Origin of the sequence: Thauera sp. 2A1, assembly GCF_009469595.2 — a bacterium.
Classification (GTDB): domain Bacteria; phylum Pseudomonadota; class Gammaproteobacteria; order Burkholderiales; family Rhodocyclaceae; genus Thauera.
The window spans coordinates 56418-261307 of the sequence record NZ_SSXV01000004.1 but is presented as its reverse complement, the minus strand read 5'-3'; the positions used below and the strand labels follow the sequence as shown (position 1 = coordinate 261307).

Here is a 204890-nt window from a genome sequence, read left to right as displayed (position 1 = left end):
CTTGCCGGCGTGAAGCCGCCCGCGCCTGCTTCGCCGCGATCACCTGTTGTTCCTCGACAGCCGGCAGGTCATCGAACAGGCTGGCCGGCGATCCGTTATGACCTTCGGTCTCGTTCATGTCTCGGAGCATGCCAGTCCCAGCACAACCTGGCGAGATTGGAGAAAAACTCTCACGCTCTCAGCCTGCCCGCGCGGCCGCGGTGTGCAGCAGGGCGAGCAGCGGCCCCACATCGAATTCACGGCTGGCGTCGACCGCCAGCAACCGCAGCCGCGCGCCCGACGGTGCGCGATTTGGGCTGTCGGCGGCGACCGACTGCCACAGCCGGCGCAGCGTCGCCTCGAGGAAGGCGCGATCGGTCGTCGCGTCGATGAGGCACACCACCCGCGCCAGCGGCACCGCGTCCAGCAGTTGCTGCAGCTCGTACTGGCAGCCCTGATTGGCCGGCGAGAAGCTGCGCAGGTCCATCAGCACCGCATCGGCGCCCGCCGCCAGCCGCCGCATCGCCGGCTGCCAGGTGTCGGCGTGGCAGAAGAATTCATTGACGCGGTAGCGGCCGTCCGGGTCCGGCCCCAGCGCGCGCTCCTTCAGCCGCCGCTGCAGGTCCGACTCGTCGCGCACGAACTGGCGCGACAGCCGTCCGCCGACGAAATCGAGGAATTCGTGCGGCTCCACCGTGGTGGTTGCGAGGTCGGGGCCGGCAATCAGGCTGATGTCGCCGGCACGCAACCAGCGGGTGGTGAGCGCATCGAACAGGCGCTCGCTGCGCGCGCCGAGCGCGAACACCCGCAGCAGCAGCAGCGATGGTGCTTCGTCCTGTGCTTGCGCGGGGTCCGGCCCGGGCGTGGCGACAGGCTGGCCGATGCGGGTGACCAGCTTGCAGGCGGCGAAGGCGACGAGGCCGGTGAAAGTCCACAGGATGCCTTCGAAGGCCAGCCCGATCGAATGCACCACGCCGAACAGCAGCCACATCGCGTCCAGCGTCAGGGTCTGGTCGCTGGTGCGGCGCGCGAGGTGCCGGCGGCCCAGCCACTGCAGCCACTGCCAGCCGGCGAACGCGGCCAGCAGCATGCCGCCCAGCATCAGGGCGAAGAAGGTGCCGGTGCCGCCCAGCCCCAGCAGCGACCCCGTCGCCACCGCCGCGCGCATCGCCGCCTCGCTCTGGCCGACGAGGCTCACCGCGACCTGCGAGCCGGTCACCGCCACGACCATGAAGGCGAGCACCAGCGGACCGACTGCGCGCACGCGACGGCGCAGGAAGGCGAGCAGCAGCAGCGTCGGCGGTGCATTGGTGAGCAGCCAGAAGCCGGCTGCCTGTGCGGCCGTCAGCTCGGGGTTGCGTGCCAGCGCGACGATCGCCAGCGCCATCAGCAGCGCGAAATAAAGCCCGGCGATCTGCAGCCGCTGGCGCCGCGTCGCCGCGACGACGAGGGTGATGCCGAGCACCGCGGGCCAGGCGTGGCACACCAGCAGCCACAGGAAGCGCATCAGCGGCAGGCCCGAATCGAGCGTGAACACCATCCACGCCGCAGCCAGCACGGCCGCGTAGGCGATGCCGCCGGCGAGCTGCACCGCGCCCGCGCGCCTCAGCGCGCGCGCTGCCCGCACCTGGGCGGCTGCGGGCACCGACCTTGCCGGCCCGGTGAAAAACTCGAGCTGCAGTTCGACTGCGGGCGGTGGCAGCACGGCGGCGGGCGCTTCGGGACGAGCGTCGGTGGCCGCCTCGCCGCCTTCGGCCATCGAGCGCAGCACTGCGCGTCGGTACAGCGCCAGCAGCGCCATCGACACCGGCGCGGTGAGCGCCGCGCTCACCAGCACCACGAACGGCAGCATCCCGGTGGCGATCAGGGTCGCAGCACTGGACTCGCCCATCGCGATCTCCTTCCGCGGCCGGCGTTCGCGGTTCCGCGCTCAGTTCAGCTCAATCCAGTATCGGCACCCGCCGCGACAAGGTTTCGCCAAGTCCCGCGCCGGCGCTCAGCCGTTGCGACCGAGCCGGTACACCGCCACGCTGGCGAGGAAGTTGGGTTCCTCCAGCACCAGCTTGCCCTCGTCGAAGGCCAGGCGCTCGCGCACCGCGATGCCGTTCATGTCGCACAGCGCGTCGAAATCGGCGATGGTGAAGAAGCGCACGTTGGGCGTGTTGTACCACTGGTGCGGCAGGCTCTCCGACACCGGCATGCGGCCGTTGAGGATGCTCTGCCTGTGGCGCCAGTAGCCGAAGTTGGGGAAGCTCACCACCGCCTCGCGGCCGACGCGCAGCATCTCCGCCAGGATGCCCTGGGTGTTGTGCATCGCCTGCAGCGACAGGCTCATGATGACGTGGTCGAAGAAGCCGTTCTCGATACCGGTGAGGCCCTTCTCCATGTCCATCTGGATCACGTTGATGCCGCTGCGGATCGAGCTCACCAGCTTGTCGGGATCGTTTTCGACGCCATAGCCCTGGACCTGGCGCACCTTCATCAGGTGTCCGAGCAGGCTGCCGTCGCCGCAGCCGAGATCGAGCACCTTCTCGCCGGGCTCGATCCACTGCGTGATCACTTCGTAGTCGTAACGGTAGGCAGACATCATTACACCTCGAGGCGGTCGAACCAGGCGCCGAGCAGCGCGTGGTAGCGCGCATCGTCGAGCAGGAAGGAGTCGTGGCCGGCCACGCTGTCGATCTCCGCGTAGCTCACGTTGCGCCGGTTGTGCAGCAGCGCGTACACGATCTCGCGCGAACGCTCCGGCGCGAAGCGCCAGTCGGTGGAAAACGACACAACCAGGAAGTCGGCAGTCGCGCGTGCCAGCGCCGCGTTGAGGTTGCCGCCATGCTCGAAGGCGGGGTCGAAGTAGTCGAGCGCCTTGGTCGTCAGCAGGTAGGTGTTGGCGTCGAAGAAGCCGGCGAACTTCTCGCCCTGGTAGCGCAGGTAGGATTCGATCTCGAACTCGACGTCGTAGCTGTACACCGCCTTGCCGTGGCGCAGGCTGCGGCCGAATTTCTCCGCCATCGCGTCGTCCGACAGGTAGGTGATGTGGCCGATCATGCGCGCCAGGCGCAGGCCGCGCTCGGGCACGATGCCGTGCTCGTAGTAGTGGCCGCCGTGGAAGTCGGGGTCGGTGAGGATGGCCTGGCGCGCGACCTCGTTGAAGGCGATGTTCTGCGCGGTGAGCTTGGGCGCCGAGGCGATCACCGCGGCGTTGCCCACGCGCTCGGGGTATTGCAGCGTCCATGACAGCGCCTGCATGCCGCCCAGGCTGCCGCCGATCACCGCGGCGAGACGCTCGATGCCGAGCAGGTCGGCGAGCCGCGCCTGGCTGTGCACCCAGTCCTCGACGGTGACGAAGGGGAAATCCGCGCCCCACAGCTTGCCGGTGGCCGGGTTGATCGTGTTGGGGCCGGACGAGCCGTAGCAACTGCCGAGGTTGTTCACACCGATGACGAAGAACTTGCGCGTGTCGAGCGGCTTGCCCGGGCCGACGAGGTTGTCCCACCAGCCGGTGCTGCCCGGCTGGCCGGCGTAGGTGCCGGCCACGTGGTGGGAGCCGGACAGCGCGTGGCACACCAGCACCGCGTTGCTGCGCGCGGCGTTGAGCGTGCCGTAGGTTTCGTACACCAGTTCGTAGTCGTTCAGCGTGCCACCGCTGCGCAAGGGCAGCGGCTCGGTGAAGCGCGCCCGCTGCGGCGCGACGGTGCCGACGGATTGGGGTTGGATCATGGTCGTCGTCTTGAAACAAAAAACCCAGCCGGCTTCAAACGCGGACTGGGTCGCCCTCGCTTTAGCCGAATTTATTGAGCGCCCGCAAGCTGTTGGTTCAAATCAGCGCTATCGGGCGAAAGTAGCGCCCTGCCCGGGAAAAGTCAAACCGCCGGCGTGATAAGATTTTTGTTCGTCACCCCCGCCACGCAAGCCCCGCACACCATGATCCAGGTCACCGTCAATGGCCAGCGCGAAGCGCTGCAAGCCGAACTCACCGTCCTCGCCCTGCTCGAGTCCCGCGGCCTCGTCGGCAAGCGGCTGGCGGTCGAACGCAACGGCGAGATCGTGCCCAAGGCGCGCCACGCCGACGTGAAACTCGCCGACGGCGACCGCCTCGAAATCGTCGTCGCCGTGGGCGGCGGGTGAGCGACCGCTCCCTCCCCTCGAAGGGGGAGGGGTCAAAAGGTTCTCTTCGGGCAGTGCCACTATCCGGCCTCAATTCAAACTCTGCATCCAGGTCCCCACCATGAACGACCCCCTGGTCATCGCCGGCAAGTCCTACCATTCCCGCCTGCTCGTCGGCACCGGCAAGTACAAGGATTTCGCCGAGACGCGCGAAGCGATCGACGCCAGTGGCGCCGAGATCGTCACCGTCGCCATCCGCCGCACCAACATCGGCCAGAACCCGGGCGAGCCCAACCTGCTCGACGTGCTGCCGCCGGAGAAATTCACCATCCTGCCCAACACCGCCGGCTGCTACACCGCCCACGATGCGGTGCGCACGCTGCGCCTGGCGCGCGAGCTGCTGGATGGCCACGCGCTGGTGAAGCTCGAAGTGCTCGGCGACCCCAAGTCGCTGTTCCCCAACATGCCCGAGACGCTGAAGGCCGCCGAGACGCTGGTGAAGGACGGCTTCGACGTCATGGTGTACTGCGCCGACGACCCCATCCAGGCGAAGATGCTCGAAGAGATCGGCTGCGTCGCGGTGATGCCGCTGGCCTCGCTGATCGGTTCCGGCATGGGCATCCTCAACCCGTGGAACCTGCGCCTGATCATCGACAACGCCAAGGTGCCGGTGCTGGTCGATGCCGGCGTGGGCACCGCGTCGGATGCCGCCATTGCGATGGAGCTGGGCTGCGACGGCGTGCTGATGAACACTGCCATTGCTGCCGCCGGCCGCCCGGTGCTGATGGCGAGCGCGATGAAGAAGGCGGTCGAGGCCGGCCGCGAGGCCTTCCTTGCCGGGCGCATGCCGCGCAAGTTCTACTCGGCCGACCCGAGCTCGCCGACCCAGGGGCTGATCGGTTCATGAGTGAAGTGCGCAATGACGACGCGGCCGCCGACCCGCAGCAGGTGGCCGGCGTCGAGATCATCGGCCGCGACAGTCCGGAGCACCGCTTCTCCAGTCGCAGCATCCGCAGCTTCGTGCTGCGCCAGGGACGCATGTCGGAAGCGCAGCAGCGCTATCTGGACGACATGCTGCCGAAAGTCGGCATCGACTACCGCGCCGCGCCGCTGGACCTGGATGCCGCCTTCGGCCGCCAGGCGCCGAAGATCCTCGAGATCGGCTTCGGCATGGGCGAAACCACCGCGAAGATCGCCGCGGCAATGCCCGGCCACGACTTCCTCGGTATCGAAGTGCATACGCCGGGCGTGGGCGCCCTGTGCAAGCTGATCGCCGAGGGCCATCTGACCAACCTGCGCATCATGCAGCACGACGCGGTCGAGGTGATGCGCGACATGATCGCCGACGGCGCGCTCGCCGGTGTGCACATCTTCTTCCCCGACCCCTGGCGCAAGAAGCGCCACTTCAAGCGCCGCATCATCCAGCCGGATTTCGTCGCGCTGGTGGCGCAGAAGCTCGCGCCCGGCGGCTACCTGCATTGCGCCACCGACTGGGAAGATTACGCGCACTGGATGCTTGAGGTGATCTCCGCCGAGCCGGCGCTGCAGAACACCGCCGACGGCTTCGCGCCTCGTCCCGACTACCGGCCGCTGACGAAGTTCGAGAACCGCGGCCTGAAGCTGGGTCACGGCGTGTGGGATCTTCTGTTCCGCCGGCGCGGCGGATGAAGGAGAGCGCGGCGTGATCCGTAAGCTGTACCGCTTCGTGCTGGGGGTGCTGCGCTTCATCGGCCGCAGCATCGGGTTCTTCGCGCGCGGCATGATCTACCTGCTCGTCGCACTGATGTTCGGCGTCTTCGTCGCCATCTTCATGCATCCCGCGCCGCAGGTGCCGCAGGGCGCCGCGCTGGTGCTGCGGCCGACCGGCACCATCGTCGAACAGGCGGTGCTCGACGAGCCTTTCGCCCTGCTGCGCGCCGGCGGCGTGTCGGCGGGGCGGGTGGTGCTTTCGGAACAGCTCGAGGCCATCCGCGCGGCGGCCGGCGACGAGCGCATCGCCGCGCTGGTGATCGAGACCGACCGCCTGCAAGGCGCCGGTCTGTCCAAGCTCTCCGAACTGCGCGAGGCCATCGCCGCCTTCAAGGCGTCGGGCAAGCCCGTGCTGGCGCGCGGTGATCACTACGACCAGGCGCAGTACTACCTGGCCACCGTCGCCGACGAGGTGCACCTGGCGCCGGACGGCTTCGTGCTGATACGCGGCCTGGCGCGCTATGGCATGTACTTCAAGGACGCCCTCGACCGCCTGGGCATCAAGGTGCGCGTGTTCCGCGTCGGCGAGTACAAGTCCTTCGCCGAGCCTTTCACCCGCAACGACATGTCCGAGGAGGACCGCGCCTCTTCGCGCGACCTGCTCGAGGGCTTGTGGACGCAGCTCCGCGACGCCGTGGCCAGCAGCCGCAAGCTCACCCCGGATGCGGTGGATGCCTACGTCAACGGCTATCGCGACGTGCTCGCTGCGGCCAGCGGCGATGCCGCGCAGGCGGCGCTCGACGCGCGCCTGGTGGATCGCCTCAGCACGCGCGACCAGTGGCGCGCCCTGTTGATGGAGCGCGTCGGTCGCGATAGCGCGGGCAAGGATTTCCGCCAGATCGAGGCCGACGCCTACCTCGAGGCGGTGCGCCGGGCGCGTCCGGCGGTGAGCGATCGCATCGCGGTGATCGTCGCCCAGGGCACCATCATCGACGGCGAAGAACCCGCCGGCGTGGTGGCGGGCGATACCTACGCGCGGCTCATCCGCGAGGCGCGCGAGGACGACGCGGTGAAGGCCGTGCTGCTGCGCATCGACAGCCCCGGCGGCAGCGCCTTCGCGTCCGAACTGATCCGCCGCGAGCTGGAGCTGACGCGGCAGGCCGGCAAGCCGGTGGTGGCGTCGATGAGTTCGGTGGCGGCTTCGGGCGGCTACTGGATCGCCGCCGGTGCCGACGAGATCTGGGCGGCGCCGGCCACGCTCACCGGCTCGATCGGCATCTTCGCTCTCTTCCCGGAAATCGACGAGCCGCTCAAGCGCCTGGGCATCAGCGTGGACGGGGTGGCGACATCGCCGCTCGCGGCGTCCTTTGATCCGCGCCGGCCGCTCGATCCGGCGGCCGCCGAGGCGATGCAACTGGGCATCGAGCATGGCTACCGGCGTTTCCTCGACACGGTGGCGAAGTCGCGCCGCATGAGCGTTGCCGATGTCGACAAGGTGGCGCGCGGCCGCGTGTGGACGGGACAGGCTGCCGCGGGTCTCGGCCTCGTCGATCAGGTCGGTGGTCTCGACGCCGCGCTCGCGGCGACGGCGCGCCGCGCCGGGCTCAGCGATTACGAGGTGGTGTGGCCGGAGGCGATCGAGTCCATCGAGCAGCGCCTGATGCGCCGCCTGATCGGCCTCGCGGGCAAGGTCGAGGCGCTGCAGGGCTTCGACCAAGGGGCGGCATCGCCGCTTGGCGCCACCCTGGCGGACATGCAGCGCGGCGCGCGCGAGCTGACGCGCTGGAACGATCCGCAGCACCGCTACGTGCATTGCCTGTGTGAATCCCCCTGAGCCTGCGGCTGGCCGGATGGCTGCCGCAGGCTGCATGCTCGACACCGCAATAAAGGAGACCACTGCATGAAAATCAGCAGCCAGAGCTTCAAGGATGGGCAGCGCATCCCCGGCGAATTCGCCTTCTGCATTCCGGCGGCCGAGGGCCATGTCTGCCTGGGCAAGAATCTGAACCCGCAGCTCGCCTGGACGGACGTTCCCGCGGCAACGAAATCCTTCGCGCTGATCTGCCACGACCCCGACGTCCCCAGCCGCGGCGACGACGTCAACCAGGAAGGCCGCACCGTGCCGGCCAGCCTGCCGCGCATCGATTTCTTCCACTGGGTGGTGGTGGACCTGCCGGCCGAGCTGCGCGAGATCGCCGCCGGCCACTTCTCGTCCGAAGTCACGCCGGGCGGCAAGCCCGGCCCCGAGGCGGCGCTCGGCGCGCGTCACGGTGTGAATGACTACACCGCCTGGTTTGCCGGCGACGAGGCGATGAAGGGCGACTACCACGGCTACGACGGCCCCTGCCCGCCGTGGAACGACGAGATCGTCCATCACTACGTGTTCACGCTGTACGCGCTGGACGTGCCGCGCTGTGCCGTCCAAGGCCGCTTCACCGGCGGTGACGTGCGTGCGGCGATCGCCGGCCATGTGCTGGCCGAGGCGAGGATCACCGGCACCTTCACGCTGAATCCGTCCCTCGACGCCTGAGCCGGGACGATGCTCGGCGCCGGCCGCTCGTGGCGGCGCCGATGGCGACAGTCGTCACTCGCGGAAGACGGGCGCTGGCGCACTGGCAGCCGCCTTCCAGCATATCGAGTGCGAAGACCGGGCTCGCATCGATCTCCCGCAAGTTGCCCATCAGTCCCGCAGAAACACCTGCAGCAATTCGTTGAGGAAGCGCTGGCCCTGCAGCGTCGGGCGCAACTGAGCGTCGCTGGCGTCGAGCAGGCCGCGCTCGCGTGCCTGGCGCAGCTCGTCCGCCACGGCGGCGAGCGGCACGCCGGTGCGTGCCGCGAACAGGTGCGCCGGCACGCCGTCGGTGAGGCGCAGCGCGTTCATCATGAACTCGAAGGGCAACTCGGCGGTGCCGACTTCGCGCGCTTCCTGGATGAAATCGCCGCGCGCGGCACCTTCGAGGTAGCGCGTCGGGTGCTTGTGGCGCATCTCGCGGCGGATGCCTTCGTGGCTGGAGAGCTTGCCGTGCGCGCCGGGACCGATGCCGAGGTAGTCGCCGAAAGTCCAGTAGTTCAGGTTGTGCACGCACTGCTGGCCGGGGCGGGCGAAGGCGGAGGTCTCGTAGTGCACGAAGCCTGCGCCCGCCAGCGTGTCCTCGATCGCCTGCTGCATGTCGGCGGCGACGTCGTCGTCGGGCAGGGGCGGCGGGTGGTGGGCGAAGGGCGTGTTCGGTTCGAGCGTCAGGTGGTAGCAGGACAGATGGCTTGCGCCGAAGCCGAGCGCGGTGCGCAGGTCGGCCAGCGCCATGTCCAGGCTCTGCTCGGGCAGCGCGTACATCAGGTCGAGGTTCACCCGCTCGAAGTGCGTCTGCGCGATGTCGATCGCGCGGCGTGCCTCGTCGCCGCCGTGGATGCGGCCGATGCGCGCGAGCATGCCGTCGTCGAAGCTCTGGATGCCCAGCGACAGCCGGTTGATGCCGGCGCCGCGGTAGTCGCGGAAGCGCGCCGCCTCCACCGTGCCGGGGTTGGCTTCCAGCGTGATCTCGGCCAGCGGATCGAGCGGCAGCAGCATGCGGATGGCGGTCAGCACGCGGTCCAGCCCCGCGGCCGACATCAGGCTGGGCGTGCCGCCGCCGAAGAACACGCTGTGCACCCGCCGTCCCCACACCTGCGGCAGCGCCGCCTGCAGGTCGGCGATCACCGCGTCGATCCACGCCGCCTCGGGAATGCCGGCGTCGCCGCGCGGCGCGTGCGAGTTGAAGTCGCAGTAAGGGCACTTGCGCACACACCACGGGAAATGCACGTACAGCGACAAGGGCGGCGGTACGCTCAGTTGCGGGCGCTCGGGCAGGGGCAGGCTGCGCTGCGGCGAAGCGGCAGGTTGCAGCGGAATGATGCGGCGTTCGGTCATCGGGTGGGTCGCGTCACAGCGGATGCCGCTTCAGGCGGTCGAGCAGATGGCGCATCGCGGCGCCGCGATGGCTCAGGCTGTTCTTGAGCTTGGCGTCCAGCTCGGCAGCAGTCTGTTCGAGGTCGGGCAGCCAGAACAACGGGTCGTAGCCGAAACCGCCTTCGCCGCGCGCCGCCTCGAGAATGGTGCCCCGCCACTCGCCGTCGGCGATCAGCGGGCGCGGATCCTCCGCATGCCGCACCAGCACCACGCTGGAGTAGAAATACGCGCGCCGGTCGCTCACGCCCGCCAGCTTTTGCAGCAGCAGGGCGTTGTTGCGCGCGTCGGACTTCGGCTCGCCGGCGAAGCGCGCCGACTGCACGCCGGGCGCACCACCCAGCGCCTCGACGCACAGGCCGGAGTCGTCCGCCACCGCTGGCAGGCCGGTCGCCGCAGCGGCATGGCGCGCCTTGGCCAGAGCGTTCTCGACGAAGGTGAAATGCGGCTCCTCGGCTTCGCTGACACCCAGCGCGGATTGCGGGATCACCTCGATGCCGAGCGGCGCGAGCAGCGCCTGCATCTCGGCGGCCTTCTTGGCGTTGTTGCTGGCGAGGACAAGTCGTTTGCTCATGGCTCAGGCTCCGCAGACGGCGCTGCGCTGCAGTTCGTTCAGGCGTCGGATGCCGCCCTCGGCGAGATCGAGCAGCGCGTTGAGTTCGGTGCGCGAGAAGGTGGCGCCTTCCGCCGTTCCCTGCACCTCGATGAGACCGCCGGCGGCGGTCATCACCACGTTCATGTCGGTGTCGCAGTCCGAGTCTTCCGCATAGTCGAGGTCGAGCACCGGCACGCCTTGATGGATGCCGACCGACACGGCAGCGACGAAATCGCTCATCGGGCTTTGTTGGAGCTTGCCCGCGGCGACAAGTTTCTGCAGCGCGTCGTGCACCGCCACGCAGGCGCCGGTGATCGCCGCGGTGCGGGTGCCGCCGTCGGCCTGCAGCACGTCGCAGTCGATGACGATCTGGCGCTCGCCGAGCGCGGCGAGGTCCACCACCGCGCGCAGGCTGCGGCCGATCAGGCGCTGGATCTCCTGCGTGCGGCCGCTCTGCTTGCCTTTGGCGGCCTCGCGCGCGCTGCGCGTGTGGGTGGCGCGCGGCAGCATGCCATATTCGGCGGTGAGCCAGCCCTGGCCCTTGCCGCGCAGGAAGCCGGGCACGCTGTCCTCGACGCTGGCGGTGCACAGCACGCGGGTGTCGCCGAATTCCACCAGCACCGAACCTTCGGCGTGGCGAGTGTAGCCGCGGGTGAGGCGGACGGGGCGGAGTTCGTCGGGCTGGCGCTGGCTGGGTCGCATGGTGGTCCTCGGTCAGGGTTTGTCGAATTTGTTGATGGCGGCGTTGATCTCGGCGATGGCGCGCTCGATTTCCTCATCGGAGAGCTCGACGCCTGCGCCGGCCGCGGCCTGGCGCTCGCCCCGGAAGAGGTCGATGCGGGTGGTGTGTTCGTCCAGCGCCATGGTGCGGGTGGAAATGCTGTCGACCGCCGGCGGCGCGGACTCGTCCTGCCAGGACATCGCGATCAGCGACAAGTTGTCGGCGGTGGCGCCGGCGTTGGCTTCCGCACGGTCCAGCAGCAGGGGCACGCCCTGCATGACCGATTTGCCGGCCAGACCGAGCACCAGGCTCGCGTCGCCAACGGGCGACCAGACGCCGTCGCTGCACAGCGCGATGACGTCGCCATTGCACAGCCGGGTGCCGCGCGAGAACTCGATCTGCGGCGGCTGCATGCCGCCCAGGCAGGAGTAGATGCGGTTGCGCCCGGGGTGATTGACCGCCTCGCGCGCCTCGAGCAGGCCCTGGTCGATCATCAACTGCACCCGCGAGTGGTCGCGCGTCTGCGCGTGGATGTGGCCGTGGCGCAGCAGGTACAGGCGCGAATCGCCGGCATGCGCCCACCACGCCACGCCTTCCTGCACCACGCAGGCGACGATGGTGGTGCGTGGGGATTCGGGCAGCTTGCGGTCGAAGCTGTAATCGAGGATGGCATGATGCGCGTTGGTCAGCGCGCGCGACAGGAACAGCGCGGGCTCGCGCAAGGCCGGCTGGGCGTCGCGCTGGAAGGAGCGGGTGATCACCTGCGCCGCCAGTTGCGCGGCGATCTCGCCGTGCTGGTGCCCGCCCATGCCGTCGGCCACCAGCATCAGCAGCGCATCGCGCGAATAGCAGTAGGCGATGCGGTCCTGGTTGCTGCGGCGCTGGCCGATTCGGCTTTCCTGGTAGATCGTGAAACGCATGCTCATGCCCTCACTTGCGGCCGATGAAGGACTTCAGGCGGGTGCCGATGTCGGTGAACCAGGGGGGCGGCGCCGTGGTGCCGGGTTGGGACTGCATCAGGGCCTTCTGCAGGGCGTAGACGCTCTGCGGCCGTTGCAGCGGATCGATGCGCAGGCACCAGTCGACCAGCCCGAGCAAATGGTTCGAATAGCGTCCGGCCTGCGTCTTCGCCAGCGCCTGCAGCGTGTCCTGTCTGACCCGCTCGTCGGCGCGCGGCGGCGCGCTGCCGGTGATGCAGGCGTGCAGGCTGGCACCGACGCTGTAGATGTCGCTCCACGGCCCGAGGCCGTTGCGGCCTTCGTACTGCTCGGGCGAGGCGAAGCCGGGCGTGTACATGGGCTTCAGGATGGGCTGGTCGGTCATCAGTGTCTGCCGCGCGGCGCCGAAGTCCAGCAGCACCGGCGTGCCGTCGTTGCGCAGGTAGATGTTGGAAGGTTTGATGTCCAGGTGCAGCAGCTTGTGCGCGTGCACTTCACGCAGGCCGTTGAGCATGCGCGCGAACACCGCGCGGATGAAGCTCTCGCGCAGGCCCTCGCGATGGCGCTGGATGTATTCGTGCAGGGTGCGGCCGCGCTCGAACTGCATCACCATGTACACGGTGCCGTTGGCGCGGAAGAAGTTCAGCACCCGCACCACGTTGGGGTGCATCAGTTTGGCGAGGGCGCGGCCCTCCTCGAAGAAGCACTTCATGCCGTAGCGGAAGGCAGGCAGGTTCTGTTCCGAAACCTGCGGCTCGATTCCCCCGTCTGCGCGCAGCGCGATCGAGTTGGGGAGGTATTCCTTCAGCGCGACCGGCGTGCCGTCGGTGTCGACCGCGAGATAGACGATGGAAAAGCCGCCGACCGACAACTGGCGCTCGATCCGGTAGCGATCGAGCTGGTAACCCTGAGGCAGCGCGCAGTTGGCTTGAGGCGGCATCTTCGGCGGGGATAAGATTCGGCTTTCCGCCGCATTTTCCTGACTGGACGCTGCAGTTTACTCGATCGCGGCACGACCGCTGCAGCTTCCCGGAGACTTGAATGGTCCACAGCATGACCGGGTTCGCGGTACAGAACCGCGACCTCGGTGCCGTCACGCTTCACCTCGAGCTGCGCAGCGTCAACTCGCGCTATCTCGACCTCACCTTCCGCATCGCCGACGACCTGCGCCAGGCCGAGCCGGCCCTGCGTGAGCGCATCAGTGCGCGCCTGACGCGCGGCAAGGTCGAGTGCCGCCTCAACCTGCAGACCAACGACGCCGCGCCGCGCAGCCTGGCGATCAATGGTGCGCTGATCGCGCAACTGGCCGAGGCGCAGGCCGCGGTGCGCGAGCGCATGCCCGATGCCAGGCCGCTGTCGGTCTCCGACGTGCTGCGCTGGCCCGGCATGCTGGCCGACGACAGCCTCGCCTTCGAGCAACTGCAGCCGGCGATCGCCGCGCTCATCGACGCGGCCCTCGACGAGTTCGTGGCCACCCGCCGCCGCGAGGGCGACAAGCTCGCCGACATGATCCGCGAGCGCGTCGTGCGCATGCGCGAGCTGGTCGCCACTGCGGCGCCGCGCATGCCGCTGATCGTCGCCGAATACCAGGACAGGCTCACCGTCCGGCTGCGCGAGGCGGTGGCCGCGCTCGACGAGGACCGCATCCGCCAGGAAGTCGCGCTCTACGCCCAGCGCATCGATGTCGCCGAGGAGCTGACGCGGCTCACCACCCACCTGGACGAAGTCGAGCGCATCCTCAAGGCAGGCGGCTCTGCCGGCAAACGGCTGGATTTCCTGATGCAGGAGCTCAACCGCGAAGCCAACACCCTCGCCTCCAAGTCGCCGGCGACCGACATCACCGGCATCGCCATGGAGATGAAGGTGCTGATCGAGCAGGTGCGGGAACAAGTGCAGAACATCGAGTGAGGACACCAGAGATGCCGGGAACGCTGTTTGTCGTCACTGCCCCTTCCGGTGCCGGCAAGACCACGCTGGTGCGCGGCCTGCTGCAGCGCGATGCGCGCGTGCAACTGTCGGTTTCCTTCACCACGCGCGCGCCGCGCGCGGGCGAGCAGAACGGCCGCGAGTATCACTTCGTCGATTTGGCGACCTTCCGCGCGCTGCGCGACCGCGGCGAGTTCCTCGAATGGGCCGAAGTGCATGGGAATTATTACGCCACTTCCAAGGTCTGGTTGAAGGAGCAGGTGGCCGCCGGGCGCGACACCCTGCTCGAGATCGACTGGCAGGGTGCCCAGCAGGTGCGCAAGGCCTTCCCCGATGCGGTGGGCGTGTTCATCCTGCCGCCTTCGCTGGATGAGCTGGAAAAGCGCCTGCGCGGACGCAACACCGATAGTGACGACGTCATCAGCCGCCGGCTGCTGGCGGCGCGTGGCGAGATGCGCCATGTGGCGGAGTTCGACTACGTTATAATTAACAATGAGTTGCAGGAGGCACTTGAAGATCTGGTTGCCGTGGTGCGGGCCGCAAGGCTGCGCTACGCTCCCCAGCACCTGCGCCACCCGCAATATTTCGACTTTCTCGAACAGGATTGAACATGGCCCGCATCACCGTCGAAGACTGCCTGAAAAGGATTCCCAACCGCTTCCAGCTGACCCTTGCCGCGACCTACCGGGCGCGCCAGCTCACCATCGGCAGCTCGCCGCAGATCGACATCGACCCGCACGACAAGGACAAGCCCACGGTCATCGCGCTGCGCGAAGTCGCAGCCGGCAAGGTCGGCCTCGAGATGCTCAATCGAGGCCAGGCCTGAGGCTGACCCCGGGGGAATTCCATGTCTGACAGTGACGTGACCATTCCCCCGCCGCTGGCCATCCCGCCGGCGTCTCCGGTGCTCGCGCTTGATTTCGCGCAGCTGAAGGAGAAGATTTCCGGCTACCTCAGGGCCGAGGACGTCGGTCGCGTCGAGGCCGCCTACCACTTTGCCGCCAACGCCCACAACGGCCAGTTCCGCATCAGCGGCGACCCCTACATTTCGCACCCGGTCGCCGTCGCCTCCATCGTCGCCGACTGGCACCTGGACCCCCAGGCCCTGATCGCCGCGCTGCTGCACGATGTGATGGAAGACACCCACATCGCCAAGGCGGAGATCGCCGAGCGCTTCGGCAAGGTGTCGGCGGAGCTGGTCGACGGCCTGTCCAAGCTCGACAAGATCGAATTCCGCTCGCACGAGGAAGCGCAGGCGGAGAACTTCCGCAAGATGCTGCTGGCGATGGCCAGCGACCTGCGCGTGATCCTGATCAAGCTCGCCGACCGCATGCACAACATGCGCACGCTCGACGCGGTACGGCCGGCCAAGCGCCGCCGCATCGCCAACGAGACGCTCGAGATCTACGCGCCGATCGCCAACCGGCTCGGCCTCAACGACCTGTTCCGCGAGCTGCAGGAGCTGTCGTTCGAGCACAAGTACCCGTTGCGCTTCCGCGTGCTGTCGAAGGCGATCCGCGCCGCACGCGGAAACCGCCGCGAAGTGGTGGGCAAGGTGCTCGCCGCGCTCGAGGAGCGCCTGCCGCAATGGGGCATCGAGGCCGAGGTGCAGGGCCGCGAGAAGCACCTGTACGGCATCTACCGCAAGATGCTGGAGAAGCACCTGTCGTTTTCGCAGGTGCTCGACATCTACGGCTTCCGCGTCATCGTCAAGGACGTGCCGAGCTGCTATCTGGCGCTGGGCGCGCTGCACTCGATGTACAAGCCGGTGCCGGGCAAGTTCAAGGACTATCTCGCCATCCCCAAGGCCAACGGCTACCAGAGCCTGCACACGACGCTGATCGGCCCCTTCGGCATGCCGGTCGAGGTGCAGATCCGCACGCGCGAGATGCACCACATCGCCGAGGCCGGCGTCGCCTCGCACTGGCTGTACAAGGAAGACGAGAAGACCCTCACCGAGCTGCAGCAGAAGACGCACAGTTGGCTGCAGTCGCTGCTCGAGCTGCAGTCGGCTTCCGGCGAGGCCACGGAATTCCTCGAGCACGTCAAGATCGACCTCTTCCCGGGTGAGGTCTATGCGTTCTCGCCCAAGGGCAAGATCTTCTCGCTGCCCAAGGGCTCGACGCCGGTGGACTTCGCCTACGCGGTGCATACCGACGTCGGCAACCGCTGCGTCGCGTGCCGCATCAACGGCGACCTGATGCCGCTGCGCAGCGAGCTGCGCAATGGCGACCAGGTCGAGATCATCACCGCGGCGCATGCCAACCCGAACCCGGCCTGGCTGTCCTACGTGCGCACGGGCAAGGCGCGCGCGCAGATCCGCCATTTCATGAAGAGCGCGCAGCAGGACGAATCGGTGGCGCTGGGCGAGCGCCTGCTCAACCAGGCGCTGCGGCCGCACGGCCTCACGCTGGGGCAGATCTCCACCTTCGCCTGGGACCGCTTCCTGCGCGACCGCGGCGTGCGCAACAAGAAGGAAGTCTTTGCTGACCTCGGCCTTGGCAAGCGGCTGCCGGCGATCATCGCGCGGCGCCTGTCCCAGGCCCAGGACATGGAGTCCGGCCGCCCCGACGTGGTCAAGCCCAAGCCGGCGGGTGCGATCACCATCCGCGGCTCGGAAGGGATCGCGGTGCAACTGGCGCGCTGCTGCAATCCGATTCCGGGCGACCCCATCATCGGCACGATACGCAAGGGCCAGGGGCTGGAAGTGCACCTGCACGACTGTCCTGCCGTCGCCAAGTTGCGCGGCGACCGCGGGCGCTGGGTCGATGTGGAATGGGAGCCCGGCAGCGAGCGCCTGTTCGACGTCCGCATCCGCGTGCTGACCCAGAACCAGCGCGGCGTGCTGGCCAAGGTCGCAAGCTCGATCTCCGAGGAAGACTGCAACATCCAGACGGTGAATATGGACAACGAGCAGGGCGAATACACCGCGCTCAACCTCACGCTGCAGGTGCGCGACCGCATGCACCTGGCGCGCGTGATGCGTGCGGTGCGCCGCATCCCCGAAGTGGTGCGCATCGGCCGCGTGCGCGGCGACGGCCGCGTCGGCTGAACGCAGCGGCGGGCCGATCGGCTAGAATCTCGCCCATTCATTGGGAGAGGGCCGACATGGCGACGTACGAATCCGATCACACCAAGTTCATGCGCGAATGGCTGCAGAAGAACCCGCAGGAACTCACCGAGCAGAAGAAGGGGCGTGCGCTATGGTGGGACAAGCCGCAAACGCTGGAGGAGCAGCGTCGCTTCTCGGAAAGCTGCGTGCCGGTGAAGGCGTACTACTACGACGCCAATCATTGATCACGGTGCCGCGCCGGCCGCTTGCGGGCCGGGCGCGGGCATGCAGTGCAGGACGCGTGGGCGGGCTTGTCCTGCCCACGCGCTTTTGTGCGTCCTCCTTGCGCAGGAACGCCTGAAGCGATGAGCCTGTCAGCGGGCCTGCCGGCGCGGCTTGCCTTCATCGACGTCGAGACCACCGGTGCCCATCCGGTGCGCGACCGCGTCACCGAGATCGCCATCCTGCGTGTCGAAGAAGGACAGGTGGTGGCGCGCTGGGAGAGCCTGGTCAATCCCGGCATGCCCATCCCGCGCATGATCCAGGACCTCATCGGCATCACCGACGACATGGTGGCACAGGCGCCGCCTTTTGCCGCGCTGGCCGACAGCGTCGCGATGCTGCTCGAGGACTGCGTGTTCGTCGCGCACAACGCGCGCTTCGACTACGGCTTCATCAAGAACGAGTTCGCGCGTGCAGGCCGTACGTTCGACGCGCCGGTGCTGTGCACCGTCAAGCTGTCGCGCGCCCTGCATCCCGAGCATCACCGCCACGGACTCGACGCGTTGATCGAGCGTCATGGGCTGGTGTGCGACGCGCGCCACCGCGCGATGGGCGATACCGAGGTGCTGTGGCAGTTCGCGCGGCTGATGAGCGAACGTTTCGCGCCGGAAGTCGTTGCACGCGCGGCAGACCGCGCCATGAAGGCGGCACCGCATCCCCCGGGCCTGCCCGAAGGCATGCTGGAAGCGGTGCCGGACTCGCCCGGCGTCTATCTCTTCCACGCCGAGCCCGAGCCGCCGCCTGCCGGGCGCAGCGATCGCCCGCTTTACGTCGGCCGCAGCCTCAACCTGCGCGGCAAGGTACGGGAGCATTTCTCCGCCGGGGCAAAGGGCCGCGACGCCGAGCTCGCACGCCAGGTGAGGCGGGTGGACTGGATCGAGACGGCGGGTGAACTCGGCGCGCTGCTGCTCGAGGCTGAACTGCTGCGGCAGTTGCGTCCGACGGCGAACCGCGTCGCGGAGTCGGGCGAGGCTGCCTTCGCCCTGCGCCTGATCGCCAACCGCAAGCGTGCGCCGATCTACGAACGGGTGCCGATCGCCGGCACCGACCCGCTGGGCTGGGAAGGGCTCCACGGCGCCTTCCGCAACCGCCGCGAGGCCGACAACCTGCTGCGAGAGCTCGCGCTGCTGTACCGCTTGTGCCCGCGCCGCCTTGGCCTCGAGCCCGGCACCAGCGGCGCCTGCGCCGCGCATCTGTCGCGGCGCTGCGCCGGCGTGTGCGCGGGGCGTGAATCTGTTGCGGAGCACGATGCGCGGCTGGCGGGCGCGCTGGCGTCGACGGGGCTCAAGCGCTGGCCCTGGGCAGGGGCGGTGATCGTCGCCGAGCGTCACGCCGACAGCGGGCGCGAGGCCTTCCATGCGTTCGACCACTGGTGCCACCTGGGCAGCGTCGAGCGGCGCGAAGAACTGCCGGCCCTGCTTGCGGCCGCCGAACGCCGCTTCGAGCTCGATACCTGGCGCATGCTCGGCCGCTGGCTGGCTGTGCCGGCTCACCAGGCGGCGATCGAACCCATCGCGGTGTGATGCTGCACGCCGCCACTGCGTGCGCCAGCGGCGCGACACGCGGAATGCTCAATGCGCAGCGCAGTTGCGCAACTGCGACAGCTTGTCGAGAACGACCCGGCGGCGCCCTTCGGTGCGGATCAGGCCGTCGCGCGCAAAGCGCGACAGCACCCGGGAGAACGTCTCGGGCGTGAGGTTGAGTTGCGCAGCGATCGTCTGCTTGTCGCTGGACAGGTGGATCTCCCACTGCTCGGCGTCTTCGGGTGCGAGCTGGGCAAGATACTGGGCGACGCGCTGGGTGCTGTTCAATTGCACGCAAAGCTGCAGGTGGGCCATCAGTTCGTAGGCCGCGGCGGCCAGCCGCGCGGTGATGGCCTGCGAGAAGGCGGCCGTTTCGGCCATCGCCTGGCGGAAAGCGGCCACCGGAACGACCAGCAGCCGGCTGCGGCGCTGCGCCTGGATGGTCGCCATGTAGGGGCGGCCGAGCAGCGCCGCCTCCTCGCCGCAGAGGTCGCCGGAGCCCACCAGACGCAGGAGCTTTTCGTTACCCGTCGGCGACAGCAGGACACAGCGCACCTCGCCATCGAGGATCACATGCACGCCAGTGGCGACGTCCAGGGCCTGTGCGAGAATTTCGCCGCGTTCCGCACGGATCAGCTTCGAAGCCGAGATCATGCGCGCGAGGGCGGCGTCGGTGAGCAGGTCGAAAGGAGGAATGCGCTGGAGCTGGGGAATCGAAGGTGCCGGAATCTCGTAATGCATGTTCGTGGCTCCTGGACAGTGAGGCGCCGTGCGCGGCGATGCTGTCATGAAGTCTAGTTGCCATGCTGGCGGTATCCAATGCAGCGCGCCGAAGCATTCGTGGGATCCCATACCTCGAAGGAGGTATTCGCGCTGAATCCAACGTGGCGGACGATCCGGCGGCCGCAGTTCGACAGGAGAATGGTATGGCGCTGAAGCTGCCGCGCTCGCTCGTCAGGCACTCGATCCTGCTGGTGGTGGCCCTGGCGCTCGTTGCGCTGGCCCTGATCGGCCTTGCCGGCATGAGTGCGTCGGTGATGGTGGCCGAGAGCATGCAGGGCAGCGCCAATGCGATCAACGTGGCCGGCAGCCTGCGCCGCCTGACCTACCGCGTCACCGCGCTCGTCGTCACCGATGCGCTGAGCGACGGCGTGCCGGGCGAGCGGGTGCGCGAGGCGATCGCCGATTTCGAGCGCGACCTTGCGCATCCGGCGCTGCAGCGCTTCCTGCAGCGCGACCCGGGTGGCCTGTTTGCCGCCACTTATCGTGGTGTCGAAGCGGCCTGGCGCAGCAGCCTGCGGCCGCGGCTCGAGGAGACGGCGCGCGAAGGCGGGGCGCCGCTGGCGCGCGCCAACGTCGAGCGGCTGCTGGTGGAAATCGATCCTTTCGTCAACCAGCTCGACACGCTGGTGACGGTGCTCGAACAGGACACCGAGGCGCGCATCGCCGACCTGCGGCAGATCCTCGCCGTCGCCATCGCCGCCGTCCTCGTCGTCATCGCGGTGGCACTGCTGCTCCTTCACCGCTCGGTGCACCGCCCGCTGATGGAGCTTTTGCGTGCGGCGCGGGAGATCGCGCGGGGCGATCTTTCCGCACGCGTGGCGCATGTCGGCCATGACGAGCTGGGCCGCGTCGGCGCCACCTTCAACCTGATGGCCAGCGAGATGTCGCGCCAGTACCAGACCCTGGAACAGCGCGTGGCGGAGAAGACCGCCGAACTGCAACGCACCAACCGCTCGCTGGAACTGCTCTACCACGCCATCGCGCGCCTGTACCAGACGCCGACCGCGCCCGAAGCCTACGAGGCGACGCTGCGCGACATCGACCAGATCGCCGGCCTTGCGGGCAGCTTCGTGTGTATCGAGCCGCGCCACGACGGCCCTGCGGCGGTGATCGCATCGACCCTCGGCGCGTGTCCGGACCGGCTCGCTGCAGGAGACGCGGCCTGCGACGCGTGCCGTAATGCGCGCACGCCGAGCTTCGACTGGTCGGCGCGAGAAACCGAACTGCTGCGCCTGCCCTTGCGCGACCGCGAACACCACTATGGCATGCTGCGCCTCTCCCTGCCCGCCGGTGCGCGTCTCGAGGACTGGCAGTTCCAGCTCGTCGAAGCGCTGACGCGGCACATCGGCATGGCGCTCGGTGCCGCCCGCCGCGGCGAGCAGGAGCGTCTTCTGGCGCTGCAGGAAGAGCGCTCGGTGATCGCCCGCGAGCTGCACGATTCGCTCGCGCAGGCCTTGTCGTACATGAAGATCCAGGCCAGCCTGCTGCAGCCCTTGCTCGGCGAGCCGGCGCGCGCTGCGGAGGCCGCCCGCGTACTGACCGACCTGCGCGAGGGCATCAGCGCTGCCTACCGCCAGTTGCGCGAGCTGCTGGTGTCCTTCCGCCTCGAGCTGTCGGGCGATTTCCCCAGCCTGCTGCGCGAGGCGGTGCAGGAGCATGCCGCGCGTGGCGGCGTGACCGTAAAGCTCAGCACCCGGCTGGCGGACTGTGCCCTGAGTCCCAACCAGGAAGTCCACGTTCTGCAGATCGTGCGCGAAGCCCTGTCGAACATGGTGCGCCACGCCCACGCTCACAGCGCGTCGGTGACGCTGTCATGCGACGCCGGTGACGAGGTCAGCGTGACGATCGAGGATGATGGCGTCGGGCTGGGCGAGCCGCCGGCCGATCCGTGGCAGCATCATGGTCTCGCCATCATGCGCGAGCGTGCGCGGGGCCTCGGCGGCACACTCGAGATCGGCGCCGGACCCGGCCGCGGAACACGCGTCAGCCTGCGCTTTCGCGCCGAGCGCCACCAACCTGTGCCAGTCGCTCCCAGCCTGGAGAAGCCCCTTTGAACAATGAGCTGCAACGCGTCCTGATCGTCGATGACCATCCCCTCTTCCGCAAGGGGCTGGCGCAGATGTTGCAAACGATTCCGGCCTTCCACCTTGTGGGCGAAGCGGCCGGCGGCGCCGAGGGGCTGGCGCTGGCGCAGGAGCTGCAGCCTGACCTGATACTGCTCGATCTCAACATGCGCGACGTGGGCGGCATCGAGGTGCTGCGCGGCCTGCGCGCGGCACAGCTCGACGCGCGGGTGGTCATGATCACCGTGTCCGACCGCGCCGCCGACCTGGTCGCCGCGCTGCAGGCCGGCGCCGACGGCTACCTGCTGAAGGACATGGAGCCGGAGGCGATGATGGCCGCATTGCGCGATGCCGCCGCGGGCCGCATCGTGGTGTCCGAGCAGCTCACCCATCTGCTGGCGGCCGCGCTGCGCGGCGACAACCGGCCGCATACCGCGGCGGCGGCGGGGTTGACCGAGCAGGAAGCGCGCATCCTGGAGAAGATCGCCGCCGGCCTGTCGAACAAGCTCATCGGACGGGAACTCGACATCGCCGAGGGCACGGTGAAGGTGCACGTCAAGCATATCCTGCGCAAGCTCGAGCTGCGCTCGCGGGTCGAGGCGGCGGTGTGGGCAGTGGAGCATCTGCGCGGTTGATCCGCACGCGGCGCGGCGGCGAAGGGCGCGCCGGTGCATGCAACGAATTTCGCGTGAAATAACCCATGTTGCGGGCGCAGTCTTGATGGGAATCAATGGCCGCGTTCGCGTTATGGCTTTCAATCGTCCCTGTCGATTGCCTGGAGCTTGTCGTGGACGCTGCCTCATTGTCGCGTCGTGGTTTCTTGCGCGGACGCGTGAACGCGGCCGCCGCCCAGCGTCCGCCATGGGCGCGGGACGAGGTCGACTTCACTGCGCGCTGCACGCGCTGCAATGCCTGCATCGATCACTGCCCCACGCACATCCTGGTGCGCGCCGACGGGGGTTACCCTGCGGTCGACTTCAGTCGCGGCGAATGCACTTTCTGCGGCGAGTGCCTGAGCCGCTGCGAACCCCGCGCGCTGTTCCGCACTGACGACGACGCAGCGCCGTGGCCGTTGCGCGCGCGCATCGGCGATGCCTGCCTGGCTGCACAGGGGGTCGAGTGCCGCATCTGCGGCGAGGCCTGCCCGACCGGCGCCATCCGCTTCCGGCCACGGCTCGGCGGTGTTGCGCTGCCGGCGCTGGAAATCGATGCCTGCAATGGCTGCGGCGCCTGCTTCGGACCCTGCCCGGTGCGCACGATTGCGATCGCGCCCATGGATCCGCGCGAAACGAACGCCCTCACGGAGGTCAAGCAATGAAGATCGCAAGTCTGGTCGTGCGGGCGATGCCGCGCGATTTCCCCGAGGTGCAGGAGGCCCTGCGCCGCATTCCGGGCGTCGAGCTGCATGGAGCGTCGGCCGAGACCGGCAAGATCATCGTCACCGTGGAAGACGGTGAGGGCTGGTCGGTCGCCGATTCCATCGTGGCCGTAAACATGGCACCGAAAGTCCACGGCGTGACGCTCGCCTACGAATACACCGACGAAGGTCTCGAACATCTGGAGGCATGAAATGACCATGGATCGACGCGAATTCATCAAGACCAACGCGATCGCTGCCGCAGCGGCGACCGCCGGCATCGGCATCCCGGTGGTCGCCGAGGCGCAGACCAAAGGGCCGGACGGGACCAAGGTGCGCTGGGACAAGGCCGCCTGCCGCTTCTGCGGCACCGGCTGCTCGGTGCTCGTCGGCGTGCAGAACGGGCGCGTGGTGGCCACCCAGGGCGATCCCGATTCGCCCGTCAACCGCGGCCTGAACTGCATCAAGGGCTACTTCCTGTCCAAGATCATGTACGGCGACGACCGCCTCACCAAGCCGCTGCTGCGCATGAAGAACGGCAAGTACGACAAGAACGGCGAGTTCACGCCCATCACCTGGAACCAGGCGTTCGACATCATGGCCGAGAAGTGGAAGGCCGCGATCAAGGCCACCGGACCGGATTCGATCGCGATGTTCGGCTCCGGCCAATGGACGATCTGGGAAGGCTACGCCGCCTCCAAGCTGTACAAGGCCGGCTTCCGCACCAACAACCTCGACCCCAATGCGCGCCACTGCATGGCCTCCGCGGTGGCGGGCTTCATGCGCACCTTCGGCATCGACGAGCCGATGGGCTGCTACGACGACATCGAGAACACCGACACCTTCGTGTTGTGGGGCTCGAACATGGCCGAGATGCACCCCATCCTGTGGAGCCGCATTACCGACCGGCGCCTGTCCAAGGAGGGCACCGAAGTTCACGTGCTGTCGACTTTCGAGCACCGCTCCTACGAGCTCGCCGACAACCCGATGATCTTCGTGCCGCAGACCGACCTGGCGATCCTCAACTACATCTGCAACCACATCATCCAGACCAAGCGGGTCAACACCGCTTTCGTCAATCGCAACGTCAAGTTCAAGATGGGCGAGACCGACATCGGCTTCGGCCTGCGTCCCAACCATGTGCTGGAGGCCAAGGCCACCAACAATGGCTATCCGGACGCCGAGGGCAAGCCCAAGGGCGACACCGGCGCCGCCAAGGACATCAGCTTCGACGAGTTCGCCAAGTTCGTCTCCACCTACACTGCCGAATACACCTCCAAGCTGTCCGGCGTTCCGGTGGACAAGCTCAAGCGGCTGGCCGAGGTCTATGCCGACCCCAACCGCAAGGTGGTGTCGTTCTGGACCATGGGCTTCAACCAGCACACCCGCGGCACCTGGGTGAACAACATGATCTACAACGTCCACCTGCTGGTGGGCAAGATCAGCGAACCGGGCAACAGCCCGTTCTCGCTCACCGGCCAGCCTTCGGCCTGCGGCACGGCGCGCGAAGTCGGCACCTTCTCGCACCGCCTGCCGGCCGACATGGTCGTCACCAACCCGGTGCACCGCGCCCATACCGAGGAGATCTGGAAGCTGCCCGAAGGGACCATCCCGGCCAAGGTCGGCCTGCATGCGGTGGCGCAGAGCCGCGCGCTGAAGGACGGCAAGATCAAGTGCTACTGGACCACCACCACCAACAACATGCAGGCGGGTCCCAACGTCAATGGCGAGGTCTACCCGGGCTGGCGCAATCCGGAAGCCTTCGTCGTCGTGTCGGACGTGTACCCGACCGTGTCGGCGCTGTCGGCCGACCTGATCCTGCCGAGCGCGATGTGGACCGAGAAGGAAGGCGCCTTCGGCAACGCCGAGCGCCGTACCCAGTTCTGGCGCCAGCAGGTGTCCGCGCCGGGCGAGGCCAAGTCCGACCTGTGGCAGTACATGGAGTTCTCCAAGCGCTTCAAGGTCGAGGAAGTGTGGCCGGCCGAACTCATCGCGAAGAAGCCGGAGTACAAGGGCAAGACCTTGTTCGACGTGCTGTACGCCAATGGCCAGGTGAACAGGTTCCCGCTCACCGACGTCGAGAAGGCGAACGGGCATGCCATCAAGGGCTACATGAACGACGAGTCGAAGGCACTCGGCTTCTACCTGCAGAAGGGCCTGTTCGAGGAATACGCGATGTTCGGCCGCGGCCACGGCCATGACCTCGCAGACTTCGACATGTACCACAAGGCGCGCGGCCTGCGCTGGCCGGTGGTGGAAGGCAAGGAAACCCTGTGGCGCTTCCGCGAGGGCTACGACCCGTACGTGAAGACCGGCGAGGGCGTGAAGTTCTACGGCCACAAGGACAACAAGGCGGTGGTGTTCGCGCTGCCCTACCAGGATCCTCCCGAGAAGCCCGACGCCGAGTTCGACATGTGGCTGTGCACCGGCCGCGTGCTGGAGCACTGGCACACCGGCTCGATGACGCGCCGCGTGCCCGAGCTGCACAAGGCGGTGCCCGAGGCACAGATCTTCATGCATCCGGACGATGCCACCAAGCGCGGCCTGCAGCGCGGCATGACGGTGAAGGTCGCCTCGCGTCGCGGCGAGATCGTCGCCCGGCTGGAGACGCGCGGCCGCAACAAGCCGCCGGTGGGCTTGATCTTCATACCCTTCTTCGACGAGGGCCGGTTGGTGAACAAGCTCACGCTGGACGCCACCTGCCCCATCTCGAAGGAAACCGACTACAAGAAGTGCGCGGTGAAGGTGACCAAGGTCTGAGGAAGCGACGAGGCATGAGGCGGGCGGCTGCGTGAGCGGTCGCCTGCCGGGCAAGACGCCGCCTCGTCGGCCCGTCCGCCACGGACGGGCGCGAGCGCGACGTTGTGCCGTGCCCGGGAAGGGATCATGAGCGACCACCACACATCCAGCCAGGCCAGCGCGCAGTCGAGCGCGGTGCCGTCTTCGCGCCGCCGCTTCCTCAAGGATGCGGCCGGTGTCGCGGGCGGCGCGGGCCTGCTCGCGCTGGGCGCCGGACTGTATGCGCGCCAGGCGTCGGCCCTGCCGGCAACGGCCATCCGGCCGCCGGGCGCGCTGGCGGAAGCCGATTTCCTTGCCGCCTGCGTGCGCTGCGGGCTGTGCGTGCGCGACTGCCCCTACGACACCCTGAAGCTGGCCCGGCTGGGTGACGGCGTTGCCACCGGCACACCCTATTTCGAGGCGCGCAAGATCGCATGCGAGATGTGCGACGACATCCCGTGCGTCGCCGCCTGCCCCACCGGCGCGCTGGACCATGGCCTGAAGGAGATCGGCAAGGCGAAGATGGGCCTCGCGGTGCTGATCGACCAGGAGAACTGCCTCAATTTTCTCGGCTTGCGCTGCGATGTCTGCTACCGCGTGTGCCCGGTGATCGACAAGGCGATCACCCTGGAGCGCATCCACAATCCGCGCTCCGACCGCCATGCGATGCTGCTGCCGACGGTGCATTCCGAGTACTGCACCGGCTGCGGCAAGTGCGAGAAATCCTGCGTGCTGCCGGGCGAGGCGGCGATCAAGGTGTTGCCGATCAAGCTCGCCCAGGGCTCCAAGGCCGAGCACTACCTGCGCGGCTGGGAAGAGAAGAAGGCTGCCGGTGAGTCGCTCATCGGCAAGCAGGTGGAGCTGCCGGTGCGCGGCCTGGAAGGCAAGGCCTATGGCGACACCCGAGTCGCTCCGGGCGAGGGGCCAGCCGCCGGCGAGGGGGCGGTTCCCGACTACAAGCCTCCGTTCCGGCCGGGCGGCGTCGATTCCGGATGGAAGCCATGAGCGCCCAGGGCACCGTCGGCGAAGGCGGGCGCAAGCTGCCGCCCACCAGCGTGCGCGGTGCGGCGCGGCGCGGCGTGGCGGCGAGGCCCGGGCGCGAGGCGATCGCGGCCAAGGGCTGGCTGCGGGCGCACAAGTGGCTGCTGCTGCGCCGCCTGTCCCAGCTCGGCATCCTCGCGCTGTTCCTGGCCGGCCCCTGGTTCGGCCTGTGGATCGTGAAGGGCAACCTGTCCTCCAGCCTGACGCTGGGTGTGTTGCCCCTCACCGACCCCTTCCTGCTGGCGCAGCAGCTTGCCGCCGGTCACTGGCCCTATCGCGAGGCGCTGCTCGGCGGCGGCATCGTGCTGGCCTTCTACCTGCTGTTCGGCGGCCGGCTGTTCTGCTCCTGGGTGTGCCCGGTGAACATGGTCACCGATGCCGCGGCCTGGCTGCGGCGGCGCGTGGGCTTGAAGGGCGGCAAGGTGCCCGCGGGCAGCACGCGCTACTGGCTGCTGGGCTTCGTGCTGGTGGCGGCAGCGGCGACCGGTTCGCTGGCCTGGGAGTGGGTCAACCCGGTGTCCATGCTGCATCGCGCACTGATCTTCGGCTTCGGCCTGGCGTGGGGCATCGTCGGCGGCATTTTCCTGTACGACCTGCTCATCGCGCCCCGCGGCTGGTGCGGACACCTGTGCCCGCAGGGCGCCTTCTACGGCTTGCTTGGGCGCGTCACGCTGGTGCGCGTGTCGGCCGACCGACGTTCGGCCTGCAACGACTGCATGGACTGCTTCGCGGTGTGTCCCGAACCCCAGGTCATCCGTCCGGCGCTGAAGGGCGTCGGCCAGGACCATCCGCTGATCCTCGATGGCGACTGCACGAGTTGCGGCCGTTGCGTCGATGTCTGCGGCAAGGATGTTTTCCGTATTACGACCCGATTCAACAGGAGCGAGTCATGAAAAAACCCACCCGTAAACTCGTGCTTGCGTTCGTGGCCGCGCTCGGGCTTGCCGCTGCGCTGCCGCCGTCCGCCAGTGCGCAGGCCGTCAAGAGCATCCGCGGCAGCGATGTTTCCGCGCCGGAAGCCGCACCTGGCGGCTTCAAGCCGATTCCCGATCAGGCGCCGATCCAGCGCGACTACGTGCAGCAGCCGCCGCTGATCCCGCACAAGGTCGAAGGCTACGAAGTCACCAAGAACTTCAACAAATGCATGGATTGCCACGCCTGGAGCCGCTACAAGGAGACCGGCGCGACCAAGGTCAGCCTGACGCACTTCAAGGACCGCGACGGTGGCGAACTGTCCAACGTCTCGCCGCGGCGCTACTTCTGCATGCAGTGTCACGTGCCGCAGACCGACGCCAAACCCCTGGTGGGCAACCAGTTCCAGCGCGCGGAAGGGCTGCGCTAGGCCAGCGACGAGATCGGGGATAAACCATGAGCGACAACAACAAGACCCTGATGCAGAAGATCCGCGGTGCGGGCTGGAGCGCGATCGCCATCCTGTTCGCCGCGGGCATCGTCTTCTGGGGCGGCTTCAACTGGGCCCTGGAAATGACGAACAGGGAGAAGTTCTGCATTTCCTGCCACGAGATGGAGGAGAACGTCTTCAAGGAATACCGCAACACCATCCACTACCAGAACCGCACCGGTGTGCGCGCGACCTGCCCGGACTGCCACGTGCCCAAGGAGTGGGTGCCCAAGATGATCCGCAAGATCCAGGCTTCGAAGGAGGTCTACGGCAAGGTCATGGGCACCATCAACACGCCGGAGAAGTTCCAGGCCGAGCGCATCCGCCTGGCGCAGAACGAGTGGCGTCGCATGAAGGCGAACAACTCGCAGGAGTGCCGCAACTGCCACAACTACGAGTACTTCGATTACTCGGTGCAGGGTCGTCGCTCCAACCAGATGCACCAGACGGGCCTCGCCGCGGGCCAGACCTGCATCGACTGCCACAAGGGCATCGCCCACCAGTTGCCGCCGATTGCGCAGGACATCGGTGCCGACCATGGCGGCGTGGTGCCTGAAGTGATGCATCCGCAACCGCCGAAGGCGCAGTAAGCTTCTCCGCATACGGGGAAAGCCTGAGGCCGGCAGTGCGGCCGCGGGCCTTCCCTGGTGTTCGTCGCGTGCGAGCGCGGGGAAACGTCGAGGAGTTGCCCATGCCGGACTTCAGGACCTTGCTCCGACCCGCAGCCGTGGTCGACGCGGAGCGCCCCGAGGACATCGCCGCACGCGGCAACCGCAGGCGGCTGCGCGTGTTCATTCTGGTGCTGCTGCCGGTCCTGCTCCTGGGCCTGGCCTACACTTTCCTGCGCACGCCCGAATACCGCGCCCAGGCACGCATCGCCGTCAAGCCTGCCGGCATCGTTGCCGATCTGCCGGGCACGGCCGGTGAGCGGGCGACGGTGTCGACCACCGTGACCGACGCCGCGTCCGCCAGCCTGCAGGCCGAGGCCGGCGTGCTGTCGAGCCGGCCGGTGATCGAAGCGGCACTTGCCGCGCTGCGCCGGCAGGGCGTCGAGCTGCACGAATTCGGCGTCGAGCCGGCCCAGGCGGTGCAGGCGGCGCTCAGCGTGGAGCCGGTGCCGGACAGCAACATCATCAGCCTGGCGGCGACCGGCCCGTATCCCGAGCATCTCGCCGCGGTGCTCAATGCCTTGATCGAGGCCTACTCGAGTCGTCTGCTCGACAGCTATGCGAGCGCTTCGGGCGGCGAGATCGATGCGCTGCGACAGGAACTGTCCGACCTCAACCGCCGCCTCGAGGACAGGCGCAAGGCGCTGGAGGATTTCCGCCAGGCCAATGACATCGTTTCCGGCGAGCGCGACGAGAACCAGGTGCTGGCGCGGGTGAAGGGGCTTGCCGCCTCGCTGAACCAGGCCAACGAGAAGCTCGCCAAAGCCGAGGGCCGGGTGCGTTCCCTGCGCGAATCCATCGCCGCCGGCAAGCCGGTGGTGCGCGCGCGCGACAACCCGACGCTGGCGGGCCTGGAGTCGCGTGCTTCGCAGTTGCGCGAATCGCTGGGCGAGATCGCGCGCACGCATACGCCGCAGTTCATGGACATGGATCCCGAGGCGCGTCGGCTGCGTTCGCGTCTGGCCGAGGTCGAGGCCCAGATCGGCGAGACCCGGGCGACGGCCGGGCAGGTGTCGCTCACCGAGGCCGAGGAGGAACTCGCCACCGCACGCGAGGAGCAGCAGACCCTGCAGGCGCAGCTCGCGCGCGACCGTGGGGCAGTGCATGCCTTCTCGCGCAGTTTCAGCACTTTCAAGTCGATGCAGGAAGAGCTGGCGCAACTCGAGGCCAGCCGCAGTACGCTGTCCGAACGATTGCTGCGCACCGAGGCCAGCGAGCGCTCGCGCATGCCCTCGGTACAGGTCATCGAGGCGGCTACCGCGCCGCTCCGCGCCTACCGGCCGGACTATGCGCGCGACGCCGGGATCAGCCTTGCCGTGGCGGTCGGACTCGCCCTGCTCGCCATGGGGCTCACCGAGCTGTTCAACCGGCCGCCGCGACCTTCGATGGCACCGGTGATCGTGCCGCAGCCGTGGATCGCCGTCGGGCGCGAGTCCACTCCGCCGGCCGTCGCGGCCGGCCTTGCGCCGCGGATTCCGGCAGCCGGGGCGCCGCGGCTCGCCGCGCCGACCGCGCTGGAGCGCGAGCTGTCCCAGGAGGAGCTGGCTGCATTGCTGGCCAACCTGCATGTGGACGACGTGGCATGGGCGGGCCTGTTGCTGTGCGGCGCCACGCTGGACGAGGCGCGCAGCCTGTCGGCCACCGACGTGGACGCGGCTGGCGGCAGCGTGCACCTCGGCGGCGCTGCCGCACGCGAGCTTCCCGTCCCCGCGGCGCTTTTCAGCAGGCTGCAAGCCGCCATTCAGCGCACGGGCGACGGCGTCGTGCTGGTGCCGGGCGCGGATGAAGAGCTGCAGCGCAGACTGCTGTGCGCCGCGCACGACGCGGGGCTGGATAACCCGGCCGCGGTCACGCCGGGCGCGCTGCGCCACACCTGCATCGCCCACCTGGTCCGCCAGGGTTTGCGCTTCAGCGACCTGGACCGCGTCGCAGGCCCGCTGCCGGCCGACGCGCTCGCCGCTTATGCCGAGCTGTCACCGCCCGGGGTGCGGCGTTCGCTCGCCGAACTCCAGCGCTTCATGCCGGCGCTGGATCACATCGGGCGCGCCGCGGCTTGAGGGACGCGATCCCGCCGCCGCTGCGGCGAAGTCGCGATCGCGGCCGGCTATAATCACGGCCCTATGCTCGAAGCCCACGATCTCGCCTGCCTGAAGGGCGACCGCCTGCTGTTCCGCGGCCTTGCCCTGCGCCTGCAGGCGGGCGGCTTGCTGCGCGTGGCGGGGCCCAACGGCGTGGGCAAGACCAGCCTGCTGCGGCTCGTGACGGGGCTGGCGCTGCCCGAGGCGGGTGAGGTGCGCTGGCGCAGCGTCGGCATCCGTAGCGACCGCGAGGCCCTGCACCGCGAACTGCTCTACCTCGGCCATGCGCCGGCGCTGAACGACCTGCTGACACCGCTGGAGAACCTGCGCTTCGCCTGCGCCGCGGCCGGCGACGACGTGGACGAGCAGAGCTGTGTCACCGCACTCGCCCGCATCGGCCTCGAGAATCAGCTCGATCTGCCGGCGCGCGTGCTGTCGCAGGGCCAGCGGCGGCGCGTCGGTCTGGCGCGGCTGTTCCTGTCGGCGCGGCGGCCGCTGTGGGTGCTCGACGAACCCTTCACCGCGCTCGACGTTGCTGCAGTGGCCGAGCTTGCGGCGACGCTGTCGGACCATTGCGACGCTGGCGGCATGGTCATGCTCACCACCCACCAGGACGCGCCCTTCACGCGCGTACCCGATGTACTGGACGTCGGGGCCTACGCATGCTGAGTGCTTTCTTCGCCGTGCTGCGGCGCGACCTGCTGCTGGCCTGGCGCGGCCGCGCCGACGTGCTGGTGACGCTGGCCTTCTTCGTCATCGTCGTCTGCCTGTTCCCGTTTGGCGTCGGTGCCGAAGCCAACCTGCTGCGCACCATCGCCCCCGGCGTGCTGTGGGTCGCTGCGCTGCTGGCCTGCCTGCTGTCACTGCATCGGCTGTTCGCGCAGGACCACGCCGATGGAACCCTGGAGCAGCTCCTGCTGTCTAGCGAGCCGGCCGTACTGTGGGTGACGGCCAAGGTGCTCGCCTTCTGGCTCACCACCGGTCTGCCTGTGGTGGTGGTGGCGCCGGTGCTGGGGATGCTGCTTGACCTCGAGCAAGGCGCCTACCCGGCGCTGGTAATAAGTTTGGTGCTCGGCACGCCCATCCTCGCGCTGCTCGGCGCGGTGGGTGCGGCGCTGACGCTGGGGCTGCGCGGCGGCGGCATGCTGCTGGCGCTGCTGGTGCTGCCGCTGTTCGTGCCGGTGCTGATCTTCGGCGCCGGCGCGGTCGAGGCGGAATTGTCCGGCACTGGCGCGACCGCGCACCTGCTGCTGCTCGGCGGCGGCCTGGCCGGCGCGCTGGCGCTGGCGCCCTGGGCCTGCGTGGCGGCGCTGCGCGTGTCGACCGAATGATGTTGTGCGACTGAACCGAACCTGATGAGCAGACCCGATCGCGGCCCCAGCATCCTGCGCTTCGCCGCCCCGCAGAACTTCTACCCCCTGGCAGGCCGCCTCGCCCCGTGGTTCGCTGGTGCCGCCGCATTGCTGACCCTCGCAGGCCTGTGGCTGAGCTTCTTCGTCGCGCCCACCGACGCCACCCAGGGCGAGGTGTACAGGGTCATCTTCATCCACGTGCCGGCAGCGTGGATGTCGATGTTCGTCTACCTGGTGATGGCCTTCTGGTCCGCCGTCGGCCTGGTCATGAACACCCGCCTGTCCTTCCTCATGAGCCAGGCGCTGGCGCCCACCGGCGCCATGTTCTGCGTCGTCGCGCTGTGGACCGGCGCGCTGTGGGGCAAACCGACCTGGGGCACCTACTGGGTGTGGGATGCACGCCTCACCTCGCAGGCGCTGCTGCTGTTCCTCTATCTCGGCTTCATCGCGCTCACGCGCGCCATCGAGGATCCGCGCCGTGCCGACCGCGCCGGCGCCATCATCGCGCTGGTGGGTGCGGTCAACGTGCCGGTGATCTATTTCTCGGTCAAATGGTGGAACACGCTGCACCAGGGCGCTTCCGTCAGCCTCACCAAGGCACCGTCGATGGCCACCACCATGCTCGCGGGCATGCTGGTGATGGCCGTCGCCGCCTGGGCCTACACGCTGGCGGTGGTGCTGTGGCGGGTGCGGTCGATGATCCTGGAGCGCGAGCGTCACACCGAATGGGTGGGGGCCGAATTGATGCGTGAAGCGCTGCGTCAGGGAGGGCGCGCCTGATGCAATGGGAAAGCTGGTCCGCGTTCTGGAACATGGGTGGCGCGGGCTTCTTCGTGTGGGGCAGCTATGGCCTCACTTTCGCGCTCGTCGCGCTGGAACTCGTGCTCGTGTTTCAGCGTCGGAAGGACACCGTGAATCGATTGCTGCGCTGGCGCAAGGCCGTGGGCAGGAATGGCAGCGGCGTTGGCGCCGGCAAAGAGTCCCCGGGCGAGTCCCGGGCAATCCCGTAACAGCCCTCGTAGTGGGCCGGCACGTGCCGGCGTGGAGTCGCAAGCGAATGAAACCCCGTAGCAAACGTCTGGTGCTCGTCGGCGTCGGTGTCGCGCTGCTGGTCGGCGCCGTAGCGCTGGTGCTGAACGCGTTCCAGCAGAACCTGGTGTTCTTCCACACGCCGACCGAGGTCGCCGCCGGCAAGGCGCCGACCGGGCGCACCTTCCGCATCGGCGGGCTGGTGGAAGTCGGCTCGGTACAGCGCGAGCCCGACGGCGTGACGGTGCGCTTCGCCGTCACCGACACCGCGAAGACGATACCCGTGTCCTACCAGGGCACGCTGCCCGACCTCTTCAAGGAGGGCAAGGGCGCGGTGGTGCAGGGCCGGCTGGAAGCCGACGGGACCTTCCGCGCCTCCGAGGTGCTCGCCAAGCACGACGAAAACTACATGCCGCCCGAGGCCGCCCACGCGGTGGAGCAGGCGCACAAGGCCGGCGCGACGGTGAAACCATGATCCCCGAACTCGGCCATTTCTCCCTCGTCCTCGCCTTCGTCCTGTCGCTGGTGCAGGCGGTGGTGCCGCTGGTCGGCGCCAGCCGCAACCGCGCCGCATTGATGGCGGTCGGGCGGCCTGCGGCGCAGGGCCAGTTCTTCTTCGTCGCCTTCTCCTTCGCCTGCCTGACCTGGGCCTTCATCACCAGCGACTTCTCGGTGGAATACGTGGCGCTGCATTCCAACACCGCCACGCCGCTGTACTACCGCATCACCGGCGTGTGGGGCAGCCACGAGGGCTCGCTGCTGCTGTGGGCACTGGTGCTGGCCCTGTGGACGGTGGCGGTCACGGTGTTTTCGCGCCACCTGCCGGATGTCTTCCTCGCCCGCGTGCTGGGTGTGCTGGGCTGCATCAGCGTCGGCTTCCTCGCCTTCCTGCTGGTCACCTCCAACCCTTTCGAGCGCCTGCTGCCGGGCGCGCCTGAAGGGCGCGACCTGAATCCGCTGCTGCAGGACCCGGGCATGATCATCCACCCGCCGCTGCTCTACATGGGCTACGTGGGTTTCTCGGTGGCCTTCGCCTTCGCCATCGCCGCGCTGCTGTCGGGCCGCATGGATGCCGCCTGGGCGCGCTGGTCGCGGCCGTGGACGACGGTGGCCTGGGTGTTCCTGACCGCTGGCATCACCGTCGGCTCGGGCTGGGCCTACTACGAGCTGGGCTGGGGCGGCTGGTGGTTCTGGGATCCGGTGGAAAACGCCTCCTTCATGCCCTGGCTGCTCGGCACCGCGCTGATCCATTCGCTCGCCGTCACCGAGAAGCGCGGCGCCTTCCGGAGCTGGACGGTGTTGCTGGCGATCGGCGCCTTCTCGCTGTCGCTGCTCGGCACCTTCCTGGTGCGCTCAGGGGTGATCACCAGCGTACATGCCTTCGCCACCGATCCGAAGCGCGGCCTGTTCATCCTGTTCCTGCTCGTCGTCGTCATCGGCGTGTCGCTGCTGCTGTACGCCTGGCGCGCGCCGAGGCTGTCGGGCGGCGGCAGCTTCGCCTTCGTGTCGCGCGAGACGGCGCTGCTGGGCAACAACGTGCTGCTGTCGGTGGCTTCCGCGTCGGTGCTGCTCGGCACCTTGTACCCGCTCTTCCTCGACGCGCTGGGCATGGGCAAGATCTCGGTCGGTCCGCCGTACTTCGAAGCGGTGTTCGTGCCGCTGATGACGCCGGTGGTGGTGCTGATGATGTTCGGCCCCTTCCTGCGCTGGAAGGGCGACACGCTGGGCCCCGTGCTGCGCCGCGTCGCACCGGCCTTCGTTGCCAGCATCGCCATCGGCGTCGGTGCCGCCTTCGCCATCGGCCATGCCACGCCACGCACCATGCTCGGTCTGGCGCTCGCCGCCTGGGTGGTGCTCGCCAGCGCGCAGCAGCTCGTCGCACGCCTGGGCGAACGCCCCGGTGCCGCGTCCGCGGCGCGCCTGCGCGGCATCCCTTCGGCCTGGTGGGGCATGTGGCTGGCGCACCTGGGCATCGGGATCTTCATCATCGGCGTGACGCTGGTGGGCAGCCTCAACCAGAGCCTGGACGTGAAGATGCGCGAGGGCCAGCGCGCCGAGCTTGCCGGCTACAGCTTCGTCTTTCGCGGTGTGCAGGATGCGGCCGGACCCAACTTCGATGCCTCGCGTGCCACCCTGGACGTGAGCCGCAGTGGCGTCGCGATCGCCACGCTGCACCCGGAAAAGCGGCTCTACCGCGCGCAGGGCATGCCGATGACCGAGGCCGACCTCGACATCGGGCCGTTCCGCGATGTGTACGTGTCACTCGGCGAGCAACTGCCCGACGGAAGCTGGATCGTCAGCCTGTACTACAAACCCTTCATAAGCTGGATCTGGCTGGGCTGCGCGCTGATGGCGCTGGGCGGCATCTTCGCCGCGTCCGACCGCCGCTACCGCAAGCTGGCCGAGCGCAGCGCGCCGGCCGCCGCGGCGCGGCAGGCAGCCTGAGCCGGCGTCGCGCGCGCCAGCCGGAATTTTCATGAAAGCAAAGTTTCTCGTTCCCCTGTTCCTGTTCCTCGGCCTGGCGGGTTTCCTCGCCTTCGGCCTTACCCTCAACCCGCGCGAAGTGCCGTCGCCATTGATCGACAAACCGGCGCCGGCCTTCACGCTGGCGCGAGTGGATGACCCCGCGCAGCAGTTCTCGCTTGCCGACATGCGCGGCAAGGTGTGGCTGCTCAATGTGTGGGCGTCCTGGTGCGTGGCCTGCCGCCAGGAGCATCCGGTGCTGGTCGATCTGGCACACCGCAACCTGGTGCCGGTGGTCGGCCTGAACTACAAGGAAGTGCGCGGCGACGGCCAGCTCGACGCGCGCGGCATGGCGCTGGACGCGGAAACCGGCCTCGCGGTGGAGCGCGCGCGGCGCTGGCTGGGCGAGCACGGCAATCCTTACATGCTGTCGGTGCTCGACATCGACGGCCGCGTCGGCATCGACTTCGGCGTCTATGGCGTGCCGGAGACCTTCCTGATCGATGGCAACGGCAAGATCCGCTACAAGCACATCGGCCCGATCACGCCGGAAAACCTGCAGCAGGTGATCCTGCCCAAGGTCGAGGAGGTACGCCGTGCCGGCTGACCGGATCTTGCTTCACCCGCGTGCCCTGCGCGTGCTGGCACGCGCCGGCGCGCTGGCTGCGATGTTGTGGCTAGCGCCGGCGCAGGCTGTCGATGCGCCACCTGCGGGGGAGATCGCGCCCACGGTCGCGGCGGACCCGCGGCTCGAGGCCGACGTTCAGGAACTGGCGCACAAGCTGCGCTGCCTGGTGTGCCAGAACCAGTCGATTGCCGAGTCGAACGCGCCACTCGCCCTCGATCTGCGCAACCAGGTGCGCGAGCAGCTCGCCGCCGGACGCAGCAAGCAGGATGTGGTCGATTACCTGGTCGCACGCTATGGCGACTTCGTCCTGTACGAGCCGCCGGTGAAAGGCATCACGCTGCTGCTGTGGGGCGGGCCTGCGGCGCTGCTGCTGGCCGGCATCGGCTGGCTGGCCTACCGCGTGCGCCGGCGTGCGGTCGAATCCGCTGCGCTGACTGCGCTCAGTGAAGCCGAGCATGCGCGCGCCCAGGCGCTGCTGGCCGGCGGCGCGCCGGGCGATGCGCCGCCATCCTCCGCAAACCGGGAGTCCCGTTCGTGATCACCTTCATCGTCTTCGCCGGCCTGCTCGTGGCCGGCGCCCTGCTATTGGTCCTGCCGCCGCTGCTGCGTCACCGTGGCCGGGTGGAGGCCGAACCCGAGCAGGCGGCCATCGCCCTGAAGGTGCTGCGCGAGCAGCTCGCCGAACTGGATGCGGACCTCGCTGCAGGCCGCATCGATGCCGCTGCACACGCCAAGGGGCGGGAGGAACTCGAGCGCCGCGCCCTGGATGAGGGCGAGGCCTCCACCGCGTCCGTGGCGGCGACCGAAACGACTCCGGCGCGGCGCTGGGCACTGGCGCTGGCGCTGGGGGTGCCAGTGCTGGCCGCGGCCACCTATGTCGCGCTGGGCAATCCCGATGGGCTGGACCCGCAGAAGGTCGCCGGGCGTCAGCAGGGCTTCACCCAGGCGGAAATTGCCGACATGGTCGGCAAGCTCGCCGCGCGGCTGGAAAAGGAGCCGGACAACGCCGAGGGCTGGATGATGCTGGCGCGCTCCTACACCGTGCTGAAGGATTATCCGAAGGCTGCCGAGACGTACGCGAGGCTGGCGAAGCTGGCACCGGGTGAGCCGGATGTCTATGCCGATTGGGCCGACGTCGTCGCCGCGCAGGAAGGCACGGTCGCGGGTGAGGCCGAGAAACTGGTGCACAAGGCGCTGGAGCTCGCCCCTGATCATCCCAAGGCGCTGGCCCTGGCCGGCACCGCCGCCTACCAGCGCAAGGATTTCGCCGCAGCCGCAGGCCACTGGGAGAAGATCCTGGCGCGCATTCCGCCCGGTGAGGATCTCGCACGCGGTGTGCGCGCGAGCATCAACGATGCGCGCGCGAAGGCCGGTATGCCTCCGCTGGCGGAGATGCTGCCCGCCGAACCTGCGGCGACGGCCACCGTGCCGGCGACGGGGTCCGCGCTCAAGGTGTCGGGGCGTGTGGAGGTCGATCCGGCGCTGCGCGATCGCCTCGCGCCGGACGACACGGTGTTCGTGTTCGTGCGTGGCGAGGGTGGCGGCCCGCCGCTGGCGGCGCTGCGCCTGCGTGGCAGCGAGTTGCCGCGCGATTTCAGCTTCGACGGTGTGCAGTTGATGACGGGCGGTGCGCCTGTTCCCGCACGCGTCGTGGTCGCGGCGAGGGTGTCGAAGAGCGGAAATGCCACCGCGTCGCCTGGCGATCTCGAAGGCCGCGTCGCCGGCGTGGCCGCCGATGCCTCCGGCGTGAAACTGTCGATCGATACGCAGCGCTGACAGCAGCGCACCCAGGGCGCGGATGAAGGCTCCGCGTCGCGCGTTACCCGCGGCGCGCTTTCGGTCGCAGGTCAGCCGACGTACTCGAGGCGCACGCGCTTGACGTTGCACAGCAGCTCGTAGGCGATGGTGCCTGCCGCCTCGGCGATGCGATTCACCGGGATGTTGCTGCCCCACAGCTCGACGCGACTGCCGAGACCGGCGTCGGGCAGGTCGGTCAGGTCGACCGTCAGCATGTCCATCGACACGCGGCCGATCAGTCGCGTGCGCAGGCCATCCACCGCCACCGGGGTGCCGTCCGGCACCACCCGTGGATAGCCGTCGGCGTAACCCATCGCCACCAGGCCGACGCGCGTGGGGCGTTCGGCGATGAAGCGCGCGCCGTATCCCAGCGGCTCGCCGGTCTCGATCTCGCGCACCGCGATGATCCCGCTCTCCAGGCTCATCACCGGCTGGAGGCCGTTGCCTTCCCCGGGCATCGGGTCGGCGCCGTACAGCAGGATGCCGGGGCGCGCCCAGTCGCGATGCGCTGCCGGCCAGCCCAGCACGCCGCCCGAGTTCGCCATGCTGCGTGCGCCCGGCAGGTCGCGCGTGGTCGCGTCGAAGCGTTCGATCTGCGCGGTGGTCGAAATCACGTGCGGCTCGTCGGCACGTGCGAAATGCGTCATCAGGGTGATCGCCGCGACCTTGCCACAGTCGTGCAGGCGCTGCCAGGCAGCGCGCACCGCATCGCCGACGAAGCCGGCGCGGTTCATGCCGCTGTTCACCTTCAGCCACACGTTGATCGGGCCGGGCAGCGCTGCCGCCTCGATCATGCGGAGCTGCTCCTCGTGGTGCACCACGGTCCACAGCGCATGGCGCTGCACGTCAGCCAGATCGCTCGCCTCGAACACGCCCTCCAGCAGCAGGATGGGGTGGGCGACGCCGGCGGCGCGCAGTTCGAGTGCTTCCTCAAGGAAGGCGACGGCGAAACCGTCGGCGAGCCCGGCCAGCGCGCTGGCGCATTGCACGGCGCCATGCCCGTAGGCGTTTGCCTTCACCACCGCGAGCGCGCGGCCACCGTGCCGTGCGCGGGCGAGCTGGTAGTTATGGCGAAGGGCGGCAAGGTCGATCAGGGCACGGGCGGGACGCATGGGGCCGGAGCGCAGGGAAGAGGTGGGGGTGAGATGGTGCAGCCAAAGCCGATGGCCTGCAATGCGCCGGCCCGGATGTTTCGGAACGAAACAGATGCAACCGGCTTGAGTCCGCGCGGTCATCCGTATCCATCATTGCAGAGGATTTCCATGAGCCCCGTTTCGACTGACCCTCGACAGATCGCTACCCAGCTCGTCGTGCTGACCCTGGTCGCCGACGGTCAACTCGCCAGCCGTGAGATCGATGCCATCGATCGCCTGCATATCGCCGAACTTCTTGGCGTGTCGCGCGACACACTGGTACAGGCGGTCGCCGACCATTGCAATGGTTTGCTCGCCGGGCCGGAAACCGACGGCGCGGTACGCGTGCTCGATCTGGAGCGTACCGAACTGCTGCTCGACCGCATCACCGATCGTGCCCTGCGGAAGCTGACCTGCCGCGCGATGCTGGTGCTGGCCAAGGCCGATGGCCGAATCGCCCTGCCCGAACAGACCTTGTTGCGCCATGCCCTGACGCGCTGGGCGCTGACGCCCGAGGCCGTTCTGGAGGATTGATCGACGTTGCCGTGAAGGGCGGCCGCAGCGCGCGACAAAGCACAAGGGCCAGTTCGCGAGAACTGGCCCTTGTGCGTGAATGCATGTGGAGCGGGTGAAGGGAACATCATCGTGTTCCCAACTCGTTGGTTGATAACGAGTTTTCCGCACTCGGCGAACCGAGATGGACATAATTATGGACTGAAAACCACGCTTGGTCAACGCGCGCTCCGAGCAAGTCCAGTGCGAGCCATGGACAGCCAGCAGTAGCCAATGTACCCGAGCGCTCAACGTCACGAGGCCGGTTCATCTCCCTTTGGCAGGAACTCCTCGCGGGCGCGCTGCAGAAACCGCTTCATGGGCTCAGAGGGTTCGGCGCTGCGGCGCAGCAGGTAGGTGGACAGCATGGGCGGCGTGCCGGCCAAGGGGCGAACGGTTATGTCGGGGCGGTTCAGGGTCTGCACCTGCGAGGCAATGGCGAAACCTAGGCCATAACCGGCACCGACCAGAGTCAGCATCACGCCTAGGCTCGTCACCTGATCTACCAGCTTGAGCGGCTTGGACGCACCTTGAAGCACCGCCTGGATCTGGTGGTGGCAGCCCGATCCCGCGTCCGGATGGCACAGTACCAACGGAAACTTCAAGGCTTCATCCAATGGCACTTCCGCGTGCGCCAACAAGGGGTGGCGCACGGGCACGATCACCGACAGAGGATCGGTCCACACGGGCTCGGCGACAAGGCCTTCGCTCACCGCGTCCGACAGCGCAAAGCCGATGTCCAGCAGATCGTTGTGCAGGTCCTTGAGCTGCTGCGCGAAAGGCAGCTCGAAGACGCGAATCTCCAGTTCGGGCTCTTCCTCGCGGCTGCGCGCCAGCAAGGTGGCAATGTGGGGCTGCGCCAAGCTGTCGCAGATGGCGATGCGCAGATAACCCTGATAGCCCTGCGCCGCCGCCTTTGCGGCACTCACCGCCTGCTCCACGGTGGCCAGCACACGCCGGCACTCACCGAGGAACACTTGACCGGCCCAGGTCAGTCGCGTCTGGTGCGCGCTGCGGTCGAACAACTGCACGCCGAGCGTGGCTTCGAGATTGCGCATTGCGCGCGACACAGGCGATTGTTCTACGCCAAGGCGCTCGGCCGCTCGCGCGAAATGCAGTTCTTCCGCGACCGCAACGAAATAGCGCAGTAGTCTGAGTTCCAATGCGGCCTCCTGTTTGCCTCGTTCCTGGCCTGCGTCCACCTCATGCGGATTGCGCCTCGCTTTCTCCTTCGATGATTGGCAAGAGGTTCCGGCGTTGCATGCTTGCCTATTCGGATAGGCAGATCGCATCCGAAAATTACGGAGGTTGAGGCGGAACGCTACCTGGCCGAAGACCTGAGAACCTCAATCACCGCGACGCTGCACTACCGCCTGATCCACAGGTTCAGTTCAATCAATTCCCGGGTTGCAGCTCCACACGCACCTCGCGCGATTTGCCGGCCCGTTCCACTGACAAGACCACCACATCGCCGACCTTCCTGTCGTCTAGCCGCGCGAGCAGCTTGGCCACATCGTCCGTCGCCTTGCCATCAACATCGATGATGCGGTCGCCCGGCACGATGCCTTGCGGCGTGACTTCGACACCCGCGAGGCCGGCCTTGTGCGCTGCCGAACCAGGGGTAACACGCAACACGAACACGCCCTTGCTTCCGGTCAGTGCAAGCAGGCGCTGATTGAGCTGTTCGTCCACCTCAATGCCCAGCGCCGGACGGATGTACTTACCGGTCTTGATGAGTTGCGGGACTACGCGCATGACGGTGTCCACCGGCACGGCGAAGCCGATCCCAGCCGATGCACCGGAAGGGCTGTAGATCGCTGTGTTGATGCCGATCAGACGGCCGGCGGAATCGAGCAACGGCCCACCCGAGTTGCCGGGGTTGATAGCGGCATCGGTTTGAATCAGGTGTTCGATGGTCACTCCGCCAGATTCTCCGGGCAGCGATCGATCTAGCGCGGACACGATGCCGTTGGTGAGTGTCCAATCCAGGCCGAAGGGGTTGCCGATGGCGAACACCTTTTGTCCCACCTTGAGGTCTGCGCTGGTGCCGACCGGAACGGCGGGCGGGCGCTGGAAGCCGACGCCGATTTTGAGCACCGCGATATCGTGTGCCGGACTCACTCCGACCAGCGCGGCTTGGTAATCGCGGCCGTCGGCCAGTTTGACCGTGGCCTCCGACGCCCCCTGAATCACATGAAAGTTGGTAACGACATGACCGGCGTCATCCCAGATGAAACCCGAACCCGTCCCGCGCGGCACGGAAAAGACGTTGCGCGTCCAGACATCTCGTACCAGTTGGGACGTCGTGATGTAGACCACCGATCCCCGGGATTTCTCGAACAGTTCGATGGTGGCCTGTTCGTCAGCGGCCAGATCGCCACGCGGCGTGACGGTGCGCTCAGCGGCTTGGCGCGGGCTGAACCAGGCCTCGATGGCGGGCAGGAACTGCCAGAACAGCATGAGTGCGGCAACGCACGCAGTGATGAAGAGCCACCGCCGGACGAAATGATCCGGAGCTGGGCGTTGTGGGTAAGGATCGTGGTAAGCCATGGCGGGGGTTCCTTTCGAGTGATTTAGCGCCAAAGGCCGCTCAGGCCCCGGCGTGGCGGGCGCATCGGGGCGAACGACCTTGGCGCGAGATATTCCGTTTGGAACGGCAGGGCCTGCGATGGCTGAGGCGCCAACGCCATCAGGCGCGCGATACGATCCTCTGTCGCCGGATGCGTGCGCAACCAGGACGGTTCGGGATTCCCCCAGCCGGGCAACAACCAGGCTCGCCACGAGCGGCTCACCCGCTCGATCTTCGCCAGCGCCGAGGCGAGCCCGTGCGGATCTCCCGTCAGCTCTACTGCCATCCGGTCGGCATCGAACTCTCGCACACGTGACAGACCCAACTGTGCGAGCAGTGCAAGTTGCGGCGAAGCGGCCAACAACAGTAAGCCAATCCAGTTAATTTCTGCTGCACCGACCAGCAAGGCTGGCATGCTGATCAGGAGCGCGACCTGACCCAACAACGCCAGCAGGTTCGTGAGCCGGCTGATCGAATCGGCCAAGCCCATGACACGAAGATCTTCTTGAGCGATGTGCGCGACTTCATGCGCCAGCACGGCTTGCAGTTCGCGCATACTCAGGCTGCGGAGCAGGCCATCGGTGAGGGCAATGGAGGCAAGGCGCCTGGAGCCGGTGGCAAAGGCATTGACGATGTCGCTGGGCACATAGTACGGAACCGGCGTGTTCGGCAATCCTGCGCGAGCTGCGAGCGCTCGCAGCAACGACCAGATTGCGGGGGCTTCATCAGGGCGCAAGGGACGGGCGCCATACAGACGCAAGGTCATCGCGGAGGCGGCGACAGGTTCGATCAGCAGGGTCAATGCGCATGTTGCCAGTGCCAGCCAAAGGCCAATCTCGCCGAACAGCAGACTGCCAGCGGCAGCTGCGATCCCCACCAGGGTCAAAACCAGCAGCGCGGTTTGAAAGCGATTGAGCCAGCGGTGCCTCGACCTGGCATCGTGTCGGCCGACTAGACCATAGGGGGTCATACCTCCATTACTCGCTCTTGCGGTCATCGCGTTCACGCATGAGCCAATAGGTCAGACCCAAGGCCAGTACCGTCCCCGCCAGCGCGGCCACTTTGGCAGGATCAACGTCGGGTTCTAGGATGATGAACTTGCGGGCCAGTGCCAGGATCGCGATCAGAATGACGGTCTTGACCTGGATGATGCTTTCCTTGCGCAGAGCCACTTTGACGATCGAATGCTTGAATTCCATGGCGATCAGCAGCGTCATGGTGGCACCGAACACCAGCTGGAAAACCTTATGATCCAGTGGATTCAGCGCATCCATGACGAGCAGTGTGAACACCAGCCGAATCAACTGAATCAGCGAAATCACAATTACCAACGCGATGACGCCCGAAAGCGTGATGGCAACGAACTGCTCGAAGCGCTCGTAAACCGTCATCAACCGCCACTGGGAGCGTATCTCGTCAAGGGCCGTGTGGCCAGATTCTTTATTCATAAGCGTTGCGCTCTCTCTTTCAATGAAACGTTAATGGAACGGAGAGTCCGAGAAGACGACTCGATCACACCTGAATCACCGGGGCAATTGCGAAGCCACCCAGCGCATAATGTCCTGCGCGCCCATGGCGCCCGCCTGACGTGCAACCTCATGTCCCCCTCGGAACAAAATCAGGGTTGGAATGCTGCGAATACCGAACTGGGCGGCCAGGTGAGGCTCGGCCTCGGTATTTACCTTGGCCAACCTCACCTTGGGTTCAAGCAGGGAGGCTGCCTGCTCGAACTGCGGCGCCATCATCTTGCACGGTCCGCACCACGGCGCCCAAAAGTCAACCAGCAGCGGCAGGTCACTGCGCTCCAGATGACGGGCGAAGGTCGCTGTGGTCAGATCAATGGGCTCTCCGGTGAACAGCGGGTGCTGGCACCGCCCGCAATTGGGCTTCTCTGCCAACTTGTTGGCTGGCACGCGATTGATGGATTGGCAGTGTGGGCAGACGATATGAATGCTGTCACTCATGAGGTGGCTCCTTGGGACACAGAGGAAGTAATGGCTCCGGCAGTTGGGCCGCTGTGACATGGGGATTCGAGCTGTAGCCCTTGCGTCAGTTGCCGGATGCTGTATTCATCCAGCGTTTCCCGTGCGAGCAGTTCGCGCGCGCACCGCTCCAGCACTTCTCGGTTAATTTCGAGAATTCGGTATGCACGATCAAACACACCCATCACGATGTCACGGATGGCTTGGTCGATGCGTGTCTGAGTCGATTCGGCTACCCGGCAGCCACCCTGTACCAGTTCAGGCGCATCAAGAAAACGCGGCCTCTGTGCCTCAAAAGCAACGTACCCCAAGCCCTCATCCATGCCGAAGCGCGTAATCATGTCGCGGGCGATGTCGGTGGCCCGCGCCAGATCGTCTGAAGCCCCTGTGGACAGCTCGCCAAACACGAGCTTCTCAGCCGCGCGCCCTCCCAGGAGCACGGCGATCTTGTGCTCCAGGTCGGCACGTGTCATCAGAAATCGGTCTTCGGTGGGCCGCTGCAGGGTGTAGCCGAGTGCACCGATGCCACGCGGAACGATTGAAATCTTGTGTACCGGATCGGTGCCGGGCAGCGCCAGCGCCACCAGAGCGTGTCCCATCTCGTGATAGGCGACAGTTTCCCGCTCCTTCGGATTGAGCACACGGTTCTTCCTTTCCAGGCCGGCCACGATGCGCTCGATGGCGGCGGTGAAGTCCTGCAGTTCCACAGCCTGCGCCTTGCGCCGGGTCGCGTTCAGCGCTGCTTCGTTCACGAGATTGGCCAGATCGGCGCCGGAAAAGCCGGTGGTCAGTGCCGCCACCTGTTCCAGATCGACATCGTGGGCCAGGGTGATCTTCTTGACATGGACCTTCAGGATATCCAGGCGACCTTTCTTGTCGGGGCGGTCTACCAGCATCTGACGGTCGAAGCGGCCGGCGCGCAGCAAGGCCTGATCGAGGATCTCCGGCCGGTTGGTGGCTGCGAGGATGATCAGTCCGACCGAGCTGTCGAAGCCGTCCATTTCAGTAAGTAACTGGTTCAGCGTCTGCTCACGCTCGTCGTGTCCACCGTTCGGTCCTCCGACACCGCGTGCACGGCCCAGCGCGTCGAGTTCATCGATGAAGATGATGGCCGGCGCCTGCCCGCGCGCCTGCTCGAACAGGTCGCGCACCCGCGCCGCGCCCACGCCGACAAACATCTCGACGAACTCCGAGCCGGAGATAGAGAAGAACGGTACCCCGGCCTCGCCCGCCACGGCCTTGGCCAGCAGGGTCTTGCCCGTGCCGGGCGGGCCAACCAGCAACACACCTTTCGGGATGCGCGCCCCGAGCCGTCCATACTCCTGCGGATTCTTGAGGAAATCGACGATCTCAACCAACTCCGCCTTGGCTTCATCGACGCCAGCGACATCGGCAAAGGTCACGCCAGTGTTCTTCTCCATGAATACCTTGGCACGGCTCTTGCCGATGCTCAGGAAGCCGCCCATGCCCTGCTTCTCGGCGAAGCGGCGGAACAGGAAGAACCAGACGCCGAAGAAGGCCACCGCCGGCAGAATCCAGGAGAGCACATCACGTAGCCAGGTGCTTTCCACCACCCGCGCGTAAGGCACGTCGTACTTGGACAGCCGCTCGGCCAGGTCGGGTTCGACGCGAGTGGCCACGATGGTGGTCTTGCCCCGGCTGTCCGGCGATTTCAGGCGCCCGGTGACCGTGCGGTCCGACACCATCACTTCGGCGACGCGCCCCTCGGCCAGCGCCTTCTCGAATTCGCTGTAGGGCACGGGCTCGACGGTCTTGGTCGCCTGCCAGTAGTTCTGCAGCGTCAGCAGCAACAGGCCGGCGACGATCCAGTAGCCAATGTTCCATTGATCTTTCTTTTCCATGGGCAGGGTACCTCGCAAGTCGTGTCGCTAGAGAATGGGGGTGAACAGACGGGCCACCCCGTCGCGCAAGCGGATGGCCAGCGGGCGGGCGCGCAACGCCTTCGCCGATATCTCGCCCGACGCATCACGAGCGGCATCAAAAAGGGATTCCAGCCGCGTAGACAGCGCGGTGTCGTACACCTCCACATTGAACTCGAAGTTGAGGCGCAGGCTGCGCGCATCCCAATTGGCCGAACCCAGGCAGCACCACTGGCCGTCTATCAGCATCAGCTTGCTGTGGTCGAACGGGCCAGGCCGTTCGAAGATGCGTACACCGTGCTCCAGCACCTGCCAGTAGTGGGCGCGCGCGGCCCATTGCACCGTGGGATGGTCGCCGTTTGCGGGCGTCAGCACGTCGATACGCACGCCGCGCAACGCGGCCGTGCTCAGCGCCGCGATCATCGGCTGATCGGGGACGAAGTAAGGTGTCCAGATGCGCACCGAATGCTTCGCCGCGCTCAAAGCGCCCATGAAGGTCCAGCGCATCCGGTCCAGGGCCTCGTCGGGACCGGCCTCGATGCCGCGCGCCCAACTGGTTCCCGGCTCATCAGCCGTTACGGGCGGTTCGCCCCAGAAACCCTTGCTGAGCCGCTCGCCCGTGGTATCGCACCAATCATCGGTGAAGCTCCGCATCAGATGCTCCACCACCGGCCCGCGCAGACGAAAGTGCAAATCGTGACAGGCCTGGTCCGGCGCATCGGGCCGCCAGTACGGGCTGAAGATGTTCAATCCGCCGGTGAAACCCGTCTCGCCATCGATCACCAGCAGCTTGCGGTGATTCCGCAGATGCGCGGCATGCAGGCGCGCGGGAATCAATGTCGGGTTGAACGTCGCCGCCGGAACGCCGGCGCGCTGCAAGGCGCGGTAGGCGCTGCGGGGCGTCCAGCGGGCATACACGTCGTCGATCAGCACCCGCACTTGCACGCCGCGCTCATGAGCCCGGCGCAGCGCATCGACGAACTGCGCCCCGATGCCTTGGCTGTCGAAGATGTACGAGGTCAAGGCGACGCTGTACCGCGCCGATTCGATGGCGGCGAGCATGGCCGGGTAGGCCTGCTCGCCATCGACAAGCGGCTCGATGCGGTTGCCGCCGGTCAGCGACTGGCCGGTGGCGCGTCCCACCAGGTGGGCCAGACCGGCAAGTGGCGGCGATACAGCCTCGGGGATCGTGGGCGAGAGATCCTGCCGAACAGCAGGATCTGCCCCCGGGAAGAGCCGCCGCGCCCGCCGCTGGTAACGGTTGATGCCGAACAGCCCATACAGCAGCGAACCGCCCAGCGGCAGCAAGGCGATCAGCAGTACCCACAGCGTGGCCGATCGAGGGTCACGCTTGTAGATGACCGCATGCCCCGCTGTGGGGATAGCGACCGCCAGCGACACGAGGGTGGCTGCCCATGTCAGCCCATTGGGGTCGGACACGACAGCCTCCCATCGCTCAAGATTCGCCGTCCGCTGACTTCTTCTTGCGCGCAGGCTTGCGCGCAGGCTTGCTCGCGTCGCCAGGCGGTGCCTCGGCCACGTCCGCGGCATCGGGCTTTTCAGGCTCAGCCGACTTCGCGGGTGGCTCCTGGCGCTCGAAGACCACCCGTTCGGCCTTGTCGTCCCAGCGGGCGTTGGCGTGATCACCCTTGCCGATACCGCCACCCAGCATCTCGCGCGCCAGCGCGGTTTCCAGCTCGCTGCGGATCAGCCGCTTGAGCTCACGCGCGCCGAACTCGGGCTTGTAGCCTTCCTCCGCGAAGTGGTCGATCAAGGTCTGATCGAAGGTCAGCGTCACGCCCTGGCTGGCGGCGTTGCGGGCCACACGATCAAGCTGCAGGCCGACGATATGGCGGATCTCCTCCTTGCCCAGCGCATGGAAGACGATGATCTCGTCGATGCGGTTGATGAACTCGGGGCGGAAGTGTCCGCGCAGCACGTCCATCACCTCGGACTTGGTCTTCTCGTATTCCTCGCCGGCGGCGCCACCGGCCTTCAGCCGACGCTGGATGATGTCCGAGCCCAGGTTCGAGGTGGCGATGATGATGGTATTGGTGAAATCCACCACCCGGCCCTTGCCGTCGGTGAGCCGCCCGTCGTCGAACACCTGCAGCAGGATGTTGTAGACGTCGGGGTGCGCTTTTTCGATCTCATCGAGCAGCAACACGCTGTAGGGCTTGCGACGCACCTTCTCGGTGAGCTGGCCGCCCTCGTCATAGCCCACATAACCCGGAGGCGCGCCCACCAGGCGTGCCAAGGCATGGCGTTCCCCGTACTCGGACATGTCGATGCGCAGCAGCGCACCTTCATCGCCATAGATGGACTCGGCCAGCGCCTTGGCGAGCTCGGTCTTGCCCACGCCGGTCGGCCCAAGGAACAGGAAAGTCGCCACCGGCTTGTCGCCTTCGCGCAGGCCCGCGCGCGACAACCGCACGGCATCGGCCACCGCGCGCACCGCTTCGTCCTGGCCCACCAGGCGCTCGTGCAGCCGCTGCTCCAGATGCAGCAGCTTCTCGCGTTCTTCCACCGTCAGCTCGTTGACCGGAATGCCGGTCAGGCGCGAGACGATCTGCGCGACATGCTCGGCCTTGACTTCGGCGCTGCCCGAGGCGCGCTCGCGTTCCCATTCCTCGACGAGCTGCTTGAGTTCAGTCTCCTTGGCCTCGATGCGCTTGCCCAGCTCGGCGGCCTTGTCGTACTGCTTGCGCGAGGCCATATAGTCCTGCTCACGCCGCAGCTGGTGCAGTTCGGACTCCAGCTCTTGCACCGCCACCGGGCGGGCCGTGGCTGACAGCTTCACGCGTGCGGCCGCCTGGTCGAGCAGGTCGATGGCCTTGTCAGGCAAAAAGCGTGCGGTGATGTAGCGGTCCGACAACTCGGCGGCGGCGATGATCGCATCCTCGGTGATGCTGACCTTGTGGTGCGCCTCTAAGGTGTCGCGCAGGCCGCGCAGGATCATCATGGTCTGCGCTACCGTCGGCTCGGGCACCATCACCGGCTGGAAGCGACGCTCCAGCGCGGCGTCCTTCTCGATGTACTTCTGATACTCGTTGAGCGTGGTGGCGCCGATCAGGTTCAGTTCGCCGCGCGCCATCATCGGCTTGAACACGTTGGCCACGTCCAGCCCGCCTTCGCCGCCACCCTGGCCGGCACCGACGATGGTGTGCACCTCGTCGATGAAGAGAATCATCTCGCCCTGGTGCTCGGTCACTTCCTTGAGCACCTTCTGCACGCGCTCCTCGAACTCGCCGCGGTACTTGGCGCCGGCCACCATGGCGTTGATGTTGAGTTCGACCAGACGCTTGTCGCGCAGCGTCTCGGGCACTTCACCGGCGACCATGCGCTGCGCCAGTCCTTCGACGATGGCGGTCTTGCCGACGCCGGGCTCACCAATCAACACCGGGTTGTTTTTCTTGCGCCGGGCCAGCACCTCGATGGTGGTCTCGATCTCCTGCGCACGGCCGATGACTGGATCGAGTTTGCCCTCGCGCGCCATCTTGGTGAGGTCGCGCGAGTATTTATCCAGCTCGGGCGTGTTGGTCGGCGTCTCGGCGCGGCCATCCTCGGCCCCTTTGCCGACCACCTTGCTTACCTGCTGGCGCAGCGCTTGCGGCGTGAGACCGTAACGGCGTAGCAGGTTGGCCGCCAAACCTTCGCCTTCCTCGGCGAGCCCGATCAGGAAATGCTCCGGCCCGACATAAGAGTGGCCGAGTTCATTGGAGGCCACGAAAGCACGGCTGAGCGCGTCCTTGACCCGGGGCGACACGCCGATCTCGCCCTCGAACGGCTTCTCGCCGCGCTTGGCTTCGGATTCGATCTGTTGCTTGAGGTCATCGACCTTGATCTTGAACTGCCCCAGGATGGTCTTCACCACATCGCTGTCGGATAGCGCCAGCAGCAGGTGTTCGGTATCAACTTCGGCGCGCCCGAACTCTGCAGCGTGTCGGGCGGCCTCCTGCAATAGGGCCTCGGACTGTTCGCTGATACGGCTGGCGAGCCCACTGCCGCGACGGCGCGCAGTGCCCGTACCGGCCGGGGCGGGTTCGCCGAACGAGGCATCGACCACCTCGTCGGTATCGGCCGCCATGGACGGCGAATCGTCACCGATGCGGAAGAAGTCGCTGCCAAGGAAGTCTTCGAACAGGCCGCTGCGCGAGCCGAACAGCGCTTCCAGCGGCGAGACGGTGCGCTTTTGCTGGCGCACCAATTGGCGATAGTGATCGTCACACAACAGCATGGTGCTGTGGCGACCATTGAGATTGGCTTCCACCCGCACCGTGGCGGGCTGGCCGCAGACTTGGCATTGTTTTCTGGCCATGCTGATGCTCCTGTAAAGATTGATTTGACGAGGCGCCACCGATCACGGCGCCTCGACCTTCACCTGATTTTTCGGAGGACGAGCCGATCGGCGTCAGCCGTTGATCGGGATCGAGCGGCCCTGCTTGGGCGCACTGGCCTCGCGCTTGTCCATCGTGATCGTGAGCACGCCGTTCTTGAAAGCGGCCTTGATCGTGTCCTGGTTGGCATCGGCCGGCAGGTTCAGAGCGCGCTGAAAGCTGCCGTAGGAGCGCTCCACCCGGTGGAAACCGCCGTCTTTCGTTTCCTGCTCCTGACGCTTTTCACCGCGCACCAGCAGCACGTCGTTGTCGAGCGTGATCTGGATGTCTTTTTCCTCGACGCCGGGCACTTCCAGGGCGATCTTGTACTGCTTGTCGGTCTCCTGGATGTCCAGCGCCGGCTTCAGCAGGCCCGGCCAGTCCGACGGCCAGCGTGGCATGGCCAGCGCCGGGAAACCGAAGCCTCGAAACGTGTCGTCGAAGAGGCGGTCGATCTCGCGGTGCAATTGCAGGATGGGACTGACGGGCCCACCCGCCACAGGCAGGTCATTGCGCTGCACCGGCAGCGAGGCAGTGCTCTGTTGTTCTTCCTGCTCCTTTTTGAACCAGTTCCAGGGAGCCAATTTCTTGAAATCAATGTCCATGTCATACCTCCAGAAATCAATTGAAGACTCACTCAATCCGCTTGCCTGCGGCTATGGATAGCGCGCCCAGGCAACACGGGATGTTTCGCTGACTTCGGCTGCTCATCTGTGCGTATCACCTCCTTCTTTCTGCCTGCTTGGATCTGATCATTGATCCATTGATCGATTTCACTTTGACGAAACCGCCACGTCCCGCCGACCTTGAAGGCCGGAATTTCCCCGTGCGCGGCGAGCCGGTAAAGCGTCCGCTTGCCGACCTTTAAGTAGGTAGCCAACTCGTCGAGTGTGAAGATCGCCTGCTGGCGCGCTGTCATACCACCCCCACAAGTTCCGTCGTCACGCGGCCTCGCTCGAGGAAATTCTTGCAAGACTTTGCAAGATATTGCGCCTAACATGCCGAAAATCAAGAGTCAATATCCAGCGATCTGCTGGCCGATTGATGTGACTCAATCGTAAGCAGCCAGGAAACAAATGTTGGCTGCCACCGCGATGGTGCTCCCCAAGTCATCAATCTGCAGCCATGTGAAAGGGGAAGTCCATGAACGAGATTGCCCGAGTCGGGGTGGATCTGGCCAAGCGGGTTATCTAGGTGCATGCGGTGGATGCGCGCGTGGTGGTTGCCAAGGCGCTGGCCGCTGACAAGTTTGCGGCCTGGTGCGCGGAGCTGCCTCCCGGCTGCCTGGTGGCCCTGGAGGCCTGCGGCGGTGCGCATCACTGGGCACGCAAGCTGCGCGGCTATGGGCTGGATGCGCGGCTGATTGCAGGCCACTTCGTCACGCCCTACCGCATGGCCGGCAAGGGACGCAAGAACGGTGCGGCCGATGCCGCAGCGATCTGCGAGGCGGCAACCCGCCCGCACATGCGCTTCGTGCCGGTGAAGCCGCCGGCGCAGACGCTGCTGGCCAGCCATCAGCTACGCAAACCTCCCGATTCACTCACGCAGCTTATTCCTGCTTGCCTAGGGACGACCGTGTAAGCGGCAGATGGTCGGAGTCCTTTGCGACCAGCACCTACGCGAGCAGCCCGGAGGTGGGGATGCCCTTGGCGATGATCTCCGCCGGGACCGGCGCCTGGGTCAGCGTTCGGCACCTATGCGCAGGTCCACTTGCCGCGGATGTGGCACTCGACCGTGAACACGCCCGGCGTGTAGTCCAGCTTCTCGCTGATGCGCTTGAGCGCACAGCCGCACGCGCAGCGGGTGTTCTCGGGCTCGTGGTGGCAGTCCACGCGCGGCAGGTCCGCCGGCAAGGCGGTGCGCTTAGGCATCGCGCCAGGCGTAGCCGGCGGCTTCTTCTTGCCCAGCAGTTCCTGGAGCTGCGCCTCAGCCGCGGCAAGGTCGGCGTCCAGAGCCTCGTCGAACAGCGCGCGTTGTTCGGCATCGAGCTGCTCGCTCTTCTTGCCGAACTTCAGGCGTCGCAGCTGGGCGATCTCGAACGAGAGCTTCGCCGTAGGCGCTGACATGGGCGAAAAGCATCCGAGCATCACCCCCCAGGATGGCTCTCATCTCGATACAGAGGTGAATCCTCCGCACTATTCGGCTCCCTACGATGATATGGACTGATCACATCGGTAGGGAGAAAGCATGAACTTACGCCATCTTCGCTGCTTCATCGCCGTAGCCGAGGAACTGCACTTCGGCCGGGCTGCTCGACGGCTGCACATCGAACAGTCTCCACTGTCGCGCACGATCCGCCAGATGGAGGCGGATTTAGGGGTGCCGCTGCTCAACCGCTTGCCACGCAGTGTTCGTCTCACACCGGCGGGACAGGTCTTCCTCGAAGAAGCCCGGCGCGTACTGCTGGCCTTCGAGCAAGCGCAGACCAAGGCACGCGCCGCAGCGAACCAGCGGAACACGCTGCGCATCGCACTATCTGGTGACATGGGGCAGGCCCGCTTGTCGGCGTTGCTTGCGCTTTGCCGCGAGGAGGCACCACAGGTCGGCATTCGGATATTTGAAACGCCACTGGCGCAGTTGGTGACTGGACTGCGCAACGACTTGTATGACGCAGGTTTTGCATTGGCTGGTGAAATGGACGCCGGCATCGTCGCCATGCCGGTGTGGCGAGACCCGCTGGTGGTGGCTTTGCCCGCCAGGCATCCGCTGCTGGCTTTCAAGGAAGTGCCGCTGGAGGAAGTGGCGAGCTATCCGCTGGTGCTGTGCGATCCCCAGGTCTGCGAAGGTTGCAGCCGGCAGCGCGAACGGCTGCTCCGCACGGTGGATGCGCAGCCGACGGTAGCCGAGTACGTCAAGACCCATTCCCTGATGCTGGCCCTCGTGGCCGCCGGCTACGGCGTGGGCTTTTCGAGCGCGGCGCATCTGGCGGGTTGCCATCAGGCCGATGTCGTCGTGCGGCCGCTGGCCGACGAGACCGCTTCGCTGACGACCTATCTACTGCGACCCGAAGGCGAAATCATGGAGCCGCTGCGGCAGTTCATCGACCGCGTGGAGCGTGTCGGACGCCCGCAAGGCACCGATCAACGCCCGATGTGACGCGGGGATTTTGGACGGTACGATTCCCTTTCGGTCTGGACCTTGACCCGCATTGCATCGGCGGCCGACCTTTTGCGTCACGGGCATGGATGGCGAATCGGGCCTATCCACCCGGCATCAAGCAAGGCACCTTCAAGCTGTCGAGGTCACAGCAGTGACGCAGAACGCATGAGCCCTTGCTGGATGCAAACCGGCTCAGCCGGAAGTCGCATTGGCGCTTTACCCCGCCCGTATTCCTACGAAAACTTTGCCCTGGTTTTCCGGTAAAGCGCGGCATCCCTTCCTGATCGAACTTGGATGCGCGGCTTTTCAGACCGTTGCGCCGGTAACAAGATTTTTCGCAGGTGCATTATGGTTGAGGTGTAGCGGGCACCGCAAGGAGGTTTGCCCCCTGCGTAACGCTCGGCGACATCGCCGCACCCAACGTCCACCACGATGCCGACCGGCTCGCGCTTCATCGGGTTCTTTGGGCAATCGCTGCGCCCATGTGGGCCGCGCGCGCTTGCCATGTGTCGATCCGACGATGGGAAGAGCGCGATATGCCGAAATCGAGCAGCCACGCCTTTGGCGCAAAGACGTACTACCGACCGATCGAGGCGGCCGTCCGCTGGTGCGGTCTCCTGCGCTTCGAGCAGCGTATTCTGGAAGCGCTGGAGCAGCGTGCCATGCCGGAGCCCGGCGAATTCCCGCGCTGGCCGCTGCTGCGCCTGTATGCCGAGCGCATCTTCGACGCGCTGACGCATGGCGAATTGCCCGGTGGCAAGGCCGGCATCGTGCTGGACTCGCAGCGGCCGGCGCTCGACGACCCCGAGTTGACCGTGCGCCACGTGGACTTGAAAGCGTGGATGTCGCAGTTCTACCCCGGCGATCGGCCGGGGTTTTTGTTTGACGGCATCGAACGCGCGGTGCATCCGGCGGTGAGCGTGGACACGCTCAACATTCTGCTGGCCGATCGCGAAGCAGCGAAGTCGCAACTTGCCGAACTTGCCCTGGTGCATGAAACGCTGCGCACCGCGCACGAAGCACTGGCGAAGGAACATGCCACGCGCGCGGCCAACGACGAACAGGCGCGCGAGCCTGGCCTGCGCAGCGAGACGACTTACCTCAACATCATCGGCGGACTGCTGACGCTGCTGCTGGGCAATTCGCCGTCAGGCGCGGCCTATTCGTCGTTCCGCAGCATGGATGCCGTGGTCAGCGCGCTGATCGCACACCATGAGGGGCGGCCGGGTCTCAGCGAGCGGACGCTGTGGAGCAAGCTCGCGCAGGCGCGGCGCCACCTGGAGGCGTCGTGCTGACGACGCGGCCAGCATGATGCCGATGCGGCGCACTGCAATTGCAGTCGCTGCTTCTGCAATTGCAGTGATTTCGGCGACCGCGGTGTATTGAATACGAGGCACTTTCCGAACAGCGCCAGTGAGCGTCAAGGAGTGTCTCTCATGTCTTCGCAGACCACCGCGCCGGCAGTGCCGGCCGAGCACCGCATCCTGCGTCGCGCCGAAGTCGAGGCCAAAACCGGCTTCAAGCGCGCGCACATCTACAGCCTGATGAAAGAAGGCAAGTTCCCCAAGGCGCTGCGCTTGGGCGTGCGCGCCGTGGGCTGGGACTCGGCGGAGGTCGAGCAATGGATCGCCGATCGCCTCGATGAGCGCGCCTGACGCTTTTCCTCGGTACATGCCATTCAACCGGGAGAGGCCCATGCAGGTGGTGTCCATCATTTCGACCAAGGGCGGCGTCGGCAAGACCACGACGGCGGCCAACCTGGGCGGCTTCGCAGCCGACACCGGGCTGCGCGTGCTGCTGCTGGACCTGGACGTGCAGCCCACGCTGTCGAGCTACTTCACGCTGGCCGAGCGCGCGCCGGCCGGCATCTACGAGATGCTGGCCTACAACGAGCAGCGCGCCGAGCAACTGGTGTCGCGCACCGCGATCGAGCGGCTTGACCTGGTGCTCTCGAACGACGACCGCGGCGAGCTGAACACGCTGCTGCTGCACGCGCCCGATGGCAGATTGCGGCTGCGCCACCTGCTGCCCACGCTGGCGCCGCACTACGACCTGCTGCTGATCGACACCCAGGGCGCGCGCAGCGTGCTGCTGGAGATGGCGGTGCTGGCCTCGAACTTGGCGCTTTCGCCGGTGACGCCGGAAATCCTCGCGGCGCGCGAGCTGCGGCGCGGCACGCTGCAACTCATCGAGGACATCGCGCCGTACCGCCACCTCGGCATCGAGCCGCCGCCGCTGCACCTGCTCATCAACCGCGTGCATCCGGTGTCGTCGAATGCGCGGCTGATCCAGCAGGCGCTGCGTCAGGTATTCCAGGAGCAGCCTGGCGTGCGCGTGCTGGACACCGACGTGCCGGCGATTGAAGCCTATCCGCGCGCCGCGACGCGCGGACTGCCGGTGCATCGGGTGGAATACCGCCAGCCGGCGGGCCGCACGGCACCTGCCGCATTGGAGACCATGCGCGCGCTGGCCGGCGAGCTGTTCCCGGCGTGGCAGGAGCGCTTTGCGCTCGTCACCGGCCGAGGCGACGCGGGAGGGGCCGGCCATGGCCAGCGCACATGACCTGGCCCGCGGCCACAAGCGGCTGCGAGGGCTGATCGAGTTCGCCCTGGGAGAAGGTTGGAAGGTGGTGCGCACCCGCGGCGGGCACCTGCTGTTCACGAAGCAAGGCTGCGCGCCGATCTACACCAGCTCGACGGCGAGCGACCACCGCGCCGAGCGCAACGCCCGTGCGCAGCTTCGCCGCGCCGACCGACAGGCGCAGGAGAATGGCCGTGGCTGAGCTGACGCCGCAGGACATGGCTGCCAAGCTGCTGGCCACCGGCTTCGAGCGCAGCGGCCCTTCGGCCGCGACCTTGAGCGACCCCATCGCCGACACGCCGATGGTGGTGACGCTGGACCAGTTGCGGCCCTACGACCACGACCCACGCGTGACGCGCAACCCGGCCTATGCGGAGATCAAGGCGTCCATCCGCGAACGTGGGCTGGACGCGCCCCCCGCGATCACGCGCAGGCCGGGCGAGGCGCACTACATTATTCGCAACGGCGGCAACACGCGGCTGGCGATCCTGCGCGAGTTGTGGAGCGAGACCAAGGAGGAACGCTTCTTCCGCATTGCGTGCCTGTTCCGCCCGTGGCCGGCGCGCGGCGAAATCGTGGCGCTGACCGGGCATCTGGCCGAGAACGAGCTGCGCGGCGGCCTGACCTTCATCGAGCGGGCCTTGGGCATCGAGAAGGCGCGCGAGTTCTACGAGCAGGAAAGCGGCCAGGCGCTGTCGCAAAGCGAACTCGCGCGGCGACTGACGGCCGACGGCTATCCGGTGCCGCAGTCACACATCAGCCGCATGAACGATGCGGTGCGCTATCTGCTGCCGGCGATCCCGACGCTGTTGTACGGCGGATTGGGCCGGCATCAGGTGGACCGGCTCGCAGTGCTGCGCAAGGCGTGCGAGCGCACCTGGGAGCGGCGTGCGCTGGGCCGGCCGCTGACCGTGGACTTCGCTTCGCTGTTTCAGGATGTGCTGTCGCAGTTCGACACGCAGCCGGAGGGCTTCTCGCCCCAGCGCGTGCAGGACGAACTGGTGGGTCAGATGGCCGAGCTGCTGGAAGCGGACTACGACACGCTGGCATTGGAGGTCGATGACAGCGAAAGCCGTCAGCGAGTATTGACCAGCGAGCCGGCCGCGCCGAACCCGGCAACGCCTGTCGCACCTGCGGCGCCAGCCATCACGCCGCAACTGTCGCCCGCGGCGCCAACGCCACGGGACACCTCGCCCGTCGCGCCACCGGCAGAGACACCCTCGGCACCACCTGCCGCTGCACCAAACGCCCGGGACGGGCAGCGCGACGAGCGCCTGCAAGGGCACATCGTGACGCCGGCGCCGACCACCGAGCGCCTGCAGTCCATCCAACGGATGGTCGCGGACCAGCTCGGCGACAAGCTGCCCGACTTCGAGGCCGATGCGCTGCGTGCGATCCCCGTGCAGGCGGGCGGACTCTATCCCATCTCGGACGTCTGGTACATCGAGCCGAGCTTGGACGTGCCGGATCGCCTGCGCGTGCACATCGCGCAATTCGCGCGCGAGATCGCCGGGGACGCAGCGGTAGCCGACCACATCGAGGCCAGCGACGGCGGCATCGGCTTCGTCTGCGTGGCGCCGGCCGTGGGCCAGGCGAAGGCGCTGCCGGTGTTCGCGCGGGCGGTGCTGACCCTGCTGCATGCGCTGAGTGCAGCGCCGCCCGCCGCGAACGGATTGGACCGCGCGCGGCTGGCCGATGAGCTGGCGGCGCTGCTCCATGGCCATGGCGGCTCGGCCACACGCCTGAGCGATGCTGCGCTGGTGAAGCTGTTCCGTCTGCTGCGCCTGGCGCGCCGGCTGCTGGATCTGGAAGCCGGCGTAGCGAGCCAGGATTCCTGAGCGCAGGAGGCTCCCGTATGTCGGCACCGCACCCGCTCAACCAGGCCGTGATCGCCCAGGCCCTGCATGACCTGCGCAACGGCCAGTTGCGCCGCTGCAAGGCCATGGGCTTCGGCGAGGAGGAGCTGGATGCGCTGAAACACCCCGAGCTCGTGAGCATGCTGGTGAATGCCACGGTGTCGTGGTGTTCGGTATCGGTGAACCGGGAAGTGTTGAAGCGGCTGCTGAGCCAGGTGCACGACGTGGAGCGGGAGATCGCCACGGTGGACCGCATGCTGCGCTTGGGGGCGAGCACGGAGATGGTCAGCAAGTTCTACGGCCTCACGCATCAGGAAGTGGCGCTGCGCCGCGACATCCTCGGGCTGCCCAAGCGCAAGGGCCGGCATCCGGTACTCGACGAGGCGCAGGACGTGGCCTTGTGGGAGCGCTGGAAGGCCGGCGTCGCCGAGCGCCATGTCGCCCTGACCGACGACATGGCGATGCTGGCGCTGACCATGGACCTGGCCGAGGCCATGACCCTGCCCATGTCGGTGATCTGGTCGGCGATACGCAACTGGATCGACCAGGGGCTGGTGTAGCCATGACCACGGGCGGCGCACCACGGCGCGAAGGCCCCGTTGCGCTGTCGGCGTTGTTCGACGAGGCGCTGCGGCACCTTGAGCCGAAGGAACCGGCGCAGGGCACGGCGCCGGCCGCCGACGGTTTCCTCTACAGCGGCAACCGCCATGAGAGCGTGCCGCGCCGACTGTTCCTCGACCGACGCCTGACGCCGCTGGAGCGCAACGCCTGGCAGGTGTTCCGCCTGCAGCTCAACGACGACGGCGTGACCGCCTTTCCCACCTACGACCAATTGCGCCCCTACCTGGCCTCGATGCCCTGCGCGGCGCAGGCATCGCACGAGACCGTGGCGCGCGCCCTGACGCTGCTGCGGCTGACGCGCTGGCTGAGCCTGGTGCGACGACGGCGCGACCCGAAGACCGGCCGTATCCAAGGCAACCTCTACGTGCTGCACGACGAACCGCTGTCGCCCTTCGAGGCGATGCAGCTCGACCCCGACTATCTGGGCCTGGTGAGCCAAGCGCTCACGCACGCGGCGAAGGCGGTGCAGGTCGTGGGCATGAACACGCTGCGGGAGATCGCTGAAGACCCGCTGCTCAGCGGGCGCACGCTGCCGACCCGCTTGCAGGTGCTCGCGCAGCGCATGGCGCTGCATGGCTGGACGACGCCAGGTTATCCACAGGAGGGTGCGGACCACGAATCCGAAGAAGGCCAGGAAGCCCTTCTTCGGAATGCTGCGCGCCCGTCTTCGGAATCCGAAGCAGGGCCGAAACCCGCGCCGGACGGCTCTCTTCGGATTCCGAAGGAGGACCGTACAGTACGTAATGATCGTATAAATGAAGTACGTACAGTACCGCGCGCGAGGGCCTTGCAGAACCTGCGGCTGCCGGACCGTTTCCTGCGCTTGAAGGACGAGCAGCAGGCCGGCGCGCTGGTGGCGCTGCAGCAGGTGGACGAGGCGCTGAGGCAGGCCGTTCTCGACGAGTGGGCGGCACGCTGCCACAACAGCGCGGTACGCAACCCGGCCGGCTACCTGTTTGGCATCATCCAGAAGGCGATCCGCGGGGAGTTCAAGGCCTGGGCCGGAGAAAGTGCATCGGCACCGCCAGCGCCCCCGTCACCTGCGCCCTCGTCACCGCCGGCATCCCGTGCGGCTGACCCCGAGGTCGCACGTGCCTACCTGGCTCAGCTCCGAGAAGCCTTGCGTGATCGCTGATGTTGACTATCCCCAGGGGATAGCTGGAACAGACATCTTTCCGCCGCGCTCGATTGTCGCCCGCCGAATGACAGGCGAAACTGTCGCCTGTGAATCAGACGAGGACAGCCACGCACGAGCCCGGCCGACGATGGACACGACGACTTCCCCCGCCACAAACGCACTGCAACCACTACAGCAAGACGTTCAGCGCTTGCTGGGCAGATGCCTGTTGCGCCTTCAACAATACGAGCGCCTCATGAAAGCCATCGTGGCCCACCACGAGATTTCAGGCCCGGCGCATTCGCTGGAGGCCATTCGCGCAGCGCGGATTGAAGATGCCGCGACCAAGACCCTGGGCACGTTGGTCGGACAACTGTTTGGTTCGTATGTCGTCACCGATGGAAATGGCGGCGAGGAACGCGACGACGATCTTCCCGGCGACGTGATTTCCTTTCGCACGCGCGTGCAACTGAGCCTGTCTGCGCAGGACTACGCCAACACCCAGGCCGACCTCAAAGACCTGGTATCGCTGCGCAACACCCTGGTGCACCACTTCATCGATCAGCACGATCTATGGACCGTGGACGGGTGCCGCGTTGCACAGGACGAACTCGGTTCCGCCTACACGCGCATCGATCAACACTTCGAGCAGCTGCGCGGCTGGGCCGAGCACATGGATCAGGCGCGGCGCCTGGCAGCGGAGTTCGTCCAGTCGGATGTGTTCCACGACCTGGTGGTCAATGGCATCGCGCCGGACGGCACGGTGGACTGGCCGGCCGCCGGCATCGTCCGCGCGCTGCGCGAGGCCGCCGCGCAGTTGGCCGTCGAGGGCTGGACACCCATCGCCGCCGCTGGCCGCTGGATCGCGGACCGGCATCCCGAGCAACTTCCAGCCAAGTACGGCTGCAGCAGTTGGCGGCAGGTGGTGCACGAGTGCCGCCTGTTCGAGCTTCGCTACCGTGAGGTGGAGGGGCAACGGGCCGCTTGGTACAGACCTCGCGAGGCGTAGCCCCGCAACGCGGTCTCACCTCCGCGCGAGCCGCGAACAAGTCCGCCGAGCTATCCCCAGGGGATAGCCGGCACACACAGCCTTCCGTGCAGAACAAACCGGGCGCGCATGGGCTGCGGTTTGTTGACTGACAGCCTTCCGGCCGATGCCGATGCTGGCGACTCGCCCCTTCACCGCGAGTCGCTCCCATGGCCAACGAACGCACAGAACCCCTGCAACTGAATCTCGGATCGCTGCGCAGCGCGATGTCGCTGACGCTGCACACGCACCACGCTTCGCGCATCTGGCACGGCCGCGCGCCGACCGAGGGGCGCCCCGGCATCATCGGACTCAACGGCTATATCGGCGCCATGAACAAGATGAAGCGCGGCGCCGAGCAGGACGACCCGTACTCGGACTGGTGGATGTTGCGGATCGAGGACAAGCTCGCCGACACCAGGACCCGTCTGCAGACCCTGCGCGAACAGGTGGATCAGGCCTTGGCCGACGTGCCAGCGGCGCTGTCGCTGGGCGAGAACATGAACGTGCAGCCGGTGAAGCTGCCGCTGTTCGTCAATGCTCAGCTCGGTTTCATGGCGGTGTACCTGCTGGCCGACTACGACGACCTGGCACGCAAACTCATCCTGGCGCACCACACGGCGCTGATCGACCGCAGCACCTTGGAGCGCTGGCTCAATGATGGCGCGCACGCGCTGCGCAGCCTGTTCTCGCTGGCCCAGCAGTACCGCTACTCGGGCACGACGCGCGACGACTTCGCGGCGAAGAACGCCGCGGCGCGAGCGGCGCTGGAGAAGTTCGGCGAGCTGCCGCAGGACGTGCTGGAAGGCACGCGCCGCTCGCGCTTCGCGCCACCGATCGCGCGGCGGACGACCAAGCCCGGCACGCCGCCTGCTGCGCCCGCCATCGAGCCCGATGCGCCGGCTCACACGGATGGCGCAGCCGATGGTGCGGCGGGCGATGAGGGTACTGACGCATGACGGCATCGCCCCCCATCAGCCACTCCACGCGCTTCGTGGCGCTGGAACAGGCGGACTTCCAGCGGCTGGAACACGCAGGCTACCTAAAAGGCCTTTTACAGCCTTTTAAGGGTAAGGGGAGTCTGGAGACCTGGGCCAGCCAGTGCGCGGCGCTGCGCGACGACGTGATTGGCCTGGCGCAGCGGCGCGTGCTGCCCCAGGCGCGCGCCTACCCCTTCAGCCTGCTCCACGTGCAACTGGCCCAGCAGGCCACTGGCGCAGGGACGACCTTCCTGCGCTGGCGCAACCTCGACCGTTCCTCCATGGGCGTGGCGTTGTGGGAGGCCCTGCTGGCCAACCCCGCGACGCCGGCCTCGCTGATCGACGAGCTGTACGCGATGGAACTGCAGCGCATCGTGCTGAACATGCAGATCAGCCTGACCCACAGCATCGCTCGCCAAGCCCTGGAATGCGCCAGCAAGGCCGCCCAGGCCGAAGCGGCTTACCTGCGACGTGTCCACGGGCATACCGCGGCCGTTCCACCCACCACCAAGGAGTCACCATGAGCACGCACTTCGTCGGCGAGGGCAACATCGGTTCTGCGCCGGACTACCGCGAATTCCCGAACGGCAACGACGAGCCGCGCCGGCTGCTTCGCCTGAACGTCTATTTCGACAACCCGATCCCGAAGAAGGACGGCGAGTACGAAGATCGCGGCGGCTTCTGGGCGCCGGTGGAGCTGTGGCACCGCGACGCCGATCACTGGAAGACGCTGTATCAGAAGGGTATGCGGGTGCTGGTCGAGGGCCGCACCGTGCGCGACGAATGGGAGGACGCCGACGAGAACGAGCGCGTCACGTTCAAGGTCGAGGCCCGGCGCGTGGGCATCCTGCCGTACCGCATCGAGTCGGTGGCGCTCAGCGCCAAGCCGGCCGGCGGACAGTAGTTCGCCCATCGCCGCTCCCCCGAGGGCGGCTGTAGCAACCGTCATACGCCCGCGATGCACCAGCGAGCTATCCCCAGGGGATAGCTCCAAGGTCGTCCACAGAGTTCCAGCCGCCCTCCCGTAACGACGCTTTTGCTGTGCCAGCTCCTGCGGTCTATGCGCACCGCTGCGGCAACGGACCGCCTGCCGATCACAAAGCGGTGTCTGCGCCAATCGGCTTCCTTGCTGCCGGCATCTCCTGGCCCCGCCAAGCTGACGCCCATCCGATGAACCGCACATTTCCAAGGAGGCTTCATGCGCGTGTTCCTGTGCGAGAAGCCGTCCCAGGGCAAGGACATCGCCCGTGTGCTGGGTGCCGGTCAACGCGGCAACGGCTGCTACAGCGGCGCGGGTGTCGTCGTGACCTGGTGCATCGGTCATCTGGTGGAGGCGGTTCCGCCCGAAGGCTACGGCGAACAATACAAGCGCTGGGCCATCGAGCAACTGCCCATTCTTCCTGAGCGTTGGCGTGTCGAGCCCAAGGCGGCGACCGCGGCGCAATTCAAGGTCGTGCAGCAGCTCGTCGCCAAGGCGGGCGAGCTGGTGATAGCGACCGACGCCGACCGCGAGGGCGAGATGATCGCCCGCGAGATCATCGACCTGTGCGGCTACCACGGGCCGATTCAGCGCCTGTGGCTGTCGGCGCTCAACGATGCGTCGATCCGCAAGGCGCTGGGTGCGCTCAAGCCGTCCGCCGAGACGCTGCCGCTGTACTACTCGGCCCTGGCCCGCTCGCGTGCCGACTGGCTGATCGGCATGAACCTGAGCCGGCTGTTTACGCTTCTAGGTCGGCAGGCCGGCTACACCGGCGTGCTGTCGGTGGGGCGCGTGCAGACGCCGACGCTGAAGTTGGTGGTGGATCGTGATCGCGAGATCGCGCGCTTCGTCTCTGTGCCGTATTGGGCCGTGGACGTGCTGCTATCCCATGCCGGCCGGTCCTTCACCGCGAGCTGGATACCGCCCGAAGGCAGCACCGATGCAGCGGGTCGCTGCCTTCAGCAGCCGGTGGCGCAGCAGGCTGCGGATTGCATTCGCGCCGCACGCGATGCGCAGGTCGTGTCGGTGGACACCGAGCGCGTGCGCGAGGCACCGCCGCTGCCGTTCGACCTGGGCACGCTGCAGGAGGTGTGCTCCAAGCAGTTGGGCCTCGACGTGCAGGAGACGCTGGACATCGCGCAGGCGCTGTACGAGACGCACAAGGCGACGACCTATCCGCGCAGCGACTCGGGATACCTGCCCGAAAGCATGCTCGCGGAAGTGCCGGCGGTGCTCGATGCACTGCTCGCCACCGATCCCAGCCTGCGGCCCTTGATCGGCCAGCTCGACCGCAACCAGCGTTCGCGCGCCTGGAACGACGGCAAGGTGACGGCTCACCACGGCATCATCCCGACGCTGGAGCCCGCCAACCTGTCGGCCATGAACGAGAAGGAACTGGCCGTCTACCGGCTGATCCGCGCTCATTACCTCGCGCAGTTCCTCCCGCACCATGAGTTCGACCGGACGGTAGCGCAGTTCTCGTGCGGCAGTCAGTCGCTGGCGGCCGTGGGCAAGCAGATCGCCGTCACCGGCTGGCGCGAGGTGCTGGCGACGCCGGGGCCGGACGATGCCGACGGCGAGGATGCGCAGCGCAGCCAGGTGCTGCCGGCGCTGCATGCGGGCCTGTCCTGCCCGGTCGGCAAGGTGGATCTCAAGGCGCTGAAGACGCTGCCGCCCAAGCCCTACACGCAGGGCGAGCTGATCAAGGCCATGAAGACTGTCGCCAAGTTCGTGACCGACCCGCGGCTGAAACAGAAGCTGCGAGATACCACAGGCATCGGCACCGAGGCGACACGCGCCAACACCATCAACGGTCTGATCGGTCGCGGCTACCTGGTCAAGAAAGGCCGCGCCGTCCGCGCTTCCGATGCGGCATTCACGCTCATCGACGCGGTGCCCTCGGCCATCGCCGACCCCGGCACCACGGCGGTGTGGGAGCAGGCGCTGGACATGATCGAGGCCGGCCAGATGGCGCTGGACACCTTCATCGAGAAGCAGTCCGTGTGGGTCGGCCAGCTCGTGCAGCAGTACCGCGGCGCAACGCTCTCGCTCAAGCTGCCGCCGGCGCCGGCCTGCCCGCAGTGCTGCGCACCGATGCAGCAGCGCACGGGCAAGAGCGGCGCGTTCTGGTCCTGTTCGCGCTACCCGGACTGCAAGGGCACGTTGCCGATCGAGTCCCCGACGGGCCGGCGCAGCGCACCGCGCAAGCGGCGCGCTGCCTCCAAGGCGTCCTGATCCTCGCTTCCCCCTGCCGCGCCGGCCACTTCACTGGCGGCGAGGCAAACGTCCCGCACCGCGCGGGACTCCAAAGCGCGCGTCTCCTTCTGCAACGGTGTGCGCGCCCCGTCTGCCCGCCGTCGGGCGACGGGGCGAGAAGGTCATTGCTCCACGAATCGCGCCCGCCGCCATTCCCTTGATCGGTGTGCCTTGCCTCGGTCACGAGGGGCTTCCTGACGCCTTGCCGCCGCGCGAGCCGTGAGGAGGCCCCTTGGGCCGAGGGTATTCCGTGCCGGTGCCCGCCGGCGAAACATCGGGCTCCCTTTGTGTGTGGATGCACGCCAGAGGTTTCCGGCCCCAGCCACGAAACGGGCCGGGTGCGATTGCTGACGCAGCGAACGGCTTTGACGACGGCCTGCGCTGACGCAGCCCACAGGTGGTTTTCCTTTCTCTTCAGCCGAAGGCCCGTGTGGCCTTCGGCGCCCTGGTCTTTGCCTTGTCCCGTGACGCGGGCCATTGCCCTAAAGCGGGCCGTCCGCGATTCGGTTTTCCCTGCGACGGCAGCCATGCTTCGCGCCCATCCTCACGCCATGCGTTGCTGACAGTCGTCAGCGGCATGCCCTGGCAGTCTCGGTCTTCAAGACTGCAACGCGGTTCGCCGCGTCGACCGATCCAGTCCGCTTCGCATCGCCCACCGCGGACGCTCGCCGGCCTGGCGACGATGCACTTTTCTCAACCACCCGAGGGGAACCCCATCCCCTGCGGGATGCGTGCTCCCCGACCCACCAAGGAGCACGGCATGTCTGAACCTTCCGCATCTTCCTCTGCAACCGCAGTGCGCAGTGGTGCGCTGGCGCTGACCTGGACCGGCAAGCGTTTGCCGCTACAGGTGCTGCGCAGCGCGGCCGGCCACTACATCGGCACACAAGACGACGAAGGACCGGTATCGCGGGAGTCCGTCGAGTATTTCCCGACCCACCTCGCAGCACAGCGCGCCCTGGATACCCATGCCTGGACACAGCGCGCTCACCCCTGATTCCCACCCTTCAAGGAGTTCTCTCATGAATCTGTCTTTACCCGAAGACGTGCTCGATCAGATGGCGCTGGAACAGGCGCACTTCGACGCTGCACCGCAGGCCTTCTTCGAGGCCTGGAAGCGCGGCGCGCAGATCGCCGGCCACGAGTGGTTCGGCGACGGCACACGCGAAGGTCTGCAGCGTGCCACCACCAAGTGGGACCTGCGGCCCAACATGCTGATGCTCAACGACGCCCTGGGCGTGCTGAGCAGCGGTCAACGCATGTTCCTGTCCGCGATGGTGAGCTTCTACAACTCCCGCGAGGGCGGCGCGATGCTCAAGCGTTGCGGCTTCGAGGGGCTGTCCGACTTCGGCGGCCTCGATCTGGAACGGCGCCAGGTCATCGCTGACCTCACGCTGCACTACAACGGCTGGTGAGCCGCGCCTGGCAACCCACCGTCTTTTCATCCCACCCCACGAGGGACATGCGTCCTCGTTCGGGGCCATGTCCCTCCTTCTTTTCGCAGGAGCGGCCATGTCCCGAATCACCATCTTCCACTGACCTGCACCGCCCGCCACCAGGGCGGCCCGACGCCGCGGCCGGCTGACCGGTTGCCACTTCATCCACTCGCTGGGGTTCAATCCCCGGCAGGGGATTGCCTCGGCCATCCTCTGCTGGAGGAATCCCATGTCCCATTCCAACAATCCCTTCGCCCGCGGCTACGATGGCCTGTCCGTGCAGCGGCTGCTGGCGATTTCCTACGACGACGACTGCCCGCTGAGCTACCTGCCGCTGCACGTCTCGCAGTCGCACCTGCCGGACAGCCAGGTCGAGCGCCATGCCTGCGTCTTCTGCGACGACTTCGCGCTGATCACCGAGGGCCAGAACGTGCCGCCCGAGCTGGACGCGCAGTGCCCCAGCCACGGTATCGCCCGAAACCTCGTCTACGCCGTCATGGCCGAAGAAGCCGGCCAGCCGCTGCACGTCGGCGATACCTACTCCGAGGAAGCCGCGCGCGAGGTGGTACGCCGCCTGCGCTTCGAGACCGGGTTCTACAGCCGTGCCTGGGAAATCAGTTCGGCGCACATCACCGAGGAGGCCGGTCGCTTCCTCGCCGAACTGGCGGACATCGCCACGCCGAGCGGTTTTCTGTTCGTGGCCTTCCGCATTCCCTACAGCCCGGCGGTCGGCGTGAAGCTGGTCGCCACGCCCTGGACGGATGCGAACCTGCAGCATGTCGAGGGCATCACCGCCGAAGAGCTGCGGCAGGAGCACCGGGCCAAGGGCGTGCCGGAGTCCCTCGTGGAAGTGTTGCACCTGGCTGCGCTCGCCGACGTTCGCATGTTGGTGTTCGATGCCGACGCGCCAGTGCTGGACGGGCTGACGCTCTACGACGACGAGTAACCCGCAACCCATTCGAGCCCCCACGTCGGGGCTCTTCTTTTTCGCGGAACGCGGTGCCGGCGCATTGCCGATTCCCAACGGACGGTCGCCGCCATGTGCCGCACGCTGGCCGCATGTTCGCTGGCGTTGCCGGCAGCATGCCCAGGCAGTCGAGACCTTCAAGACTGCGGCGCGGTTCGCCGTGCTGGTTGCTTCGTTCTCCGGGCGCACCCGCGTCCATCCACCTCACCCTCAAGGGACAGACCTCCCTTGCGGGCGGGAGTCCCTTGGTTGCCACAAGGAGTCTCCCCATGGATACCCAAGCCATCCGCGCACAGATGCCGACGCTCGTTGTCGGTCATGTGCCTTCCAACGTCCGTTCGTTCAAATTCAACATCTTCGACGGCCAGCCCAAGGTTTCGACGCTGGGCTTTCACATCGACCCGAAGCCTTTCGAGGGCAAGGTCATCGCCACCACCGACGAGGCCATCGTCGTCAAGACGGGACGAGCCGAGTTCGCGGTGCTCGATCGCACGCTCGTGACCGAAGTGCCCGACGAGGGCGCCAAGGTGCAGGTCGAACCCTATGTCAGACGCCGCTTCGACGGTCAGCGGGCGGACACGCCCGAGGAGCAGACCGAGTTCACCGCCGACGGCCAGCCCTACACGGTGAAGCGGTTCGTGCTCGGGTCCGCACCGGCGAAGCTGCCGATCCCCGAGCCGCGCTGCCCCGAGCTGCAGGAACTGGTCGACCAACTGGAGCAGTTGCCCGCTCCCGACGGTTTCCGGCGCGTCACCCACATGCTGGTGGATGCCGGCGCGCGGGACATCACCTGGGTCGATCCGCTGCCCGCCGACATCATCCGCACGCCGCCGGCCATCGGCTTCACCGTCGCCACGACGAAGTTCCAGGGTCGCGTCACCGTGCTGTATGAGCGTGGCCTCGACCTCTACGCGGTGGAGCTGCACCGCGACGGCGAGCTGGTCGAACGGGTCGATGAGGTGTTCTTCGACACCCTCGGCGAGACGCTGGAACGGCTGATCGACGACGGGAGTTGGCGGCGCATCCGCGTGCAGTGCCTGTCGTGTCGTAAGGCTATCCGGCACTGATCTCACAGCAGCTTCCCGCCCTCGCGGCGGGAAGCCTCTTTTCCTGCCCCCTGGAGATCACACCCATGACTGTTCGATTCAAAGGCACGGAGCTGCGGCCCGTGCTCGCCGAAGCGGTGGCGAATCAATGCCGCGTCATCCTGGTCAAGGATCAGGGCGTGTACTTCCTGGCCGAGTGCGGCGAGCGCCGACCCGATGGTCGCCAGAAGACCATCGCCTATGCCGCTGGCTGCAACCCGGATGTCGATGCCTTCGATGACTGGTGGGAGCTGGCGCGCGCCGAGTTCGGTGGCGACGACTTCGGCGAGTTCTTCGATCCGCAGGAGGGCGTGTTTGCGCGCATCCTGCGCAGCGAGGACGACCTCGACGTGTCCGCCTCCGCGACACACCTATCGCTGCAGGCGGTTCCTCCCACGCCCAGCGGTAACTGACCGCCCATCCCTGGCCCCCGCTCCGGGGGCCTCTTTCTTCCCGGCAATGCGGACAGCCGCGAGTGCCGATTGCCGCTCGCCTGCGCGCCGTCCTGGCGCCACGCTTCCGGCCATGTTCCGCTGACGTCCGTCAGCGACATGCCCAGGCAGCCACGATCTTCAAGGCTGCGACGCGGTTCCGACCGCGTTGATCACTCCAGTTCGCACCGGCATCCATGCGCGAACGGCCATCGGTTCTCGATGGCGATGCCTCCAAGCTGTTCCATCAACCCACGCGGGGGTTCCACACCTTCCCCGCCTTGGGTCGGGTGTGTCTCCGCCTCATTGTTCCCAGGAGATTCACCATGACCACTTCCACCGAAAAGTCCTACTTCGATCTGCACATCACCGGCCTCGGGTATCTCAATCGCATCCGCGAAGTGAAGCCCAAGAAGGGCGATGCGTTCCTGGCCTGCGACATCGCGGCTCTGAACGGTCCCAGCGACGACGTCTCGTATGTGCGTTTCGACACGCGCGTATCGGGTTCGGAAGCGCAGCACCTGGTGCGCCGCTGCATTCAGGCGGTCGACGCCGAGAAGAAGGTGATGATCGGCTTCCGCTTGGGCGACCTGTGGACCGACACCTTCACCTACTCCAAGGGGAAGCGTGCCGGCGAGCAGGGTGTGAGCCTCAAGGCCCGCCTGCTGTTCGTCAGTTGGATCAAGGTCGACGGCAAGCTCGTCTACAAGGCCGAACCCAAGCTGACCGAGACCGACGAGCGGGACCCGGAAGTCCCTGTGACGTCCGACGCGCCCGCCGCGCAGCAAGCCTCGGCACTGGAGCCTTCCAAGCCCGTCGCCGATGCTGCCGACGACGCTGCCGATGCCCCCGCATTGGCCGTTGCCGAGTCGTTCTGATCCGCAAGGCCCCATCCCCGGGGCCTTGTCTTCTCTTCGTCCGCAGGAGACCTTCATGATCACCATTCCCGGCCAACTGGCCATCAAGACCATCCACGGCAGGAACGGCGACTTCAACGTCGGCCGCCTGGCGACCTCGATCGGCGAGTTCGTCGTGAAGAACGCCGAACTCGATCAGTACCGCGAGGGCAAGTATGACGGTGATTTCGTCATCGCCGAGATCCGTCCCTCCACGTACAACGCCAACGGTCGCATGGTCATCGAAATCCGCGCCCATCTGGGCGGGATGACGCTGTCCAACATCGACGCCCTGAGCCGCGACGAAGTCCGCCGGCTGAGTCCGCAGGAAGTCGATCCGATCGACGAGGAAGCGCAGACGCCCGCGCCGGCCGCGCCCAAGGTGCCGGCCAAGCCGAAGTCCCGCAACCCGCGCGATCCCCTGGTCGACACCACGCCGTTCGGCAGCGAGCCGGCCGCCGCATTCTCCGAGGCCTCGGCCGAGGCGGACGACGCGGCGCTGTTCGGTGCGCTCTGGCCGCTGGGCGAGATCGTCAAGCTCGACGCCACCGTCGATCGCCGCGTCCTGCGTCAGCAGCGCGACCGTCTTGGTGCATTGGGCTACGAGTTCGCTCCGCTGTCCCAGGACTGGCATCTCGCCCAAGGCTGATTCCAACCGCCGCGTCAGCGGCGTTCCACCACCCGCCGGGGCTCATCCCCGGTGGGGCGGGGCTCCGGTCTCTTATCCAAGGAGATCATAATGCAACTCGCGTCCCGCTTCGCCCATCGCTCCCCGGTGCTGCGGTCGAATCACCCGTTGTCGGATGACCAGATCCGCACCGTCGCACCCTCCATCTTCGCGGACACCCCGCACGAAAGCCGATCCGAGCGGTACAGCTACATCCCAACGGCGGCTGTGCTGACCGAACTGCGCAAGGAGGGCTTCCAGCCATTCATGGTGTGCCAGACCCGCGTGCGCCAGGAGGACCGCCGCGACTACACCAAGCACATGCTGCGCCTTCGCCACGCAAGTCAGATCAACGGCGCCGAGGTGAACGAGATCATCCTGCTCAACTCGCACGACGGCACCAGCAGCTACCAGATGCTGGCCGGCATGTTCCGCTTCGTCTGCCAGAACGGTCTGGTGTGCGGCGACACTTTCGCCGACGTGCGCGTACCCCACAAGGGCAATGTCACCGACCACGTGATCGAGGGTGCCTACGAGGTGCTGCATGGATTCGAGCAGGTGCAGGATTCTCGCGACGCCATGCGTGCCATCACGCTCGACGATGGCGAGGCCGAGATCTTCGCCAGATCGGCCCTGGTCCTCAAGTACGACGAACCTGGCAAGACCCTGCCGATCACGGAAAGCCAGGTCCTGCACCCCCGTCGCTTCGACGACAACCTTGCGGACCTGTGGTCCACGTTCAACCGGGTCCAGGAGAACATCGTCAAAGGCGGCCTGACTGGCCGCAGTGCCAACGGGCGCCAGCAGCGCACCCGGCATGTCCAGGGCATCGACCAGAACGTCCGGCTCAACCGGGCACTCTGGCTGCTCGCGGAAGGCCTGCGCAAGCTGAAAGCCTGACCCCCAAGCGGATCGTGCCCGTCGCGGCAAGATCCGCTCGTTTTCTTTGCCGATTTGCGGGGTGGGCTCACGGTCTCAAAACGACCCCGACCTGCCGTTCGAGCATTTCCAGACCGGACGTTCGCCGATAGAGCCAACGTCGTGGAAGCGGCCGTTGGATCGTCTCAGGACGATGCAGGCATTTAAGCGGCAGGTTCGAAAGCGGCCCACGGGATAACATCGAACGGCCCGCGCCCCGAAGGGATCAGCATGAACTAATCTTCTCTGGCGAGCGACGGCTGCGCAGGACAGGCTCGCAGGGATCATTGTGCCGCATGCATGACCAAGCGATCGCGCCATGGGTGATTGCCGCCTATGCGCGGTGCCAACGCAGCACCGCCTGTGCGCCGTAGACCAGAAGGCAACGCAGATCGGGATAATGTTTGTTTCATCCAACGGTGCTGCCCGCGAGGCAGCCGAAGCTCAGAAGAAATAATGGACGCACTCGACACACTCTTTGCGCATTTCAAACCCACGGCACGGATGTCGTTCAGCGGTGCTGTGTGCGGCATGCTCGCCGATGGACACGACGATGGGCTGGGTCATCTGCACTTGCTGCGGGCCGGCCGCATTACGGTCCAGCCGCACGCTTCGCGGGCCTTGCATCTGGCCGAGCCTGGCGCCGTCCTGGTGCCGCGCTCCTTACCTCACACGTTGACCGCCGACGAGGGCAACGACGCCACACTGGTATGCGCCACAGTCGAGATCGGCGCGCACGCCGGCGCGCCGCTGGCGCTGGCGTTGCCTGCAGTGATTGCAATGCCCTTTTCGACCCTGCCACAGTTGCGACCTGCGCTCGAGTTACTTTTCAGTGAGTTCGATGGCGCCAACTGTGGTCGGCAGACCGCATTGGATCGGTTGCTTGAATACATCTTCATTTGCCTGATCCGTCATCAGATTGATGCGGGGGTCGTCCGCCAAGGCTTGCTGGCCGGCCTGGCCGATCCGCACCTTTCACGCAGCCTTGCTGGCATGCACGAGAATCCGCAACGCCACTGGACCTTGGAGACACTGGCCGAGGAGGCGAATCTGTCACGTGCACGTTTTGCCGAGCATTTCCATCAGATCATGGGCTTGCCGCCGATAAGTTATCTCGCGGCCTTGCGCATGAGTGTGGCGCAGGAACTCCTGCTCCGCGGCCGGCCCGCTAAGGTGGCTGCCACGCGGGCCGGATACTCCAGCGCTGCGGCCTTTACGCGAGCGTTCGTTCGCAGCGTGGGGCAATCTCCCACTCAGTGGCTGGCCGCGCGTGCTCAATCGTAGCCGCGTGGCGCCACCCGTCGCGCTCGCGGGTCGGTGGCGTATACCCACGACCAGCGCGATACGTTCTCGGTGCGCCGCAATCGCTAGTCCGGGTGGAAACGGCTGCCCGAGTTGCGCACGTTAGGGCGCTGCCGCGCGGTCGTAACCCAGCACTCGAAAAAAGCGGCACTGCCCTCCGATGGCAGGCGCGTTCTCAACTCGCGGCTGGCGTTCAATCCGATCACGAAGGGTCGCGCCAAAAAAACATTCGAGACAGCAGTTTGTCCTTCAATACGAAGGCATGGAACAAGGCTGCTGCAACATGGATACCCAACAGAACCAGAAAACCAGCGATGAGCATCCTGTGCCAGTGGAACAACAGGTAGGACAGGCCGCTCTCCGGGCGGGAGACAAGGTTGTACACGGGCACCAAGGCAAATGCTTCCTCCAGGCGGCCTTCGAGCATCCGCGCCAGCCAGGGTGCGAGCGGAATCAGCAGCGCGATGTTCAACAGCAGCGCATGCCAGAAGCCAACCCAGCCCTGTCGGAAGCAGTCGCGCCGCAACCAGAGCCACACGATCGCCAGCATGCCCACCATCAGCCCGGCCCCGCGATGCAGTGCAAAAAGCCCGTCCCGTGTCAGTATGCGCGGCGGCGAGCTGAAATCGAACGCCTCCAACCCGGTGAGCAGAGCAGTAAGCATCAAGCCGATGATGAGCAGGTGCCCCAAACGTGCGGCAATCGGCTTGATGGTTTTCGACCTCTCCGGCATCGCTCCAAAGTCGTTCATTCCCAATCGCATTTCACTGCGAGAACAGCGGGGTCCTGTCCCCGATGTCCGGTGGGCGTTCATGTTGTCGAACGGTTGTGCTCGACCGGGCGCCGCTGCAGCTTCCAGTTGGGTCGCACAAAGTGGCAGGTGTAGCCGCCGGGGTTGCGCAACAGATAGTCCTGGTGCTCGGGCTCTGCCTGCCAGAATTCACCGGCAGGCCGCACCTCGGTTACCACCTTGCCAGGCCACAAGCCGGACGCCTCGACATCGGCGATGGTGTCGATGGCGATCTCGCGCTGGACCTCGCTGGTGTAGTAGATGCCGGAGCGATACGACGCGCCACGGTCGTTGCCCTGCCGGTTGGTCGTGGTGGGATCGTGGATCTGGAAGAAGAATTCCAGGAGGTCGCGGTAGCTCAGTTTGCGCGGATCGAACACCACTTCGATCGCCTCGGCGTGACTGCCATGATTGCGATAGGTGGCGTTGGGAACGTCACCGCCGCTATAACCCACGCGCGTGCCCGTTACGCCGGGCAGCTTGCGGATCAGATCCTGCATGCCCCAGAAGCACCCTCCCGCAAGGATCGCAGTTTCGGTCGTATTCATGGTGAACTCCAATTACTTCAATGTCGCAAGGTAGGCGACGATCGCATCGCGTTCGTCGGTCGCGGCGACGCCCTTGAAGAAGCGCCCCATCAGGTTGCCGGGGATGAATCCACGTGTATCGGCCAGATGCTTGACGAGATTCCCGGGTGACCAGACCACGCCAGAGTTACGTAATGCATCGGAGTATTGATAACCCGGTGCGCTTCCGGCCGTGCGCCCCATCACCCCGAACAGCGATGGCCCGGTGCCATGCTCGTTGGCAGTGGCCGAGTGGCAGGCGGTACAGGTCTGCATGAACAGTTGCTTGCCCATGGCCACCTTTGGCTGCTCGTCCGTCATTTGCGCGCCGCTGGTCGTGGCCTTGACGCGATGCCCTTCGTCCGGTTTCAGACCTCCGCTGCGCGCGGCCTCGGGGGTGAACTGCAGCGCCTTTTCGCCGAGCGCTGGATAGGCGTAGACGTAGATCCAGTCCATCGCTTTGGCCGGAACGTGACATTGGAGGCAGTCGGTCTTGTAGTTTGTGGCGATTTGCTTTGAGCGATCCTTCGGATCGAACTGTGCCCAGCCCCAGCCATCACCCCACAACGGGTTGGCTGGGAAGCGCCCCTTAACGTCCTTGACCATGACGAACCAGGTTTTTCCATGAGCGCCCCAGAAGGCCTTCCCGGTCGTATGGGCAGATCCGATGGCCTCGAGCACCTCCTTGATGATCACGGCCCCGTCGGGGAACGCGCCGCTACGGCGGTAATGCGCCACGTCTTCGGGGCGCGCATAGACGACGTGCGTGTCGGCCACACCATCGGCTCCGGCCACCGCCCAGGAGCCGATGTGCACGTAGCCGCTGGGGAAATGCGCGGGGAAGGTGATGTTGCCACCGGCGTCGACGAGGGAGCTGAAGGATGCCTCCTCCCCTCGCCGAGCCGATGAATCCGCGGCTGCGGCCGTCGCCGCCACGATGGTGGCCCCGAATAGGACGTAACGAACGCAGCTTTGCATCATCACTTTCTCCTAGGTCGTAGCGCGTTTAACGAGGAAGCGGATTCAGGATCGGCTTGTAGAGCTTGACGTACACCATGTCTTCATCGGCGTTCGCCATGTGGCAACCTGCGCACTCCCCGACCGGGCGCAGCGACGCCGCCTTCAGGTAGGGCGGTGCGCTGTGGTTGAAGTTGAAGTAGCCCCAGTTCTTGGTTTCGGCGAAGCGCTTGCTGTCCTTGACGGACACGTCCAGGCCGTTGACGGGGCCCGGGAAGTAACCCCGGCCCGAGGGCTCAAAGCGCGAACCGTCCGGGAACTCGGCCGGTCCGTCGACCAACTGCAGCTCCTTGACCATCATGGTCCCTTCGGGCCACTTGCCGGTTGCGCGGTAGGCCTTGAACGCCGACGGTTGCACGTACACGTTATGGAACTCAGGGAAGTTGGCCTTGCCGTTGTTCAGCCCGTGCGGCGTCAGCGGCGCGCCGATGAACACCCACTGGCGGAAATCCACTGGCTGCACCAGCTCCCCCTTGGCATTGAATTCCGGCGCGTATTCGATCTGCGGATAGGCGGAGTTTTTCGGCTTCGCAGCGTCTGCGCCCACGGCAGATCCTGCCGTGAGCGCGGAAAGCGCCACGATGCTGCAGGCCAATGCCTTCGCGGGTGTCGATGCCGTGATCCGATGTCCGAATATTGTTGTCATGGGTGTCATGGTCATTCCTTTCCTTCTCTGTGTTGGTCGTCCCGCGGCGCCCGGCGTGCGCAGTTGCGTCTCGGGTGAGGTAATACTAGCACTTGCAACTGGTTCAATTGTCTCGAATGCTTTGCCGTTCGTCTCGAGCCAGCCCGTGGTGACGAACGCCCACACCGTGCATACCCATACGAGGTAATCGCATTTAAGACAACCAGCGGTTCCGATCAGACTATTGATCAAACCAAACAGACCATTGGTTCCTGTCGCGTCCTAGACTGCAACGAACCTCTCTCTTGTCCAAAGCGTAGATCCGAAACGGGAGCTCTGTTGCATATGGATTCGACGATTCTTGACCTCGCGGCCGCCCTCGGTTGGGGGCTGGTATCCGTCGCTGGCCTTGCGGTGGGCGCCTTTATCGGCTTGTACGGGAGTCTGAAGCATCGGTCCGTGGCGGCGACCATGGCGGTGGCAGCCGGCCTGCTGCTGGCGGCGGCCACGGTGGAGTTGGCCGCGAATGCCATCGAGATTGCGCCGTCCGCCGCCGCCGGGCTATTGGCCTTGCTCGTCGGCGCCGTGGCATTCAGCTGCGCCAATGCCGCCTTGGCGGCGCGCGGCGCGGCAGACCGGAAGCGCTGCGGGGAGTGTGTCGCCCAGCCCCAGGAGGCGCTCGCGCCGGGCAGCGGGCTCGCCATCGCACTCGGCACGGCGATGGATGCCATACCCGAAGCGCTGGTGCTTGGCCTGACGCTGAAAAGCGTTGGGCCGCAGATGGTGCTGATCACTGCCATCTCGCTGGGCAATCTACCCGAAGCGTTGTCGGGCTCGGCGGGGATGCTCGCGGCAGGTCGAAAGCCGGGCTGGATCCTGTCGGTGTGGGGTGCCGTGGCCATCGCGACGGTGGCGCTTACGGGCATGGGCTTCGTTCTGGCCGGCAGCATTTCACCCGGCATGTCGGCCGTCCTGGAGTTGTTCGGCGCCGGCGCACTGATCGCGATGGTGACCGAGACGATCATCCCCGAGGCCGTGCATGGCACGCCGCGATTTGCCGGCACCGTTGCCGCCGTTGGTTTCGGCGCCCTGCTGCTGGTCGGTCAGTTGGCCCATTGAGGGTGACGCATTGCATCCGGCGAGTGGTTTTTTTTGGAGAGATCGACATGCACCATTGGACTGACGTTATTTCACGCGCCCAGCTGGGCAATCCCGCGCCCGACCGGCGCATCGAGAAGACACCCGACGAGTGGCGCAAACAACTCACGGCCGAACAGTTCCGCGTCACTCGCCTAGCCGGCACCGAGCGTGCCTTCAGCTCAGCCATGTGCAGCCTGTTCGAGCCCGGACGCTACCGCTGCGTATGCTGCGGCACGGAGTTGTTTGACGCTGCGAACAAGTTCCAATCGGGCAGCGGCTGGCCCTCGTTCACGCAGCCGCTGAGCGATAATGTCGTTGCCTATTTCTCCGACGGCAGTCATGGCATGCAGCGCATCGAGACCCGCTGCAACGTCTGTGCCGCGCATTTGGGTCACGTGTTTCCGGACGGACCACCGCCCAGCCGGTTACGGTACTGCATCAATGCGGTCGCGCTGGAGAAGGAGAAATGAAGCGGCCTGTGCGCAAGTTCGGGATCGCGGGGCAACTCGCCCCGGCCTGGTCGGCGCAGCGCTGGGTGGATGCCCAGGGACGGCCGCGTGCGCCGCTGACCCTGTCCGATCTGAGCGGACGATGGAAAATTCTGTTCTGCTTTCAGAGTTGGTGTCCGGGTTGCCACTCGCACGGCGCGCCGACGATGCGGGCGCTGGTGCAGGGCCTGGCCGGACAAGACAGCGTCGCGTTGCTGGCCGTGCAAACCGTGTTCGAAGGCTTCGAGGTCAACACCTACGACGCGATGCTCGGTTTTCAGGCCGAGCATCGCCTGGCCATTCCCTTCGCGCATGACCCCGGCGATGCCGCTACCGGCCTGAGGTCGGATATTCTGATGCGCTACCGCACTGGCGGCACGCCATGGTTCATCGTGATCGACCCGCAGGATCGGGTAGTGTTCAACGACTTCCACGTTGACGCCGACGGCCTCGTGCGGCAGGTGGCAGCGGCGCCGGGGGTGGATTCAGCCAGTGGGGAGGGGCCGCTCGCTTGAACCGGTGCGGCGCACGTTGATGAGAAGTCTGCGCGAATTGATAGCGGCCGAGCCCCAGCCCGGCCGCATCGAGGCCATCGTGCTGCGTCCGGCACGCGGAGTGGCTGCGGTCGCCGTGGACGAGGCAGAGTTGGTCGAGGGGCGGGGGCTGCTGGGCGACCGGCACGCCGCGCGCGCCGCCCTGGGCGCCAGCGGGCAGGCGCGCACTCTGACGCTGATCCAGGCCGAGCACTTGCCGCTGCTGGCGCGCTGGACGGGGGGCGAGCGGATCGATCCCGTGTTGTTGCGGCGAAATCTTGTCGTCTCGGGCCTCAACCTGCTGGGCCTGCGGTCGCCATTTGCCGATCAACCGCGGTTGTGGCGGATCGGACCAACGGCGGTCATCGAAGTGAGCGGCCCGTGCGAGCCGTGTTCGCGCATGGAAGACGTGCTCGGCCCGGGCGGGTACAACGCGATGCGCGGTCACGGCGGCGTGTACGCGCGTGTCGTGAAGGGAGGGCTATTGCGTCTGGGCGATCTGTTGCAGGCACTGGGTGGATGACATGCCTGTCTCAGCCAATCAAGACCATCACTATCCCTGTGCCAGCGCTGCTCCGGGCCGAGCAGGCGCCTCATTTCGCGGCGGTCGCGGCTTTCCGCGAGCACCGCGACTGCACAGATCCTCAACGCAATTTCGTGTCTCGCAGGGTGACCACGTGGTTGAACACTGCGGTCCTTGCGCGGTGCTCGTGCCGGTCGCTCACGAAGTAGCCGAACCGCTCAAACTGCATACGGACGTCCTTGGCGCCGAAGGAGTCAAACGTTGAGCGGAGATCCGCGGTTTCCTTGCCTTCTGGAAAGGGGGGCGGATCGTCGACTGAGTCGTCTGTCACCCCATTGACAGTGAGGAGGACCGTGTTTTGTTTGCCTTGAGCGCCATCGCCATCGCCGTCGCCTTTGCTGTCGGTTTCGCTTTTAAGCGGGCTGGTCTGTGCACCTATGCGGCGGCGGAAGACATCGTCCAGCACCGCGATCCGGGCCGTCTGCTGGTGTTTGTCGGCGCCATCGCCTGGGCGGCATTGGTGGTGGTGCCCCTGAACTGGCTGTTTCCTAGGCTATTTGCCCTGTCGGACAGCCACGGCCTATGGCTCACCGCGCTGCTGGGCGGCTTAGTGATGGGTCTGGGCGCCCATCTGAACCGGGGCTGTATTTTCGGCACCTTCGTCCAGCTGGTGAGCGGCAACCTGACCTACCTGGGGACCCTGGCCGGCATATCCCTTGGGGTGATCCTGGTGGATCAGCTGCCGGGTCTGGTGGCGCCCGCTCTGGACCGGACTTCCGCCCTGGTCGGCCCCGGTGTCGTGGCCGCCCTGTGGCTAACCCCACTGGGGCTGTTCGCTCTGGCAATACTGGTGCGTCCCGCGCTGATTGAGCGGCTGCGGGCGCGCTCCAAGACGGCGGTCGCGATGGTGTTGGTGGCCGGGATTGGAGGCGGCATGCTGTACGCCGCGGTGGCCGGCTGGGACTACACCAGCGTGGTGACCGGGGCCACCCGAGCTGCGCTGGATGCCAGGGTGTCGGGGCTTACGCTGTTGGCCGCCTCATGCACCCTGGCACAGATCGTCGGCGGGGTTGTCGCGGCGCTCAGCGACGGTAGTTTCCGGTTGCAGTGGCCGCGCTCGCGGCCGTTGATCGGCAGCATCCTGGGGGGCACGCTAATGGGCGGCGCGGCCGCAATGGTCCCTGGCGGCAACGACGGCATGTTGCTGACCGGCATCCCCAGCCTGGCGCCCCACTCGATCATCTCCTTCAGTTTCATGGTCATCGCCATGCTTGCGCTGGTTTACCTGCTGCACAGACGGCCGGTGAAGCAAACACAACCGGAGTAAAAGATGCGCTAACAAGTCACCTTCAGGAACATCCGCTTCAACGCAGACATCTCCTCCTTTCACGAGCCCTTTGTCCTGTGACCGACGTGACCAGACAGATACCGTCATATCACCTGCTCGCGCGGCTGTTGCACTGGATCATCGCCCCCGTTGAAGTTCTGGCGAACGCGAACTGGTGATCGGCCGTCGTTCGCATGGATATTTGATCTTGTATCGCTATGTCCCCAGGATTCATACGGTGTTCGTGCTGGTGATACGCCGCCAGAGCGAGGCCGGCTACTCCGAGCGAGATTCGGCCGGGTAAAGCTCTTACTACCGTATTGCAGAACTGACTTTTGTGGTGGTTAGTCTGAACGCTCCGGACGTCGGGTTCAGGGTCGGCTTTATGTCATTCTCGCTACCGCATTCTTCCATACGGCTACGTCTCTTGATGGCTAGACCGAGAGCTCGGGTAGGCGATGGCCAACGTTTGCAGCGCTCGGAAGGCTGCCCCTTGCCTGCGAAAAATCGAGTAGCCAGGCGAATGGCGGCTTACGGGTGCGCCGTCCACTCAAGGTCGGCTTTGGGGAAAAATCGCCACCGGCAGGACATGGCCGTTATGGATAGCTGTTCATAACGGCCATTATGCGCAGATCCCAGTTATGAACAGTTTCGGTGCGGGCCGCGTCATCGCGCGAGCGCAGCGGTGCTGCGCGATGCCTGCGGCCTGCACATAACTACAGGGTCTTGAGGAACTCGACCAGCGAGTCAGGCGCCTTGTAGCGCCGGATCGCGGCGTCTGGTTCCTGCAGTCTCCCCAGTGCCTGCTCCTTCATCGCCAGGTCAGCCTCGACGTATTGGTGAGTTGTCGTCGGGCTCTCGTGTCCCAGCCACAGCGCGATGACGCTGATGTCCACGCCGGCCTGCAAGAGGTGCATGGCCGTCGTGTGGCGGATGATGTGCGGGGAGATGCGGCGCGTGGCAAGCTGCGGCTGCGCTGCGGTCGCGGCCTTGACGGCGAGGGCGAGGCGCTGAGTGACGTTCCCACGCGTCATCGCCTGGTCATCGCGGTTGGGCAACAGCGCCGATGTCGGTTGCAACTGCGGATTGAGCCGCAGCCACGCCCTGATCTGCCGCACCGTCGAGCGCCACAACGGCACCGTGCGTTGCTTGCGCCCCTTGCCGTGCAGGTGCACACAGGCGGCACCATCGAGCACCACGTCGGCCAGCGTCACACCGATGATCTCGGAGACCCGGGCGCCGGTGTTGTAGAGCATCCTGAGCAGCAGATGGTCGCGCTGGCTCGTCCACGAGTCGTCCGGCTCGCTGATGATCGCCAGCATTTCCTCACGCGACAGGAAGCCCAGCATCGGCCGCTCGAAGCGCTTCATCGGCACGCCCAGCGACTTCTCGACGGCATGCAGCGCGCTCACGTCGCGCCGACCGGCAAATTTCAGGAACGCCCGCAACGCCGCGAGTCGAGCGTTCTGTCGGCGCCGGTCCAATATTGATCAGGTGTACCGGTTGAATTTTGACCAGGGGCGATAGCTGCTCGTCATTGCTGCAGCTGTGGATAAGTGTATCGGATTCGCGGTCCTGTTTGCCCTCCTGTGTGCTTGCTGTCGAGCGAGGGAGAGGCGACGCGGGGGAATCTGCGAAGGGCGTAGCCCGAAGCAGATTCCCCCGCGTCGCGCCGGCTCAGAACGGGTCAGCCTCGTCGCTATCAGACGCTGAAACCCGCTTGCTCTTCTCCCTCGACTGGATGCGGGACTTGGCGGCCGCGCTGCTGTGCTGGAAGCGCCACGACTCGTTACCGGTCTCCACGATGTGGCAGTGATGCGTCAGCCGGTCCAGCAGCGCCGTCGTCATCTTGGCGTCGCCGAACACGCTGGCCCATTCCCCGAAGGTCAGATTGGTCGTGATCATCACGCTGGTGTGTTCGTAGAGCTTGGAGAGCAGGTGGAAGAGCAAGGCGCCGCCGGCTTGGCTGAAGGGGAGATAGCCCAGCTCATCGAGGATGACCAGGTCCATGCTGCGCAGCGACAGCGCAAGCCGCCCGGCTTTGCCAGCGGCCTTCTCCTGTTCGAGCGCATTGACCAGATCGACTGTCGAGTAAAAGCGCACTCGCCGGCCATGACGCGTAATCCCTGAGACGCCCAGCGCCGTTGCCAGATGGGTCTTGCCCGTGCCCGGCCCGCCGATGAAGACGACGTTGTGCGCCTGGTCGGTAAACGACAGATCGGCCAGTGCTGTGATGAGCTTGCGCTCAACGCACGACTGCCCGAAGTCGAAACCCGCCAGATCCCGATGAACGGGGAAGCGGGCGGCCGACATCTGGTAGCGGACCGAGCGCATGGCGCGGTCGGTGGATTCGGCCTCCAACAAGCGCTCGATGAGCCAGCGCGCGCTCTGGAGCCCGACGTCACCGCCATTGGCGCTCAACTCGGCCCAGGTGCTGGCCATGCCATATAGACGCAAGGCTTTCAGTTCGGCGCCGAGCTCACGCATGATCAGCCTCCTGGGTACGCAGGCGGTCGTAGCGACCGGTGTCGGCCACCGGCGCCTCCTTGACCTGCAGCGTGGTCGGCACCGATTCGGGCAACGGCGCCTGGTTGAGCCGGGCGATGACATTGAGCACATGCTCCACACTGACCACGCCCGATTCGAGCACCAACTCGACGGCGACGAGCACCGTGTCGAGCCCGGCCTTGGGCACCACCGCGAGCATCTGGCTCATCACCCGGTCACCGCCTTCGCGCCGCAGCAGCAGGCGTTGCAGCCGCACCAGCGGCTCGGGCATCTCGGCAAACGGCGCCCCGTTCCTCAACACCCCGGGCTTGCGCTCCACCAGCGGCAGGTAGTGGCGCCAGTCGTAGCGGGTTTGCCCCCGCTCGAACAGGCGCGGGTGACTTGCCATCACGACCTCGTCGAACACGATCTCGATGCGCTCCGGATAGAACCGCTTGCTGATCAGCTTGCCCGCCAGCTCGCACGGCACCGAGTAGTGGTTGCGGGCGGCCGTCACCAGACAGGTGCTCGACACGCGGCCCGGCTCTTCGACATACCCATCGAATGCAGACACCATCGGCATCAGGTGCGGTTGCTCGTGTTCGAGCATCTCGGCCACCGACAACGCGTACTCGGGATGACGCACTTCCTGCCACAGGGCCTGGCAACGGGCCAGCAGCCAGGCGTTCAGCTCAGCAAAGCTGCCAAAGCGCAACGTGCCGGCCTCCAGCCAGATCCGCCGCCGGCTGTCCTGCACGTTCTTCTCGACGACACCTTTCTCCCATCCCGAGGCGACGTTGCAGAAGTCCGGATCGAACAGGTAGTGCGAGCACAGCGCCGAGAAGCGTGCATTGACCACCCGGCCCTTACCCTTCTTGACCTTGTCGACCGCCGTCTTCATGTTGTCGTAGATGCCGCGCCGGGGAATCCCGCCCAGCGCCTGGAAACTGCGTGTGTGGGCGTCGAACAGCATCTCGTGACTTTGGCTCGGGTAGGCGATCAGCACGAAGGCTCGGCTCGCACACAACTTCAGGTGCGCCACCAGAAGCTTCCGCCAGACCCCGCCGATCACCAGCCGCTCTTCGCTCCAGTCGAACTGGAACGCTTCGCCCAGCTCGAACCTCAGCGGCACAAAGGCGCGCGTCGGCGCGTTCGCGCCCGCCTGCACACGCCAGTGGCGGATGAAATCGGTCAGGACCGTGTAACCGCCGGCATAGCCCTGCGATTTCAGTTCCGCGTAAAGCGCCTTCGCCGTACGCCGGTCGCGCTTCGGGCGCCGCGCATCGGCTTCCAGCGCCTGCAACAGCGCACCGTGGAAGGGGTCCAACTTGCCCGGTGCTTGCACGCGCCGATAACGCGGCTCAACGGCCTCAGGGGCCGTCAGCCACTTCTTCACCGTGTTGCGCGACAGCCCCGTGCGCCGCGCAATCTCCGAACGGGACAGCCCGTCCCGGTAATGCATCCGTCTGACCTTCCCCAACAGTTCCATGGTGATCACCTCATGTCCTCTGCCTCAAAATGAGGCAGAGAGGTTAAACACCCTGGTCAGTCTTCAGCCGGAATTCACCCCGTCAGATGGTCAGTTTTCGGCCGGCGCCAACAACATAGCGTGCGAACCGGACGAGCGCCTGACCCATGTGCTGAAGTTCGAACCCGAGGCGACGGCGCTCGGCCAGATACGTCTCGATCCGCTCGGGAAGGGATAGGTGGGCGCTCATGCTGGGCTCCCTGGCCAGGGCAAGGCGACTTCGGCCAAGCCAGCGCGATCGGTCTTCGCGTAGATGAGCGAAGTGTTCAGCGAGCGGTGCCGCAGCACGTCGGCGACTTCCTTGATCGAGCCGCCGCTGTTGACCAGGCGACAGGCCAAGGTGTGGCGCAGGGCGTGCGCCCGGCCATGCGGGATACCGGCACGGCTGAAGGCGTCGCGGATCACCCGATGGATGGCATCCACGCTGACCGGTGCATCGTGTGGCGCCAAGCAACGCACGAACACGGATCGGTTGCTGGTGCGCGGACGCTCAAGCCGCAGGTACGCCTCCAGCGCCTTGCCCGTGGGGACTGGCAGTGGCAGCACATCCTGGCGGCGAGACTTCGTCCGCCTCAGCGTGAGCGTGCCGTGCTGCCAATCGATGTCGTCCAGTTGTAGCCGGTTGATCTCGATACAGCGAAGGCCCAGATCGAGGGCCAGACGGACGATCGCATAGCCGCGCTTGGGCGAGCGCAGCGCCGGGGTGAACGAATTCAGGACACGGCCGACCTCGCGAGACTGAAGCGCGCGTGGCAGCGACGCATGCGTCCAGTTGGCAGGTGAAGCGATCACGCCCAGCAAGGCTTGCACCGAATCACCGCACATAGCCCGCCAGCGCAGATAGCCACGCAAGGCGGCGTTGATGGTCACCGCGTTGCTGATCGTGTTGCGCAACTCCAACTGCTCGGCGACGAAGCGGCGGATGTCCTGCGGCTGCAGCTCTTGCAGATACAGAGGATGGCCCGCGAACTTGTGCACCAGCAGCCGCTCGATGATCCGTAGTCGGACCGAGCGGGTGCCGCTGGCCAGCCCACGGGTGTCGAGCATGTATGCGTCGTAGCGGCTCAGCTCTTCGGCGATCGGACCCGACGGTGTCGGCAAGTCCGCGATCACGCCGCGCTGGCGAAGGATGGCCAGCAGGGGCATCAAAGCCGCATGTACCTCGCGCGGATGGCGCATCACTGGCGCTCTGCAACCACAGTACGGCAGGTGATCCTGGAGAAACTGATCGATGCGGCTCTCGTCGAGCCTGTCGACCGGCAACCGGCACAGCGACATCCAGTGTGCGAAGTGCGCGACGGCGTTCAGCCATCGCCGGCTCGTGCTGGATGCGTAGCGACCGCGCTCCAGCCGTTCGACGTAGACCGGCACATACGCAGCCAGCGGACCGTCGAGCAACCAGCCTTGCAGCACCGCATGCAGGGAAGGGATCTTGGGCATGGCAAACTCCTATCCAGAAGAGGAGTTGCCGTGCTGCGCCAGCGCCGGAATTATGTCCAGCCCCGGGTTCGTCGACGCGTCAGATCACAAGCTACGCCGGGCCATCCCCAGCATCGACGTAAGCCGACTGTTCATAACTGGGATCTGAGCATAATGGCCGAAGTCTGCCTTCGTCTCGCCCGGGTTGCCGAACCGTGCTACAGGGAACTGAAGGGAGGGTATTGCTGGCCACCGCCCTCCTCAGGGCATCGGGGCCAAGCGGGCAAACAAGGGCACACTGCAAAGCGGTTTTTCGCTACGGCTCATTGATCACCTGAAGCAATCTGCCCTCATGTCCGTCGGCGTTGCCGACAGCATGCCCAGGTAGCCAAGACCTTCAAGGCTACGGTGTGTTGCGACGCACAGGTCTTTCTCTTCGCCAAGCCGTTCCCGGCGCTTTCTTCCACCCCTGGGGCAGTCACAGCCCCGGCGGGCTGTGCTGCCTCCGATTCATTCGAGGACAACACCATGCCTGCCACCCATCCTTCCAAGACGCTGCATCGCATCGACGAATGCCCCGACCTGATGGCCGACGGCTGCATCGGTGACGAGAACGGCAACCTGATCTTTCTCTCCATCTGGGCACGTGACACTGCGGTCCAGGAATTCCTCGCCCGTCTGACCCTCGGCCGGGATGAACAGGGACTGGATCAGTTCCACGTCATCACCGAGCAGGACGCATCCATCCCGGTCTTCGTCGGCAACGTCGAGAACCTGGAAAAGCGCATCACCCGCGCCTATCGGCGAACGCTGTTCGGTTCGCTGACGAATGTGTGGCTGTTCGATCGTCGCTGCGTGAAGCCAGACAAGGCCAACGCCAGCGCGCTGGCGCTTCTGCCCAGGGATTCCGCTCACCGGCTCGACCGGCTGTGGACGCTGGTGCAGGACACCTGCCCGCTGCCACTGCTCGACCACTGGCGCGACACCGTGCTGGAGCTGTTGCAGACACGGCGGATGCTGACCGGTCTTCCCTTGGCCCTCGGGCCGCTGGAAGGCCATCGGCTGGCCCTCGATGTCCCGGCGCTGACGAAGGCGTTGGGCGAGCTGATCCGCAACGGCACCCTCGGCGCCACGCAGTACGAACTGGCCGCGAACGCACCGCTTCGGCGTGTGGCGTGAGCCATCCCCACGGGCATGCGCGCCGCGCGTGCCCGCCTTCCCTCATCCATCACCAGGAGAAATCCATGACACTCATGTTTCCGCGCCTGGCGCGCAATTTCATTCGTAACGGCTACTTCCCCACGGATGAACCCACGCTCGAAAGAGCGCTCGCCGCACTGGCGCCCGCCGACGGGCCGATGTGCATCCTCGATCCCTGCGCCGGCGAAGGCGTGGCGATTGCCGAAGCCGCCCACGCCCTCGGGCGCGAGCAGGTCCAGGCCTTCGCCGTCGAGTACGACGCCGAGCGTGCCCGCCACGCACGGCAACTGGTCGATCGCTGCATCCACGGTGACCTGATGGACACGCTGATCTCGCGCCAGTCCTTCGGGCTGCTGTGGCTGAACCCGCCGTATGGCGACCTGAGCAAGGACGTGAACGGCAACATCGGCTATCAGGGCCAGGGCCGTGCGCGGCTGGAAAAGCTGTTCTATCAGCGCGCGCTGCCGCTGCTGCAGTACGGCGGCGTGCTGATCTTCATCGTGCCGTCCTACGTGCTCGACGCCGAGCTGGTCGGATGGCTGACGCGCCACTTCGCCGACCTGCGCATCTACCGTGCGGTGGAAACGCAGTTCAAGCAGGTGGTGATCTTCGGTCGCAGGATTCGTCAGCGCGACCAGGCGTCGGAGTCGGTCAAGGCCATACGTGGTCTGCTGCTGCAGATCGGACAGGGCGACGCCGAAGCCGAGGAGCTGCCGCTTGAATGGCCGTTCCTGCCGTACACCGTCCCTGCCAGCCCGGCCGAGCCGGAGCACTTCTATCGCGTGACGATGGAGCCCGAGCAGTTCGCCGATGAAGTCGGCCGGCTGCAAGGACTCTGGCCGGCGCTCGATACCCACCTGGGCGCCGCGCAGCAGTCGCTGCGTCCGCCCGCGCGGGCCTTGTCGCACTGGCATCTCGCCCTGGCCCTGGCCGCAGGCGCGATCTCCGGCGTGGTGACGTCCAAGAGCGGGCGCGTGCTCGTCGTCAAAGGTGATACCCACAAGGAGAAGACCCTCCAGACGGAGTACACCGAACGCGACGACGGCTCCGTGGCCGAGACGCGCATCCTCACCGACAAGTTCGTGCCGGTCATTCGTGCATGGGATTTGACGCTGGGCTCGCCCACGTGGGGCGAAGTGCTGACCATCCGCTGATCGCTGTTCCCTGACGGTTCGCCGTCGCTTTCATCCACCCACCGGGGTCATGTCGCCCCGATGGGGTGCCGTGGCCCCTTCTTCCAGAAGGAGAAACCACCATGGCACTCGCAGTCCTCAACCTCGCGTCACAAGCACGCTTTTCGCCAGGGCAGGTGGTCATGACCGCCGGCGTCGACGAGCTGGTCCGACAGGGCCGGCTCAACCCCTCGCCGTACCTGCGCCGCCATCTTCATGGCGATTGGGGCGACCTGGACGACAGCGATCGACGGCAGAACGACGCCGCGCTGAAGTCCGGTGAGGATCGTCTGTTCTCGTCCTACCAGGTCACGCGCGACCTGAAGCTCTGGATCATCACCGAATGGGATCGCAGCGTCACCACACTGCTGTTGCCCAGCGAATACTGATCCGCATCCAGCGGCCTCGCGCCGCTTCTTTCTTCCGACCCAGGGGCATGTCACCGCCCCGTTGGGGAGGTGCATGCCCCATTGCTTTGGAGCATCACCATGTCCCTCAATCTCGAAACCGTTCCCGAAACCGCTATGCAGGGCGACCTGCTCGAAACGGCCGCTTCACCCCTCACCCTCAGCCTGCAGGACTTCGTATCGGAGTTCGGCGACGAGCTGCTCGATTCGCTCAACCGCGCCAATCCTCCGGTCTACACCGGCCAGGTGCGGGTGCATCGGCAACTGATCCTCGCCGCGCTCAAGCGCAAGCTGTTCCCGGCGCAAGCCGATGTGGTCCACGCCGTCACCGAGCTTTTGGTCGATCGTGGCGAACGCGCCGCGATCGTCAATGGCGAGATGGGCTGCGGCAAGACGACGGTGGGTATTGCCACCGCCGCCGTGCTCAATGCCGAAGGCTACCGCCGCACCCTGGTGCTCTCGCCACCCCACCTGGTCTACAAGTGGCGGCGCGAAATCCAGGAGACGGTGGCCGGCGCCAAGGTCTGGGTGCTCAATGGCCCGGACACGCTGGTCAAGCTGCTGAAACTGCGCGAGCAGTTGGGCGTGCCGGCTCAGGGCCAGGAGTTCTTCGTCCTGGGCCGCGTGCGGATGCGGATGGGGTTCCACTGGAAACCTGCCTTCGTTCGGCGGCGCACGCCTCACGGCGACGTGGGGGCCTGCCCGGATTGCGGGCATGTCATCACCGACCTCGACGGCGAGCCGATCAACCCGGTTGAGCTGGAAGCCGAGGAGTCCCGCCGCAAGTGCAGCCACTGCCGTGCACCGCTGTGGTCGTTGATCCGTCCCAGAGGTCTGTCCGCCAGCGACCAGTCCTCGACCGTGCTCAAGGCACTGAAGCGTATTCCAACCATCGGGGAAGTCACCGCGCAGAAGCTGATGCAGAAGTTCGGCGACGCCTTCCTCGCGTCGATGCTCGGGGACAACATCCACGAGTTCATCAACCTGATGGACGACCGCGGCGAGTTGGTCTTCTCGGATCGGCAAGCTCACCGGATGGAACGCGCGATGGCCAACATGGAGTTCGGCTTCGGCGAGGGCGGCTACCAGCCGTCCGAGTTCATCAAGAGGCAGCTTCCCCAAGGTACGTTCGACCTGCTCATCGCCGACGAGGCGCACGAGTACAAGAACGGCGGCTCCGCTCAGGGCCAGGCCATGGGGGTGTTGGCGGCCAAGGCGCGCAAGACGCTGCTGCTCACCGGCACACTGATGGGCGGCTACGGCGACGACCTGTTCCACCTGCTGTTCCGAGCCCTGCCGGGGCGGATGATCGAAGACGGCTACCGGCCGACGAAGAGCGGCAGCATGACGTCGGCCGCGATGGCGTTTATGCGCGATCACGGGGTGCTCAAGGACATCTATTCCGAGAGCACCGGCACGTCGCACAAGACAGCCAAGGGCACCAAGGTATCGGTGCGCACGGTCAAGGCGCCGGGTTTCGGTCCCAAGGGCGTGCTGCGTTGCGTCCTGCCGTTCACGGTCTTCCTCAAGTTGAAGGACATCGGTGGCAACGTCCTGCCGCCCTACGACGAGGAGTTCCGCGAAGTCGCGATGGACACGGCGCAAGCCGCGGCCTACCGCGATCTGGCGGGTCGGCTGACCCAGGAGCTGAAGCAGGCCCTGGCGAAGCGCGACACGACGCTGCTCGGTGTGGTCCTCAACGTGCTGCTGGCCTGGCCGGACTGCTGCTTCCGGTCGGAAACGGTGGTGCATCCGCGCACGCGCAACACCTTGGCGTTCGTGCCGGCTCAGTTCAACGAGCTGGAGGTGATGCCCAAGGAACGCGAGCTGATCGAGATCTGCAAGCAAGAGAAGGCAGAAGGTCGCAAGACCCTGGTCTATTCGGTCTACACCGGCACGCGCGACACCACGTCGCGTTTGAAGGTGCTGCTGGAGCAGGAAGGCTTCAAGGTGGCGGTACTGCGCGCGAGCGTGGATGCCTCCCGCCGGGAAGACTGGATCGCCGAGCAGCTCGACCGTGGCATCGACGTGCTCATCACCAATCCCGAGCTGGTGAAAACCGGCCTGGACCTGCTGGAGTTCCCGACCATCGTGTTCCTCCAGTCCGGCTACAACGTGTATTCGTTGCAGCAGGCCGCCCGGCGCTCCTGGCGCATCGGCCAGAAGCAGCCGGTGCGCGTGATCTACCTGGGCTACGCCGATTCCTCGCAGATGACCTGCCTGGGGTTGATGGCCAGGAAGATCATGGTGTCGCAGAGCACGTCGGGCGATGTGCCCGAATCCGGACTCGATGTCCTGAACCAGGACGGCGACTCGGTGGAGGTGGCACTGGCACGGCAGTTGGTGCATTGAGCGGTGCTGGACTTGGCGGCCCCTTCGGGGCCGCTTTTCTTGTCTGGGTTCCTTTGGTGTTCGCACGGCGTACCGTCCTTGCCGCAGCGCAATAATAGTAGGTGCACACGGCGCAGATTTCTGAGCAATATGAACCCGCCGCGAGTGACCGTGAGCGCCAACCCATTATTCAGATTGAGATATCATTGAGCCGATTAACCGCATGTTACGCTCAAGCTCTGCCGCCGATTGATACTCGATCAGCTGAGTTCGTTCGGCGTCTTCTTCGACCGTCAGTCCACTCTGCGCTTGCTTGCGGTTCAGTATCGCCAGTCGAAGGCCTCGGTGAACGGGCGTACTTGTGTCGCGAAGCCGACTCCAGAGTCCTTCAGCGGCTTCGACCTCACCAAATCGGATTTCGTATTTGCACCGTAGCCCAACCTGAGCGTCGTGGTTGATGGCACCAAATCGTTTCTGAAGTCGCCCGAGCGTGGTCAAAGCGCCTTCGCACTCTCCTGCCTCGATCTCGCAGTTCGCTAAATTGGCGAGAACCTCAAAGGGAGGGTGGGCTATCTTTTGGTCAGCGATACGGGCGAAGCGTAGTGCATCCTCAGGGCTCCCGTTTGCTTGTTCGAAGGTAGAGCGGCGATGCTCAGCGAATCCACTTGAATCAATGCGGTCAAGGATCTCAAGGGCGCGCTCAGCAGTAGGGAGATCGCCAAGCCTAAGCGCAATCGTGCATTTCAAATCAACTACATATGGGTTATGCGGAGACTGCTGCTCGGCCTGACGAATATACTCTTCGGCGGCTGGAAGATCCCCCGTTTCAAAAAAGCAGCTTGCCAGTTCCCGGTGGATGGCGACGCCTCGGCGGCCATTGGCGAGACTCTTCTTGTAAGCCTCGATCGCTTCAGGATACTCTCGCTTCCGTCGCGCGGCGAAGCCCCGCACGTAGTACGCCTCCTTAAGTTCACCGAGGCGAAGCAGCTCGCTGATATGCTCCTCTGCTTCATCATATCGCTCTTTCCGAATGAGAGCTTGCGCGACATAGCGTCGTACATCAACGCTATCGGGCCGCACGTCCAAGGCAGACGAACCGTACTTGATAGCGAGGTCGTAGTCTTGATCGTGATAGCTCCTAGTTGCTACGTTGATCAGATCTGCGGCAAATCCAATCGCGAATCGAGAGTCAGCCTGGCTTCCTGCAAGGAGGTTGGCTCGGAAGATCGTTTGCCCGAGATCAAGTCGTGCGTCATCGTCAGGCTCATCTGCCAGGTACGCTTCAAGAAGCTCGGCCACTTTCCTGGTATCGACGCGAAGTCCGCCAAATGCTCTGTATGCTGCATCACGGATGGGCTCTGAGATGCGATAGTGCATTCCGGCAGGCATAACAAACGCGAGGTCAAGTAAGAAGTTCAGATCATCGCTTGTATCGTGTGACGTTTGCGCGCAGTACGCCACAATGACCTGAAGTGGGAGAGGGCTGAAGCTTGATAGGATCTGCAGGATCGTCTGCATGCTCGGTGTTAGCGATCTGTTCTCCTTTAAGTGCCGGAGAAACTGTTCGGCATTAAAATTCACCAATGCACGTTGATCAGTTACGACTTGCGGGATTCCGCGAAGCCGAGCCTCATCAAGAATAAATCGTACAGCGGGAGGATAGCCACGAGCGTAGGTTGCGATTGCCGTAAGCGCGGTTCGATCGAATACCAAGCCGACGTCGCGTCCGGCAATACGCAACAGATTCTGCGTTGATGTTTGATCAAGTTCGGGGACGCGCACGGACGGGCACGGGTTTTCGGCAGGTCGATACAGCCTCCTGCTTGAAACGATCATGGCGTCAGTATCCCGATCAGACGAAATCGCGTTGTACAGCGCATCGAACTCGGGTCTCATCACGCCATTCTCGGCGGCTAGGGCGCCTTCGTCGACAAATATCGGCAACGTCCCCGCTTGGCAGGCCTGACGCAACAGAGAGGTTATCTCGTCGACCAAGTTCTCCTTCGCTTTTTGCTCTTGCTGCTTCAGAAAAGCCACCAAGTCGGAGATACCCCCTGGTGAAATCGCTTCGGCGACGCGGATCGATGTCTCAGGCAAGAGATCGCCCGCGTGGAGGTTAATTGGCAATATTGAGGAAAAGGATAGGTTGTCGCGTGCAATCGCTTGGACAAGCGAGCGTCTGCCGATACCCTTTAGGCCGTAAACGATTAGAGGCGGGCGGAAATTGGGATCTGTGAAGCCTGATATGGTTTCGAGCGATTGCTCGATCTCAGCCCTACGTCCGACAAAGTATCTCGGAATGCGCTCTCCAAGACGTTGACTGATGATACGCCGGATGTCGGTGGCGATCAGACCCGGCGATGCCTCTTTCCTGATGAGCGTTGCCCGCATCCATTCAGGAAGGGCGTCGTGGGTTAGCTCCTGATCAACGATATAGGTTGTCACCTTACTGAGTGCATTCTTGATGAGCGCTTCGGAAGCGAGTTCTATTTCTAATTTAACCCAATCTCGTTGGAGCGAGGCCCGGCTTGCAAACAGAATAAATACATCTGATCGATCGATGCCTTTGATGATGGCATCACGGAATTCATCGCCAACCGAAAACTCGAACTCGTCGTAAATGACGGCTGCGCGCCCGAGATTGCGCGCAACTTCTCTCACTATATGTTTGTCAACATGTCCGTGAGATAGAAAGGCTCTTGGGAACTTTGTCATTTTTTAATCTTAGTATATTTGGCTGCATGGCGGACGCTACTCGAAGCGCAAACCAAACAACCCTCCAGTATCGGTCGCATCAGTCAGCTTCGTGTCCATGACATGAGCGCGAATATCGAAGCCCGGCTTGAACCCCTCACGTGGCAGCACGTCCGAGTTCATCGTGACGATGTATTGAAAACCAGCCGCCTCCGCCCGTTCAGCACCAAGTTGCAATGCCTTTGCGACCTGACGCTCATCGACGCCGTCGAACAGATGACTGTCGTGAATCAGGAAGCCGGGGCCGCGCCCATTCTTCAAACTGATCTCAGTCAACATGAGATCGAAGCAGAAAATCTGCATGTTGGTGATGCCCTTGCTTCGCTGTCCATCGATATGGACCTCGAATTGCGGACCACCTCCAGTTTCGGAAATCGTCAGGCTACCGGCCTTTTCGTACAGGGATTCCGATAGCGACTCAAACGCAAGGATCGCTTCGCGGGTGATGTCGCTACGTTCATGGATGTCGTCGCGGAGCGCCTTGGTCAGATTGGCTCGCTTGATATCGAGTTCGGCCTTTGTGCTTTCTATCCGCTCGGCGGTTTCAAGCCGTTGGCGCAATCCTTCGACCTCGGCCTCGGCCCTTCCGGCTTCCTCACGCAAGGACACATAATGCTCAAGTGCCCCGCCGGAACGCAGGACTCCCATGATCTGCCGGCGCCGACGGTCGCGCTCGGAGATCCTCTGATCCCGCTCGACAACCCGTGCCTCTGCCGAGGCGATCTCGGCATTCAAATGCGCGCGCCGGTTTTCGATGATGGCCCGATGGAAGAGTTCGACCTCATCAAAACGCCGCCGTACCATATCGGGCAGGACGACACCGGCTTCGGCATAGAGCTTCGTTACATCACCCAGATCCGGCGCGTCTTCGTCGGCCAACGATGCTCGAAGCTGTTGCAGGAGATTGCCATCGATCACGTTCTCTACGTTCAGGCTGTCGATGTCGCGCGTGATCTCATTGGCTTCCTGCTCAAGTGCCTTGTATTCAGGCACAACCTCAAACGTTTCGAGCTGGCTGCGGAGTCGTTTGGCGTGGGCCTCGGCGATAGTTAGCCGTGTCCGAAGATCGGCGGCCTTACCGAAGAAGCGGCCGAGGTCGCCGCTGCGGGCAGCCTTCCGTAATTCCTGCGCGACCTTTTCCTGCGCCCTCAGTTCCTGGAACCGGCCAGGAATGCTCCAATCGAGACCGAGCAAATAGCAGATCGAGACCTGCTGGTCCCAGCTTTGCTGCATCGTCGAATGCTGCATCGGCTGCTGGAAACCGCCGCCATTTTGCCGCCTGACAAAGTAGGAGAAGAGCGAACGGAACGACGGCTGGAAGCGCTCGACCTCATCGCCGGCCGAGATGGGCAAGCCAAACCAGAGATGCCCGAGATTGGCCTTCCAATTTTCGTTGGATAGTTCGAACAATCCGGCGCGCTGATCAAATTGCGGCGCGATCGGCCACGATTCCACAGCCCCGTTGACGAGGATGCGGCTAGGCTTGGTGCCACTGCGGGCGGCCGATACGGTCTCGCCGGCGATGTCGACGGTGACGTCGAAGGTCCAAGGTGCCAGCGCCTCCGAGCGGAAAATGTTCTCCTTGCGCACATCGGCTCCGAACAGGAAATGCACCAGTTCGATAAAGCTGGTCTTACCTGCACCGTTTCTCGACTGTCGGTCGTTCGCACCTTCGCTCTTGTCGGCGAGCAGGACGTTCAAGCCGGGCTGGAAGTTCAGCGCCTTGAAGGAAGCGAGATCGCTTCCAAAGCGTCGGATCATGGCCGAGTCCTCCGCACCAAGCCGCGATCGAACTCAAGCGCGCCGATCATGTAGAGCAGGTCCAGCGACAGGACGAACCACTGGTAGTCAATTGGGGCATTGGGCGCGTGCAGGGAGCGACGGCCACGCACCTCGTCCCATAGCCGCGACATAGTCAGCGGCCGCTTAAGGATGTCGAGGACTTCTGCACCGACGCCAATGAGTGCGCGGTCGGAACGAACATGCTTCGTCGGCAGAATCATGACGCCTCCACGGAAGCAATCGGGTCTTCGAAGATGTCGCAGCTATCGAAGAAATACGCGAGAACCGCTAGAGCTGCGCCCTGACGCTTGGGCTCGCCATTGAATCCGGCATAGTCCTGAAGATGCCTGAAGATCGTGTCGGCCGGCAGGTCAAGCGCCTTCAACTCCGCATAACGCAGACGGAAGGCTTCGGCGATGCGCTCACCGAGATCGGGGCGCGGGCTCTTGCGGAAGAAGGCATCGGCGAGCGCAGATTTGCGACGACCAATTCGCAGAAAGAGACCGGACTCATCCGAGAGCGCATTCTTCTCCAGCTTCTCTGACGAGGGCGGTGTCAGGGGTGGATCACCCGGATTAGGTTCCTGCCGTTGAAGCGCCTCGATAATTGGCACCAGATCAGACATGACAAGCCGGTCCACAATGGCGATTGAGGCGGCGGGGCCAAAGAGGGCCTGAAGGGCAGACAGATCAAGGCCCATGGCGAGCGTGAGCAGTTCTGGCTCGGACCAAGTCGCGATCTTGAGCGGCGCGTAGGCATTGCGAAGGCCATCGAGATGCTGAACGGCGTTAGGCGGCAGGCCACGGCCATCATTGTGGACGAGCACCCATTCCTGCATGTTGTCGGCCCAATGCACGCGGGCGCCATGGAAATCCCCATTGATCTTCGCGATAAGCTCGGTTTCCTTCATCGCCTCGGGCGCATAGCACTGGAACACCGAGCCCGTGCTAATCCGAAGTCCATCGCATTTCAGATCCCCATAAAGACCATAGGGGCGAACCTCCTCGAAATCGGGGCCGAAGGCGTAGCCCGCCAGACGCACGAACCAGTCCTGAAAAGCGGTACCCTTCTGGGTATGGAACGCCAAACGGAACCGATCGACGTAGATGGATCGCTGCAGTTCATCCATGGCGCCGCCTTGGCGACGATTCGTCATTTTTTCTCCGGGTCGACAGCTTTGCCGCCATGACAGCCGAAACTGTACCGAGATGATGGATGCGCAGCACCGGCCGTTCTGGCAGCTTGACAGTCAATTCCAGCTCCCCCCCGATGGCTTCGACATAGCTGCGTAACGTCGAGAGATACATGTCGGTTTGCTTCTCGATCTTGGATACCGATGGCTGTTTGATGTTCAGAGCAGATGCGATGTCGGCTTGCCCCTTGCCGGCGAGTTGCCGCAACTCTCGCAAACCTTCGACCTCGTGCGAAACCATAGGCTTGGGCGGCTCGTTCGGATCGCCTGATCCGCGGTTACGAGTAAAAGCCATCAAATTTCCCCATATTCAGAATCGAGGTACCAGCGATACAGAACCGCCACGACCCAGCCATGCAATCGACTCCAGCTCGGCCGGAGAAATATAGCCCGAAAGCTATATTGCAGTCAAAGAAAGAGGCTGATTCAAGTAGGCAATCCACTCTGGCTGCCTCAAATCGTCATCTATTGCTAATCATTAAATAGCGCGCATCATCTGGTTGGTTAGAAAGAAGATGGTTGAGCGCCGGTTCCCTTTCTTTGCTGCCTTCGACTTCTCACGCATCGAAGGTGTCGGCTCCGCTACAGGAGCCGAATCATGCATCGATCTTCACCTTTCCACCCCATTGTTCACCGACTGGCTACTGTCGGTCTACTTTCGGCTGGGGCTATGTTGGCGGCCGGCTGCGCCACCACGGAACAGCCGCAAGGACAGGCAGGGATCATCGAAAGCCCTGCGGACGAGCCTGCTCCGGGCCTGATCCTGATCGCCCGCTACGGCCGCTACACGCTGATCGAGCTGGTACCCGACGCCGCGCAGCGTGACCTGCTGCAGCAGGTCATCGACATCTCCATCCCCACCACGGCGGACGCAACTGTGGGCGATGCCATGCGCCACGTGTTGCTGCGCTCCGGCTACCGGCTCTGCGATGCGACCGAAGCCGCCACGCTCTACGCGCTGCCGCTGCCTGCCGCACACCTGCGCCTGGGTCCGCTGATGCTGCGCGATGCCTTGCTGACCCTTGCCGGCCCGGCCTGGGAGCTGTCGGTCGATGACTTGACCCGCCAGGTCTGCTTCAGCCGGCACGGTGCTCCCACCTTCCTTTCCGCCAACCCGCCCGGCACCGCCACGCCCGCGCCGGACGCCGACCGGCCCGAGGAGATGCAGCCATGACCTTTCCCCAGGCGCCATCCGAGCGCAATTCCCGCACGCGCTGGCTCAAGATCGCCGCGGCCTTCTGGCTGCTGCTCATCAGTGCCGTGGCACTCATCAACAGCGTCGGCCTGTCTCGGCTCGCCGAACAGACCCAGAGCAGCGCACAGGATGCGCAGGTCAAGGCGCTGGGCCTGCGCGTGGCCGATCTCGAACACCAGGCCAATGCGGACAAGCGCCGGCCGGTGCCGATCAGCCAGGCCGAATTCGCCAACGCGCGGCAGGCGCTGGACGAACGGATGACGCGCCTCGAAGAGGCCGATGAGGCGAGGGCCTTGGCCGTCGACCTGCAGACGCTGCTGGCGCGCGTGAACGCAATCGAAACCCGCCTGGAGAAAACCCGGCAGGTGGCATCCGCCGCTCGCCCGCGCACTCCGGTTGCGACGAAGCCCAAGGTGCCGGAGCCGCCGTTCCGGGTGCTCGGCGTGGAGCTGCGGGGAGGCGAGCGCTTTCTGTCGATCACCTCCACCGCCGCGGCCTCGCTCGCGGGCGCCCGGCTGCTGCGCGAGGGCGACGCCGCGGGCGGCTGGCAACTGCAGTCCATCGAGGCGCAGGCGGGCGTGTTCCAGGTGAACGGCCAGACGCAGCGCGTTGCGGTGCCGTAGGAGGTCGCCATGAACCTGCGGCCGTTGCTCGCTGCCGTCGTCCTGTTCGCCACTTTCGGCGCATCCGCCCAACCGGCCCCGGTGACGAACTCGCGCATGGTGCCCGTTCAAGTGCAGCCGGGCGCTGATGCCGCGCTCGACGAGAGGCAGGCGCGGGAGTGGGGGCTTCGCTCCGAGGAGTGGGCGCGTTACCGGCAACTGATGCAGGGGCCGCTCGGGGTCTATTCGCCCCAGCTCGATCCGCTCACGACGCTGGGCATCGAGGCCCGCAGCGAGGAGGAGCGCAGGCGCTACGCCGAGCTGCAGGTGCAGGCCGAGGCCCGGCGCGTCGGCAAGACGCTGGCCTACCAGCGGGCCTACGACGCGGCGTGGCAGCGCCTGTTTCCCGGCCAGCCGCGCGTGAGCCTGCCCGGCGCCAAGGCGCAGGGTGCCGGCAACACCGGCTCCGGGCGCCTGGCGGTCTTCGTCAAGGCCGACTGCGCACCGTGCGCGCAGCGCGTGCAGCAATTGCAGGCGGCCGGCACGGACTTCGATCTCTACATGGTCGGCAGCCGTCAGGACGACGCGCGCATCCGGCAGTGGGCCACCCAGGCGGGCATCGACCCGGCCAGGGTGCGCGCCCGCACCATCACGCTCAACCACGATGCGGGGCGCTGGCTGTCGCTCGGCCTGCCCGGCGAGCTGCCGGCCGTGGTGCGCGAGGTGAACGGCCAATGGCAGCGGCAATAGGTACTCCGGGCCGGGAGCGTCGGCCGTCCCGCGTCGTCATCCGCTGCGCCAGCGCTGTGCTGCTGCTCGCCACCGGCGGCTGGGCGATGGCCGCCCTAGCGCGGGAAGTGCCGCCGCCGGCCTATCGACTGGCGGCGCATCGCGCAGACGTGCCGGCGGCGGTGCTGTACGCGGTGGCCTTGCAGGAGAGCGGCGCCATGCTGCGCGGGCGTCTGATCCCCTGGCCGTGGACGCTCAACGTCGCCGGCACGCCGCAGCGCTATGCCACCCGCGCCGAGGCCTGCGCGGGGCTGCACCGTGCGCTCGCCCACACGCCGGCCAATCGCATTGACGCCGGCCTCGGCCAGGTCAATCTCGGCTACCACACGCATCGCTACACGCAGCCCTGCGAGCTGCTGGACCCGTACCGCAACCTCGCCATCGCTGCGGAAATCCTGCGCGAACAGCACACACCGGGCGAGGACTGGCTGCTTGCCATCGGCCGCTACCACCGGCCCGCCGGCGGGGCACCCGCGGCGCGCTACCGGCGCAGTGTGCATCGGCACCTGACCCGCGTGCTCGACCCCGGCGTTCCCGTTCCAACCCTCCAGGCCACCACGCCATGAACCACATCGTCCTCATCGCCGCCATCGGGCTGCTGTCCACGACCGCCGTCTTCGCCCAGACCGTCTCTGCGCCGCTGATCATCGTCGAAGACCGCGGCGGCACCTCCGCGCTGCCGTACTACCAGTCGCTGAATCCTCAGCCGGATCAGGCCGCACCGCCGGCCTCGATGCCGGCCCCTCGCGTGGGCAACGCGGCCGACGCCGAAGCCGCCATGCTGCCGGTGCGCTCGACGCAACTGTCGCCGGGCGAGGTGCAGCGCCGCGTCATCCGGGCGCCGGGCCTGACGGCGCTGTTCCTGATCGGCGACGACGAGCGTTCGCGCGCCTGGCTGCGGCAGCGGCAGGCCGCGCTGCGCGAGCTGCAGGCCGTGGGCCTGGTGGTCAACGTGGAGTCGATGGCCGCGCTGACGGCGCTGCGCAGGCTGGCGCCCGGCCTGACCCTCTCGCCGGCCTCCGGCGACGACCTGGCCCAGCGCCTGGGCCTGCGCCACTACCCGGTGCTCATCACGTCCACCGGCGTCGAGCAGTAGGTGCGCAAATGGCCCAACCGCATGCGGTCGAGGTTCTGCTGCGGCCAGCGGTGGAGCTTTATACCGTGGCGGTCTGCACCGGCGCCGCGATTCTGTGCCTGGTGGCACCGTGGTCGCTCGCGCTGAACCCGCTGCTCGGCCTGGGCGCGGCGCTTGCCTTCCTGACCTTCGGCGCGATTCGCCTGCGCGATGCCTGGGCGATCCTGCGCTATCGCCGCAACATCCGCCGTCTGCCGCGCTACGTGATGACCAGCCGCGACGTGCCGGTGAGTCAGCAACGGCTGTTCGTCGGCCGGGGTTTTCGCTGGGAGCAGCGGCACACACACCGGCTGATGCAGACCTACCGGCCGGAGTTCCGCCGCTATGTCGAGCCGACGGCGATCTACCGGGCCGCCCGGCGGCTGGAGGAGCGGCTAGAGTTCGCGCCGTTTCCCGTCTCGACGCTGGCGCGCGCGCTGGCCTGGGACAGCCCGCTCAACCCGGCGCGGCCGCTGCCGCCGGTCGGCGGGCTGCCGCGCCTGCACGGCATCGAGCCGCATGAGGTCGACGTCACGCTGCCGCTGGGCGAGCGCGTCGGCCACTCCCTGGTGCTGGGCACCACGCGCGTGGGCAAGACGCGGCTGGCCGAGCTGTTCATCACCCAGGACATCCGCCGCAAGGTCCGCGGCGAGCACGAGGTGGTGATCGTCTTCGACCCCAAGGGCGATGCGGACCTGTTGAAGCGCATGTACGTCGAGGCCAAGCGCGCCGGGCGCGAAGGCGAGTTCTACGTGTTTCATCTGGGCTGGCCCGACATCTCAGCACGCTACAACGCTGTGGGCCGGTTCGGGCGGATCTCCGAGGTGGCCACGCGCATCGCCGGACAGCTCTCGGGCGAAGGCAACAGCGCCGCGTTCCGCGAATTCGCCTGGCGCTTCGTCAACATCATCGCCCGCGCCCTGGTCGAGCTGGGGCAGCGGCCGGACTACCTGCTGATCCAGCGCCACGTCATCAACATCGACGCGCTGTTCATCGAGTACGCCCAGCACTACTTCGCCAAAAGCGAGCCTAAGGCCTGGGAGGTCATCGTCCAGCTCGAAGCGAAGCTGAACGACAAGAACATCCCGCGCAACATGATCGGGCGCGAGAAGCGCGTGGTGGCCCTCGAACAGTACCTGTCCCAAGTGCGCGTCTATGACCCCGTGCTCGACGGTCTGCGCAGCGCCGTGCGCTACGACCGGACGTACTTCGACAAGATCGTCGCTTCGCTGCTGCCGCTGCTGGAGAAGCTCACCACCGGCAAGATCGCGCAACTGCTCGCACCGAACTATTCCGACCTGTCCGACCCGCGACCGATCTTCGACTGGATGCAGGTCATCCGCAAACGCGCGGTGGTCTACGTGGGGCTGGATGCGCTGTCCGACGCCGAGGTCGCGGCGGCGGTGGGCAACTCGATGTTCAGCGATCTGGTCTCGGTCGCCGGTCACATCTACAAGTTCGGCATCGACGACGGGCTACCCGGCGCAGCGGCGGGCACCAAGATTCCGATCAACGTCCACGCCGACGAATTCAATGAACTCATGGGCGACGAGTTCATTCCGATGGTCAACAAGGGCGGCGGTGCCGGCGTGCAGGTGACGGCCTACACGCAGACCTTGAGCGACATCGAGGCGCGCATCGGCAACCGTGCCAAGGCCGGCCAGGTGGTCGGCAACTTCAACAACCTGTTCATGCTGCGCGTGCGCGAGACCGCCACTGCCGAGCTGCTGACGCGACAACTGCCCAAGGTCGAGGTGTATGCCACGGCACTTATGAGCGGCGCCACCGACAGCTCCGACCCGCACGGCAATACCGCGTTCACCTCCAACACCCAGGACCGCATCAGCAGCAACAGCGTGCCGTTGATCGAGCCGGCGCATGTGGTGGCCCTACCCAAGGGACAATGCTTCGCGCTGATCGAGGGCGGCAACCTTTGGAAAGTCCGCATGCCGCTGCCGGCACCCGACCCCGACGAAGCCATGCCGAGGGATCTCCAGGAGCTGGCCGGCTACATGCGGCAACACTACGTCGAGGCAGGAGACTGGTGGGAGAACCAGGGCGTCCCCGGCTTGCAGGACAAGGCGCTGCCCGACGACCTGCTGGACGACTTCAAGCAGATGGCCGCGGCTGAAGAGGCCGAAGCATGAGCGATCCGGCCGTCGCGGCACAGCGCCAGCAGCAACGACAGCAAGGCCTGATCGCCAGCCTGGTCACGCTGCCGTTCCGCTTCTTCGGCGTGCTGTGCGGCGCGCTGCTGCTGTGCATCCTGATCGAATGCGTCGGCATGCACTTCTTCTGGCCCGAGCAGGGCTGGCGCCACGCGCAGGGCATGCTGCACTACGAGCTGGATCAGCTTTCCACGCATTTCACCCGCAGCGCGCTGGTGCAGGAGCCGGGGCGCACCGCGCACCGGCTGGTCGAGCAGGGCTACGACTGGCTGTTCGTGAAAAGCGGTCTGCTGGACTGGATACGCGACGCCTCGGCGCAGGCCAGCGCCGGCAGCCATCGTCCGACCAAGGATTTCCGCTACTACATCGGCTTGGTCTATGTGAACGTGGAGAGCTACCTGATCGCGGCGGCCTATACGACGCTGGTCTTCCTCGTGCGGCTGCTGGTGCTGTGCCTGACCCTGCCGCTGTTCCTGATGGCCGCCTTCGTCGGGCTGGTCGACGGCCTGGTGCGCCGGGACATCCGCCGCTTCGGCGCGGGACGCGAGTCGGGGTTCATCTATCACCGCGCCAGGGCCAGCCTGATCCCGCTGGCCGTGCTGCCGTGGGTAGCTTACCTGGCACTGCCGGTCAGCGTGAACCCGCTGCTGATCCTTCTGCCCAGCGCCGCACTGCTCGGCGTGGCGGTATGCATTGCGGCGGCAACGTTCAAGAAGTACCTGTAGCTGCAGCCCTGCGCCAGATAAACGATGCCATAGTTTCGGTTCTCTGCTTCGTCAAGAACGTCAGCATTGGCGCGAACAAACACGTTTCAAGCAATCTTCTTCTGCCTGTCTCGCAGAGACGCGGCCCAGTCCTTCAAAGCCTGGATGTCCTGAAAGAGATCAGTAGGTGGTGGCGGCGCGGCATTCCTGCCGCTGGATGGATCGTGTGCGTCGACAATGTCGCAGCACCTCTTGAATCCGGCGGCGAAAGCATCGCAGTCAGCCTCGGTGAGCGCACTGACCTTCTTCAGGTCCTTGGCGTTGATGTAGTCCCTGTGGCGTTGAACAACGCGGACGAAAGCGATGTCCTCCAGGCCGCGCTCCCATGTGGCGCGCAACGCGTTGTAGAGCTTTGCCACCTCGACCGCGTACTCGTCTTCTTGGTTGTTGTCATGCAGCAGCTTTGCCGCACGTGCCGCCTTCTCCAGCTTGTCGATGCGATCTTCGACGCTCTGGGCCTTCCAGGGCAGGCCGTCGGCCACCATACCGGCTCCCGCGGCGGCACGACTGAGCGTCGTGAGCCGCACTGGCCGTCCGGTCTTCGTCGCGTGGTCGTTCAGATCGTTCACGAACACCAGATCATGCGTGAAGACGATGACCTGACGGTTCTCCGCTTCTTCCACGAGACGCTTGGCCACCTGCCCACGCCAGCGATGGTCCAACGAGGACACCGGGTCATCGAAGACCAGAGCCGAGCGGTGCATCGCGGTGGCAAGCTCGGTCATGAAGGCGGCCAGCGCCACGCAGGTCTTTTCTCCTTCGCTCAGGATTTCGTGGACCTTGGCATCCGGCTTGGCGAAGAGGCGCACCTGATACTGCGGTGAACCGTACTTGCCGCCGGAGCGCACGATTTCGACGCGAACCTTCGAGGCCGCAAGCCTGACGATCTCTTCCTGAAATCTGTCGCGCAGCCGGGGCGTAATCACGGTGTCGGCAATGTCGTTGCCCATCTTGGTGATGGTGTTCGTCGCCGTGTCGCCCGCACACTCGGTCAGAAACCGGATGGTCTTCAGCCGCTGGATTTCGTCAGTGACGACCGGCAGCATGCCGGCGAGCAGCGCCCGGTCGCTCAGCTCGGCGAAATCGGCTTCGAGCTTCTTGCGTTCATCCGCGTCAGCCGACTTGCGCAGCTCGGCGGCGTAGTTGCGGATCGTGGTCTGAAGCTGGCCGAGATCAGGCAGCGGCGACAGTGGAACGGGCGGAAGCTGTACCTCGCCGTTTCCGCCCAGGGCTTTGAGCAGAACGTGGCGCCGCAGCCGGGCTGCGGCGATGAAGCGGCGCGTCTGCTGCTGCAGCACCTCATTCTGGAGGCCCAGCTCGTCAAGACTGGCCTTCACCGCCCGCGTGCCGATTGCCCCGGCAGCTATGGTCTGCCGTGCGGTCTGAGCTGCCTTCTCTGCCTCGCGTGCCAGCTGTTCCGTGTCCTTCTGGATGAAATCCTCGAAGCGTGCCATCCGTGCACGTGCCTCAGCTTCCAATGGCTGCTGGCAAAGCATGCAATGCGCGTCTTCGGCCGACGGCGGGAACGGCTGTCCGGGGTATGCGATCTCCGTCGAGTAGCGTCGGGCGGAATCCCAAAGCGCCCGCCACGTCTCGCCGCCGACGCCGGCAAGGGGTTCGCCCGTGAAGGCCTTCTCCGCGGCAAGACGTGCAGCGTCCCGTTTCGACCGTGCGTCCCTCGCGAGGGCAGCGGCTGCCAGCAGGTCCTCATCGGTGGTTCTGGCTGCAACGCTGTTCACCACGGTAATCAGCCGCATGACGTTGTCGGCTTTGACGGTCTGTTCCGCCGCCGCCTTGGTCGGATTCTTCGACAGGTCTTCCCGCAGACGCTCAAGACGGGCGCTTTCGTCTGCCGAGAGCGCCGCCAGGGCTTCGATCTTCTTTGCGTCTGTGTTGGCGTTCAGCGCGGCAAGCGCCTTCCCCACGGCCGTGGTGGCCTTCCAGGTCGGCGCCGCAAAGATCGGATTGCGGGCCTTCTCAAGCTGCTTCTGCTCAGCTGCGAGGGCATCCTTCACCGCCTGGCAGGCTGCAGCAAGCTCATCCGGTACGTCCAGGCCAAAGGGGCGGAATGCGACTTCGTTCTTCTCGCGGATATGCACTGAGGCGCAGTCGCTATCGAACACGCTCACCGCTGACAGCGTTGCATGCGGATTCACGCCGTTCTGCCACTGTTCGACCGGCTGCGGCACACCGCCGACCCCGTACGTGATGTTCGCGCCGACGCGCTTCGGGGGCTGATCGGCATACACATTGGGTTCGATCTTTCCGGCATGCCTTGCACGACATGCGCGCTTCAGGATTCGTGCGTAGCCGGACTTGCCCGCACCGTTGTCGCCGTAGATGATCGTGATTCCATTCGGCTCGAAGCCGAGGGTTTGGCCGGCGGCAAGGTTGTTCACGCCGGTCACGTCGGCGATCGACAGAAGCGATACCGCGGCGGTCTGACCGGGGTTGGCCGGAAGGTGGGCCTTCTCCAGCGGTACCGCTTTCAGCGCGCCTACGGGGGCACCTTTGCCCTGTTTGCAAAGGTCCACGAGTTCGCCGATATCGGCGTCCGTCAGACGGCCGTTTGCGATGATGCGGCGCAGGGCATCACGCTGCCAGAGTGGACGATCCTTTGACCAGTCCAGAATCGTATCCAGGACGGTCTTCTGCTGTGCGGCGGGCTTCTGCATTTCTTGTTCCTCTTCCCTGCCGGTTCATCATGCCCGTGAAGCGGCGATTTCCCGCCGCCTGGGTGCCTTGCCGGAATCGCTCTTGCTCATCGAAGTCGATCGAGGGCAACTCAATTACGCCTTGACCTCAAAGCGCAGGTAATCCGCGAGCCGTTTCGACTCGCTGACTTCGTCATGGGGCACCAGCAGGTACTTCCAGGGCTTGGTGCCTACGCTCGCCGCGTGATCAGATGCGTGCTTGCACCAGCGCATGGCGGCAGCGGCCTTGGCCTGAACCTCCTGCGTGTTGATGTCGGCGCGCGCCTTGGTCTCCACTATGAAGATGATCGCGTCCGTCTCGGCGACGAAGTCGGGGATGTATTCCGGCTGCTCGGTGCCGAGCTTGTAGTAGATCTGGAACTGCCCCTTCGCGGGCTTGAACCACTTCAAGGCGTCGCGCTCCAGGATGATGGCGAAGCGCCGCTCGGTATCCGAGTCGAACTTCTGCAGCGGATACAGACAACGCGCGAAGCCACCGAAGAGCATCTGCTTGATGCGACTGGTCTCGGTCACGGTCTCCCGGAAGTGGTGGGCCGTCTGGCCTGCCGTAGCGGTGCAGTTGCAAGGCCTGAGTTCGGTGAAACCGCGACTGACCTGCACCTCGTACTCCGTCGCCTCTTCCCAGAAGTGGGCCGTCATCTGCGCGTGGATTTCCCGTGCGATCAAGCGGCGGTCACGATCGAGGACGCTGATGGCTTCGTCCTCGGACAGATAACTGCGCAGGTGCTGCACCATCTGGCCTGCGAGGTCGTAGAGGAGGTCGGCGTGGGTGAAGTAGTCGATGTCATCGAAGTCCACCAGCGCGTGGACGATGTAGTCCTCCGGGCGCTGCTCCTTGAGTCCGACCTCGGCGGCCAGGGTGAACTGCTCGTTGGTGCGCAGCATCTGCCCGACGATCTCGCGTTGGCCTGGCTGGAGATGAAGCTGGCTCACATCCAGCTTGAAGGCGTGGAAGCCCGTCGTGACCTCGCCAGTCGGTACCACCGCGATGCGCGGGATGTCGATGGTCTGCTGCACCACGATCTCGGTGGTCTTCGCCACCACGGCGGACAAGTCAAGTGCGGGGACTGATTCATCCACGCCCGCCAGCAATTCGCCTTGCAGCGGCTTCAACCGTTCTGCCACTTCCGCGAGGATTTCCTTCTGCACTTCTGGTTTCAGCAGCGCGCTGCTGGTGGGCACCAGATCGCGCTTGACCTCGTACTTGCCGATGACGTCCATGACCACGCGCGCGGCCTGCTTCTCCGCCTCCGTGGTGAACACCGGTTTGGGCGCGGGGACTTCCGCTCCACTGTCAGTGGCTGAAACCCCTGTGATCACGACCGGTGCTTCCGTCAAACCGAGACGCGCCGCTGCCCCGGACTCGACCTGCACGCTGACCTTCTTGTCGTCGGCGCTCGGCGCATCGAGGATGACCTGCTTCAGGCGAATCGGCGAGTCGCCGCGGTTGGCCTCGTCGATGATCTCCTGGAACTTGTCGTGCGCGACGATGTTCAAGCGATCCACCGACGCGACGCCCGTGCGTTTGCCGTAGGGCAGTCGCAGGCCACGCCCGATGGACTGTTCGATCAACGTGCGGGCATTGGCGGCGCGCAGCGGCACGATGGTATAGAGGTTGGTTACGTCCCAGCCCTCCTTGAGCATGTTGACGTGAATCACGATCTCGGTCGGCTCGTCCACGCTCTCCACGGCTAGCAGGCGCGTGATCATCTCTTCTTCCTCCGCGCCGGTACGGCTGGAATCGACCTGGATCACCTTGCCCTGGTAACGCCCCTCGTAGAAGGCTTCCGACTCCAGAAGCGCCAAGAGTTGCCCCGCGTGCGTGGTATCGCGGGCGATGACGAGCATGAAGGGCTTGACCGGCTTGACGCCGTTCTCGCGGGCGTAGGTGAGCAGCTCGACTTTGGTCGTCTCGTGCAGGCGCACGCCGTCTTCCAGCTTGGTCTTCTCGATCTCCTCGGGCGTGTGAGCCTTGGCGTCGAAGTTGCGCTGGGTGACCACGGCCGGCTCCTTGACGAAGCCATCCTCCATCGCCCGCGCCAGCGGGTAGTCGATCACCACGTTCTTGAACGGCACCGGCCCACGGCTGGACTCGACGAACGGTGTCGCCGTCACTTCCAGACCGAACAGCGGCTTGAGTTCGTTGATGGCGCGCACGCCGGCGCTGGCCCGGTAGCGGTGCGACTCGTCCATCAGCAGCACCAGGTCAGACAGGTTGGCCAGATGGTTGAAGTAGCTGTCGCCCAGCACTTCCTTCATCCGCTTGATGCGCGGCTCCTTGCCGCCGCGTACCTCGGAGTTGATCTTGGAAATGTTGAAGATGTTGATGCGCACGTCGTGGGCGAAGCCCATCGATTGATCGTCTACCGCTGCACCGGTCTGGTCGTAGTTGTCGCCGGTGATGATCAGCGGCGGTTGCTGCGCGAATTCGGCGATCCCCTTGAACACGTACTTCGGCGTGTTGCGCGTAAAGTCCGTGATGAGCTTGTTGTAGATCGTCAGGTTGGGTGCGAGCACGAAGAAGTTGTTGATGCCGTGCGCTAGATGCAAGTAGGCGATAAAGGCTCCCATTAGGCGCGTCTTGCCCACGCCCGTGGCCAGCGCGAAACACAGCGACGGGAACTCGCGCTCGAAGTCCTCCAGCGTGCTGAACTCGGCCTTCAACGTGGACAGAATGGCCGAGACATCACGCTCGTGACCCAATAGCTCGGGCGCAGCATCAAGCGCGCGAGCGAGCTTGATAAGGGACTCGGCTTGCGGCGGACGAAGAGACAGACGACCGGTAACGGCGTGCAGGACGCGGGTGCTCATTATTCGTTCCCCCCAAACAGGCCGCCCTGTCCCGCGTTGGCGAGGGCCGCATTCTTGTTCTTGATCTTCTTGCTGTTATCGACCGTGGCCGCAGGCTCGGCCTTCGCAAGCTGCGCCATCGGCAGATTGGCCACGTTCAGGCTGTAGTCGTCCTGGCCCCACTCACAGCGGGCCAGCACCATCCTGGGAATCTTCTTCAGTGTCAGGTTCGGCCAACGCTCGGATGCCCTGGCGGCCGTTACGCCGCGGAAGGCCGAACAGCACACCAGCAGGCTCTGCTCGGGGCCAACTTCATCGGACAAAGCCTGCAACTGCTCGGCGGACAGGTTTTGAGTGGTGACACAGATGAAATCGCGCTCGCTGGAGTGGCCGTGCTGCCACCAGCGCGTCTCCGAGGGTGCGTAGGTGAAGCCTTCCAGCTTCGCCAGGGCCTCGGCCAGCATCGCGGCGTTGTACTCCGGGTTAACAACAGGGTTGCCCCAGCGGTCGTTGACGATCAGGCTGGGGGCAAGGCGGTAATAGCGGAACCCGCCGCCACCCTGCCAACCAACGCTCTCGGTGACCCCTCCCTCATCTGTACCGTCAATCACCTTGCGGAGTCGCGGGATGACACATGTGTGGCAGTGCTCGCCTAGTTCGACCATGATCCAGCGGCGCCCCATTTTGTGCGCCACCGCTCCTGTGGTGCCGGAGCCGGCGAAGGAGTCCAATACGATGTCGCCGGGATTGGTGGCAATCGTTATCACCTGCCTGAGCAGACGTTCCGGCTTCGGTGTATCGAAAGGCACATCTTCTGGGAAGAGCGCCTGAATCTCTCGCTTCGCTTCCTGCGAGTGACCGACTTCTGAATGAGACCACCAAGTCCGAGGTACCAAGCCTTCCTGAACTTCACGCAAAAACAGTTTGACGGCTGGATTGTTGTCTCCCTTTTCACCAAACACGATCCTGCCTTCCTTGACCATCTTCCAGAAGTCATCTTCCAGCATGCGCCAGTGACTTCCCTTGGGGGGGCTTACCGACCGCCCAGAAGGCGTTGTTATCGTGTACATGAGCCCCTCGTGCCTCTCGCCGGCTGCAAAGATCGGACCCAGTCGCCACGCACCACGTGGGTCGTTGTCAGGGTTCTTGTACTTGCTCGCAGCTTCTTCGCCTCGCGGGAGGAGGTTTCGAACCTTCTTCCAGTCCTGCCCCATTGGCGAGTACAGCAGGACGTAGTTGTGTGCTGGCGAGACAGCCGCTGCATTGCTGCGCCCGTAAAAGTTCTCCCACACCATCGACGAGACAAACGCCTGACGCCCAAAAACCTCGTCGCAGAGCACCTTCAAGTAGTGCCCTTCATTGTCGTCAATTGCTATCCATAAGGAGCCATCAGCGGAAAGTAGGCGTTTGATGATCTCAAGACGGTCTCGCATCAATCCCAGCCAAATTGAGTGTTCAAGTCCATCGTCGTAGTGCTCAAACGCACTTCCAGTGTTGTACGGAGGATCAATGAACACGCACTTCACCTTGCCCGCAAACTCGGCCTCCAGCGCCTTGAGCGCTAATAGGTTGTCGCCAAAAATCAGCCGATTGTCGAAGATGTCGTTGTCGGAGACGCGATGCTTGGCGTGATAGGACTTCTCGGGGTCTTCGAGCAGGATGCGCGGCTCCAGCTTGGGCCGCTTCTCCTTCCCGATCCAGGTAAGTTCTAGTTTTTGTTTGCTCATGGCATCGCTCTCATAGTTGTGGCGCGCGGCTCGACAAGTAGTCGATCAGGCGCTTGCGCGGATACGCGTCCGCTGCATTCTGAATATTGCGTAGTGGCGCTATGGCCGGATCGGCACCCAGCGCAAAATGTGCTTCCATCAGGTCGGCCAGGAAGGCGGCGACGTTGCCCTGGTTGCGGAAGTAAGCCAGCGGCCCCTCAAGAACGAGTCGTTGCTGGCCGAGGTCGAAAGCCTGCTGCCGGAGCTGATCGAGCGGCTGGCTGATCAGCGCGGGAATCGCTGCCGGGTCGATGACGGCCGCCGTGCCAATGCGGCTGCGCAGGCGCTTCATCATGACGGCTGTGATGACGTGTACGCCGTGACGGTAGATCAGACGTTCCTGGCTGCGCGCTGGAGCCTTCTGCTCGTAATCCACCACCAGGGCGCGGATGGCGCGGTGGCACAGGACCGCATTGATCAGCGTCACGCCCGGTAGCGCGGCAGTGAACAGCGCCTGGTACTCGGTGGAGTCGGGGTTGGCGAGCCGCACCGGTTCGCTCTTGAGCCATACGGCGTAGCGTGGGTCGTTCTGTTGCGAGGCCATTGCCCGCAGAGCCTCATCGAGCGTGATGGCCTTGGGGCCGGTCGCGAGGGCCTCGGGGCGATAGTGGTAATCGAAGCTGAGGTGGGCGATCTCCTGCCGTAGCCGCTCCTGGTTCTCGTCCAGCGAGGCGAAGTTCGCGGTCTGCACCGGGTTCTGGTGGTTGCGAGCCTTGGTCACGCTCTTCCCAAACTGGCCGTCCGCCGATGCCTTAATCAAAGTGAGCATCACCTTGGCGTCATCGATGCTCTTGCCCGGATGCTGGCGCACGAACTCGGCAGCCGACGCCACCGTCTGCGCGCCGTTGATGATGGACAAGCCGCGCACCTTGAACTTCTTGGCGCCATTCTTGTTAGCCTTCGGCTCGATCAGGTCGCAGACGGCCGTGACGCCATTGTTCAGGTAGAAGAAGTCCGCCGGGGCGTCATGCAAGGTCGTCTTGATGGCCTTGTTAACATCAGACTTGCTGCTGCCGAGGAAGTAGCGGATGTTGCGTTCGTACAGGGCCTTGCCGTGCGTCTGATGCAGGGCCACCAAGTCCGCCAGCCGCGCGACACCGTAGTACGTGGCTCGCGGGCTTTCGACTTTCGCGTGCTTCTGCAACGCGATATCCGTGTGCACGGGTTGGTAGGCCTGCTCCGCCAACAGATCGCGGGCGATCTCGGTTGCCGTGTAGTATTCCACCTGTTTGACCAGCCGCTCTTCGTCGAGGTCTTCGTCGTCGAGCAGCGCCTGCAAGGCGTCGCGGGCCGTTTGCGATACACCATCGCCGGTGCAGGGCACGACCAGCTTGATGTGGCTGCACGCATCGAGTGCGCCCTCGATATCAGCCTTCCGATTTAGGACGTTCCCGTTGAACGCGGTGAAGTCCTGTTTGAGCAACAGGCGAATGCCCTCGCAGAACGGCAGCGCATCCTCCTGCTTGAACTGCTCGGACTCCTTCAACTTGGTTTGCAGCAGGTACAGAGTCTCCGACGGCGCGTGGTAGTGGATCGCGTCGATGCCCTTGTCGTTGAAATCATCCACGACCGAGGCGGCCGCCACCTGCGGCGTAATGTCGAGCAGTTTGTGGAGGACGAAGGCGCTGAAGGCCCGCGAAAGCTGTTTCGCCGCGTGATCGGCGGGATTGACGTTGCCGAGCAATGGCGGCAGGAACGGCACGAAGCGGGCGGCGAGCACCTGCTTCAAGATGGCCAAGTACTGAGGTTCGAGCGCCGGCATCAGGCCCTCCCGCCAATCCGAGCGCGCGCACGTGCCTGGGCACGCGCTTGCAGCGCTGCTTGCACCTGGGCGTAGAGCTGAGCGTTGGCCTGCTCCCGATCCGCCAGCACCACGGCGACGGCATAGGGCTCGTCCCCATCGCGCCCATCGGACCAAAGGCTGTCTTGCCGGGTCACCACGACGAACACCTTGTGACCGTTGGCCAGCGCCTGTTTGAAGCGCCATCGAGAGACCTGCAACGTGCCGTTCTTGCGGGTGTCGTTGGGTAGCCAGCGGCCGTTGGCGCGTTCGCCCATGCCTTCTTCCCGATTGCGCCGGTAGGCTTGGGTGACCTCATCCAGGCTGCCAGCCGTCACCAGGTGGAACCACAGTTTGGCTCTTCGGTAGTCCAGCCGCGTGGTGCGCACGGCAGGGCTGTAGGCGAGCGCGACGGTCACCTCACGCGTGCGGCGGCCACCGTCCCAGAAGCTGTCTGGTAGAGGTAATTCGAAGAAGTGGTGCTGGTCGTTTCCGACGCGCTCTTCGGCCAGCAGGGTGACGGTGTGATCAAGCGAGCGGAACAGCGCCGCATCGTCCACGCGCCCATACCCGACGAGGCGCAGGAGTTTGTCGCGGCCTTCAGCATTGTTGCCGGGGTTCAACAGCGCTTCGCAGGCTTGCGGCCAGCGGGCATGGGCGCCGATCAGTGCGCGCAGCAGGCTGGGCGAAGCGTCGGGCACTTCGGCCAGTAGCCGCGCGGCTTGGTGGGCGACTTGGGGGGCGGCGTAGCTAGTGCCGATGTCTTCCTTGAACGCCGGCCCCAAGGCAAAGCCGCCGTTGAGCGACACCACTCCCAGACCGGCATGGTCTGTGCCACCTCCAGTGCGCCGCAAGGCGATGTTGCCGGCATGCGCGACCACGTCGGGCTTGATGGCGCCGCTGGCAGAAGGGCCGCTGCGAGTCAATGGAAACGGCTGCTCCGCCCGTGCCAACACGTGGTCTTCAATCGTGTTGGGATGGCGCTGTGCATTGCGTGTGGCCTCATTCAGGCTCAAGCCGCCAACGGTCAGCGCGTTGAGCGATGTGGCGGGGTCCAGCAGGCGGGCGTGGCCTTCGAACAGGTAGTCCGGGTAACTCGCGCGTGTATCGGCTGGCAACTGGGATGACAACAAATTGCCCGCTGGTACTACGAACAGGACTCCCAGCTCACGCGTCAGCCGATCCAGCGTGTAGGCGAGCCCGCGCACATGACGGCCATCGTAGACCTTGTTCAGGTCGCCATAGCTTAGGTTGAAGACCCGGCAGCCGTATTGCGCATGCAGTTCGCGCACGGCTTCCTCGACCGCCTTTTCGACGAACTCAGTTTGGTCTTGTCCGTCGTCTTCGAACACTTTGCCGGAGAACAGGCGAAGCTGCGGGACGAACTGCCCTTGCTGAATAGCGCTATGGACATCGCCGTACAACGCAAGCCCGCCGACGAAGGTGCCGTGCCAGTGGGGATCGGTGTCATCCGCACTGCGATGCGGTGCGAGGTAGCCCTGCGCGTCGCCGACCGCTGCGCCGAGCAACGAATGTCCGCGCGTCAAGCCTGAATCCAGCACGGCAATGGACGGAGCATCGTCAGAAGGGGGATCGATCGGAGGAAATTGGTTGATGTCGGTATGAAGCAGTTGTACGGCCACACCCAAGCGGGGCGGCAGGTCGGCAGTGCGCACATCGCGATGGTGCAAGATCTGCTCGGCCTGCGCACCGTTGCAGCGCACACGGACCATGACGAGCGAGGGTTGCTGGATGTCGTCCAGCCGCTCAATGCCTTGTGCATGCAACCAGTCGAGAAAGGCACGCACCATTTGCTGGCGCTTGTCCTGTCGCTCCTGGGGCCATAGTTCGACATCGAGCATGAAGGTTGGCGCGGCTGGAAATCCTTGCTCAAGCAAGGCCGCGCCGGTACGGTCCTGGGGTGTCCAGTGGTCGAAGTCTTCGATGACGTAGAACAGTTCCTTGCGTGTAACAACGCCATCACGTGCAAGGGTGGCCAGGCGGCTCTCGAACTCGCTCAAGCCGTCATCAGTGGCGAATGCCAGCACGATGGATTCATCTTCCTGGCTGACAATCTCCACGCCAGGAATGGCATCGAAGGCGGGCACGCTCTTGTCGCCCGCGCGCAGCCGAATCTTGAGCAGCTTACGGTCGTCGAACCCGCCGACGTCCTCTGCCATCGCACGTTGCCGCGCTTGGTCGAGCCGCCCGGCTAACGCGGCACCATGCGCTCTCGGATCGGCAGGAGGGCGAATTCCCGGATGACGCCTCGGATGGCGCTCCGTTGAGGGCGCTTCTCGCTCCAAGCGCAAGTGTTCATAGGCCATGCCTCCCCCTCCATCCCTTAACTCTTATGACGATACTCACGGGCAAGCGCGGTATCGAGGTGGCTTTTCTCCAGGAACTCCCGGCCGGACAGGATCATTTCCTTGACGGAGCGCCGAAGAACCCGCTCGATGTCGGCGTGCGACATGCCCTTGAACACGGATGCCACCTGGCCATCGTCGGGCTCGAAATTGCGGCGGACACCGGAGAGTTTCAGAGCTAACAAGCGTTTGATCTGCTCCAGATTCGGCATCTCGAAGCGCACAACCTCATCGAAGCGTCGCCAAACCGCCTTGTCCAATAAGGTTTCGTAGTTGGTGGTGGCGATCAGGATGCTCTCGCCTCGATAACCGTCCATCATCTGCAAGACGGCATTTACGGAGCGTTTGAGCTCACCATGATCGGCGCTGTCGCCACGATCCTTGGTCAGGGCGTCGAATTCATCGAACAATGCGACCACGGGATGCGTTGCGACGTAATCGAACACTTTGCGCAAATTGGCGGCCGTCTCTCCCAGAAACGACGAGATGACCGAGTCCAGCCGAACGAGGATGAGCGGCATGGACAGGGAATGCGCGATGACTTCGGCGGCCAGCGTCTTGCCGCAGCCGGGAGGCCCGCAAAACAACAGCTTCTGCGCGGGTTGCAGGCCATAGGATCGAAGCACGTCCGTCCGGTTGTGCTCCATCAGGATTTCATCGAGTGCCGACTGCGAAGCATCCGAGAGAATGATGTCTTTCTCCTCTCGAATCACGGCACGCTCTTCTAGTAGCGCAAGGCCGTTGTCTTTATTTGTCGGCACGCTGGGCAAACTTTGCAGCTTCCGCGCACTCTTCCCGACCGTTGCCTGATCGCCGTAAAGTAAACGCTCAAGGTCATTTGCGAGCAGATGATGGTTCTTCTCGCGCTCCTCTTTGATCACTGCCTCGGACGCCGCGCGAAAGCCCGAAGCATCGCCTTGCGTTCCCGATTTGATGAGTTGCCGCAGTAATTTTCCGCTAGCCATATCTCGCTCTCCTCAATTCTTGGCACGCTTCAACCGCGGCCTGGTCATGCGCAGGTCTAACGGTGCTACTTGATTAGTCATTACACCAGCTCCCACTCGACAGTGAACAGCGTGCGCTCCTCGACCTGCTGTTGGAGTTGCACTTCAAGCTGGCTGATCAAGTCATTGCGCTGCGCTTCGACTTCGTCCTGCCGGGCAAACAACTCGCGGCGCAGCTTGCTGCGCTTACTCTCCAGTTCGCGCTGCTTCTTCTGCCATGACAACTTTTCTTCCAGCGTCGGCGAGGTCGCGGCGGTTCGGCGCACCTCCTTGATCTCGCGGTCGATCTCCTTGATCTCCTGCTCCAGACCGAGCTTCAGGTCGTCCGCCCAGGCATCCAGCTTCTGGACTTCCTGCTCGAAGTAGCCGAGGTTGCGCTCGTTGACGTCGCGCAGGAGTGCGGTCTTGCGGGCTTCCACGTCGGCCAGCAGGGTGGCATCAGGGGCGTTGAACAGACTGGCCGCCTGCGTGGTCGCGGGCAGGCGCAGCAGTTTTTCCGGGTCTTCTTCCGCGAGCACGACGCCGTCGGTCGTGCCCGCCGCAACCAGCAGATGTTGCTCCTGGTTGCCGAGTGTCTCGACCGAGATTAGCTTCACGGTGAGCCATCCGGCCTTGCCGCGCCAGGCTTCAAGCGTGCTGATCTTTGCACCGTGGGCGTTGTAGTCGAACACAAGACGAGCCCCGTTGAGTGCGCGAGCCTTGGCCTGCTCGATGCCCCATCGCGCCAGCGGATGATTGATGCGGTATAGATGCGCGTCGCCGGAGCGGCGGGGCAATTCGTAGCGCCCCAGCTCGATGCCCGCGAGGCCGCCGTGCTCGACTCCAGTCGGTATGTGGCGGAGATCGAAGCCGTCGTCATCGAACGCGGCGCAATGGACCAGTTCGGCGCGGGTCAAGTCCATCAGCATGCGCTCGAAGCGGTTGCGCGCGTTGCGGCTGTCGTCGGCCCGCATGCGCAGCTTCTCCTGCACCTCCTCATCGAAGTTCTCAAGCAGTACCTGGCGCGTCTTGACCATCGCCTCGTTGATTTCGCCGGAGAGGTCGAGCTGGAGTTGCTCGAAGCTGGACTTGATTTCCTCGGGCTCTCGGCAGTTCTGGTAGATCTCGGCGATACGCCGCTCGAAATCGACACCGGAGCCGATGGCACCCAGCACTTCGTCGCTAGCCCCAAACACGCCCTCGAAGAGCTGGAACTTCTGCGACAGCAGCTCGTACACCCGTGCATCGGCCTCATTGCTGCGGTCGACGAAGTTGACCACCACCACGTCGTGCTTCTGACCGTAGCGGTGGCAGCGCCCGATGCGCTGCTCGATGCGCTGCGGGTTCCACGGCAGGTCGTAGTTGATGACGAGCGAGCAGAACTGGAGGTTGATGCCTTCGGCTCCGGCCTCGGTGGCAATCATGACCTTGCCACGCTCCTTGAAGTGCTCGACCAGTGCCGCACGGGTGTCGGCGGTCTTGGAGCCGGTGATGCGGTCGGTGCCTTCGTGACGCTTCAGCCAGTCCTTGTAGATCGCCTGCGCACGCTGGTCGCTATTGGTGCCGTTGAAGAGCACGATGCCGTCGCCGTATGGCGTGTCGGCCAGCAAGTTGAGGAGGTATTCCTGCGTGCGCTTGGACTCGGTGAAGATGATGGCCTTCCTGGGCGCGCCTAGCCGATCCAGTTCGGCGAAGGCTCGATCCAGCGCGGTGAACAGTGCCTTGCCCTTCGCGTTGTCCCGGATGTTGGTTGCCAGCGTTTTGAAGTGGCGAAGCTCCTCGATCTCCTCCGCGATGGCATCGCGTTCCAAGCGGCTCGGTGCTGCGACGTCTGAGCCTTGGTCGTTCCACTCATCGGCGGTTTCGTCGAGCGACTCGTAGTCCTCATCGAGTTCCTCGGCCAGATCGGGAACCTCGGTGGTTTTGTCGAGCACACCCTGGAGGCGCTTGGCCATTGTCTCCAGCGCACCCGCAATCGCGTGCGTGCTGGAGGCAAGCAGCTTCCACAGCACGAGTGAAATCAGTTGGCGCTGCCCGTCGGGCAGGGCCTTGAGGTTGGGGCGGCGCAGATAATCGGCGACGAGCCTGGAAAGTTCCTGCTCTTCACTCGATGGCGTGAACTCCTCGACGATGGCCCTGCGTGCTGTGTACGAAACGTAGGGCTGAACCTGTTTGCGCAGGGTGCGCTTGCAGATGGGCGCCAGCCGGTCACGCAGGCTGCTGAAGGATTGCTCTCTGCCGGTGAACTGCGAGCGGAAGCTATCAAGGTCTCCGAACACGCGGTCATCGATGAAGCTGACCAGCCCATAGAGTTCGAGCAGCGAGTTCTGCAACGGCGTCGCGGTCAGGAGCGCCTTGGAGTGAACGCGCGACAACGCCTCCTTGAGGGTCTTGGCGATGACGTTGCTGGTTTTGTAGACGTTGCGCAGGCGATGCGCTTCGTCGAGGACGACCAAGTCCCAGTCGATGCCCTTGACATCGTCAGCCTTGGCCTTCGCGAACTGGTAGGAACAGATGATCGGACCGGAGGCGAACAGGAACGGGTTCCGCTGCTCCTGTTTGCGGATCGCGTTGTAGCTTTTGGCTTCGAGGATCAGCCCTTGCAGGCCGAACTTGTCCTGCAGCTCTTGGTGCCATTGCTTGCGCAGGTTCGCTGGAACGATGATGAGCACCTTCCGCCGCCGTTCCGCCCAGCGTTGGGAGATGACCAAGCCGGCTTCGATGGTCTTGCCTAGACCAACCTCGTCGGCGAGGATCACGCCGCGTGAGAGGGGGTTGCGGCAAGCGAAGAGCGCGGCCTCGACCTGATGGGGATTCAGATCGACCTGCGAATCGACCAAAGTCGAAGCCAGCGACTCCACGGAGTCGCCTGCTGCACGCCTGGTCAGCAGCCAAGCAAAGTACTGGCTCTGGTGCGGCGTCAGAAGCTGCTGTGTCGTCAACGGCGATCCTCCCCTTAGTTCTTCCCCGAGCGTGATTCGGCGGCTGGCATGGTCCGCGCTCACTCGGCCTCCGGCTTCTTCTTGTTGATGCTTTCGGCGATCCACCGATCCAGCTCCGAGCGGCGAAAGCGCCAGGTTCCCCCAAGCTTGAACGCCGGAATCTCTCCTTTCTGGGCAAGGCGATAGACCGTCCGTTTGCCGGCTTTGAGGTAGGCCGCGACTTCCTCCAGCGTGAGGATCTCGCTTTCGACTTCACTCATCTGAAAACCATCTGGTTTGGTCTTTCGTGACTTTGGATTGCCAAGTTTGCCCAATTCTACCAAAGGGTGGTAGGCGCTAGCCAACAAGAAATCCACCAGGCATTGCGCGAATGTTGGCCAGCGCGACCAACAAATCCGGTCATGCCGTAGTTCCCATTTCCTGCGGCGCAAAGCGAGAGCGCGCCACAGCATCTGGCCATCCGCTTCAACGGGGAATGGCACGATGGGACAGACCAACCGCCGCACATCCGCATGGCCTGCGCTTGCCGTGGTGTTGGCTGTGTCGTTCTCGGCGCTGCAGCCTGCCGTCGCCGCCGACAGCCTCGCCATGGAGCGTGAGCAGCTCGCCGCGCTCGCCCGCCAACTCGACCTGATCGACCGCCTCGCCGAGCACGCCGCCCATACCGCTCCGCAGGAACGCGCCCGCTACCACTTCGACTACGCCCGGCTGCGCGCCGACCTGAAGCGCGTTCGCGCCGGCCTGCAGGACTACCTCGTGCCCCAGCGCGCCCAGCCGCGCGATCCCGTCCCGATGGCCGGCGATTACGTCCGCCGCGACCGCGCCCACGACGAGGAGCCGTCGCCATGACGCCCTCTGCCGATCAGGTCGCCGCCTTCCAGGCCAACGGCGGCTTTGCGCCTTCGGCCGTCTCTGCCGTGGTGCTCGCTTTCGTGTTCGCCGTGTTGCTGCTGTGGGGCGTGTGGGCCATGCGCACCGCCTACGTCGGCTGGGCCGAGTACCGCATCACTGAACGTCAGTTCCTCGCCGTCGTCGTGCGCTTCGTGGCGATGTACCTGGTGCTGACCTTCTTTCTCCTCTCCTGACCGTCACGAAGGGCCACACGCCATGAACACTCCAACGACATCCCATCGCATTCCGTTCCGCATCGCCGCACCGCTGCTGCCGCTGGCGCTCGCGGGCCTGCCGCTGTCGGCCTTCGCGCAGGGCCTGCCGACCATGGAAGACCCATCGCGTGGCCAGGGCAGCGGCATCCTGCAGACCTTGCAGAACTACGGCTACGACATCGTGCTGCTGATCGCGCTGCTCGTGGTCGCCTCGATGTTCGTCGGCGTCTGCTATCACGCCTACACGCGCTACTCGGAGATCCACACCGGCCGCGCCACCTGGGGACAGTTCGGCCTGACGGTCGCCGTGGGCGCGATCCTCCTGGTGGTCGGCATCTGGCTGCTCACCAAGGCCACCGGCGTGCTGTGAGGGCGGCAAGCGATGGCCGTCCCTTCGGAGACCCCGCAAGACACGCTGGTGACCTTCCTGCCGCATCGGCTGAACCGCCAGCCGGTGGTCGTGCGCGGGCTGACCGCCGACGAGTTGTGGATCTGCGCCGGCCTGTCGGCCGCAGCCGGGTTCGCGCTCGGCCTGCCGCTGGCCTGGCTCACGCACAGCATCGCCATGGTGCCCACGCTGATCGTCGCCGGTATCGCGCTGGGCGTCTTCGTCGGCGGCGGCTTCCTGCGCGCGCAGAAGCGCGGCCGGCCCGACACCTGGCTCTACCGGCAGCTCCAGTGGCGACTGGCATTGCGGCACCCGGCGCTGGCAGCGCTCCTGGGCGGCCAGCGCCTCATCACCCGCTCGGGCTATTGGACGACCCGGCGCAACGCCGATCGAGGTGCGCCATGAGCGCGCCCGCACGGCCGCCCGAAGGGCGCGCGAACCTCCCTCGGGGAGGATGTCGCGTCAGCGACAGGAGGGTAGTTCAGTGAGCCGTTTCAAGAACGAGGTTGCGCACCTGCAGGCGCACGTGAAGACGTTGCGTCTGGGGGCCGGCGCGTTGTTCGTGGTGGCGCTGCTGCTCGGCTTCGGTTGGTGGAGTGCGCCGAAGAGTCTCACCATCCATGTGCCGCCGGACCTGCGCTCGGGCAGCACGCGCAAGTGGTGGGACGTGCCGCCCGAGAGCGTGTATGCCTTCTCGTTCTACATCTGGCAGCAGATGCAGCGCTGGCCCACGAACGGCGAAGAGGACTATCCGCGCAACCTGCGTGCGCTGTCGGCCTACCTGACGCCGAGCTGCCGGGCCTTCCTGCAACAGGACTACGAGTACCGGCGCGCCAGTGGCGAGCTGCGTCAGCGCGTGCGCGGCATCTACGAGATTCCCGGCCGCGGCTATGGCGACGCTCCGGCCACGCGCGTCAAGGTGGTTTCCGACCGCGATTGGATCGTCACGCTCGACGTGAGCGCGGACGAATACTACGGCTCCGAGCAGGTCAAGCGCGCCCTGGTGCGCTACCCCATCAAGGTCGTCCGGCTCGACACCGACCCCGAGCGCAACCCCTTCGGCCTGGCGCTGGACTGCTACGCCGGCGCACCCCAGCGCATCGAACCGCCGCCGACGCCGACCCAGGCCGGCGCGCCCGCCAACGCCTCCGGCCACCTGCAGGGAGACTCCCCATGAAGCCCGTTAACTGGTCGGCCCTGGCCGGCGTCCTGCTGATCCTCGGTGTCGTGCCGGCCAGCCAGGCCGTGGAAATCCTGCGCTGGGAGCGCCTGCCCCTGCCGGTGCCGCTGGTGGTCGGTCAGGAGCGCGTGGTCTTCATCGACCGCAATGTGCGCGTCGGCGTGCCGGCCAGCGTCGGCGACCACCTGCGCGTGCAGAGTGCCGGCGGCGCGATCTACCTGCGGGCGAGCGAGCCGATTCCGCCCACGCGGCTGCAACTGCAGGACGTGGAATCCGGCGCGCTGATCCTGCTCGACATCGCCGCCGAGCCGGCGAAGGACGGCCAGGCGCCGCTGGAGCCGGTGCGCATCGTGGAAGCGGAAGCCCCCGCGAAGCGCTACGGCGGCGGTGAAGCAGGCGGCGCGGACGAGCAGGCCATTGCGCCGGCAGACAAATCCCTTCCCCGGCGCGAAACGCCGGTACCGGTCGTGCTGACGCGCCATGCCGCGCAGAGCCTGTACGCGCCGCTGCGCACCGTCGAGCCTGTCGCCGGCATCGGGCGCGTGAACCTGCGCCGCGGCCTCGCGCTGGACACCTTGCTGCCGACGCTGCCGGTGCACGCGCGAGCACTGGCCGCGTGGCGCCTGGAAGACCAGTGGGTGACGGCCGTGCGACTCACCAACACCTCGGCGCGCTGGCTCGACCTCGACCCGCGCGCCCTGCAGGGGAACTTCGTGGCGGCGACCTTCCAGCATCCGAACCTGGGGCCGGTCGGTACCCCGTCCGACACCACGGTGCTCTACCTGGTCACGCGCGGCCACGGCCTGGCCGAGTCGCTGCTGCCGGCGCTGAGCCCGATCGACGCCACCGCGAACCTGCCGCCGGCCGCCGCGGCCGGCTCGACCGGAGGAGCGCGCGATGAAGAGTAATCCGCTGCTCAAGTGGCTGCTGATCCCGATGGCGCTGCTGCTGGTGTTCGTCGGCATCAAACTGTTCTCCGGCGCGCCCGGCGGCCAGCCCGCCCCCAAGGGCGCGGCCAGTACGCTCACGCCCGAGGAGATGAAAGCCCTGGGCATCGCAGGCGACACGCCGCGCGATACCGTCGCCACGCTGGTGGCCCAGGTGAAGCAGTTGCGCACCGAGCTGCAGAGCGCGCTCGGCGACAACAAGCAGCACAAGGCCGAGAACGAGCGCCTGCGTGCGCGGGAAAGCGCGATCGACCAACGCATCCAGAGCGCGCTGGAAGGCGAGCGCAACCGCCTGGAGCAGGAGCGCACCCAGGTGGCCAGCGACAGGCAGCAGACCCAGGGGCTGCTGCAGGATCTGCAGCGGCAACTGGACGGCCTTGCCGGCAAGGGTGGCCCGTCCGACCTGCCCGTCGGGCTGGGGCTGGAAGAGGGTGACGGCAAGCGCTTCAACCGCGGCACCAGTGGCACGCAGTGGGTCGAGCCAGACGATGCCAAGGTCGACGCCAAGAACGGCAACAAGGAGCCGAGCTTTCCCCTGAGCTTCGGGCCGGCCCAGAAAAGCCTGTCGGCCGCAGTGGAATCCGTCGCCGACGTCGGCAGCCGCGCCGTGGGCGCATCCACGAAGGCGGTCTACACCGTGCCGTCGAACTCAACGCTCATGGGGTCGATTGCCATGACGGCGCTGATCGGGCGCGTGCCGATCGACGGAACCGTCAACGACCCGTACCCGTTCAAGGTGTTGATCGGCCTGGACAACCTCACGGCCAACGGCATCGACATCCCCGACGTGGCCGGCGCCGTGGTCAGCGGCACGGCCTCGGGCGACTGGACGCTCTCGTGCGTGCGCGGGCAAATCCGCTCGGTCACGTTCGTGTTCCAGGACGGCACCATCCGCACGGTGCCGGAGGACCGCAGCAAGGGCGGCAGCAACAGCGGCAACTCGGGGCACAACGGCGCCAGCATCCAGGGCGGCCTGGGCTGGATCAGCGACCCCTACGGCATTCCGTGCGTCAGCGGCGAGCGACGCAGCAACGCCCAGCAGTACCTGGGCAGCCAGGCGCTCATCACCGCAGCCGGCGCCGGCGTGGCCTCGCTCATCAAGTCCGACAACGGCAGCGTGGCCGTGGTCGCCAACAGCAACGGCTCGCTGGGCACCGTCGGCATCAGCGGCAACGAAGCGATGGGCCGCATCCTCGCGGGCGGCGTGCGCGACATGGCCGATTGGGTCAACAAGCTCTACGGCCAGGCCTTCGCGGCGGTCTACGTGCAGCCCGGCGCCAAGGTGGCCGTGCATCTGGAGCAGCCGCTCGACATCGACTACGACGCCAAGGGGCGTCGGGTTCACCACCGCACCGGAGAAGCCCATGCCTCGGATCTGGATTGACGCGGCCGCCGTGCTGCTGGCGGCCACCCTGCTCGGCGGCTGCGCTACCAGCAAGGAGAAGCTGCTGCCGCACGGCGACAGCACCATGCTCGACATCTGGCATCAGGAGACCGGCGGAAGCGCGGGCGGCGGCCAGGCCGCCCGGCAACTGCTCGATGCGCGCCAGGGCCTGCGCCGGCCGCTGGCCGATGCCGATGTGCAGGCGGCGCCCGGCGTGCAGGCGCGCTACACCCGTACCGCGCAGAACGAGATTCACCGCCAGTTCCACCGCCTGCCGAACCCCGACCTGGTGATGTACGTATTCCCGCACCTGGCGGGCACCGACCCGGTGCCGGTGCCCGGCTACAGCACGGTGTTCCCGCTCTACCAGCGCGTGCAGTACGCGATGCCGGGCGAGCGCGTGGAGGACTACTGATGGCCTGGTCGCTGCCGTGGTCACGCAAGTCCGACGCATCGCCTGTTGACGCCGCGGATGCGACCGATGATGCCTGGGCGCGGCACGTGACGGCGCTGGCGGCACAGGGTGTCGCCGAGCCGGGCAGCGCGCTCGGCCGGGGCCGGCGCAGGCCGGCCACCCAGGACGACCACGATGCGCTCTATGGCGTCGCGCCGTCGTTCGCGGACTTGCTGCCCTGGGTTGAGTACCTGCCCGGCAGCAAGTGCATGTTGCTGGAAGACGGCCAGTCGGTGGCGGCCTTCTTCGAACTGGCGCCGGTCGGCACCGAGGGCCGCGAGATGGCCTGGCTGTGGCAGGCGCGCGATGCGCTGGAGAACGCCCTGCAGGACTCCTTTGACGAGTTGGACGACAACCCCTGGGTGGTGCAGCTCTACGCCCAGGACGAGGCCGACTGGGACAACTATCTGCGCTCCCTGGCGAACTATCTGCAGCCGCGTGCGCAGGGCAGCGCGTTCAGCGACTTCTACCTGCGCTTCTTCGCCCATCACCTGCGGGCCATCGCCAAGCCGGGCGGCCTGTTCGAGGACACCACGGTGACGCGCCTGCCGTGGCGCGGCCAGGTGCGGCGCGTGCGCATGGTGGTCTACCGCCGCACGTCCGCAGCCCCGGCCCCGCGGCGCGGCCAGTCGCCCGAGCAGGCGCTGACCACGATCTGCGACCGCCTCGCCGGCGGGTTGGCCAATGCCGGCGTGAAAGCCCGACGGCTCGGCCCGGCGGACATCCACGCCTGGCTGCTGCGCTGGTTCAACCCGAATCCGACCCTGCTCGGCGCCACTGCCGAAGACCGCGAACGCTTCTACGCGCTGACCCGCTACCCGGAAGAGCGGGAGGAGGGCGAGCTCGAACTCGCCAGCGGCACCGACTTCGCGCAGCGCCTGTTCTTCGGCCAGCCCCGCTCGGACGTGCCCAACGGCCTGTGGTTCTTCGACGGCATGCCGCATCGGGTGATCGTGATGGATCGCCTGCGCACGCCACCCGTGACGGGCCATCTGACGGGCGAGACGCGCAAAGGCGGCGATGCGATGAACGCGCTGTTCGACCAGATGCCCGAGGACACGATGATGTGCCTGACGCTGGTCGCCACGCCCCAGGACGTGCTGGAGGCGCACCTCAACCACCTCGCCAGGAAGGCCGTCGGCGAGACCCTGGCCTCGGAGCAGGCCCGGCAGGACGTGCAGCAGGCGCGCGGCCTGATCGGCAGCGCGCACAAGCTCTACCGTGGCGCGCTGGCGTTCTACCTGCGTGGCCGCGATCTGGCCCAGCTCGATGCGCGCGGCCTGCAGCTCGTCAACGTGATGCTCAACGCCGGCCTGCAACCGGTACGCGAAGAGGACGAGGTGGCGCCGCTGAACAGCTATCTGCGCTGGCTGCCGTGCGTGTTCGACCCGGCTGCCGACAAGCGCCAGTGGTACACCCAGCTCATGTTCGCGCAACACGCGGCGAACCTGGCGCCGGTCTGGGGCCGCAGTCAGGGCACGGGGCATCCGGGCATCACGTTCTTCAACCGCGGCGGCGGTCCGATCACCTTCGATCCGTTGAACCGCCTCGACCGGCAGATGAACGCGCACCTGTTCCTGTTCGGTCCCACGGGTTCGGGCAAGAGCGCGACGCTCAACAACATCCTGAACCAGGTGACGGCGATCTATCGGCCGCGCCTGTTCATCGTCGAGGCTGGCAACAGCTTCGGCCTGTTCGGCGACTTCGCGGCACGGTTGGGCCTCACCGTGCATCGGGTGAAGCTCGCGCCCGGCGCGGGCGTCAGTCTGGCGCCGTTCGCCGACGCCTGGCGCCTGGTCGATACGCCGAGCCAGGTACAGACGCTGGACGCCGATGCGCTCGACGAAGACCAGACCGATGCCGGCATGGTCGTGGAAGGCGATGAGCAGCGCGACGTGCTCGGCGAGCTGGAGATCACTGCACGACTGATGATCACCGGCGGCGAGGACAAGGAAGAAGCGCGCATGACGCGCGCCGACCGCAGCCTGATCCGCCAGTGCATTCTCGATGCGGCACAGCACTGCGTAGCGGAGAAGCGCACGGTACTGACCCGCGATGTGCGCGAGGCGCTGCGCGAGCGCGCCCGCGATGCCACGCTGCCGGAGATGCGGCGCGCACGGCTGCTGGAGATGGCCGACGCCATGGACATGTTCTGCCAGGGCGTGGACGGCGAGATGTTCGACCGGTCCGGCACGCCGTGGCCCGAGGCGGACATCACCATCGTGGACCTGGCCACCTTCGCGCGCGAGGGCTACAACGCCCAACTCTCGATTGCCTACATCTCGCTCATCAACACCGTCAACAACATCGCCGAGCGCGACCAGTTCCTGGGCCGCCCGATCATCAACGTGACGGACGAAGGCCACATCATCACGAAGAACCCCCTGCTCGCGCCCTACGTGGTCAAGATCACCAAGATGTGGCGCAAGCTCGGCGCCTGGTTCTGGCTCGCCACGCAGAACCTGGACGACTTGCCGAAAGCGGCCGAGCCCATGCTCAACATGATCGAGTGGTGGATCTGCCTGTCGATGCCACCCGATGAAGTCGAGAAGATCGCGCGCTTCCGCGAACTCAACGCTTCGCAGCAGGCGCTGATGCTCTCGGCACGCAAGGAGGCCGGCAAGTTCAGCGAGGGCGTCATCCTGTCCAAGTCGATGGAAGTGCTGTTCCGCGCTGTGCCGCCCAGCCTCTACCTGGCGATGGCGATGACCGAGCCCGAGGAGAAGGCCGAACGCTTCCAGTTGATGCAGCAGCACGGCATCAGCGAGCTGGATGCCGCCTTCCGCGTGGCCGAGAAGATCGACCGTGCGCGGGGCATCGAACCGCTGGCGCTGGACACGTTGGCCTGACGGGAGCGACACGATGCGCATGCCTTCATTCGCCCGCTGTCATCCCTGGGTCGGCCTGCTGATCGTGGTGACGATTGCGGTTGCCTCGTGGATGCTGCTGCGCGTGCCGCATCCGGCGACCGACCCCGTGTCCCTGGCCGTCGCCGGGTCCGAAGCGTCGAAACCGGCTGGCCCTCCCTGGCTGTATGGCCGTGCCGATGCGCGCTTCACGGTGGTCGGGTACGCCGACCTGGAGTGTCCGTACTGCCGGGCCTACTTCCCCGCGCTCAAGCGCTGGATCGACGCCCATCCCGAGGTGAACTGGCAGTGGCACCACCTGCCTCTGTCCATGCACGAGCCGGCCGCGACTGCCGGGGCACGCCTAGCCGAGTGCGCGGGCGAGACGGGCGGACATGCCACGTTCTGGCAGGCCGTGGCATGGCTCTACTCGAACACCCGTGGCGACGGCCAGGGCCTGCCGGAGGGCCTGCGCTATCCCGACCTCACGCCAGCCATGCAGGGTTGTCTCGGCAGCGAGCGCCCGGATGCCGTAGTCCATGCCCAGGCGGTGGAAGCCGCACAGCAGGGCATCGCGGCCACGCCGGCCCTGCAACTGCGCGACCGCGAGTCCGGCAAGACCCTCCTGCTGCACGGTCCCGTCGAAGGCGATGCCTTGCTGTCGGCCATCGACCTGCTCGCCGCCGGCAGCACGACCGTAGCCGACCCCGCCCATTCCCCAGACATGCCCGCCGGCGTTGCCGGTGACATGCCCAGGTAGCCATGGATCTTCAAGGCTGCGGCGCGGCTTGTCCGCGTTGATCGAAACCCGTTCGCATCGCATCCCTTGACGCGAACAGCCACTGCATCCGCGGTGGTGGATGCCCGCTCGTCACCTGTTCCATCCCCATCGTCCCCAGGAGGGTTTGCCCTCCAGGGGCAGGCGCCCTCCGATCTCATCCATTGGAGGTTCGCCATGTCTCTTGTCATCGCCGACTCCCGCCCGGAGTCGCTCACCCTGATCGCCGCCCAGCACGAAGACTGGATCATCCAGCAGGCCATCACCCTGCTGGAGAACCGCGTGTTCAAGGCCGGTCCGGCGCTTGGCAGTCCCGCCGCCGTGCGCGACTACCTGCGCCTGAAACTGGTCGCGGAGCCGAACGAAATCTTCGCCGTCGTGTTTCTCGACAACCAGCACCAGGTGCTCGCCTACGAGCCGCTGTTCAAGGGCACGGTCGACCAGACTTCGGTGTATCCGAGGGTGGTGGTCCAGCGTGCGCTGGCGCTCAACGCTTCGGCGCTGATCCTGGCGCATCAGCATCCCTCGGGGAACACCGAGCCCTCGGCCGCTGATCGTGTGATCACCGAGCGGCTGAAGAGCGCCCTGGCCACCGTCGATGTCCGGGTGCTGGATCACTTCATCGTCGGCAAGGGCAGCCCGTACTCGTTCGCCGAAGCCGGCTTGTTGTAGTCCGCAGGCGCCCCTTCCGGGGGCGCCTTGCGTCTTGCCCCTATCCACGCGTTCGCGATGCGCTCTGATGGTCGCGACTTTCGGAAGCTTGGAAGGCTTGTGGGATAGGCGGCTGAACCGGCCTTTACCTGTTGAGAAGCACACCTTTACATGGCAGAATCTGCATATTTTCTAGTTGCCAGCAACGCGAATGTCTGCCGTCACCGCCATCCAGTACACTCAGGACCAGATGCGCACGCTAACCGGCGTGTCCGTCGAAACGGTGCGGCATTGGCGCAAGACCGTGCCCTACTTGGCGTCCAAGACCGGGAAGGCTGCCCGATTCACCTTCGCGGATCTCCTAGGCTTGGCCGTTACCAATGAGTTGGTCAGCTCGTTGGGAGTGCACATCGCCACCGTCAGCGTCGGCGTTGACGCGCTCTTTCGGTTGCTGGGCACGAGTAGCGCATTGGCGCTGAATGGGTCCGTGGCGTTCGTGACGGCCACTTCGGCGACCCTGTGCGATATCGGCCCCGAGGGGATTGGACCGGCGCCGACGCAACCGACTCTCGTCATCCCGCTCGATCCGTTGATCATGCGGCTTCAGCAGCACATGCTGCCGATCGTCCCGACGCCGAGCCAGGCAGCGTTGCCGTTTCCACCCGAAGCTATCCGGAGTAGGGCGTGAACACTGCCACGCTGGAACAGGTGCTCGCCGCAACCGGCTACCTGCCGGACGGGCAACCCGCGCCCGGTCTTCGGTTGGGGGCCGAGGCGCAGTCCTCGCGCCACGGCCGCGTTTTTGTTCCGGACGCATTGTGGCGCAGCGCGTCGTCGTTGACCGTCTACTTCAAGTTTGAGCAAAGCGCGCCTGCAGACGATCTGGTCAGCCAGTGGCGACGAGAGGTCTGGAACGAGGGGTTCGCGCCGTTGCTGTGGGTGATCTCGCCGCAGCGTATCGACCTGTACAACGGTTTCGGCACACCCGCGAAAGAAGGCGATGCCCAGAGACATTTGATTCGGCGTTTCGAGAACATCGAAGCTTCGCTTCATGAACTGGACGAGTTGGCCGGCCGACTGGCGATCGAGACGGGCCAATTCTGGGCCCAGGTGCCGGCCATCGATCGCAAGACCAGCGTCGATCAGAAGCTCCTGTCTGACCTTGGATGTCTGGAACGCGATTTGGTCGCAGGCAATCTCGCGCGCGATGCGGCGCAGGCCTTGATTGGGCGCGTGATCTTCACCCAGTACCTGATTGACCGCGAGATCGTCAGTGCGGCGCGGTTGAAGCGGGTATGCGGCCGCACGGCGTTGCCGGCGATCCTGCGCGACCGGCCAGCGACCAGCAAGCTGTTCGCATGGCTGGCCCAGGCCTTCAACGGCGATATGTTTCCGCCCTCGTCGGTGAAAACGACACCAGCAGCTCACCATTTGACGCGGGTTGCGGAGTTCCTGGAGGCTGTCGATCCTGAAAGCGGGCAACTCAGCTTCTTCCCCTACCAGTTCGACGTGATTCCGGTCGAGCTCATCAGCTCGATCTACGAGCAGTTTGCACATGCTGAGCCGCAGACTGGAGGAAAGCGCACAGAAGCGTTGCGAAACGGCGTGCACTACACGCGACTGTCCGTCGTCTCGCTGGTCCTCGATGAGGTCATGGATGGTCTATCTGGACGGGAGTCGGTGCTGGATTTGACGTGCGGCTCCGGTGTCTTCCTGGTCGAAGCGCTGCGGCGCTTGGTTCATCTTCGCTCGCAAGGTCAGCCGCCCACGAGGGAGCTGATCCGCTCGACGCTCTACGGGCAGGTGTATGGCGTAGACATTAGCGAAGCCGCGATTCGCGTCGCTGCGTTCAGCCTGTACCTGGCTGCGCTTGAGCTGGACCCTGACCCGCAACCACCGCAGTCCCTGAAGTTCCAGCCATTGATCGGCAGGACATTGCTCGTCGGTGACGCTCGTACTGTCGAACGTGATGGAGATGGCAAGGCCGTGCTGGCGACGCCGACAGGGCTGAAGCAGTTCGACCTTATCGTGGGCAATCCCCCTTGGAGCTTTAGGGGGCAGACAGGAACCGAAGCGCGGCGCAAGACCAGGGTTGCGGGCGTACCTGCGCAACCGCGCGGTGAAGGCTTGGATTTCGTGTTGCGAGCGGCGGAGTTCTCACATGAGAAGACCCGTTTCGGCATCATTCTTAGCGCGATGCCGTTCTTCAGCCGCAGCGGCACCGGCATGGCAGCAGCTCAGCATGTGATGCGAGCCGTGGCTCCGATCACCTTGGTAAATCTGTCCAATTTGTGCAGTTGGCTCTTCGCGACAGCGGCCATGCCCGCAGTGGTTCTCTTTGCCCGTCATCGACCGAAGCAGCGAACGGATCAGGTCACGGTCGTTCAGATCCCGTGGACGCCCAGCGGTGCAAGGACTCATTCGTTCGAGGTGGCGCCGAGTGACGTCATCACTTTGACACTCGACGAAATCCAAGAACAGCCGTTGAAGCTCAAGGCAGCAGCCGTTGGCCGGCGCCGTGACCTCCTATTGCTGGATGACTTGACTTCGGCCCACAGAAATCTGGGCGAGCAACTCTCATTACTCGACACTACCTTCCAGGTTGGATTGATTCGCGGGGCCCCAGAGAATCAGACGCGCGATGCTCGCCCGCTAAAAGGATTGGATGTACTGCAAGTCAAAGACATGCAGCACTTCAACATTCCCGATGATTTGCCGACTTTCAGCCAATCGAAGGCACAATGGCCACGATCGCGGGAGATATATCAAGCCCCGCTTCTCATCGTGAAGGAAATGCTTCTGGGGAGTCCACGCGTCTTGGCGGCCGTCTCCGAGCGGGATCTCGTCTTCACGAACTCATACTTCGCAGTGTCTCTTCCGAGAGGGCACACGCGGACGGCACATTTGCTTGCCACCGTGTTGAGTTCTGCTTTTGCGACATGGTTCTTCTATCTGACCGCTGCAGAGTTTGGAATCTACAAGAGGAAGCTGCTGGCTCGCGACCTCAGCTTCCTACCGGTGCCTAATTTCACGAGCGCAGTGAAATCTGAGGCTGGCCAGCGCCTGCTGCAGATTGAGAAGAATCTGCGCGCCAACGGCACCGACGAGAGGGGATGGGCTGAACTGGACGAAGCTGTCTTCGATCTGTACGAACTGAACGATGCCGACCGAACTGTCATTCGAGACGGCCTCCTTCGCGCCGGGTGGCAATGGGAAACCGGCCGCGAATCATCCGTGGAGCCATCGGACAGTCGTACTGAGGTCACGGCGTATGCCAAGACGTTCCTGTCCGTTATCGAGGATTGGCTTTCCGTTCGCAATAAGCGGCACATGCGCGCCGAAGTGCTCGACTTGCCAAGCAGTTCGGCCTTGCGCGTCGTGCGCTTTGTCTTGGAAGAGGGGCCGGGTAATGCGAGCGTGAGCGTCGTGGCACCACAAGGCGAGTTGGGTGAAGTACTGGCACGTATCGGCAGGCGCCTGAAAGTCAAGATTGCGACCGCGCTCAGTGCAGAGCGGGAATTGCGAGTACACGGACGCAACGAAGTCGTGATCATCAAGCCAGCAGCGCGGCGCTACTGGATGGGCATAGCGGCACTGGAAGATGCCGATGCAGTGGTCGCGGAGAGCTTTTCAGGGGGCAAAGTTTGAGGATCCCCTATGAGACACCTCCTGCACTGGGCAGAGAGTTCATTGAACTTGAGCCCGAGGTTGTGGCGGTCATTCTGCTGACACTGGCCGCAGGTTGGCAGCGAGCATGCGCAGCCGAGGACGTGAATGCCAACGCTGGAGAGGTAATCATGACCGAGCGCCTGCGGGACGGGATGCGCATTGCGCTGAAGAACTCCCCGTGGAAGCAGATCATGGTGCTGCCTGGCACGGAATCGCGATCTAAAAGCAACGTGATGCTGCCAGACGGACGTACCGACATCCCGCTGGCGTTCGTCGAAATTTTCTTGCGCACGCAGGAGCATGATCCGCACGCGATCATCGAATGCAAACGAATCGCCGGGTCGGACACTCACTTGTGTCGAGAGTACGTCGTCGAGGGCATGGATCGATTCATCCAGGAGAAGTACGGCGAGAACCATGCTATCGGCTTCATGGTGGGGTACGTTCTTGCCGGCGTTCCTTCGGAATCCGCGGATGGCGTCAATGCTTACTTGAGAAGAGTTTCGCGCTCGGTAGATCGCCTCGCCCCGAGCGACATCAGTGACGGGACTTGGCAGAGCCTACACGCACGCTCCAAGCCGTCGATGCCGATTCGCTTACAGCATGCGTTTCTTGGGTTCGCGGGCACCTCAGCGTCCCGCACCTGATCTCCGCCTCCGACAGGAGGCAATCACAACGCTCACAACGGCATAGGGTATGAAACCGGCAGGGGCCGGATGCGGTTTCTTTGTCGCGCTAGATCGGCACTTGAAGTCGACTGTGACTTTGATCGACTCCAAGGACGCCCGATATGCCGGCCCCCGTCTTCAAGGCTTCGCCCCGGCTGCCGACCATCAGCATTGCGCCCGGACTGTGGGCAGTGCTGTTCATGTTTACCCAGACTGCAGCAGCCGACGTGCTCGTCGTCACCGACAGCCGTCATCCGGTGCAGGCTCCAGCCGGCGTGCGGATCATCGAGCTGGACCAGGCCACGCGCATCGAGGTCGAACTCGCCGCGCACCTACCGGCCGACCCGCAACAGGCTGCAGCCCTGGTGCGGCAGCGGTTGCATGACGGCGGCGAGGCCCTTCAACGCCGCATCGGCCACGCCTACCAAGGTGTCGCGGATGCCTGGGGACTGGGCATCGCCAAGATTCCCGCCGTGGTGGTCGATCGACGCTACGTGGTCTACGGCGAGCCCGACGTGCCCCGCGCCGTCGCGCGCATCAACGCCTACCGGAGCACGCAGCCATGAGCCTCCTGCTGGCATCCCGGCGCCTGCGCGCCACCGTCGCCTCGCTGCTGCTGAGCACGGCCACGTCGACGTTCGCCCTGGACACCGCCACCATCGTCTCGTCGGCGCTGTCCCCCGACTGCCTCGAATACCGCGTGGTCGGTATCTGCTACTGGCTGTACTGCACGCCCTTCGGCTGCTCGGTTCGCACTTCCGTCAAGGTGCGCCACTACGTCCCCGATGCGGTGGTGTCGAGCTACTCGAACACCGGAGAAAACCCGTGGCAGGAAGTCAGGGCGATGAGCATGCCCAACCCGACCGCCAAGGCTGGCGGTGACGGCACGACCAATCACGACAACGAGAACAACCTCGCCAAGTTCAAGAACGCCGATGTCATCGGCCATCCGGCCGGGCTGGTGTTCAGCCAGTTCGCCAGCGCCTCCGGCTACACCTGCGAAGGCGCTGGCACGGCCTTCATGCCGTATCTGCTGAGCACGCTCGACACGATCGCCTGGCGCTACAACATCCCGGAAGCGTTCTACCCCGAAGCGCTCATCCCCGGCCGGCGCGAAATCGGTACGCGCACCGGCCTGAACCTCTGGGGCAACGTGTATCCCCGCGGTGGCTTCCTGCACCAGACCGACGACCACAAGAGCGGCGCCGTGGTCGCGCAGCGCGCGGGCGACATCGTGACGCGCCGCAACCAGATTCACGTGTATCAGCCCCTGCTGGCCAACGCCCGCGACGGCTACTGGCCGGCCGGCGCGCTGATGGAGACCGACGCCTCGACGGGCAAGTGGCAGGAGCTGACGCCCACGCTCTCGAACAGTTGCGTGGTCTTCCCGCACAGCCGCACCCGCGTGCAGGCCCAGCAGGGCGACTACGCCTGGGCCTTGTGGCGGCCGTACTCCTGCTGCCGGCGCCGTGGCCAGGTCTTCCTCGGCAGCGTCGATTTCATGTGAGGAACCCACGATGAACGCCTCCCTCCCTGACTTCCTGCACCGCGCGAAGTCGCCCCTGCGGGCCACGCTGCTCGTGGCGGCCATCACGCTGGTCGTCGGCGTCGCCTGGGCGCAGACCCGCATCGACCCCAATGGCGTGAACGTCAGCGGCAGCGTGATCGGCGACGACGTGCTCTACAGCATCGGCGGCGGCCGGGCCGTGTCGATGGGTGGTGCCGGCAACATGCAGAGCATCGGCGTCGGCGTCGGCTGGAACAGCAACCTGATCTGCGGCGACATGAGCATCACCACGACGCTGCAGAACCAGCTCAACGGCATCACCAACGGCTTCCAGACGATCATGAGCAACGTGATCCAGAACGCCACTGCCGCGGTGGCGTCACTCCCGGCGCTCATCATCCAGCGCGCCGACCCGGGCCTGTACAACCTGCTCACCAACGGCATCCTCCAGGCGCGCCTGGATTTCGACCGCTCGAAGATGACCTGCCGGGCCATCGCCAATCGCATGGCGGACATGGCCGGCGGCCAGGCCGGCTGGGACCAGCTCGCCGAAGGGATGGCGCTGCGGGATGCGGTCAGCAGCACCGATGCCGTCTCCGCCATCGAGCAGGCCGAGTCCAACAAGGGGAACAACGGCGTGCCCTGGGTCGGCGGCGGCAACGCGGGCGGCTCCGGCCAGAGTTCGATCAAGGTGGTCGGCGACGTGACGCGCGCGGGCTACAACCTGCTCAACGGGCGCAGCGCCACCGATACCTCGTCGATCGCGCGCAGCGCCTGCGGCAACCGCCTGACCTGCCAGACCTGGTCGTCGCCTGGCGCGGCCGCGGCCTTTGCGAACCGCGTGCTGGGCGAACGCGAGCAACGCACCTGCGAAAACTGCACGAAGACCCAGACCACGCCTGGCGTCGGGCTCACGCCAGTGATCCAGGAAGAGTACGAGACCAAGCTGCAGGTGTTGCAGGAACTGGTGACGGGCGCCCGGCCGACGACACTGGCCAATCTCGACGCGGCCGGCAGCAGCTCGCTGCCGATCACCCGCGGCGTGATCGAGGCCCTGCGTGACGAGCCCGACCAGGACGTGCTGGGCCGGCGCCTCGCGTCCGAGGCTGCGCTGTCCAGCGTGCTGGAGAAGGCCCTGCTGCTGCAACGCACGTTGCTGACCGGCAAGAAGGAGCCGAACGTCGCCGCCAACGAGCTCGCCGTGCAGGCGGTGGACCAGGAGAACAGCGCGCTGGAGCAGGAGATCAACAACCTCAAGACCGAGCTGGAGCTGCGCCGCACGCTGGCCGGCAACTCGGCGATGGCGATCATCCAGCGCCACAGTACCCGCGCTGCCGGCTCGCGCGGCGTCTTCGAGGGCGACACCACGCGCGACCGTCTGCGGGAAGTCCAGAAGCCGCGGAGCGGTACGCCATGAGCCGGCTCGCCTGGCTGCGGCTGCCATGGCTGTTCAACCGCCGCGTCGGCGTGGCGCTGCTGTGGACCTTGCTGGTGGTCGCCGCCGCGGTGGCGGTGAACATCGCCGGCATCCACGTGGTCGGCGGCGTCGAGGGCTGGCAGCACTGGCTGCAGGCGCACGCCGGCCACTTCTTCGTGTGGCGTCTGTGCCTCTACGGAGCGACGGCTTACGGCTGGTGGTGGATGCGTCGGCGCCTGTTGCGGCGGGAGCCGTCCCGCGAGACGCATCAGCGCCTGCTGCGCACGGAGATCGCGGCCGTCATCGCCGTGGTCGCGCTGGAAGCCAGCCAGCTGCTGCGGCACGGCTGAGACCGGGAGGCAGGCATGACGCTCTACACCACGGACTACTTGGAGTATTACCTGACCCTGGTGGCTTGGGTGGTCAACAACGGCATCTGGAGCATCCTCGTGGCCAGCGGCGTGTTCGCGCTGCCGTTCGTGGCCATCGTGATCCAGGAATGGCTCAAGGCCCGCAGCGAAGGTGCGGACGAGGGCAACAAGGGCGTGCTGTCGTCGATGCGCATCGAGAACCGGGTGTGGGTGGCGATCGTGGTCATCATGTTCGCCGGCATCCCGTTCATCCCGGTGGATCTCGCCACGATCAGGTTCGACACCACGCGCTCCGCGCAATGCCAGGTCAGTGTCCCGCTGCCCAACGACACGGGCTGGTCCAACGTCTACACGGCGCTCAACGACCAGAGCGCGCTGGTGCCGGTGTGGTGGTTCTTCATGCACGCGCTGTCGAAAGCCGTGACGGGCTCCGCGGTGGCGGCGATTCCCTGCGGCACGGACCTGCGTCAGATTCGCATGGATGTGGATGCCACGCGCATCGACGATCCGGTGCTGGCACAGGAGGTCGCCGACTTCACGCACGACTGCTACGGGCCGTCGCGCGCCAAGCTGTTCATGAACCGGCCGACGCTCTCCGACGAGCAAATGAACGACGTCACCTGGATCGGGTCGAGTTACTTCCTCGACACGCCCGGCTTCTATGACACCTATCGCGCCAAGACCCCACGCACGGCCTGGCCCTACGACGCGACCCGCGATGCAGGGTTGGCACAGGTGGACAGCGGCGGCGGCTATCCGTCCTGCCGGCAGTGGTGGGCCGATGGCGGCCAGGGACTGCGCAGCCGGCTGCTGGCACAGGTCGACCCGGACCTGCTGACCCGCATCGGGCGCTGGGTGGGCTTCCTGTCGCAGAGCGAGGTCAATGACTCGGTGATCCGCGCCGTGGTCTCACCGCGACAGCAGAAGATGAACCAGGGCGCCGTCTACACCGACTACGGTGGCCAGATCGACAAGACGCTGCCGAACGTTGTCACGCGCGGCGCAAGCGACCTGGGGTTGACCGTCGGCTCGCTGGCCTTCTTTCCCGCGATGGACGTGGTGCGCCAGGCGCTGCCGATGGTGCTGACGATGCTCAAGATGGCGCTCGTCATCTGCATCCCGCTGGTGCTGCTGATCGGCACCTACGACCTGAAGACGGTGGTGACGGTGAGCTGCGTCCAGTTCGCGCTGTTCTTCGTGGACTTCTGGTTCCAGCTCGCGCGCTGGATCGACAGCACGATCCTGGACGCGCTCTACGGCTGGGGGTTTGGCGCGGACAGGCCGCACACGAACTTCGATCCGTTGATCGGTTTGAACAACGCCTTTGGCGACATGCTCCTTAACTTCGTCATGGCGATGATGTTCATCGTGCTACCGGGTTTCTGGGTAGCTGCGCTCGCGTGGGTTGGTGTCCGCGTAGGCAACATTTCGCAGATGCTCTCAGCAGCCACCGATGGCGCCAAATCTGCGGGAGGCAAAGGCGCTGACCTTGCAATCAAAGCAGCGAAGGCGAAGTAGCGCCGAGAGTGGCGAGCTACTCGTCGTCCGCGCTGCCGCCGTCAATGCGTACCTCGCCCCGGTAGAGACCGTATCCGTCCAGGCCGTTTCGCCATTGAGGCTCGTCATCATCACTGCTTTCGTCGGCATCGACGTTGCGTACCATCCAGGCAGCGATCCCTGCAAAGGCCAGCAGCAGCGCCAGCCAGAACGCGGAGTAGAGCAGCACACCAAGCACGGCCAGCTTCACGATCCAGAGCACCGCCGTCGCCGCGCTCGCGGGCACCCCGCGCGTCACCAGCCAGCCGGCGACACGCTGCTCGCGGCGCAGGTATCCACGCCAGGCACGGCCAGCCCCCCGGCCCAACCGGTGGCTCCAGCGCCCGTTGTGCGTGTTGGTGGTCATGCTCATATGCCTCGGCTTCAGTGGTGCCTCACCTCGCGGAGTGGCCGGTCGTGGCCTGCCCTCCAGCATAGACCGCGATCAGGAGGGCGGGTTGCGGCTAGCAGAGTCGGGTTGGCTCGGGTCGCAGGTCGATTAGATTCTGCACGATAACTCAAACTCTATGCTACTTTCCATGCACGTTCTTGCAATGGCTCTAGTGACTGATTGGATTCCGTGCTATTTTTACAGCATGGATGGACATTCTAGGCATCAGGTAATCAAGCGGCTGCAGGCGGGACTCCCCCGCGGGGCGCCGTTCGACCTTGCCACCCTGAGCCAGTTCGGGGTGTCGCCCCAGCTCGCCGCCCACTATGCCGACGGCGGGTGGCTCGTGCGCTTGGCCCATGGCGTCTATGCCTTCCCGAACGATGAATTCGGGGTCTACGGTGCGCTGAAGTTCCTGCAACAGCGCGTGCCCGGCCTGCACGTCGGCGGCAAGAGCGCCCTGGCCCTGCAGGGTGTGCGGCACAACCTGGGCAGCCGGGAGGCGCTGGTGCTGTGGGGCGACGGTCGCTTTGCGTTGCCGGTCTGGTTCACTTCGCGCTTTCCGGCCCGCTACGTCCACGCCCGCCTGTTCGACTGGCCGGACACGGCGCTGGCCGGCAAGACCCTGACCACGCCGCCTGGCCTGCCCGAGGATCTGCGGGTGGCAGCCCCCGAACGTGCCGTGCTGGAGCTGCTGTACGAAGCCGGCGTCAAGCAGAGCCTCGAAGAGGCCCGCAACCTCTTCGATGGACTGCGTTCCCCCCGCAAGGACTTGCTCGGGCAACTGCTGTCCTGCTGCGCCAGCGTGAAGGCCGTGCGCCTGTTCCTGACCTGGGCGCGCGAGACCAGCCTCGTGGATGTCGATGCCCTGCTGGAGCAGTACCCGGTTCGCACCGGCAGCAACACGCGCTGGATGAGCCGGCTCGATGACGGCACCTTGCTGAGCCTGAGACCTCATGGATAAGACCTACGCGGACACCGTTCGCCTGCTGCTGGCCGTCGCGCCCGACGTGTTCGCCAACGACATCTTCGCCATGAAGGGCGGCACGGCCATCAACCTCTTCGTGCGGGACATGCCGCGCCTTTCGGTGGACATCGACGTGGTGTACCTCCCGTGGCAGACGCCGCGCGACGAAGCGCTGCAAGCCATCAACCAGGAGCTGGCCGCCATCGCCGCGCGCCTTGCACCGCTGGGCGTGCAAACACGCCTGGTTCGCGCCAAGGACCTGGGGGACACCAAGCTGATCGTCGAGAACGACGCCAGCCAGGTGAAGATCGAGGTCAACGTCGTGTTCCGAGGCAGCGTGCTGCCCGTCGAGCGGCGGCCGCTGAGCGCAAAGACCAGCGATCTGTTCGGCGTCGAGTTCGAGCTGCCGGTTCTGGCACCGGACGAGCTGTACGCCAGCAAGCTGGTGGCCGCGCTGGATCGGCAGCACCCCCGCGACCTGTTCGACGTGTGGCAGCTCTACGAATCGGGCGACATCAGCGACGGCATGGTCGAGTGCTTCGTGATCTATCTGGCGGGCCACAACCGGCCGCCCCACGAAGTGCTGTTCGGTAACGACAAGGACATCGCCGGCGAGTACGAGCGGGCCTTTGTCGGCATGACCGACGTGGGCTGCTCCCTGGAAACACTGCTCGACGCTCGCGCCAGGGTGCGGCGCGAGCTGCCACAGCGACTGAGCACCGCGCACAAGCAGTTTCTGAGCGGGCTGGCGCGCGCAGAACCGGACTGGTCGCTGGTGCAATGCCAGCACGCCGCGCAACTGCCGGCACTGCGCTGGAAGCTCGCCAATCTCGAAACCTTCCGCAAGCGCCGTCCCGACGACTTCGCAGCGCAATCCGCCGCCCTCGACACCGGCTTGGGCCAGAGCTGACGAACATCCCGCAGCGCCCCACTTGCCGGGATTGCCCCATGCCGCATTCATCATGGCATCCACGAAGCAGCGGCCCTATACCCAAAGGCTTCCGACAAAGGCCAAAGGGCTGGGAAGGGGCAAAGGAAGGGCGCCAAGGGGAAAGGCCCTATCCTGAAAAGGCCAAAAGGCGCCCGAGCAGCCCGTCATCCGGGGTTCGCCATGCTCTCGCTGTTCCAGCGCAAAAGGGTGCCACCCGCCGCCGGCACACCGCCCACCTCCGCCATCGAAACTCCGAAAGGGTCGATGCGGCCGGAGTCGGCCGCATCGCTGCTGGCCACGCCGCGTCGGCAGAAACTGCTGGAACACATCTGGCAGCGCACATCGCTCTCGCGCCGGCAGTTCGCCACGCTCTACCTCGCCCCACTGGAGCGCTACGCCGAGTTGGTCCAGCAGTTCCCGGCCTCCGAGAACCACCACCACGCCTATCCGGGCGGCATGCTGGACCACGGCCTGGAGATCGTCGCCTATGCGCTGAAACTGCGGCAGTCATACCTGCTGCCTGCGGGCGTCACGCCGGAGGCACAGGCGGCCCAGGCCGAAGCCTGGACTGCAGGCACGGCCTACGCGGCCCTGCTGCACGACATCGGCAAGATTGCGGTCGATCTGCACGTCGAGCATGCCGACGGCAGCGTCTGGCATCCCTGGCACGGCCCACTGCGAAAGCCCTACCGCTTCCGTTACCGAAAGGAGCGCGAGTACCGCCTGCACAGCGCCGCCACCGGGCTGCTCTACGTGCGCCTTCTCGATCGGGACATCTTCGACTGGCTCAGCGGCTATCCCGACCTCTGGGCCGCGCTGCTGTACGTGCTGGCCGGCCAGTACGAGCACGCCGGCACGCTCGGCGAGCTGGTCGTGCAGGCTGACCAGGCATCGGTCGCCCAGGAACTCGGCGGCGATCCCAGCAAGGCGCTGGTGGCGCCCAAGCATGCGCTGCAACGCAAATTGCTCGACGGCTTGCGCTACCTGCTCAAGGAAGCGTTCAAGCTGAACCAGGCCGGCCCGGCGGACGGTTGGCTGACCCAGGACGCCTTGTGGCTGGTGAGCAAGACCGTCTCCGACAAGCTGCGCGCACATCTGCTGTCGCAAGGCATCGACGGCATTCCGGCGAGCAATACGGCGGTGTTCAACGTGCTGCAGGATCACGGCATCGTGCAACCAACGCCGGATGGCAAGGCGATCTGGAAGGCTACTGTCACCAGCGACGCCGGCTGGTCGCACGCCTTCACCTTCCTGAAACTCTCGCCGGCGATGATCTGGGATGCGGCCGACCGGCCGGCGCCGTTCGCAGGCCGTGTGCAGATCGAAGAGGAACAGGCGGAGCCGACGCCGCCGGCGGTGGCCGATGGGCCGCGCGCGGAAGGCATCGAGGCTGCATCCGCGAGCACGGCGCCGATCGCATCCGCAGCCATGGACACCGGCGTGGCCGCGCTGCTCGACCTGCTGGGCGACTCCGCTCCACCCACGGCACCGGAGATCCCGAGTTCCCCTGTTGCCGAGCCCGAGCCGGCCCCTTCGACCGTGCCCCCGCCGCAGATGAGCCTCGCGCCTTCCCAGGATCGCACGGAGCCCTCCGGGGCGCACTTCATGGCCTGGCTGCGTCAGAGCGTCCAGACGCGCAAGCTCATCATCAACGACGCCAAGGCCCTGGTGCATACCGTCGCCGGTACGACCTATCTCGTCAGCCCCGGCGTGTTCCAGCGCTACGCGCAGGAGTACCTTCAAGTCGCCGCGCTAGCCAAGCAGGAGAAGCTGGAGGGGTGGCAGTGGGTGCAGAAACGCTTCGAGAAGCTGGGACAGCACCGCAAGCAGCCGAGCGGGCTGAACATCTGGACCTGCGAAGTCACGGGGCCGCGCAAGTCGCGCCGGCTGCACGGCTACCTGCTCGCCAGCCCGGATGCGCTGTTCCAGGAGACGCCGCCAGACAACCCATACCTGCGGCTCGTCAACGAGGCCGCAAAGCGCGAAGATTCAGCCCTTGGGGGCAAGGACGACGATCAGGCGTAGGCATGCGGCCGCTGTGCGGGCCGGCTTCAATCCGCGGATGGGGCCGACTCTGCCAGCTTGGCTTCGGTCAGAGTCATCAAGTGGGCGGAACTGCATTTCAGCGCACGGGCAATCTTGAGGATGAGAGGGAGCGTGGGGACATGCTCGCCGCGCTCGATCTTGCCCATGTGCGACCGTTCGATGCCGGCCATGTGGGCCAGCGTTTCCTGAGCGATGCCCTGGTTGGTTCTTTCTTCCCGCACGGCAGCCCCAAACGCGATGGCTGGTTCCGCTTCGTAGGTAGTGGTGCCGGTGGGGCGGCCCCTTTGGATCGAACGCTTTGGCATTGCCAAGAGCGTCGAACACGGTCACGATTTAAACCACGTTAAACTTAACTCATCCAACGGCTTCGAGATCAGTTGCCACGAGTTCACCGCCTGGGGGAGCTGGACGTGGAATCGAGTGACATCACCGCCGAAATTCGCATGGCCGTCCTCGGCGAATGGGTGCCTCCCCAGCTCGCCGACGTGCTCGCCCTGCAGCGTGCCGAAGAGCCGGAGACTCATGCCGTCCTGGCCGGCTGGACAGATCCCGGTCGAGGCGCGGAGCTGCCGGACGACGGCTTCGACTTCGCCTTGTCTGCGGTTTCCCGGCAGTGGCCTGGCTGGGTATGCGAACCGCTGTGGCATGACACGCTGGCGGTCGCCGTGGCCAAGCGCTCCCACCTGCTGGCCTACCGTGAAGTGCCGTGCGGTGAAGTGCTCAAGCAGCCCTTGATCTGCTCGCAGTCCACGGCCGATGAACCATGGCGCATGACCGTGCAGCGTGTGTTCGAGAACGCGCTGCAGGAGCGAGAGCAAGCGGTGGAGACATTCGATGTGGCGATGACGTTGGTTGCCGCCGGGTACGGGATCGCCATTGCGCCTGCCGCGAGACTGGCGAGCTACCTACGCCGAGGCGTCGCCGTGCGGCCGCTGGCCGGCGCACCAACGATCGTGATGGCTTACCTGCTCCGCCGCGATGCTTCCTTGTCGGACACCCAGGCAAGATTCGCCCGCCGCGCGCGCTTGGTGTCCTGACAGACGCGCGGGGATCGCGGTTCCGCCACGATCCCGCATTCCTGCTGCTAGGCGACTCCGACTCGCAGCGGGGTCCATTCGCTTTCCTTCACGGCTGTGCTCACTGCCATGACGAGCTTGTCGAGATTGCTGGCCGTCACGCCCTCCAGTGCCGAACGCCCCCGCAGCATCGAGCGCGGTTGCAGCAGTGCATGGTAGAGCTGCCAAGGGTCCGCACCCCTGGTCAGCTTGAGGACGGACTGGATCAGCTCGTGCTTGAGTGGGTCGAGGTGCCAGTCCGGCACGCGCTGGCCGCGGTTGCCCACGTTCAACGCCAGCAAGTTGCCCGCCTTGATCTCGTAGCTGATCCACCTGCGGGACTTGCCCGCCATCTTGGCAAACGCCGCGACGGGAAGGTTGTGCGGCGCTTCGAAGACATCGAACAGTTCCATCCTCTCGCGCTGAATGTCCGAAGGCACCAGCGGCGCGGCCGATCGAGGGGGCGGAACCGCCGGCAGCCGATGTGTGGCGGCAGAAACCAACGGCATGGCGTCACCCGGCTTCGTCACCAGCAGGATTGGCGAAGCGGCAACCGGCGTGGAAGGTGCGCTTGCGGTTTGCTCATTCGGGAACGCGGGTACGCCTTCCAGATGCACGGTGAGCGGCATGCTGGCCGCCTCGACCTGGTTCTGCTCGAAGAGGTCGAGCCGATCGGCCCAGTCCTGCATCATGCGGCGACGCTGCTCCACGTACTCGGCATGGTTGTAGGTCGCGCTGACCTTGTTGGGATCGACATGCGAGAGCTGTGCATCCACCCAGACCTTCGGGTAGCCGATCTCGTTGAGCGCAGTGGACATCGTGCCGCGGATGCCGTGTCCGGTCAGGCGTTCCTGATAGCCCATGCGCTTGAGCGCACCATTGAGCGTGTTCTCGCTGATGCGCTTCTTCAAGTCGCTGTCGTGCCGGAACAGGTGGCGCTGGGCCGGCTTGAACTCATCCAGCAGGTGCCGGACGATCTCCATGGCCTGAATCGACAGCGGCACGATGTAGGGCGGGATGTCCTTCGCCTGCTGCCGCTTCTTGCGCATATCCAACTGGAGTTGCTTCACGACGTCGGGCGGGATGATCCACAACCCACGGTCCAGATCGAATTGATCCGGCGTCGCCTGTCGCAGCTCTCCGGTTCGCACGCCGGTCAGCAGCAATAGCCGCAGCCCGAGCTGGGTCTGCCGCCTGCCGCGATAGCTGCGCAGCCGCTGCAACAGCTTCGGCAGCTCGGCCATGCGCAGGAACGGGTTGTGGTTGACGGGTGGCAGCGGCAGCGCCACCACATCGAGATCGGAGGCAGGGTTCTGCTCCAGGCCCGGCACGATCACCAGCGCGTAGCGGAACAGTTGGTTGAACCACGTCCTGACTTTCTCGGCGACGGAGAGCGCCCTGCGCTTCTCGATCTTGGCGATCACCTCCAAGAGGTCGGGACGCTTGATCTCATAGACCGACCGCTTGCCCAAGGCGGGCAGCACATCCTTGTCGAAGATGCGCGGAAGTATCGAGAGGGTCGTCTGCCGGCCTTCCTTGAGGCTGAGCCCGCGATGCTTGAGCCACTTGCGATACACCGCCTCGAAGGTGTTTTCGTCGGCGAGCCGGACAGCGGTGCGCTTCTGCTTGCGGTGAACGCGAGGATTGGTGCCTTTGGCCAGCAGGGCGCGCGCTTCGTCGCGCAGGCTGCGGGCCTCGCGAAGCGTCACCTCCGGGTAGGTGCCGAGCGACATCCGCTTCTGCTTGCCCGCCCAGTAGTAGCGGAAGTGCCAAGTCCTGCCCCCTGCAGCCGTGACGGCCAGGGAGAGGCCATCCAAGTCAGGGAGGGTGTATGCCTTGCCAGTTGCCTTGGCCTGTCGAACGGCCAGGTCTGAGAGTGCCATGCTCTTGCTCCTGAACATGAGTCAGGAACCAGATGCTGGTCACGTCGACCTCGCCCCTCCATCAACAATCCGGAATCAGCCGCGCCCGCAAAAATGGACTTGTTTGTGGACTTAAAAGTCCCGGCTGTAGATGGATCGCAGTGGACCGCGGCAGAACGTCAAAGAGAGGAAAAGTCCTTGTGTGGCAACGACTTGCAGACTCTCTTGGACTTCTGCGGAAGTCCGCAGAATGATGCAGTGGAGCGGGTGAAGGGAATCGAACCCTCGTATGCAGCTTGGGAAGCTGCCGTTCTACCATTGAACTACACCCGCATTGAGGTACTGCTTAGGGGCATCCTAAGGCGCATCTGACGTAGGCTGCCATAAGAACCCTCGTCATCAGCTTGGGAAGCTGAGGTAATAGCCATTATACGACACCCGCTCGACGGGTCCGTCGGCCAGGGCCGACGCGAAACAGGCCGCCATTCTAATGGCCGGGCTGTGGCGATGCAATGCGGCTGTCAGAGCGCCAGCCGCTCCACCGCCTCGCGCACGCGCGCCTGCTCGTCCATTTTCAGGATGCGCTGCACGCGCGGTGCGAGTTCGCCGAGGTCGGCGCGCAGCACCTGCTGCTTGATCTCGAGGATGTTCGACGGGTGCATCGAGAAGTTGCGCAGGCCCATGCCCAGCAGCAGCAGCGTGTATTCTGGGTCTCCCGCCATCTCGCCGCACACCGATACCGGCATGCCGAAGCGCGCCCCGGCCGAGATGGTGCCGGCGACGAGCTTGAGCACGGCCGGATGCAGCGGGTCGTAAAGGTGTACCACCGCCTCGTCGGTGCGGTCGATGGCCAGCGTGTACTGGATCAGGTCGTTGGTGCCGATCGACAGGAAGGACAGGCGGCGGATGAACATGCCCAGCGCAAGCGCCGCGGCGGGGATCTCGATCATGCCGCCCACCGGCACTGACTCGTTGAACTTCACCTTGTCGGCGCGCAGCTCGGCCTTCGCCTTCTCGATGAGCTTCAGCGTCTGGTCGATCTCCTGCGCGTGCGCCAGCATCGGCACCATGATCTGCAACTGGCCGTGCACCGAGGCGCGCAGCAGGGCGCGCAACTGGGTCAGGAACATCTTCGGCTCGGCCAGCGAGAAGCGCACGGCGCGCAGGCCCAGCGCCGGGTTCGGCTCGACGCGCGAGTGCGCGCGGTCCAGCGCCTTGTCGGCGCCCAGGTCGAAGGTGCGGATGGTGACGGGCTTGTCCGGCATCGCCTTCACCACCGTGCGGTAGGCCTCGTATTGCTCGTCCTCGTCGGGCAGCGCGTCGCGGCCCATGAACAGGAACTCGGTGCGGTACAGGCCGATGCCGTCGGCCTTGACCGTCTTCACCGCCGCCATGTCCTTGGGCGTCTCGATGTTGCACAGCAGGTTGATGACCTCGCCGTCCAGCGTCGTCGCGCGCGTGTCGCGCAGGCGGTTGAGCTTGGAACGCTCGATCTCCAGCTCGCTGCGGCGCAGGCGGTACTCCTCGACGATGTGCTCGTCGGGGGCGACGATGATGATGCCGCGGGTGCCATCGACGATGACGAGCTCGTCGTCCTCGACCAGGTCGCGTACATGGTGCAGGCCCACCACCGCGGGAATCTTCAGGCTGCGGGCGACGATCGCGGTGTGGCTGGTCGGCCCGCCGACGTCGGTGACGAAGCCGGAAATGTTGTGGTCGCGAAAGCCGATGGTGTCCGAAGGCGACAAGTCGTGGGCGACGATGATCGTGCCCAGGCCGTCGCGGCGCTTGGGCGGCAGGTGGCCCGGGTGGCCCAGCAGCACCTTCACCAGGCGTTCCACCACCTGCACCACGTCGGCCTGGCGTTCACGCAGGTAGGGGTCCTCGATCTGGCGGAACTGGTCCACCAGTTGTTCCATCTGCTGCACGAGCGCCCACTCGGCATTGCAGCCGCGCGACTGGATGAGCTCACGCGCCGTATCGGTCAGCATCGGGTCGGCGAGCATCATCATCTGCAGGTCGACGAAGGCGCCAACCTCGGAGTGAGCCTGGCCCGATGTGGTGGCCGCCTTCAGGCCGACGAGCTCCCCCTGTACCGTGGCGATCGCGTCGTTCAGGCGCTCGATCTCGTCCTTCAGGTGCTTGGGGGCAACGTGGTAGTGGTTGACCTCGAGCAGCGCGTGCGACACGAGGTGGACGTGGCCGATCGCGATCCCCTGGGAAACGGGCAGGCCGTGCAGGGTGAAAGGCATGGCGTCACTCTCCCTCGCCGAACTTGTCCGCGATCAGCGCAAGGATGGACTGCAGCGCCTGGTCGGCATCGCTGCCTTCGGTCTCCACGCTGATCGTGGCGCCGCGCGCTGCGGCCAGCATCATCACGCCCATGATGCTTTTGGCATTGACCCTGCGTCCGTTGCGCTCGAGCCAGACGTCGGAGGCGAAGCTGCTCGCCAGTTGCGTCAGCTTGGCCGATGCGCGTGCGTGCAGGCCCAGCTTGTTAACGATTTCGGCTTCCGCCTTGGCCATGTCCCGTTCTCCCCCGGTCCTTATGTCGCCTTCGCAAGCTCTCAGCCTTGCTTGATGTGAAGCACGCCGTCACAGCCGCCCGACACCGCACGCTGCAGCAAGGTGGGCATGTCGCGATCGCGGTAGGTGAGCACGCGCAGCAGCATCGGCAGGTTGACGCCGGCGATGCCCTCGACATGCCCGGGCTGCAGCAGCTTGGCGGCGACATTGCAGGGCGTGGCGCCATAGATGTCGGTGAGCACCAGCACCCCCTGGCCACTGTCGGCCCAGCTCAGCATCTGCCGCGCCGTGGGCAGGATGTCGAGCGGATCATCCTGCGCCGCGAGCCCGAGTTGCGCGATCTGCGGCGGGCGCTTGTTGAGCACGTGGCAGGCGCACTGGATCAGCGATTCGCCGAGCGTGCCGTGAGTGACGAGAAAAATGCCGATCATGAGCTGCGTCCGCGTGTTTCGGCCGATTGTAGCCGATGCGCGGGTGGCGGCGTCCTGCCCTGACCGGAAGATGTGTGGCACGCGGTCGCGCGCCACACCTTGGGCGTCAGGCCAGGCCCTGGCTCGAAAGGTACTCTTCGTACGTGCCGCGGTAATCGACGATCTGGTGATCCAGCTTGATCTCGATGATGCGGGTGGCCAGCGAGGACACGAACTCGCGGTCGTGCGAGATGAAGATCAATGTGCCGTTGAACCTCTCGAGTCCGTTGTTGAGCGACTCGATCGATTCCATGTCGAGGTGGTTGGTCGGCTCGTCCATCAGCAGCACGTTGGGGCGCGACAGCATCAGCTTGCCGAACAGCATGCGGCCCTGCTCGCCGCCGGAGATCACCTTCACCGACTTCTTCACTTCGTCGCCGGAGAACAGCAGGCGGCCCAGGGTGCCGCGCAGCAGCGTCTCGTTGTCCTCGCCGGTGGCCGCCGCGGTGATGCGCGAGTAGTCGGCGATCCATTCGGTGAGGCTGACGTCGCTGGCGAAGTCGGCCGAGTGGTCCTGTGCGTAGTAGCCGGGCTTGGCCTTCTCGGCCCACTTCACCGCGCCCTTCTGCGGCTGCAGCTCGCCCACCAGCAGCTTCATCAGCGTGGTCTTGCCGACGCCGTTCTCGCCGATGATCGCCACCTTCTCGCCCGCTTCGATGGCGATGGAGAACCTGTTGATCAGCGGCTTTTCCATGCCCTCGTAGCCGAAGGAGATGTTGTCCACTTCGCAGGCCAGGCGGTGCAGCTTGTCCTTCTCGTCGTAGTCGAAACGGATCCACGGGTACTGGCGGCTGGAGGGCTTCACGTCCTCGGGCTTGAGCTTGTCGATCAGCTTCAGGCGGCTGGTGGCCTGCTTGGCCTTGGACTTGTTGGCCGAGAAGCGGCGCACGAATTCCTGCAGGTCCTGGATCTTTTCCTTGGCGCGGGCGTTGGCGGCCGACTGGCGCTCGCGCGCCATGGTCGACGCTTCCATGTAGTCGTCGTAGTTGCCCGGGTAGATGGTGATGGTGCCGTAGTCCAGGTCGGCCATGTGGGTGCAGACCTGGTTCAGGAAGTGGCGGTCGTGCGAGATGATGACCATCGTGCAGTCGCGGTTGTTGAGCACGTCCTCGAGCCAGCGGATGGTGTTGATGTCGAGGTTGTTGGTCGGTTCGTCGAGGAGCAAGATGTCCGGGTTCGCGAACAGCGCCTGCGTCAGCAGCACGCGCAGCTTCCAGCCCGGGGCGACGGCGCTCATCGGGCCGTTGTGCAGTTCGGTCGGAATGCCCACGCCCAGCAGCAGCTCGCCGGCACGCGCCTCGGCGGTGTAGCCGTCGTACTCGGCGAACTTGCCCTCGAGTTCGGCCGCGTGCATGTAGTCGTCTTCGGTGGCCTCGGGGTTGGCGTAGATCGCGTCCTTTTCCGCCATGCAGGCCCACATTTCCTCGTGGCCCATCATCACCACGTCGAGCACGCGCTTGTCTTCGTAGGCGAACTGGTCCTGGCGCAGGTAGGCCATGCGCTCGTGCGGGTCTTTCGACACGTTGCCGGCGGAGGATTCGAGCAGGCCGCACAGGATCTTCATGAAGGTCGACTTGCCGGCGCCGTTGGCGCCGATGAGGCCGTAGCGGTTGCCGTCGCCGAACTTGACGGAGACGTTCTCGAACAGGGGCTTGGCCCCGAACTGCATGGTGATGTTTGCTGCGACGAGCACGGAAGATCCTGTTTCTGCAAGAAAATCAAGCCGCGGATTATAGCGCAGAAGGGGGTAGGTTCTTGCCCTCGTTATGCTCGGGGTGCTAATCCGCGCCGGGCGGGACATTCCTTCCGGCGGCTGCGGAACTCGCCTTCGCTGCGCTCGGCTCAGACAGTCCTCGCCGCCTCCAGGAACATCCCACCCGTCGCTTAGCTGTGGGGGTTTTCAGAACGTAGGGAGGCACGGTCGCTGCGGCGTGCGGGGTATTCGTGGAAGGGGCGAGGACTGTCTGAGCCCGAAGGGCGAGTTCCGCAGCCCCTGGAACGAATACCCTGTGCGCCGCAACGGGGGCACGAACCCACTCGATAGCCCGAATCGAACGAATCAGACAAATCGAGCGATGTAACAAGGCTCACCCGGCGACGCCCCTTCCGGCAGCGGCAGCCACACCCGCCGCCCGCTCCCAGGCACCAACGCAACCGCCTCGCCTTCCGCGTTCTCGATCCGCTGCGCCACCGCCTCGCGATTCCCGCCCGGCAGCACGAACTCCAGCCGGTCGCCCTGGGCGAAGCGGTTCTTCACCTCGACCTCGGCCAGGCCGCGTGCCGCATCGAAACCCACCACCTCGCCCACCAGCAGGCTGCGGCCCGACTCCGAATGGCCGCGCAGGTAGTTCTGGTGTTCGGGTGTGGAATGGCGCTGGTAGAAGCCGTCGGTGTAGCCGCGGTTCGCCAGGCCGTCGAGTTCGCCCAGCAGCCGGGTGTCGAAGCCGCGGCCGGCCAGCGCGTCGTCGATCGCGCGGCGATAGCTCTGGCTGGCGCGCGCGGCGTAGTAGGGGCTCTTGGTGCGGCCCTCGATCTTCAGCGAATCCACGCCGATCTCCACCAGCCGCTGCACATGCTCGATCGCGCGCAGGTCGCGCGAGTTCAGGATGTAGGTGCCGTGCTCGTCCTCCTCGATCGGCATCAGCTCGCCCGGGCGCGTGCCTTCCTCCAGCAGCCACACCTTGCTGCCGCCGATGTGGCGCGGGCCGCCGCCCAGGCCGGAGCCCAGTTCCGTACGGGTGGCGGTGCCCACCGTGCCTGCATCCAGCGGGTTGCCGATCGGGCTGGCGCCGCAGGCCTGCACGTCGCCGGCGCCATTCTCGGACGCCTCGTGCAGCTTGTAGTCCCAGCGGCACGAATTCGTGCAACTACCCTGGTTCGGGTCGCGGTGGTTGAAGTAGCCCGACAGCAGGCAGCGGCCGGAATACGCGATGCAGAGCGCGCCATGGACGAAGACTTCCAGCTCCATCTCCGGGCAGGCGTCGCGGATCTCGGCGACTTCGTCGAGCGACAGCTCGCGCGACAGGATGATGCGCTTCACCCCCACCGACTGCCAGAAGCGCACCGACGCGTAGTTGGTCGTGTTGGCCTGCACCGACAGGTGGATGTCCACCTCGGGCCAGCGCTCGCGCACCATCATGATCAGCCCGGGGTCGGCCATGATCAGCGCGTCCGGCTTCATGTCGATCACCGGCGCCATGTCCTCGTCGAAGGTACGGACCTTGGCGTTGTGCGGGTAGATGTTGGCTACCAGGTAGAAGGCCTTGCCGGCCGCGTGCGCTTCATCGATGCCAGCGGCGAGCACGTCGAGCTTGCCGAAGCTGTTGTTGCGCACGCGCAGCGAATAGCGCGGCTGGCCGGCATACACCGCGTCAGCGCCGAAGGCGAAGGCGGTGCGCATCATGTCGAGCGAGCCGGCGGGGGCGAGCAGTTCGGGGCGGCGGGGGACGCGGAGGGCGGACATCGGGCAGGTGAAGCGGAGAGGGGAGCGGGATTGTACCCCTCGGCTCGGCGGGTACCTCGCGGGTGCGTCCGCTGGGCTGGGATAAACCCTGGAAGCGGATTTGGCCGCGATTGCCGCCGTCCGATCGCGGCCAGGTCCGCTCCCACAGGGACAACCCGGGCCGCGTTTACAGTTCGCGCGCCATCGTGGGGCGCGCCGCATCAATGCGGCACCATTGTGGTGCAGTGCAGTGCCCGTTTCTGGACCTGAATTCTTGATCCAGTGGGGGATTTGCGCACTGGAACAGTGCTTGCTAATGGGCAGCATCCCTTCTGGAGGTCTCATGGAAGCATACAAATCGAGCAGCGACGTGCTCTTCATCCTGCTGGGCGCCATCATGGTGCTCGCCATGCATGCCGGCTTCGCCTTTCTCGAAGTCGGCACGGTGCGCAAGAAGAACCAGGTCAATGCGCTGGTGAAGATCCTCACCGATTTCGCGGTGTCGACGCTGGCCTATTTCTTCATCGGCTACGGCGTCGCCTACGGCGTGCATTTCTTCACCGGCGCCGACACGCTGCTGGAAAAGAGCGGCTACGAGCTGACGAAGTTCTTCTTCCTGCTCACTTTTGCCGCGGCGATTCCGGCCATCATCTCCGGCGGCATCGCCGAGCGTGCCCGCTTCCAGCCGCAGCTCGCCGCCACCTTCCTGATCGTCGGCTTCGTCTATCCCTTTTTCGAAGGCATCGCCTGGAACCAGGCCTTCGGCATCCAGGCCTGGCTCAAGGCCACCTTCGGCGCCGAGTTCCACGACTTCGCCGGCTCCATCGTGGTGCATGCGATGGGCGGCTGGATCGCGCTGCCTGCGGTGCTGCTGCTGGGCGCGCGCCACGGGCGCTATTCGCGCACCGGCGCCATCTCCGCGCACCCGCCGTCGTCCATCCCCTTCCTTGCGCTGGGTGCCTGGATCCTGATCGTCGGCTGGTTCGGCTTCAACGTGATGTCGGCGCAGACGCTGGACAAGGTCTCCGGCCTGGTGGCGCTGAACTCGCTGATGGCCATGGTCGGCGGCACGCTGGCGGCGCTCGCCGCGGGCAGGAACGACCCCGGCTTCGTGCATAACGGCCCGCTCGCCGGCCTGGTCTCGGTGTGCGCCGGCTCCGACCTGATGCACCCGCTTGGTGCGCTCGTCGTCGGCGGCGTCGCCGGTGCGCTGTTCGTGGTGATGTTCACGCTGACGCAGAACCGCTGGAAGATCGACGACGTGCTCGGCGTGTGGCCGCTGCACGGGCTGTGCGGCACCTGGGGCGGGCTGGCCGCCGGCATCTTCGGCAGCCACGCGCTGGGCGGGCTGGGCGGCGTCGCCTTCATGTCGCAGCTCGTCATGACGCTGATCGCCATCGCCGTCGCGGTGGTCGGCGGCGGCGTGGTCTATGGCGCGCTGAAGGCCTTCGTCGGACTGCGGCTCGACCAGGAGGAGGAGTACAACGGCGCCGACCTCTCCATCCACCGCATCACTTCCACGCCGGAGCGGGAGCCGAACTGGTGAAGTGTCAGGCACCAGGATGGGTCGGGGACACGCATGCCGTCAATGCAGCGTGAGGGTCGCAACCGGCAACCGAGTCGCCTTCGGGCGACTCACTCCATGCGACCGTCAGCGTGAACTGACGGCAAACCGTCAGGCACTCGGACAACGCCCGAACGCTACGGTTACGCTCCTGGAGCGACCGCCCGGGGGCCCCGCCAGGCGTTGAAGCGGGCCTCCGCTTCGACAAACGCGGTCTTGGCCCGCTCGACGTCCCACGGCGCCTCGGCGAGCGTCTCGTGGTCCCACATGCTGCGTGGCTCGGGCGGAGCGAAGAAATCGCCACCATAGACGTGGATCGCACAGGTCATCTTGCCGATCGGGTTGAGCACGGAGTGGATCGCGTCGCGCTCGAGTGTCGCGATGTCACCCGCACCCAGAGATTTCGCCCCGTGCGCTTCGAGGCCGCCCACGGTACGCCGCCAGAACACGTTGTCCTCCCGACCCGTGTAGATGCCCACCACTGAGAACATGTGGTGGTCGTGAGGCATGAGGCTCATGCACGGGGCCCACACGAAGTTGATGATGGTCAGGTTCGGTGCGCGATACAGCGCGTTGATGCCGGCATGGGTCGGTTCGCCGAGCTCGGCGATCACGCGCGCGCCATCCGATACCGCCGCGGCGACAAGCTCGCTGACCGCGCCTTCACCCTCGCTGACGCTCTTGATGCAGTCCTCGATGAATTGGTCCTTGCGGAACATGGCAGCGCTCCTCGATTCCCGCTCCCTGGCCGTCGGGCGCGAAGGCGAGCGGATCCCGTCCGCCATTCCACTTTCAGCCCGTTGTTTGACCCTTTTGTAGACAATGCGTCGGATGTCCGCAACCCGGTTGTCGGCTGGCCACATGCATGGCCTGGCGAACCAGGACGCTCGCCGGCCGCCAGCCGCTTCGGCAATGGGGGCTTTCGATCGCCACGAGGCTGCGTCACGTCCTTCCGGCCAACCGGACCGTCAGGAACCAGGCCCGGCACATCTTCCTTTGCCGCGCCGACCTTGCGCGGGGACTCGGCCTTCCGCGATCGGTCGCGGCCCTTCGTTGCGCGTGTAGCCGATGGCCTTCGACACGCGATGCGCCTGCCGCGTGGCGACCGGAGCGGGTTTCATGCCGTTGCGCTGGCGTAACCCGGCTCCTCCACCGTCCGCCCGTCGCGGATGTGGTACAGGCGGCGGAAGGTGGGGATGATCTTCTCGTCGTGGGTGACGACGATGATGGCGGTGGCGAACTGCTGCGCCATCTGGTTGAGGATGGTGATGACGGCCAGCGCGCGTTCGCTGTCGAGCGGCGCGGTGGGCTCGTCGGCGAGGATGACCGGCGGCTGGTTGGCGAGCGCGCGGGCGATCGCCACCCGCTGCTGCTCGCCGCCCGACAGTTGCGACGGCTGCGCCCTGGCGCGGTGGCCGATGTCCAGCGCCTCGAGCAGTTCGCGCGCGCGCCGGCGCGCTTCGCCGTTCGGCCGCCCGGCGAGCATCGGCAGCAGGGCGACGTTGTCGGTGACGTCGAGGAAGGGGATCAGGTAGGGCGCCTGGAACACGAAGCCGATGCGGTCGCGGCGCAGCGCGCGCAGGTCGGGGAGCTTCCAGCCGTCGTCGTAGATCACCTCGCTGCCCAGGGTCATGCGCCCGGCGCTGGGCTCGATGACGGCGCCCAGGCATTTGAGCAGCGTGCTCTTGCCCGAACCGGAGGGGCCGATGAGGCCCACCACCTCGCCCGGCGCCACGGTCATGTTCACGTCCTTCAGCGCATCGACCGCGGTGTCGCCCTCGCCGTAGCGCTTGCGCAGGTTTTCGATGCGGATGCCGTAGCCGTCCATGTCAGCCTCCGATCGCCGTCGCCGGGTCGACGCGCAGCGCGGCGCGGATGGCCAGCGTGCTGGCGATGGCGCAGATCAGCATCACGGCGACGAAGCCGCGCAGCGCGTCGCCCGGCTCCAGCAGCACGTATTTCGGGAAGGCCGGCGCCCACCAGGTCGCCACCGTCTTGCCCACCAGGAAGCCGATCAGCCCCAGTCCCAGCGCCTGCTGCAGGATCATGCCGGCGATGGTGCGGTTGCGCGTGCCGATCAGCTTCAGCACCGCGATCTCGCGGATCTTGCCCAGCGTCATCGTGTAGATGATGAAGGCGACGATGGCCGCGCTGACGATGGCGAGGATGACCAGGAACATGCCGATCTGCTTCGCCGAGGTGGCGATCAGCTTGGCCACCAGGATCTCTTCCATCTGCTCGCGGGTGTAGGCCTGCAGGTGCTTCCAGCGCTGCACCGTGTCGGCCACCACGGCGGGCGCGGTGCCCGGCGTGACCTGCACCAGTACCGCATTGACGTTGCGGCTGCTCGCCTGGCTGGCCTGCAGCGCATCGAGCAGGCCGGGCACGCCGGGGCGGTTGAGCGCCGGGTTGGCGGCGGTGCGCGCGCGTTCGTTGAGGATGGCGTCGTTGTCCTTCAGGAACTGCGCCTCCTGGGCGTCCTTCAGCGGGATGAACACCATCGGGTCGCCGCCCGATGACACCATGCGCCGGGTGAGCCCCACCACGCGGTAGTCGTGGCGGCGGATGCGGATCTGCTCGCCGAGCCGGAAGCCGGTCTTCACGTCGGCCACCGCCTCGTAGTGGTTGCGCGTGACCTGGCGGCCGGCCACCAGGTATTCCGGCTCGCCCGGCTGGCCCGGCTCGAAGCCGACCACCATCGCGCGCACGTCGCTGTCGCCCTTGCGCACCTGCATCGTCAGGTAGGTCACGTTGGCCGCCCGTGCCACGCCGGGCAGGCCGAGCACGCTGCGGTACGCGTCGTCACGCAGGCTGGACGATTCGGCATAGGGCCCCAGGGTGTCCTTCTGCACCACCCACAGGTCGGCGCCGCTGTTGTTGAGCAGCACCCTGGCGTCGTCGACCATGCCGCGATAGACGCCCGCCATCGTCAGCGTGACGCCGATCAGCAGTCCCAGGCCGATGCCGGTGAGCACGAACTTCGACCAGGCATGCAGGATGTCGCGGCCGGCGAGGCTGATCACGAGCGGCCTCCGGCGAGTTGCTCGACCACGCGGATGCGGGTGTCGGGAGTCAGCTCGCGTTCGCTGTGGGCGATCACCACGTCGCCTTCGCGCAGCGTGTCGCGGACCTGCACCCGGCCGTCGAGGCTGCTGTCGCCCACCGTCAACGCGGCGAAGGCCGGCCTGCCCTCGCGCAGCAGCCACACGCCGGTGCCGGCCACGGTGTGCTTGATGGCGGCGTTGGGCAGCACCAGCGACGGCGCCGCGGCCGCGGCGTGCAGCGTGACTTCGGCGAGCTCGCCCACCGTCAGGCCGGCCGGTGCCGCTTCCAGCGCGACGAAGGCGATGCGCTCCTCGGTCACGCTGTCGCTCACCGGCTCGACGCGTACCACCTTGCCGGCCAGGCGCTGCGACGGGTTCGAGCGCAGTGCCACTTCGGCCGCCATGCCGTGCGCCAGTCCGCGCGAGCGCCCCTGGTCGAGCCTCACCTTGACCCACAGGCTGTCCGGTTCGATGAGGCGCAGCACCGACTGGCCGGCGACCACGGTGGAACCCGGCTCGGCGTCGCGGCTGGTGACGATGCCGTCGCGCGGCGCGATCAGCCGCAGGTTGCGCCGCTGCTCGCCCAGCGCCTGCTGGTCGGCCTGCAGGCGGACCAGCTCGTGGCGCGCGCCCAGCAGGTTGGCCTCGGCGGCATCGGTGGCCGCCTGCGCCGACACCAGCTCCTGCTGCTTGCCTTCCACCGCGCTGGCGCTGACGAAATGCTTACCGCCCAGCTCGACGTAGCGCCGGCTGTTGATCGCTGCCACTTCGCGCCGCGCGCGGGCATCCTGGCGCTGCGCCTCGGCGGCGGCGACCGCGCTCTGCGCCCGCGCATGCGAGGCCTGCAGCGAGCGCAGGCGTTCGTCGAGATCCACCGGATCCATCTCCGCCAGCACCTGGCCGGCGCGCACCGCATCGCCCACGTCGACGGCGACCGACAGCACGCGCCCCGCCGCCGTCGGGCCGACGAAGTAGCTGCGCCGCGCCTCGACCGTGCCGATGCCGAACAGCGATGCGACGATGCTGTCCGTCTCCACGGTCGCCACCGTCACCTTCACCGGCGCCAGCGGCCCCGAGCGCGCCACGACCATGCCGAAGCCCGACAGCAGCACGACGCCGGCGAGCGCCAGGCCGATGTGCCGGACAGGGAATTTCCGCTTCATGACCGCACCTCCAGTCCTGTCAGATAGAGCCCGAACACCGCCTCCGCCTGCTCGCGCATGCCGTCCATGCTGCCGCTCACCATGGACTGGATCACCAGGCCCTGGATGGCGCCGAGGAACAGCGCGGCGGCGGCGGCGTGGTCGGTTCCGGGGCGGATCAAGCCGGCAGCGGATGCCGCATCGAGCAAGGCCGCCAGCCGTTCGCGGTAGCGCGCCATCAGCTCGCGCACCCGCTCCTTCAGCGGCGTGCGGTCGGCCTGCTGCAGCTCGCCGAAGATGAAGCGGGGCACGCCGGGATGGGCGATGAAGAAGTCGACGTGGGCGAGGAACATGGCGCGCAGCGCGTCCACCGGCGAGCTGGCGGACGCGCGCGCGGCGTCGAGCCGCTGCAGCAGCTCGGCCTCGATCCAGGCGACGACCGCCAGCCGCATCGCCTCCTTGGTCGGAAAGTGGCGGAACAGCGCGCCCTGCGACAGGTTCATCGCCTGTGCGATGTCGCTCGTGGAGATGTCCAGCGCGCTGCGCCCGGCAGCCAGGCGCAGCAAGGTCAGCACGATCTCGGCCTGGCGGTCCTCGGTGGGCTGGCGTGAAGGCTTCATGGGCATCTCTTGCAAGTGAGTGATTACTTACTTGCAAGTCTAGGCCCGTATTTCAGTTTTGTCTAATGCATCGGGCGGTGCTTGCGGTGACGCAAATCGTGCGAACATTCTGCGCTCGCCTTACATGGAACCCCCGAATGCTGAAGAACATCGCCCTGGCCCTGCTCGCCGGCCTTCCCCTGACCACTGCCGCCATCGCGGCGGAAGCGGACGTCGAAACCCTGCCTTCCGGCGTGCGCATCGAACACCTGCAGCGCGGCGATGGCGCGCGGCCCGGCGCGTCGAGTACCGTTCTCGTCCATTACCAGGGCACGCTGGACAACGGCAAGGTGTTCGACAGCTCGATCGCACGCAACCAGCCCATCGCCTTCCCGCTCAACGGCGTGATCCCGTGCTGGACGCAGGGCCTGCAGCGCATGCGCGTCGGCGGCAAGGCGAAGCTCACCTGCCCGTCGCGCACCGCCTACGGCGAAGCGGGCGCCGGCAGCGCGGTGCCGCCGAATGCCACGCTCAACTTCGAGGTGCAGTTGCTCAAGGTGGATTGAGTCCGGGTGGATTCAGGCTGGGTGGATTGAGGCCGGCGGGCAGCGTCCGCAGGCCCGGCGGGGGAACCTGTCAGCGCTCGCGGCACTGCCCCTGCGCCTCCAGCCAATAGACGGAGTCGCCGACCACCGCCACGCTGCCCGAGATCACCGCCGACGCTGCCGTCACCGCCCCTGCCAGCACCAGAAGCGCGGCGCAGCCCTCGTTCTGGCAGCCGAGGAAGGCGTCGACCTGATACGGCCTCAGCACCATGTGCTGCCGCGTGATGTCGCAGCGGGCGTCGTATTCCGAGGTGGTGTACGGCAGGAAGACGCAGCCGCCGAGCGCGATGGCCGCGAGCGCGATCGCGCCTGCCAGGGGGCGACGTTGCATGTCCCACCGCCTCTTCGCCATACGCGGCCGCCCGGCTACGAGGACTGCGGGCCGGGAGGCCGCGGCGTTTGCCGCATCAGGGCTGACCGAGGAAGTCCAGCGCCATCGCCGTCATCGCCTTCGCGCCCACCGCCAGCGACGCTTCGTCGATCTCGAACTTCGGCGAATGGTTGGGCGCCGCCGTCTTTTCCTTGCCCGGCGTGCTCGAGCCGAGGAAGAAGAACACGCCCGGCACTTTCTTCGAGAACTCGGAGAAATCCTCCGATGCGGTCAGCTTGGGCGTGATCACCGCCTTGCCACCAGTCACCTGTTGCATGGTCGGCAGCATGCGGGCGCTCAGATCGGCGTTATTGACGGTCGTCGAGTAACCCGGCTTCAGGAAGTTCACTTCCGCCTTCGCGCCGCTTGCCTGGGCGATGGACTCGGCCGTGGTACGCATGCGCGCCAGCGTGTCGTCGCGCATGCCGTCGTCGAAGGTGCGCACCGTGCCCAGCAACTCCACGCTCTCGGGGATGATGTTCTCGCGGTTGCCGCCGTGGATCGAGCCGATCGAGATTACCGCCGGTTCCTTGGTCAGGTTGAGCTGGCGGCTGACGATGGTCTGCAGACCCAGCACGATCTGCGAGGTGCTCACGATCGGGTCCACGCCGTTCCACGGGAAGCCGCCGTGCGTCTGCTTGCCGTTCACCTTGATGGTGAAGGTGTCGCCGGAGGCCAGGATCGGGCCGGAACGGTAACCGATCGTGCCGACCGGGAAGGCGGGGATCATGTGCAGGCCGAACACCGCGTCGACCTTGGGGTTGTCGAGCGCGCCGGCATCCACCATCGCCAGCGCGCCGATGTGGTCGTGCTCGCCCTTCAGCGCCTCGGACGGACCTTCCTCCGCCGGCTGGAAGAGGAACTTCACCGTGCCCGGAATCTGGTCGCGCATGCCGGCCAGCACTTCCGCGGTGGCCATCAGGATCGCGGTGTGCGCGTCGTGGCCGCAGGCATGCGCCACGTCAACTTCCTTGCCCATGTGCTTGCCCTTGGCCTTGGAGGCGAACGGCAGATCCACCAGCTCCTTGACCGGCAGCGCGTCCATGTCGGCACGCAGCGCCACCACCTTGCCCGGCTTGCCGCCCTTCAGGATGCCCACCACGCCGGTGCCGCCCACCCCCGTCTTCACTTCCAGGCCGAGGCTGCGCAGGTGATCGGCCACCAGCTTGGCGGTGCGCACTTCCTGGTTCGACAGCTCCGGATTCTGATGGATGTCGCGCCGCCAGCCGATCAGCTTGCTTTCGATGGCGCCGACACGGGTCTCGATGTTCTTCAGCACGGCGTCTTCGACGGCCTGCGCGGACGACACTGCGCCCAGCAGCAGGGTGCCCAGGGCCAGGCTCAGGCTCTTGATTTTCATGGTTTGTCTCCTCGTTGGTGTGTGCTCTGCGATGCGCGGGCAGCGACATCAGGTGGGGTGCAGATTAAGGAGCGGAGTACGATGCGTCCAATGCAAAATATTCCTCAAATCAATTACAGTTGGTAATAAATGAACCTCGCCCAACTGCGGCACCTGATCGCGATCGCCGAACACCAATCCTTCCGCAAGGCGGCCGACGCATTGTGCCTGACGCAGCCTGCGCTGAGCCGCAGCCTGCAGGCGCTGGAGGACGAGCTGCAGGTCATGCTCGTCGACCGCGTCGGCCGGCGCAACACTCTCACCGCCTACGGCCGCCAGGTGGTCGACAGCGCGCGCCGCATCCTCGCCGAGACGGCCGAGCTGAAGCGCGGCGTCGCCCTGCTGCGCGAAGGGCGCATCGGCGACATCGCCATCGGCCTCGGCCCCACGCCGGCGTCCATCCTGATGGTGTCCTTCCTCGCTGAAATGGCGACGCACCACCCCGGTGTGAAGGTCAGGATCGCGCGCGGCGCGGTCGCCATGCTGGTGCAGTCCCTGCGCAGTGAAACGGTCGAAGTCATCGCCGTCGATCGCCGCGCGCTGTTGCCCGCCGACGACCTGCGCATCGAGCCGCTCGCGCCGCTGCGTGGTGGCTTCCTGTGCCGCAGCGGCCACCCGCTGCTCGGCCTGCCACACATCGACTTAGCCGAACTGCGCCGCTACCCGGTGGCCTCGATGCCCCTCAGCGACGAGCTCGCCCGCATCCTCGTCGCCGAGCTCGGCCCCGATGCCCACCCCGAGCGCATGGTCACGATCAACAGCGAGGATGTCAGCGCCATGCTCGACGTCGTCGAAGCCACCGACGCCGTGTTCTTCGGCATCTTCGCCAGCGCCCGCGCCCGCATCGCCGCTGGCCGGGTGCAGGAGATCCGCGTCGAGCCGCACGCGGAGCGGGTCGGGCACTATGCGCTGGTGAGCCTGGCGAGGCGCAGCGAATCGCCGGCGGTGGAACTGTTCAGGCAGTTCGCGCGCGAGCAGTTCCGCGAGTGAGCGGGATGACGGCGGCGGCGCGCCGCGATCAGCCTTGCGCCGACTCCGCCCCTGCGTCCGGGGCGGGAGGGTTCAGCCGCTCCATCATGCGCACGAGGTCGGGCAGCGTCTTCGCGCTCATCTTGTTCATGATGTTGTGGCGATGGACCTTGATCGTCATCTCCGAGATGCCGAGGTCTGCCGCGGCCTGCTTGTTCAACGCCCCCTTCACGATGTAGGGGATGACTTCCCTTTCGCGGGCGGTCAGCAACTCGTAGCGGCGCCGGATCTCGCCGACTTCGCGCGCTTCGCGCTGGCTGCCGTGCGACCGCGCCAGGGCTGTGCGGATGGCGGCGAGCAGTTCCTCGTCGCGGAAGGGCTTGGGGAGAAATTCGATGGCCCCCTTCTTCATCGCCCGCACCGCCATCGGCACGTCGCCGTGGGCGGTGATGAAGATGATCGGCAGGGGCGGGTCGAGGTCGGCGAGCTGCGCCTGCAGTTCGAGCCCGCTGAGGCCCGGCATGCGCACGTCCAGGATCAGGCAGGCTGGGCCGGCATGGCGTGGCGCCGCGAGGAAGGCCGCAGCCGACGGATGGGTGTCGACGGACAGGCCGACGGAACGGATCAGGCTGCTGAGGGCCTCCCGCACCGAGAGGTCGTCATCGACCACATACACCCATTCGGACACCGCCTCGGCGCCCTTGCCCGTGCTCATCTTCGTCGTCACCGTCGCACCCGTTCTCAGTTGTCCGGAATGGTGAATGAGAAGCACGCGCCGGGGCCCCTGCTCCTGTCCAGCCACAGGCGGCCGCCATGGTTCTCGACAATGCTGCGGCTGATCGCCAGCCCCATTCCCAGGCCCTCCGGCTTGGTGGAGAAGAAGGCCTCGAAGAGCCGCTCCTCCAACCCCTCGGCGATGCCCGGGCCGCTGTCATGCACTGCGAACTGCAATCCTCCCGCGGCACTCCTCGTCACCGCAATGCGCAGCGTGCGCTCGCCTTCCGGCTGGTCGCGCATCGCATCCACCGCATTCACGATCAGGTTGAGGATCACCTGCTGCAGTTGAACCGGATCCGCCATCAGCCAGGGCCGGGGCTCGGCGAGCTCCACCGTCGCCCGCACACCGGCCTCCGCGAGCAGCGCCTGCAGCATCTGCAGCAGCTCGTCGAGCAGGTGTGCCACGTCGACGCGCTCGCGATGGATTTCGCCCGCGCGCAGGAAGCCGCGGATGCGTGCGATCACCGAACTGGCCAGGCTGGCGTCGCGGTTGAGCCGCTTGAGCGCCGCGGCCACCTCGGCGAGGTTGGGCGAGTCATGGGAAAGCCAGCGCAGCGCGGCCTCGCTGTTGGTGATCACCGCCGCCAGAGGCTGGTTGATCTCGTGCGCGATCGTGGCCACCAGCTCGCCCATCGCGGTGTAGCGCGCCACCCGCGCCAGTTCGTTGCGCGTCGCCGTCAGCGAACGCTCGGCTTCCATGCGCTGGGTGATGTCCTCGACGATCACCGCCAGCATCGGGCCGTCCTCCTCGAGGGCCGGAATGCGTGACACGCACACGTTGGCCCACAGGTGGCCGCCGCCCTTCTTCTCGTAACGCTTCTGCAGCGTATAGCTGGGGAATTCGCCGTCGAAGAGCCCATCCACATTGCGCCGCGTCATGGCCTGTTGCGAAGGATCGGTGATCTCCATCAGCGAGACACCGGAGAGCGCCTCCGCGCCATAGCCCAGCATGCGCCGCAGCGCCGGATTGGCGGAAAGGATCCTGCCTTCACGGTCCGCCAGCGCGATGCCCACCGCGGTGTTCTCGTACAGCCCGAGCCAGCGGCGGTCCATCACCTGCAGCGCGGTCAGGCTCTGCTGCAGGGATTTGCGGCTCGCCACGAGGCCCGCCGTGAGCTCCAGGATGTCCGAGGCCTGCGAGTTGAGCTCCTTCTGCAGGATGGCCACGGTGCGCTTCACCGACACCAGGTTGCGCGCCCGGGCACGCAGTTCCTGCGCCGAGAAGGGCTTGGTGAGGAAGTCCTGCACCAGATGTTCGAGCAGGTTCTCGCGCAGCGCGTCATCGGCCCGCGCCGACAGCACCAGCACCGGCACCTTGGGGAAGTCCTGCCGCGCAGCCAGCGCGCGTATGAAGCGTTCGCCGTCCCAGCGCGGCATCATCAGGTCGGCGATGATCAGGTCCGGCGGATCGGCGATGGCGGCCTGGAAGGCCGACGCGCCGTCCTCGCGCAGCAGCACGTTGTATTCGTCGGAGAGCACGTCGTACAGGAACAGGCGGAGATCGGCATTGTCCTCGGCCACCAGCACCCTGGGCTTGCCCGGTTGCCTTGCCGCCTCCGCGAGTGGCGGCAAGGCAACCGGCGCCAGCGGGCCCAGGAGTTCCTGCGACAAGGGCGCATCGGCCGCGCCGCCGGTGCGCACGAAGCTGCCTTCCGGCGCCCGCGCCGGAAACTCCACCTGGAAGATCGCTCCCCCGCCGGGCGCATCGACCACCACCACCGTGCCTCGATGCAGTTCCACAAACTCCCTGACGATGCTCAGCCCCAGCCCGCTGCCGCTGGCGCCGAGGCCTTCGCTGCCCTGGGTGAAACGTTCGAAGATGTGCCGCTTCAGCGCATCGGGCACGCCGGGGCCGCTGTCCTGCACGCTGATCAGCACCCGGCCCCGCCGCACGCGCTCCACCGCGCACACGATGCGTCCGCCCGCCGGCGTGAACTTGAACGCGTTCGACAACAGGTTGCACAGCACGCGCACGAACTTGGCCCGGTCCACGTCGGCGTAAAGCTCGTCCTCGCCGCGCAGCGTCAGGGTGATGCCATGGTCCTCGGCGGCAGCATCGAAACCGGCCGCCGTCTCGCGCACGAGGGCGGCCACGTTGGCGTGCACATAGGCCATCGGCATGCGCTCGGCATCGATGCGGGCCAGGTCGAGCAGGTTGTTCACCTGTTGCAGCAGGGAACGGGCATTGCGCTGGATGGTGGCGAGGCGGAATCGCTCCCGTTCGTCGAATCGCGCCCCGTCCTTGATGAGCTGGTCGACCGGGCCGAGGATGAGCGTGAGCGGCGTGCGCAATTCGTGGCTCACGTTGGCGAAGAATCGCGTCTTGTAGCCATCGAGCTCCTTCAGCCGCTCCAGCGCCACCTGCAGTTCGCTGTTCTTGCGTGACAGTTCGGCGCTGCTGGCGATCTTCTCGGTGATGTTGCGTCCTTCGGGCAGCAGGAAGGCCACCTTGTCGTCGTCGTCGAGGATGGGCTTGAGCGAGAAGTCGATGACGATCGTGCGGTTGCCCTGGAGATCGCCGAACACCTCGAAGTCGCAGCGCACGAAACGGCCGGTGCGCGCCTCCGCGATCATCTGCCGCACCCGATCACGCACTTCTTCCGACACCGCCCACCAGCGCGCCTGCCAGAAGGGCTTGCCGATCACGTCCTCCAGGCAGAGTCCGGCGCCGTCGAGGGCCGCCCGGTTGATTTCCAGCAGGGTCCCGTCCAGGTCCAGCAGGCCGAGGAACTCGTACATGGCGTCGAGGATGATGCGCGCCATCTTCTGCCGCCGCACATCGCGCGCGTCGGCGGCGTCGATCACCACGCCGCGCACCGAGGTGCGCCCGGCCACCCTGCAGATGTCGTCGTCCGGATTCACGTTCACCATCGCCTCGCCTCTCGCCTGTGCTGCCGCCCGCATACGCACGTGCGGCGGCCCGATGCGCGACATCCGCGCATCGGGCCCGCCTGCCGCAAGAGTGCGCGCTCAGAAGCGATAGGTGTAGACCAGCGTCGCATTGTCCTGGGCGTGGCTCACCCGTATCGGGGCTGAGGTATTCGGCAGGCCGGCGTTGTCCATGGACTCCTGGAAAGCGTGGGACCAGGCGAAATCCACGCTCGAGGCGGGCGACAGGGCGTAGCCGAAGCCTGCGGACAGGTGCTTGCGCGGAATCGCCGGGATCACGGCGAACAGCGTCGACGAGCGCAGCGCCTGCTGCGCCAGCCGCAGGCCGCCGCGCAGCGTCCAGTGCGAATCCACCTGCCAGGCCGCGCCGAGCGCGAGGATGGTCTGGTCCCGGTAGTCCTGGGGCAGCCGGACGTTCAGTTCGCCGCCGCCATCCGCGACAAATCCGACCTTGATGTCCTTCATCGTGTCGGACCAGAACACCCGCGACACATCGGCCGCCACCGTCAGTTGTTCGTTCACCCGCTGGCTCAGCCCGAGGTTGAGCACGGCCGGCATCTGGAAGTCGCGGATGCGCAACCTGCCCTGCAGCGGAATCTTTCCGGCGACGCCGTCCACCGCGGTGAGGGTGGCGCGGCCGTCCATGTCGGACATCTGGCTGCGCGCGGTGTAGGCGGCGCCAATCCGGGTGTCGGCGGACAGGGCGTAGGTCATGCCGACGCGGGCGGTGTAGCCCCAGGCGTTGACCCCGCTCGCCAGGGGGGCATTGCGCGTCAGGCTGAAGTGGGCGCCGCGCAGGTCCGGCAGGCCGCCCAGCACCGGCAGCAGGCTGCCCGACACGCGTCCGGCGCCGATCAGGCTGCCCACCTGGTCGGCCCCCTGCAGCAGGTCGAGGTTCAGGCCCTGCCACACCGCATCGACGCCGCCGCCGACGGTCAGGGCATCCGACACGCGGAAGCTGGCGGCCAGCGGAATGTTCAGCACCAGCAGCCGGCTCGAGTTCTCCAGCCCGGTGTCGAGTCCGCCATTCGCCCGCGACAGGAAGCTGTGGCGGCCGAACTCGGTCCCCAGCCCGCCCTGGGCGAAGGCGCCGAGCCCCAGGGTCCAGTCGCCGAGCCGCTGCGCATAGGCCAGTTGCGGCGCGTAGTAAGGCCCGCGGTTGCTGCCGTGGTCATGCGAATGCACGCTTTCGCCGCTGTCGCGGTTGCGCACGTCGATGTCGGTGGTGACCAGGTCCAGCCCCACCATCGCGGCATGGTCCGCCGACATCAGCGAGAGCGTGGCCGGATTGGTCATCATGCCGGCCGGGCCCACGTCGTAGGCGGTGGCCACCCCGCCCATGGCGCGCGACACGGCGCCGAAGCCCTCGAGTCGGAATACGTCGGTGGCGTGCGCAGCGCCGGCCGTCGCAGCGACGGCGAGGGCGACGGCCGCCAGCTTCATCGCGCGACGGCCGGTGTGCTGCCGCTTTCGTGGTTCTGCTTTCATTCTTGTCCCTGCATCGGTCCCTGGGCGGGACATCAGAAGAATCGGTCGAAATGGATCTGCTCGAACGGCACGCTGTGGCCCACCATCAGCATTTCCTGGAGGGCCTGCGTCATGGGCGGCGGTCCGGCGAAGTAGAACTCGTAGTTCGCCAGGGACGCCGGCAGGACCTTGGGCAGGTGGGTGTGCACAAAGCCGGTGGCACCTGCCCAGCCGTCTGCGCCCGGGGTGGAAACCACCGGGCAATAGGTGATCCGTTCGCCGAAGCCGGCGAGTTCGGCGAGCATGGCCTCGCCGCACACGTCGCGGGGCTCGCGCGCGCCGTAGAAGAAGTACAGCTTGCGCGATTCGAGCATCCCCGCCTGCGCCGCGCCGCGCGCGATCGAGATCATCGGCGCGAGGCCGGAGCCACCCGCGACGCACACCAGGTCGCGCGGCGACGCCTCGCGCAGGTAGGCGACGCCGTAGGGCCCGTCCAGCCCGATCTCCGCACCGGGCCGCAGGTCGTCGAACAGCACTGCGGTGCCTTGTCCCTGCGCCACGCGGCGGATCTGGAAATGCCATTCGCCGTCCGCGTTGGGGAGGTTGGACAGCGAGTAGGCGCGCGAGGCGCCGACGCCGGGCAGGTCCAGCATGGCGAACTGGCCGGGCAGGAAGTCGGCCGGGCCGTCGGCGCGAAAGCGGAATTCGCGCAGGTCGTGGGTGAGGGCGGTGCTGCCGGTCAGCACCGCGCGACGCCGCCGCGGCCGGATCGGCGGCAGGTATTCCGCACCGCTCGCGGCCTTGATGCGCACGTCGCCCACGGCGCGGCACTGGCACGCGAGGTGGCGGCCGCGCCGGCGGTCGCGCTCGACCAGGCCCGGGGCGTCCGGCCACAAGGTCTCGATCTCGCCCTGCAGCAGCTCGAACTTGCAGCCGCCGCAGCCGCCCGAATTGCACTCGTACGACAGCCCGACGCCGGCACGCAGGGCAGCCCGCAACAGGGTGTCCCCGGGTGCCTGCTCGAAGCGGGTGCCGTCCCGCTCATTGAAGATCACTGGATGGCTCATGGTGTCTCCCCGGCGCAGCGCCGCCTCCCCGCAGGGCCGCGGCGCGCGCACGGTATCGAGGAATCAGAGACCCAGGCCGCGACGCAGGTCGCGGGTGGCCGCCCTGGCGGACTCGGCCGCACCCGGCACGTCGGGCAGGGCTGCGCAGTAGGCGTCGATGGCACGGTCGGCCAGCGGCTCCCACTTGGCGATCCACGACTTCATCAGCTCCAGGTTGCCCGGCGTCTGCAGGGCCATGGCGACGAAGGCGGCGGCCCAGCGGCGATGGCGCGCGACGTCGATCAACTGGGCGTCGGTGATCAGGCCCAGCAGCGTGTCGCCGTTGTGGCGGGCGGACTCGCCGAGGCGGCGCAGCACGGTCTCCTCGATCGCCGGCTTCACCACCAGGGTCAGGACGGTGATGGCCTCGCCCCAGTCCCACACGGTGAGCGCCTTCTCCATCAGCTCGCGGAAGCCCTGCCAGGCGGGGTCTTCCTCCCAGTAGCGCCGCTCGTCCTCGCCGAAGCCCTTGTCGGCGAAGGACCGGGACAGTTCCTTGGTGCGATAGGCGGTGTGGCTCAGCCAGCGCAGGCTGTCGGCCATCTGGAAGTAGTTGCAGTTGGTCAGCGTGCTCGCCGGCGACACCTGGCCGACGTAGGCGGAGGCCATCTGCAGGGTGTGGAAGAGATAGCGGGCAGGGGTGTACAGGCGGGCCAGCGTGCCGGCCCAGCGCGGGTCGAGGGCCTTGTCGTGCTCGCGCTCGTTGAACTGGTCGAACAGGCTGAAGACGTAGGTTTCCTGGCCGTCCTGCGTCAGGTTGTAGGTGCGGTAGACCACCTCGTCCGGATCGCGGAAGGCGTTCCAGTCGTCATGCTTCAGCGCGGTACCGAAGGTGTTCTTCTTGTACCACTGGTTCATGAACATGTTCGGGTCCAGCTCGTACGGCGAGTCGGGGCGCTTGTCGTTGTAGTGCAGGTTGGTGCTGACGATCTCGTATTCGCTCGGCTTGCGGCGGCGGGCGGCCAGGTGGCTCCAGGTCTTCTGGGGCTTCAGGACTTGAATCTCGGACATCGGTGTCTCCTCGTGTCGTTCTTGTCGGGGGTGGCGGTCTGCGGCCGCTCAGAGCGTCTTGTTGAAATAGAAGCGGATCTGGTCGTCGCGGCTTTCGATCTGGCCGGCGAAGGAGCTCAGGTCCACCTCCAGGTCGTTCATGCGGAACGGCCGCCCCAGTTCCTCCTCGATGGTGGCCTGGCGCAGGATCATTTCCTGGTCGGCGTGGATGCGGATGTAGGCGCGCTTGTCATCCACGAAGATCTCCTTGCCCGGGTTGTCCACCCTGGCGGCCTCGATGACCGCCTGGGCCAGGTCGCCGGGGCGCATCACCGGGCCGACCAGGTTGTTGTGATAGGCCTGCGCCGAAGTTGCAGTGCTCATGCTCGTGTCCTTGTGAATGGGTGTCGCCTGGAGCGGCGCTCAACTGTGGGCGAACAGGGGCTCGACGCCTTCGGTGCTGACGAAGACGTCGTCGCCGTCGATGCGCACCGGATAGCTCGCCAGCGCGCAGTCGTCCGGGTTGATGCCCTGGCCGGTGCCGGCGTCGAACTGCCACAGGTGGGCGCGGCAGATCAGCTTGTTGCCGTCGAACTTGCCTTCCGACAGGGCGATGTCCTGGTGCGGGCAGATGCCCTGGAAGGCCTTGATCTCGCCGCCGTCGGCGCAGACCAGCAGGATCTCGTGGCCATTGACGGTGTAGGGGGCCATCTCGCCTTCCCACACGTCATCGACCGTGCATACCTTGGTGAAGCTCATGCTCTTGCTCCCGATCCGGCCCGCCCGTCAGGCGGCCTGCCAGATGATGTCCACGGTCTCCGTGGGCTTGAACCCCGCCTCGGCCACCTTCAGGGTGCGCGGCAGGAACTCGGTGCCGCCGTGGCGGCGCACCCGCAGGATGTGACCCGGACGGTCGCGCACGCGGCGCCCGACGGAGTGCACGGCTGCCGCGGCAGCCACCTCGTCCATGGTGTTCTCCGTATCCACGGGCACCAGTTGCAGGACGAAATCCCCCTCGAAATTGGAGGTCAGCGGAAAAAGGGCCATGTCGTAAATCTCCTCGTGTCGCACGCGGCGCGCCGGCAGCAGGCCTGACGGGCGCGCCGCGTCTGGGGCTTGTATTGAAAGTCAGCTCGCCTTGCGGGTCTCGCGCAGGGCGCGGTAAACCTCGGCCCAGGCGTAGTTGTGGGCGTCGTCGCCGATCTCGCCCGGGGCCAGGCCCATGTACTGCAGCGCCCCGCCCAGATCCATCGGCTGGATCATCCCGGCCAGGAAGCGATCGACGATGGAGAGGTGGCCGGCGTAGCGCTCGGGCTCCTGCTGGAACACCCAGCGATCCACCTCGGAGCCGAAGTGGTACAGGCGGCCGTTGTATTCGAGCGGGTAGTCCTTCACGTCCCAGCCCTTGCCCGGCACGCCGAGGATGGGCAACTGGCACATGTTGCAGACATAGGGCAGCGTTTCCGGGTAGGTCATCGCCATGTTGCCGTCGACCACGTTTTCGATGAACACGTCCCAGCACTGGCCCCAGGTGTCGTTCCAGCCGGGGTACTTCTCCTCCAGCCAGGCGCGCTCGTCGGGGGTCACGCCGGCGGCCGGGTTCCACCACAGGGTCGGGCGCCAGAAGTAGGAGCCCAGGTGCATGCCGTGGTGGGTCTGGCCGATGTCCTTCAGGAAGATGTCCCAGTACCAGGGCAGGTCCAGGCCCATGTCGGTGAGGGCGCGCTCGAACTGGGCGACGATCCACTCCTCCATGAACTCCTTGAAGGACTGCTTGCGGTGCTCGAGCGGGGTGTAGTAGTCCATGATCGGGCCGGTCAGCACCGAGAACAGCTTCCACGCGCCCCACACCGCGATATCGACGCGCTTCTGCGCTTCCGCCTTGTGGCCGTTCTCGATCAGCACCTTGAGGGCCGGGCCGCCGATCTGGGCGTGGCGCGACTCGTCGGTCTGGATGCTGGAGATGAGGTTGGCGAAAGTGTGGTCGCCCGCCTCGGCGGCATCCGCTGCCAGCCCGAGGAACTGCATGTTGGTGAAGCCGGTTTCGAAGCTGAACGTCAGCATGATGGAAACGCTGATCGCGTCCCGCGTCATCATGATGTCGTCGAAGAAATGGCGGGCGGCGATCATCGCCCACTCATTGGTGTCATAGGCCTTGAAGGCCCAGTCCATCTGCCGGTCCTTGGACACGTGCTCGTGCGGGAAATAGAGCTGCATCTGGCCGTGGCGGATCTCGTCCATGCAGCCCAGCGTGGCCATGTTGCGCATGCCCGGTGCCTTGGAGAAACGCATCATGCGCGCCTCGGCACTGGCGGCCGCGTATTCGCCGCGGGCGATGGCGCCGTAGTGCGCCTTCATCACCGACTTCCAGCCCGGGTCGGCATTCTCGAAGATGCGGCTGCGTTCCAGCGCCGCCTTCACCGAATAGGCGCCGGCGTCCTTTTCGCGCTGGACCTTCACATATTCGGGATAGGTCTGCTTGTAGGGCTCGTCGTAGTGTTCCCAGGCACTCAGGGGCAGACCGAATTCGCCCGACAGTGCGGGCGGAAACAGTTCGTCCTCGGTGACGTATTTGGGGGTCCAGTTGGTGGAACGGGCCAGGTCATACCAGTCCATTCGATTGAGTACGGCCATCGTTGTCTCCTCTATGATGGGCGCGAAAAGCTCAACGGCTTTTCCTGCCGATCGATCTGCGTCGATCGAATCCTTGCACCGGGCGGTTCAAGCGTGCGACGCAACATTATTGGGAAACAGGAAGGCCCGGTATTAGACGATGGTTTAGCTGCCCTGCAGCAATCGGGGCCTTGTGGAAGCGCGTTTCCGCCCCGATGGAAAGCCCCCGGCCGCCTGGTGACGACGCAGTTGTCGACTTCCCGGGCGTGTTGTTCTTAGGATGGCGGTCACCGGCCAGGCCCGGTAGAAGATGCAGATGAACCAGGAGGAGACATGACGACATTCACCGTGAATGGCAGCGCGCATCGCCACGATGGCGACCCCGAGATGCCCCTGCTCTGGTACCTGCGCGACCTCGCCGGTCTCACCGGCACCAAGTACGGCTGCGGCGCGGGGCTGTGCGGCACCTGCACCGTGCTGGTCGATGGCCAGGCGGCGCGCGCCTGCCTGCTGCCGGTGGGGCAGCTCGGCGGGCGGGCGATCACCACCATCGAAGGCCTGTCGGCCGACGGCATGCATCCGGTGCAGGTGGCCTGGCGCGAGCTCAACGTGGCGCAGTGCGGCTATTGCCAGGCCGGCCAGATCATGCAGGCGGCCGCCCTGCTGGCGAAGGCGCCGCGGCCGTCCGACGCCGACATCGACGCCGCGATGAGCGGCAACCTCTGCCGCTGCGGCACCTATCCGCGCATCCGCGCCGCGATCCTGCGTGCGGCCGAAGGAGCGAAGTCATGAACGCGCATTTCGGCAATGACGTCGCAAACGACATCGCAGACGAGATCACCACGCAAATCGCCAACCTCAGCCTGAGCCGGCGCGGCTTCCTGCGAGGGCTCGCCGCCGGCAGCTTCGTGCTGGCCACCGGCATCCGGCCGGCGCAGGCGCAGGAGGCGAAGGCGCCGGAGACGAAAACGCAGGAAACGAAAAAATACGCCGGTGAGGCCATGAGCGGCGGCTTGCGCGACGACCCGCGCCTCTTCCTGACGATTGCGGACGACGGCACGGTGAGCCTGCTGTGCAACCGCGCCGAGATGGGGCAGGGCGTGCGCACGAGCTGGGCCATGGTCGTGGCCGACGAGCTCGAGGCCGAGCTGGCGCGGCTGATCGTGGCGCAGGCGCCGGGCGACGAGGCGCGCTACGGCAACCAGAACACCGACGGCTCGCGCAGCATGCGCCACCACTTCCAGGCGCTGCGCCGCATCGGTGCCGCGGCCCGGCGCATGCTCGAGGAGGAAGCGGCCGCACGCTGGAACGTGCCCGTCGCCCAGGTGCGCGCGGAGCGGCACGAGGTGGTGCATGCCGCCAGCGGCCGGCGCCTCGGCTTCGGCGCGCTCGCCCGCGGCGCGGCGCAGCGCCCGGTGCCGGCGGCGGATGCGCTGGTGTTCAAGACGCCGGCGCAGTTCCGCTACATCGGCCGCGACGGCATCGGCCTGGTCGACAACCTCGACATCACCACCGGCAAGGCGGTGTACGGCGCCGACGCCAGGATCGAAGGCATGGTCTTCGCGGTGGTCGCGCGCCCGCCCGTCTATGGCGGCAAGCTCAAGCGCTACGACGCCAGCCGCGCGGTGCGCGTGCCGGGCGTGCTGCAGGTGGTGGTGATCGAGCCGACGCCGATCCCTTCCGCCTTCCAGCCGCTGGGCGGCGTCGCGGTGATCGCCGAGAACACCTACGCCGCGATCAAGGGCCGTTCCCTGCTCGACATCGAATGGGATGACGGGCCCAACGCCGGCTACGACTCCGCCCGCTACCGCGAGACGCTGGAAGCGGCCGCGGGCCAGCCGGGCAAGGTGGTGCGCAACAACGGCGATGCGGATGCCGCGCTGGCGCGTGCGGCGCGGCGGGTGGAGGCGACCTACTACATCCCGCATCTCGCCCAGGCGCCGATGGAGCCGCCCACCGCCACCGCGCGCGTGACCGCCGACCTGTGCGAAGTGTGGTGCAGCGTGCAGGCCCCGGAGGCGATCCGCAGCGATCTGTCCAAGCGCTTCAAGCTGCCGCTGGACAAGGTCGTCGTGCATCCGCTGCTGCTCGGCGGCGGCTTCGGGCGCAAGTCCAAGCCGGACTTCGCCAGCGAGGCGGCGATCCTGTCGCGCGCGATGAACGGGCGCCCGGTCAAGCTGACATTCACCCGCGAGGACGACCTGCAGAACGGCTTCCTGCACACCGTGTCGGTCGAGCGCCTGCAGGCGGGGCTCGACGCGCAGGGCCGGGCGCAGGCCTGGCTGCATCGCACGGTGGCGCCCACCATCCAGTCCATCTTCATGCCGGGCGCAAAGCAGGAAGGCGCGTTCGAGCTGGCGATGGGCGCGGTCGACATGCCGTTCGCGATTCCCCACGTGCGCGTGGAGAATCCGGCCGCCGAGGCGCATACGCGCCTGGGCTGGTTCCGTTCGGTGTCCAACATCCCGCATGCGTTCGCGGTGCAGAGCTTCGCCGCCGAGCTCGCCGCCGCCGCCGGGCGCGACCCCAAGGACTACCTGCTCGAGCTGCTCGGTGCGGACCGCGTCATCGATCCGGCATTCATGTCCGACGACTGGCTGTACGGCGAGGATCCCAAGCGCTACGCCTACGACACCGCGCGCCTGCGCGGCGTCATCGAGCGCGTGGCGCAGGAGGCCGGCTGGGGGCGCAGCCTGCCGCCGGGGCATGGCCTGGGCATCGCCGCGCATCGCAGCTTCGTGACCTATGCGGCGGTGGTGGTGGAAGTGGCGGTCGGCGCGGGGGGCAAGCTGACGATTCCGCGCGTCGACATCGCGCTCGACTGCGGCGCGGTGATCAACCCGGACCGCGTGCGCGCGCAACTGGAAGGCGCGGTCATCCAGGGCATCAGCCTGGCGACGGTGGGCGAGATCAGCTTCAAGGCCGGGCGGGTGGAGCAGAGCAATTTCCACAACTACCCGGTCACCCGCATCGGCGCGGCGCCGAAGCAGATCCACACCCACCTGGTGACGCCCACCGGCTTCGATGCGCCGCTCGGCGGCGTCGGCGAGCCCGGGCTGCCGCCGGTGGCGCCGGCGCTGGCGAACGCGATCTTCGCCGCCACCGGCAAGCGCATCCGCCGCCTGCCGATCGGCGAACAGCTCGCCTGATCCGGAGGCGCCGGCCATGCACAGCACCGACGGCCAGGTCCTGGACGCCGCAAGGCGCTGGGCCGCCGCGGGGCAGCGTTTCGCCCTCGTCACCGTGGCGCGCACCTGGGGTTCGGCGCCGCGGCCGGCGGGCTCGTGGATGGCGCTGCGCGAGGACGGCGCGGTGCAGGGCTCGGTCTCCGGCGGCTGCCTCGAAGCGGAGCTGATCGAGCGCATGCGGGGTGGCGGATTCGCGGCGGGCGCGCCTTTCGTGCAGGCCTGCGGCGTCACCCAGGACGAGGCGCGCCGCTACGGCCTGCCCTGCGGCGGCAGCATGGAACTGGTGATCGAAGCGCAGCCGGATCTCGCGGCGCTCGACGCGCTGGCGGCCGGCATCGCCGGTGGCGAGCGCATGCGGCGCAGCGTGACGGTGGGCGAGCCGGGCAACCGCGTCGCGCCGGCCGCCGCGGGTGACCGCGTGCAGTGGGACGGCCGCACGCTCACCACCGTGCACGGCCCGGCCTGGCGCCTGCTGATCGTCGGCGCCGGGCAGATCTCGAGCTATCTCGCGCCCATGGCGCAGGCGCTGGATTACCAGGTGTTCGTCTGCGACCCGCGCGAGGAATACGCCGCGCAGTGGAGCGTGCCCGGCGCGACGCTGGTCGCCGGCATGCCCGACGACGTCGCGCTCGAACTCCGGCTCGACCCGCACAGCGCGGTGGTCGCGCTCACCCACGACCCCCGGCTGGACGACATGGTGCTGCTCGAGGCCCTGAAATCGCCCGCCTTCTACGTCGGCGCGCTGGGCTCGGTGCTCAACAACCGGCGCCGGCGCGAGCGCCTGCTGCAGCATTTCGACCTGACGCAGGCTGAAGTGGATCGCCTGCACGGGCCGGTGGGGCTGCCTATCGGCAGCCGCACGCCGCCCGAGATCGCGGTCGCCATCGTCGCCGAGCTGACCGCGGTGCGGAACGGCGTGTCGACGCGCATGCTGCCGTTCGCAGAGCCGTTGTCCGCCAATGCGTCGACAGTGGTGGTGGGAAGCTGAGGATGGCGGACGACATCGTCGGCATCCTGCTCGCCGCCGGTGCGGGCCGCCGCTTCGGCAGCGACAAGCTGATGTTCCCCCTGGCCGACGGCCGGCCGATGGCGCTGGTGGCCGCGGCGAACCTGCGCCCGGCATGCGACCGGCTGGTCGTGGTGCTGCGCGCCGCTCGCCAGCCGCTGGCCGCCCTGCTCGAAGCCGAGGGTGCCGAGCTCGTCATCGCGCCCGATGCCGACGGCGGCATGGGCCACAGCCTCGCGGCCGCGGTGCGGGCCACGCGCGAGGCGGCAGGCTGGGTGGTGGCGCTGGCCGACATGCCTTTCATCCGGCCCGCCAGCCATCGCGCGGTCGCTGCAGCCTTGCGCGCGGGTGCGAGCCTTGCCGCCACGGAATTCCAGGGGCGGCGCGGGCATCCGGTCGGCTTCTCGCGCGAGTGGCTGGCGCCGCTGTCCGCCCTCGCCGGCGACCAGGGCGGGCGCGACATCGTGCGCGAGCATCGCCAGCAACTGGTGAGCTGCGCGGTGGACGACGCGGGCGTGCTGATGGACATCGATCGGCCGGACGATCTGCCATCGTTCGCACGCGGCCACCCTTCCTGACTACCATGCAGGTTTCCGACAACGTTTCGCGAGGTCAGCTCATGTCCGATTCGTCGCAGTACGTCCCGCCCAAGGTGTGGACCTGGAACAAGCCCAGCGGCGGCCAGTTCGCCAGCATCAACCGGCCGATCGCCGGCCCCACGCACGAGCGCGCGCTGCCGCGCGGCCGCCATCCGCTGCAGTTGTATTCGCTGGCCACGCCCAACGGCGTCAAGGTCGGCGTGATGCTGGAGGAATTGCTGGCCGCGGGCCATGCCGGCGCGGAATACGATGCCTGGCTGATCCGCATCGGCGAGGGCGACCAGTTCGGCAGCGGCTTCGTCGAGGTGAATCCGAACTCCAAGATCCCGGCGCTGGTCGATTGCAGCGGGCCGCAGCCGGTGCGGGTGTTCGAGTCCGGCGCCATCCTGCTGTATCTGGCGGAGAAGTTCGGCGCTTTCGTGCCGACCGATCCCGCCAAGCGTGCCGAGTGCCTGTCCTGGCTGTTCTGGCAGATGGGCAGCGCGCCCTACCTTGGCGGCGGTTTCGGCCATTTCTACGCCTACGCGCCGGAGAAGATCGAGTACGCCATCGACCGTTTCGCGATGGAGGCGAAGCGTCAGATGGATGTGCTGGACCGCCGCCTGGCCGAGAGCCCCTATGTGGCGGGCGACGAATACACGATCGCCGACATCGCCATCTGGCCGTGGTACGGCAACCTCGCGCGCGGCCTGCTCTACGATGCCGGCGAGTTCCTGCAGGTGTCCGACTACACCCATGTGCTGCGCTGGGCCAACGAGATCGCCGAACGCCCGGCAGTGAAGCGCGGCCGCATGGTCAACCGCGTCAATGGGCCGCTGGAAGAGCAGTTGCACGAGCGCCACGACGCCAGCGACTTCGCCACGCGCACGCAGGACAAGCTGCAGGGGCGGCCTGATCATGTGTAGCGGTTCTTTCAGGCAGAGGAACCCCGGCGCGCCGGGCGCTTACGTGACGCGCAGATCGGTCAGCGAATTCGTGCTGGACAGTGCGCAGACACGAGCCGAAGAAGCCTTGGCGATGCGCCGGCATTTCGGTCTCGATGCGGAAAAGTGGGAGGCCGTCATTGCCGCGCTGGATGCGCCCACCCGCGAACTGCCACGCACCGGCAAACTGCTCACGACCCCAAGCGTCTTTGAAGCCAGCGCGCCGGAATGACAGTTTTCAGGATCGCGAAGCCCGACCGCTGGCACGCGGTCGACGCCTTCGTGTGCAGTGAACCCGCCTTGACCCGGTTCCTGACGCGCGTCGCGCTTGCCAGCCAGCGGCCGAGCGCTGCTGCGATCCACGTCGGCCCGTTCATGCCAAGGACGAGAAGGCTCGCGCCTTCTATCAGCATTTCGACTTCATCGACGCCCCTTCGGACCCGCTCCACCTCTTCCTGCTCATCAAGGATCTGCGGCGCTATGTGAGCGCCACGTCAGATCCAGGCAATTAGCGAGATTCCCTCATGGCTGCCACCGCATCTTCACCTGCTGCCCGATCCGCACGCCTTGGGTTGCGCGCCACGCCGGAACAGGAGGCGGTGCTGCGCCGTGCCGCCGAGGTGGCGCACAAATCCCTCACCGAATTCATCCTCGACAGCGCGTGCCTGGCCGCCGAGCAGACCCTGCTGGAGCAGCGCCTGTTCATGGTCTCGGGCAGCGAGTACCAGGCGTTGATGGATCTGCTGGAGCAGCCCGAGCAGCCCAACGAGGGGTTGCGTGAGCTGTTCTCGCGCAAGGCGCCCTGGGACGCGAAGTGAGTGTGCGCGCACCTGAACCGCTGGGCGCACGGCACCGGCTGGAGGGGTTCGACTGTGGAAAGCCCGCACTTAACGACTGGCTGCTGCGCCACGCGCGACAGGCTCAAGGCAGCGGATCGGCCAAGATCTTCGTGGTGGGCCATTATGACCGTGTGGCTGGCTAGTTCAGCCTGACCGTCGACAGGCTGGCATCCGTGCGATGCTGACTCACCCCATCGACGCGGAAGCGTCGAGGTTCTACACCCGGTTCGGCTTCATCGCCTCGCCGCTGCGCGAGCAGCAATTGCTGTTGCTACTGAAGGATGCGCGCCGCTGGGTGCGCTGAGCTGTGAGCGTCTTATTTGCCGATGTGAGGCAACCGGTTCGCCAGCGCTGCGAATCGATCCGGGGCAAAATCCGTCAGCATAGTTTGGTGGGGCAGAAAAGTGAGAGAACCCCCGCCGCGTGACGCTCGCGGTGGGGATGCTTGCGGGGTATTCCTTCCGAGGCTGCGGAACTCGCCCTGCGGGCTCGGACAGTCCTCGCCTCTCCAGGAATACCCCACAAGCATCCGGGAACGACAGGTGGGTTCCGGTCGGATAGTTTTGGTGGGTGGACAGCGATGGCTGTGCAGGCCGGTATGCGACTCACGTTTTTCGTGGGTTTGCCTATCCAGCGGGAGGTTTCTGGATACAGCAGTCACTTGGACAGCCCGACCACTGAGAATTCCTCGGCCAGAGCGGTAGGTCACAACCAGTCAAGCAAGCGGCGGCTTCATGACCCACTGCCGCCGTATAGCAAGCATCAGGTGCGGATGGCCGGGTATCGGCGATGAGAAGGAGTTCTCTGCACGTTGCGGAGAAAAATTGCGGTTCAAGTGCCGTCGATGTTCCGCAAGGCCGCCCCGGAACTGTCACAACTCAACACCAATTTTTTCAGCAATCCTTCCAGCAAGTTTCTTGAAATCCTTCCTAGCGTCTAAGACTGCATTAGCGTGACTGCCGATTGCACCGTCCGCTGAGGTGAGATTGAAGATGGGCTTGCGATATTCCTGCCCCATAGGGATCAGGCTGCGGTAGTGCTTTATGGTTGCAAGGCAGTATGGGTCCTCCTCCTGCTTCATGTTCTCTACCGGCCCTTCGCCCAGCACAGCCGTTCGATAAACGGACGGAATACGCTGCACCCATTTGTCGTAGGCTCGTACCGGGCGATCAAGCCTAACCCCATGTTGCTGGCACAAATAGCCAATCGGCAGCATCCTGCCGGCAGGTAAATGGAAGTCCGGGTGCAGGGAACTATCCGGACTAGCGCGCCAGTTATCCAGTCGCTTCTGCCAAAGGCTCTTCCAGCTCTTCAGCGTTGGCCCCAAATTGCTCAGCCCTTGCAGGGAAAAGAGATCGGCTCCGAGGGGGATGGCTACATAGTCCGTTGCCAGCAGTACCGAACGATTGATCGCTCCCAAATTCGGACCAATATCCACAAGAAGCATGTCAGCCTCAACCTTGTCCGCCGCCATTTGCATGACCTGCCAGAAAGACGTAAGGATGCGCATGGGGCGGTAGAGATTATTGTCTCCCATACTGCTCGGCCATTCGGCCGAAAGCGCATCTTCGAAACTCGACAAGGCGACGTCACCTGGCAGCAAATACAGGTCGGTAACTATATTCTGCAAAACGGGGGGACTAATGTCTCCAACCCCTGTTAGCGGCTTGACGCATTGAAAAATGGTTGAGCCGGGTCGACGCTCGTTCCAAAGCTGTTCAATCCTGTCTTCCTCCAGAAAGGCGGCCGTCAGGTTCGCTTGAGGATCCAAGTCTACGATCACCACGCGCTTACGGAGGCTCGCAAACATCCAAGCCAAGTGATAAATAAGGGAGGTCTTGCCGACCCCTCCCTTGTTATTAAAGAAGGTAAGTACAGGTGTGCTCACGATTTTCTTCTCAGTAGGCAGACCACGGCGCTCTGATTGGTCTCGAACTCTGGAGGCGGATTGCCATTCGCTTCCATGACACGGCGCGCAGTTGCGATGCCTCGACCAAACGATTGAACAAATCCGAAGGTCTTCAAAACATCAGCAATGTTCGGGTTCCGGTAGTCGGTGATGCCTGGCCTGCCGAAATTCTCATTGGTGACATTGCCGTAAGGGCCGCCGGGGCTGTTTATCTCAATACGATCATTAAACCAATACACCCGAATGGGCGTGTTGGTTCTTTCGTAAACGCGGTGGAGCACCGCGTTGTATAGGATCTGCTGAAGAGCCACTTGGGGGTACGGTATATCAATTTGATGGGTGGCTGAAGTAGTGATATCGATCGCTGTCCGATTGTGGGCCTTGAGCTTCTCCTCGGCGCGTCGAAGCATCTCTACGATCCCGCCGCCGATTTCTTCTTCGTCAATGATGGGGTCAGCAAGCTCGGTTCCATCAATTCTCAGAAACTGGATATAAGCTCCTGGCAGGAAATCCTGAGGACTCTTTCCGATTGCCAGCAAACCCATGAGGGTTGGAGTCGTATCCGCAGGGGAGACTATCATGCGACATGAAGCAAGCCGCTCTTCATAGCTGCGCCCATTGGCCTCGAGCACGTCCTCTGCAAAGGCCTGTGGTAAGTACTCGTTCTCGAAGATGCTCCTCGAAAGGTCGGCGAGCTTTGCTGTCGGTACGGGGTAGATGTCGAAAGGCAGGTTCTTGTAGCGGCGTCTCTCATTAAGAATGCGCTCTTCCTGCTCGTTCGCGAGCGCGCGACGGGGACCGGTGCGAATCCAGATACGCCCGTCGTACTTCACGGGGGGCATGTCGGAAGGCATGACCGTCACAACGGCAATCTCTGCCCCTTTCAGTGCGCGCTTCTCCACTGATAGAACGGGTAGAGGGAGGATATTGCCATCCGTTTTCATATCGGCGAGCGACATCAGTAACTGGTCCGTTACTTCCAGCCCACTCGGCTCGCCGTTATCCTTGACTCCAATGAACAAGACTCCCGGCCGATTGTGACCGGGCAAATCGTTCGCAAAGGCGCAAACTGCTTGGCGTGCCTTCTTTGGGATATCCCCCTTGAAGGATTCCTTGCGTTCCGCGCAGTCAGACTCGACGTCATCTAGTAGTGCGAGCAGCTCGTGGTCAGTTAGTCTTTGCATGTCATTTTTCTCAGAGCGCTTTTTGCGTTGTCCCGATTAGACTGATCGGTGCGTCTGCATGCGAGCAAATCGGCACAAGCATGATTAAAGTTTATCCGATTATTCGGCAAATCCACTGGAACGAACCCACTCATCCACTTCTTCCTGCTTGAACACCCAGCAGTGACAGTTCCTATGGCCAAGCAGGGCCAACTGATCAATCCATTTGTAGACATTCCCATTAACGAGCCCCCGACTCGCTTATCGGTTTTACGCCTTCTTGCAATCCCATGTCGGAACATCAGGCTGTTGTGCGCACGCACCAAAACGTCCGCGGATCAGATTGCCCGCCGATATATACCTGTGCAGGTTACGTTGAGGAAAGCTCGTGCTCAAGCGCATTGTGCCGAATCGAATCGATCAGCAGGCCCTGATGGGCTGCGGCAAGTGCTCAATCTAAACCAGCCGGACACCGGCGGCCACCGCATGACCGCAAAGGCCGAGAAGCAGCAATTCATTCAACGGCAGGTTTCGAAATGCCGCGATCGATAAGCTGACGGGGTTGCAGTCAAGGGATGCCGCAGCACCTTCGCCGAAGTCCGCGTTGCGCGCCAGACTTGAGGCAGGTCAAGGGCGGTGCGAAAAAGCCGAGTAATCTTGTCGGGTATCCGATCTCTTCCGCTCCTGCAGCGCTGACCATGGCCAAGAAGTTCCCGCTCCATCCCAAGAACCCCGAGCGCATCTGCTGGGGCTGCGACAAATACTGCCCGGTGGATTCGCTCGGCTGCGGCAACGGGTCGGGGCGCACGCAGCATCCGATCGAGTTGCTGGGCGAGGACTGGTACGAGTATGGCGACTGGGGGCTGGAGATCGAGGAAGGCGCCAAGTCGGTGGGGGGAACGCCGCGCTGAAGGCGTCGGCGTGGCGTCGGCGATGGGTGCCTGTGCACGCTGCATTTGGCGGCGGGGGCGCGAGCGGCTAGTCTGAGCCCTGATGGCTTCGTCACGGCCCGGCAGCAGCAGGTCGACGGCGGAGCTCGCCTGTTTCCTGCCCAGGGGCCGCCATGGATACTTCCGCCGCTGCCGGTGTCGACGTCAAGCGCCTTGCCGAGCAGTACCGCGAGCGCGCGCAGAAATACGAGCACACCGCGACTATCTACCTGCGCATCATCATCGGCGTGCTGTCCGCCTGCATCCTGATCTTCGCCGGGGCGGACCGGCTTGCGGGCGCGCTGTTCAAGACGGCGGCCGAGCGCGAGGCCGAGGCGCTGCTGCAGCAATCCACCATGCGCATGCTGCGCAACCTGGCGGCGCCCGCCGAGCCGGGGCAGAGCCCCGGCCGCGCCGCCGGCGCACCCGCGGCGCCGAAGCCGGGCGCTGCCGACACGTCTTCCGGTTCGCCGGCACCCGCGGCCAGGGCGGCGGCCGGCCCCGCTGCATCCGTGACGCCGCCTGTTGCGGTCGCGCCCCCGTCGCCCGCGGCAAGGGCCGCCCGGTCGGGCATGGACAGGCCTTCCTCCGTCAACGTGGTGCTGCCGCGGCCATCCGCACAGGCGCGCAATCGCCTCGGCAATGAAGCCGATCCGCTTGCGCTGGAGCAGGTGCGCAAGGAGACGGCCGTCGAGGTGGCACAGATCCGCGCCAATGCGGACGATGCGCGCGGCTGGGCGGACCGCGACATCGCCCAGGCCAGGGCGGAAGCGGAGCGGGATGTCGCGCAGGCGAAGGCCGGGGCGGAGCGGGATGTGGCGGAGCAGGACACGCGCCGCGCGGAAGACCTCAACGCGCTGATCGCCAGTTCGGTCGCCCGCGTCGGTGCCGCGGTCATCGTGGTGCTGCTGGTGCGGATCTTCCTGCGCGACCGCCAGCGGCTGATCCTGCTGGCCGGCTTCTATGCCGGCCTGGCCGATGCGATGGAGATCACTGCGGGGGATCCGGCGCGGCTCAAGGAATGGCTGCCGCAACTGGTGCCGCCAGCGGTGGTGCCGTCGGACGACGTGGCGACGCCGATCGAGACGGTGATGCAGGCGGTGGTGGAGCTGGCGAAGCGCAGCCGCGCCTGAGGCCAGCCTGGCGCGCAGTGTGCCGGCTTGCACAGTGAATGACCGAAGTCATTTTGCGTTGCAACAAAAGTGCTACTCTGTGAGTCGAAAGCGTCCCAGTCCCACCGAGCAGCACCATGAGCGAAATCGATCTGCACAACTTCTTCCTCGAGCAGGTCCGCCTGTTCGAAGCCTTTCCCGCCGACAAGGTCGAGGAAATCGTCGCCCAGTCCCGCCTCGTCACCTACGAGGGCAACGAGGCGATCATGGAGACCGGCGACCGTGGTCGTTTCATCGGCGTAATCGTCAGCGGCCACGCGGAAGTCTCCATCACCGACAACACCGGCGTGCGCAGCGTGATCCAGCAGCTCGGCCCGGGCGATGTGTGCGGTGCGATCGCGCTGCTGACCGGCGACCCGCTGGTGGCCGACGTGATCGCCAGCACGCGCTGCTTCCTGCTGGAAATTCCGCAGGAAGTCGTGCATGCGCACGTCCTGGGCAATGCCAGGGCGGTGGCCTACCTGTCGCGCGTGCTGACGGAGGTCACGCGCGCGATGACCACCGATCTGACGGCGGCCAGGGCGCAGGCCATGGCCCGTTCCGACGACCCTTACGCGCTGTCGCTGAAGACCGACGCGCCGGGCAAGGTGGTGGTGCTCAACGTCGGCCTCAGCCGCATCCGCTTCGGTATCTACGACACGCACGATCTCGGCGCCGACGTGCAGGGCGTGATCGACAATTCCGACCCGGCAGTGTGCCGCGTCAGCGTGAGCGTCGGCCCGCACAAGCGCGGCTACGCGCGCGCGCCTTTCCCGCTCGACGAGCTGTTCAAGGTGATGCAGGAGGCGGCCGGGCAACTCGGCAGCGCCTTCGCGCTGCACCTGACCGACGTCATCGCCGTCGGTCATCGCGTGGTGCATGGCGGTAACCGTTTCGCCAGCGCGGTGGTGATCACGCCGGCGGTGATCGCGGACATCGAGGCGCTGGCGCCGTTCGCGCCGCTGCACAATCCGCAGAACGTGGCCGGCATCAATGTGGCGCTGAAGGAACTGCCGCACGTGCCGCACGTGGCGGTGTTCGACACCGCCTTCCACCAGACTCTGCCGCCCTATGCCTACCTGTACGGCCTGCCGTACGAGATGTACAAGCAGGAGGGCATCCGCCGCTACGGCTTCCACGGTACCTCGCACCGCTACGTGTCGCTGAAGTCGGCCGAGATCCTGAAGCGGCCGCTGGGCGAGCTGGAGATCGTGTCCTGCCACCTCGGCGTGGGCGCGTCGATGTGCGCCATCGACCACGGCCGCTCGGTCGACACCACGATGGGCATGACGCCCAGCGACGGCCTCATCATGCCGACGCGCGCGGGCAGCATCGACCCGGCGGTGATGATCCATCTCATGGATCACTACAAGATGGCGCCGGCGCAGTTGTCCGAGCTGATCAACACGCGCAGTGGGCTGAAGGGCATTTCCGGCCTGTCGGGCGACATGCACGAGATCGAGGAGGCGGCCAACGACGGCCACCACCGCGCGCTGCTGGCGCACAAGGCCTTCTGCTACCAGATCCGCAAGAACATCGGCGCCTATGTCGCGGCGATGGGCGGCATCGACGTGCTCGCCTTCACCGGCGAGGTGGGCGAGACCAGCGCCGCGGTGCGCAGCCTGGCCTGCCAGGGCCTGGGCTACATGGGCATCAAGCTCGACGAGGAGCGCAACCGCAACCTCGGCCGGCTGGGCTCGCATGCGGTGGTCTCTACCGACGATTCGCCGGTGAAGATCGTCGTCATCGCCAATGACAACGAGCGCCTGGTGGCCTGGGAGACCCTGCGCGCGGTCGAGCGCAACCAGTTGCTGGTGTCGGCCGACGAACAGAGTTACCCGATCCCGATCGAGATCTCCGCCCACCATGTGCACCTGTCGCAGGCCGACGTGGAGAAACTGTTCGGCCCCGGCCACCAGCTCACGCCGCAGCACGAGCTGTCGCAGCCCGGCCAGTACGCCTGCGAGGAGAAGGTGCATCTGGTCGGCCCCAAGGGGCGCATCGCCAACGTGCGGGTGCTGGGGCCGACGCGCAAGGAAACCCAGGTCGAGATCGCGATGACCGAGCAGTTCAAGGTCGGCATCCAGCCGCCGATCCGCGAGTCCGGCGATCTCGCCAACACGCCGGGCATCACGCTCGAAGGCCCGGCCGGCAGCACCACCATCGAGCGCGGCGTCATCTGCGCCCAGCGCCACATCCACATGACGCCGGAGGATGCGCTGCGCCTGCATGTGCGCGACAAGTATGTCGTGCGCGTGCGGGTGGAGGGCGACCGCGAGCTGATCTTCGGCGACGTGGTGGTGCGGGTCAGCCCGTCGTACCGGCTGGCGATGCACCTGGACACCGACGAGGGCAACGCCGCCAACATCCGCACCGGCATGGTCGGCTACATCGACGCCATCCAGAGCCGGCACTGAGCCAGCACTGATCCGGCGGCGGCGCCCCCCATGCGGGCGCCGCCGCCTGCTGCACTGCGCTTCAGCGCATCTCGAACGCTTCCTGGTGGAAGCGCACGCCGCCCATGCCCAGCCGGCGCAGGCCGTCGCGCAGCTTGTCGGCCAGGCCTTGCGGACCGCAGAACCAGATCTCGGCGCGCCTGCCGTGGCGCCCGCGTTCGCGCAGCGTCTCGGCGCTGAGCTTTTCATTGTGTTCGCTGCTCAGCACGTGCAGCCGCACCGAGGGCAGCGTGGCGCACAGCGCTTCCAGGCGCGCGACGAAGGGATCGGCGTCGCGGCGCCGCACGCTGTAGTAGAAGTCCACCTCCGGCGCCTTGTCCGGCGCGGCCTGCAGCGCCTCGAGCCAGGCGAGGAAGGGCGTCACGCCGATGCCGCCGGCGATCCACACCTGTTCGCGCCTGCGCTTGCCGCTGGGCAGCTCGAAGCAGCCGTAGGGTCCTTCCACGCGCACCGGCTGGCCCGGCACCAGCTTCTGCGCCAGGCCGTGGGTATAGTCGCCCAGCGCCTTGATCTGGAAGGTGATGCGGCGGTCGCCGCGGTCGGCGCTGGCGATCGTGAAGGGGTGGGCGCCTTCGAAGCGCTCGAAGGTGACGAAGGCGAACTGGCCGGCGCGATGCCCGCGCCAGGCCTCGTTCAGGCGGCAGACCACTTCGGTGACGCCGGGCGCCGGTTCATTCACCGCCTCGACCACGCCCTCGGCGCGGCGGCTGCGGCCGATCCAGCCCGCCAGGGCGTGCACGCTGGCAACAGAGCCGGCGGCGATCAACAGCGCCATCAGCGCGCCCACCGGCTGGCTCCAGTAGCCGAGCGGGGCGAGGAAGGCGGCGTGGAAGGCCAGCGCCAGGTAGAGCACCGGCATCACCTTGTGCAGGTAGCGCCAGAGCTTGAACGGAAAGCGCTTCCACAGCGTCAGCACCAGCATCGCCAGCAGGGCGTAGATGGCGAATTCGCCCAGGCTTTCGGCGGCATCGCGCATCGCCTCGAGGAAGGCGCCGCCGTCCTTGGGCAGGCGACCCGCGCGGCCGTACACCGCCTTGATGATGTCGTCCGACATCTCCACCAGCCAGTGCAGGCCGCCGAGCGAGATGGCCAGGATGCCGGCCCACTTGTGCACCCGGTAGATGCGGTCCATGCCGCCGAATGGGCGCTCCAGCCAGGCGGGCCGGGTCGCGAGCACCATGGCGAGCGACATCAGCGAGAACGACCACAGGCCGGTCAGCGTCAGCGCGTGCTGGCGCACCGCCCACGGGTTGAGCGTACCGGCGGCGCCGCTGGCCGACAGCAGGTCCCAGCCCCAGGCGAGGGTGACGAGTGCGATGAATGCGGTGAGGAATCGTTTCATGACGTTGGCTCCTTCAGTCGTCCTCGAGAACGTGGCCCGGCGGCGTCGATGGGTGGCGGGCGTGGCATCGACGTCCCCGGAATCTGGCGCCAGTTTGCGCTGCAGCGTCTGAAACCAGCCTGAACGCGCGGTGCCGATTTACGCGCCGGTGCCGGCAGCGGACAATGCGCCCTGATCGCGCCACGCCCGCCAGGCTGCATGCAGGCAGTGATGCGGCTGCCATGTCCCTTTCCCCTTCACGATCTTCATGCTGAACCTGACTCCCCAGAAGGCCCTGCTGCTGTCGGTCGCCGCCGCGCTGATCACGATCGCCATGAAGACCGGCGCGTGGTGGCTCACCGGCTCGGTCGGCTACCTTTCCGACGCGCTGGAATCCCTCGTCAACCTCGCCGGCGCCTCTTTCGCGCTGTGGATGGTGTCCTACGCGCACACGCCGCCCGACCCGGAGCACCCCTATGGCCACGGCAAGGCGGAATACTTCTCCGCCGCGTTCGAAGGCGGCCTGATCTTCATCGCCTCGCTGGCCATCCTCGGCACCGCCGGCGAGCGCCTGGTCAATCCGCAGCCGCTGGGGCAACTCGGCTTCGGTACTGCGCTGTCGGTGGGCGCGAGCCTGGTCAACTTTCTCGTCGCGCGCGTGCTGCTGCAGGTCGGCCGCGCGCACCGCTCGCTCGCCCTCGAAGCCGATGCCCGCCACCTGATGACCGACGTGTGGACCACGGCGGGCGTGGTGGTCGGCGTGGCGCTGGCGGGGATCACCGGCTGGAACTGGCTCGACCCGCTGGTGGCGGCGGCGGTGGCGCTCAACATCCTGCGCGAAGGCTGGCTGCTGATGCACCGCTCGGTCGATGGCCTGATGGACCGCGCGCAGAGCGACGAGGAGATCGCCGCGATCGAGGCCGTGCTGAACGCCTTCGCCACCGACGGCTGTGCCTGGGACAACCTCACCACGCGCATGGCCGGCGCGCTGCGCTTTGCGCATGTGGATGTGCGGGTGCCCGGGGAGTGGACGGTGACGCACGCGCATGCGCTGGCCGACGCCATCGAGCGCGCCGTGCAGGAGCGCACCGGCACCCGGCTCGCCACGCACATCGAGCCGCTGTCCTGACGCGGCGAGCGACGGCCCCGCGCCGCGCCAGGCCGGCGAGTTGGGGGGATAATCTTGTCGACAGGTGATTGCCGAGAGGAGGTTGTTGCCATGAGCGATACGAAGCCGACGTCCGATGCGCTGCCCAGGGTCGAGAACCTGAAGCGGATGCTCGCGTTCCAGGACAAATCCATCGTCAGCCGCATGCTGGTGAAGAGTCCCGCGGGCAACGTCACGCTGTTCGCTTTCGCTGACGGCGAGGGCCTCAGCGAGCACACGGCACCCTACGATGCGCTGGTGATCGGCGTCGAGGGCGAGGCGGAGATCCGCCTCGCCGGCGCCTCGCACACCCTGGGTGAGGGCGACGCGCTGCTGATGCCGGCGAACGTGCCGCACGCGGTGACGCCGCAGGGGCCGTTCAAGATGCTGCTGGTGATGATCCGCGAGCGGAAGGAGAACTGATTGAAGCTGAATCGCATCCGGTCGGGCGTGCTGGGCATTCTGCTGAGCCTGTCGGCCTTTGCGGCAATGGCCGCCGATGCCACGGCCGCCGCCGCTGCGCCGCTGACCACCATCGCCGCGCTGGACGTGCCGCGCTACATGGGCACGTGGTACGAGATCGCCAAGTATCCGAACCGCTTCCAGCGCAAGTGCGTCGCCGACACGCAGGCCGATTACCGCCTGCTGGACGACGGCACGGTGCAGGTCACCAACCGCTGCCGTATGGAGGGAGGTGACATCAACGAGGCGCAGGGCGTGGCGCGCCAGGTGGGCGGTGCCGACTCGCCGAAGCTGGAAGTCCGTTTCGCGCCGGCCTGGCTGGGCTTCCTGCCGTGGGTGTGGGGCGATTACTGGGTGGTCGATCTCGATCCCGACTACAGCCTGGTGGCAGTCAGCGAGCCGAAGCGCGAATACCTGTGGGTCCTGTCGCGCTCGCCCAAGGTCGATGCACAGCGTTACAACGCCTTGCTCGGCCGGCTGCTGGAGAAGGGCTTCGACCTCGACCGGCTGGAGCCGTCGCGACAGGGCGACTGAGTTGCGGCCTGGCCTGCTGCCCGATTTCCTCGCCGGCGGCATCGCCTTCGTCGACATCGAGACGACGGGCGGGCCGGCGCAGCGCGAATCGATCACCGAGATCGGCATCGTCGAGGTCGACGAAGGTGGCGTGCGCGAATGGGCGACGCTGGTGCGGCCGGCGATGCGCATCCCCGACCACATCGAGCGCCTGACCGGCATCGGCAACCACATGGTGGCCGACGCGCCGCGCTTCGAGGACATCGCCGACGAGGTGTTCGACCGCCTGCAGGGGCGGCTCTTCGTCGCGCACAACGCGCGCTTCGACCACGGCTACCTGCGCGCCGCCTTCCGCCGCGTCGGCATGGACATCCGGCCGCGCGTGCTGTGCACGGTGAAGCTGTCGCGGCGGCTGTTTCCCGACCATCGCCGCCACAGCCTGGACCACCTGATCGAGCGCCATGGCCTGGACGTGAGCGCGCGCCACCGTGCGCTGGGCGATGCGCAGTTGCTGTGGCAGTTCTGGCAGCGGCTGCACGAGCGCTTCGCCCCCGGCACCATCGCCGACGCGGTGCGCGATCTGATCGGCCAGGCCAGCCTGCCGCCCAACCTGGAGCCCGATGCGCTGGGGGACATGCCCGATGCGCCCGGCGTGTATCTGTTCTATGGCGACAACGAGCTGCCGCTCTATGTCGGCAAGAGCCTGCATCTGCGCACCCGCGTGCTGTCGCATTTTTCCGCCGATCATCGCAGCGACCGCGAGCTGAGCCTGAGCCAGCAGGTGAAGCGCATCGACTGGATCGAGACCTCGGGCGAGCTGGGCGCGCTGCTGAAGGAGGCCGAGCTGGTGAAGCGCCTGCAGCCCACCCACAACCGCCTGCTGCGCCGCAGCCGCGACCTGTGCGCTTGGCGGCTGAAGGCCGACATGATCGGCGACTGGCAGCTCGAGCTCGTGCATGCGGCCGATCTCGACCTCGGCCGCCAGGATGACCTCTACGGCTTCTTCCGCAGCCGGCGCGAGGCCACCAGCCGGCTGCGTGCGATCGCCGCCGAACATGCGCTGTGCCCGCCGCTGCTCGGGCTGGAGAAGCATGTGCCGGGGCAGCGCTGCTTCAGCTACCAGTTGAAGAAGTGCCGCGGCGCCTGCCATGGCGCCGAGTCGCCGCAGGCGCATGGGTTGCGGCTGATCGAGGCGCTGCACGCGCTGAAGGTGCAGGCCTGGCCTTACGACGGCCCGGTCGGCCTTCGCGAGGGCGACACGCTGCATGTGGTCGATGCCTGGTGCTACCTCGGCGCGGCGCGCGACGACGAGAGCCTCGCCGAGCTGCTGCGCGTGGGCCGCCCCGCCTTCGACCTCGACATCTACAAGTTGCTGGCGAAGGCGCTGGCGCGGCGCCAGGCGTGGGTGCCGCTGCGGGAACTGCAGGCGATAGCCCGGCGTGATGCCGGTGATTAGTTGACCGAATCGCTCGGCTTCTTTAGAGTTCGGGTGTCCCAAGGGGGAGTAGCTCTTCGCCGCGGCGTCGTCAGTTCGGAATGGTTCGCATGTCGAGCCTTCCCGGCGCCCCGGGTAGTCGTCGCCAGACGGCTGCGAGCAAGACCTTTGCCGCGATGGCGGAGGTCCCCTTGTCGTAAGCACTGCGGCCCTTCGTCCTCGCTGGACAAGGGCCGTTCCGTTTTCTGCCGCCGGATTTCACCGTCCGGGTCGCTGTCGGCAGGCGATGGAACCCAAGACAGTACCGACAAGGAGAACACCTTTCATGGAATCAATCGGCAACTGGTGGCTGTGGGCGGGCTTCTTCGCCACCGTCCTCGTCATGCTCGCCATCGACCTGTTCGTGATCGGCGGCGGCAAGCAGCATCGCGTTTCGTTCAAGGAGGCGGCCTCCTGGTCCGTCGTGTGGGTTGCAGTATCGATGGCCTTCGCCGGCGTGCTGTGGTGGTATCTCGACGGCGCAATGGGGCGCGAGATCGCCAACCAGAAGGCGCTGGAGTTCGTCACCGGCTACCTGATCGAGAAATCGCTCGCGGTCGATAACGTCTTCGTGTGGCTGATGCTGTTCAGCTTCTTCGCCATTCCGCTGGAGTTGCAGAAGCGCGTGCTGGTGTTCGGCGTGCTGGGCGCCATCGTGCTGCGCACCATCATGATCTTCGCCGGCGTTTGGCTGATCGCGCAGTTCCACTGGCTGCTGTACGTGTTCGGCGCCTTTCTGCTGCTCACCGGCATCAAGATGTGGTGGTTCGCCGAGCAGGAGCCCGACCTGGCGCAGAACCCGCTCATCAAGTGGATCCGCCGCCACATGAAGGTCACCGAGGAACTGCACGGCGAGCGCTTCTTCGTCAGCCGGCAGGAAGGCGGCAAGTGGGTGCGCTACGTCACGCCGCTGTTCCTGGTGCTGGTGCTGGTCGAATTCAGCGACGTGATCTTCGCGGTGGATTCGATCCCGGCCATCTTCGCCATCACCACCGACCCCTTCATCGTGCTCACCTCCAACGTGTTCGCGATCCTGGGCCTGCGCGCGATGTACTTCCTGCTCGCCGGCATGGCCGACCGCTTCTCGCTGCTGAAGTACGGCCTTGCGCTGGTACTGGTGTTCATCGGCGCCAAGATGCTGCTGATCGACCTCTACAAGATCCCGGTGGGCATTTCGCTCGGCGTGGTGGCGGTGATCATCGGCACCTCGATCGTGCTGTCGCTGCGCCGCACGGCTGGGGGGCATTCCGGCACGAAGGCGATCGAGGACAGCGGCGCCAAGTGACGCACCACGCCTGACAGGAGAGAGGACCATGCAAAAGAAGACGCAGTTTTCCGTCTGGTACTTCGCCTTCGCGCTGCTGGCGATGGTGTTCATCAACGACCTGCTGCAGGGCGCGCGCACCACCGCGCCCATCCCCTACAGTGAGTTCCAGACCCTGGTGCAGGAAGGCAAGGTGGCGGACATCGCCATCGCCGACAACCAGATCCACGGCAGCTTCAAGGCGCCGGTCGACGGCAAGACCCGCTTCGTGACGACGCGGGTCGATCCGGCGCTGGCGAAGGATCTGGCGCAGTACGACGTGAAGTTCACCGGCGTGGTGCAGAACACCTTCCTCAGCGATCTGATCGGCTGGGTGCTGCCGGCGGTGATCTTCGTCGGCATCTGGATCTTCGCCATGCGCAAGTTCGCCGGCAAGATGGGCGGCGGCGGCTTCATGAACATCGGCAAGAGCAAGGCCAAGGTCTATGTGGAAACCGACACGAAGGTGAATTTCGCCGACGTGGCGGGGGTCGACGAGGCCAAGGACGAGCTGAAGGAGATCGTCGGCTTCCTGAAGGATCCGCAGCGCTTCGGCCGCCTCGGCGGCCGCGCGCCCAAGGGCGTGCTGCTGGTCGGCCCGCCGGGAACCGGCAAGACCCTGCTCGCCAAGGCGGTAGCGGGCGAGGCCGGCGTGCCCTTCTTCTCGATCTCCGGCTCGGAGTTCGTCGAGATGTTCGTCGGTGTCGGTGCCGCGCGGGTGCGCGACCTGTTCGAGCAGGCGCGCGCCAAGGCGCCGGCCATCATCTTCATCGACGAGCTGGATGCGCTCGGCCGTGCGCGCGCGGCGGGCGGCATGATGGGCGGCCACGACGAGAAGGAGCAGACGCTGAACCAGTTGCTGGTCGAGCTCGACGGCTTCGACGGTGCCAAGGGGCTGGTGCTGCTCGGCGCCACCAACCGCCCCGAGGTGCTGGACCCGGCGCTGCTGCGTGCCGGCCGCTTCGACCGCCAGGTGGTGGTGGATCGCCCGGACAAGAGCGGGCGCATCGCCATCCTCGACGTGCATATGCAGAAGATCCGCCTCGCCGAGGACGTCGACCGCAGCAAGGTCGCCGACCTCACGCCGGGCTTCACCGGCGCCGAGCTCGCCAATCTGTGCAACGAGGCGGCGCTGGCGGCGACGCGGCGCAACGCAGAGGCGGTGACGCTGGCCGACTTCACGGTGGCGATCGAGCGCATCGTCGCCGGTCTGGAAAAGCGCAGCCGCGTGCTGACGCCGCTCGAGCGCGAGACGGTGGCGCACCACGAGATGGGCCATGCCATCGCGGCGATGGCACTGCCCGGTTCCGATCCGGTGCACAAGGTGTCGATCATCCCGCGTGGCGTGGGGGCGCTCGGTTACACCATCCAGCGCCCGACCGAGGAGCGCTACCTGATGACGCGCGCCGAGCTCGAGCGCCGCATGATGGTGCTGCTGGGCGGCCGCGCGGCGGAGGAGATCATCTACGGCCACTTCTCCACCGGAGCGGCCGACGACCTGCAACGCGTGTCGCAGATCGCGCGCGCCATCGTCACCCGCTACGGCATGGACGACGACCTGGGCCACGTGGTGTACGAGAAGGAGCAGAGCAACTTCCTCGGCCAGGCGGCGCCGCAGTTCGACAAGGGCTACAGCGAGGCCACCGCGCGCGAGATCGACCTCGCGGTGCGCGCCATCGTGCAGGACGGCTACCGGCGAACGCTGGCCCTGTTGCGCGCACGCGAGGCGCTGCTGCGGGAGTCGGCGGCCGAACTGCTGCAGCGCGAGACCCTGGGCGAGGTGGAACTCGAGCGCATCCGCAGCGCCGCGGCCAAGGCCGTCGCGCCCAAGCCGCTGGCTGCCTGAAACCGGGCGGCGGCGTCATCCGGCGCCGTCGTCCGGCCTGTCCGCACTGGTCGCGGCAATCGCCGCCAGTGCCGGGTGCGGGATGCGGCGCTGGGCGGAGATCGCGAACCAGCCCTGGCGCACGCCGGTCACCGTCCCGACCGGCCACGCGTCGTACTGTCCGGCGATCTCGTCACGCATGTTCGACGGCGCCGGAAACAAACCCAGCCCGGCGCGGCCGAAGGTCTTCATCAGCGCGCTGTCGGAGAATTCGCCCAGCACCAGAGGCGTCAGATTACGTGCCTCCAGCCAGGCGTCCAGCGCGTTGCGCACCGGGTTGCCGCGCGCGGGCAACAGGACCGGGGCGCCGTTCAGGCGCGCAGGAAAATCGCCGGCATAGCGTTCCCGCAGCGGTGCGGCGCCAAACAGTTCGATCTCGGCCTCGCCCAGCAGTTGCGACTGCAGCTTGAGGTTGGCGCGCTGCGGCGCCGGCTGGTCGGCCAGCATCAGGTCCAGCCGGTTCAGTGCCAATTCGCCCAGCAGGTACTCGAAATGCCCCTCGCTGCACTCGAGCCGCACCTCCAGCGGCGGCCGCAGCACGCCTTGCAGCAGCCGGAAGGCGACGACCTTGGGCACCGTATCGGTCAGCCCGACTGCAAGCCGCGGCCGCGGATTTTGGCTCTCGGCGAGCGCATGACGCAGCTTGTCGCCGAGCTGGAAGATCTGTTCTGCATGGGCGAGGGCGATCCGTCCGGCGTCGGTCAGCACCAGCGAGCGGCCTTGCGGCGCGAGCAGCGTGTGGCCGAGCTGGCTTTCGAGCAGGCCGAGCTGCGTGCTGACCGTCTGCACCGACAGGTTCAGGCGTTCTGCCGCGCGGGTGATGCTTCCTTCCTTGGCCACGGCCCAGAAGTAGAGCAGGTGGCGGAAGTTCAGATCGCTCGGGGTCATCGTAGTCTCCCAGAAAATGGGAACGGATCGTCCGGTTTCTTCGCTTCCTTGGAAGCCGGGTGCGCCCTAACGTTCCCCTGCCGGCCGGGATTTCACCCGGACCGCAGAAGCCGACAGGAGACGGAAATGATCACGCTGGAAGACTGCACCGCATTCTGCGACGCCCCCGAGCCCGATGTCGCGCGAATTGCCCGCGAGCACCGTCTGACGATGGTCGCAGCTCTCGCATGTGCCCACGCGCGTCATGTCGCCGATGCCGAGCGCGGCCGTGAGCGCCCGCATCGTGTGCGAAAGTTCGCCGCTGCGGCGGGCGGCAAGCCCCGGCCGGCAAATGCCATGGTGGCGTGAAGGCGCGCGCGCTCGGCGCGGGCGGGGCGGATGTTGCCGATGCCGGCAACGGCGCCCTGCCCGCGCCGACGATGACGTACGATTGAACCTTGCGACGCGCCGGCGGTCTCTTTGTCAGTTGCGCTCGAGCAGACATCCGGGACGTTCGCTGCGCATGAACGCAGAGATCAATCGCGGGGTTCCGCCATGCCACCTTTCTCCTTGCCGATGCTGATGTTCGCCGCGGTCGACATCTCCTTGTCGATGATGATCGTGGCATTGCGCTTCCAGCATAATCTGATCACCGGTCATCGACTCTCCGAGCCGGGATGGCGCGTTCGCGGAAGAGCGCTCGAAAAGGCTCGAGCGGCCACGTTGGGCGACGTGGGCGAACGGCAGACCCCACATTGAACCTGGCGGATGCGGGTCGCCGCTTGATCCTGTTGCTGGTTCGGGTCAGGCGTTCAGGTCATGTCTCGGTGCTGCGCGCCACTCGCCCAGCGCCGCTATCGTGTCTTCCAGGCCTTCTATGACACGGATACCGGGCAGGCGCTTCTGTTTTCCGCGGAGCGCGCCGCCGCCTGCCCATATGGCGATCGACGCCGGCAGCATGGCGCGCAACTGCAACAGGTCATCGATCGCCTGCCGTGCCGGGTAGGCAGCGCTGAACGACAATCCCACGACATCGAAGCTGCCGTCGACGGCGGCCGTGCGCAGCTCAGGCAGCGGTGTGCGGGTGCCCAGCGACAGGCAGCACGCCCCTTCCGCCACCAGCGTCGCTTCCGCCATCAGCAGCCCGAGCACATGCTCCTCATCCGGGAAGGTGGTGAGCAGCACGCGCGGGCGCGTGCCGCTGCCCACGTGGGCGCCAATGGCGCCGCGGAGCACGTTCTGGACCTGCTCCGTATAGAGGTGCTCCTCCGGCACATCAATTTCGCCGCGCATCCAGGCCTCGCCGATGGCTTCGTTGAGCGGCGCCACCGTCTCCGCCGCAAAACGTTGTAGCCCCTGCCTGAGCAATGCCTGGCGCAGCGCCGCCGCCAGCTCGGCGCTGCGGTGCAGGCGCACATATTGCAGCAAGGGAAGGTCGGTCGCCGCAGCGGCGCGTGAATCCGGCGTGTCGGCAATCAGCGCGAGCAGCTCGTCGGTGCTCGCCCCGATGATCTTCGCGGGCCGCCTGCCCTGGTCGATCAGGCGCCGGATCAGCCGCAGCTTTTCCACTTGTGCAACAGGGTACAGGCGGTCGCCGTTGGCATCGCGTTCCGGTACCGGGAAGCCATAGCGGCGTTCCCAGACGCGCAATGTGTCCTTTGACAGGCCGGTGTCGCGCTCGACGGCGGCGATGTTGAGGGCAGCGGGCAGAGTGTGATGGGTTTCCATATTGTCCAGGACAATTATTCGATATCGCGCTTGACATCGCAAGCCTGAGCTCCTACCTTAGAGTCGTAATCACGTTTTGTCCAGGACAATGATCATGAACGCCAAGTCACTGAGCACGTGCCGGATGTCTGCTGCGGTGGTCGCCTCGTTAGTCGGGCTGGGACTGTTTTCAAGCTGGCGGGCCGAGGCTGGCAAGAGCGCGGCGGCGCTCGGCGAGCCCGCCGGAGTTACGGTCCTTGTCCAGGACAATGGTGAGGATGCCAGCCTGCAGACCAAGCTCTTCCTTCATCGCCAGGGCTTCGTCGCGCAACCGTCTGCGAGGTCGTCCAAATGAGCGCGACCCGGGCCCGGCAGATCCGCTCGCTGCTCTCCGCAGTCGCGCTGACGACGGTCGCGTTCGCCGGTAGCGCACATGCACAGGATGCGGGGCCGGCCGCGTGCCCGGCGCTGCTCGACCAGCGCTTCCCGGCCTTGCAGGACGAGAAGCCGCAATCACTGTGCCAGTACGCCGGCAAGGTGCTGCTGGTGGTGAACACCGCCAGCTACTGCGGCTACACGCAGCAGTACGACGGGCTCGAGCGACTCTACGACAAGTACCGCGAGCGCGGCCTGGTGGTGATCGGCTTCCCCTCCAACGACTTCAACCAGGAGCCTGGGAGCAACAAGGAGATCGCCGATTTCTGCCGCAGCACCTACGGCGTGCGCTTCCCGATGTTCGCGCGCAGCACGGTGTCGGGCCGCAGCGCCAACCCCTTCTACACGCGGCTGGCCGAACTGACCGGCGAGCGGCCGCAATGGAATTTCCACAAGTACCTGATCGACCGCAGCGGCACCAGGGTGGCGAGCTTCCCCAGCCAGTTGTCGCCCGAGAGCCCGCTGCTGGTCGGCACCATCGAGAAGCTGCTCGGCGCAAGGCCCTGAATCCGGAGGCCACGGGCAGCCCGCCCCGATCTCACCCCGACCCTGATGCACCCCGGCCCCCGAGGCCGACAAGGAGATGTCAATGAACGCACCCGAAAAATTCTTCCTGCCCGACGTGCAGGCCAGCCACGACGCACGTGCGCTCGCGATCCAGCACGTCGGCGTGCGCGGCCTGCGTTACCCCTTGAGCGTGAGCGACGGTGACGGCCATGTGCAGCACACCGTGGCGACGATCGAGATGACGGTCGGCCTGCCGCCGGAAGTGAAGGGCACCCACATGTCGCGCTTCGTCGAGATCCTCGAGGCCGAGCGCGAGGCGCTCAACCTCGACGGCTTGCGCAGCCTGTTCTCCGCCATGCTGCGGCGCCTGGAGGCCCGCAGCGGCCGCGTCGAGGCGCGCTTTCCGTGGTTCGTGCGCAAGCGCGCGCCGGTATCCGGCGTCGAGAGCCTGCTCGACATGGACGCCACGGTGATCGTCGAGCAGGTCGAGGGTGGCGGTGCGCAGACGACGCTGAAAGTGGTGGTGCCGGTCACCAGCCTGTGCCCGTGCTCGAAGAAGATCTCGGCCTATGGCGCGCACAACCAGCGCTCGCACATCACGCTGACGACGCGGCTGGCGGGCGACATGAGCCTGCTCGAACTCGTGCGCATGGCCGAGGAAGAAGCCTCGTGCGAGGTGTTCGGCCTGCTCAAGCGGCCCGACGAGAAGTGGGTCACCGAGCGCGCCTATGACAATCCCAAGTTCGTCGAGGATCTGGTGCGCGACATCGCGCTGCGCCTGCGCGCCGACAGCCGCATCGCGGCATGGACGGTCGAATCGGAGAACTTCGAGTCGATCCACAACCACTCCGCCTACGCGCTGATCGAGGGCGTGAACCGGCCCGACAGCGCTTCGCAGACCGCGGCGCCGGAACAGGCATCATGAAGCTGACCGACCACGAACACGCCGGTGGCAGCGGAGGCGGGCGTCGCATCGCCGTCGTCGGTGGCGGCATCGCCGGCCTCGGTGCGGCCTGGCTGCTGTCGCGCCGCCATCGCGTCACGCTGTTCGAGGCCGGCAGCTACGTCGGCGGCCACACCAACACGGTAGACGTGGAGATCGGCGGCGTCTCGCACCCGGTCGACACCGGCTTCCTGGTGTTCAACCGCCGCACCTACCCCAACCTGTGTGCCCTGTTCGCGCACCTCGGCGTGAAGTCGGTCGCCAGCGAAATGAGCTTCGGCGTCAGCCTGGCCGACCCCGCCATCGAATGGGCCGGCTCCGACCTCGGCACCGTGTTCGCGCAGCGCTCCAACCTGCTGCACCCGGCCTTTCTCGGCATGCTGCGCGACATCCTGCGCTTCAACCGCGACACCACTCGCATGGCGGCCCAAGGCAGCGCGCCGGATGCCAGCCTGGGCGCCTACCTGGCCGGGCACGGCTACGGCAGGGCCTTCCGCGACTGGTACCTGCTGCCCATGGCGGCGGCGATCTGGTCGTGCCCGACGCGCACGATGCTCGATTATCCGCTCGCCACCTTCGTGCGCTTCTGCCACAACCACGGCCTGCTGCAGATCCTCGACCGCCCGCAGTGGCTGACGGTGGAAGGTGGCGGCCGCAGTTACGTGCGGCGCATCGTCAGCCAGCTCGACGACGTGCGCATCGCCACGCCGGTGCAGGGCGTGGATCGCCGCGCCGACGGCGTGTGGCTGCGCACTCCCGAAGGGGCCGAGCTCTTCGACGAGGTCGTGTTCGCGTGCCACAGCGACCAGACGCTCGCCATTCTCGGCGACGGCGCCAGCGCCGACGAGCGCCGCATCCTCGGTGCGGTGCGCTACCAGCCCAACGTCGCGCTGCTGCACACCGATGCCGCCCTGCTGCCGCGCCGCCGCAAGGTGTGGTCGGCGTGGAACTATCTCGCCGGCGCCGGCCGGCCGGACGAGCGGCCGGTGTCGGTCAGCTACCTGATCAACCGCCTGCAGCCGCTGCCTTTCGACACGCCGGTGATCGTGTCGTTGAACCCCTTCGCCGAGCCCGCGGCGGACAAGCTCATCCGCCGCATCGAGTACGCCCACCCGGTGTTCGACCAGGCTGCGATCGACGCCCAGGCCGCGCTGCCGCAGCTCCAGGGCGTGCGCCGAAGCTGGTTCGCCGGCGCGTGGACGGGCTACGGCTTCCATGAGGACGGCCTGCGTTCGGCGGTCGCGATCGCCGAACGCCTGGGCGTGGACATCCCGTGGCGGGACGGCCGCGACGCGACGGCTGCGGCCATGCCTGCGGCGCGGCACGAAGCGCTGCGCGAGGCGGCATGATGAAGCCGCGCCCGGCGCCCGCGAGCCGTGTCGCGCTGGATGCGTTCGCGCCGGCAGCGTGCTTCGGCGCGGTGATGCACGAGCGCCACGTGCAGGCGCACAACCGCTTCGTCTATCCGACCGCCTTCCTGCGCCTGCCCCTGTCGCGCCTCGACGAGCTGCGGGTGCCGCTGCTGGGCATCGACCGCTTCAACCTGTTCGCCTTCCACAACCGCGACCATGGCCGGCGCGACGGCTCGCCGTTGCTGCCCTGGCTGCGCGCCATTCTGGCGGAGCGCGGGCTGGCCGGGGTCTGCGACGGCGAGGTGGTGCTGCAGGCCATGCCGCGCGTGCTGGGCTACGTGTTCAACCCGGTCAGCTTCTGGTTCTGCCACGACCGCGGCGGTGCGCTGCGGGTGGTGCTGGCCGAGGTGAACAACACCTTCGGCGAGCATCACAACTACCTGGTGCATCACCCCGACCTGCGCCCGATCCAGCCCGGAGACGAACTGGTGGCGCAGAAACTGTTCCACGTGTCGCCCTTCTTCCCGGTGCGCGGTGAATATCGTTTCCGCTTCGACTCGCGCGGCGCGGTACATGCGGTGGACATCGACCTTTGGGACGGCGGCGCGCGCCAGCTTGGCACCCGGCTGTCGGGTCGCGCCGAAGCGCTGGACGGGCGGGCGATGGCGAAATGGCTGCTGCGCCACCCTCTGATGACTTTGGGCGTGATCGCCCGCATCCACTGGCAGGCGCTGCGCCTCGCGCTGCGGCGGGTGACTTTTCACCGCAAGCCTGCTCCCCCGATCGAGGAGACCACCTGATGAACGCCCTGGAAAACGCCCTCGGCCCGTTGCTGCAGCCGCTCGCCAGCTTGGTGGCCGAACGCCTGCCGCGCGCCACCCGGCTGGCCCTGGAAATGCTCGACCGCCTGCAGGGCGGCGCGCTGGCCATCGAACTGCCCGACGGCCGCCAGGTGCGCGCCGGCCATGGCGCGCTGGTCGCCCACCTGCGCGTGCGCGACCACGCGGTTTTCGATGAGGTGCTGGCGCGCGGCGACATCGGTTTCGGCGAGGCCTACATGGACGACCTGTGGCACACCGACGACCTCGCCGGTCTGCTCACCCTGATGTCGCGCAACCGCGCCACGCTGGACGCGGCGATCCATGGCCGACTGTTCCGCCTGCTCGGCCACCGCCTCACCCATCTGCTGCGCGCCAACACGCGCGCGGGCGCGCGGCGCAACATCGAGGCGCACTACGACCTCGGCAACGACTTCTACGCGCTGTGGCTGGACGGCACGATGACCTATTCGGCCGCGCTGTTCGACGCCCCTGACGAGGCACTGGAAGCGGCGCAACTGCGCAAGTACCGCCGCATCCTGACGCAGCTCGGCGCCCGGTCGGGGCAGACGGTGCTCGAGATCGGCTGCGGCTGGGGCGGCTTCGCCGAAGTCGCGGCCACCGAGTTCGGTTGCCGCGTGCTCGGCCTGACGCTATCGCCGGCGCAGCTCGCCCATGCGCGGGCGCGTGCCGAACGCGGCGGCTACGCCGGCCTGGTGGACTTCGAGCTGTGCGACTACCGCGACGTGCGCGGCCAGTACGACCACATCGTGTCGATCGAGATGATCGAGGCGGTCGGCGAGCGCTTCTGGCCGACCTACTTCGGCCAGTTGGCCGCGCTGCTGAAACCCGGCGGGCGCTGCGCGGTGCAGGCCATCACCATCGCCGACGGCCTGTTCGCGCGCTACCGCCGCGGCACCGATTTCATCCAGCGCCACATCTTCCCCGGCGGCATGCTGCCCAGCCCGGCGGTGGTGCATCGCCAGGCGGCGCGCACCGGCCTGCAGGTGGTGGACGATTTCGCCTTCGGCCCGGATTACGCGCGAACGCTGGCACGCTGGCACGAGCGCTTCGACGCACGGATGGATGCGGTGCGGCAGCTCGGCTTCGACGAACGCTTCCTGCGCATGTGGCGCTTCTACCTCGCCTATTGCGAGGCGGGCTTCAACACCGGCGACATCGACGTGCATCACTACGTGTTCGCCCACGCGGGTGCGGGGGCGCCGGGATGATCGCGCGGCACTTCGGCCGGGTGCTTGCCGTCGCACTGTTCGTCGGCGTCCTCGCGCTGCCGGGTGCGTCCGCTGCGCGCACATTGCCGCCGGCGGTGGCCGCGGCGGCCGGCCCGATGGAGCTGGCCGGAGAAGGCGAGATGCGCTGGCTCGGGTTCAAGCTGTACGACGCCGCGCTGTGGGTCGAGCCCGGGCGCGCCCCGGACGATGCCGACCATGCGCTGGCGATTCGCTACGCGCGGGCGATTGCCGCCGAGCGGCTGGTCGAGGCCAGCCTGGACGAGATGCGCCGCCTCGGCGAGCGCGACGAGGCGAAGCTGGCGCGCTGGCGCAGCTTGCTGCAGCAGGCGCTGCCGTCGGTGGCGGCGGGCGACACGCTGGTCGGCCTGCACCGGCCGGGGCGCGGCGCCAGCTTCTGGCACCAGGGCCGGCTCACCGCCCGCATCGACGACGCCGAACTCGCCCGCGCCTTCTTCGCCATCTGGCTGGACCAGCGCACACGTGAGCCGGAGCTGCGCGCCCGCCTGCTTGGGCGGGCGGACACGCCATGAGCCGCGTCGCATCACTCGGGCGCCGCGAGATCATCGCCTACGGTGCGTTCGGTCTGCCGCTCGCCTTCGCCGCCCTGCCGCTGTACGTGCATGTGCCGCGCCTTTACGCCGGCGAGCTGGGCCTGCCGCTGGCCCTCGTGGGCGGGGTGTTGCTCGCGGCGCGCATCGTCGATGCGATCACCGATCCGCTGATCGGCTGGGCGGCGGACCGCATCGCCGCACGACGCAGCTGCTTGCTGGCGGCCGCGCTGCTGCTGGGCCTGTCGCTGCCTGCCTTGCTCGCGCCGCCCGCGGGGGCCGGCGCGGCCTGGTTGCTGGGCATGCTGGTGCTGGTGTCGCTGGCCTACTCGGTGGCGACCATCGTCTACGGCGCCTGGGGCGCCGAGGTGGCGCCGACGCCCGAGCTGCGCACCCGCTTCGTCGCCAGCCGCGAGGGTTTCGGCCTGGCCGGCGTGGTGCTCGCGGCAGCCCTGCCAGGGGTGCTCGCCGGCGACGATGGCGAAGCCGGCGGCCTGGCGCGGCTGGTGTGGATCTTCGTGCCGCTGCTGCTGGCGTGCGCGGCGTGGACCTTGATCTGCGCGCCCATTGCTCCGCCACCCCGTGCGCAGGCGCTGCCGCTGCTGCGCGGGCTGTCCGACGCTCTGCGCGATGCCGGCTTTGCTCGCCTGCTGGCGGTGTTCGCGGTGAACGGCATCGCCGCCGCGGTGCCGTCGGCCACCGTGCTGTTCTACGTGGCCGACGTGCTGCAGGCCGACGAGCGCGCGGCGGGGGCTTTCCTGGTGCTGTATTTCGTTGCCGCGGCGGCCAGCCTGCCGCTGTGGGTCGCGGTGTCGCGCCGCATCGGCAAGCGGCGGGCGTGGCTCGCCGGCATGGCGCTGGCGATCGTCGTGTTCGCCTGGGCAGGCGTGCTCGGCCGCGGCGATCTGTTCGCCTATGGCCTGATCTGCGTGCTGTCGGGCATCGCGCTGGGGGCCGACCTGTCGCTGCCACCGTCGCTGCTGGCCGACCTGCTCGCCCGTGCTGAAGATCAGCGCCCCGGTGGCGCGCGCGCCGGCGCCTGCTTCGGCTGGTGGAGCTTCGTCACCAAGGCCAACCTGGCGCTGGCGGCCGGCCTGGCCTTGCCGCTGCTGGCGCTGCTCGGCTACACGCCCGGTGCCCGCGACACGGAGGCGCTTGCTGGCCTCGCCGCCGTCTACGCCGGGCTGCCGGTGGTGTTGAAGCTGGGCGCGGTGGCGCTGCTGTGGCGGTGGCGGCAGGAACTCGAACCGGCGGCGCAGGCGTCGCCCGTGACCGCGTTGAAGGAGGTGCGATCGTGATCGGAAGCGTGTTGAAGCGTTACCTGTTCCTGCTGGCCGGGCTGGCGCTGCTCGGAGGCTGTTCCACGGTGGATATCGACAAATACCGCAACCAGACGCCGGTGCTGGACCTGCGCGACTATTTCAACGGCACGCTCGACGCCCACGGCATCTTCCAGGACCGCTCGGGCGAGGTGGTGAAGCGCTTCCACGTCGTCATCGAGGCGAAGTGGCAGGGCGAGGTCGGCACGCTGGACGAGCGCTTCACCTATTCGGACGGCAGCACTCAGCGCCGGGTGTGGACCATCACCCGTCTCGGTGACGGCCGCTATCGCGGCACGGCGGACGACGTCGTCGGCGAGGCGCAGGGCGAGGCCGTCGGCAATGCCCTGCGCTGGCGCTACGTGCTGGCGCTGCCGGTCGGCGACAAGGTCTACAACGTCGATTTCGACGACTGGATGTTCCTGATGGACCAGCGCGTGATGCTGAACCGCTCGGTGATGAGCAAGTGGGGCTTCCGCCTCGGCGAAGTCACGCTGTCGTTCTACAAGCGGGAGGGGTGATGCCGCTGTTCGCGCCGCTGAACCGCCCCATCCGCGACTGGCAGGGCCTGCGGGTGTGGATCGTCGGCGCCTCGAGCGGCATCGGCGCGGCGTTGGCACGCGCGCTCGCCGCGCGCGGTGCCTGGGTCGCGGTGTCGGCGCGCAGCCGCGAGGCACTGGCCGCGGTGGCAGCCGATTGCGGCGCGGCGGCGGTGGCCGAGCCGCTGGACGTGACCGTGGCGGATGATTTCACCCGCGTGCGCGACGCGCTGCTGGCGCGCTGGGGCCGGCTCGACCTGGTGGTGCTCAACGCCGGCACCTACCGCCCGCTGCGCGCCTGGGCGCTCACACCGCAGGCGATCCGCGAGACGCTGCAGACCAACCTCTTCGGCGCGATGGACGGCGTGGCGGCGCTGGCGCCGATGTTCAGCGCCCAGGGCGGCGGCGCGATCGCGCTGGTGGGCAGCGTCGCCGGCTACGGCGGCCTGCCCAAGGCGGCGGTGTATGGCCCGTCGAAGGCGGCGCTGATCAACTTCGCCGAAACGCTGTACCTGGACCTGGCGCCGCACGGCGTGTCGGTCTTCCTCGTCAATCCGGGCTTCGTCGCCACGCCGCTGACGGCGCAGAACGATTTCCACATGCCGGCGCTGCTGACGCCGGAGCAGGCCGCCGACGCAATCGTCGCCGGCTTCGGCCGCGGCGCGTTCGAGATCCACTTTCCGAAGCGCTTTACCGGCGTGCTGAAGCTGCTGAGCCTGCTGCCGCGCCGGCTGTACTTTCCGCTGATCCGCAAGGTGACCGGGCTATGACGAGACAGCGTGAAGACATCGCGGCCGGCGCTGCTGCGTGCCCTGACGCCGCCCAGCAATCACTCATATCGCCGATCGGACCGGTCGATTGCAGTGCCGCTGTGGCCGAGCTGGCGCGCTTCTACGAGACGCTGCAGCCGGCCTCGCTGGTGCGCATCGGCCAGTTGTACGCCCCGGACGCGCGCTTCAAGGACCCGTTCAACGATGTCGTCGGCACGGTTGCGATCGCGCGCATCTTCGAGCACATGTTCGCCACCGTGGCGGCGCCGCGCTTCGTCGTCACCAGCCGCATCGTGCAGGGCCGGGAGGCGATGCTGGGCTGGGATTTCCACCTGCGGTTGTCGGGCTGCGACACGGTGATCCGCGGCGTGACCCACCTGCAGTTCGACGCCGCCGGCCGGGTGGTGCTGCATCGCGACTACTGGGACGCGGCCGAGGAGTTGTATGCCCGCCTGCCGCTCATCGGCGGGCTGATGCGCTGGCTGCGGCGCAGGCTGTCGAGCGGGTGAGCGGGTCTTTGGTACGGGATCCGGGGAAGGTGCGCCGAATCCGGTGTGGCGACGGGGGATGCGCTCCGTCGGGCTGCGGAACTCGACCTCGCTGCGCTCGGGACTCGAACAGTCCTCGCCCGCTCCGCGCATCCCCCGCCGCCACACCTACCACGTTGCACGCCTCGGGGTTTGCGATCCGTGCCCGATCCTGCTATCCAGCAGCCTTTCGACCCAGGTGACGCCCGCGTCAGCCACCCGCATGAACATCGTCCCCTTCCAGTCCCTCGCCTGTCCGCTCGATGGCGCGCCCTTGCAACGCGGCGCTGCGGCGTGGCGCTGCCCGTCGGGCCACAGCTTCGACATCGCGCGCGAAGGCCACACCCATCTGCTGCCGGTGCAGAACAAGCGCTCGCGCGACCCGGGCGACAGCAAGGAGATGGTCGCCGCGCGGCGGCGCTTCCTCAATGCGGGCTGCTACCAGCCTATCGCCGCGGCGGTGGCGCGCACCGTGCTGCAGCACCTGCCCGCGGACACCAAGGCGGCCTGCCTCGATGCCGGTTGCGGCGAGGGCTATTACCTGCGCCAGCTCGCCGATGCGGCGGCGTCCGCCGGCGAGGGCACGCTGGCGCTGCTCGGGCTGGACATCTCGAAGTGGGCGGTGCTGTCGGCGGCGAAGCAGTTCCGCGACATGGGCTGGGTGGTGGGCAGCAATGCCAACCTGCCGGTGTTGCCGGCGACGCTGGACTGCGTGCTGTGCATGTTCGGCTTCCCCGTGCATGCCGAATTTGCCCGT

The 204890-nt window shown here is 66.3% G+C and carries 198 protein-coding genes, 1 tRNA gene and 1 pseudogene (1 of these 200 only partly in view); 127 read left to right on the top strand and 73 right to left on the bottom strand.

Annotated features, from left to right (window positions below; all coding sequences use genetic code 11):
* Positions 1–178: 178 nt before the first annotated feature.
* From GH664_RS06170 to GH664_RS06160, 3 genes are all read right to left on the bottom strand, one after another.
* Positions 179–1870, bottom strand: a complete 1692-nt coding sequence (locus tag GH664_RS06170) for a hypothetical protein (RefSeq protein WP_153167170.1) — start codon at positions 1868–1870, stop codon at positions 179–181.
* A gap of 105 nt (positions 1871–1975) precedes the next feature.
* Positions 1976–2566: a methionine biosynthesis protein MetW gene (gene metW, locus GH664_RS06165; RefSeq protein WP_153167184.1), complete on the bottom strand. Its 591-nt coding sequence runs from the start codon at positions 2564–2566 to the stop codon at positions 1976–1978.
* Between the two features lie 2 nt (positions 2567–2568).
* Positions 2569–3696, bottom strand: a complete 1128-nt coding sequence (locus GH664_RS06160) for a homoserine O-acetyltransferase (protein WP_153167169.1) — start codon at positions 3694–3696, stop codon at positions 2569–2571.
* Here GH664_RS06160 and GH664_RS06155 point away from each other — a divergent pair.
* The 6 genes from GH664_RS06155 to GH664_RS06130 all read left to right on the top strand — a co-directional run bounded on the left by GH664_RS06155 (position 3695) and on the right by GH664_RS06130 (position 8302).
* Positions 3695–3856 carry a hypothetical protein gene (locus GH664_RS06155; protein ID WP_153167168.1) on the top strand — a complete coding sequence of 54 codons (162 nt, stop codon included), beginning with the start codon at positions 3695–3697 and terminating at the stop codon, positions 3854–3856. The genes GH664_RS06160 and GH664_RS06155 overlap by 2 nt on opposite strands.
* Positions 3857–3900: 44 nt before the next feature.
* Entirely contained in the window at positions 3901–4104 is a 204-nt protein-coding gene (thiS, locus tag GH664_RS06150) for a sulfur carrier protein ThiS (RefSeq protein ID WP_153167167.1), read from the top strand.
* Positions 4105–4204: 100 nt separating this feature from the next.
* The gene (locus tag GH664_RS06145; RefSeq protein ID WP_153167166.1) at positions 4205–4990 is read left to right on the top strand and encodes a thiazole synthase; all 786 of its coding nucleotides are present in this window, start codon (positions 4205–4207) and stop codon (positions 4988–4990) included.
* A complete protein-coding gene (trmB, locus tag GH664_RS06140) occupies positions 4987–5751 on the top strand; it encodes a tRNA (guanosine(46)-N7)-methyltransferase TrmB (protein ID WP_153167165.1) in 765 nt (254 codons plus the stop codon). The genes GH664_RS06145 and trmB overlap by 4 nt, the downstream gene beginning before the upstream one ends.
* 13 nt (positions 5752–5764) lie before the next feature.
* Positions 5765–7606: a signal peptide peptidase SppA gene (gene sppA, locus GH664_RS06135; protein WP_153167164.1), complete on the top strand. Its 1842-nt coding sequence runs from the start codon at positions 5765–5767 to the stop codon at positions 7604–7606.
* Positions 7607–7672: 66 nt separating this feature from the next.
* Positions 7673–8302: a YbhB/YbcL family Raf kinase inhibitor-like protein gene (locus tag GH664_RS06130; protein WP_153167163.1), complete on the top strand. Its 630-nt coding sequence runs from the start codon at positions 7673–7675 to the stop codon at positions 8300–8302.
* A gap of 150 nt (positions 8303–8452) precedes the next feature.
* Here the strand turns inward: GH664_RS06130 and hemW are convergent, their stop codons facing one another.
* The 5 genes from hemW to GH664_RS06105 are packed head-to-tail and all read right to left on the bottom strand — an operon-like array spanning position 8453 to position 12909.
* The gene (gene hemW / locus GH664_RS06125) at positions 8453–9679 is read right to left on the bottom strand and encodes a radical SAM family heme chaperone HemW (RefSeq protein WP_153167162.1); all 1227 of its coding nucleotides are present in this window, start codon (positions 9677–9679) and stop codon (positions 8453–8455) included.
* Between the two features lie 13 nt (positions 9680–9692).
* Positions 9693–10289: an RdgB/HAM1 family non-canonical purine NTP pyrophosphatase gene (gene rdgB / locus GH664_RS06120; protein WP_153167161.1), complete on the bottom strand. Its 597-nt coding sequence runs from the start codon at positions 10287–10289 to the stop codon at positions 9693–9695.
* 3 nt (positions 10290–10292) lie between these two features.
* Complete coding sequence (gene rph / locus GH664_RS06115; protein WP_153167160.1) at positions 10293–11012, bottom strand: ribonuclease PH; 720 nt, start codon at positions 11010–11012, stop codon at positions 10293–10295.
* Positions 11013–11024: 12 nt separating this feature from the next.
* The gene (locus tag GH664_RS06110) at positions 11025–11951 is read right to left on the bottom strand and encodes a PP2C family serine/threonine-protein phosphatase (protein ID WP_153167183.1); all 927 of its coding nucleotides are present in this window, start codon (positions 11949–11951) and stop codon (positions 11025–11027) included.
* A 10-nt stretch (positions 11952–11961) separates the two neighbouring features.
* Positions 11962–12909, bottom strand: coding sequence for a serine/threonine-protein kinase (locus GH664_RS06105; RefSeq protein ID WP_153167159.1), 948 nt, complete (start codon positions 12907–12909; stop codon positions 11962–11964).
* Positions 12910–13010: 101 nt separating this feature from the next.
* Between GH664_RS06105 and GH664_RS06100 the strand changes: the two genes are divergently transcribed.
* From GH664_RS06100 to GH664_RS06075, 6 genes are all read left to right on the top strand, one after another.
* Positions 13011–13877 (top strand): YicC/YloC family endoribonuclease, encoded by an 867-nt coding sequence (locus tag GH664_RS06100; protein ID WP_153167158.1) that lies wholly within the window; start codon positions 13011–13013, stop codon positions 13875–13877.
* 11 nt (positions 13878–13888) lie between these two features.
* Positions 13889–14503: a guanylate kinase gene (gene gmk / locus GH664_RS06095; RefSeq protein WP_153167157.1), complete on the top strand. Its 615-nt coding sequence runs from the start codon at positions 13889–13891 to the stop codon at positions 14501–14503.
* A 2-nt stretch (positions 14504–14505) separates the two neighbouring features.
* A complete protein-coding gene (rpoZ, locus tag GH664_RS06090) occupies positions 14506–14721 on the top strand; it encodes a DNA-directed RNA polymerase subunit omega (protein WP_153167156.1) in 216 nt (71 codons plus the stop codon).
* Between the two features lie 21 nt (positions 14722–14742).
* Entirely contained in the window at positions 14743–16947 is a 2205-nt protein-coding gene (locus tag GH664_RS06085; protein WP_153167155.1) for a bifunctional (p)ppGpp synthetase/guanosine-3',5'-bis(diphosphate) 3'-pyrophosphohydrolase, read from the top strand.
* Positions 16948–17003: 56 nt separating this feature from the next.
* Positions 17004–17192: a DUF3460 family protein gene (locus GH664_RS06080; RefSeq protein ID WP_153167154.1), complete on the top strand. Its 189-nt coding sequence runs from the start codon at positions 17004–17006 to the stop codon at positions 17190–17192.
* 120 nt (positions 17193–17312) lie between these two features.
* Positions 17313–18752 (top strand): exonuclease domain-containing protein, encoded by a 1440-nt coding sequence (locus GH664_RS06075; RefSeq protein ID WP_153167153.1) that lies wholly within the window; start codon positions 17313–17315, stop codon positions 18750–18752.
* Positions 18753–18800: 48 nt separating this feature from the next.
* Here the strand turns inward: GH664_RS06075 and GH664_RS06070 are convergent, their stop codons facing one another.
* The gene (locus tag GH664_RS06070) at positions 18801–19493 is read right to left on the bottom strand and encodes a Crp/Fnr family transcriptional regulator (RefSeq protein ID WP_153167152.1); all 693 of its coding nucleotides are present in this window, start codon (positions 19491–19493) and stop codon (positions 18801–18803) included.
* Positions 19494–19678: 185 nt separating this feature from the next.
* On the opposite strand from GH664_RS06070, the gene GH664_RS06065 reads away from it, so the two are divergent.
* From GH664_RS06065 to ccmI, 19 genes are all read left to right on the top strand, one after another.
* Positions 19679–21589 carry an ATP-binding protein gene (locus GH664_RS06065; protein ID WP_153167151.1) on the top strand — a complete coding sequence of 637 codons (1911 nt, stop codon included), beginning with the start codon at positions 19679–19681 and terminating at the stop codon, positions 21587–21589.
* Positions 21586–22233 carry a two-component system response regulator NarL gene (narL, locus tag GH664_RS06060; protein WP_153167150.1) on the top strand — a complete coding sequence of 216 codons (648 nt, stop codon included), beginning with the start codon at positions 21586–21588 and terminating at the stop codon, positions 22231–22233. The genes GH664_RS06065 and narL overlap by 4 nt, the downstream gene beginning before the upstream one ends.
* Positions 22234–22385: 152 nt before the next feature.
* Entirely contained in the window at positions 22386–22916 is a 531-nt protein-coding gene (gene napF, locus GH664_RS06055) for a ferredoxin-type protein NapF (protein WP_228111399.1), read from the top strand.
* Positions 22913–23167 carry a chaperone NapD gene (locus GH664_RS06050; RefSeq protein WP_153167148.1) on the top strand — a complete coding sequence of 85 codons (255 nt, stop codon included), beginning with the start codon at positions 22913–22915 and terminating at the stop codon, positions 23165–23167. The genes napF and GH664_RS06050 overlap by 4 nt, the downstream gene beginning before the upstream one ends.
* 1 nt (position 23168) lies before the next feature.
* On the top strand, positions 23169–25715 hold the full coding sequence (napA, locus tag GH664_RS06045; RefSeq protein WP_153167147.1) for a nitrate reductase catalytic subunit NapA: 2547 nt from the start codon (positions 23169–23171) through the stop codon (positions 25713–25715).
* A gap of 126 nt (positions 25716–25841) precedes the next feature.
* Entirely contained in the window at positions 25842–26738 is an 897-nt protein-coding gene (gene napG, locus GH664_RS06040) for a ferredoxin-type protein NapG (RefSeq protein WP_153167146.1), read from the top strand.
* Positions 26735–27667, top strand: coding sequence for a quinol dehydrogenase ferredoxin subunit NapH (gene napH, locus GH664_RS06035; protein WP_153167145.1), 933 nt, complete (start codon positions 26735–26737; stop codon positions 27665–27667). Before napG ends, napH begins: the two co-directional genes overlap by 4 nt.
* On the top strand, positions 27664–28116 hold the full coding sequence (locus tag GH664_RS06030; protein WP_153167144.1) for a nitrate reductase cytochrome c-type subunit: 453 nt from the start codon (positions 27664–27666) through the stop codon (positions 28114–28116). The genes napH and GH664_RS06030 overlap by 4 nt, the downstream gene beginning before the upstream one ends.
* Before the next feature lie 26 nt (positions 28117–28142).
* Complete coding sequence (locus GH664_RS06025; RefSeq protein ID WP_153167143.1) at positions 28143–28766, top strand: NapC/NirT family cytochrome c; 624 nt, start codon at positions 28143–28145, stop codon at positions 28764–28766.
* Between the two features lie 101 nt (positions 28767–28867).
* On the top strand, positions 28868–30901 hold the full coding sequence (locus GH664_RS06020) for a Wzz/FepE/Etk N-terminal domain-containing protein (RefSeq protein ID WP_153167142.1): 2034 nt from the start codon (positions 28868–28870) through the stop codon (positions 30899–30901).
* Positions 30902–30964: 63 nt separating this feature from the next.
* Positions 30965–31591: a cytochrome c biogenesis heme-transporting ATPase CcmA gene (gene ccmA / locus GH664_RS06015; protein WP_153167141.1), complete on the top strand. Its 627-nt coding sequence runs from the start codon at positions 30965–30967 to the stop codon at positions 31589–31591.
* Positions 31585–32253 (top strand): heme exporter protein CcmB, encoded by a 669-nt coding sequence (gene ccmB / locus GH664_RS06010; protein ID WP_153167140.1) that lies wholly within the window; start codon positions 31585–31587, stop codon positions 32251–32253. Before ccmA ends, ccmB begins: the two co-directional genes overlap by 7 nt.
* Before the next feature lie 24 nt (positions 32254–32277).
* A complete protein-coding gene (gene ccmC / locus GH664_RS06005) occupies positions 32278–33054 on the top strand; it encodes a heme ABC transporter permease CcmC (RefSeq protein WP_153167139.1) in 777 nt (258 codons plus the stop codon).
* The gene (gene ccmD, locus GH664_RS06000) at positions 33054–33284 is read left to right on the top strand and encodes a heme exporter protein CcmD (protein WP_153167138.1); all 231 of its coding nucleotides are present in this window, start codon (positions 33054–33056) and stop codon (positions 33282–33284) included. The genes ccmC and ccmD overlap by 1 nt, the downstream gene beginning before the upstream one ends.
* A 47-nt stretch (positions 33285–33331) precedes the next feature.
* Positions 33332–33778 (top strand): cytochrome c maturation protein CcmE, encoded by a 447-nt coding sequence (gene ccmE / locus GH664_RS05995; RefSeq protein ID WP_153167137.1) that lies wholly within the window; start codon positions 33332–33334, stop codon positions 33776–33778.
* Positions 33775–35748, top strand: a complete 1974-nt coding sequence (locus GH664_RS05990) for a heme lyase CcmF/NrfE family subunit (RefSeq protein WP_153167136.1) — start codon at positions 33775–33777, stop codon at positions 35746–35748. The genes ccmE and GH664_RS05990 overlap by 4 nt, the downstream gene beginning before the upstream one ends.
* Positions 35749–35779: 31 nt before the next feature.
* Entirely contained in the window at positions 35780–36373 is a 594-nt protein-coding gene (locus tag GH664_RS05985; protein ID WP_153167135.1) for a DsbE family thiol:disulfide interchange protein, read from the top strand.
* A 61-nt stretch (positions 36374–36434) separates the two neighbouring features.
* Entirely contained in the window at positions 36435–36932 is a 498-nt protein-coding gene (locus tag GH664_RS05980) for a cytochrome c-type biogenesis protein (RefSeq protein ID WP_153167182.1), read from the top strand.
* Positions 36929–38170: a c-type cytochrome biogenesis protein CcmI gene (ccmI, locus tag GH664_RS05975; protein WP_153167134.1), complete on the top strand. Its 1242-nt coding sequence runs from the start codon at positions 36929–36931 to the stop codon at positions 38168–38170. The genes GH664_RS05980 and ccmI overlap by 4 nt, the downstream gene beginning before the upstream one ends.
* A gap of 71 nt (positions 38171–38241) precedes the next feature.
* On the opposite strand, the gene alr is transcribed toward ccmI, so the two are convergent.
* Positions 38242–39303, bottom strand: a complete 1062-nt coding sequence (gene alr, locus GH664_RS05970) for an alanine racemase (RefSeq protein ID WP_153167133.1) — start codon at positions 39301–39303, stop codon at positions 38242–38244.
* 150 nt (positions 39304–39453) lie between these two features.
* Between alr and GH664_RS05965 the strand changes: the two genes are divergently transcribed.
* A complete protein-coding gene (locus tag GH664_RS05965; RefSeq protein WP_153167132.1) occupies positions 39454–39858 on the top strand; it encodes a TerB family tellurite resistance protein in 405 nt (134 codons plus the stop codon).
* 272 nt (positions 39859–40130) lie between these two features.
* Here the strand turns inward: GH664_RS05965 and GH664_RS05960 are convergent, their stop codons facing one another.
* From GH664_RS05960 to GH664_RS05915, 10 genes are all read right to left on the bottom strand, one after another.
* Complete coding sequence (locus tag GH664_RS05960) at positions 40131–41039, bottom strand: LysR family transcriptional regulator (RefSeq protein ID WP_043104909.1); 909 nt, start codon at positions 41037–41039, stop codon at positions 40131–40133.
* A 232-nt stretch (positions 41040–41271) separates the two neighbouring features.
* Positions 41272–42426: a S1C family serine protease gene (locus GH664_RS05955; RefSeq protein WP_043104908.1), complete on the bottom strand. Its 1155-nt coding sequence runs from the start codon at positions 42424–42426 to the stop codon at positions 41272–41274.
* A 23-nt stretch (positions 42427–42449) separates the two neighbouring features.
* Positions 42450–43415 carry a zinc metalloprotease HtpX gene (locus tag GH664_RS05950; protein ID WP_043104906.1) on the bottom strand — a complete coding sequence of 322 codons (966 nt, stop codon included), beginning with the start codon at positions 43413–43415 and terminating at the stop codon, positions 42450–42452.
* A 7-nt stretch (positions 43416–43422) separates the two neighbouring features.
* Positions 43423–43893: a phosphate-starvation-inducible PsiE family protein gene (locus tag GH664_RS05945; protein ID WP_009238720.1), complete on the bottom strand. Its 471-nt coding sequence runs from the start codon at positions 43891–43893 to the stop codon at positions 43423–43425.
* Positions 43894–43968: 75 nt separating this feature from the next.
* Positions 43969–44409 carry a thioredoxin TrxC gene (gene trxC, locus GH664_RS05940; RefSeq protein WP_009238721.1) on the bottom strand — a complete coding sequence of 147 codons (441 nt, stop codon included), beginning with the start codon at positions 44407–44409 and terminating at the stop codon, positions 43969–43971.
* Entirely contained in the window at positions 44406–46289 is a 1884-nt protein-coding gene (gene ftsH / locus GH664_RS05935) for an ATP-dependent zinc metalloprotease FtsH (RefSeq protein ID WP_058137964.1), read from the bottom strand. Before ftsH (GH664_RS05935) ends, trxC begins: the two co-directional genes overlap by 4 nt.
* A gap of 27 nt (positions 46290–46316) precedes the next feature.
* Entirely contained in the window at positions 46317–47747 is a 1431-nt protein-coding gene (gene cls / locus GH664_RS05930) for a cardiolipin synthase (protein WP_153167131.1), read from the bottom strand.
* Between the two features lie 16 nt (positions 47748–47763).
* Positions 47764–50625: a heat shock survival AAA family ATPase ClpK gene (gene clpK, locus GH664_RS05925; protein WP_153167130.1), complete on the bottom strand. Its 2862-nt coding sequence runs from the start codon at positions 50623–50625 to the stop codon at positions 47764–47766.
* 93 nt (positions 50626–50718) lie between these two features.
* Positions 50719–51288 (bottom strand): Hsp20/alpha crystallin family protein, encoded by a 570-nt coding sequence (locus GH664_RS05920; RefSeq protein WP_153167129.1) that lies wholly within the window; start codon positions 51286–51288, stop codon positions 50719–50721.
* Positions 51289–51320: 32 nt separating this feature from the next.
* Entirely contained in the window at positions 51321–51602 is a 282-nt protein-coding gene (locus tag GH664_RS05915; RefSeq protein WP_003454941.1) for an AlpA family transcriptional regulator, read from the bottom strand.
* Positions 51603–51886: 284 nt separating this feature from the next.
* On the opposite strand from GH664_RS05915, the gene GH664_RS05910 reads away from it, so the two are divergent.
* Positions 51887–52264 carry an IS110 family transposase gene (locus GH664_RS05910; RefSeq protein WP_023093169.1) on the top strand — a complete coding sequence of 126 codons (378 nt, stop codon included), beginning with the start codon at positions 51887–51889 and terminating at the stop codon, positions 52262–52264.
* 37 nt (positions 52265–52301) lie between these two features.
* Here GH664_RS05910 and GH664_RS05905 read toward each other — a convergent pair.
* Positions 52302–52731, bottom strand: a pseudogene (locus tag GH664_RS05905) (IS66 family transposase zinc-finger binding domain-containing protein); the annotation flags it as partial.
* Positions 52732–52870: 139 nt separating this feature from the next.
* Between GH664_RS05905 and GH664_RS05900 the strand changes: the two are divergent.
* From GH664_RS05900 to GH664_RS05795, 22 genes are all read left to right on the top strand, one after another.
* The gene (locus GH664_RS05900; RefSeq protein ID WP_012761385.1) at positions 52871–53779 is read left to right on the top strand and encodes a LysR family transcriptional regulator; all 909 of its coding nucleotides are present in this window, start codon (positions 52871–52873) and stop codon (positions 53777–53779) included.
* A 539-nt stretch (positions 53780–54318) separates the two neighbouring features.
* Positions 54319–55077 (top strand): hypothetical protein, encoded by a 759-nt coding sequence (locus GH664_RS05895; protein WP_023657735.1) that lies wholly within the window; start codon positions 54319–54321, stop codon positions 55075–55077.
* 141 nt (positions 55078–55218) lie between these two features.
* Positions 55219–55437, top strand: coding sequence for an AlpA family transcriptional regulator (locus GH664_RS05890; protein ID WP_003454927.1), 219 nt, complete (start codon positions 55219–55221; stop codon positions 55435–55437).
* 40 nt (positions 55438–55477) lie between these two features.
* Positions 55478–56344 carry a ParA family protein gene (locus GH664_RS05885; protein WP_004265510.1) on the top strand — a complete coding sequence of 289 codons (867 nt, stop codon included), beginning with the start codon at positions 55478–55480 and terminating at the stop codon, positions 56342–56344.
* Complete coding sequence (locus GH664_RS05880; RefSeq protein ID WP_023109327.1) at positions 56328–56564, top strand: hypothetical protein; 237 nt, start codon at positions 56328–56330, stop codon at positions 56562–56564. Before GH664_RS05885 ends, GH664_RS05880 begins: the two co-directional genes overlap by 17 nt.
* Entirely contained in the window at positions 56557–58200 is a 1644-nt protein-coding gene (locus GH664_RS05875) for a ParB family protein (RefSeq protein WP_043104923.1), read from the top strand. Before GH664_RS05880 ends, GH664_RS05875 begins: the two co-directional genes overlap by 8 nt.
* A gap of 17 nt (positions 58201–58217) precedes the next feature.
* Positions 58218–58778 (top strand): DUF2857 domain-containing protein, encoded by a 561-nt coding sequence (locus GH664_RS05870; RefSeq protein WP_016446180.1) that lies wholly within the window; start codon positions 58218–58220, stop codon positions 58776–58778.
* Positions 58779–58780: 2 nt separating this feature from the next.
* Positions 58781–59974 carry an STY4528 family pathogenicity island replication protein gene (locus GH664_RS05865; RefSeq protein ID WP_043104891.1) on the top strand — a complete coding sequence of 398 codons (1194 nt, stop codon included), beginning with the start codon at positions 58781–58783 and terminating at the stop codon, positions 59972–59974.
* Between the two features lie 238 nt (positions 59975–60212).
* Positions 60213–60965: an OST-HTH/LOTUS domain-containing protein gene (locus tag GH664_RS05860; RefSeq protein ID WP_023101518.1), complete on the top strand. Its 753-nt coding sequence runs from the start codon at positions 60213–60215 to the stop codon at positions 60963–60965.
* A 188-nt stretch (positions 60966–61153) separates the two neighbouring features.
* Entirely contained in the window at positions 61154–61942 is a 789-nt protein-coding gene (locus GH664_RS05855) for a PFL_4669 family integrating conjugative element protein (RefSeq protein ID WP_015038897.1), read from the top strand.
* Entirely contained in the window at positions 61939–62487 is a 549-nt protein-coding gene (locus GH664_RS05850; RefSeq protein ID WP_034021438.1) for a DUF3158 family protein, read from the top strand. Before GH664_RS05855 ends, GH664_RS05850 begins: the two co-directional genes overlap by 4 nt.
* A complete protein-coding gene (locus GH664_RS05845) occupies positions 62484–62867 on the top strand; it encodes a single-stranded DNA-binding protein (RefSeq protein WP_013721963.1) in 384 nt (127 codons plus the stop codon). Before GH664_RS05850 ends, GH664_RS05845 begins: the two co-directional genes overlap by 4 nt.
* A 294-nt stretch (positions 62868–63161) precedes the next feature.
* On the top strand, positions 63162–65177 hold the full coding sequence (locus GH664_RS05840; protein ID WP_043104890.1) for a DNA topoisomerase III: 2016 nt from the start codon (positions 63162–63164) through the stop codon (positions 65175–65177).
* Positions 65178–65958: 781 nt separating this feature from the next.
* Positions 65959–66195 (top strand): hypothetical protein, encoded by a 237-nt coding sequence (locus GH664_RS05835; protein ID WP_016446173.1) that lies wholly within the window; start codon positions 65959–65961, stop codon positions 66193–66195.
* A 25-nt stretch (positions 66196–66220) separates the two neighbouring features.
* Complete coding sequence (locus tag GH664_RS05830; RefSeq protein ID WP_003141051.1) at positions 66221–66613, top strand: hypothetical protein; 393 nt, start codon at positions 66221–66223, stop codon at positions 66611–66613.
* A gap of 250 nt (positions 66614–66863) precedes the next feature.
* Positions 66864–67580 (top strand): hypothetical protein, encoded by a 717-nt coding sequence (locus GH664_RS05825; RefSeq protein WP_016851998.1) that lies wholly within the window; start codon positions 66864–66866, stop codon positions 67578–67580.
* A gap of 290 nt (positions 67581–67870) precedes the next feature.
* Positions 67871–68668, top strand: a complete 798-nt coding sequence (locus GH664_RS05820; protein WP_003141039.1) for a hypothetical protein — start codon at positions 67871–67873, stop codon at positions 68666–68668.
* A gap of 65 nt (positions 68669–68733) precedes the next feature.
* Positions 68734–69099, top strand: coding sequence for a DUF3085 domain-containing protein (locus tag GH664_RS05815; protein ID WP_010792167.1), 366 nt, complete (start codon positions 68734–68736; stop codon positions 69097–69099).
* Positions 69100–69443: 344 nt separating this feature from the next.
* The gene (locus GH664_RS05810) at positions 69444–69995 is read left to right on the top strand and encodes an STY4534 family ICE replication protein (RefSeq protein WP_153167128.1); all 552 of its coding nucleotides are present in this window, start codon (positions 69444–69446) and stop codon (positions 69993–69995) included.
* Between the two features lie 55 nt (positions 69996–70050).
* Positions 70051–70662: a DUF3275 family protein gene (locus GH664_RS05805; protein ID WP_034050582.1), complete on the top strand. Its 612-nt coding sequence runs from the start codon at positions 70051–70053 to the stop codon at positions 70660–70662.
* 90 nt (positions 70663–70752) lie between these two features.
* Positions 70753–71580, top strand: a complete 828-nt coding sequence (locus tag GH664_RS05800) for a DUF932 domain-containing protein (protein ID WP_034050584.1) — start codon at positions 70753–70755, stop codon at positions 71578–71580.
* Between the two features lie 474 nt (positions 71581–72054).
* Positions 72055–72882: an AraC family transcriptional regulator gene (locus GH664_RS05795; protein ID WP_034050586.1), complete on the top strand. Its 828-nt coding sequence runs from the start codon at positions 72055–72057 to the stop codon at positions 72880–72882.
* 220 nt (positions 72883–73102) lie between these two features.
* Here the strand turns inward: GH664_RS05795 and GH664_RS05790 are convergent, their stop codons facing one another.
* Genes GH664_RS05790 through GH664_RS05775 form a run of 4 tightly spaced genes read right to left on the bottom strand, consistent with a single transcriptional unit; the run spans position 73103 to position 76084 of the window.
* Positions 73103–73651 (bottom strand): cytochrome b/b6 domain-containing protein, encoded by a 549-nt coding sequence (locus GH664_RS05790; RefSeq protein ID WP_052157185.1) that lies wholly within the window; start codon positions 73649–73651, stop codon positions 73103–73105.
* Positions 73652–73710: 59 nt separating this feature from the next.
* Positions 73711–74238, bottom strand: a complete 528-nt coding sequence (gene msrA / locus GH664_RS05785; protein WP_034050588.1) for a peptide-methionine (S)-S-oxide reductase MsrA — start codon at positions 74236–74238, stop codon at positions 73711–73713.
* 12 nt (positions 74239–74250) lie between these two features.
* Positions 74251–75237: a cytochrome P460 family protein gene (locus GH664_RS05780; protein WP_052157187.1), complete on the bottom strand. Its 987-nt coding sequence runs from the start codon at positions 75235–75237 to the stop codon at positions 74251–74253.
* Positions 75238–75262: 25 nt separating this feature from the next.
* Entirely contained in the window at positions 75263–76084 is an 822-nt protein-coding gene (locus tag GH664_RS05775; protein ID WP_228111398.1) for a cytochrome P460 family protein, read from the bottom strand.
* 159 nt (positions 76085–76243) lie between these two features.
* Between GH664_RS05775 and GH664_RS05770 the strand changes: the two genes are divergently transcribed.
* The 5 genes from GH664_RS05770 to GH664_RS05750 all read left to right on the top strand — a co-directional run bounded on the left by GH664_RS05770 (position 76244) and on the right by GH664_RS05750 (position 79909).
* A complete protein-coding gene (locus tag GH664_RS05770; RefSeq protein WP_052157190.1) occupies positions 76244–77017 on the top strand; it encodes a hypothetical protein in 774 nt (257 codons plus the stop codon).
* Between the two features lie 47 nt (positions 77018–77064).
* Positions 77065–77508 (top strand): peptide-methionine (R)-S-oxide reductase MsrB, encoded by a 444-nt coding sequence (gene msrB, locus GH664_RS05765; RefSeq protein ID WP_034050592.1) that lies wholly within the window; start codon positions 77065–77067, stop codon positions 77506–77508.
* Positions 77505–78041 carry a peroxiredoxin gene (locus GH664_RS05760; protein ID WP_079390103.1) on the top strand — a complete coding sequence of 179 codons (537 nt, stop codon included), beginning with the start codon at positions 77505–77507 and terminating at the stop codon, positions 78039–78041. Before msrB ends, GH664_RS05760 begins: the two co-directional genes overlap by 4 nt.
* Before the next feature lie 19 nt (positions 78042–78060).
* Positions 78061–78582, top strand: a complete 522-nt coding sequence (locus GH664_RS05755; RefSeq protein ID WP_034050667.1) for an MOSC domain-containing protein — start codon at positions 78061–78063, stop codon at positions 78580–78582.
* A gap of 367 nt (positions 78583–78949) precedes the next feature.
* Complete coding sequence (locus tag GH664_RS05750) at positions 78950–79909, top strand: YeeE/YedE thiosulfate transporter family protein (RefSeq protein ID WP_194270331.1); 960 nt, start codon at positions 78950–78952, stop codon at positions 79907–79909.
* A 716-nt stretch (positions 79910–80625) separates the two neighbouring features.
* Here GH664_RS05750 and GH664_RS05745 read toward each other — a convergent pair.
* From GH664_RS05745 to GH664_RS05725, 5 genes are all read right to left on the bottom strand, one after another.
* Entirely contained in the window at positions 80626–81321 is a 696-nt protein-coding gene (locus GH664_RS05745; protein WP_202965131.1) for a tyrosine-type recombinase/integrase, read from the bottom strand.
* 265 nt (positions 81322–81586) lie between these two features.
* Positions 81587–82396, bottom strand: coding sequence for an IS21-like element helper ATPase IstB (istB, locus tag GH664_RS05740; RefSeq protein ID WP_034050595.1), 810 nt, complete (start codon positions 82394–82396; stop codon positions 81587–81589).
* Entirely contained in the window at positions 82389–83885 is a 1497-nt protein-coding gene (gene istA / locus GH664_RS05735; protein WP_079390106.1) for an IS21 family transposase, read from the bottom strand. The genes istB and istA overlap by 8 nt, the downstream gene beginning before the upstream one ends.
* A gap of 82 nt (positions 83886–83967) precedes the next feature.
* A complete protein-coding gene (locus GH664_RS05730; RefSeq protein ID WP_153167127.1) occupies positions 83968–84114 on the bottom strand; it encodes a hypothetical protein in 147 nt (48 codons plus the stop codon).
* Positions 84111–85364 (bottom strand): site-specific integrase, encoded by a 1254-nt coding sequence (locus GH664_RS05725; protein WP_034050597.1) that lies wholly within the window; start codon positions 85362–85364, stop codon positions 84111–84113. Before GH664_RS05725 ends, GH664_RS05730 begins: the two co-directional genes overlap by 4 nt.
* A gap of 507 nt (positions 85365–85871) precedes the next feature.
* On the opposite strand from GH664_RS05725, the gene GH664_RS05720 reads away from it, so the two are divergent.
* The 4 genes from GH664_RS05720 to GH664_RS05705 all read left to right on the top strand — a co-directional run bounded on the left by GH664_RS05720 (position 85872) and on the right by GH664_RS05705 (position 90474).
* Positions 85872–86522 (top strand): hypothetical protein, encoded by a 651-nt coding sequence (locus GH664_RS05720; RefSeq protein ID WP_034050599.1) that lies wholly within the window; start codon positions 85872–85874, stop codon positions 86520–86522.
* Between the two features lie 65 nt (positions 86523–86587).
* On the top strand, positions 86588–87697 hold the full coding sequence (locus GH664_RS05715) for a DUF6094 domain-containing protein (RefSeq protein ID WP_034050601.1): 1110 nt from the start codon (positions 86588–86590) through the stop codon (positions 87695–87697).
* Positions 87698–87798: 101 nt separating this feature from the next.
* The gene (locus tag GH664_RS05710; protein ID WP_023124349.1) at positions 87799–88104 is read left to right on the top strand and encodes a hypothetical protein; all 306 of its coding nucleotides are present in this window, start codon (positions 87799–87801) and stop codon (positions 88102–88104) included.
* 99 nt (positions 88105–88203) lie between these two features.
* Positions 88204–90474 carry a helicase-related protein gene (locus tag GH664_RS05705; protein ID WP_194270330.1) on the top strand — a complete coding sequence of 757 codons (2271 nt, stop codon included), beginning with the start codon at positions 88204–88206 and terminating at the stop codon, positions 90472–90474.
* A gap of 165 nt (positions 90475–90639) precedes the next feature.
* Here the strand turns inward: GH664_RS05705 and GH664_RS05700 are convergent, their stop codons facing one another.
* Genes GH664_RS05700 through GH664_RS05680 form a run of 5 tightly spaced genes read right to left on the bottom strand, consistent with a single transcriptional unit; the run spans position 90640 to position 96476 of the window.
* Entirely contained in the window at positions 90640–93168 is a 2529-nt protein-coding gene (locus tag GH664_RS05700) for a toll/interleukin-1 receptor domain-containing protein (RefSeq protein ID WP_153167125.1), read from the bottom strand.
* Between the two features lie 36 nt (positions 93169–93204).
* Positions 93205–94968 (bottom strand): ABC-three component system protein, encoded by a 1764-nt coding sequence (locus GH664_RS05695; RefSeq protein ID WP_004255013.1) that lies wholly within the window; start codon positions 94966–94968, stop codon positions 93205–93207.
* A complete protein-coding gene (locus tag GH664_RS05690; RefSeq protein WP_003294127.1) occupies positions 94965–95210 on the bottom strand; it encodes an ABC-three component system middle component 6 in 246 nt (81 codons plus the stop codon). Before GH664_RS05690 ends, GH664_RS05695 begins: the two co-directional genes overlap by 4 nt.
* Positions 95207–96145 carry an ABC-three component system protein gene (locus GH664_RS05685; protein ID WP_228111397.1) on the bottom strand — a complete coding sequence of 313 codons (939 nt, stop codon included), beginning with the start codon at positions 96143–96145 and terminating at the stop codon, positions 95207–95209. The genes GH664_RS05690 and GH664_RS05685 overlap by 4 nt, the downstream gene beginning before the upstream one ends.
* A complete protein-coding gene (locus GH664_RS05680; RefSeq protein WP_023124346.1) occupies positions 96111–96476 on the bottom strand; it encodes an XRE family transcriptional regulator in 366 nt (121 codons plus the stop codon). The genes GH664_RS05685 and GH664_RS05680 overlap by 35 nt, the downstream gene beginning before the upstream one ends.
* A gap of 375 nt (positions 96477–96851) precedes the next feature.
* Here GH664_RS05680 and GH664_RS05675 point away from each other — a divergent pair, with 375 nt between their 5' ends.
* From GH664_RS05675 to GH664_RS05645, 7 genes are read left to right on the top strand one after another with little or no spacing between them, the layout of a single operon-like run.
* On the top strand, positions 96852–97355 hold the full coding sequence (locus GH664_RS05675) for a PilL N-terminal domain-containing protein (RefSeq protein ID WP_228111396.1): 504 nt from the start codon (positions 96852–96854) through the stop codon (positions 97353–97355).
* A complete protein-coding gene (locus tag GH664_RS05670; RefSeq protein ID WP_153167123.1) occupies positions 97352–97999 on the top strand; it encodes a hypothetical protein in 648 nt (215 codons plus the stop codon). The genes GH664_RS05675 and GH664_RS05670 overlap by 4 nt, the downstream gene beginning before the upstream one ends.
* A gap of 9 nt (positions 98000–98008) precedes the next feature.
* A complete protein-coding gene (locus GH664_RS05665; RefSeq protein ID WP_153167122.1) occupies positions 98009–98728 on the top strand; it encodes a TIGR03759 family integrating conjugative element protein in 720 nt (239 codons plus the stop codon).
* On the top strand, positions 98713–99333 hold the full coding sequence (locus tag GH664_RS05660) for a lytic transglycosylase domain-containing protein (protein WP_153167121.1): 621 nt from the start codon (positions 98713–98715) through the stop codon (positions 99331–99333). The genes GH664_RS05665 and GH664_RS05660 overlap by 16 nt, the downstream gene beginning before the upstream one ends.
* Positions 99330–99863 carry an integrating conjugative element protein gene (locus GH664_RS05655; protein WP_153167120.1) on the top strand — a complete coding sequence of 178 codons (534 nt, stop codon included), beginning with the start codon at positions 99330–99332 and terminating at the stop codon, positions 99861–99863. Before GH664_RS05660 ends, GH664_RS05655 begins: the two co-directional genes overlap by 4 nt.
* Positions 99864–99871: 8 nt before the next feature.
* Positions 99872–102028 (top strand): type IV conjugative transfer system coupling protein TraD, encoded by a 2157-nt coding sequence (traD, locus tag GH664_RS05650; protein ID WP_153167119.1) that lies wholly within the window; start codon positions 99872–99874, stop codon positions 102026–102028.
* Complete coding sequence (locus GH664_RS05645; RefSeq protein WP_086224256.1) at positions 102025–102774, top strand: TIGR03747 family integrating conjugative element membrane protein; 750 nt, start codon at positions 102025–102027, stop codon at positions 102772–102774. Before traD ends, GH664_RS05645 begins: the two co-directional genes overlap by 4 nt.
* Positions 102775–102860: 86 nt before the next feature.
* On the opposite strand, the gene GH664_RS05640 is transcribed toward GH664_RS05645, so the two are convergent.
* The 8 genes from GH664_RS05640 to GH664_RS05605 form a co-directional block, all read right to left on the bottom strand.
* On the bottom strand, positions 102861–105488 hold the full coding sequence (locus tag GH664_RS05640; protein ID WP_043104866.1) for an AAA family ATPase: 2628 nt from the start codon (positions 105486–105488) through the stop codon (positions 102861–102863).
* A gap of 114 nt (positions 105489–105602) precedes the next feature.
* Complete coding sequence (locus tag GH664_RS05635) at positions 105603–108338, bottom strand: DEAD/DEAH box helicase family protein (protein WP_043104863.1); 2736 nt, start codon at positions 108336–108338, stop codon at positions 105603–105605.
* Complete coding sequence (locus GH664_RS05630; protein WP_043104862.1) at positions 108338–110044, bottom strand: site-specific DNA-methyltransferase; 1707 nt, start codon at positions 110042–110044, stop codon at positions 108338–108340. The genes GH664_RS05635 and GH664_RS05630 overlap by 1 nt, the downstream gene beginning before the upstream one ends.
* Before the next feature lie 10 nt (positions 110045–110054).
* The gene (locus GH664_RS05625; protein ID WP_043104860.1) at positions 110055–111845 is read right to left on the bottom strand and encodes an AIPR family protein; all 1791 of its coding nucleotides are present in this window, start codon (positions 111843–111845) and stop codon (positions 110055–110057) included.
* Positions 111845–114190: a S8 family peptidase gene (locus tag GH664_RS05620; protein WP_237717435.1), complete on the bottom strand. Its 2346-nt coding sequence runs from the start codon at positions 114188–114190 to the stop codon at positions 111845–111847. The genes GH664_RS05625 and GH664_RS05620 overlap by 1 nt, the downstream gene beginning before the upstream one ends.
* A gap of 17 nt (positions 114191–114207) precedes the next feature.
* Complete coding sequence (locus GH664_RS05615; protein WP_003141003.1) at positions 114208–115194, bottom strand: AAA family ATPase; 987 nt, start codon at positions 115192–115194, stop codon at positions 114208–114210.
* 80 nt (positions 115195–115274) lie between these two features.
* Positions 115275–118154 (bottom strand): SNF2-related protein, encoded by a 2880-nt coding sequence (locus GH664_RS05610; protein ID WP_025986382.1) that lies wholly within the window; start codon positions 118152–118154, stop codon positions 115275–115277.
* Between the two features lie 59 nt (positions 118155–118213).
* Entirely contained in the window at positions 118214–118414 is a 201-nt protein-coding gene (locus tag GH664_RS05605; protein WP_003141001.1) for a helix-turn-helix domain-containing protein, read from the bottom strand.
* A 223-nt stretch (positions 118415–118637) separates the two neighbouring features.
* Between GH664_RS05605 and GH664_RS05600 the strand changes: the two genes are divergently transcribed.
* The 19 genes from GH664_RS05600 (at position 118638) to GH664_RS05510 (ending at position 137038) form a co-directional block, all read left to right on the top strand.
* Positions 118638–119003, top strand: coding sequence for an RAQPRD family integrative conjugative element protein (locus tag GH664_RS05600; protein ID WP_016851981.1), 366 nt, complete (start codon positions 118638–118640; stop codon positions 119001–119003).
* Positions 119000–119239 (top strand): TIGR03758 family integrating conjugative element protein, encoded by a 240-nt coding sequence (locus tag GH664_RS05595; protein ID WP_074198369.1) that lies wholly within the window; start codon positions 119000–119002, stop codon positions 119237–119239. The genes GH664_RS05600 and GH664_RS05595 overlap by 4 nt, the downstream gene beginning before the upstream one ends.
* A gap of 22 nt (positions 119240–119261) precedes the next feature.
* Entirely contained in the window at positions 119262–119630 is a 369-nt protein-coding gene (locus GH664_RS05590) for a TIGR03745 family integrating conjugative element membrane protein (protein WP_023093116.1), read from the top strand.
* 12 nt (positions 119631–119642) lie between these two features.
* Positions 119643–120053, top strand: a complete 411-nt coding sequence (locus GH664_RS05585; RefSeq protein WP_153167118.1) for a TIGR03750 family conjugal transfer protein — start codon at positions 119643–119645, stop codon at positions 120051–120053.
* Between the two features lie 79 nt (positions 120054–120132).
* Entirely contained in the window at positions 120133–120825 is a 693-nt protein-coding gene (locus GH664_RS05580; RefSeq protein WP_153167117.1) for a PFL_4703 family integrating conjugative element protein, read from the top strand.
* Positions 120822–121736 carry a TIGR03749 family integrating conjugative element protein gene (locus GH664_RS05575; RefSeq protein WP_153167116.1) on the top strand — a complete coding sequence of 305 codons (915 nt, stop codon included), beginning with the start codon at positions 120822–120824 and terminating at the stop codon, positions 121734–121736. The genes GH664_RS05580 and GH664_RS05575 overlap by 4 nt, the downstream gene beginning before the upstream one ends.
* A complete protein-coding gene (locus GH664_RS05570; protein ID WP_153167115.1) occupies positions 121726–123159 on the top strand; it encodes a TIGR03752 family integrating conjugative element protein in 1434 nt (477 codons plus the stop codon). The genes GH664_RS05575 and GH664_RS05570 overlap by 11 nt, the downstream gene beginning before the upstream one ends.
* Complete coding sequence (locus tag GH664_RS05565; protein WP_011829982.1) at positions 123140–123574, top strand: TIGR03751 family conjugal transfer lipoprotein; 435 nt, start codon at positions 123140–123142, stop codon at positions 123572–123574. Before GH664_RS05570 ends, GH664_RS05565 begins: the two co-directional genes overlap by 20 nt.
* The gene (locus GH664_RS05560) at positions 123574–126462 is read left to right on the top strand and encodes a conjugative transfer ATPase (protein WP_153167114.1); all 2889 of its coding nucleotides are present in this window, start codon (positions 123574–123576) and stop codon (positions 126460–126462) included. Before GH664_RS05565 ends, GH664_RS05560 begins: the two co-directional genes overlap by 1 nt.
* A gap of 13 nt (positions 126463–126475) precedes the next feature.
* Entirely contained in the window at positions 126476–127219 is a 744-nt protein-coding gene (locus GH664_RS05555) for a thioredoxin domain-containing protein (protein WP_086224253.1), read from the top strand.
* A 195-nt stretch (positions 127220–127414) separates the two neighbouring features.
* Entirely contained in the window at positions 127415–127909 is a 495-nt protein-coding gene (gene radC / locus GH664_RS05550) for a DNA repair protein RadC (protein WP_058163820.1), read from the top strand.
* 190 nt (positions 127910–128099) lie between these two features.
* The gene (locus GH664_RS05545) at positions 128100–128576 is read left to right on the top strand and encodes a MerR family transcriptional regulator (RefSeq protein WP_016446149.1); all 477 of its coding nucleotides are present in this window, start codon (positions 128100–128102) and stop codon (positions 128574–128576) included.
* Positions 128573–131536 (top strand): class I SAM-dependent DNA methyltransferase, encoded by a 2964-nt coding sequence (locus tag GH664_RS05540; RefSeq protein ID WP_023443877.1) that lies wholly within the window; start codon positions 128573–128575, stop codon positions 131534–131536. The genes GH664_RS05545 and GH664_RS05540 overlap by 4 nt, the downstream gene beginning before the upstream one ends.
* 149 nt (positions 131537–131685) lie before the next feature.
* On the top strand, positions 131686–132204 hold the full coding sequence (locus GH664_RS05535; RefSeq protein ID WP_013721898.1) for a hypothetical protein: 519 nt from the start codon (positions 131686–131688) through the stop codon (positions 132202–132204).
* A gap of 143 nt (positions 132205–132347) precedes the next feature.
* Positions 132348–132791 carry a TIGR03757 family integrating conjugative element protein gene (locus GH664_RS05530; protein ID WP_016446147.1) on the top strand — a complete coding sequence of 148 codons (444 nt, stop codon included), beginning with the start codon at positions 132348–132350 and terminating at the stop codon, positions 132789–132791.
* A complete protein-coding gene (locus GH664_RS05525; RefSeq protein WP_016446146.1) occupies positions 132788–133732 on the top strand; it encodes a TIGR03756 family integrating conjugative element protein in 945 nt (314 codons plus the stop codon). The genes GH664_RS05530 and GH664_RS05525 overlap by 4 nt, the downstream gene beginning before the upstream one ends.
* 10 nt (positions 133733–133742) lie before the next feature.
* Entirely contained in the window at positions 133743–135149 is a 1407-nt protein-coding gene (locus GH664_RS05520; RefSeq protein WP_013721901.1) for an integrating conjugative element protein, read from the top strand.
* A complete protein-coding gene (locus GH664_RS05515) occupies positions 135146–135499 on the top strand; it encodes a hypothetical protein (RefSeq protein WP_003292115.1) in 354 nt (117 codons plus the stop codon). The genes GH664_RS05520 and GH664_RS05515 overlap by 4 nt, the downstream gene beginning before the upstream one ends.
* A gap of 15 nt (positions 135500–135514) precedes the next feature.
* Positions 135515–137038, top strand: coding sequence for a conjugal transfer protein TraG N-terminal domain-containing protein (locus tag GH664_RS05510; protein ID WP_033936110.1), 1524 nt, complete (start codon positions 135515–135517; stop codon positions 137036–137038).
* 16 nt (positions 137039–137054) lie between these two features.
* Here GH664_RS05510 and GH664_RS05505 read toward each other — a convergent pair whose 3' ends face one another.
* Positions 137055–137429: a DUF3742 family protein gene (locus GH664_RS05505; RefSeq protein WP_031754974.1), complete on the bottom strand. Its 375-nt coding sequence runs from the start codon at positions 137427–137429 to the stop codon at positions 137055–137057.
* Between the two features lie 223 nt (positions 137430–137652).
* Here GH664_RS05505 and GH664_RS05500 point away from each other — a divergent pair, with 223 nt between their 5' ends.
* The 3 genes from GH664_RS05500 (at position 137653) to mobH (ending at position 141370) form a co-directional block, all read left to right on the top strand.
* Positions 137653–138411: a type IV toxin-antitoxin system AbiEi family antitoxin domain-containing protein gene (locus GH664_RS05500; protein ID WP_033936108.1), complete on the top strand. Its 759-nt coding sequence runs from the start codon at positions 137653–137655 to the stop codon at positions 138409–138411.
* Positions 138404–139324 carry a nucleotidyl transferase AbiEii/AbiGii toxin family protein gene (locus GH664_RS05495; RefSeq protein ID WP_033936107.1) on the top strand — a complete coding sequence of 307 codons (921 nt, stop codon included), beginning with the start codon at positions 138404–138406 and terminating at the stop codon, positions 139322–139324. The genes GH664_RS05500 and GH664_RS05495 overlap by 8 nt, the downstream gene beginning before the upstream one ends.
* Positions 139325–139525: 201 nt before the next feature.
* Positions 139526–141370: a MobH family relaxase gene (gene mobH / locus GH664_RS05490; RefSeq protein ID WP_023115036.1), complete on the top strand. Its 1845-nt coding sequence runs from the start codon at positions 139526–139528 to the stop codon at positions 141368–141370.
* A gap of 26 nt (positions 141371–141396) precedes the next feature.
* Here mobH and GH664_RS05485 read toward each other — a convergent pair whose 3' ends face one another.
* Entirely contained in the window at positions 141397–141696 is a 300-nt protein-coding gene (locus tag GH664_RS05485) for a helix-turn-helix domain-containing protein (protein ID WP_003282197.1), read from the bottom strand.
* A gap of 105 nt (positions 141697–141801) precedes the next feature.
* Here GH664_RS05485 and GH664_RS05480 point away from each other — a divergent pair, with 105 nt between their 5' ends.
* A complete protein-coding gene (locus GH664_RS05480) occupies positions 141802–142428 on the top strand; it encodes a LysR substrate-binding domain-containing protein (protein ID WP_018076253.1) in 627 nt (208 codons plus the stop codon).
* A gap of 47 nt (positions 142429–142475) precedes the next feature.
* Here GH664_RS05480 and GH664_RS05475 read toward each other — a convergent pair whose 3' ends face one another.
* From GH664_RS05475 to yegQ, 7 genes are all read right to left on the bottom strand, one after another.
* The gene (locus GH664_RS05475) at positions 142476–144329 is read right to left on the bottom strand and encodes an integrase arm-type DNA-binding domain-containing protein (protein WP_018076254.1); all 1854 of its coding nucleotides are present in this window, start codon (positions 144327–144329) and stop codon (positions 142476–142478) included.
* Between the two features lie 238 nt (positions 144330–144567).
* Positions 144568–144641: transfer RNA gene (locus GH664_RS05470), tRNA-Gly, on the bottom strand.
* Positions 144642–144829: 188 nt separating this feature from the next.
* The gene (gene ptsP, locus GH664_RS05465) at positions 144830–146560 is read right to left on the bottom strand and encodes a phosphoenolpyruvate--protein phosphotransferase (RefSeq protein ID WP_153167113.1); all 1731 of its coding nucleotides are present in this window, start codon (positions 146558–146560) and stop codon (positions 144830–144832) included.
* A gap of 4 nt (positions 146561–146564) precedes the next feature.
* The gene (locus tag GH664_RS05460) at positions 146565–146834 is read right to left on the bottom strand and encodes an HPr family phosphocarrier protein (protein ID WP_153167112.1); all 270 of its coding nucleotides are present in this window, start codon (positions 146832–146834) and stop codon (positions 146565–146567) included.
* 41 nt (positions 146835–146875) lie between these two features.
* A complete protein-coding gene (locus GH664_RS05455; protein WP_153167111.1) occupies positions 146876–147265 on the bottom strand; it encodes a PTS sugar transporter subunit IIA in 390 nt (129 codons plus the stop codon).
* Between the two features lie 106 nt (positions 147266–147371).
* A complete protein-coding gene (locus tag GH664_RS05450) occupies positions 147372–148997 on the bottom strand; it encodes an ABC-F family ATPase (RefSeq protein WP_153167110.1) in 1626 nt (541 codons plus the stop codon).
* A gap of 366 nt (positions 148998–149363) precedes the next feature.
* Positions 149364–150767 carry a tRNA 5-hydroxyuridine modification protein YegQ gene (gene yegQ / locus GH664_RS05445; protein ID WP_153167109.1) on the bottom strand — a complete coding sequence of 468 codons (1404 nt, stop codon included), beginning with the start codon at positions 150765–150767 and terminating at the stop codon, positions 149364–149366.
* 322 nt (positions 150768–151089) lie between these two features.
* Between yegQ and GH664_RS05440 the strand changes: the two genes are divergently transcribed.
* Positions 151090–152292, top strand: a complete 1203-nt coding sequence (locus GH664_RS05440; RefSeq protein WP_153167108.1) for an ammonium transporter — start codon at positions 151090–151092, stop codon at positions 152290–152292.
* 161 nt (positions 152293–152453) lie between these two features.
* On the opposite strand, the gene GH664_RS05435 is transcribed toward GH664_RS05440, so the two are convergent.
* The 5 genes from GH664_RS05435 to GH664_RS05415 form a co-directional block, all read right to left on the bottom strand.
* Entirely contained in the window at positions 152454–153029 is a 576-nt protein-coding gene (locus GH664_RS05435; protein WP_153167107.1) for a hypothetical protein, read from the bottom strand.
* Positions 153030–153427: 398 nt separating this feature from the next.
* Positions 153428–154138, bottom strand: coding sequence for an ABC transporter ATP-binding protein (locus GH664_RS05430; RefSeq protein WP_153167106.1), 711 nt, complete (start codon positions 154136–154138; stop codon positions 153428–153430).
* 1 nt (position 154139) lies between these two features.
* Positions 154140–155333, bottom strand: coding sequence for an ABC transporter permease (locus tag GH664_RS05425; RefSeq protein ID WP_153167105.1), 1194 nt, complete (start codon positions 155331–155333; stop codon positions 154140–154142).
* A complete protein-coding gene (locus GH664_RS05420) occupies positions 155330–156517 on the bottom strand; it encodes an efflux RND transporter periplasmic adaptor subunit (RefSeq protein ID WP_153167104.1) in 1188 nt (395 codons plus the stop codon). The genes GH664_RS05425 and GH664_RS05420 overlap by 4 nt, the downstream gene beginning before the upstream one ends.
* The gene (locus GH664_RS05415; protein ID WP_228111394.1) at positions 156514–157116 is read right to left on the bottom strand and encodes a TetR/AcrR family transcriptional regulator; all 603 of its coding nucleotides are present in this window, start codon (positions 157114–157116) and stop codon (positions 156514–156516) included. Before GH664_RS05415 ends, GH664_RS05420 begins: the two co-directional genes overlap by 4 nt.
* Before the next feature lie 137 nt (positions 157117–157253).
* Between GH664_RS05415 and GH664_RS05410 the strand changes: the two genes are divergently transcribed.
* Positions 157254–157661, top strand: a complete 408-nt coding sequence (locus tag GH664_RS05410; protein ID WP_194270329.1) for an FKBP-type peptidyl-prolyl cis-trans isomerase — start codon at positions 157254–157256, stop codon at positions 157659–157661.
* A 70-nt stretch (positions 157662–157731) separates the two neighbouring features.
* Here the strand turns inward: GH664_RS05410 and GH664_RS05405 are convergent, their stop codons facing one another.
* Positions 157732–158031 carry a hypothetical protein gene (locus GH664_RS05405; protein WP_153167102.1) on the bottom strand — a complete coding sequence of 100 codons (300 nt, stop codon included), beginning with the start codon at positions 158029–158031 and terminating at the stop codon, positions 157732–157734.
* 76 nt (positions 158032–158107) lie between these two features.
* On the bottom strand, positions 158108–159430 hold the full coding sequence (locus tag GH664_RS05400; RefSeq protein ID WP_153167101.1) for an amidohydrolase: 1323 nt from the start codon (positions 159428–159430) through the stop codon (positions 158108–158110).
* Positions 159431–159559: 129 nt separating this feature from the next.
* On the opposite strand from GH664_RS05400, the gene GH664_RS05395 reads away from it, so the two are divergent.
* Positions 159560–160459, top strand: a complete 900-nt coding sequence (locus GH664_RS05395; RefSeq protein WP_153167100.1) for a LysR family transcriptional regulator — start codon at positions 159560–159562, stop codon at positions 160457–160459.
* 28 nt (positions 160460–160487) lie between these two features.
* Here the strand turns inward: GH664_RS05395 and GH664_RS05390 are convergent, their stop codons facing one another.
* From GH664_RS05390 to GH664_RS05350, 9 genes are all read right to left on the bottom strand, one after another.
* A complete protein-coding gene (locus tag GH664_RS05390; protein ID WP_153167099.1) occupies positions 160488–161153 on the bottom strand; it encodes a response regulator transcription factor in 666 nt (221 codons plus the stop codon).
* Between the two features lie 26 nt (positions 161154–161179).
* Positions 161180–164149, bottom strand: coding sequence for an ATP-binding protein (locus GH664_RS05385; protein WP_228111393.1), 2970 nt, complete (start codon positions 164147–164149; stop codon positions 161180–161182).
* Between the two features lie 36 nt (positions 164150–164185).
* Positions 164186–165592, bottom strand: coding sequence for an OmpP1/FadL family transporter (locus GH664_RS05380; protein WP_228111392.1), 1407 nt, complete (start codon positions 165590–165592; stop codon positions 164186–164188).
* Positions 165593–165624: 32 nt separating this feature from the next.
* Positions 165625–166638: a 2Fe-2S iron-sulfur cluster-binding protein gene (locus GH664_RS05375; RefSeq protein ID WP_153167097.1), complete on the bottom strand. Its 1014-nt coding sequence runs from the start codon at positions 166636–166638 to the stop codon at positions 165625–165627.
* A gap of 63 nt (positions 166639–166701) precedes the next feature.
* Positions 166702–167688 (bottom strand): aromatic/alkene monooxygenase hydroxylase subunit beta, encoded by a 987-nt coding sequence (locus GH664_RS05370; protein ID WP_153167096.1) that lies wholly within the window; start codon positions 167686–167688, stop codon positions 166702–166704.
* 48 nt (positions 167689–167736) lie between these two features.
* Complete coding sequence (locus tag GH664_RS05365) at positions 167737–168051, bottom strand: MmoB/DmpM family protein (protein WP_153167095.1); 315 nt, start codon at positions 168049–168051, stop codon at positions 167737–167739.
* Between the two features lie 39 nt (positions 168052–168090).
* Entirely contained in the window at positions 168091–168426 is a 336-nt protein-coding gene (locus GH664_RS05360) for a Rieske 2Fe-2S domain-containing protein (RefSeq protein ID WP_153167094.1), read from the bottom strand.
* Between the two features lie 27 nt (positions 168427–168453).
* Complete coding sequence (locus GH664_RS05355) at positions 168454–168714, bottom strand: toluene-4-monooxygenase system B family protein (RefSeq protein WP_153167093.1); 261 nt, start codon at positions 168712–168714, stop codon at positions 168454–168456.
* Between the two features lie 81 nt (positions 168715–168795).
* Complete coding sequence (locus GH664_RS05350) at positions 168796–170301, bottom strand: aromatic/alkene/methane monooxygenase hydroxylase/oxygenase subunit alpha (RefSeq protein ID WP_153167092.1); 1506 nt, start codon at positions 170299–170301, stop codon at positions 168796–168798.
* A gap of 312 nt (positions 170302–170613) precedes the next feature.
* On the opposite strand from GH664_RS05350, the gene GH664_RS05345 reads away from it, so the two are divergent.
* The 8 genes from GH664_RS05345 to GH664_RS05310 all read left to right on the top strand — a co-directional run bounded on the left by GH664_RS05345 (position 170614) and on the right by GH664_RS05310 (position 177139).
* Positions 170614–171072: a (2Fe-2S)-binding protein gene (locus tag GH664_RS05345; RefSeq protein ID WP_153167091.1), complete on the top strand. Its 459-nt coding sequence runs from the start codon at positions 170614–170616 to the stop codon at positions 171070–171072.
* Positions 171069–173429: a molybdopterin cofactor-binding domain-containing protein gene (locus tag GH664_RS05340; RefSeq protein ID WP_153167090.1), complete on the top strand. Its 2361-nt coding sequence runs from the start codon at positions 171069–171071 to the stop codon at positions 173427–173429. The genes GH664_RS05345 and GH664_RS05340 overlap by 4 nt, the downstream gene beginning before the upstream one ends.
* Before the next feature lie 16 nt (positions 173430–173445).
* Positions 173446–174456, top strand: a complete 1011-nt coding sequence (locus GH664_RS05335) for an XdhC family protein (protein WP_153167089.1) — start codon at positions 173446–173448, stop codon at positions 174454–174456.
* 2 nt (positions 174457–174458) lie between these two features.
* Complete coding sequence (locus GH664_RS05330; RefSeq protein WP_153167088.1) at positions 174459–175052, top strand: NTP transferase domain-containing protein; 594 nt, start codon at positions 174459–174461, stop codon at positions 175050–175052.
* Positions 175053–175093: 41 nt separating this feature from the next.
* Positions 175094–175978, top strand: coding sequence for a glutathione-dependent disulfide-bond oxidoreductase (gene yghU / locus GH664_RS05325; RefSeq protein ID WP_153167087.1), 885 nt, complete (start codon positions 175094–175096; stop codon positions 175976–175978).
* Between the two features lie 43 nt (positions 175979–176021).
* The gene (locus tag GH664_RS05320; protein WP_255424910.1) at positions 176022–176228 is read left to right on the top strand and encodes a DUF1778 domain-containing protein; all 207 of its coding nucleotides are present in this window, start codon (positions 176022–176024) and stop codon (positions 176226–176228) included.
* 292 nt (positions 176229–176520) lie between these two features.
* Positions 176521–176814, top strand: a complete 294-nt coding sequence (locus tag GH664_RS05315; protein ID WP_153167085.1) for a DUF1778 domain-containing protein — start codon at positions 176521–176523, stop codon at positions 176812–176814.
* A gap of 199 nt (positions 176815–177013) precedes the next feature.
* Positions 177014–177139, top strand: coding sequence for a hypothetical protein (locus tag GH664_RS05310; RefSeq protein WP_255424909.1), 126 nt, complete (start codon positions 177014–177016; stop codon positions 177137–177139).
* Between the two features lie 567 nt (positions 177140–177706).
* Here the strand turns inward: GH664_RS05310 and GH664_RS05305 are convergent.
* Together GH664_RS05305 and GH664_RS05300 are read right to left on the bottom strand one after the other, a co-directional pair.
* The gene (locus tag GH664_RS05305; RefSeq protein ID WP_153167084.1) at positions 177707–178723 is read right to left on the bottom strand and encodes a ParA family protein; all 1017 of its coding nucleotides are present in this window, start codon (positions 178721–178723) and stop codon (positions 177707–177709) included.
* Entirely contained in the window at positions 178720–179928 is a 1209-nt protein-coding gene (locus tag GH664_RS05300) for an ATP-binding protein (protein WP_153167083.1), read from the bottom strand. Before GH664_RS05300 ends, GH664_RS05305 begins: the two co-directional genes overlap by 4 nt.
* A 677-nt stretch (positions 179929–180605) precedes the next feature.
* Between GH664_RS05300 and GH664_RS05295 the strand changes: the two genes are divergently transcribed.
* From GH664_RS05295 to GH664_RS05285, 3 genes are all read left to right on the top strand, one after another.
* Positions 180606–180818 (top strand): DUF3079 domain-containing protein, encoded by a 213-nt coding sequence (locus GH664_RS05295; RefSeq protein WP_153167082.1) that lies wholly within the window; start codon positions 180606–180608, stop codon positions 180816–180818.
* 152 nt (positions 180819–180970) lie between these two features.
* Complete coding sequence (locus tag GH664_RS05290) at positions 180971–181969, top strand: hypothetical protein (protein WP_153167081.1); 999 nt, start codon at positions 180971–180973, stop codon at positions 181967–181969.
* Between the two features lie 116 nt (positions 181970–182085).
* Positions 182086–184404: an acetate/propionate family kinase gene (locus GH664_RS05285; protein WP_153167080.1), complete on the top strand. Its 2319-nt coding sequence runs from the start codon at positions 182086–182088 to the stop codon at positions 184402–184404.
* A gap of 61 nt (positions 184405–184465) precedes the next feature.
* Here the strand turns inward: GH664_RS05285 and GH664_RS05280 are convergent, their stop codons facing one another.
* Positions 184466–185785, bottom strand: a complete 1320-nt coding sequence (locus GH664_RS05280; RefSeq protein ID WP_153167079.1) for a ferric reductase-like transmembrane domain-containing protein — start codon at positions 185783–185785, stop codon at positions 184466–184468.
* Positions 185786–186032: 247 nt separating this feature from the next.
* Between GH664_RS05280 and GH664_RS05275 the strand changes: the two genes are divergently transcribed.
* The 6 genes from GH664_RS05275 (at position 186033) to ftsH (GH664_RS05250) (ending at position 192509) form a co-directional block, all read left to right on the top strand.
* A complete protein-coding gene (locus GH664_RS05275) occupies positions 186033–186893 on the top strand; it encodes a cation diffusion facilitator family transporter (protein ID WP_153167078.1) in 861 nt (286 codons plus the stop codon).
* Positions 186894–186983: 90 nt separating this feature from the next.
* Entirely contained in the window at positions 186984–187334 is a 351-nt protein-coding gene (locus GH664_RS05270) for a cupin domain-containing protein (RefSeq protein WP_153167077.1), read from the top strand.
* Positions 187335–187907, top strand: coding sequence for a lipocalin family protein (locus tag GH664_RS05265; protein ID WP_308445426.1), 573 nt, complete (start codon positions 187335–187337; stop codon positions 187905–187907).
* Position 187908: 1 nt separating this feature from the next.
* Positions 187909–189342 carry a 3'-5' exonuclease family protein gene (locus GH664_RS05260; RefSeq protein ID WP_228111391.1) on the top strand — a complete coding sequence of 478 codons (1434 nt, stop codon included), beginning with the start codon at positions 187909–187911 and terminating at the stop codon, positions 189340–189342.
* A 304-nt stretch (positions 189343–189646) separates the two neighbouring features.
* Complete coding sequence (locus GH664_RS05255; protein ID WP_153167075.1) at positions 189647–190645, top strand: TerC family protein; 999 nt, start codon at positions 189647–189649, stop codon at positions 190643–190645.
* Positions 190646–190673: 28 nt separating this feature from the next.
* Entirely contained in the window at positions 190674–192509 is a 1836-nt protein-coding gene (ftsH, locus tag GH664_RS05250; RefSeq protein WP_153167074.1) for an ATP-dependent zinc metalloprotease FtsH, read from the top strand.
* Positions 192510–192524: 15 nt separating this feature from the next.
* Here the strand turns inward: ftsH (GH664_RS05250) and GH664_RS05245 are convergent, their stop codons facing one another.
* Positions 192525–193436: a LysR family transcriptional regulator gene (locus GH664_RS05245; protein ID WP_153167073.1), complete on the bottom strand. Its 912-nt coding sequence runs from the start codon at positions 193434–193436 to the stop codon at positions 192525–192527.
* A gap of 126 nt (positions 193437–193562) precedes the next feature.
* Between GH664_RS05245 and GH664_RS05240 the strand changes: the two genes are divergently transcribed.
* On the top strand, positions 193563–193784 hold the full coding sequence (locus GH664_RS05240; RefSeq protein ID WP_153167072.1) for a hypothetical protein: 222 nt from the start codon (positions 193563–193565) through the stop codon (positions 193782–193784).
* Between the two features lie 435 nt (positions 193785–194219).
* Here GH664_RS05240 and GH664_RS05235 read toward each other — a convergent pair whose 3' ends face one another.
* Positions 194220–195143: a MerR family transcriptional regulator gene (locus GH664_RS05235; protein ID WP_153167071.1), complete on the bottom strand. Its 924-nt coding sequence runs from the start codon at positions 195141–195143 to the stop codon at positions 194220–194222.
* Positions 195144–195237: 94 nt separating this feature from the next.
* Between GH664_RS05235 and GH664_RS05230 the strand changes: the two genes are divergently transcribed.
* From GH664_RS05230 to GH664_RS05175, 12 genes are all read left to right on the top strand, one after another.
* The gene (locus tag GH664_RS05230) at positions 195238–195477 is read left to right on the top strand and encodes a hypothetical protein (RefSeq protein ID WP_153167070.1); all 240 of its coding nucleotides are present in this window, start codon (positions 195238–195240) and stop codon (positions 195475–195477) included.
* On the top strand, positions 195474–196064 hold the full coding sequence (locus GH664_RS05225; protein WP_153167069.1) for a glutathione peroxidase: 591 nt from the start codon (positions 195474–195476) through the stop codon (positions 196062–196064). Before GH664_RS05230 ends, GH664_RS05225 begins: the two co-directional genes overlap by 4 nt.
* 82 nt (positions 196065–196146) lie before the next feature.
* Entirely contained in the window at positions 196147–196989 is an 843-nt protein-coding gene (gene folE2 / locus GH664_RS05220; protein ID WP_153167068.1) for a GTP cyclohydrolase FolE2, read from the top strand.
* Positions 196986–198356, top strand: a complete 1371-nt coding sequence (locus tag GH664_RS05215) for an NAD(P)/FAD-dependent oxidoreductase (RefSeq protein WP_153167067.1) — start codon at positions 196986–196988, stop codon at positions 198354–198356. Before folE2 ends, GH664_RS05215 begins: the two co-directional genes overlap by 4 nt.
* A complete protein-coding gene (locus GH664_RS05210; RefSeq protein WP_153167178.1) occupies positions 198356–199159 on the top strand; it encodes a DUF1365 domain-containing protein in 804 nt (267 codons plus the stop codon). The genes GH664_RS05215 and GH664_RS05210 overlap by 1 nt, the downstream gene beginning before the upstream one ends.
* The gene (locus GH664_RS05205; RefSeq protein WP_153167066.1) at positions 199159–200409 is read left to right on the top strand and encodes a cyclopropane-fatty-acyl-phospholipid synthase family protein; all 1251 of its coding nucleotides are present in this window, start codon (positions 199159–199161) and stop codon (positions 200407–200409) included. The genes GH664_RS05210 and GH664_RS05205 overlap by 1 nt, the downstream gene beginning before the upstream one ends.
* Positions 200406–200960, top strand: coding sequence for a chalcone isomerase family protein (locus GH664_RS05200; protein ID WP_153167065.1), 555 nt, complete (start codon positions 200406–200408; stop codon positions 200958–200960). The genes GH664_RS05205 and GH664_RS05200 overlap by 4 nt, the downstream gene beginning before the upstream one ends.
* Entirely contained in the window at positions 200957–202276 is a 1320-nt protein-coding gene (locus tag GH664_RS05195) for an MFS transporter (RefSeq protein WP_153167064.1), read from the top strand. Before GH664_RS05200 ends, GH664_RS05195 begins: the two co-directional genes overlap by 4 nt.
* Positions 202276–202818, top strand: coding sequence for a DUF3833 domain-containing protein (locus GH664_RS05190; protein ID WP_153167177.1), 543 nt, complete (start codon positions 202276–202278; stop codon positions 202816–202818). The genes GH664_RS05195 and GH664_RS05190 overlap by 1 nt, the downstream gene beginning before the upstream one ends.
* Positions 202818–203606 carry an SDR family NAD(P)-dependent oxidoreductase gene (locus GH664_RS05185; protein ID WP_153167063.1) on the top strand — a complete coding sequence of 263 codons (789 nt, stop codon included), beginning with the start codon at positions 202818–202820 and terminating at the stop codon, positions 203604–203606. The genes GH664_RS05190 and GH664_RS05185 overlap by 1 nt, the downstream gene beginning before the upstream one ends.
* Complete coding sequence (locus GH664_RS05180) at positions 203603–204115, top strand: nuclear transport factor 2 family protein (RefSeq protein WP_153167062.1); 513 nt, start codon at positions 203603–203605, stop codon at positions 204113–204115. Before GH664_RS05185 ends, GH664_RS05180 begins: the two co-directional genes overlap by 4 nt.
* Before the next feature lie 241 nt (positions 204116–204356).
* A protein-coding gene (locus GH664_RS05175; RefSeq protein WP_153167176.1) for a putative RNA methyltransferase crosses the window boundary here: on the top strand, positions 204357–204890 show its 5' portion. It continues 327 nt past the right edge of the window; only the first 534 of its 861 coding nucleotides appear in the window; the start codon lies at positions 204357–204359; its stop codon lies off the right edge, out of view.

What these genes read in the sequence shown, in the direction of transcription:
- GH664_RS06170 (WP_153167170.1), bottom strand. Translation starts at nt 1,870, where the DNA reads ATGGGCGAGTCCAGTGCTGCGACCCTGATCGCCACCGGGATGCTGCCG.
- metW (WP_153167184.1), bottom strand. Translation starts at nt 2,566, where the DNA reads ATGTCTGCCTACCGTTACGACTACGAAGTGATCACGCAGTGGATCGAG.
- GH664_RS06155 (WP_153167168.1), top strand. Translation starts at nt 3,695, where the DNA reads ATGGTCGTCGTCTTGAAACAAAAAACCCAGCCGGCTTCAAACGCGGAC.
- GH664_RS06160 (WP_153167169.1), bottom strand. Translation starts at nt 3,696, where the DNA reads ATGATCCAACCCCAATCCGTCGGCACCGTCGCGCCGCAGCGGGCGCGC.
- thiS (WP_153167167.1), top strand. Translation starts at nt 3,901, where the DNA reads ATGATCCAGGTCACCGTCAATGGCCAGCGCGAAGCGCTGCAAGCCGAA.
- GH664_RS06145 (WP_153167166.1), top strand. Translation starts at nt 4,205, where the DNA reads ATGAACGACCCCCTGGTCATCGCCGGCAAGTCCTACCATTCCCGCCTG.
- trmB (WP_153167165.1), top strand. Translation starts at nt 4,987, where the DNA reads ATGAGTGAAGTGCGCAATGACGACGCGGCCGCCGACCCGCAGCAGGTG.
- GH664_RS06130 (WP_153167163.1), top strand. Translation starts at nt 7,673, where the DNA reads ATGAAAATCAGCAGCCAGAGCTTCAAGGATGGGCAGCGCATCCCCGGC.
- hemW (WP_153167162.1), bottom strand. Translation starts at nt 9,679, where the DNA reads ATGACCGAACGCCGCATCATTCCGCTGCAACCTGCCGCTTCGCCGCAG.
- rdgB (WP_153167161.1), bottom strand. Translation starts at nt 10,289, where the DNA reads ATGAGCAAACGACTTGTCCTCGCCAGCAACAACGCCAAGAAGGCCGCC.
- rph (WP_153167160.1), bottom strand. Translation starts at nt 11,012, where the DNA reads ATGCGACCCAGCCAGCGCCAGCCCGACGAACTCCGCCCCGTCCGCCTC.
- GH664_RS06110 (WP_153167183.1), bottom strand. Translation starts at nt 11,951, where the DNA reads ATGCGTTTCACGATCTACCAGGAAAGCCGAATCGGCCAGCGCCGCAGC.
- GH664_RS06105 (WP_153167159.1), bottom strand. Translation starts at nt 12,909, where the DNA reads ATGCCGCCTCAAGCCAACTGCGCGCTGCCTCAGGGTTACCAGCTCGAT.
- GH664_RS06100 (WP_153167158.1), top strand. Translation starts at nt 13,011, where the DNA reads ATGGTCCACAGCATGACCGGGTTCGCGGTACAGAACCGCGACCTCGGT.
- gmk (WP_153167157.1), top strand. Translation starts at nt 13,889, where the DNA reads ATGCCGGGAACGCTGTTTGTCGTCACTGCCCCTTCCGGTGCCGGCAAG.
- rpoZ (WP_153167156.1), top strand. Translation starts at nt 14,506, where the DNA reads ATGGCCCGCATCACCGTCGAAGACTGCCTGAAAAGGATTCCCAACCGC.
- GH664_RS06085 (WP_153167155.1), top strand. Translation starts at nt 14,743, where the DNA reads ATGTCTGACAGTGACGTGACCATTCCCCCGCCGCTGGCCATCCCGCCG.
- GH664_RS06080 (WP_153167154.1), top strand. Translation starts at nt 17,004, where the DNA reads ATGGCGACGTACGAATCCGATCACACCAAGTTCATGCGCGAATGGCTG.
- GH664_RS06075 (WP_153167153.1), top strand. Translation starts at nt 17,313, where the DNA reads ATGAGCCTGTCAGCGGGCCTGCCGGCGCGGCTTGCCTTCATCGACGTC.
- GH664_RS06070 (WP_153167152.1), bottom strand. Translation starts at nt 19,493, where the DNA reads ATGCATTACGAGATTCCGGCACCTTCGATTCCCCAGCTCCAGCGCATT.
- GH664_RS06065 (WP_153167151.1), top strand. Translation starts at nt 19,679, where the DNA reads ATGGCGCTGAAGCTGCCGCGCTCGCTCGTCAGGCACTCGATCCTGCTG.
- GH664_RS06050 (WP_153167148.1), top strand. Translation starts at nt 22,913, where the DNA reads ATGAAGATCGCAAGTCTGGTCGTGCGGGCGATGCCGCGCGATTTCCCC.
- napA (WP_153167147.1), top strand. Translation starts at nt 23,169, where the DNA reads ATGACCATGGATCGACGCGAATTCATCAAGACCAACGCGATCGCTGCC.
- napG (WP_153167146.1), top strand. Translation starts at nt 25,842, where the DNA reads ATGAGCGACCACCACACATCCAGCCAGGCCAGCGCGCAGTCGAGCGCG.
- napH (WP_153167145.1), top strand. Translation starts at nt 26,735, where the DNA reads ATGAGCGCCCAGGGCACCGTCGGCGAAGGCGGGCGCAAGCTGCCGCCC.
- GH664_RS06030 (WP_153167144.1), top strand. Translation starts at nt 27,664, where the DNA reads ATGAAAAAACCCACCCGTAAACTCGTGCTTGCGTTCGTGGCCGCGCTC.
- GH664_RS06025 (WP_153167143.1), top strand. Translation starts at nt 28,143, where the DNA reads ATGAGCGACAACAACAAGACCCTGATGCAGAAGATCCGCGGTGCGGGC.
- GH664_RS06020 (WP_153167142.1), top strand. Translation starts at nt 28,868, where the DNA reads ATGCCGGACTTCAGGACCTTGCTCCGACCCGCAGCCGTGGTCGACGCG.
- ccmA (WP_153167141.1), top strand. Translation starts at nt 30,965, where the DNA reads ATGCTCGAAGCCCACGATCTCGCCTGCCTGAAGGGCGACCGCCTGCTG.
- ccmB (WP_153167140.1), top strand. Translation starts at nt 31,585, where the DNA reads ATGCTGAGTGCTTTCTTCGCCGTGCTGCGGCGCGACCTGCTGCTGGCC.
- ccmC (WP_153167139.1), top strand. Translation starts at nt 32,278, where the DNA reads ATGAGCAGACCCGATCGCGGCCCCAGCATCCTGCGCTTCGCCGCCCCG.
- ccmD (WP_153167138.1), top strand. Translation starts at nt 33,054, where the DNA reads ATGCAATGGGAAAGCTGGTCCGCGTTCTGGAACATGGGTGGCGCGGGC.
- ccmE (WP_153167137.1), top strand. Translation starts at nt 33,332, where the DNA reads ATGAAACCCCGTAGCAAACGTCTGGTGCTCGTCGGCGTCGGTGTCGCG.
- GH664_RS05990 (WP_153167136.1), top strand. Translation starts at nt 33,775, where the DNA reads ATGATCCCCGAACTCGGCCATTTCTCCCTCGTCCTCGCCTTCGTCCTG.
- GH664_RS05985 (WP_153167135.1), top strand. Translation starts at nt 35,780, where the DNA reads ATGAAAGCAAAGTTTCTCGTTCCCCTGTTCCTGTTCCTCGGCCTGGCG.
- GH664_RS05980 (WP_153167182.1), top strand. Translation starts at nt 36,435, where the DNA reads ATGTTGTGGCTAGCGCCGGCGCAGGCTGTCGATGCGCCACCTGCGGGG.
- alr (WP_153167133.1), bottom strand. Translation starts at nt 39,303, where the DNA reads ATGCGTCCCGCCCGTGCCCTGATCGACCTTGCCGCCCTTCGCCATAAC.
- GH664_RS05965 (WP_153167132.1), top strand. Translation starts at nt 39,454, where the DNA reads ATGAGCCCCGTTTCGACTGACCCTCGACAGATCGCTACCCAGCTCGTC.
- GH664_RS05955 (WP_043104908.1), bottom strand. Translation starts at nt 42,426, where the DNA reads ATGGCTTACCACGATCCTTACCCACAACGCCCAGCTCCGGATCATTTC.
- GH664_RS05950 (WP_043104906.1), bottom strand. Translation starts at nt 43,415, where the DNA reads ATGACCCCCTATGGTCTAGTCGGCCGACACGATGCCAGGTCGAGGCAC.
- GH664_RS05945 (WP_009238720.1), bottom strand. Translation starts at nt 43,893, where the DNA reads ATGAATAAAGAATCTGGCCACACGGCCCTTGACGAGATACGCTCCCAG.
- trxC (WP_009238721.1), bottom strand. Translation starts at nt 44,409, where the DNA reads ATGAGTGACAGCATTCATATCGTCTGCCCACACTGCCAATCCATCAAT.
- ftsH (WP_058137964.1), bottom strand. Translation starts at nt 46,289, where the DNA reads ATGGAAAAGAAAGATCAATGGAACATTGGCTACTGGATCGTCGCCGGC.
- clpK (WP_153167130.1), bottom strand. Translation starts at nt 50,625, where the DNA reads ATGGCCAGAAAACAATGCCAAGTCTGCGGCCAGCCCGCCACGGTGCGG.
- GH664_RS05920 (WP_153167129.1), bottom strand. Translation starts at nt 51,288, where the DNA reads ATGGACATTGATTTCAAGAAATTGGCTCCCTGGAACTGGTTCAAAAAG.
- GH664_RS05915 (WP_003454941.1), bottom strand. Translation starts at nt 51,602, where the DNA reads ATGACAGCGCGCCAGCAGGCGATCTTCACACTCGACGAGTTGGCTACC.
- GH664_RS05900 (WP_012761385.1), top strand. Translation starts at nt 52,871, where the DNA reads ATGAACTTACGCCATCTTCGCTGCTTCATCGCCGTAGCCGAGGAACTG.
- GH664_RS05895 (WP_023657735.1), top strand. Translation starts at nt 54,319, where the DNA reads ATGCCGAAATCGAGCAGCCACGCCTTTGGCGCAAAGACGTACTACCGA.
- GH664_RS05890 (WP_003454927.1), top strand. Translation starts at nt 55,219, where the DNA reads ATGTCTTCGCAGACCACCGCGCCGGCAGTGCCGGCCGAGCACCGCATC.
- GH664_RS05885 (WP_004265510.1), top strand. Translation starts at nt 55,478, where the DNA reads ATGCAGGTGGTGTCCATCATTTCGACCAAGGGCGGCGTCGGCAAGACC.
- GH664_RS05880 (WP_023109327.1), top strand. Translation starts at nt 56,328, where the DNA reads ATGGCCAGCGCACATGACCTGGCCCGCGGCCACAAGCGGCTGCGAGGG.
- GH664_RS05870 (WP_016446180.1), top strand. Translation starts at nt 58,218, where the DNA reads ATGTCGGCACCGCACCCGCTCAACCAGGCCGTGATCGCCCAGGCCCTG.
- GH664_RS05865 (WP_043104891.1), top strand. Translation starts at nt 58,781, where the DNA reads ATGACCACGGGCGGCGCACCACGGCGCGAAGGCCCCGTTGCGCTGTCG.
- GH664_RS05860 (WP_023101518.1), top strand. Translation starts at nt 60,213, where the DNA reads ATGAAAGCCATCGTGGCCCACCACGAGATTTCAGGCCCGGCGCATTCG.
- GH664_RS05855 (WP_015038897.1), top strand. Translation starts at nt 61,154, where the DNA reads ATGGCCAACGAACGCACAGAACCCCTGCAACTGAATCTCGGATCGCTG.
- GH664_RS05850 (WP_034021438.1), top strand. Translation starts at nt 61,939, where the DNA reads ATGACGGCATCGCCCCCCATCAGCCACTCCACGCGCTTCGTGGCGCTG.
- GH664_RS05845 (WP_013721963.1), top strand. Translation starts at nt 62,484, where the DNA reads ATGAGCACGCACTTCGTCGGCGAGGGCAACATCGGTTCTGCGCCGGAC.
- GH664_RS05840 (WP_043104890.1), top strand. Translation starts at nt 63,162, where the DNA reads ATGCGCGTGTTCCTGTGCGAGAAGCCGTCCCAGGGCAAGGACATCGCC.
- GH664_RS05835 (WP_016446173.1), top strand. Translation starts at nt 65,959, where the DNA reads ATGTCTGAACCTTCCGCATCTTCCTCTGCAACCGCAGTGCGCAGTGGT.
- GH664_RS05830 (WP_003141051.1), top strand. Translation starts at nt 66,221, where the DNA reads ATGAATCTGTCTTTACCCGAAGACGTGCTCGATCAGATGGCGCTGGAA.
- GH664_RS05825 (WP_016851998.1), top strand. Translation starts at nt 66,864, where the DNA reads ATGTCCCATTCCAACAATCCCTTCGCCCGCGGCTACGATGGCCTGTCC.
- GH664_RS05820 (WP_003141039.1), top strand. Translation starts at nt 67,871, where the DNA reads ATGGATACCCAAGCCATCCGCGCACAGATGCCGACGCTCGTTGTCGGT.
- GH664_RS05815 (WP_010792167.1), top strand. Translation starts at nt 68,734, where the DNA reads ATGACTGTTCGATTCAAAGGCACGGAGCTGCGGCCCGTGCTCGCCGAA.
- GH664_RS05810 (WP_153167128.1), top strand. Translation starts at nt 69,444, where the DNA reads ATGACCACTTCCACCGAAAAGTCCTACTTCGATCTGCACATCACCGGC.
- GH664_RS05805 (WP_034050582.1), top strand. Translation starts at nt 70,051, where the DNA reads ATGATCACCATTCCCGGCCAACTGGCCATCAAGACCATCCACGGCAGG.
- GH664_RS05800 (WP_034050584.1), top strand. Translation starts at nt 70,753, where the DNA reads ATGCAACTCGCGTCCCGCTTCGCCCATCGCTCCCCGGTGCTGCGGTCG.
- GH664_RS05795 (WP_034050586.1), top strand. Translation starts at nt 72,055, where the DNA reads ATGGACGCACTCGACACACTCTTTGCGCATTTCAAACCCACGGCACGG.
- GH664_RS05790 (WP_052157185.1), bottom strand. Translation starts at nt 73,651, where the DNA reads ATGAACGACTTTGGAGCGATGCCGGAGAGGTCGAAAACCATCAAGCCG.
- msrA (WP_034050588.1), bottom strand. Translation starts at nt 74,238, where the DNA reads ATGAATACGACCGAAACTGCGATCCTTGCGGGAGGGTGCTTCTGGGGC.
- GH664_RS05780 (WP_052157187.1), bottom strand. Translation starts at nt 75,237, where the DNA reads ATGATGCAAAGCTGCGTTCGTTACGTCCTATTCGGGGCCACCATCGTG.
- GH664_RS05770 (WP_052157190.1), top strand. Translation starts at nt 76,244, where the DNA reads ATGGATTCGACGATTCTTGACCTCGCGGCCGCCCTCGGTTGGGGGCTG.
- msrB (WP_034050592.1), top strand. Translation starts at nt 77,065, where the DNA reads ATGCACCATTGGACTGACGTTATTTCACGCGCCCAGCTGGGCAATCCC.
- GH664_RS05760 (WP_079390103.1), top strand. Translation starts at nt 77,505, where the DNA reads ATGAAGCGGCCTGTGCGCAAGTTCGGGATCGCGGGGCAACTCGCCCCG.
- GH664_RS05755 (WP_034050667.1), top strand. Translation starts at nt 78,061, where the DNA reads ATGAGAAGTCTGCGCGAATTGATAGCGGCCGAGCCCCAGCCCGGCCGC.
- istB (WP_034050595.1), bottom strand. Translation starts at nt 82,396, where the DNA reads ATGCGTGAGCTCGGCGCCGAACTGAAAGCCTTGCGTCTATATGGCATG.
- istA (WP_079390106.1), bottom strand. Translation starts at nt 83,885, where the DNA reads ATGGAACTGTTGGGGAAGGTCAGACGGATGCATTACCGGGACGGGCTG.
- GH664_RS05730 (WP_153167127.1), bottom strand. Translation starts at nt 84,114, where the DNA reads ATGAGCGCCCACCTATCCCTTCCCGAGCGGATCGAGACGTATCTGGCC.
- GH664_RS05725 (WP_034050597.1), bottom strand. Translation starts at nt 85,364, where the DNA reads ATGCCCAAGATCCCTTCCCTGCATGCGGTGCTGCAAGGCTGGTTGCTC.
- GH664_RS05720 (WP_034050599.1), top strand. Translation starts at nt 85,872, where the DNA reads ATGCCTGCCACCCATCCTTCCAAGACGCTGCATCGCATCGACGAATGC.
- GH664_RS05715 (WP_034050601.1), top strand. Translation starts at nt 86,588, where the DNA reads ATGACACTCATGTTTCCGCGCCTGGCGCGCAATTTCATTCGTAACGGC.
- GH664_RS05710 (WP_023124349.1), top strand. Translation starts at nt 87,799, where the DNA reads ATGGCACTCGCAGTCCTCAACCTCGCGTCACAAGCACGCTTTTCGCCA.
- GH664_RS05705 (WP_194270330.1), top strand. Translation starts at nt 88,204, where the DNA reads ATGTCCCTCAATCTCGAAACCGTTCCCGAAACCGCTATGCAGGGCGAC.
- GH664_RS05700 (WP_153167125.1), bottom strand. Translation starts at nt 93,168, where the DNA reads ATGACAAAGTTCCCAAGAGCCTTTCTATCTCACGGACATGTTGACAAA.
- GH664_RS05695 (WP_004255013.1), bottom strand. Translation starts at nt 94,968, where the DNA reads ATGATCCGACGCTTTGGAAGCGATCTCGCTTCCTTCAAGGCGCTGAAC.
- GH664_RS05690 (WP_003294127.1), bottom strand. Translation starts at nt 95,210, where the DNA reads ATGATTCTGCCGACGAAGCATGTTCGTTCCGACCGCGCACTCATTGGC.
- GH664_RS05685 (WP_228111397.1), bottom strand. Translation starts at nt 96,145, where the DNA reads ATGACGAATCGTCGCCAAGGCGGCGCCATGGATGAACTGCAGCGATCC.
- GH664_RS05680 (WP_023124346.1), bottom strand. Translation starts at nt 96,476, where the DNA reads ATGGCTTTTACTCGTAACCGCGGATCAGGCGATCCGAACGAGCCGCCC.
- GH664_RS05675 (WP_228111396.1), top strand. Translation starts at nt 96,852, where the DNA reads ATGTTGGCGGCCGGCTGCGCCACCACGGAACAGCCGCAAGGACAGGCA.
- GH664_RS05670 (WP_153167123.1), top strand. Translation starts at nt 97,352, where the DNA reads ATGACCTTTCCCCAGGCGCCATCCGAGCGCAATTCCCGCACGCGCTGG.
- GH664_RS05665 (WP_153167122.1), top strand. Translation starts at nt 98,009, where the DNA reads ATGAACCTGCGGCCGTTGCTCGCTGCCGTCGTCCTGTTCGCCACTTTC.
- GH664_RS05660 (WP_153167121.1), top strand. Translation starts at nt 98,713, where the DNA reads ATGGCAGCGGCAATAGGTACTCCGGGCCGGGAGCGTCGGCCGTCCCGC.
- GH664_RS05655 (WP_153167120.1), top strand. Translation starts at nt 99,330, where the DNA reads ATGAACCACATCGTCCTCATCGCCGCCATCGGGCTGCTGTCCACGACC.
- traD (WP_153167119.1), top strand. Translation starts at nt 99,872, where the DNA reads ATGGCCCAACCGCATGCGGTCGAGGTTCTGCTGCGGCCAGCGGTGGAG.
- GH664_RS05645 (WP_086224256.1), top strand. Translation starts at nt 102,025, where the DNA reads ATGAGCGATCCGGCCGTCGCGGCACAGCGCCAGCAGCAACGACAGCAA.
- GH664_RS05640 (WP_043104866.1), bottom strand. Translation starts at nt 105,488, where the DNA reads ATGCAGAAGCCCGCCGCACAGCAGAAGACCGTCCTGGATACGATTCTG.
- GH664_RS05635 (WP_043104863.1), bottom strand. Translation starts at nt 108,338, where the DNA reads ATGAGCACCCGCGTCCTGCACGCCGTTACCGGTCGTCTGTCTCTTCGT.
- GH664_RS05630 (WP_043104862.1), bottom strand. Translation starts at nt 110,044, where the DNA reads ATGAGCAAACAAAAACTAGAACTTACCTGGATCGGGAAGGAGAAGCGG.
- GH664_RS05625 (WP_043104860.1), bottom strand. Translation starts at nt 111,845, where the DNA reads ATGCCGGCGCTCGAACCTCAGTACTTGGCCATCTTGAAGCAGGTGCTC.
- GH664_RS05620 (WP_237717435.1), bottom strand. Translation starts at nt 114,190, where the DNA reads ATGGCCTATGAACACTTGCGCTTGGAGCGAGAAGCGCCCTCAACGGAG.
- GH664_RS05615 (WP_003141003.1), bottom strand. Translation starts at nt 115,194, where the DNA reads ATGGCTAGCGGAAAATTACTGCGGCAACTCATCAAATCGGGAACGCAA.
- GH664_RS05605 (WP_003141001.1), bottom strand. Translation starts at nt 118,414, where the DNA reads ATGAGTGAAGTCGAAAGCGAGATCCTCACGCTGGAGGAAGTCGCGGCC.
- GH664_RS05600 (WP_016851981.1), top strand. Translation starts at nt 118,638, where the DNA reads ATGGGACAGACCAACCGCCGCACATCCGCATGGCCTGCGCTTGCCGTG.
- GH664_RS05595 (WP_074198369.1), top strand. Translation starts at nt 119,000, where the DNA reads ATGACGCCCTCTGCCGATCAGGTCGCCGCCTTCCAGGCCAACGGCGGC.
- GH664_RS05590 (WP_023093116.1), top strand. Translation starts at nt 119,262, where the DNA reads ATGAACACTCCAACGACATCCCATCGCATTCCGTTCCGCATCGCCGCA.
- GH664_RS05585 (WP_153167118.1), top strand. Translation starts at nt 119,643, where the DNA reads ATGGCCGTCCCTTCGGAGACCCCGCAAGACACGCTGGTGACCTTCCTG.
- GH664_RS05575 (WP_153167116.1), top strand. Translation starts at nt 120,822, where the DNA reads ATGAAGCCCGTTAACTGGTCGGCCCTGGCCGGCGTCCTGCTGATCCTC.
- GH664_RS05570 (WP_153167115.1), top strand. Translation starts at nt 121,726, where the DNA reads ATGAAGAGTAATCCGCTGCTCAAGTGGCTGCTGATCCCGATGGCGCTG.
- GH664_RS05565 (WP_011829982.1), top strand. Translation starts at nt 123,140, where the DNA reads ATGCCTCGGATCTGGATTGACGCGGCCGCCGTGCTGCTGGCGGCCACC.
- GH664_RS05560 (WP_153167114.1), top strand. Translation starts at nt 123,574, where the DNA reads ATGGCCTGGTCGCTGCCGTGGTCACGCAAGTCCGACGCATCGCCTGTT.
- GH664_RS05555 (WP_086224253.1), top strand. Translation starts at nt 126,476, where the DNA reads ATGCGCATGCCTTCATTCGCCCGCTGTCATCCCTGGGTCGGCCTGCTG.
- radC (WP_058163820.1), top strand. Translation starts at nt 127,415, where the DNA reads ATGTCTCTTGTCATCGCCGACTCCCGCCCGGAGTCGCTCACCCTGATC.
- GH664_RS05545 (WP_016446149.1), top strand. Translation starts at nt 128,100, where the DNA reads ATGTCTGCCGTCACCGCCATCCAGTACACTCAGGACCAGATGCGCACG.
- GH664_RS05535 (WP_013721898.1), top strand. Translation starts at nt 131,686, where the DNA reads ATGACCGAGCGCCTGCGGGACGGGATGCGCATTGCGCTGAAGAACTCC.
- GH664_RS05530 (WP_016446147.1), top strand. Translation starts at nt 132,348, where the DNA reads ATGCCGGCCCCCGTCTTCAAGGCTTCGCCCCGGCTGCCGACCATCAGC.
- GH664_RS05525 (WP_016446146.1), top strand. Translation starts at nt 132,788, where the DNA reads ATGAGCCTCCTGCTGGCATCCCGGCGCCTGCGCGCCACCGTCGCCTCG.
- GH664_RS05520 (WP_013721901.1), top strand. Translation starts at nt 133,743, where the DNA reads ATGAACGCCTCCCTCCCTGACTTCCTGCACCGCGCGAAGTCGCCCCTG.
- GH664_RS05515 (WP_003292115.1), top strand. Translation starts at nt 135,146, where the DNA reads ATGAGCCGGCTCGCCTGGCTGCGGCTGCCATGGCTGTTCAACCGCCGC.
- GH664_RS05510 (WP_033936110.1), top strand. Translation starts at nt 135,515, where the DNA reads ATGACGCTCTACACCACGGACTACTTGGAGTATTACCTGACCCTGGTG.
- GH664_RS05505 (WP_031754974.1), bottom strand. Translation starts at nt 137,429, where the DNA reads ATGAGCATGACCACCAACACGCACAACGGGCGCTGGAGCCACCGGTTG.
- GH664_RS05500 (WP_033936108.1), top strand. Translation starts at nt 137,653, where the DNA reads ATGGATGGACATTCTAGGCATCAGGTAATCAAGCGGCTGCAGGCGGGA.
- GH664_RS05495 (WP_033936107.1), top strand. Translation starts at nt 138,404, where the DNA reads ATGGATAAGACCTACGCGGACACCGTTCGCCTGCTGCTGGCCGTCGCG.
- mobH (WP_023115036.1), top strand. Translation starts at nt 139,526, where the DNA reads ATGCTCTCGCTGTTCCAGCGCAAAAGGGTGCCACCCGCCGCCGGCACA.
- GH664_RS05485 (WP_003282197.1), bottom strand. Translation starts at nt 141,696, where the DNA reads ATGCCAAAGCGTTCGATCCAAAGGGGCCGCCCCACCGGCACCACTACC.
- GH664_RS05475 (WP_018076254.1), bottom strand. Translation starts at nt 144,329, where the DNA reads ATGGCACTCTCAGACCTGGCCGTTCGACAGGCCAAGGCAACTGGCAAG.
- ptsP (WP_153167113.1), bottom strand. Translation starts at nt 146,560, where the DNA reads ATGCCTTTCACCCTGCACGGCCTGCCCGTTTCCCAGGGGATCGCGATC.
- GH664_RS05460 (WP_153167112.1), bottom strand. Translation starts at nt 146,834, where the DNA reads ATGGCCAAGGCGGAAGCCGAAATCGTTAACAAGCTGGGCCTGCACGCA.
- GH664_RS05455 (WP_153167111.1), bottom strand. Translation starts at nt 147,265, where the DNA reads ATGATCGGCATTTTTCTCGTCACTCACGGCACGCTCGGCGAATCGCTG.
- yegQ (WP_153167109.1), bottom strand. Translation starts at nt 150,767, where the DNA reads ATGTCCGCCCTCCGCGTCCCCCGCCGCCCCGAACTGCTCGCCCCCGCC.
- GH664_RS05440 (WP_153167108.1), top strand. Translation starts at nt 151,090, where the DNA reads ATGGAAGCATACAAATCGAGCAGCGACGTGCTCTTCATCCTGCTGGGC.
- GH664_RS05435 (WP_153167107.1), bottom strand. Translation starts at nt 153,029, where the DNA reads ATGTTCCGCAAGGACCAATTCATCGAGGACTGCATCAAGAGCGTCAGC.
- GH664_RS05430 (WP_153167106.1), bottom strand. Translation starts at nt 154,138, where the DNA reads ATGGACGGCTACGGCATCCGCATCGAAAACCTGCGCAAGCGCTACGGC.
- GH664_RS05420 (WP_153167104.1), bottom strand. Translation starts at nt 156,517, where the DNA reads ATGAAGCGGAAATTCCCTGTCCGGCACATCGGCCTGGCGCTCGCCGGC.
- GH664_RS05415 (WP_228111394.1), bottom strand. Translation starts at nt 157,116, where the DNA reads ATGAAGCCTTCACGCCAGCCCACCGAGGACCGCCAGGCCGAGATCGTG.
- GH664_RS05410 (WP_194270329.1), top strand. Translation starts at nt 157,254, where the DNA reads ATGCTGAAGAACATCGCCCTGGCCCTGCTCGCCGGCCTTCCCCTGACC.
- GH664_RS05405 (WP_153167102.1), bottom strand. Translation starts at nt 158,031, where the DNA reads ATGCAACGTCGCCCCCTGGCAGGCGCGATCGCGCTCGCGGCCATCGCG.
- GH664_RS05400 (WP_153167101.1), bottom strand. Translation starts at nt 159,430, where the DNA reads ATGAAAATCAAGAGCCTGAGCCTGGCCCTGGGCACCCTGCTGCTGGGC.
- GH664_RS05395 (WP_153167100.1), top strand. Translation starts at nt 159,560, where the DNA reads ATGAACCTCGCCCAACTGCGGCACCTGATCGCGATCGCCGAACACCAA.
- GH664_RS05390 (WP_153167099.1), bottom strand. Translation starts at nt 161,153, where the DNA reads ATGAGCACGGGCAAGGGCGCCGAGGCGGTGTCCGAATGGGTGTATGTG.
- GH664_RS05385 (WP_228111393.1), bottom strand. Translation starts at nt 164,149, where the DNA reads ATGTCGCGCATCGGGCCGCCGCACGTGCGTATGCGGGCGGCAGCACAG.
- GH664_RS05380 (WP_228111392.1), bottom strand. Translation starts at nt 165,592, where the DNA reads ATGAAAGCAGAACCACGAAAGCGGCAGCACACCGGCCGTCGCGCGATG.
- GH664_RS05375 (WP_153167097.1), bottom strand. Translation starts at nt 166,638, where the DNA reads ATGAGCCATCCAGTGATCTTCAATGAGCGGGACGGCACCCGCTTCGAG.
- GH664_RS05370 (WP_153167096.1), bottom strand. Translation starts at nt 167,688, where the DNA reads ATGTCCGAGATTCAAGTCCTGAAGCCCCAGAAGACCTGGAGCCACCTG.
- GH664_RS05365 (WP_153167095.1), bottom strand. Translation starts at nt 168,051, where the DNA reads ATGAGCACTGCAACTTCGGCGCAGGCCTATCACAACAACCTGGTCGGC.
- GH664_RS05360 (WP_153167094.1), bottom strand. Translation starts at nt 168,426, where the DNA reads ATGAGCTTCACCAAGGTATGCACGGTCGATGACGTGTGGGAAGGCGAG.
- GH664_RS05355 (WP_153167093.1), bottom strand. Translation starts at nt 168,714, where the DNA reads ATGGCCCTTTTTCCGCTGACCTCCAATTTCGAGGGGGATTTCGTCCTG.
- GH664_RS05350 (WP_153167092.1), bottom strand. Translation starts at nt 170,301, where the DNA reads ATGGCCGTACTCAATCGAATGGACTGGTATGACCTGGCCCGTTCCACC.
- GH664_RS05345 (WP_153167091.1), top strand. Translation starts at nt 170,614, where the DNA reads ATGACGACATTCACCGTGAATGGCAGCGCGCATCGCCACGATGGCGAC.
- GH664_RS05340 (WP_153167090.1), top strand. Translation starts at nt 171,069, where the DNA reads ATGAACGCGCATTTCGGCAATGACGTCGCAAACGACATCGCAGACGAG.
- GH664_RS05335 (WP_153167089.1), top strand. Translation starts at nt 173,446, where the DNA reads ATGCACAGCACCGACGGCCAGGTCCTGGACGCCGCAAGGCGCTGGGCC.
- GH664_RS05330 (WP_153167088.1), top strand. Translation starts at nt 174,459, where the DNA reads ATGGCGGACGACATCGTCGGCATCCTGCTCGCCGCCGGTGCGGGCCGC.
- yghU (WP_153167087.1), top strand. Translation starts at nt 175,094, where the DNA reads ATGTCCGATTCGTCGCAGTACGTCCCGCCCAAGGTGTGGACCTGGAAC.
- GH664_RS05315 (WP_153167085.1), top strand. Translation starts at nt 176,521, where the DNA reads ATGGCTGCCACCGCATCTTCACCTGCTGCCCGATCCGCACGCCTTGGG.
- GH664_RS05310 (WP_255424909.1), top strand. Translation starts at nt 177,014, where the DNA reads ATGCTGACTCACCCCATCGACGCGGAAGCGTCGAGGTTCTACACCCGG.
- GH664_RS05300 (WP_153167083.1), bottom strand. Translation starts at nt 179,928, where the DNA reads ATGCAAAGACTAACTGACCACGAGCTGCTCGCACTACTAGATGACGTC.
- GH664_RS05295 (WP_153167082.1), top strand. Translation starts at nt 180,606, where the DNA reads ATGGCCAAGAAGTTCCCGCTCCATCCCAAGAACCCCGAGCGCATCTGC.
- GH664_RS05290 (WP_153167081.1), top strand. Translation starts at nt 180,971, where the DNA reads ATGGATACTTCCGCCGCTGCCGGTGTCGACGTCAAGCGCCTTGCCGAG.
- GH664_RS05285 (WP_153167080.1), top strand. Translation starts at nt 182,086, where the DNA reads ATGAGCGAAATCGATCTGCACAACTTCTTCCTCGAGCAGGTCCGCCTG.
- GH664_RS05280 (WP_153167079.1), bottom strand. Translation starts at nt 185,785, where the DNA reads ATGAAACGATTCCTCACCGCATTCATCGCACTCGTCACCCTCGCCTGG.
- GH664_RS05275 (WP_153167078.1), top strand. Translation starts at nt 186,033, where the DNA reads ATGCTGAACCTGACTCCCCAGAAGGCCCTGCTGCTGTCGGTCGCCGCC.
- GH664_RS05270 (WP_153167077.1), top strand. Translation starts at nt 186,984, where the DNA reads ATGAGCGATACGAAGCCGACGTCCGATGCGCTGCCCAGGGTCGAGAAC.
- GH664_RS05255 (WP_153167075.1), top strand. Translation starts at nt 189,647, where the DNA reads ATGGAATCAATCGGCAACTGGTGGCTGTGGGCGGGCTTCTTCGCCACC.
- ftsH (WP_153167074.1), top strand. Translation starts at nt 190,674, where the DNA reads ATGCAAAAGAAGACGCAGTTTTCCGTCTGGTACTTCGCCTTCGCGCTG.
- GH664_RS05245 (WP_153167073.1), bottom strand. Translation starts at nt 193,436, where the DNA reads ATGACCCCGAGCGATCTGAACTTCCGCCACCTGCTCTACTTCTGGGCC.
- GH664_RS05240 (WP_153167072.1), top strand. Translation starts at nt 193,563, where the DNA reads ATGATCACGCTGGAAGACTGCACCGCATTCTGCGACGCCCCCGAGCCC.
- GH664_RS05235 (WP_153167071.1), bottom strand. Translation starts at nt 195,143, where the DNA reads ATGGAAACCCATCACACTCTGCCCGCTGCCCTCAACATCGCCGCCGTC.
- GH664_RS05230 (WP_153167070.1), top strand. Translation starts at nt 195,238, where the DNA reads ATGAACGCCAAGTCACTGAGCACGTGCCGGATGTCTGCTGCGGTGGTC.
- GH664_RS05225 (WP_153167069.1), top strand. Translation starts at nt 195,474, where the DNA reads ATGAGCGCGACCCGGGCCCGGCAGATCCGCTCGCTGCTCTCCGCAGTC.
- folE2 (WP_153167068.1), top strand. Translation starts at nt 196,147, where the DNA reads ATGAACGCACCCGAAAAATTCTTCCTGCCCGACGTGCAGGCCAGCCAC.
- GH664_RS05215 (WP_153167067.1), top strand. Translation starts at nt 196,986, where the DNA reads ATGAAGCTGACCGACCACGAACACGCCGGTGGCAGCGGAGGCGGGCGT.
- GH664_RS05210 (WP_153167178.1), top strand. Translation starts at nt 198,356, where the DNA reads ATGAAGCCGCGCCCGGCGCCCGCGAGCCGTGTCGCGCTGGATGCGTTC.
- GH664_RS05205 (WP_153167066.1), top strand. Translation starts at nt 199,159, where the DNA reads ATGAACGCCCTGGAAAACGCCCTCGGCCCGTTGCTGCAGCCGCTCGCC.
- GH664_RS05200 (WP_153167065.1), top strand. Translation starts at nt 200,406, where the DNA reads ATGATCGCGCGGCACTTCGGCCGGGTGCTTGCCGTCGCACTGTTCGTC.
- GH664_RS05195 (WP_153167064.1), top strand. Translation starts at nt 200,957, where the DNA reads ATGAGCCGCGTCGCATCACTCGGGCGCCGCGAGATCATCGCCTACGGT.
- GH664_RS05185 (WP_153167063.1), top strand. Translation starts at nt 202,818, where the DNA reads ATGCCGCTGTTCGCGCCGCTGAACCGCCCCATCCGCGACTGGCAGGGC.
- GH664_RS05180 (WP_153167062.1), top strand. Translation starts at nt 203,603, where the DNA reads ATGACGAGACAGCGTGAAGACATCGCGGCCGGCGCTGCTGCGTGCCCT.